The organism is Myxococcales bacterium (assembly GCA_016703425.1).
In the GTDB taxonomy this organism is placed as follows: Bacteria; Myxococcota_A; Polyangia; order Polyangiales; family Polyangiaceae; genus JADJCA01.
In genome coordinates this window covers 461374-692059 of record JADJCA010000001.1, presented here as the reverse complement: position 1 = coordinate 692059, position 230686 = coordinate 461374, and the positions used below count along the sequence as shown (strand labels likewise).

The following is a 230686-nucleotide window of genomic DNA, read 5'->3' as shown; positions in this document are numbered from 1 at the left end:
TCTTGCCGTTCCGTTCCCTGTACGCAGGAGATCTCCACGTGGACGAACAAGTCGCCATCGAGGCGGTGACCAACATGCTGGTGTCGTGCGCGACCGCGCTCTTCGCTGAGTACGGCCTCAGCATCGGCGAGCCGGTCGGGCCCGGCGATCAGCCGACGACGTCACTGCCTGGCGAGACCCTCGGGGGCATCGTCGGGTACACGGGCGATCGCATCCGAGGCTCGGTGTCGGTGCTCACCTTGCCAAGCGTGCTCTCGCGCACCCTGCCGCCTAGCGTCCACCCCGACGAGCGGGCCTTCTGCGACTGGATCGGCGAGCTCGCGAACATGCTGCTCGGTCGCCTGAAGAACCGGCTTCTGCGGACGGGACTGTCGCTGGAGATGGCGGTGCCGGTGTCGGCGCGAGGTACCGGGCTTACGGTCTCGATTTCGCCAGGCACCGTTTGGCGTTGCCACACGTTTCACACCGCCGCCGGGCCGATCGTCGTGCGTTTCGACGCGGTCTTCGACGCCGGTTTCGTGTTCGCGTTCGACGGCGGAGCGCAGGCCGAGGGCGGCTACATGACCGAGGGCGAGTGCCTGTTGTTCTAGGAGAGTGCGATGGCGACGAAGGTGATGGTGGTAGACGATTCGATGGTCATCAGGGCGCAGGCGACGGCGGCCCTCGGACACGCGGGCTTCGAGGTGATTCAGGCGTGCGACGGTCAAGATGCGCTTGAGAGGCTCGTCGAGACCCCCGACCTCGCGCTCATCGTTTGCGACGTCAACATGCCACGGGTGAACGGCATTCAGTTCCTCGAGGCGATGGCAAAGGGTGAGCGACGCGTGCCGACGGTCATGCTCACGACGGAGGGCAAGCAAGCGCTCATCACGCGGGCCAAAGAGCTCGGCGCGAAGGGTTGGATCATCAAGCCGTTCAAGGAGGCGATGCTGGTGGCGGCCGTGCGAAAGCTGACGGCAGCGGCCGCCTAGGTGGAGCTGCGATGCGTGACGTGAGGATCACTTCATGACCGCCAACGTGCCCGTCGTCAGCCTCGACCCGGCGGGCGCAGCGCCAACACCGACGACCCCGTCGACGTTTGGTCGCAATGTCATTGCGGTGTGGTTCGTCGCGATGAGCATCGTCGGCGGCTCGCTTGTGGTTCGTCATGCCCCGCTACCGGCCGGCTCCGTTCGCATGAGTGCGCTCTTGTCCCTAGAGACGGGCTCGCTGGAGCCGGGCACCGACGAGGCCCCCGTCCGTGTGTTTCATGTCCTCTACGCCGACTGCCGTTGCTCGAAGCGTGTCGTTGAGCGACTCGCGATGCGAGGCGTCCGCCGCGGCGTGCGCGAGCACGTGCTCCTAGCGGGGCGCGACGACGCGCTTTCGGGCGCCCTCCAAGGCAGCGGGTTCACCGTAACCCGGACGACGCCTCGCGAGCTCGGCGAGCGCTTCGGCATCGACGCAGCGCCGCTCCTTGTCATCACCGCGTCTAACCACACGCCGCTCTACATCGGGGGGTACACGCCCAGCAAGCAGAGCCTCGACGTGCGCGATGGCGCCATTCTCGACGCCGCTCTCCGGGGGGAACGACCTCGCCCCCTGCCCCTCTACGGCTGTCCTGTCTCCGACGAGCTGCGGGCTCAGGTCAATCCGCTGAGGCTCCGATGAAGAGGCCCGGGTCCGTCAACTGGTTCGGCTACGTGGTCTTGCCGGCCGAGGTGAGCGCGTTCGAGCGGGCCTACCTAACGCGCCTCAATCGAATTGCGCTTTGGTTCTTGGCGGCGCACATTCCCGCGTTGACGCTGCTCGCGCTCGTCAACCAGACGTTGCCCGCGCTCGCGCTTCTTCTTTCGAGCGCCGTGTTCCTCGGGCCGCTACGTGCAGATCGAGATGCACTTCTACTTCTTCGTCGTTCTCGCGTTGCTCGCCGTCTTCGCCAATCCTCAGGTGATCCTCGCGGCATCGGCGACGGTAGCCCTCCATCACCTCGCGTTGTGGTTCGTGCAGCCGCGGAGCGTCTTCAACTACGACGCGCCCCTGTGGGTCGTGCTTGTTCACGCGCTCTTCATCGTTATGGAAGCCGTGGGGATGTGTTTCGTGGCCCGGAGCTTCTTCGACAATGTCATTGGCCTCGACCGCATCGTGCGGCAGCGCACCGCCGCGCTCGACGACCACGCGCGCTACCTCAAGCTCGTATTGGACAACACGGAGGAGGCGCTTCTCTTGGTGGACGGTCGACTGCGAGTTCTGGATACCGGCGCCGCGCGGACACAGGATTGGCTCGGCGAGTTCGCTGCTGGGGACCATTTCGGCGCGGTCCTCGGGCGCGCAGACCCGCTCTTCGGGGAGCAGTTTCGCGCCGCGTGGGGCCAGGTCGAGGATGGCTTCCTGCCGTTGCCACTCCTGCTCGATCAGCTGCCGTTTCGCTTGAGTCTGGGGGGTCGCCAGCTCGACGTTCGTTTGCGATGCGTAACGGAAGGCGCCGACGAAGGTCGTTTCTTGGTCGTCCTGCGAGACGTGACGCTGCTGCTCGAACGTGAAGGTGCCGAACGCGAGCGATCGGAGAGTCTCGCGCTCGTGGAGCGCGTCATGACGGACCGTCAGGGGCTCGTGGAGTTTCTCGCCGAGGGCGACGAGATCATGAGCGCCCTTATGGCATCGCGCGGCGGGGACCAGATCCTCTTGGCCCGAGCGCTCCACACGCTCAAGGGCAACGCGGCCGTCTTCGGACTCACCGCCGTCGCGGAACGGTGCCACGTGATCGAAACCGAGCTCCTCGAAGAGGAGCGTCAGCCGTCCGATGCCAACGTGGAGGCGCTTCTGACGCAGTGGACGAGGTTTGCCACGAAGGCCGAGGTGCTCATGAGCCGCCACGAAAGCGTCGAGATGACGCGCCCGGAATACGACGCCATCGTCGCGAGTGCCGAAGGCGGACAAGTCAGCGAAACGCTGGCGCGGCTGAGGGAGCTGCGGCTCGAACCGGTCATGCCGCGGCTCCTGCACTTCAAGCAGCAGGCGCAGCTTCTCGCGTCGCGCCTCGGTAAGGAACGAGTGACGGTCATCGTCGAGGACTGCGCGCTTCGGGTGGAGCCCCATCGCTGGGTACGGGTTTGGGGTGCGTTGGTCCACCTCGTGCGCAACGCCATCGACCACGGTATCGAGTCGAGCGACGAGCGCGCAGAGCTTGGCAAGAAGCCCGACGCTTGCGTGTGGCTTCGCGCCCGCGCCGTCGGACCGGATCTAGCCGTGGAGGTTGAGGATGACGGTCGCGGCATCGATTGGGAGCGCGTTCGGCAGAAGGCGCTCGCGGCGGGGCGGCCGGCAGGGTCAGCCCTTGAGCTTGAGGGTGCGCTCTTCGCGGATGGTTTGTCTACGCGAGATGAGGTCACAGAGACCTCCGGCCGCGGCGTCGGTCTCTCGGCGCTGAAGGCGGCCGTGGAGGCCTCTGGGGGGCGCGTCGAGGTTTCGTCCAAAGCCGGCAAAGGAACGCTGTTTCGCGTGCTGTTGCCCTCCGCCCTCGAGCGGCCTCCGACGACCAGGCGCTCCCTAGTTCCTGGGCGAACTTCGGCGTTTCCGGCGGCCGCGCAGGCGTGACGCCGACCCCTGCCCTCGTGCGTTACGCCGGCGCGTCGACGCGCAACGCTTCCTCGACGACGAGACTCGGCTTTTCGCTGGCGGTGCACCAAAGTTGGTGCGCGGCCCGTGTGGCGCCGACATAGAGCGCGTGCCTTGCCTGCGGTGAACTCGGGTAGCTCGCCTGAGTCGTCTCGAGCAACACCACCTCGTCGAACTCGAGCCCCTTCGTCTGCCTGACGTCGGTCACGTCGAAGCCCGGGTCCCAGGTGAAGTCTTGCTTCGCCACGCGCCGAACGCGCGGCACCTCGGCTCGCTCGAGGCCCTCGAAGTAGACGTCCGCCTGCTGCGGGAAGCGGGCCACGAGCGCCACGTTGGCGTAGGGCTCGGCCCGCGCGAGCTCCTTCAGCGCGTCGGCCAAGAAGGCAACGACCTCGCCGGCCGAGCTGAAGTGGAAGAGCTCGACGGGCGGGCCGTGGCGGGTCGCGATGGGCTCGCTCTCGTGAGCAAGGGAGCCGAGGACGCCGCGCGCGAACTTGGTGATCTCCGCCGTCGAGCGGTAGCTGACCTTTAGGGGCTCCAGCGTTGTGGTGGCGTGACCCAGCTCGCGCAAGAGCGCCTGCCAGTCGAACTCACCACGGTCGTCGTCGTCGTCGAGCATGCGTTGCGCCGTGTCACCGGCGAGCGTGATCGAGCGATCCTTGGTGGCGAGGTCGAGCAAGACGCGCAGCTCGAGCGGGCTCGCGTCTTGAACTTCGTCCACGAAGAGGTGCGTGAACTTCAGCGGCGCTTGGTCGGGGCCTGTCAGCGGCCCGCGGACGACCTGCCAAATGCGCAGCAGAATCGGCACGTCCTCGAGGTCGATGCTGGCGATCTCGCCGTCGCGCTCGCCGTCGGCGCGGATTCGCGCCTGCTTGACGCACCAGTCGTGGATGCGGTCAATCTGCTGCGGCGGGAATGCGCCCTGGAACGTCTCCTCCAAGAGCGGCCTCGAGGTGAGCAACTCGTCCCACGTCGACAGCACCGCTTGCGCCCGTCGGCGGAGGTCGTGGCCCAGCTTTTCGATGGCGCCCCGGGTCACGTCGGGGAGCTCGGCGGCGGCGCGCGCGCCGAGCTTGCGTCGCCCGGCAAACCACGCCGCGAAGGCCGTCACGCGTTGCTCTGGCGTCGTCTCGACGTCGGTGGCATCGCGCTTCTCGGGCCGCGTGCTGCGCCACGCGTCGATGGCGACGCCACCTTCGGGCCAGCGAGCGAGCGAGGCTTCGACGTGGGCGTCGAGCGTGAGGTGCAAGGCCTCCACGGCGCGATGGATAGCCCGCAACATCGCGGGGTGCGTTTTGGCGCGGACGACGACCGGCGGCGTATCGTCGGAGAGCCGAGTCGGCAACTTCGGGAGGTGCAGCGGCAACACGCGCGTCGAGAAGCGCGCAAACGTGGTGAGCGTGACGCCCTCCACGCCTAGCTCTGGCAGCACGCGTTTGACGTAGTGCAAGAGGGCGTCGTTGGGCACCACCACGAGCATCTTGTCGGCGCGGTAGCGGTCGGGGTCGGCGAAGGCGAGGTACGCGACCCGATGGAGCCCGACCGTTGTCTTGCCGCTGCCGGCGCTCCCCTGCACCGCGACGATGCCCATGCCGGGCCGGGTGATGAGGTCGAACTGGGCGGCGTCGAGCATCGATGCGATGGCCGGCAGGTGCTTGTCGCCGCCGGTGCCGGGGTGGCGGTCGGGGGCATGTGTGTCGAGCACCGCGCCCTCGGCGCTCGCGCGTCCCTCGTGGCGGGCCGGCGGCAGTGCAGAGTCGAGCGCGGCCTTGGGGCCGAGGGCGCGACGCTCGGTGTGGAGGCGCGCGGAGCGCACGTCGACGCGGTCCCAGCGGCCGTCGGCCTTCCGGACGAACGTGCCCTGCGGTGCGGTGACGCGAACAAGTTCACCGCCGACGATGGCGACGCTGCGTCGCGCGACGACTTCACCCTCGACGAGCCGATCGCCGAGCCGCTCCTCGTAGTCGTCGCCTTCCATGTAGCGGTAGAAAATGCGGCTCACGGGCGCTTGGCGCCAATCCACGATGCGGATGCCCGCCGCTGTGTCGACGTACGACCTCGAGCCCACGAGCACGTCGCGGCGCTTGCCGCCCTCATCGAGGCGCAGGTGCCCGAAGTAGGGGCTCTGGCGGTCGATGGCGCCCTCTGCCCCTTTGCCCCGTTGCGCCCGGAGCGCACCCACGTGGTGCATTTGCTCGAAGAGCGCGGGGAGGTCCTCCGGCTTGGCGACGGCTACGTCATCGCGAAGCTCGAGGAGCCTCGCGTCGTCCCCCTGCCGCGCCCGCAGGGTCTCCACGCTCTTCTTGTCGGCGTCGAAGAGAACGCGCTGGACCATCGCGAGCAGCCGCGCCTCGTCTTGGACGATGCGGGTTCCTTCGGGGTCGCCTTCTAGGCCGGGAACCGCGAATTCAGCAGGCGGAGGCGCGTCGGGGGTGGCCATGGGACCGAACAAGCGCCACGGGGACTTGGCCTCCGTAGCGGAGGGTTCACATAGCCATACCGACCGCCCCTTGCAATGGTGCGCTGCTCAAGGCGCTTGTGGCGGACCGATTCTGCCGTGGTCCCGCGCGTCGGGCTGGCGCCCGTCTTAGAGGACGAACTGATCGCCGAGGTTGACGATGGTGAGGTCGCAGCCTTTGAGCTTGGCGCACTCGCGCTCCACCGTCGCCTGGAAGCTCGGCTTGATGTGATAGAGCAAAAACGGCAACTCTTTGTGGCGGTGTAGCTTCTTGAGGTCTGTGAGGAGCGTCTGCGGCGTGTGGTGTCCGCTGAGCGTCGCGATGCGCTGCTCGGCGTTCGGAAAGCTGACTTCCATCAGCATGGCTCGCAGGTCCGGGACGTCGTTCAGGACCTCCCAGAGGCGGTCCGTCGGACCGGTGTCGCCGCTGTATGCGAGCGCCCCGCCTTTCTGACCCTCGACGATGAACGCGAAGCAATCGATGGTGTGACTTACGGGGATCGCGCGCACGCGGTAGCCGGCGATGTCGGTCACCACGCCCGGCTTGATCTCAAGATACCGAATCGTGGGCTTCTCGGGCGATGGGATGACGCTGAAGTCGGGCCACAGCTTGTCGTTGAAGAAGTGTTTTCTGAGGAGGCCCAAGGTCGGCCTAGCGCCCGCGATGAGGAGCGGCTTGCACCCGTTCTGAACGCGGTTGTCCGCGATCGTCGCGAGATCGCGAATGTGGTCGAGGTGCGCGTGACTGACGAGCACTGCCTCCAGAGCACACTGGGCCTTGAGCTCGAGGCCGCTCGTGAGGGAGCCAGCGTCGATGGCGATGCGATCGTCCACGACGAACGCGCTCGTCCTGTGACGAGGCGTCTCTCCACCGTGGCAACCGACGATCCTTAGCTCCAACCTAGCTCCTGTCTTTCGCGACACACTTCGTCACACACAATGTTCACGCCTCGAAGCGGCGAGGCATTTCGATGAACTCCAAGAACTCGAGCAGTCGTCCGATGTCGGAGATGACGACCCGGCCGCCGTCGTCGGAGACGATGCGCAGCCTCCGGAGGCGCGCGAGCACCTCGTCGACCTGCTCGACGTCGGCGCCAACTTCCCGCGCGAGCGTTGAGGTGGGCAAATCGAGCCGGATGCCCTCTTCCGTTTGTTCTCCGAAGGCCTCAGCGTGTCGCCGAAGGCCCATCAAGACGCGCGCCTTCGGATCCGGGTGCATCAGGATCTGCACCAGCGCGTCGGCCGCGTCGAGTCGCGCCGCGAGCTTCTTCACGAGACGCATCGCGATCTCGGAGTTGTTGGTGATCATCGACTCCAGGGTCTTGGCGTCGATCACGAGACACGATGCGGGCTCGACGACGGTGGCCGTTGCCGTTCGGGGCTTGTTGTTGAGGATGGCCATTTCGCCTAGAAACTCACCACGACCCAACATGGCGATGGGGAAGTCCCCGCCAGCTACCTTCTTCGTCACGCGGACTCGCCCTGATTGAATCACGTACATCTCGCTGCCGGCGTCGCCCTCACGAAACAGCACTTCCCCAACGGGAAACTCGCGTGAGGCGCGCATCGTGAGCGAGTCCTTTTTCATGGAAGCGTCATCGAATACGGGGGCTCTGGCCCCGAAGGCAGTTTATCGCGCGGCTTTCTTGCAAGTCAAAGACGCTTCGGACAAAGCGCTCCGCATCACTGCGGGCCCTTTCGCTTCGCCGGGACGGTGAACGGACGAGGCATTTCCTCCGCGTCCGGTGTGCTCTCCCGCAGGCGTGCGCGAAGGCGATTCAGCCGAAAGAACATGTCCTTGACGCGCGCCGGGTCGCCGGCGATCTCGCCCTGGACCTCCATCTCAAAGTCGAGCATCGGCGCCTTCGCCGTCTCGGCCTGCTGGAGGACCAATTCCCGGGCCCCCGGCTCGGGGTGCATGAGGACCCGGACCAGCCCGTCGGCCATGTCGAGCCGGTCAGCGAGGCGCCGGATGAGGCGCATGGTGAACTCAGGCTGGTTCGCGATCATCGACTCCAACATCGGACGGTCGAGGACCAGCGCGTCGACGTTGTCGACGGCGACGGCGGTGGCGGTTCGCGGCTTGTCGTTCAGGAGCGCGAGCTCGCCTAGCATTTCGCCGGGGCCCAGCACGGCGATGGTCTTTTCGATCCCGCCGATGCGCTTGACGATCTCCACGCGTCCGGCGCCGAGAATGTACATCTCGGCGCCTGGGTCGCCTTCCCGGAAGAGGACCGTCCTCTTCGGGAACCGCTTCATTCGTCGCGCCTTGTTGGTGGGTCCCATTGTGCAAGCGTGCGTGCAGCGTGCGTGCAGCGTGCGCGACTCAGCCTTCGAGCAAAGGTAGCTTGCCTGTTTCCTTCGGGCCAAAACTACTCGCCGTAGGCGCTCGAGGCTCCCGTGAGTTCCGGGTGCTCCCGTGTAGGTCCCGGGCGCCGTTCTAGCGAGCGAAGGGACCGTGCTTTGAGTTATACGAGGCGCCCGTGGTCCTCTACCTCTTGTTCTTCGTCTCGGGCGCGGCCGCGCTCCTCTATCAGGTCGTCTGGCAGAGGACGCTTTTTGCCATCTATGGCATCAACGTCGAGTCGGTCACGATGGTCGTGACGGCCTTCATGTTGGGTCTTGGCCTCGGAAGCTTGGCCGGGGGGGTGGTCTCCAAAGCGACCGGTCGACCCGTCGTCCTGCTCTTCGCGCTCGTCGAGTTCTTGATCGGCGTCTTCGGGTCGTTTTCCCTTGTTCTCCTCCACGGCGTTGGCCGCGTCACCCTGGCGCTGGCGCCATCCCTCGTTGGCCTCACGACGTTCCTCTTGGTGCTCGTTCCCACGATGCTCATGGGCAGCACGCTTCCGCTTCTGGTGGCGCACTTCACGCGTCGCTCGAAGAACGTGGGCCGCTCCGTTGGCGCGCTCTATTTCGTCAACACCCTCGGCTCCGCCGCCGCTTCCGCCGCCGCCGTGCTCGCGCTCCTCGGGACCTTGGGACAAGCGGGGACCGTGCGCCTCGCGGCGACGCTGAACTTCGTGGCGAGCGCGGTCGCGGTCGCGCTCTACGTGCGGGCCCGGCGCGCAGCCGATGCTCCTGGAGAGCTCACTTGACGGCCGCGGTGCAAGGCGCGGCCGCGCCCGCCTACGCGATTTCGCGAGCGCGCTTTCGCCTCACGCTCGCGCTCGCGGCGGCCTCTGGGTTCATCGCGCTCTCGTACGAGATCGTGTGGTATCGCGCCTTCGCGTTCGTGAGCTGGGGACACCCCACGGTCTTCGGGCTCCTTTTGGCGTTCTACCTGTTGGGTGTCGCCGTCGGTGCCTTCGCGAGTCGCCCCTTCTGTCATCCCATCAAGGACGCCGCCGACGAAGCGCGCGCCCTAAGGTCGCTCTCGGCGTTCGTTCTCTTGGCGAACACCGTTTCGTTCTTGGTCGTGCCGGCTCTCGGTTGGTTCGCGACGAAGAGCTGGCCTCCGGCCTTCGGGCTCGTTGCGTTAGGGGCGGGCTTGATGGGCGCCGTGCTCCCGCTCCTCGCGCATTTCGGGATCGCCCCCGACGAGAAGGCCGGCGCGGCCATGTCGCATGTCTACTTGGCCAACATCCTCGGCTCGTCGGCCGGGAGCTTCGCCACCGGCTTCGTCTTCATGGACGTCTGGTCGACTCCCCGCATCAGCACGATGCTCGCGCTCGTTGGCTTCGTGATGGTCGGCGTGCTCTGGGCGCTCGGTGCCGCGGGCCGACCTCGCACGCTCGGCGTGGCGGCGACCGCGGTGGGTGCTGTCTTGTGCGTCGCAGCCGCACCGAAGCTCTACGAGCGGCTCTACGAACGGCTCCTTTGGAAGACGAAGTTCCACGCCGGCGCGAAGCTCGTGCACGTGCTCGAGAATCGCCACGGCGTCATCGCCGTGAACGACTACTCGCAGATCTACGGCGGCGGCGCCTACGACGGCGCGTTTAACGTCTCGTTGGTCGACGACAAGAACGTCATTGAGCGAGCCTTCGCGGTGCAGGCGATGCACCCCTCCCCTCGCCGCGTGCTCATGATTGGCTTGTCGTCGGGGTCGTGGGCGCAGGTGGTCGCGAACCTCGCGGGCGTCGAGCGCATGACGGTCATCGAGATCAATCCCGGCTACATCGAGCTCATCGCGAAATTCCCTGCCGTCCGCAGCGTCCTCGCGAACCCGAAGGTCGACATCGTGGTCGACGACGGGCGGCGCTGGCTGAACCGCCACCCGAGTGAACGGTTCGACGTCATTGTGATGAACACGAGCTACCACTGGCGGGCGCATACGACGAACCTCTTGTCTCGCGAGTTCCTGGAGCTCGCGCGCAGCCATCTTCTGCCGGGGGGGATCCACTACTTCAACACGACGTCCTCCGATGAAGCGCAGCGCACCGCCGCGACCGTGTTCCCTCACGCGCTTCGCGTCATCAACTTCATCGCCGTAAGCGATAGCCCGATCCCCTTCGATAAGGCGAGATGGCGCGCGGCGCTCGTGGACACCCGCATCGACGGCAAGGCTCCCCTCGACCCAGCGCAAAGGACCGACGCAGACCTCTTGAGCCGCTTCATGCAGTTCGCCGACACGATCGACGGTCCGTCGGTCTTTGCGGGGCTCGAGCGTCGCGACGCGCTCCTCGAGCGAACGCGAGGCGCGACGCTCATCACCGACGACAACGTGGGGAGCGAGTGGAAAGCCCGCTTCAAGTTCCCGGTCATCGGTGACGAGTAGCCGCGCGAAGTTTCGCGCGCCGAAGCGCGTTTCAGGGCTCTTTGTGATCGTCGCCGAAGGGTCGGCCGGGCATGTCGCCGCCGCGGCCCTTGTGGCCTGAGCGCTCCATCTTGGCGGCCAGCTTCTCGCGTTGCTCCGGCTTGAGCGAGGGGACCAACTGGGTGAGGAGCCCTTCCTCGACTTCCACGCGGCCCACGGCGCCCTTCTTGCCGAAGACGTCGAGCTTCTTTCCGTCGAAGGCGTCCTTCTCGAAGGCCTCGAGGAGCGCGTCCATGTGCTTCTTCGCCTCGACCATCGGGTCGTCTTTCGGCGCGTTCTTCGCCAGGAACGTCTCGACGGTCTTCTGTTGGGCCGCGTCGAGGTCAAGCTCCTTGGTCATGCGCTCGAGGCGCAGCTTCAGGCGCGCTGCCGGATCGTCCTTCTTGTCGTCTTTCCGTTGAGCCATCCGCTCCTCGCGCGCGGCTTGTTTTGCGCGGAGCGTGGTGACGACGGCCTTGCGTTGCGGCCCGTCCAAGAGAGCATGCAAGCTCGCGATGGACTCGAGCTCCTGGCCCTTCTGCGCCTCGATGGCCTTGTCGACGGCGGCGTGTTTGGGGGCGAGCTTGGCCGCTTCGATCTTTCCGCCTTTGACCTGCAGGACGAGCTCGGCCTCGAGCTGCTTGAACTCGTCGCGCGGAGTCTCCGCGGCCCGGAGTTTCTCTTCGATCTTGCCGAGCCCATCCTTCTGCGGCTCTTTGAGGTCGAGCGTGCGCGCGGCGTTCACGAGCGTCGCGGCCACGCCGCCGCGGAGGTCGCGCCGGGGTTTCGCCGATGCTTCCGCCGTCGGTGCCGCGCTCGTCGCGGCGGAGGGCGCGGGCGTGGCTGACTTGGCCGCCGCGCTGGCCGCGGGCGTCGCGCCAGCGTTGTCCTTGCTGCATGCGAGGGACAGCGACGCGATGAGGAAGAGCGATGTCAGGGCGCGAAACGTCATGGGGCCTCCTGGGGGCGGGCAGCGTCGCATGAGAATTGAGGGCCGCGCACGCGATGTTTGCGAGCAGGCGCGGCGGACCGCTCGGTAGCGCGAAGAAGCAGAGAGCCCCGACCCTTTCGGATCGAGGCCCTCGCTCGGCAGGGAGCACGCGCTCCCGGCCCGTCGGACAGGCAACGGCGACGATCAATCCATATCGAAGTCGCCGCCCATGCCGCCCATACCGCCCATGCCGCCCATACCGCCCATACCGCCCATTCCACCCATGCCGCCGCCACCGCCGCCGCCGGCCTTTTCCTTCTTCGGCTTCTCGGCCACGACGGCCTCGGTGGTGAGCATGAGGCCCGCCACGCTGTTGGCGAACTCGAGCGCGGAGCGGACGACCTTGGCCGGGTCGATGACGCCAGCCTTGACCATGTCCTCGTAGGCTTCGGTCTGCGCGTTGAAGCCGAAGTTGCCGGTGTTCTCCATGACCTTCTGCACGACAACGGAGCCTTCGTGGCCCGCGTTCTTCGCGATCTGGCGGAGCGGCTCCTCGATGGCGCGGCGCACGAGCTTGAGGCCGAACATCTGCTCGCCCTGTAGCTTCATGCCCTCGAGCACCTTCGCCGCGCGGAGCAGTGCGACGCCGCCGCCGGGGACGATGCCTTCTTCGACGGCCGCGCGCGTCGCGTGGAGCGCGTCTTCAACGCGGGCCTTCTTCTCCTTCATCTCGGTCTCGGTGGCCGCACCGACCTTGATGACGGCGACGCCGCCGGCGAGCTTCGCAAGACGCTCCTGGAGCTTCTCCTTGTCGTAGTCGCTGGTGGTGTTCTCGATCTGCTTGCGGATCTCCGTGACGCGGGCCTGGATCTTCTCCTTCTCGCCCACGCCGTCGACGATCACGGTGTTCTCCTTGTCGACGGTGACGCGCTTGCAGCGACCGAGGTCCTTCATCGTGACGTTCTCGAGCTTGAGGCCGAGCTCTTCCGCGATGACCTGACCGCCGGTGAGCGTCGCGATGTCCTTGAGCATCTCCTTGCGGCGATCGCCGAAGCCCGGCGCCTTGACGGCACAGACCTTGAGCAGGCCACGGAGCTTGTTCACGACGAGCGTCGCGAGCGCTTCGCCCTCGATGTCCTCGGCGAGGATGAGCAGCGGCTTGCCTTCGCGGGCCGCCGTCTCGAGGATCGGGAGGATGTCGTGCATCGTGCCGATCTTCTTCTCGGTGATGAGGATGTAGGGGTCCTCGAGGACCGCAGACATCTTCTCGGCGTCGGTCACGAAGTAAGGCGACACGAAGCCGCGGTCGAACTGCATGCCCTCGACGATGTCGAGCGTGGTCTCGGCGGTGCGGGACTCTTCGACGGTGATGACGCCTTCCTTGCCGACCTTCTCCATGGCCTCGGCGAGCTTGTTGCCGATCTCGGCGTCGCCGTTGGCGCTGATGGTGCCGACCTGGGCGATGTGCTGCTTGTCCTTCGTGGGGACCGCGAGCTTCTTGATCTCGGCCGTCATGGCCGCGACGGCCAAGTCCATGCCGCGCTTGAGATCCATCGGGTTGTGGCCCGCTTCAACGAGCGAGAGGCCGCCCGTGTAGAGCGCTTGCGCGAGGACGGTGGCGGTCGTGGTGCCGTCGCCGGCCTTGTCGCTCGTCTTCGAGGCGACCTCGCGGACCATCTGCGCGCCCATGTTCTCGAACTTGTCGTGAAGCTCGATTTCTTTGGCCACCGTGACGCCGTCCTTGGTGACGACGGGCGAGCCGAAAGACTTCTCGATGACGACGTTGCGACCCTTGGGGCCGAGCGTCACCTTGACGGCGTTCGCGAGGGTGTTGACGCCGGTGAGGATCTTGCTGCGGGCGCCGCGGTTGTAGAGGATTTCTTTTGCGCTCATGGTGATAGCTCCAACGTTTCAAAAAAGGGTTTCTCCCGCGCGGCGGACCGGAAGCAGGAGTCTCTCCGTCTGAGGAGAATGGCCGCCCGGAGGCGACCGCGGGACCACGTGGGCCCCGCGATAGGTTCACTTCTCGATGACCGCGAGGATGTCGCCTTCGCTGATGATGAGGTGCTCCTCACCGGCGACCTTGACCTCGTTGCCCGAGTACTTGCCGAAGAGGATCCGGTCGCCGGGCTTCACGTCGAGGGGACGAACCTTGCCACCCTTGAGCGCTTTGCCGTTGCCCACCGCAACCACCACGCCCTCGATGGGCTTCTCTTTCGCGGTGTCGGGGATGATGATCCCGCCCTTGCTCTTCTCTTCTTCCTTCATGCGCTTGACGACGACGTGGTCACCGAGGGGACGGATCTTCATGGCTGCTCCTTGTAACTATTTCGAAATACAGGAAAGTTTGGCCTTGTTAGCACTCTCGCCTGAGGAGTGCCAGGAGGCTCGGGGCGCAACTTAAACGCGTTCGGCGGGGCGTCAAGGGGGACCGGTGAGAGCGGCGGCGACGGTCCAGGCCACGCGCGCCGCAAGAACCTGAGACTCGGCGTGAGCGGCCCCCACGGCCAAGACTCAGCTCGTCCGCGCCTCGGTCGAGAATGCTTGACTCAATTTGCCGGGCGGCTAGTGTGCAAGCCCCCAATTGGCAAACGAGCTCCGCCCACAAGCGAACTCGGGAGCCGAGCGACCGCCAGTCACTTTCTTGGGGGATCGTCTAATGGCAGGACGGCGGATTCTGGCTCCGTCTATCAAGGTTCGAATCCTTGTCCCCCAGCCACCCTTCGTCACCACTCTCGGAGAACACCAAGGCCCCATCGTCTAGCGGTTAGGACATCGCCCTCTCACGGCGGTAACGTGGGTTCGATTCCCACTGGGGTCGCTGAAAGCGACGTGAGAATTGCGGGTAATCCTTCGGGGTTACCCGCTCTGCTTTTGTGGGATTTTGGGCGCGACGAGCGGTCGAGCCATGGCGTGGCGCATCGCCTTGCCGCCGGGCTAGCGCTCGCGTGCGCCGGCGTCGGAGTCTCGCGAGGACGGCATCGGCATCGCGAAGTAACCCGGCTCGTGCCGTCGCTTCCAAGCGGCGGCTTCGCACCTCGCCAACCCGCGGTCACGCTCGGTCGCCCATCGCCTCTGCTCGCTCAGCAGCTCCTCGAGCGCAGCCGCCCGGTGCGCTGCGGCCGCCCGCAATGACGAAGCGCGGTTCGCTGGATTGACTCGCAGCCCTCCAGCGTCGCACATCTTGTCGAGCGCCTTGCTCAGCGCCGGCGCCGCCGGCGGCTCGATGATGAGCTCGCCCGTCTTCACGCGAACGCTCCACCAAGTGCGATGGAACGCCCTGGCGTTCCCCACCGCCTCGGCCCACGTGAGCGCGACGCTCCTGCAGTTGCCGGCCATGATCCAGAGCAGATTCTCAGGATCTCCGCCTCCGTCGATCGACCACTGGAGGGCATCTTGGGTCATTCGGAGGCTGTCGAGAAACGACGCCGTCGTCGCAAACGCGTTGTCGACAAACGTCGGCGAGGATTCCAGCTCCGAGCAGTACTCGTCGCGGAGGGCGTCTTTGAGCTTGCTAGTTCCGCAGCCCGGGCCCGCGATCACGAGTCCGATGGCGAGGGCGGGCCTTAGGCGCACCGGTCGACCTTACCAAACACCGAACGCGCGAGGTCGCGGATCGCCGACCACATCGCGGCCGGCCCACCCCGATGGCGCCAAGCGAAGGACCCGGGCACGTTTGCTCGCTTCGTTTCCGACCTGGCCGTATCCTCACGCCACCTCGTCGGGCATGAACCAACACCCTTCCAAGCGAAGCTCGGCGCGGCGCGCGGCGGCCTTTGGCGTCCTGCTCTCCGGGTGCTCGGTCGGCCTACCCGAGTTTCCCGATCGCGCCGACGCATCCCCCTCGCCCGACGCGGGGGTCGTCTCGGACGGCGCCACGCCGTTGACATGCGCACCGGGAAGCCTCTCGGGGTTCGTTCCGCCAGCCAACTGGAAGGAGCCCAACCCGCTGCATCGAAACATGTGCACCGACGCCCAAGCTGTCGCTGTCGCCGAATGCCTGTCGGCTTTTGATCTCAACCCCACGGCGTGCAGCACCGTCTCTGCGTCGGCTCCCACTTGTTACGGATGCGCCGTCACTTCCTCGCTGGCGCCAACGTTGGGGGCATTCATCGATGACGGCTCCTTCATCGATGCCAATGTGCCGGGGTGCGTGGCCGCGCTCGCGAACGACGTGGGGCCTGCCGGCTGCGGCGCGCGCTTGCGCGCCAACCAAGCCTGCGCCGGTTTCGCGTGCCAGGCCTGCGACGGCGCGGGCTTTGGCCCCTGCAGCGAGGCCGCTTCGGCGGGGCCATGCGTCCAATACGACATCAGCTGTGCGAAGCCCTTGCTCGCGCAATGCGGCACGACTGAGCCGAGCTACAAGGAGTTCGTGCTCAAGCTGGTGCGACTGTTCTGCGTGCCCTAGGCGGCCAGCCCGAAAATACCACCCCGGGATTCTCAATCGAACACACTCCCTTGGGCGGCCTCACCACCCGCCTCCCCCGCCCGGCTGAATAGGGGGAGGCCTTGGGCGGTCGAAATAGCCGACTCGCCATGGCCCAGCCACACCGTATGCGCCTCGTTCAAGAGGGAGCCCTCATCGCCGGACGTTACGTCGTCGAGGGGCCGCTTGGTGAAGGTTCGACGGCGTTCGTGGCTCGCGCTCGCCACGTCGTTCTGGGGCAAGAGGTGGCCATCAAGTTCCTGCTGCCCGAGGCGCGCGGCGAGGGGCAGCGCTTTCTGAGGGAAGCGCAAAACCTCGCGGCCATGGAAAACGTGCATCTTCCCCGCATCCTCGATTTTGGTGAGGGTCCGACGGGCCCGTTCATGGTCATGGAGCTCTTGCGGGGCGGCAGCCTCGCCGACGCGCTTCGCGACACGGGGCCACTAGCCGTCGCCCACGCGGTCGACTGCATTCTGCAGGCGTGTGACGCCCTTGTGGAGGCGCACGAGCGAGGCCTCGTTCATCGTGACCTCAAGCCCGACAACCTGGTCTTCGACAAGCCGCCGGGAAAGGGCCCCGGTGCCTGAAGGTCCTCGATTTCGGCACCGCGACGAGCGCCTGCGAGCTCACCGCGACGCATGCCTTCATCGGCACCCCACTCTATATGGCGCCGGAGCAGACGGTCTCGGCGCGCGAGGCCGATGCCCGCGCCGACATCTGGTCCTTGGGGGCGATTCTCTACGAGCTGCTGACCGGCTCGTCACCCTTCGACGGCACCACGGTGTTCCACGTGCTCATGGCCGTCCGCGAGTGGACGCCTACGCCGCTGTCGGAGCTTCGCAGCGACGTCCCGCGCGAGCTTGAGGCGGTGGTCTTCGCGTGCCTCGAAAAGGACCGCGAGGCGCGAATCTCGTCGGCGCGCGAGCTCGCGCTGCGCCTCGCTCCATTCGCGTCGTCGGCGCGCGCTCGTGGCGAGGCGCGAGCCCCGCTTCCCACCCCCCCGCTTCCCACACCGGACCGCAGCGCGCGCGCACGCCGACGGGGCGCGGCCTACGCGGCGGCGCTTCTCCTAGGGGCCTTTGGAGTCGGCGCGGCCGGCGCCGCCGCCGCTCGCCAGCACAGCATTCCTCCAGCGACCGCCGTCCCAAGCGTCGCGACCACCCACGAGGCCGGACTTTCGGGTCGCGCCACTGCGCTGCCCCCGCCCGTTTCCCTCACCGTGAGGGCAGCGGTTCCCGGAAGCAGCTGAGCCACGCCTTCTCACGCCTTCTGCATGCGCCGGTGAGCGCTTGTAGCGGTAACGTCGTGGAGGCGGTAGGCTTCCCTCGCTGAACGTCGGTTGCGGTCCCGGAGACCGCGGCGGCACGGGGGTCGTGGTGGCCATGGCGGAGCGTGTGGTTGCGGGAGTCGTGTGGCAGGAGCTCAAGCGCCTCGTTGGCGCTGGAGCGACCGGCACGATCTACCTTGCCAGCGAAGACAACACCGCCGGTCGCGTGGGGATCAAGGCCGGCAAGGTGGTCTTCTTGGCCTACAAGTTCAGCGCTGGCCGGGCCGCGTTGCCCCAGCTTCAAGCGATCAAGTCCGCCGAGTATCGCTTTGAGTCGGTGTCGCCCGGCTCCTTGCCCAACATGCCGTCTACGGAGGAGATCCTAAGCGCCCTCCTCGGCGGTGCCGAAGTCGCCCCGCCCTCGCGCAGCCTGTCGCCGTTGCCGGCGGCGTCGCGCACGAGCGCTCCGCCCCCGCGGACCGCGTCGGTCCCGGCGATGCGAGCCGTTGCCAGCGTTCCGCCGCCAGGTGGGCTAAAAGACGAGATTGGCCGGTTGCTTGCGGATTACATGGGCCCCATCGCGCCCATCGTCTTTGAAGAGCACTGGGCCACCGGCGAGAAGCGGGGCCTCGACGTGTCGACCATCATCGAGGCGCTCGCCAAGGAGCTCGGTGGTTCGCGTGCCGGCGAGTTCCGCGCGAAGGCCCTCGCAAAGCTCCGCTGACGTGCGCGCGTCGCTGTCGCTCGCGACGTTGCGAGAGCTCTTGCTGAGGGCGCCGGCGCCCGAGCGGCAGCCTCACGACGACGAGGAGCCGGCGGCAGCCGTTGCCCTCGTGCTTCGCGAAGGTCCCGCGGGGGCCGAGCTCTTGTTCATTCGTCGTGCCGAGCGGGCGGGCGACCCCTGGTCCGGTCACGTCGCCTTCCCCGGTGGGCGCCGTGACGCGGCCGACGACTCGTTGCTTCGGACAGCGGTGCGCGAGACCCGCGAGGAGATCGGCCTTCCGCTCGATGAGCAAGGCGCCGAGCTCTTGACGCCGTTGCCTGCGATGCACGCGCGGGCCGGTGGCAAGCGTCTCTCGTTCTCCATCGCGCCCTTCGTCTTCGCGCTTCACGATGCCTCGGCGCCGCTCGTTCCCGACCCGCGCGAGGTGGACGAGGTCCTTTGGGTCCCCGTCGAGCGGCTGGCCAGCGGCGAAGGGCGCAGCGTCAAGGTCATCGAGCATGATGGCGTTCGCCACGAGCTGCCCGCCCAGCTCGTGGGCGCCCACGTCCTCTGGGGCCTCAGCTACGCGATGATGGAGAGCCTCTTTGGCCTCGTGCCGCCGCTCCGTGCTCTGCACAGCGCGGCGCGCCGAGCCCGCTAGCGCAAGGCCAAATTACTTCGCCGTCGTCGCGACGGGCCGGAACAACATGCCCAGCAGCCGCTTGGTGAAGTTGTCGAAGCAGTTCTTCGCCATCTGGTCGTAGAGCTTCTCTTCCGGTTTCCCCTCGCCCTTCAGGTTGGTCACGTCGGGGGCGCGCCAATCGGCGAGTTTGGTCTTGAGCGGCTTCGCGGTGTCGCCGGGCAGCCGGAACGTGGCTTCGAAGAGCAGGCCTGCGCCGATGAACACCCCACGAGGGTTGGTGCTGGTCACAACACCGCCGGCCCACTCGACTTGGTGCTCGACGACCAAGGTGGGAACGGGAAACGCTGGCAACGGGCCCTCCTCCTTGATGGCCTCGCCGGCTTGCAGAAACAGGACATCTTTCGGGAACACATCCGCGAACCGTTGAGCCACGACGCCGAGGAGCTCGGTGTCGCGGCTCGCGAGCCGCGCGCCGTCGAAGTGGCGCGATGGGAACGACTGCGTGCCGTTGAAGAACTTATTCTTGGTCACCAAGCCATCGGCCTTGTCGAGGGTCTTCGACGCCTTGTGACGGAAGCGGATTCGGACGTCGGGACCCTTCTGTTCCGCCAGCAGGATCAGCTGCTCGACGAAGCGCAAGGTGTCGGGGTCCTTGGGGGCCGCTTGGCTGCGGTACTTCTCGAGGGCGTTGACGTAGACCTGATGGATCGCCTTCTTCAACTCGCCGTCGAGGCCATGGCGGGGGTGGCGCTGGTCGAAGTCTTTGAGCGACGTCACGGTGCCCGCCTCGCGCGCCTTGTCGAGAGCCTTGAGGAGCGCCACGCGGCGCGCCGCCTGCACTTCGTCGGGGATCGCCGCGCCGGGGTGGGTCTTGATGTACTCCTCGATGGCGTCGACGGTCCCGGCCTTCTCGGCGAGTCGCAGCTCGGCGCGGGGCAGCCTCACGCGCTTCACCTCGTCTTTGTACTTGGTCCCACGTGCCAGGTAGGCCTCGTAGGCCTCAACGTCGTTTCGCTCGAGCGCCGCCGCGTAGAGGCGACGGTCGCCGACGTTGTTGCGGATCATCCAAACAAAAAGTCCAACGACGACGCCGGCCCCGAGCGCAAAGGCCCAGGGCACCTTGGCCCAAAGCGGTACCTCGCGCAGCAGAGGCTTGTTCGGCACGAACGGGCTCGCGGCGCCGTGAAAAGGATCGATGCCCGCGAGCGCTCCGGGCCGCAGGCTCTCGCGCGTGCTCATCGCCTGGCTCAGGTGCTTCTGCGCCTCGGCGAATCGGGCCGCGCCGGCGGAGACTTCCTCCGGGCTCGCCTGGGGAAACGCGAAGCGCGCTCCTTCTGCCGTCAACACGACCTCCGAGGCCGTCTGTTCGACGCCGCTGATTTCTGCGAGCGGATACACCTTGAGGACGTATTCGCGGGCATCGACGAGCCCGATGGGAAATACGTAGATGCCGGGACGGAACGGCAGCGCCTTCACCTCGCGCATCGCCGAGACCACCTTCATGACACCCATGACGATGGCGGCCACGCCGCCGACGTCGAGAACGAGGAAGAGCACCGATTGAATCGCGAGGCGGCTCTCGAGAACGCCGAGCCCTACGGGAAAGAGCGCGATCAAGAGCACGACGCCGAAGGCGCTGAGACCCAGCCACGGGAGCGGCAGCGACGGTCCGCCGCGACGCTCAAGGAGCGGCGTGGGCATGCCGGTCCCGTTCACCGAGCCGATGAAGCGCTCCTGCACCGGTCGGGTGAACTCGTAGAAGTTGTTCTTCTGCATTGGAAGTCGAGGGTTCTCGAAGCGGGCTGCAGACTTACAAACTTGTGCCGCACCCCAGTATGCAGGGCTTTGCCGCGATTTTGGAGAATTCTCGATGGCCCCTCGGGGCCGCCGCTACTTCCGGATTTTTGGTGGTAGGGGCGGAAGCTCTGGCGCTGACGCCGCACCTCCCGACTCTTCCGAGGTGTCCGGCGCGCGTGGCGTCAACGGGGGTGTGCTCAAAGGGAAGCTCAGCGGTGTGCTGAGCGGCCCGTCGCGAAGGCTGCGAGGCGTGAGGGGCGGCGCACTGAGCGGGCCCGTCGGCGTGCTCCGCGGCCCGCCGCTCTCGGGAATCCGCGAGAGCGGCGCGACGGAGCTTTGAATCGGTATGGGAATGGGGGGCGTCAGCGTGGCGCGCATGAGCGCGGCGTTGGGGGCCACCGCAGACTTGAGCCAACCCATCTGCCTGGCGCGTTCGCCGGGAAAGAGGCGGTCAAGCGTCGCGGGGATCAGGGTGGATGGATCTCCGGAGCCGCTCCGGGCGATGAAGTCGTCGAGGGCGTCGGCAAACTCCTGCGCCGACTGGTAACGGTGCTCCCGGTTGCGCTCGAGCGAACGGATGATGATGTCCGAGAGCGGCTCGGGGAAGCCTTCGACGAGGGTCTCGGGGCGAGGAATCGCCGCGCTACGGACCGCTCTCACCGTGTCGATGTCGGTGCCGCGCTTGAAGAGCCGACGCATCGTGGCCATTTCCCAGAGGGTCGTCCCCAACGTGTAGACGTCACTTCGGCGATCGAGCGGGAGCTCCATCACCTGCTCTGGCGAGAGGTACGGGAGCTTGCCCTTCACGATGCCCGCGTGGCTCTTGGTGCGACGCAGCTTGGCTTTTGCGAGGCCGAAGTCGAACAACTTCACCTTGCCGTCGAAGGTGAGGAAGATGTTGCTCGGGTTGACGTCGCGATGGATCAAGTGGAGCGGCGTGCCGAGCTCATCGGTAAGCAGGTGCGCGTAGTCGAGAGCTTCGGCGACGCGCGCTGCGACGTACGCGGCGAGGTCGAAGCGCAGCGCCATCTGCTCGGCCACGCACGCCTCCCACACGTCGAGCACCGTTCGCCCGAGCAAGAGCTCCATCGCGATGAAAGGGTGCTCGTCGGTCGTCCCAAACTCGAGCGTCTGGATGATGTTCGGGTGCGAGAGGCGCGAGAGAAGCCGCGCTTCGTCCAAGAACATGTGGAGCGCCTGCTCGTCGCCGCCGAAGTCGTGGCGCATGATCTTGATGGCCGCTAGGCGCCCATCGCCGACGAGATCGGTGCCGCGGCCCAGGTACACGTGTGCCATGCCCCCGCTCGCGATTTTCGCGATCACGTCGTAGGGGCCCAGCTTCGTCGGGCGCCGGGGAATCGCCACGAAGGAAGCATAACGTCAACCACCAAGGCCGACGACTTCGCTGCGCCTTATTCCTCCGAGCGCATGCCTCAGGCCCTATTCCTCAAGCGGGGCGCCTGCCATCTTGGCGAGGTCCACCTGAGAGACTTTGCCGGCGTCGAAACGAAGGGCCCGCGCGGTCATGCCGAGGAGCAGCTCTTCCGCTGGCGGCGGCTCGCCCTTGATAAAGCGCAGCGGGTTGATTCGGGCCACCACGAAGGCCCGGAGGTAGGGGCTCGTGAGACCCTTCTCGCGGAGCCGGGCCACGGCCTCGGCGACCGCCTTTTCGAGGTCCATCGTCAGGTCGGCGAGGCGCTCGTGCACCTTGATCGCGTCGCCGATGGCCGCGTCGGAGAACGACGTGACGCGCCGGAGGACCGGGTGGTAAGCGCCGCCGGCGAAGCGCCCGTCCTTTTCGTAGGCGACGCCAAGCGTCACGAGCGCAGGGTCCTCGAGGTAGAAAGCGAACGCGGCCTCAGGCCGGCTCGCGTCCTCTTCCAAGAGCCCGCGGTAGATGCGCACCACCTCGAGGGCCCGCTCCTTCAGGTTGTGCGCCTTCTCGGTGTTGAGCGCGAGGATTTGCCACGCGATCTCCCGCGTGGGAACGACAAGCACCGTGATGGCCTTCGCGCCCAACCGGCGCATGGCCTCGAGCCGATGGCGGCCGTTGGGCGTCCAGAACCCCTCGCCTGGCGCCGTCACCCCGATGAGCGGGTCGAGGAAGCGCCCCGTCTTTTCGATGACCGTCGCGAGGCGCTTGTGATGGGCCTCGGACAGGTCGCGCTGGAACGGCGTGGGTTCGATCCGATCGATCGGGAGGATGGCGAGCAGGGTGTCGTGGCCTCCGAGCGGCTCCCGGTACGCGCCGACGACCGCGCCTCCCTCCCCCTCGATCCGTTTGGTGAGCGCCACGAGGGCCGGTGCCGCGCGATCGACGTCAGCGCAGGCGACGGCGTCGAGACCGTGCGACTTCGGGGTCGCCTTCTTCGCCGTGCGGCGCTTCGGCGGCGGCTTTTTCGCGCCCGCACCCGCCTTCTTCGCCGTGGTCTTTGCCTTCGCCATGCGACCAAGCATCGCCGAGGTCGATGCTCCTCGCGACTCGAATATACTCGCCCCCGCATGGACCTCTCCTTCTCCGCCGAACACGACGCGTTTCGCGCCGAAGTGCGCGCCTTCTTGAAGACCAACCTCCCGCCGCACCTCAGGGCGAAGGCCGACGTCGATGCTCACTTCGAGATGCCCGAGATCATGGAGTGGCATCGCATCCTCTACAAAAAAGGGTGGGTCGCGCCGCACTGGCCCAACGAGCACGGTGGGCCCGGTTGGGACGCCGCCCGGCGCTTTATCCTGACCGAAGAGCTCGAGCTTGCGGGCACGCCGGGCCTCAGCCCCTTCGGCTTGATCATGGTCGGCCCGCTCATCATGCAGTTCGGCACGGACGCGCAGAAAGCGCGATTTTTGCCGAAAATTCTGTCGGGCGAAGAGGTTTGGTGCCAGGGCTATTCGGAGCCCAACGCGGGCAGCGATCTCGCGTCGCTGAAGCTCCGCGCCGACGACGACGGCAAAGGCAACTTCGTCCTCAACGGTCAGAAGACCTGGACCACGTACGCGCAATACGCCGATTGGATCTTCGTGCTGGCGCGCACCGACTCGTCGGGGCCCAAGCACAAGGGGATCAGCTTCCTCCTCGTGCCGATGAAGACCAAGGGGCTCGTCGTGAAGCCGTTCTTGAGCATCGGCAACACGCTCGCCTTTTCCGAGACCTTCTTCGAAGACGTGCTGGTCCCTCGTGAGAATCTCGTGGGCCCGCTGCACGGTGGATGGTCGTTGGCCAAGGCCCTCCTGGGCCACGAGCGCACGTTCATCGCGAGCGTCGGGGCCAGCACGCGCCTCTTGGCGCGCGTCAAACGGATCGCGGCCGAGACCCGCACGCCGGCGGGCGTCCTCTTCGACGACCCGATTGTGCGCGCCAAGATCGCCGCGATGGAGATCAAGCTCGAAGGGCTTCGAATGGCGAACTACCGCGCCATCGCCGGGGCGCAGCTCGGCCACGCACCGGGGCCCGAGTCGTCGCTCTTGAAGATTCGCGGCAGCGAGATCCTGCAGCAGCTCTTCGAGCTGGCCATGTCGATCATGGGGCACGACTCCCTCTCGTGGTTCAACGGGGCCTCATCGGTCCCGCCCATCGAGGAGTGGGTTCCGTCGCAGTGGGCCTACTACCGCGCCTCGACGATCTACGGGGGCAGCAACGAGATCCAGCGCAACGTCATCGCAAAGATGATCCTCAACCTACCGGGCGCCTGAGCGAACACGACCATGAACTTTGAGCTATCGACCGACCAAAAGCTCCTCGTCGAAACGGTGCGCGCCTTCGTCCAGAAGGAGTCGCCTCCGGGCCGCCTCCGCTCGCTCCGCAGCGACGCTCTCGGTTTCTCGCGCGACCTTTGGCGCAAGATGGGGGAGCTCGGGTGGCTGGCGCTCCCCTTCCCCGAGCGCTTCGGGGGCCTCGAGCAGTCGTTCGTGGAGGTCTCGCTGGTGCTCGAGCAACTCGGCGCGGGGCTCGTCCCCGAGCCGTACCTGGGAGCCATCGTGTTCGCCGGCGGGCTCCTCGCCGAGGCGGGGACCGATGCGCAACGCGAGCAGTGGCTCGCCCCCCTCGCCACGGGCGAATCGCTCCTCGCGGTGGCCCACGCGGAGCGCGGTTCGCGTTTCGAGCCGAGCTCGGTCGCCACGACGGCGACCGCCACCGGTGACGGATACGTGCTGCGCGGCGAGAAACACTTCGTGCTTTGGGGCAACGCCGCCGATGCGTTCATCGTCTCGGCGCGAACCGCCGGTGCCACTCACGAGGCGCGCGGTGTGTCGCTCTTCCTCGTGCCGAAGGCGGCGGCGGGCCTGCGGGTCGACGCGCTCGCGACGACCGACGGTCATCGCGCCGCGCGGCTCACCTTCGATGGCGCACACGTCGCGCGCGACGCCGTGGTGGGGAGCGTCGACGACGGCGTCCGCCCCCTGTCGTTGGCCATCGACCGCGCCACGGCCGGCGCTTCTGCCGAGGCCGTGGGCGTCATGCGGGAGGCGTTGAACCTCACGGTCGCGTACCTCGGCACCCGCGAACAGTTCGGCGTCAAGATCGGCACGTTCCAGGCGCTGCAGCACCGCGCCGTCGACATGTTCATCGAGACCGAGCTCGCCCGCTCGATGGCGATGCTGGCGGCGCTCCGTGCCGAATCGAAGGACGACGAGGAGCGCGTGCGCGCCGTGTCGGCCGCGAAGGCCCACGTCGCCGCCAGCGGCCGATTCGTGACGGCCCAGGCGATTCAGCTGCACGGCGGCATCGGCATCAGTGACGAGCACGACATCGGCCTCTACTTCAAGCGCATGCACGCCCTCGCGACACTCTTCGGCGATGAAGAGCACCACCTCGCGAGGTTTGCCGCGCGGAAGGCCTTCGCGACGCTCGAAACCTGAGCGCACTCCTTCAGGAAATTCGCGCAGCCGAACGGTCCACTAAGACTCTAGCGTTCGAATGCAACGCCATGATTTTAATGGGGTCAGGCGCCAAGCAAAGTGCTGCGTCTGAACATTCAAGACGTGTGGGGAGTGCGTTCGTCGTTTCACTTCCACTGGACCGGCTGGGACGAATTCGACAAGAGACGGACCAGAAATTATTTGAAAGATCAAGGGCTAGAAGCGCCGCACGGACCGCCCGGTCGGATCCGATGATCCAGTGATACTTCAATCGATCGCCCGAATTCTTCGGGATTTCTAAGCCCCCGATCGCGACTCCGCTGGCTTGCTTCGTGCACACATGGTGGGTGTGAAGCCGCCGCGTCCTTCGGTTCGATTTCCCACGTACAAGGCTGAGGCGAGCGCCACAGTCGTCGACGAACGCAGGTGGTTCGAGGAGCTCGACGTCGCGCAGCCGCCGCCGAGCGAGGGCTCCGTGACGAAGGTCAACCGGCCCACGCCCTCCCCCCGCGCGGAGTCCAAGCGTGAGGCTCAGCCGACGCCGAGCAAGCGCGACGCGCGGGCTCCGGAGGCCCGGAAGCCCGACTTGGGCCGGTGCCAACTCGATGCCCGAGAGCTTGTACCGGCCGCGCCCTCCTGGGCTCTGCCGGCGGTGCCTACCGTTGCCGTGCGGCCGCCGGAGCGCCACGAGCTGCCGTCCTTCGGCCCCGTAGCCTTCGATGTCGAGCGAGCGAGCATTCCAACGGTTCCGCGCATGCGTGTGCCCACGCCGCCGGCGGGACCGCGGCCGGCTTTCGTGGGCGTCTCGGCGATGGTCGCAACGCTCGGGCTCTTGGCAGGCTTCCACCTCGCGCGTGAGTCGAGTTCCGTCGCGCCCGTCACTGCGGTGCCCGCCCTCGCTGCCGCGCCTGTCGCGCCGCCCGTCGCTCCGACTGAGGCGGCCCCTCCTGCTCTCGTCGCGGCGGCGATCCCACCGGCGGACCCTGCGCCTGCGACGGACGTCCGGACGCTCGCGCCCGAGGACTTGTTTCCCCCGGCCCCGGCGCCGGCCGCCGCCGCGCCCCCATCGCGGGCGGAGTATCGGATCAATCACGCACGGCACGGCGCGGACATCGCGCGGCGCAATGCCCCGGAGGTGCCGATGGGCGCCCGCACGGGGTGGCGCCCGAACCTCGTGGGTGCGCCGACCGTTGACGACGTCCTGCGCGCCCGGAGGCTCCGCGGGGAGGCCGACTGAGGCTAGCGCCGCTCGATTCGGAGGGCGGTGCCGCCAAGCGGCTCCGTCGCAGGTGAGGAGAGCTCGTCGCGTTCGGCGACGTGACGCAAACTCACAGGTTCGTCGCAAAGACCTGGGCGAGGAGCCCATCGATGCCCGGCCGACCGAAAGCCCAACGGTGCGGCGCAAGCTTTGATGGCAAGGCCGCGAGGGTCATGCTCTTCGATGAGCCGTCGGCGACAAGGCCGGTCGCGAACCGCGGCACGGTCCCGATGTCCGTGGTGGATAGGCCAGCGGCGTCGGCGAACGGCGGCGAGTGCATCGAGACAAGCTCAACGCCCGCACCGGAGCGGTTTTCGACCTTGAAGAAGTCGCCGGTGAAGAGAAACGAATCGAGCGTCGGCCGCACGCGAATGCCCGAGCCAAACTTCTCGACAACGAATGTGCTCGTGGGGAGCGTCGGGTCGGGGAAGAGATCGACAATGGGGCCCGGCAGCGCAGTGCAGGGATTTTTCGGCACGGGCCCCGCAGGGGTCCCTTCGGGCCAGAACACCGGGACGCAACGAGAATCCGACGCGCCGCCGGCCGATACGACCGTGATGTCGACGCGGTACGCGTTGATCGCGTCTTTTGCGAGGGCCGTGTCGTCCACGCGAGGAAGAAACCACGTCATGGCCGGGAGCGAGCCGTCGGCTTTGGGCCGATAGACGTGACGGAGAACCACCGCGCCGGCTTCGCCGCGCCGGACCATGACCTCAACGTGGTCCATGTTGAACTTGCCGAAGCAGGTGCCCACGAAGCGAATCGGCACGCCGCAGGCCGCGGCGTTTACCCGCGCGTACGGGACGCCAATGTCGTTTACGGTGTAGCAGCTCGCCGGCATCGGCGTGGCGGCGACCGGCGACGGCAGCGGCGTCGCCGCGAGCGATACCGAGGTCCCCACGGGAAAGCGGCGCGACGTCACGACGGCGCCGGCGGTGCTCCACGCGCCAACGTCGGGCGCGCGCATACGCACGACGTCCTCGTTGGTCACCGGCGTGGCCGGCTCGCCCTTCAAACACGTCGCAGCGAGCGCGATTTGCAAGAGCGCCGCGCGCGGATCGGTTTCGAGGGTGCCGGATTCGGCGGGAGGCGCCGCGAAGGCGCTCGATGAAGGCGAAGGCGGCGGCCCCGGTGGTGGAACGTGACCGTCGAAACCCACCAGCGAGCGGTCCACATGGGCGTCGAGCGCGTCGAGCGCCGCTGCATACGCCGTCCAGTCGATGCTCGCCTCGGTCCCGTGGGTTGCTTTGTCGACGATGGCGTCGATGGCCGCTAGGTACGCATCGACGTCGGGCGCCGGGTCAGCGGCGGTTATGGCCGGGAGGAGCGTCGCGGCCTTCAGCGTGGCGAGCGCCGGTGAACTGGCGAGCGGTGGCTCGCCCCCGCGAACGGCGCGAAGCCACCGGGGCTTGCGCCGAGCGGGGCGAGAAGCGCCGCGACCGACAAGACGACCTCCTTGGCGGCCGTCGCCGTCGCGGGAGCGGGCAGGAGAACTCCGCCCGAGAGTTCGTAGAGCGCCTTCACACGTGTGTAGGATGCAGGCAACTGCTTGGCAAACTGAAACTCTGCGAGCGCCGGCGTCGCCGACGCAAGCGCTGTGATCTTGGGCGCCAACGCGACGCGCGTGGCAGCATCGAGCTTGCCGGTCTGATCGAGCAGGTTCACGAACTCGATGGCTGTGTGCGCGGCCGCAACCCATCGCAAGCGGTCGAGCCCGCCCAGCGCGTCGAGGAGCGCCGCGCGGAGCGTCGTTCGCGACGCGGAGAACTGCGCGAGCACTTCGTCGGCGGGAGTTCGCGTCGGACATCCGTACGGCGAGTTCGCGCAATCCGCCGAGCCGAGGTGCACGATGCGTTCGGCGGCGGCGCCCACAAACAAGGGGTCTCCGCCGACAAACAATCGGTCGACGGTGCCCGCGCCGGCGGCTGCCAGTGTGCCCGTCATGGCCCGGACCGTCGAAAGCTCGGCGGCGAAGGCGCCCTTGCTCGGATCCAGCGAATCGAGGGGACTGGGCACGCGCACCGCCGCCTCTGCCGCCGCTTCGTTGGCGGGGCCGGCATCGGCGCCGGCGAGGCTCGGCGCTTCTGGGGGCTGGCTCGCCGCTTCCGTCGAGGTGCAGGCACCGAGGGAGCCAAGGGGAGCAAGAAATGCGAACCACGCGACCCGTTTCATGGGCCCGATCGTTCTCCAACTCACGAGCGGAAACAAGCGGCGCAGGGACCTACTCGTCACCGGCGTCGACAGCGGGCTCGCGTTCGACGCGCTTGGTGACGGGCACCGCGACCACCGGGTGAGCGCGAAAGTAGGCCTCGAGGGCCTCTAGATCCTCGGCGCCAACGACACGTTCCTTGCTCCGCCGAAAGGCCGGCACAGTCTCGGCCATGAAGGAGTTCACGGTGACGCTGACGCGGTCTGACGCGTGGACCGGCGAGCCGTCGACCAGGAGCTCCCGCAGCCGCCGGCCAGCAATTCGTATGCGCACGTTGGACGACGACTGAGGAATGGTTCCGCGTCGCAGCTCGTCCTCCAGCACGTCGATGAGCTCGCCGCCGCTCACCGCCAACGTCACCAGCACGTTGCCGAACGGTTGCGCCGCGAAGGCCTCCCCATAGGTGACCAGCCCGTCGACGGGCTCGCCTCTGCTGCGCGCGAAGGTGAGGTCGGTCCGAAGTCCGCCCACGTTGGTCAGGGCGAGCTGCGCTCCGGCTTTTCGCGTCGCCTCCAGGTGCGCGTCGGCGACGACGGTGCCGAGGGTGGCTTCACCGGTGCCGCTCGCGGACGCGCGGAGCGTCCCCGCGATGTGCCCGACGACGCGGTCTTCCTTCGGGGCCGCGAGCCGGCTCGCGTGGTCGACGATGGCCCCGACGACGGGATCGGGCGCGAGGTCGTGGGTCACCGCGTGGTTGTGCGCGGTCGCTTCCACAACGTCCTTCGTGCGGCGATCGAGCACGAGGTTCACCTCGGTGATGACGCGGCCGAAGGAGAGCGCGCTCGTGACAGGACGGCCTCCGACGCGGCAATTGTAGAGTGCATGGGTGTGACCCGTGATGAAGACATCAACGGCGGGGTCGGCCTTCTCGGCGATGGCCACGACGGGCCCGTGGAGGTCGCGGCAATCGTTCAGGCCACCGCCCTTCACGAGCCCACCTTCGTGCAGCAAGACGACGATGGCCGCCACGCCCTGCTTCGTGAGCTCCGGGATGAGGGCCCGGACGGTGCGCACCTCGTCGCGAAACAGGAGCCCCTTCACGCCGCCGGGGGCCGCGACGCGCGGCGTGCCTTCGAGCGGCATCCCGACGAACGCGACGGGGATGCCCTCAAAAGTGCGGAGCACGTAGGCCGGTAGAACGCGTCGCCCCGTCGCTTCGTCTTCGACGTTGGCAGCAACAAAGTCGAAGCGGGCACCGTCGAAGGTGGGATGGAGCGCGCAACCGTCCTTCGGATGGCACCCACCGCGCCGCAGCCGGAGGACCTCGCTCAGCCCTTCGTCGAGCTCGTGGTTCCCGAGACCGAGGATGGAGAGCTTCATGGCGTTCATCGCCAAGATCGTTGGCTCGTCATGGAAGAGCGCCGACGTCAGCGGGCTACCGCCCACGAGATCACCGGCCGCCACGACGACGGTGTTGGGCTGTTCGGCCCCGAGCCTCTTCAGGTGAGCCGCGACGTAGGCCGCTCCACCGACGGGCCCGGCGACCCCGGGCACGCGGCCGTCGGGCGGCTTCAGGTGCCCGTGAAAATCGTTGAACGCGAGCACCCGGACCGTGACTGTCGGCGAGGGCGTCGCCTTGGCAGCGGGGCTCGGCGCGGCGCCAGGGCCTAACGTCGCGTCGGGCGGCCTTGCGCACGAGAGCAGGCCCGCGATCAGAAGCCGCCCGAGGCGCGTCATGCGCCAAGTCTTCACGACGGGCCCGCTCTGGGGCCATTGGAAGGGGCGATCGCGAAGACACGAGACGGGCCGCTCCAAATCGCGGTAATCTCCTGCGCATGGCTCTGCGTTCTGGTGGAAGCGCGTTGTGGGCGCCGGTCCTCGACGGCCTGAAGCGTATGAAGGCGAGCTGGCCCGCTCGCGGGTTCAGCTGGGACTCGCGCCTGATTTGCCTCACGTCCTCTTTTCACATGGATCACGCCGCGAAGGCGAAGGCCGCGACGCTGGACGCGCTCCCGCAAGAGTGGACCGCGTCGACGCTCGGGAGCGCCCCGCCTCGCGTTCGGGAGTTCGTGGAACGAACGGGCGGGCTCCGCGCTGGGCAATTCGCCTTCGCCACAGCCCCGGCCGGGGGTCTCATCGCTTTTGGGCTTTGGTGGCCCTGGAACGACAACGACACCATCTCGTTTCGCGTGGGGTTTCTCGACGTTGACCCAAACGAAGAGCCCTACCCGACCGTGCGCGATCTTTTCGGCGTGACGCTTTAAGCGCGGGCTCGACCAGCGTCTCCCCTACATTGGCGTCGGACCGGCCGAACTTCGCCAGCCGGCTCATTCCCGGGCAAGATAAGGGGCAGTCCAGGCCACCGTGATCGACCCCTCCGCAGTTCCCCAATTCGACGGCCCTCGTGTCGTCGGCGGCCACCGCCTGTTGGAGCGCGTGGAGGTGCGCGAAGTGGGAACGCTTCACCTCGCGCAACGCGAGGGCGCCCCGGTCCTCCTTTGGTGGGTCGACACGGCGTCTCTGCCCGAGGTCGCGGTCACCTGGCTCGACGTCGTGCGGGGCCTCGCCGCGGTGAAGGGGCCCTCCGTCTTGGCGCCGCGCGAGTGGGGCGCCGACGGGAGTCTCCGTTGGATGAGCTTCGCCGCTTTCGCGAGCGAGCCGCTGACCCTCGTCTTTCGGACGCTCGCCCAAGCGCGGACCCCGATGCCGTGGGAGCTTGCGTGCTTCGTTGTCGCCGAAGCCGCAGAAGGCTTGGAGGCTCTTCACGAGTGCCACGATGGCGCTCGGTCGCCCTGGCCGCTCCACGGTGCGGTCTCGGGGCTCACGTTCTCCGTCACCTTCGACGGCCGCGTGTTGCTGTTCGACCCGGGCCGCCTCTTCCCCGTGCAAGAGGCGTCGTTCGAAGCGCTCTCGTATTCGGCGCCGGAACGCGTTTGGAGCGAGCCCGCCGATCGTCGCGCCGACGTTTTCGCGCTTGGCGCGTTGGCTTGGGAGCTCTGTTCGGGCCGCCGCTTGTTTCGTGGCCGCGATGACGATGAGACGCGCGCCCTGCTTGAGGCCCACGTGGTGCCCGCCATCGCTCCGAAGCTTCGTGCGCCCCATTCGCTCGACGCGGTGCTCGGACGCGCTCTCGCGCGAGGGGCCCAGGACCGCTTCGCGACGGCGGGGGAGCTTGCTCAAGCGCTGCGCGCGCTGGCTGGCGCCGTGGCGCGCGGGGACCTCGCGAAGTTCATGGGCGAACGCTTTGGCGGGCGCGAGCGCGAGCACCGGGCCCGCGTACTCGCGGCGTCCGAGGCCACGGAAATCCGCATTGGCATGACGCAGGCGGTCGCCCTCGACGCCCGAAATGACGAGGCGACCCGCAACCATGCGTCATCGATCCCCGCGAGCGCGACCAACGTGACGAACGTCACGAGAGAGGATGTGACGCTCCCTCGCGCGGAAGGCCCGATGCGGCCGCGGCTCGACTCGGCGACGCAGACGCTCGTCACCGATGAAGAGACGCTCACGCGCGCCAACCAGCCTGCCGACGATGACTTCGAGCAAAAGACGCTGCCACGTATCTCCGGGAGCCAGCTGCTCGCGGCCGTGCCCGTGCAGCCGGTGGACGAGAGCGAGGAGGTCTTGCTGCTCGAGGCGACGCCGCCCAGCGACGAAGAACTCACGAGAGGCACCGTGGACGAGCCAACGCGAAAGCGTGACCTCGACGATACGTCGGAGACGCCCCTCCAGGCCACGCGAGCGCGCGTCCTTGAACGACGTGAGGAGCTGACGACCACGCCGACGCGCGTCAGGCCAGAGCCCCGGCGTGCCGGCAGCGCGCCCGCGCTCGAAGCGCCGCCGCGGCCCGTCCGTCCCGCGTCGGTGCCCGCGATGCGAGTTCGACCGGCCCCCGAGCTCGCCGTCGCACGGCCCGGCCCCGTTCCGGCGCCCCCGCGGCCCGTCCCGCGGACGCCGCCCCCTCCGCCGCCCCCTCCTCCTCCCGCCCCGCCAGCGCAGCTCGCGCAGGCGCCCGCTCAGGCGTTCCCCCCTGCGCCTCCGTTTGTGCCCGCCACGTCGACCTCCGAGAGCGTCGCCTTTGGTCCCGTGATTCCGCAGGCGAGCACCGTCCTCGACGAGCCGCGCGAGAAGGTCATCGTCGAGAGCCGCGGCGGCTTTCCCCCGGTGGCGCCAGCTGCGGCGATCGCATCCCAGCCCTCGGCGCCACCCGCGCCCGTGATCGCGTACGCGCCGGAGCCGGCCATGGCGGTCGCCAGTCTGCCCGCGAGCGCCCCGCCGCCGGCCATCATGCTCCCCCGCGACCCGCAGATGCAAGCGATGCAGCGCGCATTGGTCGCTCGCGACGCGACGCGCGAGCCCGACCGGCGCATCGCGGTGCCCGTGGTTGCGGTCGCACTCTTCGTCGCCGTGGCCGTCGCCATCGGCATTCCGCTTCTCGCTCGTAGGCCCGCTCGTGTCGTCGCTGCGCCGGTGGTGCCCGCCTCGACCACGGGGCCGAGCGCGAGCGCGCCCATCACGTCAGGCACGACCGCCGGACCGGTCGCGTCAGCGCCCGCGCCGTCGTCGCCCGCGCCGCCGGCGCCCGTCACGACGGGCGTCGTCGGGCTTGTACCGGCCCCGCCGCCGCTCAATCCCCTCGCTTTGCCCGACAGCCGCGCGGGCGTGCGCACCGCGCAGCCGCCGCCGCGTGTTGCCACGCCTCCCCAGCCGGCGCCCGCTCCGCGCCCGCGCCGGGACCCGCCGGTGCGGCGGCCCGAGCCGGAACCGCCCACGATTCCGCGAGAGTTGCCGGTGGAGCGCGATCCGCCGCCGCCGGCGCGCGATCGAGACCCGCCGCGCGGTGGTACGGGCTTGCTCACCGTCATCTGCAATCCGGCGTGCGATGAGGTCCTCGACGGCTCGCGCTCGCTGGGCCCCTCCCCGGTCTTTAAGGTCTCCGTCTCCGCGGGCTCGCATCGCCTGACGCTCCGCATCTCGGACCCGCCCGTCGAGAAGGTCGTCAGCGTGACCGTCGCGCCCGACGAGACGACCGTCTTGACCCAGCCGATGCCGAAGTGACCTTGGCACCGGGGTGCGAGATCGTAGGAACTACCGGCAATCTCAGCCGCTGCCGAACTTGACAGGACCCTAGCAATGAGTGGACCTTGGGGCCCGTCTGCGTGACGTTTGCGCAGCGCTGTGCCGCTCATCGCCGGCGCCCCCCTCATAGGTCGGGGCGAATCAGACCAAGGGCTCACGATGGCAGATCAAAAGGTCGCTCCGTTCGACTTCGCGCGCGTAGGCATCCGCATCAAGGTCGTCGGCCTCGCCGGCGTGGTCTTGGCGGCACTCCTTGTGATGACCTTCGTCGTCCTGGTGGTAGCGCAGACCAAGCAATACGACGAGCAAGTGGAGCAGCGCGTCGTGGCCGCCAACGCCACCTTGACGAACGCCATCGCCCAGCGCGCGCAAGCCGCCGAAGCGCTAGCCGCGTCGGTCGGTGAGAACCCGGACATCGTTGAAGCGTTTGCGACCGCCGTTTCGGAGCTGGGACCGACCTACGACGAGCACTTTCAAAAGCAAAAGGCAGACAAGAAGGCCTCGTCGTTCAAGGACACCAACGCCGACGCGCAGAAGCTCGTCGAGGCGAACGCCTCGCTCCTCAAGATTCGCAACACGCTCGGGCCTATCAACGCTCGCCAGAAGGAGCCCTACGACGTCGAGCAGTTCCAGATGCACCTGCCACCGGCTCGCTCCTTCTTTCGCGCTCACACGTCGAAGCTCGACGGCGGCAATTGGTCTCTTGGAACCACCGGCGACGACCTCTCGGCGTTCCGCTTCACGGTTCTGTCAGCCAATGGCGCGTGGAAGGCCGGCGAGAGTCCGAAGCCGGTGCGCGGCCTCGAGCTGGGTCGCGGCGGCGTCGGCATCCGCGGCATCGTTCCGATTTTCAACAAAGGCAAGCACCTCGGGTCCGTTGAGTACGGCCTCGGCTTCGACAAGATCGTGAAGTCCGTCGCGCAGATCACGGGCGCGAACATCACCGTTTACGTCTCCGAGGCGATGACCAAAGAGATCGAGTGGGACATCGTCAAGGGCAAGTCCAAAGAGGACGTCATCAAAGCCAAGGGGCAGTTCCTCCTGTCGGCCACCGACAGCCGCTTCGCCAAGGAGCTCAAGGGCGCGGCCATCTACGAGCCCGAGACGGCGAAGGACAAGAAGATCGACGGCACCAGAGCCCTCGGGTTTACGGCCCTCGACGTGGGGAACAAGGCTTGGCGAAGCGGCGCCTTCCCGATGGTCGACTTTGCCGGACGACAGCTCGGCACCATCGTCGTTTCCGTGGATGAGACGGCCGGGCTCGCGGCCGCGTCCTCGTCGCGCAACACGACGCTCGCGGTAATCGCCCTCGGCGCAATCCTCCTGCTCGTCGGTCTCGATACGCTTGCGAGGACCTACGTCGTGCGACCCCTCGAGGCGGTGAACTCCACGATGGCGCGCGTCGCCGACCGTGACTTCGGCGCCCGCTGCCCGGTCTACTACGAGGACGAGCTTGGTGTCGCCGCCCGGCGAATCAATCAAACGCTCGACGAGGTCTTGCAGCTGCTCCAGAGCGACGAAGAGCGGAAGCTACTGCAGAGCAACATCGAGGACATGCTCATGGCGGTCTCGCGCGCGGCCGAAGGCGACTTTACCGCGAAGGTTCCCGTCACGCAGGGCGCGCTCGGCAACGTCGCCGACGCCATTAACCTGATGTTCGAAAACATCGCCTCCATCATCAACACGATTCGCGACTCCGCGACGCGCGTCACCACGGCGGCGACCGACATTCAGGCAAGCTCCGAGCGCCTCGTTCAGGGAACGCGGCGCCAGGAGACCGAGCTCACGCGAACCGCTTCTACGGTCCAGGAGATGGCGCGCCGCATCCAGGACATCGCTGGCGGTGCCGGCACGACCGCCCAGTCTGCTGAGTCGTCTCGCGAGCGCGCCCAGGTGGGCCGCGAACAGGTGAAGCTGGTCGTCGAGGGCATGGAGTCGATCCGAACGAGCGTCTTGTCGACGCAACAGCAGGTCAAGACCCTCGGCGCCCGCTCGCAAGAGGTCAGCCAGATCGTCGACTCGCTCACGAGCATCTCGGCGCTCACGCACATGCTGGCGCTCAACGCGGCCATCGAAGCGGCGCGCGCGGGCGAGCACGGCAAGGGCTTCGCCGTCGTCGCCGAGGAAGTCCGTCGCCTCGCCGAGAGCAGCAACCAGGCGGCGCGCGAGATTCAGATCGTCGTCCAGAACGCCCTCAGCGAGACGGCCCAGACCGTCCGAGCCATGGACAAGACCGCCGCCGACGTGGAGTCGCAGGTGACCGTCGCGTACGCCGCCGACTCGGCGCTCGAGGCCATTCTGGACCTCTCGAAGAAGTCGGCCGAGCTCGTCCAAGGCATCAACCGCAGCGCCCAGCAGCAGCTCGCCGGCGCCACCGAGGCGCGGTCGGCGATGGACAACGTGAGCGAGGTCGCCCGCCAGGCCGCGCAAGGCGTCGAGGCCACGCGGCAGACGACTCAGGGCCTCGTGGGTCTTGCTGATCAGCTCAAGAAGAGCGTCGAGCAGTTCCGCACCTGATGGCCCGCCGCGCGCCGACGCGCGGGCAGCAGCACGGGCGGCAGCTTAGAAGCGGCCTGTGCAGCCGGCGCTGAAGCCACCGGCGGCGAGCGGTCCGACTCCGCACGCCGCCGTCGAGGCCGGTCGTGGCGGTGCCGTGAAGTAGAGAATGCCACCGGAGATCGCGAGCGCCGCGCCGGCAGCGTAGCCAACGATCGCGACCGTTTGCCAAGTCCGCGCCGATGAGATTCGCTCCTGACAGGCGGGCGGTTGGCGAGCCGACTGTTCACCAGGACAGAGGGCGTCGCTGTTGTAGTCGCTCACGAACGACGCGCGTACGAGCTGCGCCGCCACGCCGGCTCCGACGACCACCGCCGACGTGCCCAGCAAGGCGAGACCCACGGTGCGCTGAGCCGACGAATATGGGGCGGCCCCCGGGGACCGCGGCGCGTCGAGCTCGCCGGGCGCCAACGGGGCGAGGTCGAAGGTCTCTCGCGCTACGCCGCCTCCCGGGACGATGACGGTTCGCGACGCCGAGTGGAACCCGACCTTCTTCAGGCTGACGCTTCGCGTGCCGGACTCGACGCGGAACGTGGTGCCTTGCGGCTTCAGCGTCCCGATGACGTTGCCGTCGAGCGCCACTTCGACGTCGGTCTGATTGGACACGATCTCGAGAGAGCCGACGCGCCCGCGCACGACCTCGAGGGCCCGCGCGAGCGGCTCCTTGTAGCGCTGCACCCAGACGTCTTCGGTTTCCGCGAGAGCCGCCGAGAGGTCCTCCTCAGCCTTCAACCAAATGCCCAACGCTTGCTCGCACAAGCCCATTTGAGCTCGGGCGCGCGGGCTCGGAGCCTGCGCGAACGCACGGCGAAACAGCTGGAGTGCCTCTTGGTCTCGCCCGAGCTGCCGCAGGGCGACACCCTGCCCGATCAGCGTCTCGGCCTCTCCCTCGTCGGCGCGGCTGATGGGGGTCAACAGCAACAGGCTCGCGGCGAGCATGGCCGGTAGAGCCCTTGCGCGGACATGACCACGTGCGCGATCACGTGACTGGGTACGGGAAGGTCTCCGGCTGCCCATCGATCGACCGGAGCGTACCTGAATCCTCGCGTTCAACGCGCCTGTTGCGCAAGGGGGCGGCGACACCCTTAGGGCAGGATGGGTGCGCCGTTGGCCGTCGTGCGGAAAGCGTCGCCGGGTGGCGGCGCCGCCGCCGAGGGGGCCGCAGGGGCCTCGCTAGGCTTGGGCTCGGGCTTGGGGCGGCCCACCTTGGCCGGACGCTTCCGCGCGGGGTCTTCCGGTAGGTCAGCGACCGGCGTCGTTTTCTCGTGGGCCGGGGCGGCCACTGGGGGGACTGAGGCTGGGCCTGCGGCGGGGACCAAGACCGTTTCGACGATGCTCGCCCCGCCCGCGCCGGTCAGTGTGGCGATCTGGTTGCGAGGCGCTTCCGCGCTCGGCGCCGGGGATGAGCGCGTCATGAATGCGGCAGCGCCGAGGGCGCCGGCCACCGCGAGGCCAATGGCAAGCCCGCGATAAAACCCGCGGCGCCGCGCGGGCGGTTCGGCGAGCTTGTCCCAGGTCGAGTGGGTGCTCGCGGCCGGCGGAGGCGTCAGCGGGAAGAAGCTCTTCTTATCGATCGCGTCGGCGGTCTCCGCGAGGGAGCGCCAGGTTCGATCGGTGAGGCCGCGCTCCGCTCCGGCGGAGAAGGGCTCCAGGGCCTCCGCGAGCGCCGCCACCGACCCGAAGCGGTGCGCCGGATCCTTCTCGAGGCAGCGGAGCACGATGGCCGCGACCGCGTCGGGGATCTCGCCGCGCACCTCGCGGGGCGCACGTGGCGCCGCCGTGACCACCTTGAGGCAAAGCTCCGTGATCGACTCGCCGTCGAAGGGGACGCTGCCGGTGAGGAGCTCGTAGAGGATGATCCCGAGCGACCAGATGTCGCTGCGCACGTCGACGTTGCGCGACGCCTTCATCTGCTCCGGCGCCATGTACAAGGGCGACCCGAGGATGACCGCGGAATCGGTCAGCGACATGTCCGCGCCGCCGATCGATTTCGAGATGCCGAAGTCGAGGACCTTGATGCGAGGGCTGCCGTTGATGCGGCGAGTCACGAAGAGATTTTGCGGCTTCAGATCGCGGTGCACGATGCCGAGCGCGTGAGCCTCGACGATGCCCTCGCACGCCTGGACGACGAACTCGACGGCCTCGGCGATGCGAAGGCGCCCTGCCTCGCGGGCGTAGCTCGCGAGGTCAACGCCCTCCAAGAGCTCCATCACCGCGTAGGGCTCGCCGGTCGGCAGCGTATCGACGTCGAACACGCGCGCGACGTGGTCGCTCTTCAGCCGTACGGTGGCGCGCGCCTCGCGGAGGAATCGCGCGACGGCCTGGTCATTGGAGAGGACCTGCGCGTGGAGGAACTTCAGCGCGACCCGCTGATCGAGCTGCACGTGACGCGCCGCGGCAATGACGCCCATCCCGCCGCTGCCGATGATGCTCTCGATGGCGTATTTGCCACCCACCAATTCGCCGATCGCCACCGGCAATTTCGGTTCAATCGGCATCGCTCGGGACGCTAGCACGCAAAATTGTTCTGTCACTGACGAGCCAGCGGATTCACGATGGAAGTAACCTACTGATAACGCCAGACTATTTAGTATTCATTTCGCCCTGGCCGAAGCACTGAACTATGCTATCCGATACCGCTATGCGCACACTGTGCTCTTTTGTCGGACTTGCGTTGGTTTCAAGCGCGATCGCGTGCAGCGGCAGCGCTGCGGAAGAAGCCGAGGACAGTGGTGAGTTCGGGGAGGTCGCGTCGTCGGAGCTCCGGAGCCGCTCGCTCCTGATTCCCTCTGGCGGAAGCAAGGCCTTCACCTTCTCCGTCGCCAATGCGGGGCCCGTAGCACTCACCGTGGATTGCGCGGCCCCGGCGAACCCGGACGCGCTCGGCAATGTGTTCTCGGTCGACGCGCCGGCGCTCCACCTCCCAGCGAACGAAGGGCCCAAGGCCGCTTACTTCGCGTGGTCGGGAGACGTTGAGGCCGGCACGCACACGGTCACGCTGAACAGCGTGCAGGGCGGAGGCCGCTGCGCCGTCAAGGTCGGTCGTCGCGCTTCCGGCGCTTGCACGGCGCACAAGACGTCCCGCTCGCCCAACATGAACCACACGCACTTTGCGGTGGGCCAAGACACGTCGAGCGACTGGGAACCGTTCCCCGCGTCGGGCAATCACTGGGGCGCGTGGGCGACCTGGAACAAGGCCTACAGCACGCCGGTGAAGCGTGCCTTCGCGCTCCACAACATGGAGCATGGTGGTTCGGTGCTCTCGTACAAGTGTGCATCGCCGACCGAGAGCCCGGACTGCCAGGCCGCGGAGCAGAAGCTGAAGGACCTCGTCTCGTCGACGAACCTCACCCGGTACCTCATCACGCCTGACCCGGATCAGCCGGAGATGTTCGCGGTTCGCACGTGGCGCATGGCGCACACGTCCTCGTGTTTCGATCGCGATGCGGCCGCCGCGTTCCTAGACGCAAACATGCGCCGCGGCCGCGAAGACATCGACGCCGATCCGCCCCTTCCCTTCGACCCGACCACGACGGAGGTGCCCTGCCAGAATTTGATGGCAGCACCGGACTCGTGCTTCTGATCCCCTAGGACCCGAGGCGACTGGCACGAGCGTCACAAAGGGCTATGCTCCCGGCCCTTTTGCTGACAAACGAGGCCTCATGCGCATCGCTCGTCTCCTCTCGCTAGCCGTCCCCCTCTCCGCGGTCTTCGTGGCCTGCGGTGAGTCATCGCCGGACGCGCCGGCGCTCACGCTGCTGCCCGACGGCGGCACCGTTCGACGCGATGGCTCCACGACCGGGACCGGCGAAGGGCCCGATCCGTTTGGACCCGGTGGCGACGGCGGCACCGTGATCGGTGGTGGCGAGCTCCCCAACCAATGCGCGGCCGACATGCAGGAGGCCCAGCAACTCCCGCTGGACCTCTACATGATGGTCGACAGCTCGGGCTCGATGGCCGACAAGACGGCCGGCGGAACGACGAAGTGGGCCGACGTGCAAACGGCGCTAAAGGCGTTCGTCGACGACCCGGCGTCCGCCGGCCTCGGGGTGGGGCTCGAGTTCTTCCCGAGCTTGGTCGCCGGTGTTCCTGAAGATTGCGAGACGGACTCCGCGTGCACGCCAGCGGGCGGCTCCTGCTGGTACCGCCGCGCGTGCAAGAGCAAGAGCTCAACGCAATTCGTGTTTTGCGCGACCGATGCGGATTGCGGCGCCGTTGCGGGCGATTGCCAGGACCTCGGCGTGTGTCTGGGGCTCATCGCGAGCGGCGGCGGCTGCTTCAGCGACAACGATTGCCTCGTGCTGTCCACATGTTCGAAGCCGGTGAAGGGCTACTGCAAGAACCGCGACTCGTGCGCCGTCGCCGACTACGCATCGCCGTCGGCCGCCATCGGCACGCTGCCGGGTGCGGCTGGCAACCTGAAGTCGCTCCTCACAGCGCGTGGCGTCTCGGGGCTAACCCCGACGGGCCCCGCGCTCGAAGGGGCGATCAAGGGCGCGAAGGACCACAAGGCAGCGAATCCGACGCACAGCGTAGCGGTCGTTCTCGCCACCGACGGCTTTCCGACCGAGTGCTCCGTCACGGACATTCCGAGCATCGCGAACACGGCCGGTGCGGGCTTTGGCGCGGGCATCAAGACCTTCGTGATCGGGGTCTTCACCAAGGACGAGGAAGCGCAGGCGAAGACGAACCTCAACCAGATCGCCGCGAAGGGCGGCTCGGGTGCAGCGTTCGTTATCAACACGGGGCAAAACGTCAGCCAAGCGTTCGTGCAAGCGCTCAACACGATTCGCGGAGCCGCGCTTCCGTGCGACTACAAGCTGCCGGTCCCGGCGAGCGGCAAGCCTGACTACTCGAAGGTCAACGTGCAGTACACGAGCGGGACGGGCCAGAAGACCACCATCTTCTACGTCGCCGACGCCGCGTCATGCGATCCGACCTCAGGCGGCTGGTACTACGACACGAAGCCGCCCGCGGGCACCCCCACCAAGGTCATCGTTTGCCCCAAGACCTGCGAGGGCTTCAAGGCGGACCCCAAAGCCAAGGTGGACATCGTTCAAGGCTGCGAGACCGTCACGGTGAAGTGACGGCCGCGGGCACGAACGAGGCCTCGAGCGCTATAGGCCGAGCGCGGCGCTCCGGACGACGCTCTTGTCGGGCCGGAGCGCGTAGAGGCGGACGTAGACCCCCGGCTGCAGGATGCCGGTGGACGCGACATAGAGCGTCAAGCGATGCGTTCCCGCCCCCAGCGGCTCGATGGAGCCGTCGGGCCGGTTGACGAGCTTGTCGCCCTCCCAAACGCCCACGCCGGCCGTCAACATGCCCGCACGGACCGTCAACGGAAAGTCCTTCGGAATCTGATCGACGCCGGTCACCGAGTCGGCTTGGTACTCGCCGTTGGGTTCGCCGGCGGCGTTCGTGGAAGCGAGGAATACCGCCGTCACGGGGCCGTCGATCTCCGCGGTGAACGCGTGATCGGGCGACCCATCGGGCTTGAGCGCACCGTCGCTGCCGCCGACCTTGTCGGCCTTAAGGGAGTCCGCGCCGACCTTGAATGCGCGAATCGCGCCGTCCGGTGAGGTGGCCTGCGAGGTGGCCGGCCCGGGGACCGGGGCCTTAGCGCCCGGGGTCTCGCTTGCCTGACCCCCACACGCCGAAAGTCCAACCAGGAGGACGAGTGCCAAAGGCCGCATAACGGGTCTTCTCTTTCTGGAGGGCGTCGAATCGGGCGCTCAACCGCCCGCGACGATACCAGATGCCCTCACCAGGGGAACCACTCGCGAGGCATCGTCTGCCACGCCGTGGGGCGACGCGGATCGCCCTCGGGCACCACGAGCGAGCCCACGAACTCCGCGTGTTCGTACACGCTCCCGATCGAGCGGGTGATGGCGTCGAGGTCGACGTCGCTGACAACGCCGTTGCTCGTCGCCTTGTAGAACTGGACCGTGATGCGCACGGGGAAGCTCGGGTCGCGCTCGAGCCGCGTGCCCCGGCCTTCGCGGTACGGGCCCAGGTTCGGGCCGTGACCCAGGACGGCCTGCTCCACGTCGCTCCTCGCGGGGGCAGCCGCCATGGCCTCGGCCATCGGAGCCGCTGCGGCCTTGGGCGCGGCCGGCGCCCCTTTCTTCGGGCCGCCGAACCCTCCGGAGCCCGCTGCGTCGGCCGGAAGCGCGCCGCCGAGGCGGCCGCGGTGAGCGTGACGCAACGGCACTTGCACGAGGAAGAGCACGTCGGCGCCCTTCGCCAAGGCCGAGCGATCGTCCTCCGTCCGCGCTCCGCCCTTCGCCTCGATGCGGGCCTTCACGTCCGCGCGGCGCTCGGCGGTGAAGGCGCTTCGCTGTCCCTTGTTGTTGAAATAGAGCTCCTGCCCCGAGCCGACGGCCGAGCTCGCGTCTTCGCGGCGGTTCTCGATGACCGAGACGCTCGTGCCCTCGCGCGTCACGAGCAACGTGAGCACGGCCGGTGAGCCCGGGGCCGACTGGTAGTTGAACAACACGGGGTTGAACTCGGCCTTGCCTTGCTGCGGGATCGGCAAGAAGACCGCTTGCGCGCTCACGAGGAAGTGCGTGTCGCGAGCCGCGAGGAGGTTGCTGTTCCCGCCGAGCGAGCCAAGGTCGGTCGCGAACGCGCGGATGTCGCGGAGGACGTCGGCAAGCGGAACGGAGCGCAGCGGCTGGCCCGCGCGCTCGTTGCCGACGCGCACGAAGAACTTGTCGGCGGGCACATCGCCGGTGCGGTCAACGAAGTTGGGGGGACGAATGACGGGCATGAGGTTCGACACGAAGGAGCCATTGGGCTCGCGCCGACGAACCTGCAGCGTCAGGTCCGAGATGTTGGGACCCGCCGACGAGCCTTGCGCGCGCCCCGTGTCCTCCCACATGACGTTGACGAGGCCCAGCCGCTGCCGTTGCACGCGCGCGACGAGCTCGCGATCGGTCACCATGTTGGCGACCTTGTCGACGACCCTGGCGTATTCCAGCGAGGACGGGCGGTCGAGGATCCCCCATTGGCCACCCTCTTCACCGGTCACCATCGGAGGCGGCCCCTTGAGTCCCGGCTCGCCGGGGCCCGCCACAGGCGCGGGCTCGGCACCACCCGTCGCGACCGGCGCGGGGTTCGTCGTCGACGGATCCTTCACGACGGGGACCGTCTCCGAGTTGCAGGCCTGCGTAGCGAGGAGACCAACGAAGAGCCAAGCGCGTTTCATGAAAACCTTTCGGCTCGCGATCGGTGCGAGCGGTCTGTGCAAAGCAGCGAAGGGCCCGACGCCGTGCCCAATCACAAGTGCGGTGTCGTCGAATACGCCTCACGGCGGCAATCGATCTGCCGAGCCTACGCTCACGCGGAATCATCCCCAAGAGCCCCGCGCGCCCTGCTGAAATCCTTGGGCCGGACGCCGCGTCCGACTACCGTGTGCGACATGCGCTCGCGCCCCGCTTCCATGGTCCTTGCCACACTTCTCGGCGCCTGCGCGGCAGGTCCCGAGGCGGCAACGCCGCCGGCGACGCCTGCCGCTCCGTCAGCCCGCGGCCCGCAAGCGCCATCGGTCTCAGCGCCCCCGACCAAGGTTGATCGCGATCGCTTCAACGCCGTGGCCTTTGCGTCCGGGGAGCCGGTCTTTTGGGAGAATGACAAGGACGGCAACGGCGAGCCGTCGGAGGGCGAGGTCCGCTCGCTCTTGTTTCACGACGCCGCGTCTCCCCTTGCGGAGATCGTGGCGCGCGTCGCCAAGCGCGCTGTCGCCAAGCAGACGCCCGCCGCGGACGCGCGGCTGGCGCTCATCGCCCAGGAGACCTCGCAAATCAGACCCATTCTGGTGCGCTCCGACCTGCGCGACCTCGCGCCCTCGGAGAAGGCCATGGTGCGGCACCTGCTGGAGGCCACGAAGGCCGTCGATCGCTTGCACGCGCGGCAGCGTGGGATGATGGCCGTCGCGGGCAAGGTGGCGGCCGCTGACGCGGAGAGTCGCGCACTCTTTCGTCGCAACTGGGGGCCTCGTTGCGTGGCCCCGACGACGGAGACGAAGCCTCAATGCACCGCGATTCAAGGCGTCGACACGTTGCCCGTCGACGTCTACCCGGCTTCGCTGCAGAGCGACCCGAAGTTTTGCGCGACGCTCGAGAAGCATCCGGCGCAAAAGAGCCTCCTCGATCCGTTTACCGTGGTCCGCGAGCGCGCGGGGGCGCTCGTTGCGGTTCCCATGCATGAGGCCTCGACGACGCTCGACGGCGGTGTCGAGTCGCCCTATCGGGTCGACCTGGAGGCGGCTGCGGCGGCGCTCGACGCGGCTCAGGTTTCCGCGCGGGAGTCGGACACGGCTCTGGCCGACTACCTCAAAGCGGCTGCGAAGGCCTTCCGCGACGGCTCTTGGTTCGAGGCCGACGTCGCGTGGTCGAACATGAGCGCGAGGACGTCGCGGTTCTTCGTTCGCATCGGTCCCGACGAGACGTATTGGGAGCCCTGCGCCCGTAAGGCGGGTTTTCACGTGTCTTTCGCGCGCGTCGACAAGGCCTCGCTCGCTTGGCAAGACAAGCTCGAGCCGGTGAAGCAATCGCTCGAGGAAGCCATCGCGGCAGCCGCCGGTCCGCCGTATCGAGCGCGCAAGGTCGCGTTCCACTTGCCCGAGTTCATCGACGTCGTCTGGAACGGCGGCGACAGCCGCGACGCGCTCGGCGCGACCGTTGGCCAGAGCCTTCCCAACTGGGGCCCCGTCGCGGCCAAGAACAAGGGACGCACCGTCGCGATGGCGAATCTCTACACCGATCCCGATAGCGTGACGTCGCGGGCGCGCGCTGCGTCGGCGCTCCTGTGCGCCGAATCGATGAAGGACTATTCCACCGCACGCGAGGCGAGCCTCGTCTCGACGATCCTGCATGAGGCGACACACAATCTCGGGCCCGCGCAGGAGTACCGCGTCCGCGGCAAGACCGATGAGCAGTGGCTCGGCGGCGGGCTCGCGTCGACGATGGAGGAGCTGAAGGCGCAGACGGGGGCGCTCTACTTCCTCGACCTTCTGCAAAGGCGCGGCGTCCTCAACGAGGCCTTGATGCGTGCCAGCGCCACCGACAGCGTGGTGTGGGCCTTCGGGCACGTGGCGCGGGGCATGGTGTCACCGTCAGGCGAGCGAAAGCCGTACGGTCAGCTCGCGGCGATTCAGCTCGGCGTGTTGGAGGAGCAAGGTGCGCTCGCGTTCCGCGGCGAAGCGCTCTCCGCCAACGGCACCGACCGCGGCTGCTTCGCGATCCGCTTCGACGCGTGGACCAAAGCGACCGAGGTGCTCATGGGGCTCGCCGCGCGCCCCAAAGCGACGGGCGACAAGGCCCTCGCGGAGACGCTCGCCAAGAAGCACGTGGACGCCGCGCGCCATCACGCGATCATCCGCGACCGAATGCTGCGCGAACCCCGTCCGAGCTTCGTCTACGCCATCGATCTCGATTGATCTCGATTGAGCGCGCTCCCCTGACGGAAGCGCGCTCGCCTGACCTTGCTGACGGCGTGGGCCTTCACACGCGACGCCGTCAGACGCGTTCAGCGCGTGACGGCGATGACGATGACCACGACCACGACCACGAGGAGCGCCGCGATGATGCCCATCGGCGGGCCGGCCTTCTCGGCGGGCTGGATCGCGTCCTTCGTCGCCTTGGCGATCGGAGCGGCGGCCTTGGGCTCCGGCTTGGGTTCGGCTTTCGGTTTGGGCTCGGCCTTCGGCTTGGCCTCCTCGACCTTCGCTGCCGGCTCAGGCTTCGGTTCGGGCTTCGCCTCGACCTTCGGCTCAACCTTCGCGGTGGCAGGCTCGGCCGCGGGCGCCGCCGTGACTCCTGACGGAGGCGGTCCGTCGTCGAAGGTGATCGCTGGCGTGTAGGTTGGATCGCCCTTCGCCGCGGGCTTGGGGGCTTCGACCACGGGCTCCGGCTTCGGCGCTTCGACGGGTTTGAGTTCGACGACGGGGGCTTGGGCGACGGGCTCCGGAGCGGGCTTCGGTGCCTCCGCAACCGGCTGCGGTGCGGGCTTGGGAGCGGGCCGCGGTGTCTCGACGGCGGCCGGCTTCGGAGAAGGCTTCGGTGTCTCGACCACCTTTGCGGCGGGCTTGGCCTCCGCGGGCTTGGGGGTGACCTTGGCCGCGACTTCGACGGGCTTCGGCGACGGCGCGGGGGCCGGCTCCGGTGCGGCCCGCGCGACGAGCGTCTCCTGCATCTCATCGACGACGGGTGCAGGTGCCGCGGCAGGGACTGCGGCCAGGCGCGGTCGCGCCTCGCCGGCGCGCTGCTCGACGCGTGAAAGGAGCGTTTCCAACTTGCGGATTTTCTCGGCCTTACCCATCGCCCGTAGACCGTACGGGGGGGCGCCCGAGGCTGTCAATTGGTTCCGGCGGCAGCCCGCGCAGTCCGTGTTGCCTGCGCTGAGAGCCGCTTAGGGCGTGGGTGGCTCGGTGGGGATAGCTCCATTTCCTACGAAGGCGACGATGCTGCCGAAGTCACGGCGCTCGAAGACCGCGCCGCTGGCCCGGAGGCGCGCGTGAACCGACTCGGCGGCCTCGTCGGAGCGATACTTGTCCACGATGTAGGCATGACGCGGCGCCTTTTCCGCGAGGGCACGGTATGGCAGGTGGCGATCCTGGGCGCGGTGGCTCGGCACGACGACGAGTCGCTCTCGCGCGAGGAACGTGAGCCGGTAGGAGACCCAGTAGTCGGCGACTCCGAAGCGGATGCCGTCGCCCACGAGCGCTTCGACGGCTCGTTGTTCGTCATCGTGGCCCGGCAGCGAGACCCACCGCAGCGGAGACGCGGTCACCGGGCCCAGGGCTGCGAGACCGCCGACGAGTCCGGTGGCGAGCGGCGCAACGAGCAGCGCGGAGAGCGCCTTTGGCGAGAGCCTCGCTGCCAGCGCCGCCATGGAGAGGGGGGCCGCCAGGATGGCCGCAACGAGGTAGCGCATCGAAAAGTGGTCCATCACCATGACCGACAGCAGAAAGCCTGTGAGCGTCGCCCACGCCATCGTCGCGCCGACCAGGCTCACGCGCCGCGCGGCCGCTCCGCTCGACCTGAGAAACGCGGCGAGCGGCGCGACGAATGCCGCGGCGGCCAAGGTCGCGGCACCGGCTCGCATGAGCCAAGACAACGGAGCGGGGGCAGACCACGCGGCGTAGTCGCGGACCCACGTGGGTCGAAAGACCATCGAGCCGAAGGCCCAAGGGCCGCACGACGCCCAAAGGAGCGATAGGTTCTTTGGGATCACCGCCGTCGCTAGTCCCGCTTCACCGCTCCTCCACTCCGGATGCCGAGTGAGCAGGACGAGGGGCACGAGCCCGGCGGCGGCGCCCAAGAGAAGCACTAGGGCGCGGGATGGCCCCGCTCGGGCGTGCGGGCGAACCACCAGCGCGGCCATCACGACGAGCGCCGGTAGCATCACCAGGGCGTACGGGTCGGCGAAGATGGCGAAGGCACCGACGGCGCCACCGGCGGCGAGCCGGGCGCGCGAGGGAGGCTCTTCGCCGCGTGGCACGAACGCGAAGAGGCTTATGAAGACCAGCGTGAGCGCCGCTTGCCGCGGCGGGTAGAGCGCGTACGAATGGACCACGGCGCCGGTGAACACCAACAGGCACGCGAGCAGGAAGGCCCGGGCGTGCCCGATGGTCCGCTCGAGCACCGCGTACACCAAGAGGGTGGACACCACGTGCAGCGTGAGCGCCGAGAGCATCAACGCGGAGGGCGAAGGGCCGAGGAGAGCGAAGAAGCCCGCGGCCCAGAACGCGTCCACGGAAGTCTGGTAGTGGCTGCCCAGGAGCAGCGGCGAAAACTCACCCCGCAAGACGTGCATCGCCTGCAGGCCCACGAGCGCGCAGTCGGAGTTGGTCGTCTCGGGATGGAGGAGTGCCGGCGCGCGCGCCGCGAATGACATGACGACAAGCAGCGCTGGACGGACAAGGCGCCAAGGCACGCCGTAGCTATACTTCCCCGCCCCTGCCGCGGCGAACGATTCGCGAGCGCCTCCTGGTCCGCGAAGGCTCTAGGTGAGCAGGCTCATCACGGTCGCGGCGTAGTCGACGCGTCGAGCGCGCGCAGGCAAGGTCGGCGGAATGCGCCGCAAGTTGCCCCGCAGGATGAGCCGCGAGACTGCGTCGAGTGACTCGAAGCGCACCGCCGCCGCGGGCATGCGGTCGGTGGTTCGGCGGCCGCGAAGGAACCGCGCCACGGTGCCCTCCACGTGGAACGGGATCGCGAAGGGCGTGAACGTGAAGGACACCATCACCTGGTCACCAAAGGCGAGCTCATCCATGGCGCCGACGAGCATCCCGTCTTCGGAGAGGTCGAGGCTCTTCTTGCCGATGACCTTGAGGTCCTTGGCGCGGACCAGCGTGCACGGGACCTGGATGGCGCGGCGGATCGCGCCCCGTTGCCGCATCGGTTGCATCAACATGGGCTAGGCCGCTCCAATGATGATGCGCGTGACGGACTCGGCGTAGTCGACGCGGGGCGCGCGGCTTGGCGGCGACGGGCGATAGGTCGAGAGACTGGCCTCGAGCAGGCTCTTGGCGATGCGGTCGAGCCGCTTGAAGCGAAGGCCAAGGGCGCGCCCAAAGTCGCCGGGTCGCCGGCCGTGCACGACGCGCGCGACGCGCGCTTCGGCGTCGAACCAGGTACCGAGGATCGGCGTGCGGAAGCTGACGAGCAGATCCTCGCCCGTGAGGACGCGGTCGTTGGTCAACACAAGCATGCCCTCAGGAGAAAGATCGAGGGTGCTCTCGCCGACGAGCCGAAAATCGCGCTCGCGAACCACCTGGCACTCCACGACGACCGATCGGCGAGCCGCACGCCTTTGCTCCATAGGAACCATGAGCCCAACCATCGGAAACCTCCCAGCAACGCCCCGGGGTGGGACGATGTGGGCAAGAGTAGTTGTTGGTGGGCCTGGGACTCAACAAAACGGGGATCGCTCCCCGCTCGCCCGCCCCGCCCTGGTCTGGCTCGGTCAGCCGGCTCGGTCAGGGAATGCGGCGGCGAATGAAGTCGATGCGGTCTCGCAGGCTGCCTGAGCCCGACGGGTCGTCGTCGGGTGGCGTCGACGGGCGCATTGACCCGCCGGGAGCCGTCGACGCCGACGTGTTGCCCTCGCCGCCGTCGCGTTGCGATTGCTCAGTCGGCGGCGGCCCCATCGCTTCGCTCTCCACCGCGGCCATCACCGTGTCGTCCGTGAGCAACGCGGGCTCGGGACGCCGCGACCGGTAGGGCGGAACGGACCGCGCCGGCGCAGCCGGCGGAGTCGTGGGTGCGGGCGGCGACGACGCCGACGACGGTGACAGGCCGTCGGCGACCGAAGGCGTGGACGCGATGGTGAGGCCACCTTTGAGCGCAAACGCGTCGAGCGCCGCGATGAGGACGTCATTCGGCGTCTGCGTGACGATCTTGTCCCACCCGATGGCTGCGATGAGGCCCGTCGGCGAACCGTTCCCCGATTCGTGGATGCGGCGAACCCACTCTGTGAGGTCGGCCTTGGTGAGCCCTTCGGCGATGACCTCGGTGCCTCGGAGCTTGCCGCTTCGGCTCTCGACCGTGTCGAGGAACCACTTCGCGTCGAAGAGGCCGAGCGTGTAGGCCGTGTCGAAGGCCTTGAGCAGCGCTCGCTTCGATAGCTTTCCGCCCCGCCAGAGGGCCCACCACGAGGCCAGCGGCACCCACTTGATGACGATGTCGGGCGAGAGTCCTTGCTCGAACGAGTCGGGGTCGATGTCTCCGGCCGTGAGTGCGTCGTAGACCACCGACTCGATCTTCTCGTCCGAGTCACGCAGCGCCGCCTTGAGTCCGCGAATGTGCCACTCGGAGAGGATCGGCCCGCGGACCTCCTTCGGCAGGTACCGAAAGACGAGATCGCTCGAGCCGGCCTCGGTGTACGGGAAAAAATGCTGCAAGAACTCCGAGCTGGTCCGCACGCGGCCTTCCGTCGTGCGTCGATGTTCTTCGACGGTGAGACAGAACTTCGTAAGCGGTGCTGCGAGGTCGTTGCGGGGAATCAGTCTTTCCACGTCATGCTCCCGGTTCGCGGATCAAGGCTGCTGCACTTGAGCGTGGGCTGCTGGCGAGCAGCAGAGCCAAAGCTCACTTCTTCTTGGGAGCGGCTTTCTTCTCCGGCGCGCCGGCGGTCGCGCTGGCGGCCTTCTTCTCTCGCCACTCGGCGAGCTTCTTCGTGCGCCTTCGTTTCTGTCGATTGCGGACCGGCGGATCTTGCGGGCTTGTCATGGGGCCGATGGTACGGCGCCTCGAGGCCAGATGGAACGGCCTCTATCGGTCCGTCGCGCGATGGGCTCGCCTGAGGCCGCGAGTCAGATTCGCGGCCACTCGACAGAGACGGGAGCTTCCGCTTCGGTCTTGTGGATGGCGAGCCACGCGTCGAGGCGCTCGCGCGCTTCCGGCGCCCACTCGAGCTGCGCAAAGCGCGCTAGGAGCTGGGGCGTGTGGTCGCCGGAGCGTATTTTTTCGCCATAGGCGACGCGCGCCCGATCGATCTCGGCGGCCGCGTCCTTCCAGCGCCCCTCTTCTCGAGCCAGCCACGCGCGTGTGAGGTGGCGGTGCTGGCGCGGCTCGGCCTCTTGGATGGCGATTTCGTCGCAGGATTCGACGAGCTCGCGGGCGCGCTCGTCGCCGCGCGCGAGGGCGACCTGCGCGAAGAGGAGCCGCGCCTCGACGTCGCCCCACGGATCGTGGAGCCTCAGGTAGATCTTGGCCGCGACGTCGGCGTGGGCCAACGCCGCATCGTAGTCGTCGGTGTCGATGGCGATCATCGCGAGGAGACGCTCGCAGGCGGCCTCGCCGCGCGGGTTCACGAGCTCGCGGAACGACGCGCGCGCCGCGAGCGCTCGGACACGCGCCCGATCCATCTCAAAGGCCCGATGGTCTGCGTGGCCAAGAACGACGTCGCATTGCGCGAGGCCGAGGCGATAGCCCATGGCGTCGAATTCTGAGCGCGCCTGGTTCAGCAAATCGCGCGCCCGTTCGTAGGCGCCAACGGCCGTCGAGATCATCGCGAGCAGGATGCAACACTGCGCGTGGCCCAACGTGTCGCCGAGGCGCGTGCAGCGCGAGCTCGCTTCGAGGAGCACGTCGCGCGCGCGCGCATGTTCGCCGAGCAGGTAGTCGATCTCGCCCAGCACGACCTGCGCCTGCGCGTAGCCCGCTTCGTCGGCGAGGGTGCGGAACCGATCGAGCGCTTCGAGCACCAGCTCGCGACCGGTGGCGGGGCTCCCGAGATCCGAGTCGATGTGGCCAAGCAGACGATAACCGTGGGCTTCCTTTGCGGGCTCCCCGGCCTCGTGGAACGCGGTGCGCGCGTGCTGGGCATGGGCGCTCGCGTCGCGGAGGCGCCCCGTGTGACGCAGGGCCTCGGCTCGCCAATAGGCGTATTCGGCCGCCGTGCTACCGCTCACGCGACCGTCGATCATTTCGAGGTCGCGGAGCGTGGCCGCGGTGTCGCGGCCGCGGCGCCAAGAGCCCTCGATGAAGCGGAACATGAGCCGGGCCGCGACCTCGTCGTCGCCGGCGCGGAGCAGGTTGCCGACGCGGTGTTTCATGATGCGGCGCGAGCCGACGGCCGGGTGCTTCTCGAGCGCGTCGGCGGCGAGGCGGAAGATCGCAGGCGCGTCTTTGCGCTCGCTCAGGCGAGCGAGCACGTGCTCGAGCAAGAGCGCGTGCGGCCATCGGTATTGATCGTTGCCCGACGGGAGCAGGATCTGCGCCCGGGTGAGCGCCATGAGCGCGTCGCGCGCATCCATGCCGAGGGCGCTCACGAGGGTCTTTAGAACCTCGCCGCGAACGTCTTCGCCGAGCGCCGCCGCCGCGTACGCGCTCGTGCGAAGCTCCGTGGGGACGGCGCGAAGGCGCTCGTCCCAAAGCTCGGCCGTCGTGATGGCCCTGCCCTGCAGCGCGCTGTCGGGCACGCGGTAGCGCCCCTCGTGCATCGTGAGGTAGCCCCCGCCGGCCCACGCGTGGAGGAGCTGAAGCGCGAACAGCGGATTGCCGCGGCTCTGTTGGCGGGCCCGCGCGACGGCGTCGTCATGAAGCGGCAACGACGAGCGCAGGAGCGCGTCGGTGGCTTCGGCGCCGAGGGGCCGGAGGTCCATGACCTTGCCGTTCCATTCGGCGCGCGCGCCTTCGAGGCGCAGCGCGGCGTCCAGGTCGGTGCCGAGCGCCTCGCTCCGCGCGGTCGCGACCAGCAACAGGCGGAAGCCGGAGTTTTCGTGCAGGAGGCGGCGAATCACGGAGAACGTGTTCGGCGATGCGTGGTGCAGATCGTCGGCCCACATGAGGATGGGACGCTCGCGACCGATGCGCTCCAACACCTTCCGGATGACGACCCAGCGGAGCTCGGGCGTGTCGAGGACGAAACGCTTTCCTGTCGGGCCGAGCGGGGTGATGGTGCCCGGCGGCGTGGGCCTCAGCCACTCGGCCGTCGCGGCGACCCACGTCAGGGCGTCGTCGTCGTCGGGGCTGACCTCCCAGCGGCTCATGAGCGTTTGCTCGACGAGCGCGCGGTCAGCGCCTTCCAGATTGAAGTGCGCGTTGACGGCCCCGGTCACGCCGTCGAGTGGGGTTGGAATGCGGCCGTAGCGAGCCCGGAGCGGCACCATCAGGCCGAACTCGTGCACGTATTCGCAGAGCCACGACGCGAGCCGGCTCTTGCCGACGCCGGCTTCGCCGATGAGGGCGACGAACTGCCGCGCCATGGCCTTGCCCGAGACCATCTCGACGATCAGCTCGGCGAGCTCGGCGCGCTCTTCCTCGCGACCGATCATGGGCGACGGCCGGAGGCCCAAGAGACCCGGCGCGAGCGAGCGGGCCGCGGCCACGGCTTGACCGAGCGCGGGACTCGACGACGGTGCTACCGGCGGCGCCGGCGCCGCGGACATCACCTCTTCCAGCGTGGCGCTCTGCGCCGGACGGTAGTGCGCCCAGACGCGGCGCGCGTCGGCGGAAAACTCGAAGCGTTGCCAAGGGCGCTTCGCGAGCAACCGATGGACGAAGGACCCCACGCCCTCAGGGATCGCCGGCGCCAGGGCCAAGGTCGGGATCGGCGCGCGCTTGTGGGCGCGGAGGACGTCTTGCGCGTTGCCCTCGAAGACCTCTTTGCCGACGAGAATACGATAGAGGATGCAGCCCAGGGCGTAGAGGTCGGTGGCGGGACCCACGAGCGTGGCGGCCTTGCGGATTTGCTCCGGAGCGACCCAGCCGACGGTGCCCGCCCCTGCGTGGGTCGCAAGCTCTGGCGAGGGAGCGCCGTCGAGGCGCGGGTCGTGGAGCTGTTGCCGTAGCCACGCGAGCCCGAGATCGAGGATGTACGCGCGCGGTCCGCGCCCCGTGGTCGCGAGGTCGAGCATGACGTTCGAGGGCTTGAGATCGCCGTGAATGACGCCGCGTGCGTGGGCGTGAGCGAGCCCCGCCAGGACCTGATCGACGAGCGCCCAAATGACGGGCCAGGGCATCGTCGTCGTGTGCATCCATTCGTGCACGCTGCGCCCCGGCAGTGCGTCCATGACGAGGTAGGGTGACCCGTCGGCCAGCGTGCCGAAGTCGCGCGCGTGCACGAGCGCGGGATGATCGAGCGCCGCCACGGCGCGCGCCTCTTGGTGAAACCACCAGGTCTCTTCGGGGCGAAGTTGCCCCTTTGCTTCGTCAGGAGTCCGGAGCCGCTTCAGGGCGACGCGCTCGGCGCTCACGAGGTCGCGACAGAGGTAAACAACGCCCATGCCGCCGCGGCCCACCTCGCGGATGACCTCGTACCGGTTGGCGAGCACCATGCCGGCTTCTCCGCCGGGCGGGACGGAGGCTGGCCGCTTCTCTTGCGACATCGTGACCTGACCTGATCTCTGGGAAGTACTGCCTACAGAACGGGGAGTACCGCCTACGGGATAACACAACCTCTCCGCCTCGCACGGTAGAGGGCGCAACAAGATTGGCAGAAATCCCCGCGGCCCGCTTCTTTGTGCGGGGCGGCTCCGCAGCGTCTCCGGCCAGCTAGCGGCTCGACGGTGACGCGAGCCGCTCGCCGATCAGCGCCCTCAGCTTGTCCAAGTCGTAGCGCGCGGGCTTGCGATCTTCGGGCAGAGCCCCGACCTCGTTTACGAGCCCCTCAGCCTTGGCGCGAAGCTTTTCGGGTACGCCGAGCGCCTCACCGAGGGCTTGCACCGCTGCCGTTTCGGCCTCCGACGTGCTGTCGTCAATGGCCGCGAGCCAGCACGCCATCGCGTAGACGAAGATGCGATCTTCCTTGCTCAGGCTCGGGAGATCGATGCTCTCGAGGGGAATCGGCTTTGCGGTGGCAGCTTCGATGTCGGCCACGTCATCGAGCTCGAGGCCCGCCTCAATCGCCGCGCGGACGATGCCGTCGGCTTCGTCGGGTTCAATTTTTCCGTCGGCCCAAGCAATGGAAGACAACGCGAGGAAGACTCGCTTGTCGATGGGCGCCGCACTCATGCCTGAGCCGCCGCCTCGGCGCGGGCGCGCTTCGTCTTCGGCATGGTGCGGAAGACGATGTCCCAGAGCGGCGTCGACACACCAAAGCCACCTTCGTGATCGGCGTGGTGGTGGAGCATGTGATGGCGCCGCACCCACTTGCCGAGGCGCGTGCGCTGCTTGAAGTGGTGCACGGCGTAGTGGGTGCCGTCGTATCCGAGGTAGCCGAGGATGAAGCCCGCGAAGAACGGCTCGCCGAGCCGAGCGCCCATGACCCCGATGAACAGGGAGTAGAAGATGATGGCGAGCGGCGTGCTCGTGAGCAGCGGCATCACCAGGCGATCTTTGTCGTTCGGGAAGTCGTGGTGGACGCCGTGAAGGAGGAAGTGAATGCGCTTCCCCCAGGCGGTGTCGTTGGTCCAATGGAAGACATAGCGGTGGAGGAAATACTCGGCGAGCGTCCAAAAGAAGACGCCGCAAGCGAAGAGGCCCGCGATGGCGCCCACGGAGAGGTCCGCGCGAATCCATCCGGACCGGGCGACCATGAAGACCATGAGCGGCACCCAGGCGACGAACGGTGTGGCGGGGTGAATTCGGGAGAATCGCTCGAGAAACGCGCTCTCGAACATCCGCGTTGTTTCGGCCTTGGGCTCACGTACCGGCGCTTCACGAACGGACGCTGTCATCGCAACCTCCGGCGGCATCTTCGTCGATGACGATTGCCACCCGTTCAGCGACGGCACGTTAGACGCCACGGGGGGCACGTGCAAGCTCGCAGGCCGAGTTTTTTGGGCTCGGCCGCGGGAAAAATCACGGCGGCGGCGGCTTTGTTGGAAAGCGCGAAATGTATTCGTCCTTGTACTTCGAATGGCAAGCTTTGCACGTCGCGCGGACGGCGTCGGCGTCGCCAGCCGTCGCCGCATCGACGCCCTTCTTGGCAATGGCTGACCACTCCGTCCACGCCGGGTCCGGCACCCAGGTGACGAGCTTGGTGAGGTTCTTGGTGAGGCCCGGATAGTCGCCGCGCTGCGCTGCGAGTGTCTGCTTCATCCAGGCGCCGAGCGGCGTGGCGGCCTTCTTCTCGGCGGAGCCGGTGCCGACGACGGCCATGAGAGCGGCACCCAGAAGCAGGGAAAACATCGACCGCATCGCGACTCCTCGATTCGCCATAGGAGGCGTTAGCTTACCCGCGTCTCACCGGCTGAACCAGCCGTGCGCGTCACCACAAAGACAGCACAACGTGACTTCGACGAAAGAATCGCCGCGGGCATTCAAAATTGCTCCCATCAAATTCATCGAGAAATTCGGCGAATCGAACACGCAAGACACCTTGATGCTTGACGCGGGCGCCTCAGCTGTAGGATGCAAGGAACCCTCATGGCAGACCACGAGAGGTTCGTGCGGGCAGTTCATGTTGTGGCCCGCGCGCTCGGGCGCGTCCACCGAGAGCGCGCACGCGTCGGCTCGGTGACCCCGCAACAGGCAGAGACGCTTCAGCTCATCGCAGAGCGGGGGGCGGTCTCCACTTCTTCCCTCGCCGCCCTGTTGGGCATCGACCCGTCGACGGCTAGTCGAAATTTGTCGGGACTCGAGCGAGGCGGGTTCATCACGCGGAAGAAGGGCGCCGATGACGGTCGACAGACGGATGTCCGTCTGACCCCGCGCGGTCGCCGCATCGCCGACTCGTTTTCGAACGGGGCCGGCCAGACCTTCGCGAGCTTCCTCGACAAGCTTCCGCGCGCCGAGCGGCAGAAGATGACCGACGCGATGGAGACCTTCGCGCGCATCCTCGAGTCCGACGCGAAGCTGTAACGGGGGACTTGGCAGTCCCCTCAGTCGCGCTAGCGCGCGACTGAGCCTCCCCTCGCCTGACGCAACGTCAGGGCGCCCGCACGGCGGAGCCGCGCAGGCGCCGGCGCGTTCTATCGGAAGACCTCGAAGGGCGCGCCCGTCGGGCCGGGGACTGGGATAAACTCCTCGTCGAAGCGGACCTGCACGCGTCCGACCGTCGAAACCGGCCCGCTCAAGACCACCGGGAAAGACGACTGCTCGCCGAGGGCGCGAACGGTGAGCTGCACGCGGACGGGGCCCTGCCCTGCGGCACGTGCGAGCTCAAGCGTGAAGGGGCCGGCGCCGCTTGAGGCGAGGGCGAGCGTCTCGCGGGTGCGGCTCGTGGGGTCGAGCGCGCGCACGTTCTTGCTGCGCGAGACCCATGAGTAGCGTTGACCGTTCGGGTCGAGGATCGCGAGATCGATGTCGGCGCCTGCGGAAGCATCCCACGTGGCTTCGACGACGATGTCGCCCCGCAACGACTCGCGCCCCACGTCGGTCTTGGCTTTCCGCGCCGCCGCCTCGACCGCTGCCGGATCCTTGAGGTCGCTCAGCCAAACGCTGCCTCGACCAACGCGCTCTTCGCACGCGAGGGCTCGCCCCACGCGCTCGACGTCGACGCCCGTGAGGATGCCCTTGGTGTCGACGACGCGTTGCTCACCGACCGACACGCGGAACGCACACGCCGCGTCCTGGTCGCCGGCGCGCTCATGCGATTGGGCGAGCGCTTCGAGCGTCGTGGTGTCGGCCTGCCCGGCCGCCGCGACTCCCGAGAGAACACGCAAGGCCCGCGTTCGGTCGCCGCCGCGCGCAGCGAGATCGGCTCGCATCGCCGTGGCGTCGGCGTCCATCGGGTCTCTCGCGGACCACCGGGCCAAGACGTCGCCGAGCTCGTCGAGGGCGCCGTTCGCGCTGAGCAGGCGCGCCAAATCGCGATGCTTGTTCCGCTCGTCGGGCGCGGCTTGGGCCGCCGCCCGCGCCGCCGTCACGCGCGCGGGGGTGACGGGCGGTGCGCTCGTCTGGCTGATGTTGGCGTGCCTTACGAAGATGCGCTTCATCCACTGGCCGCGCCCGAAGTTCGGCGGCCGAGGGGGACGGCGCGCCAACGGCGGGGCCATGGTGGGAGCCGTGGAAGGCTGCGCGGCGCGCTCTCGTTGAGCGCTGTCCTCCTTCGACTTCTTCGCCTCCTCAATGGGCGACGGGCGGGCCTCGCTCTCGGCGGCCGGCGCCGGCGCCTTCGGGGCTGGCGCGCCTTGCCCGACGGCGAACTCGTCGCGGGTGGCGCGCGACGCGACCGCGCCACCAAAGCCCGCGGCGGCGCCCTTCGGGCCGTTGTCCTTGTCGCCGTACCCGTTTGCTGCGAGGCCGCCGAGGCTCCCCCCCAGATCTTCGGCTCCCGTGGCCAGCGTCGCGACCGTCGTCGCGTCGGCCGATTCTTCACCGGTCCAGGTTGGCGCGACGGAGTTGCGGTCGATGCCGAAGGCCTTGAACATGGCCTCGCTCTCCAAGACGAGGAGCGACGTGTGTCGCGACGGCACGCTGAAGCGTTGCGAGAGCTTGACGACCTCAGCGCGCTCCGCGTCCGTGCGCGCCCGATCGTCCATGTCGGCGATGCGCGCGGCCGCGAAGACGCGCGGCACGAAGGCGTTGCCGGCGTTGGTCGAGGCTCGCAGGTCGACGGGGTATTTGGCCTCGAAGGGCTGCCCCGCGACGCGACCGCGGAGGACGACGTCGCCGCGGACATTTTCTCGCGTCATCTTCGCGGCGAGCACCAGCTCCCCGCCGGGGCGGATGGAGGGGAGCGCACGAGGCGCAACATCGGCCAAACCTTCGGGCAACGTCACCTCAACGTCGCGAAGCCCCGCGCCGTAGGAGGCGGTGACGACGTCGACGGCGGTACCTTCGAGCGTCTGGCCTGGCGCGTAGGGGACGACGAGGCCGCCGCCGGCGCGCGCCACTCCCTCAAGCAGTCGCACGTCGGCGTCGGCGCCGATGGGGACCGCGACGAGGGCGGTGCGCGCGTCGCCGAGCGCGTCCTTCGCTTCGCGCATCACGCGCTCCGGCGTCCGGTAGCCTGCGCCCACGACGCCGTCGGTGATGAGAATCACGCGAGCGTCGCGGGACGCGTCGCGTCGGCTCGCGGCGCGACGCAGCGCGCCGACGAGGTCTGTGGCGCCGTCAGGCTCGATGCCCGAGAGGAAATCCGCGATGCCCTTGGCCGTTTGGCCGCCGGCGTTGACAAGACCGCCGGGCGCTTCGCGGCACGAGATGTCACACGCGAGCACCGTCACCCGGTCTCGCCGATCAAGCTCCTGGGCGATCTGCACAGCGAGGCGCTTGGCGCGCTGGTAGCGCTCGCCGAACATCGACCGTCCGCTGTCGACGACGAGCACAACATCGCGCGGCTTCGTCTCGCCCCACGTGGAAAACTTCGGACGAAGGGCCAGCGCCGCGTAGGATTCGGGCGTCCCGCCCTCGTTCGACGTGTAGCCCCACGCGGTCACGTCGCTCGCGCGATCGGCGAGCGCGTACTCGACGGTGAGATCGCCGGTGGGCACGAAGTCACGCTCGGCCATCGCGAAGCGCTCCCCTGCCCCGTCCGCCGCGGGCCCAGCGCCAGCGCGCTTGAGCTCGTAGCCGCGCGGACGAACCGCCTTCTTGGGATCGCTACCGAGCACCTGAAGGTCCAGGTCGAAGTTGCCGATGCGCAGCTCGCTCGCCGTCGATTGAGGCAACGGATACGTGTAGCGGCGGACACCGGCGACGGGCGCAAGGTTCTCCGTGTAGGCGATGACGATGCGTCGCGAGCCTCGCTTGGGGATCGGGAAGATCTTCAGCTCGAAGCGCCCTCCGCGCTTCCACTCGAGGAGCGCCGGATCGCGCCACGGGCCGGGCACCCAGAAGATCTCCTCCTTCGGCTTCGGCGTCTTCGGCGCGGCGTTCTGAATGACGCCGCGCCAGATGGCCGCGCCTTTGGCTTTGTCGACGAACGAACCGTCGAGGAGCTTGCCGTCGACCTCGAGAGCCAGCCGCTCGATCTGCGCGCCCGGTGGGAGCGGAAACCGGTAGATGCCCTCGAGCTCGTCGTCGCTGTCGTTGCTGAAGACCTCGTCGATTTCGGTCCGCGCGACACCGCCAGCGATGCGGACCTTGACCTTGTGATTCGAGAGGCGCACGGCGCGGTCCTTCTCGTCGGACTTGCCGGGCTTCTTCGCCCGCAGCTCGCCGAGGCCGCTGACGGGCAGATCGCCGTCCTCGTTGTGCATCGCCTTGCCGAGGCCTTCGCCGAAGGCGAGCCGCTGCGCCAACCCCTGGACCGGCGCCAGCTCAAGCTTCGCGCCCTTCGCAGCGATCCCTTCCTGGCCGGCGCTCACGGTGACCTTCTGGGAGCCGTCCTTGAGCTCGACGGTCCCGCGAAGGACTTCGACGCTGGTTCGATCCGCGGTCGCCGTCAGCGCGAGCTTCGTGCCGGTGACTTCCACCTCGCCGCTCTCGGTGAGAAAGATCGCAGGGGGCGCGCCCTCTTGACGAAGCACGTCCGCCATCACGACGCCCTCGGTGACCCGCATCGTGCGCGGGGCCGCTTCGAAGCGCACCGTCGTCTGGCGGTCGAGCGCCAGGACCGTGCCGTCGTCGAGCTCGATGCGCGCGCGCGCGCGCGCGTCGGTCTTGAGCTCGGTGCCGGGCCCGATCTTCGTTCCCTCCGCGAGCGAGATCTCCTCGCCCTTGGCGTTCTTCGCCTTGAGCTGCGCTGCGCCGTCGCCGGAGCGGATGACCTTGGTGAGCGTTCCCGCGAAGGCCCTAGTGGACTTCGCGGTCGCCGAGCCTCGACCCGCCAGCGTGTAGCCCACCGCAACAGAGGCGGCGACGGAGGCAAGGCCCACAGCAATCAGCCACCCGGGCACCGCGCCGCGCGCGCTCCGGGCCGGGCTCGCGAGCGTAGGCTCTGGGGCGGTCCGTCCGTCAGTGCTTGGCGTTGCGGCGGTCGGGCGGTTCGAGCTTTCTTGGTCCACAGCTCCATGAGACGCCGAAGGAGCGGAAAGGATCTAGTGTGCTCTTTTTGCCCCGACCGGCGGCGCCAACGTTTCTGCCGCTAAGGCGCGGGAATGATTCGGGACAGTTGGCCCCACGCGTCCGCTGGGAACGCTAGTTCAAGTGCTTGCGCGCGAGAATTCGCGCGGCCTCTTCCGCCGCCTCTGCGATGCGCTCCTTCACCACGTCGGGAGGCGCCGCGCTGTCGACCAAAATGCCGAAGGCGCCCGCTTCGTCTTGGAACAGCCCGCCGGGCGCGATGGTGTCGCTGTCGCGATCGTAGTCGGCCTCCTGAACCGGAACGGTGACGACGGTGGTGCCTACCTTGACTTCGACGTAGCCGACGAGCCGCGTTCCGGTTTGCAACATGGCGAGGAAGGTAAGCACGCCTCGTCACCTGGCAATGGGCGCGTGTGGGCAGTCGTGCGCCGCCGGGCGAAGAACGGCGGAATCATTCTCGTCGCCCCTTCATGAACGGGAGGCGCATCAGGTAGCCTGGCGGTCCTCGCCTGCCGTACGCCGTATCGGGGCTTGCTTGCGTTTCCCAGCGCGAGAGCCCGGTGAGGGACCAACGCACTCTCCGTGGAGCTGGAGCACATGATCGACAATCCGTTGCGACGAGGCCTTGCCGACGATCGAACCGGTGACGCTTGCGCCGTCGTGATCTTCGGCGCGTCCGGTGATTTGACCCGGCGAAAGCTGATGCCGGCGCTCTACAACCTCGCCGTCAGTCGGTCCTTGCCGAGCGCGTTCGCGGTCGTTGGCGTTGCTCGGCGCGAGAAGTCGACCGAGGGATTTCGCGCAGAGATGCGCGAGGGGCTCGATCGGTTCTCGCGGCGCAAGCCCATCGATCCCGCGGTCTGGGGTGATTTCGAAAAGGGCGTGTCTTACGTCCGCGGCAGCTTCGATGACGCCGCCACCTACCACAGCCTGCGAGCCCACCTCGAGAAGCTCGATCAAGAGCGCGGTACGCGCCAAAACCGCCTCTACTACTTCGCCGTTTCGCCAGCCGAGTTTGGCACCATCGCCAGCGGTCTCAAGGAAGCGGGGCTCGTCGCGGCGTTCGGCGGCCGCGGCGCGCCCTGGACCCGGGTCGTCGTCGAAAAGCCCTTTGGTCACGATCTCGCGAGCGCGCGCGAGCTGAACGAGACGCTCCTCCGCGTGTTCGACGAGCGGCAGCTTTTCCGCATCGACCACTACCTAGGCAAGGAGACCGTTCAGAACCTGCTCGTGTTCCGGTTTGCCAACAGCCTCTTTGAGCCCGTTTGGTCGCGCGAGCACGTCGACCACGTGCAGATCACGGTGGCCGAAGAGATCGGCGTTGAAGGACGGGGCAAGTTCTACGAGCAAACGGGCGTGACCCGCGACATCGTCGAAAACCACCTGATGCAGCTGCTCTGCCTCACGGCCATGGAGCCGCCGATCTCGCTCGACGCCGACGCGGTCCGCGATGAGAAGGTGAAGGTCCTGCGCTCGCTCCGGCCCATTGAGGGGTCGCTTGTGCACCAGAACGTGGTGCGCGGCCAATACGGCCGCGGCCTTGTGCGTGGTGACGAGGTGCCCTCGTACCGCGAAGAGCCCGACGTGGCGAAGGACTCGCAGGTTGAGACCTACGTGGCCATGCGGGTGCTCGTCGACAACTGGCGCTGGAGCGGCGTGCCGTTCTACGTCCGCGCCGGCAAGCGGATGGCGCGCCGCGTGACGGAGATCGCGGTGCATTTCCAGAAGGTGCCGCACACCCTCTTTCGCGCGCCCGACGGCGGCATCACGCCGAACGTCCTCGCGATGCGCATCCAGCCCGACGAGGGCATCGCCATTCGGTTCATCACCAAGGAGCCGGGCCAACACACCATCCTGCGCGAGGTGGCCATGGACTTTCGTTACGGCTCCGCCTTCGGCTCCAACACGCCGGAAGCGTACGAGCGCCTGCTCCTCGACGCGATGCGCGGCGAGGCTACGCTCTTCACGCGCGGCGACGAGGTCGAGCATCAATGGGCCTTCGTCGACCCGATTTTTGCAGCCTGGGCTCAAGGCGGCGCGCCGCCGCCGACCTACGTGGGCGGCGCTTGGGGACCGGAGCAGGCCGATGACTTGCTCGCGAAAGACGGGCGCCGATGGAGGAAGCCGTGACGCGGGTCGGCGCCGTTGTCTCGGAGGTCGAGGCGCGGCTGCGCGAGGTGTGGCTCCCCGTCGATGGCGAGCCGAACAAGGCGCGAGCGTGCACCATGAACCTCTTGGTCGTGGGCGCGCCCGATGTGGTCGACCGCTACCAAGCGATCGTCGACGAGGTCACGAGCGCGATCCCCGCGCGGGCCATCCTGCTCGCGTTGGATCCCGAGGGCCCCGATGGCCTCTCGTCCGACGTGTCGGCCGTCTGCGGCGTCGACGGGACGTGCTCCGAGCGAATCATCCTTCGCGCGTCGGGCGCGGTGTCCGCGCGTGTGGCAAGCGTCGTCGACGCGCTTCGCGTTCCTGAGATGCCCACGGCGCTTGTTTGGCTCGGGCGCGTTCACGTGGGTGACCCGATCTTCGTGGGCCTCGCGGGCGATGCGACCCGCGTCGTCCTCGACACGGAATACACCTCCATCTCGAGCCTCTTGTCGCTCACGCGTTGGGCGCGGACGCGCGTGGCATCGATGCGCGAGTCGTCGCGCCCGCCGTCGATGGTTCCCGGGGGCTCGCTGGCGCCGCCCGGTGCGGCTGGCACGGGAACGCCTTACGTCGCCGACCTCGCATGGACGCGGCTCCTCTCGTGGCAGGAGATGATCGCCCGGCTCTTCGACGACCCCGGCCTCGTGGGTCACGCGGCGCGCGTGCGCCGCTTGGAGCTGCGCCAGGCGGGCGAGCCGGGAGCGCGCCTCGGGACCGAGCTTACGCTGTTGCTGGGCTGGCTCGCGACGCGGCTTGACTGGAAGATGGCGCGCCTCGGGGGGCACGTCCGGCTCTCGCGCGCCGATGGTGAGCCGATTCAGTTGGTCCTCTCGTCGTCGCCGCGCCCGCCGCAGGTGGCTCCCTTGGCGCTTACGAGCGTGACGCTCGAGGCCGAGTCGGGGGGCGTTACTCTGCGCGGCGTCGTTCAGCGCGATCTCGACACGGAGCCCGACGTCCTCGTGTGGCGCCTCGCCGCCGACGGCGTTCCCAGCGCGACGGAACAGCGTGTGCGCCTTGGGGCGAACAAGGGCGGACGCCTCCTCGAGCGAACGTTGCACCGCGCGCCCTACGATGCCGCCCTCGTCGAGTCGGCGAAGTTCGCCGACGAGATCGGGGAAGAACTGGTGTGCACCGGATGACTACCAAGGTCGTGCCGGGACTCTTGTCGGCTGTCGCGAACCCCGCGGAGGCCGCGCGCGAGGCTGCGTCGCGGATGGCCAAGGCCATCGCCAAGGCTCTATCGGAGCGTGGCCAAGCCTTCATTGCGCTCAGTGGCGGTTCGACGCCGAAGGCCGCCTACGCGCTGCTCGCCGACGCGCCGGGGCTCGATTGGACGAAGATTCACGTCTTCCTCGTCGACGAGCGCGCCGGCGCCGCCGACGGTGACCGGAGCAACTTTCGAATGATCGACGCCGCTCTCCTCACGCCGGCAAAGGTGCCGCGCGCGAACGTGGCGCGACTCGAGGGCGAGCGCGCCGACCTCGACGCGGCGGCGCGCGCCTACGAAGAGGCGCTGTTGAAACGGGTGCCCACCGACGGCGGCGCGCCCGTCTTCGACCTCATCGTCTTCGGCATAGGGGCCGACGGTCACACCGCCTCGCTGTTTCCCGGCGACGGCACCGTGAATCTGCGCGATCGCCACGTCATCGCGACGCCTTCGCGAGAGGGCCGGGAGGCGAGGCTCACATTGACGGCGCCAGTTTTGGAGAAGACGCGCGCCGCCGTTGTCATCGTCCTCGGCGCCGAAAAGCACGCGGCGCTCGAGCGTATTTGGTCGGCCACGGGCGACCTCGAAAAGACGCCGGGCCGCGTGCTCCGCTCAATCAAGGGGTCGATCGTGTGGATCATCGACCACGCGGCCGGCGGCCTATCGAACGCCCCATGATGGCGCTCGGTCGCTGGCTTAGCCGTCAGCCCCGGACGTAGGCCTGGACCTTCGTCCAAACCGAATCGACCGTGAGGCCGAATTTTTCGCCGAGAATCTTGTCGGGCGCGCTGGCGCCGAAGCGTTCGATGCCGAGGCATAGCGCGTGTTCGCCGAGCACCATCTTCCACGGCTCACCGCGGCCCGCCTCGATGGCGACGCGCTTGGTGCCCGGCGGAAGGACCGACGCGCGATAGGCGGCGTCTTGCTCCGCGAAGCGTTCGAGGCACGGCGCGCTGACGACGCGGGTCTTGATGCCCGCAGCTTCGAGCTTGGCTCGCGCGCCGATGGCGAGCCCTACTTCGCTGCCGCTGGCGACGAGGACGACGTCAGGCGTGCCCGCCGCATCCTCGACGACGTACGCGCCGCGGAGGATGGTCTTGGGGTCGAAGCCATCGGGGCGCTTCAGGTTGGGGACCTTCTGTCGCGAGAGCGCGAAGGCCGTCGGCCCCTTGGTGCGCTCCATGGCCATGGCCCACGCCGCTGCGCACTCGAGGGCGTCGGCGGGGCGAACGACGTGCAGGTTCGGTGTCAGCCGCAGCGACCACAACTGCTCGATCGGTTGGTGCGTTGGCCCGTCCTCGCCGAGGAACACGGAGTCGTGCGTGAAGATCCAGACGCACTGCTGCTCCATGAGCGCCGAGAGTCGAATGCTCGGGCGCATGTAGTCGCTAAAGATGAGGAACGTGGCGCCGTAGGGGATGAAGCCACCGTAGAGCGCCATGCCGTTGCAGACCGAGCCCATGCCGTGCTCGCGGATCCCGAAATGAAGGTTCTTGCCTTCGTAGCTGCCGGCTTTGACGCCGGGCGTGTCTTTGAGCCACGTCTTGGTCGACGGCGCGAGGTCGGCGGAGCCGCCGACGAGGGACGGTACGTGTTTCGCGACGACCTGTTGCAAGGCGCCCGACAGGTTGCGCGTCGCGTCTTCCTTGGCGGGAAGCGCGGCGATGAGCTTCGCGTAGAGATCGCTGGGCATCTCGCGCCGCAGGAACGAATCAAGCTCCTTGGCTCGCTCGCCATTGGCCGCGCGCCAGCCGTCGAAGCGCTTCTGCCACTCGGCCTTGTAGGTCGCGTTCTCTTCCGCGCGGGCCGCAAAGAGCGCTCGCACCTCATCGGGCACCGCGAACTTTGGGCGGTCCCAGCCCATGGCCTTCTTGGTAGCGGCGATCTCGTCCTCGCCAAGCGGCGCGCCGTGCGCTTCCGCCGTGTCGTGCGCGTGGGGGGCGCCATGGGCGATGTGCGTACGCGCGACGATCATCGACGGGCGCTTCTGTTCCGCCTGCGCACGCTCGAGGGCCGCGCGAATGGCTGCGCGGTCGTGTCCGTCGACGTGCTGCACGAACCAGCCGTACGACTCGTAGCGCTTGCCGGCGTCGTCGGAGTACGCAAGCTCCGTCTCACCTTCGATGGTGATGCGGTTGTCGTCGTAGATGAGGACCAAGTTCGAGAGGCCCAAGTGGCCCGCGATGCTCGACGCCTCGGCGCTGACGCCCTCCATCAGGTCGCCGTCGGAACAAATCGCGTAGACGCGAGAGCCCTTCACCGGCTCGCCAAAACGCGCCTCCATCATGCGGGCCGCGAGGGCCATGCCCACAGCGTTGCCGACGCCTTGGCCCAGCGGCCCGGTCGTCGTCTCGACGCCCGCCGTGTGCCCGTGCTCCGGGTGCCCGGGCGTCTTGGAGCCCCACTGGCGGAAGGCCTCGAGCTCCGCGAGCGGGAGGTCGTAGCCGGCGAGATGCAGCATCGAATAGAGGAGCATCGACGCGTGGCCAGCCGAGAGAACGAAGCGGTCGCGACCGAGCCACGCGGGATCCTTCGGGTCGTAGCGCAAGAAGCGCAAGAACAGCTCCACGGAAATGTCGGCGAGGCCCATGGGCGTGCCGGGGTGGCCACTGTTCGCCTTCTGGACCGCGTCCATGGAAAGCGTCTTCACCGTCTGGATCGCGAGCTCTTCGGCTCTCGGGTCGAGCATCATGATGCCCTTCTACAACGGTTAGGCGCGCTCGGGAACGGTGCCCGCCTTTACGAGCCCGGGCGCGCCACGGTCCGGGCAAAGCGCCGGCCCAAGGTGTCGTCAGAGGTCGCGGACGAGACGCATGCTTCCCGCGGAGCCCGACGTCGCTGTCGGTCACGAGGGCGACAGGGACGCGACGCAGCAACGGTTCCATTCGCCCCTTGTCGAAGAACGCTTCCAAGAAGCGCTTCGCCCCAAGCTTAGGGAACAGGTGTCCGGCGATGTTTCCAGCGATGAAGAGGCCGCCGGTGGGGAGGGTCTTGAGCGCGAGATTTCCCGCCTCGGCGCCAAGGAGGGACATGAAAGGTCGATGGCGCGGGCACCCGGACGGCTCTTCTTCGACAGCGCAAGCTCCGTGATCGCGGCGTTTCGGTCCGTCGCTTTTGCCAGCTTGGTCAGGTTGGGAGCCGTTTCACGGGCGCCCTCGGCGCCGTGAAAAAAGTCGTAGAGGTGTCCGATGCCAGGGCCCGAGAGGACGCGCTCGTAGCTCACGCGCTTGCCAAGGCGCTTCCTCAGAAAGAGCAAGAGCCGCGCCTCCAGCTCCGAGCGCGGCGCGAAGTCCACGTGACCGCCTTCCGTCGCCAGCGACACGTGACGCTCTCCGTCCCAGACGAGCGCGGCCTCTCCGAGGCCGGTCCCGGCAGCCAAAATGGCGACGTTGCCACCGGTTCCTCGCGGCCTCCGTTCGCCCCACAAGAGCTCGACCGTTCGCGGGGGCGCCTCGAGGGCCCCATAGGCGGCGACGACCAAATCGTTCTGGAGGGTCACCTTGGGAATGCCGAGTCGCTTGGAGAGGGCGCGTTCGTCGATGCTCCAGGGGAGGTTCGTGGCGTTGCATCGCCCCCGTAGCACCGGGCCCGCGACGCCGATCGCGGCGGCCTTGACCCGGTCGTCGCCGAGGAACACTCGCACGGCGGCTTCGAGGCTTGGGTATTCGCGGCTGGGCAGCGCGTCACGGCGGAGGACCTTGCGGCCATCGCGCGAGAGAAGCGAAAGTCGTGCGTTGGTTCCTCCGACGTCGCCAGCAAGGAGCATCTCGGCCATCGCGGCAACGGTACGTGATTTTCGCGCTCCGGTCCGGGGTCCGGAAACGCCCGAACGCTATGGGCGCGGGTCGATCGCCTCGCCGGCGTCTCTCGGTGCGGGGGCCTTTCCCTTCACCGCAGCGTGGTGATCTCCGTAGCTCTCCGAGAACGTATGACGACCTCCGCCCTTCGCGACGAAGTAGAGCGCTCGCGTCACCGCCGGGGCCATCACGGCTTCCAGAGACTTGGCGCCCGGATTGGCGATGGGCCCCGGCGGAAGGCCCGGGTGCTTGTACGTGTTGTAGGGGTTCGCGGGATCGGCGACGAGCTGCGGCGTGATCTTGCCGGTGAACGTTCGGCAGGAGGCGATGGTCGGGTCGAGGAGGCATCCGTACCCCGCCGTGGGATCGCACTGGAGGAGCTTCGGTTGGAACTTGGGATCGCGCAGGCGGTTCAGGAACGCCGCCGCGATCATCGGTCGCTCGTCGTCCATCACGGCCTCCTTTTCGACGAGTGAGGCCATCGTCACGATCTCCTTGCGTCCCCAGTTGAGGGAGCTCTGGAGCTCGTTGACGCCGGACCCGTGTTTCTCCTCGAGGGCGGCGTAGCGCCGATCGAACTCGAGCTTCATGCGGCGGATCACGTCGGCGGCGCCGCTGTTTTGCGGAAACTCGTAGGTCGCCGGGAAGAGGTAGCCCTCGGCCGACGCGCCATCGATGCGGAGCGCGTCGAGGAGCGCTTTGTCGGTCGTCGCGCTCAAGAATGCGCGCCGCGCGGTGATGCGCGCACCGTGCAAGCGCTTGCCGATGTCGAAGGTGGTGAAGCCTTCGGGGATGACGACCTTGGTGCGCGCACCGCTGCGTGCCAGCCGATCGAGCAGCTCTCGCGGCGTCAAGTCGTCGGCGACGAGATGGGGGCCGGCCGTCGCCATCGAACCGCGAGGAACTCCCCGCACGCGCACGTAGACCGAAAACACGGTCGGCCAGCGGATCGTGCCCGCCGCGTGCAGGCGAGCGGCGAGCGCGGGTGCCGCTTCGTCGCCTTCGAGCTCCAATTCGACGTCGCGTCCGACGCCGGGGTTTCGCAGCTCGGGGTAGACGACGAACAGAAGCAACGCGCTGACCGTGAGAAGCGCCCCGAGGGCGAGCAGCGACCAGGCGAGCGGGCCATGCACCACGACCCTCCGGCCGACGGGGCCCGCCTCGGGCGCCGGGGCCCGAGCCTTTCGTTTCCTAGGCCTTCGTGACGGCTTCTTCGGCGCGTCGCTCATGGACGCCTCGTGTCTAGCCACGCCTGCAGCATCACCACGGCGGACGCTTCGTCGATGTGCGCCTTGGCTTTCTTTCCGTGAACGCCCGAATCGCGGAGCGATCGCTTAGCCTCGACCGTCGTGAGCCGTTCGTCGAGCAGCTCAACCTCTAGCCCCGTGGCGTTGGCGATGGCTTGGGCGAGCATGCGCGCGCGCTTCGCGCCCTCCCCTTCGCGGCCGCTCATGTGGAGCGGCAGTCCTACGAGAATGCGATCGAGAGCCTCGTCGTCGGCGAGTGCCTTGACCGCCTGAAGCAGCTTGCGCTGGTCCTTGCCGTCGAAAACGCCGCGTGGGTGCGCCAGGAGGCCTAGCTCATCGGAGACCGCCACGCCGACGCGGCTCGCTCCCAAGTCGAGGGCACAGACACGAGGGATTCGTTTCTTTTTCACGCGGCGCCCCGAAACCGGTCGATTTCATACCGCGGTTCCGCGCCTGCTGCGCCTTAAAGCCGCGGAAACGCTTGACCGCGGTTTGGAAGCGGGGCGATATGGCCCCCGCCGATGGCTGACCACGTCCGCCCCCTTGCCGCATCGCCCGCCCGCTTCGCGGCGGCGCCTCACGCGTTGGTGGCCGCGGCTCTGGGAATCGCCGTCGCGTCCCTCGCGCCACCGACCTGGGCCCAAGGCCGCCGCGGCACGCCGCCGCCGCCGGCCTCGGCTCCTGCGCCCGCGCAGCCCAAGGCCCAGGGTGACGCTTCAGATCCGGCGAGCGGCCCCACCGCGGGCGCCATTCGCACCCTCGATCCCACGCCCAAAGCGCCCGATGACCCGTTGAAAGTCAGCGACGAAACGTCGGCTCGCATCGGCAGCGATTTCCAAGGCTCGCCGCCGGAGCCTAGCGGCGAAGCGAGCCGGTCGTATTTTCCCCTCTTCGAAGAGCAGAAGGGCGAGCGGCGCATTCGCCTGCTCCCGCCGCTTTACCTCGAGCACACGCGCGGTGTTCGCGCGGGCCGGCAGGTCTCGCGCGAGACCTACGATCGTGAGTCGCTGACGGGGCTCCTCTTCTACCAGCGCCGCTCCCTCAAGGTCGACGCCGACGTGCTCTTTCCGCTCGCGTGGCGCGTCCGCGATCGCGAAAACCATGTGGTCGTGGCCGGCCCCTTTGCGCATCGTGAGGCCCCGGCGAACACGACAACTGGCTCGCGCCTTTGTTCTTCCAAGGGGCGCGCAAGGACGGCGGGTATTTCCACTCCCCGGCGCTGCTCACGACGACCCATTGGGGCGAGAAGGGCGCGTTCACGCTCGCCGGACCCTACTTCCGCGACCGCACCGGCCGTGACGTCGACTGGGGCGTCGCGCCCTTGGTTTTCTCAGGGGACAACAACGACCTCGAGGGAAACCGCCGCACCTACACGCTGGTGCCGCCGCTGCTCTTCTACACGCAGAAGCGCGAGCTCGAGGAGAGCTCGCTGACGGTCGTCGGTCCGCTCATCTGGAAAGACAATCCCAAGCGGAGCGTCTTCGACGTGGCGCCGCTCTTCTTCCACATCAGCGGCAAGCCAGCGACGGGCGGCATCCGAGAGAGTCACACGACGCTCTTTCCGCTCTTCCACTACGGCAAGACCGAGGACTCCTCGCTCTTCGTGGTGCCCGGCTACATGCGGCGCACCACCGCCACCAGCGACACGATGCTGACGCCCCTCGTAAGCCACGCGACGACGCGCAATGGCTCGACGTCGTTCACGGCCGTGGGTCCCATCGTTCCGCTCGTCTACAGCTACACCGACAAGGACATCGATCTGCATCACTGGGCCGTGATGCCGTTCTTCTACAAGTCGTCGAGCCCACGCGGCACCGACTGGCTGACTCCTCTCGTGGGCCGCTTCGAGGACGTCGGCCTCTCACGCACGTGGTGGTTCTTTCCCAACGTGACGGTGAATCGGAACATCCGCGGTTGGGAGACCGACGTGCACCCGCTGTTCTATTTGGGACGCAAGGACCGCTCCTCGCACACGGTCGCGGCGCCGATCTTTTGGGACTTCGCCAGCCCCAAGAGCCGCACGACCGTTGGGTTCCCCGTCTACTGGCGCTTCGCCGAATCAAGCGACGATTCGGTCACGCAAGTCGCGGCGAACACGCTCTATATGCAAAAGCGCGTCGCCGGCGGCCTCGACTGGCAGTTCCACCTCCTTCCGCTCTTCTCGTACGGCGAAGATCCCAAAGGTCACTTCTGGAACCTGCTCTTCGGCCTCGCCGGGTATTCGCGGTCGGGCACGTCTGCGAAGGTTCGCGCCTTCTGGGTTCCCATCGAGACCGGGACACCCGAGGCGGCGCCGCAGAAGGCGGCGGGTCAGTAGTTCGGCCCAGCGGTCCCCCGCTGCTCACGCGGCGCGAGCCAGCACCCTTCGCATGATCGCGATGACGCGCGCGACCTCCGCCGCTGTGGTGGCGTCGCCGAGCGACAGCCGTATCGCCGCACGGGCGCGCTCCCGTCCCAGCATCGCCTCGATGACCGGCGACGGCTCAGCCGTGCCGGCGCTGCACGCGCTTCCGCTCGACACGCTCACGCCCTCGAGGTCGAGCGCGGCGACCAGCTCGGGCCCGCGCCACGTCGAAAAGGAGACGTTCAGCACGTGAGGCGCGCGCTCGCCCGAACCGTTCACCTGACCGCCCTCTCGAACGAGCGCCCCTTCGAGCTCGTCGCGGAGGGCTGCCACCCGTGCGTAGCGCACGGGGCCGCTCGCTCGCGCCGAGTTGGCGGCCGCTTCGAGGCCGGCGGCGCCGACGGGGTCGACGGTCCCGGGGCGAAGGCCGCGCTCCTGCGCGCCACCAAAGAGCAGCGGGACAAGCTTGGCGCATGGCCGCGTGACGAGCGCGCCGATGCCCTTGGGGCCGCGCATTTTATGGGCCGCCACGCTCATCGTGGTCGCGACCTTGGCCGGAAAGCGGACCTTCCCTAGGGCCTGAACCGCGTCCACATGGAGGTCCGTTTCCGGCGGCAGCAGCGCCGCGATGGCTTCGAGCGGCTGAACGGCGCCGGTCTCGTGGTTGACCGCTTGCACGGCCACGAGTCGCGCGGGGCCGATGGCGAGGGCGGCGCGGACGTCGTCGACATCGACGTGGCCGCTCGCGAGGACGCGTAGCCAGACCACCTCGGCTCGTCCTTCCGCGGCGAGCGCCTCGGCGAGGCGGACGATCGACGGGTGCTCGAGTCGGCTCGTGAGGAGGCGGCCCTTGGAGCCTTCGGGAAATGCGCTTCGGAGCGCCAGGTTGTTCGCCTCGGTGCCGCCGGAGGTCAGGACGACGTCGCGCGCGTCGGCGCCCACGAGGGCCGCCGTGGCCTCGCGTGCGGCCTCGATGCGGGCGCGGGCCCTTCGGCCGTCGCCGTGGACGCTGGCCGGGTTGCCCCACGCGTCCTTGGCAGCGCTTTGCATGGCGGCAAGGACCTCGTCGCTCGGTGGCGTCGTCGCGTTCCAGTCGAGGTAGACGCGCGCAGATCCCCCGTTTGCCGACGTCGTCATGAGCCGCGCCGGTTACGTCGCGCCTTCGACGAGCATCGGTGCACGCTTGGCGACCGTCAGCGCGAAGGCGGCGCCCGGCAGGTGGTGCCCCTGGATCGTCGCACCGGATTCGACGCGCACGTCTCCACCGAGGCCGCGGGCAAAGCGGCGCGCGATGGCCAAGCCAACGCCAACGCCGCCGTGGGAGCGCGTCACCGAGCCGTCGAGCTGGAGGAACGGCTCGAAGATCGCCTCCGAGTTCTCCGGCCGCACGCCGGGACCGCTGTCGGCGACCACGACCTCGTAAGTGGTCTCGTACTCCCAAAGACCGACGCCGAGGTTCCCGCCGTCGGGGCTGAACTTCACGGCGTTGTCGAAGATCTGACCCATGGCTCGACTGAGCCGATCCGCGTCGCCGTAGGCCGGCAAGGGGCCGCGCGGCAGCTGTTCGAGGAGCACCAGCTTCTTGTCGGCGATGGGGTCGGCCTGCTGCGCGATGGCGCGCCGCACCGTGTCGAGGAAGTCGTACTCGCGGTGGAAGAAGCGCATCTTCCCCGTTTCGAGCGCCGTCACGTCGACGAGGTTGTCGAGCGTCGAGCGCAGCCGCCTCACGCAGTCGTCCATCGCGCGGAGGGCCTTGCGTTGCGGCGTCGAGATGTCGCCGAGATCGCCGTCGCTCATCATGCGGAGGTAGCCCACGATGGGCGTGAGCGGCGTGGCCAGCTCGTGGGAGATGTTGCGATAGAACTCGGTGCGGAGCCGATCCATCTCCTTCAGTCGCTCGTTGGCGCCCAAGAGCTCAGCGACCTTCTCCTCGAGGTGCGCCACGATGCGGCCGCTCTGGGCGCGCAGGCGTTCGCCGGCGACGTCGGGCGTCGACGCCATCGGCTCGCGGTGGCCGCCCAAGTATTGGCGCACCTGTTTGGCGAAGCCCCGCGCGTCGATGGGCTTCTGCAAAAAGCCGTCGCAACCGACGGCGAAGCTCGTCTCGCGCTCACCTTCGGCGGTGATCGCAATGATCGGAACGCCTCGCAAGGAGGGCTCGTTCTTGAGTCGAAGCGTGACCTCGTAGCCGTCGAGTCCGGGCACGTTGAGATCCACGAGCACCAGGTCGGGGCGCTGGGCCAGCGCGAGGCGCACGCCCTCAAGGCCGTCGGACGCGTCGACGATCTCGTGCCCCTCCGCCGAGAGGAGCTTTCGGACGAGGAGCCGATTCCGAGGATCGTCTTCGATGTGGAGGACGCGGGCCACGAGACTCGAACATGCCGCCCCGAGGGCCTCTTGCGCAAGTGGTTCTTGGATCGGGGTCGGTCGCCGACCCGGTGGGCCCCTTGTGACCTTTCGGAAAACGGCAGGTATAGTGCCCGCCCGCTATGCAAATTTCCGTGCCGTCTTGCCTTCTCCTCGCTTCCCTGATCGGGTGCACGAGCCTCACGGCACCGCCGGCTCCGGAGGTCATCAACACCGATCCGGCTCAGGTGGCGGCCCCCGCGAAGGTCGCGCCGCCGGCGTCGGCGGCGCTCAATCCTGCCGCCGCGCAGCGCCTCGCCGCGGCTGGGTCTGCCCCGCCGGGCCGACCGACGCCGCCGCCGCCGGAGGGCAAGCTCGCCTTCGACGATCAACGCGTGGGCCGAGGCAAAGAGGCCAAGGCGGGGCAGCGGCTCGCCGTTCACTACGTCGGCAAGCTCACCGACGGCACCGAGTTCGACAGCTCCCGGAAGCGAGACCGGCCCTTCGAGTTCGTGCTCGGCCAAGGCGACGTGATTCGCGGTTGGGATCAGGGCCTCCTGGGCATGAAGGTGGGCGGCAAACGAAAGCTGACGATCCCGTCGAGCCTTGGCTACGGCACGCGAGGCAGCCCGCCTCTGATCCCGCCCAACGCGACGCTCGTCTTCGATGTCGAGCTCATGGACGTCTTGGGCGCGCCCAAATGAGCGGGAGCGAGGCGCGCGTCGCGCGTTCCGGGAGCCGCATTCCTTTCGGACGAAACGCCGCGTTCGCGCTCGCCGCGCTGGGGGGCGCGTTCTACTTCTTGGGCTTCCCGGGGTTTGGCCTCTGGCCCTTCGCGTTCATCGCGCAGGCACCGCTCATGGTCGCGCTGGCGGGGCAAACCCCGCGGCGTGCCGCTTGGCTCGGCCTCCTCAACGGGACCGTGATGACGCTCGGCGGCTTCTATTGGCTCGTCGAGATGCTCCGCGTGTTCAGCGGCTTCTCGACGCCCATTTGCCTCTTCTTCTTGCTCGTCATCTGCGCCTACCAGGGGCGCGCCACGCGGCGCTCGGGTGGCTCTACGCGCGCGCCGAACAGCGCGGAGCGTCCCGTCCCCTCGCCTACGCGCTGGCCTTCGCGACGACCGAGCTGCTCTATCCGCTGCTCTTTCCTTGGTACGCCGCCGCGAGCCTCACGCCGGTCCCGACGCTGGTCCAGGTGGCGGAGCTCGGCGGACCGATCCTCGTGGGCCTCGTCCTCGTCGCCGTCAACGTGGCCGTGAGCGAGGTCGTCCTGGCGCGCCTGGAAGGCCGCGGCCTCGACCGTCGCCCGCTCGTGGTGGGCGCTGCCGCCCTCGTTGGAACGCTCGTGTACGGTTGGGCGCGCATCCGCTCCGTCGACGCGCGCATGGCCGCATCGGACGCCGCGCGCGTCGGCATCGTCCAGGCAAACATGGGCCTCATGCAAAAGCGCAGCAACGCGGCGGAAGGTGTGCAGCGCCACAAGGACCTGACGGCGAAGCTGAAGGCCGAGAAGAACATCGACTTCGTCGTGTGGAGCGAGTCGTCGGTCATGTACACGTTCCCCGAGGCGGTCGCCGACGTGATGCTGAAGGAGCGCGTCACGGGGGGCCTCGGCCTGCCGGCGATCTTCGGCGCCGTGGTCTATCGTTCATCGGCCGATCGTGAGCGCGACGTCTTGTTCAACACGTCGTTCTCCACCGACGAGCGAGGGCGGACGACAGCGCGCTACGACAAGCAATACCTGCTCATGTTCGGCGAGTACCTGCCGCTCGCCGAGACGTTTCCCGTCCTCCACAAGATTTCGCCGCACAGCGGCCGCTTCTCCCCTGGCAAGACGCTCGACCCGCTCCTCGTGGCGGTGCGCGGTCAGACGCACAAGGTGTCGATGCTGATCTGCTACGAGGACATCTTGCCCTCGTTCGTGCGCTCCGCGGTGCGCTTCGCGGAGCCCGAGCTCTTGGTCAACATCACCAACGACGCCTGGTTCGGGGACACGGCCGAGCCCTGGCAACACCTGGCCCTCGCGCAGCTCCGTGCCATCGAACACCGGCGCTTCCTGGTTCGGAGCACGAACAGCGGCGTGAGCGCGGTGGTGGACGCTGCGGGGCGCGTCGTGAAGAAGGGTGGCACCTTTCAGGTCGAGGCCCTGGATGCGGAGATCAAGTGGATGAAGGGCCAAACCGTCTACGGCCTCGTGGGTGACAGCCCGTACTACCTGATGAGCGCGACCGCGTTCTTCTTGGCCTTTCGGCGCCGTCGTGCCCCGGCAAAGACCGCGGATTCATGAGCGATGGCGAGACTTTGGCTGAACGTTTGAAGCGCCGCGCTCCCCGCCTCGTCGAAGAAGAGGTACACATCGCTTCTGGAAGACTTGGCCTGCTTGCTGCTTGCGTATCCCTGGGGGCCCTTGAGGCATTTTCTTGAATCGACATCAATCCGCCCACTTCGAGCGCTCGCGCGCACCGTTCCTTGGCCTGCTCGCGGGCGCGGCCCTGATCGGCGTGTCGCTGGGCGCCTGCACGCTCACCATCAGCGAAGGCGACCCGATCCCTTTCAACTTTGACGCGGGCAGCCGCGAGGCCGCGTCGCCCACGCCGAGCGCGACCGGTGCGCCGACCAACTTGGCGTGCAACGGTTGCCTCTTCCAAGGCTGCAGCGGTCAACACGCCGTTTGCCAGGCGTCTTCTGAGTGCCTCGCCATCTACCAGTGCGCGACCAAGGTCGGCTGCGATCAGGCGTGCGTGAACTCCTGCTTCGAGAGTCACCCGGCCGGTCAAAAGGAATACACGGCGCTCTACACGTGCGATGCCGAGCGCTCGTGCGGAACGTGCAAGGCCCAATGCCAGCCGACCTCTTGCCTCGCGCCCACCGACGAGGACGCCGCGGCGCCGGCGCCCGACGCGCAGGTCCCGCTCGACTGCTCCGGCTGCACCAGCGCCCGCTGCGCCAGTCAACAAGCCGCGTGCGCAGCCGGCAGCGATTGCGACGTCTACACGGGCTGCGTCCTCGGCTGCGCCGACGCCGCGTGTGGCGCCAAGTGTTCGGCCGACAGGCCCGCCGGCAAGACGGCTTCGGAGGCCCTCGCGACGTGCACCGGCGCGAGCTGCAAGGTCGAGTGCGGCTTCTAAGGAAATTGACGGACCGATCGACACGCGCGATCGTCTCCTGGTTCATCACATAGGAAAGGGACACATCATGACGAAGCTTTTGGGTTTGCTTGGGTTGGCCGCCGTGGCCAGCGTTGGTTTCGTGGCCTGTACCGTCACCACGGACAGCTCGGGTACGAGCTCGTCGTCGGACGGCGGCACGAAGAGCGAGACGAGCACCAGCACCGGCGACGGCAGCACCACGACGGGCGACGGCGGTGGTGGCGGCGACTCGGGTGGCTCTTGCGTGCTCGGGGCCGACCTCGGCAGCGCTGCCTGCGACAACTGCGCGACGAGCAAGTGCTGCGCGGTCGTGAACGCGTGCGTTGACGACAACGACTGCATCGAGCTCAACAACTGCGCGCAAGCTTGCCTCGACGCCGACGCCGGCTCCGGCGACGCCGGCAGCGCCGTGGCGACCTGCGTCGCGGACTGCAAGACGGCGCACGCCGCGTCGGTCACCAAGTTCGAGGCGTCAAACAACTGCCTCGTGACGAACTGCTCGGCTCAGTGCAACTGACCGGGCAACTGACGAGCAACTGACTTCGCCCGTGTCAGGGCAGGCACCTGACGCGCGTGAAACACGAACGGGCGCTCCCAAAAGGGGCGCCCGTTTTCTATTGTGGCGTCGCCCACTGACGGGGGTGCCCAACGACAGAGCCCGAAGCTAGATCTTGAGCAGCTTTCGGAGCCGCTTCGCGTCGGCGAACATGTCCACGTTGGTGAACACGTAGATCGCCTCCTTGTGGTCGGCTTCGGACGCGACCTTGGCGATCTTTTCGATGGCCGGATCTTCGTAGCGGCTCTTGTGGCCCGCGGGCCCGGGCAATCGGTAATAGCCGAAGGTCCCGCCGTGCGAGCCGTGATGCAAGGGATCGCGGGCCGCCGTCGCGCCCGCCTCTTGCGCCAAATCCGACGCGTCATCGGGGTCCCACGTGGGCGGCGGCTCCCAGACGATGCGGCCGAACTTCTTTCGGAGGCTCTCGAGGAACGTCTTGAGCATCGCCTTGTTGGCGCGATTCGACGCAAACTCGGGCGGCGCCACGAAGATGGCCATCGTCGCGTCGAGCTCTTTGGCCACCTCGGTGAGGCTCTTTAGGGCGCTCTCGGTGACCTTGCCCTCGCGGTAGCCCTCTTGGCCGATCTCTTTGGGCGCCAAGAGCGAGAACACGAAGCCCGGTGGCGCCTCGCGCTTCCAGCGGCGAATGGTGCCCGTGCCTGGCAACGCGACGTGCGTGTCTTGGACTTCGACGAAGGCGAACTCCTTGAAATAGCGGGTGGCCGGCACGGGAAAGCCCGCACAGCCGACCGTGATGGTGGTCACGGTTGGTTTGACTGCTTGCGGCTTCTCTTTGCTTGCGACCTTCGCCACGAACGCGACCTCGGAGCTTTTCTTACGACCGAGGACGTTATCACGAGTCGCGGGGAAACCTGGAAGTTCCCTGCAATGACAGGACCGCCGCGTTCATAGCGGCAAAACTCACTCCGAGACGGCGGGGTGTCCCACGAGCCTCGCCCCGAGCTTTTTCCCGGCTTCGCGCGCGGCGGCGTGGACGCCGCGCTCAAAATCGAGGGTCGCGGGCATTCCCGAGGCGGTCTCGGCGCCGATAACGGTAAACGCCCGGAGATCGCCCGTGTCGCGGACCGCCGGGTCGCCCTCGCGCGCGCGCACGAGGGCGCGCGCGACGACCCCGACGCGCAGGCCTCGCGCGAGCGGCTTCTGGCCCTCGCCGGCGATGCCGTCGCTCTCCTGGTCGATTCGAAGCACCTCCACCTCGACGCGGGGGTAGTCCCCGCCGGGCCGAAGGAGAGAGCTTTCGGCCAAGGCGTCGCGGACGCCCGCCGCCACCTCGTCGGCGGCGCTGACGGGTGTAACGAGTGTCCGCGTGACGACCACGGCGAGCGCCTCGCCCTCGGGCGCCGCGGCGTGAAGCGGCCGGTAGCCGCACGACGCGCTCGCCAGCGCGCTCCCGAGCAGCAGCCATGGGACGAGCCGCGCCGTCGCCCGTGCTTGTGCGCCTCGAATCACGGCGCCGCTCGTCATGGTCATCCGACGATGAAGTTGAGGATCTTGCCGGGCACGTAGATGACCTTCTTGATGGTCTTGCCTTCCAAGTGCGGCACGAGCTTCGGATCGCTCGTCGCCATCGCGCGCGCGGCCGCCTCGTCGGCGTTGACGGGCAACTCGACCGACGAGCGAACCTTGCCGTTGATCTGGACGCCAATGGCGATGACATCGTCCTTGACGAGCTCGGCGTCGAAGGCGGGCCACGGCTCGTAGGCCAGCGACTTGTCGTGGCCGAACCGCTTCCAGATCTCTTCGCCGATGTGGGGCGAGAACGGCGACAGAATCAGCGCGAGGGCGTGAGCGGCCTCGCGGGGAACGGCGGGCAGCGCACCCAGGTGTTTCACCAGGATCATCATGGCGCTGATGCACGTGTTGAAGCGGAGTTGCTCGATGTCCTCGCCGACCTTCTTGATGGTCTTGTGGAGGAGCTTCTTCGTCTCCTTGTCGCACTCGTCGGTGAGCGCGGCTCCGATGCAAACGTTCCAGACGCGATCGAGGAAGCGGCGCACGCCCTCGATGCCGCTTGTTTGCCACGGCTTCATTTGCTCGAGCGGCCCCATGAACATCTCGTAGAGGCGGAAGGCGTCGGCGCCGAAGCCCTTCACGATGTCGTCGGGGTTGATGACGTTGCCGCGCGACTTGGCCATTTTCTGGCCGTCTTCACCGAGGATGAGCCCTTGGTGCACGAGCTTGGTGAAGGGCTCGTCGTGCTTCACGATGCCCAGATCGAAGAGCACCTTGTGCCAGAAGCGCGCGTAGAGCAGGTGCAGGACCGCGTGCTCGGCGCCGCCCACGTAGAGGTCGACGGGCATCCACGCGTCGTAGGCGTCCTTCGAGAAGATGGCCGCGTCGTTGTTCGGATCGATGTAGCGGAGGTAGTACCAGCAGGAGCCAGCCCACTGCGGCATCGTGTTGGTCTCGCGCGCGAACCACTTGCCGTCGCGCTGGAAGAAGCGCCAGTCCTTGGCGCGCGCGAGCGGCCCTTCCGGATCGCCGGTGGGCTTGAAGTCTTCCATGTCAGGCAAGAGCAGCGGCAGCTCGGACTCGTCGACCGCGATGGGCTGGTCGTAGCGAATGGTGAACGCGACGCCGTCCTTGCGCGGATCGCCGCTGGTCTCGACGGGGAAATAGATGGGGAACGGCTCGCCCCAATAGCGCTGCCGCGAGAAGACCCAGTCGCGGAGGCGGTAGGTGACTTTCGACTCACCCCTGCCCTGCTCCTTGAGCCACGCGGTGATCTGTTTGCGAACGTTCTCGCTCGGCGTTCCGTTCGCGATGGGCAGGTCGCTCTTCACTTCGTAGGCGAGGCCGTCGTCGGTGAATGCCGACGTCTGCACGTCGACTTTGCCTCCGCCCCAGGGCGCCACCACTTGCAGGATGGGCAGCCCGTATTGCTTCGCGAACGCGTGATCGCGCTCGTCGTGGGCCGGCACGGCCATGACGGCGCCGGTGCCGTAGTGGCCGATGACGTAGTCGCCGACCCACAAGGGGACCGTCTCGCCGTTCAGCGGATTGATGACCGACGCGCCGAGGGCCACGCCGCTCTTCGACTTCGAGAGGTCGGAGCGATCCATGTCGCTCTTGCGCTTGGCCTCCTCGACGTATTTCGCCACGGCCTCACGCTGCGCCGGGCTCACGAGCTCCATCGTGAGCGGGTGCTCCGGTGCGAGGACGCAGTAGGTCACGCCCGGGAGCGTGTCGACGCGCGTCGTAAAGACGGTGATCTTCTTGCCGTCCTTGTTGCCGGAGTGACCTTCGACGGCAAAGTCTGCGAGGGCGCCCTCGCTTCGACCGATCCAGTGGTGCTGCTTGAGCTTGGTCTCGGGCCAATCGAGGCCCGCGAGATCGGCATCGAGGCGGTCGGCGTATTGGGTGATCTTGAGCTGCCACTGGCGGAGCGGGAGACGCTCCACGGGGAAGTTGCCGCGCTCGCTCTTGCCATCGATGACCTCTTCGTTGGCCAAGACGGTGCCCAGCTCGGCGCACCAATTGACGGGAATCTCGGCCTGCTGCGCGAGGCCCTTCTTGAAGAGCTGGAGGAAGATCCACTGGGTCCATTTGACGTACTTCGGATCCGTCGTGTCGACCTCACGGGACCAGTCGTACGAGAAGCCGAGCATCTTGAGCTGGCGACGGAAGGTGCCGATGTTCTTGAGCGTCGTCTCGCGCGGATGGGTGCCCGTGTTGATGGCGTGCTGCTCGGCCGGCAGACCAAAGGCGTCCCAGCCCATCGGGTGGAGCACGTCGAAGCCCTTCATGCGCTTGTAGCGCGCGAGGATGTCCGTCGCCGTGTAGCCCTCGGGGTGGCCCACATGGAGGCCCGAGCCCGACGGGTACGGGAACATGTCGAGGACGTAATACTTGGGGCGGCCAGCGCGGCGCTCGGTGCGGAAGGTGTCGTTCGCTTCCCAGTACTTCTGCCAGACGTGTTCGATGGCGGAAGGCTCGTAACGTTCGGGCTCGTTCACGGCGTGCTCCTCGCGGTCGCCTCGCGGAAGCGAGGGCGATCGTCGAACAGCGTTTTACCAGGTCCCGGCCCTTGGCGGGACGAGCACTTTTGTTCGCGCGCCGAGGCGGTGGTCGTCGCTGCGCACTCCCGCTCTGGGACCCGAGCTACTTACGCCTCGCGAACAAGGGGGCGCTGGCCTCGGCGCGACGGCTCTTGGCTTCTAGCTTGGCATGAAGGCGGCGCTTGCGCTTCGACTCAGCCTCCGGCGCCTCGGAGGTGCCCCGCAGCGTGAGCTCAAGGGCGCGCTCAAGATCCCTTTCGTGATGTTCGTAGAGCTTCGCGAGCTCGAGGCGCACTTTCGGATCGTCCTCACGCTCCAAGGCCGCTTGAAAGTCCTTTAGCGCCCTCGCGCGATCGCCTCGCGCTTTCGCGATCTCCGCGCTCGCGCGCAGGGCGTCGGCCCCGCCGCCCTCTTCGATCGCCCGATCGGCGAAGGCGCGCGCCGCGTCCTTGGCGCCGGCCCGCGAAAGCACGCGCGACGCGCCGGCGAGATCATCCGGGACGAGCTCGCTGCCCGCGAGCGGCTCGCCGTAGAGGCCCACGAGCGCCGCCATGGTGACGACGTCGTGCAAGTTGTGCTCGATGACGCCGAGCAGCGCACCCGTTTCTCCGGTACGGAGAAAGTGCAGGTAACAGGCGGAGACTTCGCCCGAGGGGACGTCGTCGATGCGTTGGAATCCGAGGACGCGCTCCTCGATGGTCACGAGGCGGCAAGGAAACCCGCGCCGCTTGTGGATGCGCCTCGCCACGTGGACGAGGTCGAGGTGCGCGGGCTCCGGCGGCGCCGTGGTGCGGGCCATGACAAAGCGCGTTCGGAGTAGCGGCATGTCGAAGCTCTTGCCGTTGAAGCTCACGAGCATCGACGCGCCGAGAACGCGCTTTCGGACGTGCTCGAGCATCGGGGCTTCTTCGCCGAGCGCCCGCACCAAGAGCTGTTCGACGACGAGCGCGCCCTCGTCGAAGAACGCAAGGCCCACGAGGAAGGCCACCGTGCCCGCGCCGCCGGCGAGGCCCGTGGTCTCTGTGTCGAGGTAGAGGGCGCCGGCCGGCGACGCCCGAGCGATGGATGGATCAAGGGCCAGGAGCGCGAGCAGTTCGGCATCGGCGGAGTGCGCGGGGCCGACGCTCTTGTGCCCCACCCGATGCGAGAGTGGAAAGCGCACGACCCGCCGATGCAGGTCGCCGAGCGCGGTGACCTCGGTCACGAAGGGGAGCTCGGGCGCGTCGAGCGTGGCGGGCGCCCGGGTGACGGGCGCACGCGAGAGGATCGCGTCCATCTTCGCGCGGAGGTCGTCGAGCAGGACGCGCGCAGGGAGGGGCGCGTCGGCGCCGCCGACCGGCGGAAGATTGGCGGCCGGCCTGCTCCTGGCCTTCGGTGGCTCCTGCACCGCTCCAAGCGTGAGGCGGCCGAGTTTCTTCCCGAAGGACACCTCGGTACGGTACATCTGTCCAGGCCTGGCAGCAACGGCGCCCAGGGGCCCTTCGAAGGGCAAGATTCGCTAGGTGTGCACCCGGCGAGCGGCACATCCGGCCCGGCGCTGCTTCCGCCGCTTAGGGAGGATCGACGCGGGAAAATCTCCTATAACGGCGCCGATGCGCCTCCCTTCCCTCGCGTTCGCCCTGTCGCTCCTCTTCGCTGTCCCGGCGTGCTCGTCCGACGCGGCGGGAACTGCCGTCGCTGGCGAGGTGAGTCTCGAGCAGGCTTCGTCAAAACACGCGACCTCGGTGCTGCGGTTTACCGTCACCGTGAAGAACGGCACCGGCAAGGCCATCAAGACGCTCGACTCGGTCGAGCTCGACGCAGGCGATGGCCCGAAGAAGGCGTCGCAGATTCAACAGTGCGACGGCGGCGCCCCGTGGCTCTTGAAGGCCGGCGCGAACGCGACCACGGAGTTTACGTTGCGCAGCAACGGACCGGACCGGATGGCTGTGGAGGCGCCCTGCACGGCCGCTGGGAAGACGGCCCTCTGGGAGTTTCAAACCTTCACGAAGGTCGATACGAACGGCTCCGCGGCGCTGAAGATCGCGATGAACGGCACGCTCGACGACGGCTCCATCTGGACGGCGACGGCGACGGCGACACGCTGAGCCGTCGCGCCGGCGAACTCATCGAGCGACGGCGGCGGCGCGTTCGTGGCAGGTCGACTTGGCGCGAACCGAGTCGCAGCTCTCGGCCTTCATCGACGGACCCAAGAGTGGGGTGACGGAGACGGCGCGGCATTCCTGGCCTCCGCCCGCCGGTGCGAAGAGCGCCGTGTGACCCAAGGCGCCCTGCGGATCCTTCGCGTGCGTGCACAAGCTTTCGAGCAGCGGCCGCAGTGTTCCCCGGTGCTTTCCCACCAGATCAAACCAAGAGCCTGTGCCGTTCGGCTCCGCATCAAGGGGGCCGAACTTGCCCCACGCCGTCGTGAACCATTGATCGAGGACGTAGCGCTCGGCGCACGCGACGACGTCGCGGCCGGGGACCGGTAGATCCCTTGGCTCGTCGCAGGGGTGAGGTCCGCGGCTCCGCCCATAGAGCCAGAGACCGACAAGCGCTGGCGCGAGCAGCGGCGCGAGCCAGAGGAGCTTCTTCTTGCGACTCACGACGGCCGCGGCTCCGTGGTGGCGCCGCGCCGCGACGAGAAATGGAACTCGTCGACGAGGACGGGCCTGGCCCCGTCGCTCAGCGGATCAACGAGGCCGATGACGTAGCCGTCGACCTTCGTTTCGTCGTTTTCGGCGCGAAAGCGAAACCGCACAAAGTGCTTGTAGGTCGGGATGCCCAACGCTGCAAAGGGTTGCGCGTGATTCAACCCGAGGCGGGCGATGAGCGCGAGCATGGTCCCGAAGGCCAACCCGCTCACGAAGGTCGCGAGGGCCCACGCGAGCGTGAAGCTGCCGAGACGCCCGCCGAGCGACTCGCCGAGCGCCGATACCGCAACCCGATCGGCGACGACCCCTAAACCGAGCGGCAAGAGGCCAATGATGGCTCCCGTCAGGATGGCGAAGGGAACGACTCTTCCCATGCGGTGGCGGCGCCAGCCCACGAGGAGCGCCGCGCCGACGGCAAAGGCCACCACGATCGACGTCGCGACGGCGAGCATCGTCTCGCGCTCCCAACGGAAGGTTGCCCGGAGCGCGAGGAAGTTGGCGAAGGCCAAGACGCTCGTCAGCACGAGGCCTGCGCGTCCTGTGGCCACGAAGAGCGGGAGCTCCGTCAGGTATCGGGCCGACGCCTTCGGCCCCGGAAACTCGGCGAGCATCTTGTAGAGGCCGTTCTTTGCGACGCGCGCGCCGTGGAGAAAGGCGCCGCCGCCGCCCGCGACGACGTGGACGCTGGGCCCCTCTTCGGAGCGCTCGTAGTGGTGGACGTCGCCAGAAACCAGGAGCGTTGGCGACTGGTTCGCGTCGATGGCGAGCTCCTTTAGGACTTGTGCTCCGGTGGGCCGCGTTTCGCCCCACGCGCGGGCCGGATCGGGGAGAAAGAGGATGCGCGCGCGTGTGCGAGGAAAGTCGAAGTAGGCTTTCTGTCGCTCGTCGATCTGTCGAAGCTGCCGATCGACAGCGAAGAGCTCGAGGCCGGGCCCCAAAGGGATGCGAAAGTAGCTCGCGCTCTGCACCGCGACGTAGCCGAAGAACGCGAGCGCGCCTGGCTTGTGGCGCGCCTCACCGCGAGTGAAGGCTTCGGCCCAGTCGAGCAGCGGGAACTCGCTCGTCCTTGGGTGAAGCGCCTCGTCGGCGCTCCGCTCTCCCTCGAAAGCGCAGGGCGCTTGAAAGAGGCGCGCGAAGCCGTCGAGACCGTCGTACCAGTCGTGGTTGCCGGGGATGGCGAGCAACACGCGCCTCTTCTGGTCATCGGCGGCTTCGAAGACGCGGTTCCACGGGTCAAGTACGCGCCTCGTGATCTCGCGCACCGTCGCCACCGGGTACGCGGTGTCGCCGCCGAACATCAGGACGTCGCCGCGCGGCAGGATTAGGTCCTTGTCCTTCCGGTACGTCCCCGTGACGAGCTGGGCCACGCGCTCGCTGACGCTGACGTCGTCGCCGGTGTCGGCCACAAAGTCGAGCCACAGATCGCGCCCGAGCGCTTGGAGCAAGGTCGAGGCGTCGCGGGCGGTTCCTGCTGCTTCCAGGAGCTCGAGGATGCGCTCTGTCAGCTCGATGGGTTCATCGGGCACCATCCACTTGCGGGAATCGACGTTCTCCGTGGCGATGGCGGCCGCCACCAGGTGCCGCATGTGGCCCCAGAACGACGAGAACCCGAACCAAGCGATGGCTCGGGGTCTCGTGTGCCCGCGCGTCGTCGTGATGCGCGCGCCGTCGGGCGGCGGAGGCAGAAGGTCGATGGGCTCGGCCACCGTCGGAGGTTACTTCCCTCTCGTGGATTCGCGAAGGAGTCGGCGAAAGTCAGGCACCACCCGCCTCCGCTCCCGCCAGCGTCAGAACCCGAACGACTGGGCGTTCGCTTGGTTCGTCCTGACTTGCGCTTTGCCCTCGCGCTTCGCGGGAGCTGCTGCCGCGCCGCCCACCGCCGCCGAGCCGAAGCTCGATTCGGCAGACCGCACGGCGTCGAGCTGCTGCTCGAAGTCATCGGCGAGCGGCCGCGCCGCCGTCACGGGCTTCGCGGCGGCCGGAGCTGCGGTCTTCGCGCGTGACGCGACGCGCCCGACCTCATCGGCTTGGCTCGTGAGGCGCTTGCGCGCTTCTTCGGCGAAGCCGCGCTCGAAGAGCGAGTTGGCCTCCGTGAGCGCGGTCGCGGTGAGGCTACGCGAGAGGCGCGCCGCCACGAACGGGTCGAGGTCATCGAGGGACGCTGACCGCGACACGCGAGCGGCCAGGGCGCCTTGCGTCTCCTCCCGGCCGAAGCGGCCCGTCGCCGCGTCCTCGTAGGCGAGGCGGAGCCGCGCGATCGGCTGGTTGTCGCTGCGCGCGAGGGACTCCGACACGCGGACCTTGAGGAGGACCGTCTTCTCTTGCTTGGCGCTGAAGGTACCGAACGGCACCGTGATGCGTTGGCCGGAGCGCCGATGCGAGCGATCGAAGACCTGCACCGGCTCGACGCCCGGCGCGAGCTCGATTTCGAGCTCCGCCTCGCGAGCCACCGTCGCCAGAAGCGAGTCAAACTCCTGATTGAAGACGTTCGTCAGCTCCGACGCGTTGGCCACGAAGTGGTGGCGACCGTTCGACTCTGTCGCGATGGCGCTCATGATCTTCTCGTCGAAGTCGACGTCAACGCCGATGGTCGAGATGTTGCAGCCGCGATCGCGCATGCGCCCGGCGATCTGCCGGAGGCCCGAGACGTCGCGAACGCCTTGGTTGGCGGCGCCGTCCGAGAGGAGGAGCATCTTCGTGATGCCGCGCGAGTCGCCGGCGCGCATCAGTTCGTTCATCGCCGTGTCGAGGCCGCAGGAGATGCACGTGTCGCCGCCGAGGCGAATCGACTGAATGGCCGAGACCACCGAGCCACGCGTCGACGAAGAGATGCGCGTCGGCGGGACAACGACCTGTGCCGAGTCGTCAAAGCTCACGACGGAGACGAGGTCGCCGTCGCGCATGCGGTCGATGGTGCCCGTCGCCGCGGCGAGCGCGTTGACGATGCGTTGACCCTTCATGGAGCCAGACCGGTCGATGACGATGCCCAAGTTGAGCGGCGCGGCGACAGCGCGCGAGGACTCGTCGCGACCGGCGACCGACGCGAAGACGAAGGTCTCGCCTCCCGTGGTCGGCAGCGCCTTGTGGCCCAGGCGCGCGTCGAGGAGCAACGTCTTGCCTCCCGAAAACTGCGACATGTCGTCCCCCTGGGGCCTGATTACGATCGGATCGGCCGTCGGACGGTCCGCGTTGGCGGGGAGGGGCACGGCAAAGGCCCCTGCTGAGCTGAGGGCGACACCGACAAGGGTCCAAAGGGCGACGGCCGTGTGTTTCATGGAGGGGTTGGACGGGCCAGGTGCGGGAACGATCTAACGGGTTGGCGGCGGGGCTGCGGTCACGAATTTTCGGGGGCGTTCCGCGACGATGGCGGCGAGAGCGCCGACAAGAAGGCGCGCGAGGGCGTGCCGCCGATGAGCGAGAGGACGACGTCGACCTCAAGCGCTTGGGCCCCGCCCTTGCCAAGAACCGTAACGGCCAACGCGCTTCCGGCGTCGGCAATTCGCGTGACCTGGCTCTCCAGGAGGAGGTGGACGCGGCCCGCCATGACGAGGCCTTGGACCTCCGTGACGTTCTTCTCGCGACCTCGCGCAAAGCCCGCGCCCCGGTGGACCACGGTGACTTCCGTGCCCGGTTGGTGCGCGAGCGCCTGCGCGGCCTCCATGGCGACGTCGCCGAGGCCGACGATGAGCACGCGCCGGCCCATCAGTGAACGGGCGTCGTAGAGCGCATCGAGGACGCGCGATTCCGCGGACGCGTCGATGTGCGCGTCGAGGCGCCGCGGCGTGCCGCGTTGCCCGACGGCGACGAGGAGCGCGAGGGCGCGGAGTTGGCCTCGGCTCGCGTCCTTGCGCTCGTAGACGATCGTGAACACGTCACCGGTGCGCTCCGCGTGCACCACGCGGTGCTCTTCGAGGATGCGGGGGCGCCTCGTGCGCACGATACGCATCCAGTGAGCCACGAGCTCCTCCTTGGTGCACTCTCGCACCGCAAGCTGGCCTTCGAGCGGCAAGTCGAGGGGCGCGTCGAAAACGAGCTTGCCGCGAGGGAAGCTCTTGAGGCTTGCCGCGATCACGCCTTGCTCGAGCGTGACGTACGTAAGGCCCGCCTCCTCGGCGCGCAGAGATGCTGCGAGACCCGCGGGGCCCGCGCCCACGATGACCACATCGGCATCGACAGTAGGGCCCGACGATGCGCGTCGCTTGCTCTTGGCGATGGCGTCGATGGCCTGCCGGCCTTGCAGTACGGCGTTGCGGATGAGCGGCACGCCGGTGATGTCGCCGGCCAAGAACACGCCCGGTGTTCCTTCGCGCTCGAGCGACTCGCTTACCCATGGCTCCGCGGCGGCGAGGTCGTTCACGTCTTTCATCACCAGCGAGCCGTTCGGGCATGCGGTCTCGCACGTCGTCGCGCTGCAGCAGGCTTCTGGGCGGGCAACTTTCGCGACGTAGCGTTCGATGGCGAGCACGTCGAAGGCGCACGCGTCGACGCAAGCGTAGCAGCCCAAACAGCGGCTCGCGTCGATGACCGGCAGTCGCCTCCTCTGCGCCGCCGGCGCCCGGTGTGGCTCGGCGCTCTTTGCGGAGCGACGCTTCGCCATGCGAACGCCGACGTACGACGCAAGGCCAATGGCCAAGGGGCCCAGAAAGAGCCAGCCGGCGAGCCCCAGTACGGGTCGCCGCGCGGAAAGCGTAGCCCCCGCAGCGATGGCGACGGCGGCGTCTTGCGCAGCGAAGCGCGCGGGCTGGTGCTGCCCCTCGCAGACGCCGCGGCCAGCCGCGCGTCCCGACTCACCGTGTTCTGCGAGGCAGCGAACGACGAGCGCTGGGCTCGTCCGGCCGGAGGTGTCCACGCACGGTGCGAGCGGGTCGCCTCGGCGCGCGGCGTCGTGGCAGCCCACGCAACGATCGGCGCGAAGGATGGGCACGGTGACGCCCTTTGCGATGGGCGGCGCCGCCACCTCGCTGGTTCCCGTGGGGGTCGCGTGACGGGCCTTGCCGTTGCCTAGGAAGGTGACCGTCTCCGACGCGTGGGCCGGATGGCACGTGGCGCAGCCGAGTTTGCCTTGCTCCAGCGCGCCCTTGTGGCCTCGCCGAAGATCATGCGCGCCGTGGCAACCGATGCAGGAGAGCGTCGTTAGTTCCTCGATGCGCGCCGTGGGGCTCGTCGACTCGGCGCGACCGTGACACTTCGCACAAGCCACGTTGGCCTTCGTGTGGGGCGCCGAGAGCGGGCCCGGCGTCGCGAGCGATCCCGATGGTGCCAGCGCGAGGCCAATGCCCGTCGCGCCGGCGGCGGCGAGGGACGCGACGAGCAACGCCCGCGGGGTCACGAGATCGCTCATCACCTGGTATCGGCGCGCGCTTCTCGAACGGCCACGGAGCGTCATCGTGCAAGGCCCTCCGTGACGCCGTGAGCGATGCACAAGAGAGCGACGACGACCGCCGCGACGACGTGCGCGGCGGGCCACGCCGTGAGCGCGAAGAGGGCCACGCGCGCGGCTCGGAAGCATGCCTCTTCGGCCACGGCGCGAACGAGTCGATCGAGCCCCTCACGTTTGTCCTTCCCCCGTCCCTCGAGGAGTCCTTCGATTCGGCCCTCGAGGGTCTCGACTTCGCGGGCCAAGGTGGCGTTGGTCGTAAGGAGTCGCAGCAGGACGAAGGGCGAGCGCCGATACGGATCGAGGACGCGCGCAAAGAGGGTCTTTACGAGCTCGGTACGTCCTGAGAGCTCTGCGAAGGTGCGCTCGCCTAGGCGCTTCGCCTCCGCCGCGCCGGTCTCCGGAAGCCACTCTCGCCCGGCGAGTCGCGAGAGCCGTGGTGGTAGGGCGCGATACACAAGGGCACCGAAGGCCCCGCTCGCCGTCGCCGCGAAGAGCGCAAAGAGCGTCGCTCGGGCCAACGTGGTGGAGCGACTGGAGCCCTGCGCGTGACCCAGCGCGGCGGCGAAGGTTGCGACACCGATGGCGACGTGCGCCAGGTAGCGGTCTCTGGCTGTCCCCTGCCCCGTCGCCGCCGGAAGGCGGAGCACGCGTCGCACTCCGGCGCGACGTTTGAGCGCGCCGTAGGCCATCAGAACGGCAAGACCGAGGGCGGCCGCGACGCCCAGGGGCACGCGCGCGGCGCGCACGGCGCCGCCGAGGAACACCAACGCGAGCGCGACGAGCGCCGTGACGGCGGCGGCCTTGAGGACGGGGCGTTCATCGCGCTCCATGGGCGCAGCGGTCAGCGACGTGGGGCCATCGATGCGGATGAGCGCGCCCGTTGGGCACGCGCTCACGCAGGCGGGCCCGTGGCCAGTTCCAGCGCACAGATCGCACTTGATGGCGACGTCCGCGCTGGTGCCGGGCTCGGCGCCCTTGCCGCCGGGCCTCGGCGCCAGGGCAAGGTTGTCCCAGGGGCAGGCCTTCGCGCAGCTGCCGCATCCGGTGCAGAGCTCGGGACGAAGATCGACGCGTCCGTCTTCGCTCCGCTGGATCGCTCCCGTTGGGCAGGCCGGCAAGCACGCGGGCGTTCGGCAGTGCTCGCAGCTCGAAGCGAGAATCGCCTGGGGCATGACCGCGAGCGACACGATGGGGCCCGCGCGCAGGATTCGGCTCAAGCCATCGACGTGAGCGTCGGCGCACGCCGAGGCGCAGTGGCCGCAGCGAACGCAAGCGTCGCCGTCGAGCAACAGGAGCGACCGGCCCTCGACGAGGCGGCCCAAGTCTTCGACGCGGGCCCCACCGTCAGCGCGGTCCCGCGCGCCTCGCTCCGCCACGTCGACGAGCGCTTTGGGGGCGAGGGCGGCGTCCTCAAGCCGAATCAGCCACGTTGGACGCGCCGCGACAGCGCGCGCGCCCGTGGTGAAGACGTCCTGCGCCGACGCGTATCCCTTTGGCCCGTCTCCCTCGGTCTCGAATTGCACGAGGCCACCCGCGACGATGTAGAGCGACGGGCGACGCTCGTCGCCGCGCAAGATGACGTCGCCGCGCGACACTTCGAGGAGGCGCGACGCATCGAGCAGCAGTTCGACCTCCTCGCTTCGAAGCGAAGGCACGGTCACCGTCAGCGTGTCGCGCATCGCCTGGCGCGTAAGGGCTCGCGTGATCTTGGCGGCGTGGCCGCCGCTGCCGGCGCGGAGCCACACACGCCGAAGCAGCGCGGCCGGCAGGCCGACGACGACGGCGCGTCCGTCCGCCACGGCCGACGCGAGGCGCGCCCCAAAGGTGAAGACCAACGCTTCTTCACCGAGGCCTTCGCCCTGCATCACGCGGCGCAAGAGCCGGCCGGTGCCGTCCTTGACGAGCACCGTGCCTTCCTCCACGACGAACACGTGATCGGCCGCGTCGCCCGCGCGAAAGAGCTCGGCGCCTCCTTCGAGCGTCCGCCGGTTCGCCACCAAGGCGAGATCGCCGCGGGCGCGGTCGTCGAGGCCACGAAGCGCGGGCGCGTCCCATACGACGTTGGCGAGTGTCACCGGATCTCAGTGCTCGCGTTCGCGATGTCGATGATCTCGAGCTTCTTCACCATGCCTTCGTCCATCTGTGGGCCGGCGCGGCGATCACCCCGCGCGGCGCGTCCTCGCTCGTAGGCGACGAACGCGCGGAGCAAGAACGGCGGGAACGCTCGGAACCGAAGCCTTGCCTCAGCACGAAGAGGTAGCGGCCTCTGCCCCACGTTGTTCAGCGCGTACGTGTAGCGCAGCGGAACGCCGGGCGGCGCTGAGCGCGTGTCGATGATGGCGTCAGGCGCGCGAAGTACGCCGCGATCGGCGTCGAGCGAGCCCACGGGAAAATAGGTCTCGAAGAGCTCGTGACCGCCGAACATGTTGGAGCGGCATTGGCCCGTGTCGGCGTCGTAGTCGCCGTCCTCGAGGCGCGCGGCGCGCGTGCCCTCTTGGCCTGGGAGTGGCGTGCACGAGCCGTCGTTCGCCACCGAGCCGATGCACCGTACGCACCTGAGGAAGCCGTTCTGAAAATTGATCAGGCCCTGTCCGCGAAACTCCGTGCCGCCGCGGGAGGGATCCGGTGACCAACGGCCGACGTCGGGGCCGTCGGCGACGTCGGCCCCAAACATGCCGAGCGGTCGGCCGCGACCATCCCGCGCCCCTTCCGTCGTCGTGACGCGCAGGAACCGCTTGTCGGCGAGATCCTCGTCGGGCCGGTCCACACGGCCGACCTCGTAGACCGTCTGACCGCGCGCATCGAGCACCCGGAGCTCGATCCAGAACTCGCGCTCCTGACTGAAGCCTGCGGGTACGCGATGGCCGGCGCCGACGTTGGTGATCTCCAGGGGCAATTCCAGACGCCCGCCGGAGGCGCGGGCGCTCCCGAACTTCAGCGTGAAGGTGTTTCTGAGGAGCAGGTCCCGGCGCGCACGGAGGCCGATGGGCACGCCGTCGCTGTCGAGGGAACGATCGTCGGCGTCGTTTGCTGGGAAGGAGTCGGCCATCGGGACTTCAACCCCGGTGAAGTAGTGGCTCGCGCTTCGTCCGAACGCTCCCGGCGCACGCGCGACGAAGCCGGTCCCGGGAGGGCAGGACTCGCTCTTCTCGTCGCTCCGCGGCGCACCGGCCTGGCACACGCCGGGGAACGTGCTCATGTGGCAGTCTTGGCAGCTCGCAGCGCGCTTTCCGGCGCGCTCTTCGGCCTTGGACCAAGCGCTCCACTCGGAATAGGCGTTGCGCAGGCGTTTGAAGTGCTCGCCGCGCTCGCGGACCCCGACGACGTCGGTGCCAAAGAGCCGCACGTCGTGGCACGCCCCGCAGAACTCGCTGGAGCGGAGGTAGGCACGGGCTCCGCGCTCTTGCGCGGCGTGGACCATCGGACCGGTAGCCGTGACGGTGTCGATGAAGAGAGACCGTGGCTCGAGCCGGTACCCGCTGTTGGAGATGCCGGCCAAGCCGAGCGCGTCCTCGGGGCGCGCCGGGAACGTCACGCCCGTCTGCGTGGAGGTCCACGTGGGATTGCCTTCGTATCGATCGCCAGTCCGGCCGCCGCGTTGGTCGCCGCGCCGCCTCTGGGCGTGGGCCTCCACGGGGCCCACCGACGTGTGGCACGCGACGCACGTGATGCCTTCCGCCGCCTCCGATGAGAACAGCTCACCAAGGGGCTTTCGTCCTCCGCGCGCCGCGACGTCGGCGCCGTTCCACGGTGGAACCGTCGACGCGAGCTGGTCGAGGGGAGCGTGGCAATGCACGCACCAGTGTTCGCCGCCGCTGCCCGTGACGGCGACGGAGCTCGCGGGGTCGAAACACGCACCGGCGCCTTGCTTCCTGAGGATCCCCGCGCCACCGGGGCAACGCGCGTCTTGCCCCACTTGCTCTTCAACCGCACTCTCGAGTGCCAGGTACAGCGGACTCTTGGCGGCGAACCCCATCACCGAGCGACGCCACTCGGCGACCTCTCTCGCGTGGCACGGGGCACATGTTTGCGCCGAGCGGCCGGCGATTGGTGAACGCGTCGCGACGAGCGAGCGCGCCGCTTGCGCATCGCCTCGCGGCGCAAACCACCAGACCGCGAGCACTACGACGGCGCTGGCGAAGAGGATAAGCGTCGCTACGCTGCGGGACCAAGCAGCGCGCTGTCGACGCGCGGGCGGTGCGGGCTCCGCCGATGGCCGCGATGGCTGTTCCGACGGTTGCGCGCGCACCGGCGTCGCGGCTCGCCGCTCGGGCGCTGCGCCCTCCCGCGCGGTGACGCCGCGGTCGAGTAACGTCTCGACGGCCTTGAGCACGAGCCGCGCGCTCGCTGGGCGCTGTTCGGCGTTGGGATGAAGGAGCGAGAGGACGAAGGCCTGAACGCCGGGGCGCAGGGTGCTTAGGACGCTCTCTTCGAAGGGGGGCGGCTCTCGGGTGGCGTGCGCGTGCCTTAGGCCAGCGCCCGAGAACGGATGTTCGCCAGCTAAGAGCCGGTAGGCAATGAGCCCGAGGACGTAGCGGTTGGCTGCCGCGTTCCACGACGCACCGTCGGCCTGCTCCGGCGGCGTCCACCGCGGCGAGGGTTGTGTTCCCAGCGCGGTCGTCGCCGCTTGTCCAAGGAGCGCGCGAACGAGGCCGTCGGCGAGGAGCCAACCGTCGTCGTCGAGTACGCAGTCGATGGGGCGGAGCGTTCCGGCGCTGAGCGATGCCTCTTCAAGCGTCGCCAACGCGAGCGCGAATTGGCGCGTGAGCGCCAGCGCCCGGGCCGGAGGCAGGCGTTCGCCGGCGGCCAAGTCCGAAGCGGTGCGCAAAGGGCGCCTCCGCACGACGACGAGCTCGCCGTCAGCCGTCACGCCGCCCGCGACGACGCCACCAACACCGGCGGCGCCCAGGGCGACGAGGCGGCGTGCGGCGCTCTCGTGTCCCGGTGCGACACGCAGGAGCTCGACCTCACGGTCCCCGAGCGTGCCCACGCGGGGGCCTGAGGCGCCCGCGGAAAGGCGGAGCTCGCCGGCGGGCAGCGGGATCCCCGCTGCCTCGGAAAGCGTCACGCGTTCGAGCGTCTCCGCAGCCATGGCTCGCCTCGAGGGTTAGCGCGGCGGCGGTGGCAACACCGCGGAGCGCGCCGGCTCGGGGCCACCGCCCTGCGCTTGCATGCGCGCGAGGTAGGTCGCGATGCCGGCGAACAGTGAGAGCCCAACGATGAACAGCAGGGCTCGCGGTGTCGAGAGGTCCGACGCGGCGGTCTTGCGTTCGAGGAGCGCGATGGTGTCGGCTCGGGGCGTGGGCGAAGGCTCCCTCGACGCGTTCACCACGGGCGGAGCGCCGCTCTTCTGGGTGTCGGTCTTCGGAGCCGGCGCGCCGTCCATGCGTTGCGTCGCCGGTGGCTTGTCGTCGGGGGCCGCCGCCTGCGTTACCGTCTTCGCGGGGGCCAAGATGGCGTCGTCTGCAGCCCGAAAGGGCGCCAGCCGTTCGATGACGTCGCGGGCCGACGGGGGGCGATCTTCAGCCCGCTTCGCGAGAAGTGAGCGCCAGACGGCGTCGACGCCGCGGGGCAGCGACCGGCGAACGTCGTCGGGCAGCGCCGGCGGCTCCGCGGTGCACTGGAGGTTCAGGAGCTCCCGCGGCGATGACGAGACAAAGGGAGGGTTGCCCGACAACATCTCGTAGAGCACAAGGCCGAGCGCATAGAGATCCGTTCGCGCATCGATGGGGCGAGCGTCGATTTGCTCGGGGCTCATGTACTGGAGCGTCCCGAGGCTCTGCGTGTGGGTCGCCTGGGCTGCCGCGAGCACCTTCGCGATACCAAAGTCCATCACCTTGAGCGAGCCGCTCGGGAGAACCATCACGTTCTCTGGCTTGAGGTCGCGGTGCACGATGGATGGCTCTTGGTGGGGCGCGGCGTCGAGACCTTCGGCGATGCGGCACGCGATCTCGACGGCCTCGGTCCAGGGCAGACGCGGTCTTTCGCGCAAGACGTCGCGGAGCGTCTTGCCCTCGAGGTACTCAAGGACGAGCACGAGCTGGCCCTCGTGTTCGAAGGACGCGAGGCTCCGCACCACGGCCGGGTGCTCCAGGTGCGCGAGGATCTGCATCTCGCTCAAGAACAGCCGTCGGCCATCTTCGCTCCGGGCGAGCTCGGGCTTCAGAACCTTGAGCGCGACGCGCCGGCCGCTCAGTCGTTCCTCGGCCTCATAGACCTTGCCCATGCCACCTTCGCCGAGCATGCGCCGGACCAGGTATTCGCCGATGCGTTCCATGTTTCCCACTCCCTACGGCCGAAGCCGCCACTCGATCTATCCGATACCCAAGACGCTTGATGCGGCGCAGAAACGCACGAGAAACGCGGCCAGCCTACCCCGACGACGGGGCCCGTTGGGTGTTCGAGTGTCGCACCTCGCGTCTCCCTCGCCGCCGCCTCATTCCCAGTCGCCGCTTCGGCCCGCCATCGCCGCGTCGAGCATCGCATCCATGCCCATGGCCAGCGGCCGCGGAATGTCTGCGGCTCGAAAGAGGCCGACCTGAAGGATTTCGAGCGGGTTTTTTGGCGCTTTGCGTGGCTCGTCCACCTCGCACCGAACGACGATCGTCACGGCATGAAAGCGTGGGTCGCGGTGCGGGGCCGAGTAAACCCCGACGACGCCCCCGAAATCGCATTGAACGACGCCGGCCTCCTCTTCCAGTTCTCGTGGAAGGGCGTTCCTTAGCGTCTCGCCCCACTCCAACGTGCCGCCGGGCAACGCCCACGTACCCGTGTCGCCGCGGCGAATCAGCAGGTAGCGACCGTCGGCCGTCGTCGCCGCCGCAGCGATTCCCACGACGGGCCGCCTTAGGAGATGCCGCCCGACCTCGTGAAGGATGCCGATGGCGCCTTCGGGGACCCATCGCAGTGGCGAAAAGCGCATGCGACCCATGGTAGAAGCGGGCCATGAAGCTCGTCACGTTCGATCAGGGCCAAGGGAGCGAGCGCGGCGGAATCGTCGCTCACGACGCGAAGGGTCCGGCCACGTTCGTCATCGACCTCGAAAGCGGCCTTTTGTGGCTCGACCGTGAAAAAGGCGGCACCGGCCAGGTCGCGGCTGTCCGCGAGAAGGCCGGGCACGGAATCCTGGGCTTCATTGAGCACGCCGCCGTGGTGCGGCCGCTCGCCGACGAGCTCCTGGCTCGATTCGCGGACGGGAGCCTGCCCGTCGACCTCGCGCGGCCGCTCTCGTCGACCAAGCTCCTCGCCCCGGTGCCGCGTCCGCCGTCCATGCGCGACGGCTACGCCTTCCGCCAGCACGTCGAGACGGCACGCCGCAACCGCGGACTCGAGATGATCCCCGAGTTCGATCAGTTCCCGGTCTTCTATTTCACGAACCACCAATCGGTCATCGGACCGGGCGAACTCTTGGTGCAAAAGCGCCAAGCGGAGCGTCTGGACTTCGAGCTGGAAGCGGCGGTCGTCCTGGGAAAGCGCGGAAAGAACGTCCCCGCTTCGCGCGCCGACGAGCTCATCTTCGGGCTCACCATCATGAACGACTTCTCCGCGCGCGTCCTTCAGATGGACGAGATGAAGCTGTCGCTCGGCCCCGCCAAGGGCAAGGACTTCGCGACGGGCCTCGGGCCGTGGCTCGTCACCCTCGACGAGCTCTTGCCGCGCGCGACCAAGACCGAGCGTGGGCTGGTCTTCGATCTCGAGATGCGCGCCACGGTCAACGGCGTGGTCGTCTCGCGAGGCAACGTGCGCGACATGAACTGGACCTTCGCGCAGATTCTCGAGCGCGTGACCGACTCCGTGTGGGCAGGGCCCGGTGAGGTCATCGGTTCGGGGACCTGCGGCACCGGCTGCTTCCTCGAGCTGAACGGCTCGAAGATCACCGACAATCAGTGGCTTAAGGTTGGCGATCGCATCGTGCTTGAGATCGATGGTCTCGGCGCCCTCGAACATGTCGTCGTGGCGGCCGATGAGTCCATGCAGCTTGGGCGCTAGCGCCGTTCGGACACGGTGGCCTCAGGCCACGTTGTGTCTAGACAGGAACGCCCGCGCGACGCGCAGCGGCCAGTGGTTCGAAAAGGCTGCGGCCGTGACGCCTTCCGCCCAACCGACGTGGCCGCCACCGCGACTGATGGCGACCTCGACGGCCTTGGAGGCGTGGTCGAGCGACGGGAGCACGCTCGAGAGCGGCACCATCGGGTCGTCGGCGGCGTGGAGCACCAAGGTCGGCACCCGCACCGACGGTAGCAGCGGCCCCGCGCTCGCCGACCGGTAGTAGTCGTCGGCGTCGGCGAAGCCGTGCAGCGGTACCACCACGGCCGAATCGTAGGCGCGAATCGTCGAGCCGGCCGAAAGGGCGCCGAGGCGGAGGCGTTGGGCCTCTTTGGGGCGCGACTCCTGGAACGCGCGCGCCTGAAGGAGCAAGTGTTTGACGACATAGCGCCGGTACGGCCAAAGGGCTGGGCGTTCGAAAAGTCGCGAGGACAGCGCGAGGTCCAGTGGGGCCGAGACCGCGAGCGCCGCGACCACGGCGGAAGGCGCGTGGTCGGCCCACTCGCCGAGGAGTCGCAAGACGACCTGCCCGCCAAGGCTGAAGCCCACGAGGACGACGCTCGATGCCCGGGGGTCCTCCGCGAGCGCGGCCACGGCGGCGGCAACGTCGCTGGTGAGTCCCGCGTGATAGAGGCTTGGTGCATCATGCACGCTTTCGCCCGCGCCGCGCATGTCCATGCGCGCCACGTGATAACCGCCACCGAGCAGCTGCGCGGCAGCGCGTCGCACGTAGACGTTCTTGCTTGAGCCGCCGATGCCGTGAACGATGAGGGCGACGGGAGCACGCGCGCGCACGCTCGCAGCGCGCCAGGTGACGTGCACGTGCACGGCGCCGCCGGCCACGGGCACCCGCAGGAGTGTTGAAGCGAGGCGTGGCGAGAGGAGCGGGATCGCCGCAAAGGCCGTCTGGACGGCGGCGTGGCCCAAGCCCCATGGGGCGCGCCACGGCATCGGCGGGGAGCGGGGGGCGACGCCAGGAAGCGCGGGGCCGGCGAACTGTGGATGGCTCTGCACTTCGCCTCGAGAAGCGTTGTATCCTCCCCGGCCCAACATGCCCACCGTTCATCGCTTCAACGTCGTTCCGCGGCTGCCCGCGCGTCTCGAGCGCCTTCGCGACATCGCTTACAACCTGTGGTGGGCCTGGTCCCCCGACGCGAGAGACCTCTTCGCCCGCGTCGATCCGGTCCTTTGGGAGGAGGTCCATGGCAACCCCATCGCTCTCCTCACGAAGGTGTCGCAGAAGCGCCTCGACGCGATGGCCGCCGACGACGCCGCGCTCACGCACCTCGACTCCACGTGGGCGACGTTCCAGGCGTACATGTCTCGCGACGGCTGGTTCACCAAGCAGTTCCCGGAAGCCAAGAAGGCGACCATCGCCTACTTCTCCATGGAGTACGGCCTGCACGAGTGCCTGCCGATCTACTCCGGCGGCCTCGGTGTTTTGGCGGGCGACCACCTGAAGACGGCGAGCGATCTCGGCTTGCCGCTCGTCGGCGTAGGGCTCGCCTACGCCGAGGGATACTTCCGCCAGGTCCTCTCCGACGACGGCTGGCAGACGGAGAAGTACCCGCTGAACGACTGGACCGCGATGCCGGTCGTGCCCGTTGAAGGCAAAGACAAAAAGCGCCTCGTTATCCAGGTCACCTACCCCGATCGGATTGTTCACGCACAGCTCTGGCGCGTGCAGGTGGGCCGCGTTCCCTTGCTCCTGCTCGACGCGAATCTGCCGGAGAATACGAAGGAGGACCGCGCCATCACCGGGCCCCTCTACGGCGGTGACCAAGAGTTCCGCGTGCGCCAGGAGATCATGTTGGGCATCGGCGGCGTTCACGCTCTCGCGGCCATCGGCGTGCAGCCGACGGTCTGCCACATGAACGAAGGCCACTCCGCGTTCCTCGCGCTCGAGCGCATCGGCCGCCTCATGCGCGAGCGTGGCGCGAGCTTCGCCGTCGCCAAGGAAGCAAACTCGGCGGGAACGCTTTTTACGACGCACACGCCAGTGCCCGCCGGCAACGATGCCTTCGCGCCCGAGCTCGTGCGCCGGTACCTCGAGCCCTACCGCATCGCGCTCGGGCTCACGGAAGACCAGATGCTCAGCCTCGGGCGACCCGATCCGAAGGATCGAACGTCGCAGTTTTCCATGCCCGTGCTCGCCATCCGCACGAGCGATCATTACAACGGCGTGAGCGCGCTGCACGGGCAGGTCTCGCGCAAGATGTACCAAGACTTGTGGCCCGAGCTGCCGAACCACGAGGTTCCCATCGGCTCCGTCACCAACGGCGTCCATCTCCCCTCGTGGGTGTCAGCCGAACATGGTGCGCTCTACACGCGTTACCTCGGGCCACGTTGGGCCGAGGCTTCCGACGACACCGGCCTCTGGGCTCGCGTCCACGACATCCCCGACGCGGAGCTGTGGCAAGTCCACGAGCATCGCCGGCACCGGCTCGTGACCATGTGTCGCGCCCGGCTCCGCGCCATCGCCCAGCGCCGCGGCCGCGGCACCGACGAGCTGAGGCAAGCCGACGAGGTCCTCGACCCGGCGGCCCTCACCATCGGCTTCGCTCGTCGTTTCGCGACCTACAAGCGCGCGGCGCTGCTCTTCTCCGACTTGAACCGCGTGAAGCGCCTGCTCGGCGATCCGAAGCGCCCGGTGCAGCTCGTCTTCGCTGGCAAGGCGCACCCGCAAGACAAGGGCGGCAAGGAGCTCATTCGAACGATCGTCCGTGAGAGCCGCGACCCGGATCTCGCGGGGAAGGTCATCTTCCTCGAGGACTACGATATGCGCGTCGGACGTGCCCTCGTCTCAGGCGTCGACGTTTGGCTCAACACGCCTCGCCGGCCCCACGAAGCGAGCGGCACCAGCGGCATGAAGGCCGCCGCGAACGGCGCCCTCAACGTCAGCATCCTCGATGGCTGGTGGGACGAAGCGCGAGCGCGTTTCGGCTGGGAGGTCGGTTGGGCCATCGGCCATGGCGAGGAGTACACCGACGCGGCCGGCGATGCACTCGAAGCCGAGGAGCTCTACGACCTGCTTGAACGCGAGGTCGTCCCTCTCTTCTACGAGCGCGACCATGGCCGCGACGCTCGCTCCGGTGGTCAGCCTTCGGCCGGCGGGTTGCCGCGTCGTTGGGTGAAGCGCATGAAGTCGACGATTGTGCACCTCGCGCCGATGTTCAACACGGCGCGCATGGTGCGCGAGTACGCCGAGAAATATTACGTGCCGGCGGTGCGCCTCTCCGAGACGATGATGCACGACAACCTCGCTGGCGCGAAACGTCTCGCCGCCTGGAAAGATCGCGTCGAAGGCGCGTGGGCTCACGTTGCGGTCCGCAGCGTCCAGCTCAAGTCGGCGGCCGAGGTCGCCGTCGGCGATCCGCTGCACGTCGAGGTCGTCGTCAACTTGGGCACGCTGACGCCCGACGACGTTCGCGTCGAGCTTTACCACGGCACCGCGCCGGGCCCCGTCGAACTCCCCGAGCACGGCGACGTCACGCGCATGAAGCTCGAGGAAAAAATCGAAAAGGGACTGTTCCGCTACAGCGGGCGCATCGCGACGGTCGGGAGCGGAAGTCACGGCTTCGCGGCGCGCATCATCCCCACCAACGAGAGCATGACCCACCCCTTCGAGGTTGGTCTCGTCCGCTGGGGTTAGGCGGACGCGGGCCCGCGTTTCGCTGGGAGGTGCGCGCGGGCCGCGCCACGCGGCGCTCAGAGCTTGTTGCAGCCGACGTCGAACACCTGGAGGTGGATGCCGTCGGTGTCGCTCGCGGGCTTCGACAACAGGTAGCCGTAGGGCTTCCCCGAGCCCGAGAGGGCGCCGCGCATGATGAAGTTGGCGTGCGGGGCCGCGACGAGCTCTTGCGAGTCGGGGTCGGGGCCGCCATCCTTGCGGACGACCCTGATCAACGAGGAGCCGCCGTCACCTTCGAGAGTCATGGTCATGACTTGGTCCTCGCCGAGCGCTGCGATGGGGCCCACGAGCGCCGCTGGAGGCGCGGGCGGAAGCGCCGCATCGCCGGTGTACTTGGTGAGCGCGACGTTCGGCTTTCCCTCGAAGGTGTTGTCGTCGGCGCCCTCGAGGATCCACGACACCTCGATGCCGTCGAAGCCCACGACGCCACCGTCGACGACGGCGGCGGTTGGCGCAATGGCCACGACCGCGCCGAGCGGCGTCGAGGCCAGCCTGACGTCGTTGAAGATCGGGCCCATGGCCAACGCGGCGAGATCGCGCTGGCCTTGCGCGATGGCCGTTGCCGTCCCGGCGCCCTTTAGAATCTCGACAAGGAACCCCGCGTCAACCGGCGCCTGGCCTGCGATGACGCGGTCACCGGACGAGGTCAAGAGCGGGGCGACGCCGTTCCAGTCCTGGATTTGGGTGAACTTTGGCGTCGACGACACGGTGTTGTTCGACTCGACGTTGATCACGGCGGCGTAGCGCGGCTCGCTGGGCTTCGGCCTCAAGAAGGCGACGATCCCCTCCCCCTTGCTCGCGAAGACCTCTTCGATGGCGTCGCCCGGGTTGAGGGCGATGAAGCCACGACCCGTGGCCACGAGCTTGGCTTGATCGGCGCCGACGGGAACGTCGATCCATGCGATGTCTACCGAGTTGCTGCTAGACGGCTGACCGATGACCCAGACGCGGCGTCCGCTCGCAACGATGCGCGTGACGATGAACTCGGCGCCTTCGATGCGAAGCGCCTGGGGTGGTACGGCCTCGCCGGCATCCCCGGCGGTGAAGTCAACGATCGGATACGCGGTCGGTCCCGGCGCCGTCTTGTGCCCCACAAAGGCGAAGGGATGCACGATGGCGACGCAGGACGCGAGCTTGTCGCCGCAGCCAAGCCCCTCCTTGCCGAGCGTCATCTTCGTTGCCAGGAACCGGTGCGGAGTCGCCGGGTCTACGCACGCGCCGTTGACGCACGCACGATGCGTGCAGGCGCTCGGAGCAGGGCAGACCTCATAGAGGCACACCTTGCCGGTGGCGCCGGGGACGCAGCGCCCCGAGAAGCAGCCCTTGACGGGGCACTGGCTGTCGTCGACGCACGCCGTCTCGCCGGGCTTCACCGTGCCCGTGTCGGGCGGCGCCTCCGCCTCCGTCGTGGCGTCGATCGTTGGCGTGACGACGACGTCCAGCTTGGAGGCGTCGAGTCCAAGGGAACACGCGACGAGCGCCGTCAGCGCGAGCGAGGAGGCTGCGGTGACGCGAAGGAAGGTTCGGTGGAGCATAGATCCTCAGAATTGGCCGCGGAGCATCGCTCCGCCAAGGGTCGGTGAAATCGCCGTCCGAAAGCTTTGGCTCGCCGTCGCGGAGGACTTGACCTTGATCGGCACGAGGTAGAGGGGCAACGCCGCCGGCGAGCAGCACACCGCCGGTGACCAAGGTGATCGTCGTCCAGGTCTCCATGCTCTCGCCGTGGTCCAGGGCGGTACGTGTCGGCGCCGCGTTGTAGGAGTCACCAGCGCCTTGAGCCTGCGACCACAGGATGGCGGAGCCCACGAGGGTGGCGGCGCCGAGGCCCGCGACCACGAGGCCCGCCGACTTCTTCAAGGTCACGAAGGGGTCTTCGCCTTGCACAACCACCGTCGGAGCCTTCTTTTCCTCTTTGGGTGGCTCCGGCTGCGTCACGACTTGCGGCGGCGGCTCGGGCAGCGAGATGGCGAGCTTCTGTCCGGCCTCGAGCGAGACCTCCTTCTTCTCGACGCCTTTGCCTGGCGCTCGATACGACAGGGCGCGAAGGCCGGGTTTGCCGTGAAGGCGAGCCGGCGCCGGTGTCTCCGTGTTGCCGTCAAGCTGCAGCTTCCAACCTTCCGGCGCCGTGACGGTCACGGTGCCGAGCACGCCTTCGAGGGCGCTCAGCCGCTCCTTGGCCTTCTTGAGGTCATCTTCCTTGAGGCCCGGTTGGTCGACGGCCCGTGCGAAGGCGTCGGCGGCGCGGTCGGAGCGACCTGCCAGCTCCCAGGCCACGGCCGCCGTGTAGAACGCAACGGGGTGCGGCTTGTAGGCGGCCGCCGCTTCAAAGTTCTGCGCGGCGTCGGCATAGCGTTTCGCGTCGAAGGCCTGCCGGCCCAACACGAATTGCCGTTTGGCCTCGGCGGCGGCGTCGACAGACGTGTCCGCACCTTGCGCGGAGGCGTTGGTCGGCGTCAGGGCGGCGCAGGCGATCGTAAGGAGAAGCGGGGCAGCAAGCGTTCGCGGTCGCATGGAAGGCTCCAGGCTCGGTGAGGGGCAAGTGGCGACGCGAGGAGATCGTCGCGGAGAGAGCAGAGATCAGTAGGGGCTCTCGGGAATGGCGGTCTTTCCCGGGTTCTTGCGTGGCGTGGGGGCCACCACCGGCGGCGGGGTGACCGCACCCTCGCCGGGGCCTGGTCCGACGCGGCCCTCCTTCTTCTTGAGGACGACGTCGACGATGTCCGGCGACGTGGCGTCGAGCACCTTCGAGGCTTCGTGGTAGCCGGTGGCGCTCGCCTTGAGCGTCATGGTGACGCCCGCCGGCGGCCTCGCGATCTGGCGCACACCCGGCGGCAAGAGCGTCTCGTTCACAAGCACCATCGCGTCGGGCGGGAAGGTTCGGATGATGAGCGCGCTCGCCGCCACGGCTTGCGGCGGCGCCGTGGCCGCCGTCGGTGCCTGCGTCGAGCCCGTCGGCGGGGCCGTTGGCGAGGTCTGCGTAGTCTCCGTTCCTCGCGGGGCGGCCTGCGGTTGGGCGGCGACGTCGCCGGGCGCAGAGCCAGCCGGCGCCACCACGATCGTGGGCTGTCGCGCCATGGCGCGCATGGCGAAGATGCCTCCCGCGCCGAGCAAGAGGGCCACGAAGACGCCGATGCCGGCCGCCGCAAAATAGCTGCCCGTGGAAGGCGCCTGCGTCAGTCCCGTTTCCGTGCCCGTCGGGTAGCTGCCGCCACCGGGATAGCTCGCCTCGCCGGGCGCCGTTCCTGTCATCTGGACGCCGCTCGCGTTGCCCCCCACCGCCGGCGGGATGGTCATGTGGCCCGTGCTGCGCAGCAGATCGTTCTGGCTCGCCTCTTTGATCTTCTCCTTGCGCTTGTCGATCGTCGGGCCGACGCGCTGGCGCGCGATCTGCGCGACGTGGGCCGCCGTGACGACCGATCCGGTCGAGAGCAGCCACTCTTCGAGGGCGAGACGCATGCGTTCCGCGGTCGCGTAACGCTTGTTGGGATCGGACGCGAGCGAGCGCGCGATGATCGCCTCGAGCTCCGGCGGGAATCCCCGCACCAGCTTGGTCGGCATCACGTATTCGCCGCGCATGAGCGCGTGCATGATCTGGTGGTCGGCTTCGCCGAGGAAAGGGAGCATGCCGGTGCACGCTTCGTAGAGAACGCAGCCAAGCGAAAAGATGTCGCTGCGACGATCGACGGTAGAGCCGGTCACCTGCTCCGGCGCCATGTAGCTGAGCTTGCCCTTGATTTGTCCCGCAACCGTGGCCTGGTGCAATTGCCCGAGGGCCTTGGCGACGCCGAAGTCAGCGACCTTCACGTGGCCATCGATGGAGACCAGGATGTTGTGGGGCGAAACGTCGCGGTGCACGACGTTCATGGGCTGGCCGTCCTCGTCGACGAGCTCGTGGGCCGCGTGCAAGCCCGCGCACGCATCGGCGACGACGCGCGCCGCGATTCGCAGCGGCATAGGCTCGGTGGTGGTCTCGCTCGTGCGCAGGATGTGGATCAGCGAGTCGCCGTGGATCCACTCCATCGCGAGGTAGAGGACCTGCCCCTCCTCGCCGAGCTCGTAGATCTCGCAGACGTTGGGGTGGTGAACGAGCGACGCGATGCGCGCCTCGTCCAAAAACATGCGCTCGAACTCTGGTTCACGCGCGAGGTGCGGAAGGATCGTCTTGATGGCCACGAGCTTCGTGAAGCCGCGCTGCCCGTGCTGGCGCGCAGCCCACACGCGGGCCATTCCGCCCTTCGCGATGGGAAGCAGCAACTCGTATCGACCGAGGCGGGTGCCTCGTCGCAACGTGTAGCCACGCTCTGATTCCGGCTCCTCGTCAGCCGCCACCTGGCCCGACATGCCAAGGGATTCTACACGCGGTGACAACCAACTTCCATGTTCCGGCAAGTCTTGGTCGATTAGTGTCCGCCGCCTACAAGGTGGCTCGTGTCGGGTCGCGCGGCGACGGCCGCCATCGCGGCCCACAGCAGGCACCGGAGCGCCGCGTCCCGCGAGATGGGCGTGTGGGCATGAGCCGCCGCGACGAGGGCGCGGAACGTCCGGTATCCGTCGGCGGGGAGTCCCGCCAAGAGCCACGCCGCGCCCCGCTCCTCGCCGATGAGCGCAAGGGACTTGGCGCTCAGCGCCTCGCTCGCCAGGACCGCTCCTGCGGTGTCGCCTCGAAGGAGCAGATCCTCCGCGCCGCGTGCGTCAACGCGGTCGGCGCCAGGGAAGAGCTCCGCCAAGGAGAAACGGTCGCTGGACGTGGGGCCGTTGCCGCTTTTCGGTGGGCCGAGGCTGCCCGCGCGCGCTTCCGATCGCCGCCCGGTCCGCGGAGTCAACGAGGCGCGTTCGGGCAGCGACGTCTCGAGGGTACGGCCTTCGGTCCAGTCGCGTACCGCTGCCGCCAGGCCGACGCCCTCGGGCGCGAACTTGATTCGCTGCGTCGTGTCCCGGACCTCTTCCGCCTGGCCTGCCGCGTCAGGCAAGGTCGAGAGGTAAGCTGCTACGGCCACCTTGGTGATGCTCTCGAGGACCGCCGCGACGCCTTCGCCGGTGGCGGCCACCGTCGAGTGGGCCGGCGCGCCGTGCCGGTTGAGGCTTCCATCGAGCGCGGTGGGGCTCATGGTGGCCGGTAGGTCGCCCTTGTTCCACTGCATGACGTGGGGCATCGTCGCCAACGAGCGGCCCAACTCGGCCAGGTTCTTCTCGAGGTCTTCGAGCGACTCCAGGTTAGCGTCGAGGCGCGCCGCCTGGGCGTCGGCGACGAAGACGATGCCGTCGGCGCCTGTCAGGACGAGCTTGCGCGTGGCGGCGTAGTGCACCTGCCCCGGCACCGTGAAGAGCTGGAGGCGCACCCCGAGGCCCCGCACCCGCTCGCCACGGAGGGGCAGGAAGTCGAAATAGAGCGTCCGATCGCTCGCGGTGGCCAACGAGACGAGCTGTCCTCGCCGCTCGACCGGCGCCGCCTCGTAGAGGCGCTCCAGGGTTGTGGTCTTTCCCCCGAGGCCGCACCCGGAAAAGACAATCTTGAAGACCAGCTCTTTGGTGAGGGGATTGAAGGAGGCCATGGTGCGCTACGACGGGCCATCCTAACGCGTGCGCGTTTCTCCCGGATAGCGCGCTCGCTGCGAAGCGTTCGTTTCGACGAGACGTGCTAAGCCTGACCGGTGCTCGGCTACGTCGACTTGCATTCCCACTGGGTCGCCGCCATCGACGATGGCGTCAAGTCGGCGGGCGAAGGCGTTGAACTCTTGCGGCGCCTTCACGCCGTAGGGTTTTCCACGGTCGTCGCCACGCCGCACATGCGTCCCGGCATGTTCAACAACGACCGGGCCGCCCTCGAGGCGGCGTACGCCGAGACGCTTCAGCATTTTCCGGCCGATCGCGCCGGCCTGCCGGTCGTGCACCTCTCGAGCGAGCACTTCTTCGACGACGTGGTCTTCGGCAGGATCGTAGGGGGCCAGAGTCTCCCCTACCCTGGTGGCAAATCAATCCTTGTCGAGTTCTCGCCCCAGGCGTTCCCCGCGTTCTTGCAGCACCGACTCTTCGACGTCCGCCGAGCCGGCTTTCACGTCGTCATCGCGCACCCCGAGCGATATCAGCCCGTCTGGAAGGACGTCGGGTGCCTCGAGCCGTTCCTGGATGCGGGAGCCCACTTGCTCTTGGATGTGGCAGCGCTCGTTGGAAAATACGGCCGCGCCTCGCAGCGCGCCGCCGAGGAGCTGCTCGATGAGGAGGCGTACGAAGCGGCGTGCTCCGACGCCCATCGCCCGGCCGACGTGGACGACGTCGCTCGGGGCATCGAGCGCTTGCGGCAGCGCGTCGGCGACGCCGGTGTGGTGGCCCTCTTGCGCGACGGGCCCGGCCGGATCCTGGCCCCCCCCGCGCGCCTGCGGTGAGCCGAGTCGGTGAGCCGCCGCGGGCGCCGAAAGGCGCGGCACGAGGGCGCTCGTCGCCTGCTCGGGCTCGTGGTAAGGCTGCCCGCTCAGTGCGGCCTCGATGGAGAGCGCCTGAGCAGTGGAGCAACCGATGAGCGAGCGGATCGCGGTGATTGGACTTGGGTACGTCGGCCTGCCGGTGGCGCTCGGGTTCGCGCGCAAGTTTGACGGTGTGGTGGGCTTCGACATCCACAAGGAGAAGGTCGACGAGCTCAACCGAGGTTACGACCGCAACCACGAGGTTCCGGCCGAGGTCCTGAAGGGCACCAAACTCAAGATGACCTACGACCCGGCGGCGCTTGAGGGCGTGACCTTCTTCGTCGTCGCCGTACCGACGCCCGTCGACGAGAACAACGTCCCGGACCTGACGCCGGTGGTCAAGGCCTCGGAGACCGTCGCCAAGGCCCTCTCGAAGGGTGCCGTCGTCGTCTACGAGTCCACCGTTTACCCGGGCGTCACGGAAGACATCTGCGGGCCCATCCTCGCGCGCCTGTCGGGGCTCAAGCAGAGCGTCGACTTCAAGCTGGGGTACTCGCCGGAGCGCATCAATCCGGGCGACAAGGAGCACACCCTCGAGCGGATCATCAAGGTCGTCTCAGGGGAAGACGGTCCCACCCTCGACCGGGTCGCCGCCACGTATGGCGCGGTCATCGACGCGGGCGTGCACCGTGCGCAGAGCATCAAGGTCGCCGAGGCGGCGAAGGTCATCGAAAACACCCAGCGCGACATCAACATCGCGCTCATGAACGAGCTCGCGGTGATCTTCGACCGAATGGGCATCCGCACCAAGGACGTCCTCGCGGCGGCCGGCACCAAGTGGAACTTCTTGCCCTTCAAGCCGGGCCTCGTCGGCGGGCATTGCATCGGGGTTGACCCGTACTACCTGACGACGGCCGCCCAGCGCCTCGGCTACCAGCCGGAGGTCATCCTCGCGGGCCGACGCATCAACAACATGATGGGGCCTTTCGTCGCCCAGAAGCTCATCAAGCTGCTCATCGAACAAGACACGCCCGTGAAGGGGGCGCGCGTCGGGATCCTCGGGCTCACGTTCAAGGAGAACTGCAACGACGTGCGCAACAGCAAGGTGCCTGACATCGTCAAAGAACTCCGCCAGTTCGGGATCGAGCCTCTCATTCACGATCCGCTCGCGAACGCCGACGAAGTGATGCACGAGTACGGCCTCAAGCTGTCGCCGCTCTCTGAGTTCAAAGGCCTCGATGGGCTCGTTTTTGCGGTGGCCCACAAGGAGTTCGCCGACGCTGGACCAAAGCTCCTCGAATGCATCAAAGATCGCGGCATTCTGGTCGATGTCAAAAGCGCTTTCGAGCCCACCTCGGCCGGCCGTGGCATTCGCTACTTCAGCGTGTGATTGAGAGAACGGAGCGCGGCGGCGTGACAAGCGGCACCCTTTCGTCGGTCCCGCCGCCGAACCCCGGCGGTCCGGGCTTCGTCGCGCGCCACCGGGTGAAGCTGCTGCTGTCGGCGGTCATCACCGTCCTCTTGATCTACAGCCTCCAAAAGGGCGGTCTCTCGCTGGTCCCTCAGCGGAGCGACTTTCATCGCGTGAAGTGGTGGGTGGTTGCGGCCTACCTCGTGCCGCTGCTCGTCATGCACTACTTCCGCGCTGTGCGCTGGCGGTACTTGCTCCGCTCCATCGCGGTCGTACCGCGGAGGCGGATCCTCGCGGTCTCTTGGGTCGGCTTCGCGGCCATCTTGCTCCTACCTTTCCGACTCGGTGAGTTCGTGCGGCCGGTCATGATCCGCCAAAAAGGCGTGATCAGCGGCTCCGCCGCCACCGGGACCATCGTGGCCGAGCGCGTCGTCGACGGCCTTTACTTGAGCGCTGTGCTGGCCGTGGCGCTCGTGCTCGTCCCGCATATCGAACCGCTTCCGGAAAAGGTCGTCGGCTTCCCCATCTCGGTGGCGCAGGTTCGTGCGTCGGGCTTTCTCATGCTCGGCGTCTTTCTCGCCGCCTTCGTCGTCATCGGCGTCTACTACTTCGCGCGCGCATGGGCCCACCGGCTCACGCTCGCCGTCTTCGGGCTGGTGTCGCCGCGGCTGGGCGAGAAGCTCGCCGGCATGGCCGAGCGCCTCGCCGACGGACTCCACTTCTTCAGTCGAGGCCGCGACGCCGCCGGCTTCCTCCTCGAGACGTCGTTCTATTGGGGCCTGAACGCCCTCGGCATGTGGATCCTCGCGTGGGGCTGCGGAGTTGCCCACGTGGACGGCAGCGCCATTACCTTCGGCGAAACCTGCGCGCTCATGGGCATGTTGGGCATCACCATCCTGATCCCTGGTCCGCCGGGCCTGCTCGGCGTGTTCCACCTCGGCATCTACGCCGGCATGACGATGTATTTCCCGACGGACATCGTCACGGGGCCCGGGTCGGCCTACGTCTTCCTGCTCTATTCGATTCAGTTGGTCTGGCACATCCTCGCAGCCACGGGCTTCCTGCTCGTCGACGGCGGTGCGCTCAAGAAGCTCCGCGACGAGGCGTAAGCGCGAACCGGCCTGCTCAAGCCCTCGCCCCGGCGCGCAGGTTGTTTGGCTGGAGCGAGCCACTTGCGATAGCGAAGGCAGATGCTCCTGCGCGGCTTCCTTAGGCGAGTGGTCGTCTCCGCCCCCCTGTTGGGCGCGTTGAGTGGCGCGGCTGTGGCCTCCGCCATCGTGTTGACGAGCGATGAGGCCGTTGCGAAGACCTCCGTCGAGTCGCGCTACGGGTTCGAGCGAACGTGGAACGCGGCGCTGCGTCTCGTGCGAGTCGACATGGGCTTCAAGGTCGTCGAAAAGGACGACGCCGCCGGCTACGTGATGTTCGAGTACAAATCGCCAGAGTCCGGCAACAAGCCCTCGTCAGGCTCCATCGAGCTGGTCCGGTCGCGCGACGACGATGCCCTCGTGAGCGTCATCGTCCAGCTACCTCAGATGCCGCGCTATCACGAGATGACGCTGGCCGACTCGCTGACGCGAAAGATGCGCACCGAATACGGCGAGGCGCCCCTGCGCGTGACCAAGTCGAAAGACGCGGGCGCGCCGGACACCGGCGAGTCGGCGCCGTAGCGGCGCGCGCTCTCAGCTCCCCGCGAGCGCCGTGCCTGAGGCGCTGCCCGACGACGAGCCCTTGGCCTTCGACGAGCCCTCGTTGGCGTCGCTCTTGGCGGCAGACTTGGTCGCCTCGCCCTTCGCGGGCTTCTTGGCAGAGGCCATCTTCGCCGCGCCTGGCACCTCGCCGCAGCAGCGGAAGCCGATCTGGTAGAAATTGAAGTCTTCGTTGTGCGCCGTCGTCATGGGCCGGCAGCGCGTGCGCACCGGGCCCCAGTAGCCGCCCTTCAAGCCGCTCTGGTAGGGGCGGCCTGATTCGTTGACGACCCACTCGTCGACGTTGCCGGTCATGTCGTGAACGCCGAAGGGACTCACGCACGAGTCGCGACCGCCCGAGGCCTCGCGTTGATCGAGGCGAGCCACCTCCGCGTCACGCGTCTGCGGGTTGGCGATCGCCTTCTCGTCCGGCAGGAGGTACGGCTTGTCGATGTTGCACGCTTCGGCGTTGCGCGCGTGACCGTAGGGGTACGGCAAACGCTCTTGCCCTTCGCAGGCCAACGTCCACTCGCTCTCGCCGCAAAGCCGCTTGCCCTGGACGTCGCAGGTCGCTTTGGCTTCCCACCAAGTCTTCATGACGACCGGCTTCTCGCCCGGTTGATTCGGGTATTCGAAGCGGTCCATGCAGAAACGCTTGTGCACGGTCTTGCCTTGGCAGGCACCGGTCGGGGCGAACTCCGCGCAACGCATGCGGGTCTCGGGGTCGAGCCAGCGGAGGCACTTCTGCTCCAGGTTGGGGCAGAAGTCGCCCTCGACCTCCACCATGCCGACGGGGCAGTTGCTTGACGTCGTCGGCGCCGGCGTGGCCGGCGTTTTCGCTGCGAGGCCGGTCGTCGTCTCCGGGGCAACGATTGCGTCGGGCGCGGGCGTCGCCTCGACAGGCGTGGGCGCCTCGACGGTTGCGGCCGCAGTGACGATGTCGGCGGACGGCGGCGTTGTCGCCCTTCCTCGCCGCTCGGTTCCGAAGAGCAAGAGGCCGCCGATGGCGCACAACGTCAAGCTCAAGTGAATGCCGTTCATTGCTCCCCGCTCCGCTTGTCAACTTTGAAGCAAACACCTCGCCAACCACGGACGAGCCCGTGCACACATGTCGCAACCTCCCGAGCGGAGTGCGGACCGTGTCGATTTCGTCTTACGGTGGGCGTGCCGCGGCCTCCCGCGGAAGCGCGACGTCATTCGTAATTTTCCAGCAAATCCTAGACATGGCGCGCGAACGCCGTCACGTTTTTCGTGGATCATTTGTTCCACTGCCCGCGCGCCCTCGTGAGCTGAGGTGCGAACCCATCGACGCGCGAAGCTTCCTCGCGTGCGTCAATTCTCGCTGTACTCAGCGTCGGCGGATTGCCCCAGAAGGCGACGGTTTGCCGCGCGAAATCGTTCCCTCAGCGCCCGCACACCAACATCACAGCTTGCGCCAAGGTCACCTCTCCGGCGACCACAACGCCTTCTTCCGCACATCCCCTCACGCATCCGGCGACGGAGCGCGCAACAGCTCCGACGGGGCTCGGCTGGCACTCGAACACGACACCGCGATCACAGCGGAAGCGCTCCACGTCGCAGATCGGTTCGCCAGAGTCGGGCGGCGGCAGCGTCGGGAGCACTGATGTGGTCGGCACCGGGACGGCGCAGAGCTGTGAGCCGCGCGTCCAATCGTCGAAGGCAAGCTCAACGGCTTCCGCCACGCACCCGCCATCGCATCGGATCACCTCGCTCCATTGGCATGGGCAGCCCTCCGGCGAGGTGCAGCGCTCTTTGGGTTGGCGCATGGTGAAGACGCTCCCGCCGACGCAGCGAAACATCTCCGCCGGGCAAGGCACCGCCGTGGGGAGCGCGCCCCCGGTCGCGGGGCCTAATTCCCTCGCCGCGAGCCACTCCTTCGCGCAGCCGCGCTCGCATCCGGCGAGGCAAAACGCGATGGCCAGTCCGGCGACCATCGGGGGCGACGCTCGCGGGGACGGCAACTTCATCTACGCGCTTGGCGCCACGGCCTTCCGTTGCGCGCGACGCGCCCACCAGCGGCGGCCGAAGAACAGTGTTGCCGCAACGAGGGCCGCTCCACCGACGGCACAAATCGCTTGCATGAAGACGAAGCGTTCGAGCGCGCTGCGAACAGAACCCTCACACGAGAAGGCGTCGCGACTGAGCGGCGCGTAGAGGCCTCCGATGATGCCGGGCCCAAGCAACGTCCAGACAACGAATCCAAGGCCCGACCCGGCAAAGGTCTCCACGACGCGAACGAGCCAACGACGGCTCCCCTTCTCGGGAACCGTCGTCTTCTCAGCGGGCGCGCTTGCCGGCTCGGTCACCGAGCTCAGCTCTCGATGAAGCTCTTCAGCTGCTTCGAGCGCGACGGGTGCCGGAGCTTGCGGAGCGCCTTGGCTTCAATCTGGCGGATGCGCTCGCGCGTGACCTCGAAGTCTTGGCCGACTTCTTCGAGCGTGTGGTCGCTCTTCTCGCCGATGCCAAAGCGCATGCGGAGCACCTTCTCTTCGCGTGGCGTCAGCGTCTTTAGGACCTTCCGGGTTTGCTCCTGGAGGTTCATGTTGATGACGGCCTCGGCCGGCGAGACGACGCTCTTGTCTTCGATGAAGTCGCCGAGATGCGAATCTTCTTCCTCGCCGATGGGGGTCTCGAGGCTGATGGGCTCCTTGGCGATCTTGAGGACCTTGCGGACCTTGTCGAGCGGCAGCTCCATCTTCTCGGCGATCTCTTCCGGCGTCGGCTCGCGGCCGTATTCCTGGAGGAGGTAGCGGCTCGTACGAATGAGCTTGTTGATGGTCTCGATCATGTGGACCGGGATGCGGATGGTCCGGGCCTGATCGGCGATGGCGCGCGTGATGGCCTGACGAATCCACCACGTCGCGTAGGTGCTGAACTTGTAGCCGCGCTTGTACTCGAACTTGTCGACGGCCTTCATGAGGCCGATGTTCCCCTCCTGGATGAGGTCGAGGAACTGGAGACCGCGGTTCGTGTACTTCTTGGCGATGGAGACGACGAGGCGGAGGTTGGCTTCGACGAGCTCGGCCTTGGCGCGCTCGGCGACGCGCTCACCCTTGAAGATCTCGTCGTAAGTCGCCTTGAGCTGCTCGACGTTGAGCCCGAGCTCCTCCTCGACGGCCTTGAGCTTCTTCTGCGCCTGCGAGTGGCCCGCGAGGACCTCTTCGATGGTGACGCTGTGCTTGCGCTTGAAGCGGCGCTCTGCGTTGGCGTCGCCGCGGGCCGAGCGCGCTTCCTTGCGCAGCTGGTCCATGTCGACGCCGGTCTTCTTCTCGAGCTCGGCGGTGCCGCTCTCGGCGCGCTCGATCTTTTGGATGAGCGACCGGAGCTTCATGACGACCTTGTCGATCGTCTTCTTGTTGAGGCGCATCTCTTCGAGCGTCTCGACCATCTTCAGGCGGCTCGCCTCGACCTCGGCCTCGATGCCCTTCTTGCGGGACTGGGCGCACGTCTCGAGCTGCGCCTTGTGGTCTTCGATGACCTTGTCGAGGTGCTTCACCTTGTCGATGAGGCGGAGGATCTTGCGGTCCGCTTCTTCCTCGTCGAACTCGCCGTCTTCGTCGTCGGCGTCGCGGATGATGTCCTTGACGCGGATCTTGTGCTTCCGGAGCTTGTCGCCGAGATCGATGATCTCGCGAACGGCGACCGGTGAATTCAAGATGGCGTTCAGGATCTGGTGTTCGCCCTGCTCGATGCGCTTGGCGATCTCGACTTCGCCCTCACGCGTGAGCAGCGAGACGCTGCCCATCTTGCGGAGGTACATGCGAACGGGGTCGTTCGACTTCGAGTAGTGGTCGGCGCCGTCTTCTTCCTTCTCGCGCGGGAGCTGCTTCTGCTTGCTCTCGGCTTCTTCCTCGACGATGCGCTTGGGAGCGATCTTCACCTGGGTGGCGGCGTCGACGATCTCGATGTCCTCGTCGCCGAGGACGCCCATCACGTCGTCCATTTGGTCGACAACGGCGTCGGCCGGGAGTGCGTCGTTGACCTCGTCGTAGGTCAAAAAGCCCTTCGACTTCCCGTTCTCGACGAGTTGCTCCACACCCTCTTTGCGGTCGCTCTTTTTCGCCATCGTGCGCCTCTGCTCCCTCGAACTAATCGAATGTCGCTCGCCGCTGCGAGCGCTTTCCCGTGCCCTTGAACCACCAGGCCGAGTCACCCAAGCCGAATGCGGAGTCGGCGCGTGGGCGTTTCCATGAAGGGACCCGTCCTAATACTCAGCTTTCGCTTCAGGTCCAGTCCAAAACCAAAGCTTTTTCCCCTTCACAAATCTTCCCCCTCTGAAGACGGCGGATCGGGCCGTTCGGCATGACTTGTGCCATCGACAGGGGGGCCTGTTCGGGCCGGAGCCTTCACACTTCGAACGCGTTCGGCGGCCTCGCGTGCGAAGCGAACCTCGGCGTTCCAGTCCCCCGCTGCACGCGCCGTCTCGTGCGTGAGCTCGCGAGCGTCCTCCGCGACGAGCATGCCGCGCAACTTCTCGGCGTTTCCGAGGGCCTCGCCCTTCGCCGCCTCGAGCGACTCAAACTCCGGCGCCGCCAGCCGCTTCACGACGAAGGCCTGGACCTCAGGCGGGATCGCCGCGACGAAGGCCGCTGCGTCGAGCGGCTTCTGACCGCCCGCCGTGGCCTGCGACAGCGCCGCGGCAGTCCGCACCGAGAGGCCTTGGAGCATCTCGAGGGCTTGCTTCATGTCCGGATCGCCGAGGAGCTGCGGGTACTCGAGCAAGGCTCCGATGATTTGGGCCCGTTGCGCCGAGCCAGGCGGCTTCGGCGAGATGCGAGCCTTCGCCGGCCCCACGGCCGGAGGTCCGGGCCGGTGCTTGGCCTCCTCTGCGAGGGCGAGCTTCATGGCCTGCTCGAGCGCGCGGAAAGGCTCCTCCGACACGTGGCGCGCGCGCCAATCGGCGACCTTGAGATCAATGCGGCCCGCGAGGCGGTCGGCGTGCGCCTTGGCGAGGCTCCGCACCAGCGGGTCGTCCTCCTCGGACAGGAGCTTCTTGACCGCGTCGACGCGCGCGGCCTTCTCGCGCATGTCCGCCTCCCCGAAGCCCGCCTCGAGGGCATCTTCGATGAGGAACTCGAGGAGGCCGGTGGCGCGCGCGAGCACGTCGGTCAACGCCGTTGGTCCGCGCGTTCGCACGAGATCGTCGGGATCGACGCCTTCCGGCAGGATGGCCACACGGGCCGAAACGCCGGCGTCGCGGAGCGGTCCTCGCGAGTGCCGGATGGCCTTGCGCCCCGCCGCGTCGCCGTCGAAGAGCACGAGACATGTGGGCGCAAAGCGACAGAGCAACTTGGCCTGGTCGACGGTGAACGCGGTGCCAAGCGGCGCCACGACGTTGGTGAACCCCTTCGCGTGAAGCGACACCACGTCGAAGTTTCCCTCGACGACGATGGCCTGCTCGGCGCTCCGGATGGCGTGCCGCGCTTGGAACAAACCGAAGAGGGCGTGTCCCTTGGAGTAGACCGGGCTTTCGGGCGAATTGATGTATTTTGCCGGCTTTTCCGCGTCGGGTTTGTCGGCGAGCATTTGCGGCGTGGGCGCGAGCGCCCGGCCGCTGAAGGCGACGACGCGGCCCTGCGGGTCAACCACGGCGAACATGAGTCGGTGGCGGAAGCGGTCGTAGTGACCCGAGCCCGAGCTCCGCGGCACGAGGAGCCCCGTTTGCTCGCCGACGAGGGGCGAGATGCCTTGCTGCTTCAGGAACGTGGCGAGGCCGTCCCAGCCGCTGGGCGCGTAGCCGATGCGGAAGGCCTGGAGCGTGTCGTCGATGGGACCAAAGGTCGCCTTGGTCTCGTCGGCCACGAGCGGCGCTTCGGCCCCAACGGCCGCGTCCCAGCTTGGCTTGAGACCTCGGCGAGCAAGCTCATCCAGCGCAAAGCGCCGATCCGGATGCTCCCTGAGCATCTTCTCGAAGTAGACGGCGGCCAGCTGATTGACGGCGTAGAGGTCGTCTTTGAGGCGCTTTTGCCGGTCAACCTCCGTGCGGTCGCCCTTCCGCTCCTCTTCGACCTCGACCCCTGCCCGCTCGGCGAGCGCGCGAACGGCTTCAGGAAACGTGAGGCCTTCGAGCTTCATGACGAAGTCGATGGCGCTGCCCGACTCTTTGCACCCAAAGCAGTGGAAGAAGCCCCGCTCCGGGTTCACGTGGAAGCTTGGCGATTTCTCGTTGTGAAAGGGGCAAAGGCCGGAAAAAGAGCGTCCCCGTCGCTTGAGCGTCGGAACGCTCTCCTGGACGAGCGCGACGATGTCCGTGCGTTCGCGAACCAGTTCGATGGTCTGGGGAGAGATCAAGAGGGGGGCGCTCTGGGATACAGAAGTTCAGGGGATCGGCAAGGGAATTTCTGGTTTTCCCGCGAAAACCGCTCCCCGCCCAGGCGACCTCGCATCACCGCAAGGTCGCCCCTATGCAGGTCCCTGCGACGGCACGCGTAACCCATTGAACGAAGGTGCAGGCCATGATAGACGCCGCGCCGAGGGTCCGTTGCACGGACGTTCTCTGAAGGAGCAAGGATTCCATGGCGCAATCCACGGTGGCGACTGGGTCGGGCACGGCGAAGGGCAAGGTCGTTCAGGTCATTGGACCGGTCGTCGACGTTGAGTTCGAGGGCGGCAACCTGCCGAAGATCTTGAACGCGCTGAAGCTGACCAACCCTGGCATCTCGGGCGCCAAGGACAACCTCACGCTTGAAGTGGCCCAGCACCTCGGCGAAAACACGGTCCGAACCATCGCCATGGACACGACCGACGGTCTCGTCCGCGGTATGGACGTGCGTGACACGGGCGCGCCCATCGCGATGCCCGTGGGCCCCGAATGCCTCGGCCGCATCCTGAATGTCATCGGTGAGCCGGTCGACGAGGGCGGTCCGGTCCACGCCAAGAAGACCGCGCCGATTCACCGCGCGCCGCCGACCTTCCAGGAGCAGTCCACGAAGATCGAGATGTTCGAGACCGGCATCAAGGTTATCGACCTCATCGCCCCGTACCGCAAGGGCGGCAAGATCGGCCTCTTCGGCGGCGCCGGCGTCGGCAAGACCGTCCTCATCATGGAGCTCATCAACAACGTCGCGAAAGCCCACGGCGGCGTTTCATGTTTCGCCGGCGTCGGCGAGCGCACCCGCGAGGGCAACGACCTCTACCTCGAAATGAAGGAGTCGAAGCTCGAGAGCGGCGACCCGGTCATTTCGAAGGCCGCCCTCATCTACGGCCAGATGAACGAGCCGCCGGGCGCCCGCGCTCGCGTGGCCCTCTCGGCCCTCACCGTCGCCGAATACTTCCGCGATGAAGAAGGCCAGGACGTGCTCCTGTTCGTCGACAACATCTTCCGCTTCACCCAGGCCGGCTCGGAGGTCTCGGCTCTCCTCGGCCGTATCCCGAGCGCCGTCGGTTACCAGCCGACGCTGGGCACCGAGATGGGCGCGCTCCAAGAGCGCATCACCTCGACGAACAAGGGGTCCATCACGAGCGTCCAGGCCGTCTACGTGCCCGCCGACGACTTGACCGACCCGGCGCCGGCGACAACCTTCGCCCACCTCGACGCAACGACGGTTCTTTCTCGTCAGATCGCCGAGAAGGGCATCTACCCGGCCGTCGACCCGCTCGACTCGTCCTCGACGCTGCTCGACCCGCACATCCTCGGCGAAGAGCACTACGCCGTCGCGCGTCGCGTGCAACAGACGCTGCAGAAGTACAAGGACCTGCTCGACATCATCGCCATCCTCGGCATGGACGAGCTCAGCGAAGACGATCGCGCCATCGTGTCGCGTGCCCGCAAGATCGAGCGATTCCTCTCGCAGCCCTTCTTCGTCGCGGCGCAGTTCACCGGCAAGGGCGGACGACTCGTTCCTGTCAAGAAGACCATCGAAGGCTTCAAGAAGATCCTCGACGGGCACTACGACGACGACGCGAAGTACCCGGAGCAAGCCTTCTTCCTCGTTGGCGATATCGAGGAAATGGAAGCCAAGGCCGCTGAGCTCACCAAGGCCTGAGCCGATCGAGGCGCCGTCGCCCTCCCGGGGCATCGGCGCCTCGCCTTCTCGCGCCCGTGACGAAGAAGCTACGAAAGAAGCTACGAAAGAAAGAGAACGACGATGGCCGACGCAACGAGGGTCGAACTCGAGATCGTGACGCCGAAGGGGCGGGCCCTCATGGCTGCCGTCGACGAGGTCACGGCGCCGAGCGTCAACGGCGAGTTCGGGGTCCTTCCCGGGCACTTGCCGGTTCTCGCCGCGCTGCGCACCGGCATCGTGACCTACCGCGTGGGCCAAGACCAGAAGCGCTGCGCCATTGGCGCGGGCTTCGCCGAGGCCGGGCCCTTGCGAATGGTGATCCTCACCGACGAATACGTGGAGCGCGAGGGCGTCGACCCGGTCGTGGTTCGAAAAGAGCTCTCGGAGGTGCAAGCCTCGCTCGCCAAGCTCGCCGCTGAGGCGTCACCGGGGAGCCAAGCGAAGGAAGAAGCCAAGACGCTTGTTGGCCGGGAAAATTGGCTCGCGGCGCAGCTTGAACTCTACGGCGACCCGCCGCCGGCGACGATGCGTCCCCTCGAAGAGTGGGGCCCGCCCGAGCCCATGGCTGATGACGACGTGCCGGCAGAGCCTCCGCGCAGCTGATGGAGCGCCGCTTCTCGATCCTGGTCGGCGCGAGCGTCCTCGCGCTGACGCTCTTCTTCTTGTGGCGGGCGGGACCAAAGACCATCCCGGCTGCGCAGCCGCATGGGTTGGGGTCGGCCGACGCCGCGGTGGCGCTCGCGGCGCTGTCGGACGCGGCGGTCACCACGACGAGCGCGTCGGAGTTCGACGCCGGCGCTCCCGTCGCCGCCCCGTCGGGGGTGCCCGGTTCACGCTTGCCTGATGGCACTCCCGTGCCTCCGCTGCCCGAGAAGGCGCCGCGGTCGGTGCGCTTTGGTGTCGTGCTCGTGGCCTACGCGGGGGCCCAGGGCGCGCCGACGAGCGCGCGACCGAAGGCGCAGGCGCTCGAGCTGGCGCAGAAGCTAGCGTCCGATGCGCGCACCGACTTCAAGGCGGCCGTCGTGCGCGGCGACTCGGGGTCGATCGAGGATCTCGGTCGGGTGCCGCGCGGCGTCCTTGAGCCGGCGCCCGAATACGTGCTTTTCACCATGCCGGCAGGCGCTGTGAGCGACCCCGTCGATACGCCGCGCGGCTATTGGATCGTCAAACGAATCGACTGACGGAGAAGAAAAATGGCCACCATCGAAATTTCGCGCGCGCACACGCTCTCTAAGGAAGACGCCAAGAAGAAGGCCGAGGAGCTCGCGAAGAGCATGGAGACCAAGCTTGGCCTCGCGTGGAAGTGGGTTGGCGATCAGATCGAATTCAACGCCCCGAGCGGCGCGGCGAAGGGCACCAAGGGCTTCGTGCGGGTCAGCGACACGAGCGTCGACGTGGCGGTCGACCTGCCGCTCATGCTTCGTGTGATGAAGGGGACCATCGAAGAGAAGGTCAACGAGAAGCTCAAGACGCTCCTCTGACGAGCCCTCTGACGAGCCCTCCGACGAGCCGGTCTGATCAGCTAGCGCCTATGGGCGCATAGGGTGCGACTCGCCCTGACCAACTTCGGTGAGGACCAAAAGCTCGATCCGTTCGCAGGACGGGCACTGTAGGATGCGCGCAGGCTGAACTGTCGGGTTTACCGCCCGCAGCGCCCGGACGCCCATGAGTGATTCCCTTTCGAGCCCCGGAAGCTCGCTCTCTTCGCCGCCGGAATCGGTGAGGCCCGAGGTCGCCCGCGCCGTGAACGCGGCGACGAGTCGTCTTCGCAGCGAGGTCGCCGGCGCGCCCGACGAATCACGCCGCGCTCGGCTCTTGCTCGAGTTGGGCGAGGTTGAAGAGCGGCTGCGAGACGAGAGCGGCTCGGTGCGCGAATACTTGGCGGTCCTCGATGCCGAGCCCCACTGTGGTGAGGCCGCCGAAGCGCTCGTGAGGCTCTTTGAGCGACGGCGCTCGCTCAAACAGCTAGGACGCGTCGTCGATGCGCTCGTCGATGGCGCCGAGACGGGCGACCAACTCGTGCGGGCCCTCGTGATGCGGGCCCTCCACGCCATCGACGCGTCGGGTGACGTGGCGCAGGCGGCGGCGGCGCTCACGCGTGCCGTCGAAGCGCCGGCGGGCGAGAGCGAGATCGCGACGGTGCGCCTCTTGCGCGAGATCTTTGCGGCCAAAGGCGGCGATCGAGCCGCGCGCCTTGTCGCGCTCGTCTCCCGCGCTCGCGCGCCCGGCGACGCGCCTTGGCGGGCCCTGCTTCTCGTTGATGCGGCGCGCCTCGAGGCCGAAGAAGGCAACCTAGGCAGCGCCCTTGCGATGCTCGAAGAGTCGCGCGACCTCGGCGGCACCGTTCGATACGTCGCTGCGCGTCGCTCCGAAGAGGTCGCGCGGTTGCTCGTCGACAAGTGCGAAGGCGAGGACCGGGACAAGGCGATGCTGTTCGTCGCCGCGGCCATCGAGGAGCAAGCGCGCCTCGTTGCCGGAGCGCTCGACGATCCGGCTGCCGGCGACGACGCAGGTGTTCCGCGTTTTGCGCGGACGGCGGCCTTCTTGGCGCATCGCGCCCTCAAGGGCGCTGACCGAGCTCGTGAAGCAGGCGACGTGGCTCGCGCCGCGAAGCTGCTCGACGAAACGCTCGCGCATCCTCAGCTCGGCAAGGACCACCTCGCGCGGGCCGCGCTCGCGAACGCGCGAACGCGCCTCGCCGAGGAGGTCGGCGACACGGCGCTCGCCGCCAAGGCTCGCCCAAGGTCGGCTCGCGGACGAAGACGAGCCCGGCGTTCGCGCGGCGCTGGCGCTGCGCATCGCTGAACACGCAGCGAGCCTCGGCGATGGCGCCGCGGCGCAAGAGGCGCTGGCTCAAGCGGTGCTGGCCGACCCGGGCTCCGTCCCGGCTCGCGGCCTTGCCATCGACCTCCACGCGACGGCCGGCGAACCGACTGGCTTTGCGAAGCAGCTCGAGGGCCTCGCGCGCGAGTTGCCGACGCCGGAAGGCGCGCAACGGTCGCTCCTCTTCGCGGCGCTCGTCTGGGCCACGGAAGCCCGCGACGAACGTCGCGCCAAGGTCGTCCTCACCGAGGCGCTGTCGCGCGGCGCGGCGCCGCGCCTCGTGCACGAGTTTGCGCGGTCGCTCGCTGCGGCCTCGGGGTCGGCGAGCTGGTACGAGGAGGAGACGGAGAAGCTTCTCGCCCTCGGTGAGGACGCCGAGGGGCGCGTTCAGCGTCGCCTCGAGATGGTGCGCGGGCGCCTGCTCGCGAGCGACGTCGCAACGGCCGCGAAGTTGCTGGTGGCGCTCGCCGGCGACGCGGGCGACGCGGCCGACAACGCGGGGGCGTGGATCGCGTCGTTGCTGCTCGCCTTCCTCCCGACGCCGGAGCGCGCGGGGCTGGCGCTCGCCGATCGTGCCGTGGCGCTCGACCGGCTCGCGCGCCTCGAAGCGCGCGACGACGTGCGCCTCGGGCTCACGCTCCTCTGCGCTCGCCTGCTCCACAAATCCGGTGATCCCGACGGCGCCGAGCTGCGTCTCGACGCCCTCTTCAACGAGAATCCGAGTCGCTTGCTCGTCGCCGTGATGCTGGCGGGCTTGCAGCAGAGCGCGGGGCGCCTTGAGCGCGCCGCGGGGACGCTGCGCCGTGCCGCCGCCGAGACGAGCGACGGTGAGGTCGCCGGGGCGCTCGAGCTCGAGGCCGGCTTTCTCCTGTGGGACGCGCAGGCGCGGGACGCGGCCCTCGTGGCCTTCGACGCCGCCGCCGAACACGTCCCGGGGGTCGGCGCGTTGACGGCCGCTTGGGCGCGTCGCGGCCTCGCCGCCGCGAGCCCCTCGGCACGAACGCGCGCGCTTGAAGACGCGGAAGGCATGGGCGAGCGTCCCGGCCTCGTCGCCCTCGAGCGGGCCGCTGTTGCGCTGCAGGCTCGCGACGGCGCGGGCCTAGGCCGCGCTGTCGCCACCCAAGTTCCCGAGGGCGACCTCGCCGTTTCGTTGGCGCTGGCCACGCTGCTCGATGCGTCGCCCGACGCCGACCTCGTCGCGCGCGCCGTCGCGGTCCTCGCGGCGAAAGGCGACCGCGCACGCGCCATCGCCAGCGCGGAGCGATACGCCGCCGTTCGCTCCGAGCCCGCGAAGGCCACCGATGCCGCGGCCGCGTGGTTCTCGGCCGGCGGCCTCGTCAGCGCCGGCCTCGAATGGGTCGCCGCCGCCATGGCGCAAGGGGCCATCGGCGAGGAGGCGACGGCGCGACGCGCCATTGGCGACGCTCTCGGTGGAGAGACGCGGGAGGCTCTCTTCGCCAGCGCGGCGTTGCTGGAGTCGTTGGCCGGTGAACGAGCCCCGGACGCGCCGCCACTTGCGGGCGCGAGCGACGCGACGCATCTCGCCAACCTTGAGCTGGCGCCTGCCGGCAGCGACCCGCGTCGCCGCGCCCTCGCCCTCGCGGGTCTTGGGGCGACGCTCGGCGAAGAGGCGCGGCTCGACGGGCTCGCCATGGCCGGTTGGTCCTTGCTTGCGAGCGGCGACGCGGCGGCGGCGGCTGCAGCGTTCACTCAGGTCGCGTCGGCGCGAGCCGCCGATCTCGCCGCGTGGGAGGGGCTCCGAACGGCGGCCGAGTTGCAGGGCGACATGACGACGCGAACGCGCGCCGCGCTCGAGCTGGGCCGTCGGTGCAAGGACGCGAGCCGCTCGGCGGCGTTCCTGGAGGAAGCCGGTCTCTTGGCGCAGGAGCGCGGCGATGCGACGGCCGCCGAGTCGGCGTTTGCGGCGTCCTTCGCCAAGGATCCGCGGCGGGCCGTGGCCTTCGATCGCCTGTTCCGGCGGCTGCGCGATCGGCGCGACGGCGACCAACTCCTGCTGGTGATCGGCAGGCGCCTCGAGGTCTGCGATGAGCCGATGGAGATATCCAAGCTCTTCTGGGAGCAAGCGCGCGTGCTCCGAGAGCGCGGCGACATCGACGGGGCCCTGAAGGCGCTCGAGAACGTCACGATGATCGAGCCAGAGCACGTCGGCGCGCTGGCGCTGACCGGCGAGATCTTTATCAAGCGCGGCGAGTTCGAGCAGGCTGGCGACACGCTGGCGCGCCTCGCGGGCCTGTCCGACGCGCCGGCCAAGAGTCGCTTGACGGCAGGCATCGCCGCCGTTGACCTTTTCGAGAACAAGCTCGATCGCTTCGACCGCGCCCTCGAGGTGTTGATCGGCCTCCATCGCTCGGGGCTCTCGACGATGCCCGTTCGCGAGCGCCTCGCGCGCGCTGCGGCGCGCACGGGAGCGTGGAACGAAGCCATCGCGATCCTTGAGCAGTTGATGCGTGAGCGGCCGGAGGCGAGCGGGCGCATCGAAGCGGCGCGGCTCGCCATGGCCATTCACCGCGACCGCCTGAAGGCTCCCGAGAAGGCGGCGCAGCCGGTCTTGCAGCTCCTCGCCGAGTCACCCAACGACGGCGAAGCCATCGACATGCTCCTCGGGCTCGCGCTTCCGGACCAGGAGAAACGCGTGCACCTTTCACGGGCGCGCGACGTGCTCCTGACGGCGCTGCGCCTCAATCCGGTGGACGCAGCCAACGCGGATCGGCTCGTCCGAGTCGCCGCGGCGTTGGGCGATCGCGAGCTCGGCGCGGTCGCCTCCGCTGTCAAGGGCGCGCTCAGCGGTTCCTCCTCGGCCCGTCGGTCGTCAAGCGGCGTTCCTTCCGTCGCCCTCGGCGACGACCAATTCTCTGCACTCCTAGCGCCCGGTGACGACGGACCGCTGGCGACGCTCTTCGCGTTCCTCGCGCCAACGCTCGCCGAGGCGCTGGGGCCGACCTTGGCGGCCCTCGGCGTGACCAAGCGCGATCGCGTGGACCCGAAGAGTGGGCTCGCGCTCCGCAACGAGATCATCGCGTGGGCCGGCGCCTTTGGCATCGGCGCTCTCGAGGTCTACGTCGGCGGCAAAGACCCGCAGGCGGTCCAGGGCGTCCCCGGCGAGGTGCCGGCGCTCGTCATCGGCCCCGAGGTGCCCTCGCCCTTCGACTCGCGCGCGTCCGCTCGGGTGGCGCGAGAGCTCTTGGGCCTCGCGCGAGGGACCTCGATCTTGCGCCTCCGCGACGAGACCACCGTCGCCGCCATCGTCGTGGCGACGTGTCGGCTTGTCGATGTCGCCATCGAAGCACCGCACTACGCGGTGCTGGCCGAGGTCGAGAAGGCCGTCGGCAAGGCGATCCCGCGCAAGGTGAAGAAGGCGGTTCACGATTTGTGCATGGAGATCGCCGGCAGCGGCGCCGATGCCCGCGAATACCGCCGGCGAGCGCTCGCCTCGCAGGCGCGCGCGGCGTCGGTCGCGTCGGGCGACTTGGGGTTCGTGCTCAGCGAGCTCCTTGAGGGCGCCCTCGAGAAGGTGCAGGGCTCGTTGCGCGCCGATGAGCGCGCGACCGAGCTCTTGCGATTCGCGCTCTCGCCGACCTACGTCGAGTTGCGGCGAGCGCTCGGGCTTGAGGGCGTGTAGTGCGTGGGGCGTCCGAAAGAACGATGGGCCGTAGGATGATCGAGAAGAGGGGATGAGCGAGAAGAAGCCGGAAGACGAGTTCGATTGGACGCAGGCGCTCGCCGATTGGGCGCACACGACCTTCGCACCCGAGCCTGCTGAGCGGAAGCGCAGCGGTGCGCCTTCGCGCGCGCCCCGCGCCCCCTCCATTCCCGCCATTGATCCGGCGCTCTTGCCCGATCTCGCGCCCCGCGACATGCCGATGCCGGGGCCGCCGCCGCGGTATCCCGTACCGCCGCCGGCCCCCGAAGAAGAGCCCTCGACGCGCACGCTGTACCGGTCTTCGTCGTCCCTTCGCGCCGCGAAGCCGGCGGAGTCGGTCCCCGAACCGGCGCCGGCCCCCTTTGAAGACGGGGCGAGCGACGAGCCCGAGCCGGCCTCGCGGACCGCGGTGATGCAGCTCGAGGTTGCCGGCCCCAACTCCGCGCGAACGGTCGAGTGGAATCCTCACGAAGAGCCGCCGGCCGACACGGCGGCGCTTGCCGTGCCCGTTGAGCCCCAGGTCGCGCCTGCTGCCGTCTTGCCGACGGCCGACGAGCACGTCGAGGGCGTGCAGTCCGACGCGTCACCGGACGTTCCCGCGGCCGTGGTGGCGCCGGTCGCCGAGGCAAACTCGCAACTGGCCCCCGTCGCGTCCAATGCTGCCGTCGCCAGCGCGCCGGCAGCAGAGCCGGCGCTTGCGGTCGTGCCACTCCCCCAGCCTCCGCCGGTCGCGCTTCCCGTGGAGCTTGCGCCCGGCTCGGCCGCCGATCTCGACGATGCGCCCACGTTCGCATCGTCGAACGAATTGCCGCTGCCACCCGCAGACGCCGAGCCGCTCGCCTCGCGCGAGGCACCGACGGCGCCAGCCGAGCCTGAACCCGCTCCCGCTCCAGCCGCGGAGCCCACCGTCGTTGCGGCCGCCTCCCCGCCTGCCGTGGCGTCTGCGGCGCCCACGCCTTCGCCTCTCGCGCCAGCCGAAGAGCCCATTTCCCAGCCCCGCATCTCAACGAAGAACCCTCCGGCGGAGAGCATGCGCCTCGACGCGCGCCCTTCGAAGGTGCCCGGCACGTCGACCTTAGGAGCGCTGCTCGGGGCCGAGCCCTCCGACGCCGAGCTCGACGCCTTGCTTGATGGCTTCCCCGACGACTCGGTCGCCGAGATCCTCGACGTGACGCCCGCGCCACCGCGGCCTGCGCCGCCCGCGCCGCCTGCGGCCCCACGGCCCGTGGCGTCGGTCCCACCGAGGCCGGCGCCGGCGGCACCGAAGCCGCGCCCTCCGCTGCCCGCCGCCGCAGCGGCGCCGACCCCCGCTGTCGTGGAGGCGCTCTTTGAGCCGGCTGCGGTTCCGCCGCCTGCCGCGGATCTGTCGCCCGCGCCGCCGCCGGCCGCTGCGCCCGCGCCGACCCAAGAGGTCGCGGTTGCGGTCGCGAGCGACCGGCCGAGGCCGCCGAAGTCAAGCTGGGCCGCCGACGAAGAGGAGCCCACGGCCGTGCGCGCCTTGCCCACCGCCGAGCTGAACGCGATGTTCGCGACGGCCAGCACGACGGCGGCTGCGGTTGCGCCGCCGGACGCCAGCGCAGCTTCTGAGCCCGCACCCGCCTCCCCTTCGCCAAATGCCGCGGCGGACGGCGTCGCCGAGCGCGCCGCCGGGCCTAAGGCCCGCCGCGCGAGCGACCCGGCGCTCAAGGAGTCTGTCACCGCGGTGCGTGCTGCAGCGCCGAGCGGCGGCTCCTTGCCCGACGATGAAGAGGTGACCCACACGCGGCTCCCGACGCCCGCGGAGATGCCCGTTCCCGCGCCGGCGGCTGCGCGGCCGCAAGACCGGGTCGAACCGTCGCGCAGGCCTGCTCCGCCGAGCGACCCCGCGCCCGAGTCGGTGACGGGCCTTCGTACGGCGACGCCCTTTGGTCTCGGCGGCATGCCGCTGCCTTCGGCGAAGCCGCCGGTGCCGGCGCCGTCGTCGCCTGCTGCCGAGGAGGCGCCGGCGAAGGAGCGCAAGGAGAGCGACGCGGTCCTCGAGGTTTCAAGCTCCGAGCTCGAGGTCGGCGCGCTCCCGCGGGCGTTCGACGAGCCGCTCGCGAGCGAGTGGGGCGCCGATGTACCGGTGGCGCAGTGGCTCGTGGGGCCGGTGCGCGAGGCTTTCCTCGGCCGCGCCGCATGGCTCGAAGATGAAGCGCGCAAGCTTGAAGACAAGAGCGCGCGCGCCCGGCAGTTGCTCGTCGTGAGCGAAATGGTCGCCATGACGGGCGAGCGCGAGCGCGCGATCCATCTCGCCCGAGAAGCCCGGGACGCGGTGCCGCAGATGGCGATGACACACCGCCAGTTGCGGGGTCTCGTGGGCACCAGCGACGGCGCTCAGTTCCTCGACGCGGTGGACCACTCGCTGCGGGCCACGCCGGTTGTAAGCGCGAAGATGCATGATGCGCTGCTCGCCGCCGATGTGCTGCGAGTGGGCGGCGACGACGAAGGGGCACGCAAGCGGTACGAGCAAGCGGCGCGCGTCGGCGCGCAGGACTCGCGGCTCATCTTGTCGCGGGCCGCGATGGCGTTGGCGCGAGGCGAGACGAGCAGCATCGCGCTCCGGATCCCCGACGCGGAAGACCTCTCTCCGTTCTCGCGCGCGGCCTCCGCGGCGCTTCGCCTCCGCGGCGTCGAGGTGCGCGGTGCGGCGATCGAGCCCGCTGCCAATGATCCGCTACGCAACGCGCGCGCGTCGCTCGCCAAGGGTGACTTCGCGAAGGCAGCGCAAGCCGTCGCCGAGCTCACCAGCGACGACGGCCTGGGCGCTGGCGCGATGTGGTTGGAAGCCGCCATGCTCGCGCTCTTGCCGGACGGGGCGAAGCGTTCGGCGGCCGCTGTGGCGAAGCTCGCGGGCCCGGAGGTCACGCGGTGGCGCGCGGCGCGATGCCTCGAGGCCGGCGATTCCGTGGGCCTCGCGAACCTGCTCGAGGCAGGCGGCGACGCGTTCATCGCGCCCGAGTTGCTCGTGCTGCAAATGTTGGCCGGCGCGAGGCCCGACGAAGTTCGCATGACGAACAGCGTCGTCGCGGCGACGCAGAGCACGCAGCCGCTCGCGGCCGCGGCCGCTGGAGTGAAGACCCCCCTCGACGGTCACGTTGCCGGCCAGGAGACGGCGCGCAAAGAGATGCACCTGGGGCGTCTCTTGGCTGCCGATGGCGCCGCACATGCCCTTTCCGCGGCCGTGGCGTCGCTCGCCGACGCGATGCCGCTCGAGATGCGCGCGCTGGTCGTTGACGGCGCGCGCGAGGCGAGCCGCTTCGCGCCGGTGGCCGAGGCCGTAGGAGCCTGGGGCGGCGACGCTCCGGTGGCGGCGACGGCGCTCGCTGCGGCCTTCGTGGCGGAGCGCGGCGGAGACGTTGAGAGCGCGCGTGACGCGTTCCGGCGCCTTGCGGAGGAGGACCCGTCATCGCTGCTGGCGATTCGCGCGCTCGCGTCGCTCGATCCTGCGCACGACGAAGCCGCGCGTCTCAAGGCGCGCGCGGCCGCCCTCGGCGCGACGACGTCGTCGGCCATCACCAGCGTGGAGCTCTTCGCGCGGCTCGGCGCCACTGACGACGGCGTCGCGGCCCTTGGTCGCGCGCTCGAGGCGGACCCCGAGTTTACCGTCGCGTCACTCGCGCTTGAGCGCGCCGCGCGACGCCGCGGCGAGCTCGAGAAGGTCGTCGAGGCGATTCGTGCGAGGCAAGGCAAGAGCAAAGACCCGATGGAGATCGCGCTCGACGGCGTCCGCGAAGCCCTCCTCATCGCGGACACCGAGCCGGAGCGCGCGGGCCAGCTCCTCATCGACGCGCATCGAGCGCGCCCCAACGACATCGCCCTCCGCGAACTCTTCGAGCGCCTCACGATGGCCTCGCCAGAGGAGCGTGGCGCTTGGCGTGAGGCCCAGGCGGCGCAGGCGAAGACGCACGCGAAGGCCGTCTGGCTCCTTGAGGCCATTCGCGCGTACGCCAGCGCCGGCGACACGACGGGCATGTTGCGCGCCGCACGCGCCTTGGCGGAGGCAAGCTCGGGCCACCTGGAGTCGCTGCTGCTTGAAGAAGCCGAGCTCGCCGCCGGCGCCGTCGAACGTCTCAGCGAGGAGCTGATGACCGCCGCCAAGGCCGGCTCCGACGCTATCGACCGGCGCGAAGCCTACGAGCGGCTCGCCGCGGTGGACCTCTCGAAGGGCGACCGCTCTGGCGCCCTTCTTTGGCATCGCTCTGTGCTCGAAGAGGATCCAACCTATTTGCCGAGCCTTCGCATGCTTGAGCACTCGCTCATCGGCGAGGGGCGCGAGGACGAGCTGGAGCCGATCGCCGCCGCGTTGGCCGCTCGCCTCACCGGCGATCTCGGGGGTGAGGGCGTGGCCCACGCTGCCCTCGGAACCTGGCTTCGCACGCGCGCAGGCGACTACGGGAGCATCGGCGAGTTGGCCGATCTCGCGCGCAAACATGAGGTGCCACCGCTCTGGGCGCTCCGCGTCTGGAACGCGCGCGCGCGCATCGCTGGCGATCACCAGGCCGACTACGACTCGTCGTCGGAGCTGGCCTTGCGCACGCAACGCTCCTTCGACCTCGCGGCGCTTCATTCGCGGCGTGGCGACGCGGCGCTTCGCATGGAGCGCCTCGAGCTGGCTCGTGCGGCTTACGAGGAAGCGGCCCGCGCCGAACCAGGGGCTGTCGCCGTTTGGGAGAAGCTGGCGGAGGCGCGGCAGCTCGCGCGCGACCTCCCGGGCACCGCCGAGGCGCTGGAGTCGGTCGCGCGCACGAGCGGCGTGCCGGCGCATCAGCTGGCCGCTTGGCATCGCGCCGCGGTCCTTTGGAGCGACGAGCTGCGGAACCCCGACCGGGCGCGTCACGCGCTCGAGCAGGTCGCCAAGGTCGACCTCGCTCACGCCGACGTCTTCACGCGCCTCGCCGCCCTCTACGGCAAGTCGGGGGCGAAGGCGGAGCTCGCCGATCTCCTTGAGCGACGCTCGGCCATGGCCTCCGACGAGAACGAGCGCCTCGATCTCGAGGTCGAGCGCGGTCGAATCCTTGCCGAGGTGGGCGAGCCGAAGCGCGCGCGCGCCGCTCTCGAGGCGGCGCTGGCGATCCACGCCGATCACGCGGGCGCCTTGGACGCGCTCGCCGAACTCTGCGCCGCCAGCGGCGATCACGCCGCCGCCGAACAGGCGCTCGTTCGACTGACGCGCCTCGTGTCGGCGCCCGAGGAGCAGCGCGCGGTCTACTCGCGCCTCGGCGCCTTGTACGCGGACAACCTAGGCAACATGGGCCGCGCTGAGTTGGCCTTCCGCGAGGTGCTGAAGCGCGCGCCCGACGACGAGCCGACGATGGAGCGCCTCGTCGGGATCTACGCGAAGCAGAACGACTCCGCGCGCGCCCTCGAGATGCAGAACGAGCTCGTTCAACGCGCCACCACACCTGCCGACAAGCGCGATCGCAGCATCCAGCTCGCGCGCGTCCTCGAGACGGTCGCTCGCGACTTGCGCAAGGCCGAGCAGGCCCTCGAGGCGGCCCGGCGTGAGCTGCCACAGGACGTGACGCTGCTCCGCGCGCTCGCCGACTTCTACACGAGGCATCGGCAGCTGCCGGCGGTGCACATCCTGCTCGACCGCACCGCCGGTGACGTGAGGCGCGCGCTCGGCGCCGGTCGCTTCGCGCCCGAGGCGTTCGCCATCATGACGACGGTCTATGAGCTTCGCGGACACCATGACGCCGCGGCCCTCGTGGGCGCGTCGCTCGCGGCCATCGAGGGGCGCGAGACCTCCCTGCCCGGCGCCGGCGCGCGCGCGGGCGACGCGGCCCTCGATGACCTGCTCGCGCCCGAGCTGGTCTCGTCGGCGCTCCGCGCGCTCCTGACGCGCACCGGCGATTCGCTCGACGTGCTCGCGCCCGTCGACCTGAAGGGACTCCGCGCCACGCCGCTGACGTTCAACCATCCCTTCGGCGGCGAGGTCCAAGCCTTGGCCGCCGCGATGGGCATCTCCGGCGTTCAGATCCATGTCTCGCCGCAGATCGGCATGATGTGCGTGCCGGTGGCGACCTTGCCGCCGACGCTCGTCGTCGGCGAAGCGTTGCTCAAGGCACCGCAGAAGACCGCGCGTGCGTTCTTGATGGTGCGGGCTCTCAAGCTCGTCGCGGCGCGCGCTGGCGCGCTCGTCCGAATCCCGCCGAAGGATGCGGCCGTCGCGCTCGGGGCGTTCTTCAAGGTGTTCAACCCCTCGTGGGAGCCGCCGGGTCTGCCCGCGGGCCCCATCAACGAGGGCGTCAAGCGCCTGCAAGGCGCCCTGCAGCGAGGCGCGTCGCCCGACATCGGTCTCTTGGCGCTCGAAGCGGCCGGCGGCATCTTCGGTCAGCCGCAAGCTGTGGGCGCGGCGCTGCTGGCATGGGGCAATCGCGTCGCCCTGCTCGCGGTCGGTGATCCGAACGGCGCGCTCGACGCGATGGCTTGGTCGGCGGGGATGCCTGCCGGGGCACCCACCGGCGATGCGCGCGCGAGCTGGCTCTCGCGCACGGCGGAGGCGCGCGAGCTCTTGGTCTTCTCCATGTCGGACGCCTACGCGGAGGCGCGCAAGCGGATGGGCCTCAGCAAGTAGGTCTCGACCGCAAGGGCCCACGCGCGGCTCCCGCAGCGCGAGCGTGTCTCAGTCGACCACGACCTCGACCGGCTCGCTTCGACCGCCACGGGCCTCGGCGATCAGCGTGTGACGACCCGGCGACGGTACCCACGGGAGCGGCTCGCCGGCCTTCGCGGCGGCGACCTCGCGACCATCGACGAGGAGCACCACTTGGGCGCGAGGCTCGGCGACGACACGCACGGCGATGGTGGATGGGCGGTCCGGCGCGAGGTAGTAGTGTGCGTCGCGGGCCGGGTGCTCGATGCGGACGGCCGCTTCCCTGCTGGTCGCGTGGTCGCGTAAGGCGCCGCACGGCGCGGCGTGCTCCGGCATGAGGGGCCGCTTCGCTCCCCGCGCCCAGTCGAGGAACTCGGCGGGGTAGTCCTCGAAGACGCGCCGCTCCACGCTCCGAGCATCGCAGGCGCTGGTGGCGAGGCGCCCGGTCTTGGTCTCGACGAGCGCCGTTGTGTGCATTGTGCACGACGTGCGCTCGTGATCCTTGGGCAACCACTCGCGAACGGCGTGAGGACACTCGGGCGTTTTGGCCTTGCCCGAGAGCGCGCACACGTGTGCTTGAATCAGCCCGTCCGGCGCAGCGACGTCGGCGTCGTTGCTGGGAAGTCGAGCGTGTGCGGCGGTGAGCGTGTCTCTCAGGATCGGTCCAGCCCCGGCGATGCCGCTCACGTCGTGCATGCTTGTGCCATCGAAGTTTCCGGCCCACACGGCCGCCGTGACGCGCGCCGTAAAGCCCACGGCCCAGTTGTCGCGGAACCCCTTCGATGTGCCGGTCTTGACGGCCGCGCGGAACGGCAGCTCGAGCACGTTGCGCTCGCCGAAGGCCGGCATGCGCGCCTCGCGATCGGCCAGCATGTCGGAGACGAGCCACGCGCTCGCAGGAGAGAGCACGCGCGCGCCGTCGTCAGCCTCGGCGGCCGGCGGCGCCGAGTTCGTCGGGGCGCGCTCGCTCGCGAGGCCGTGCAGCCGCAGCGTGCGCCCGCCGCGTGCGAGCGCCGCGTACGCGCGCGCCAGCTCGAGGAGCGTGACGTCGCCGTCACCGAGGGCGAGCGCCTCCCCGTAGTGCTCGGGGCTCTCCGGTAGCGAGAAGCCCGCGCTGCGGAGCTCGGTTAGAAACGCGCCGACGCCCACGCGCGTGATGAGCGAAACGGCGGGCACGTTGAGCGAGCTCGCGAGGGCGACGCGGGCGCGCACCGGACCGCGGAACTTCCCGTCGTAGTTGTGCGGCACGAAGGCGCCGGCGCCGATGGGCACCGTGAGCGGCACGTCTGCGAGGAGCGACGCCGCGTCGATTTCGCCGCGGTCAAGCGCGAGGCCGTAGAGGAACGGCTTGAGCGTCGAGCCGGCTTGACGCCGGGCGCGGACGCCGTCGTTGCCGCCCAAGGCGCGCTCATTGAAAGCGTCGGGTGAGCCTACGTAGGCGAGGATCTCGCCGCGCTCGTTGTCAATGACAAGGGCGGCCGCCGCCGTGACACCTTTCGCGGCCACGTGGCGCAGGTTGGCGCGGACCGCTTGCTCCACCTCGAGTTGCAGCGAGGCGTCGAGCGTGGTGAGGACGGTTCCCGTCGTCCCGATACTGCCGGGGGGAACGCGCCCGTCATCGAGGGAGCCCCTCAGCACCGCGGAGACAAAGTGGATGGCCGCCGGGGCGACGCCACGCCCGAGAGGTCGCGTCGGCTCAGCGGCGGCCAGCGTGTGCTCGTTCTCCGAGACAAGCCCGAAGGCGCGCATGCGCTCCAGCACCACGAGGCGCCGCGCGGCGAGTCGCGGCATGTGGCGCGCCGGATCGTAATACGCCGGGCCGCGCGGCAGCGCCGCCAACATGGCCGCCTCGCCGGCCGTCAGCGCCCGCGGCTCTTTGTCGAAGTGGTGCCGCGCCGCGGCCCCGAGGCCTCGCACGTCGGGGCCAAAGGGGGCGCGGTTCGCGTATTCGGTGACAATCCGGTCCTTGCTGAGCCACGCGTCGAGCTTCAGCGCGAGCAGCACCTCGCCGGCCTTTCCGACGACGTTTCGCCGATGGGGCCGGACGAGCCGCGCGAGCTGCATGGTCAAGGTCGAGGCCCCCGAGACGATGCGCCCGCGCCACACGCTCATCGCCGCGGCGCGCATCACCGACGCGGGATCCACGCCCGCGTGACCGTAGAAGCGCCGATCCTCGGCGGCGATGAGCGCCAGCGCGGCGGTGGCGCCGAGGTCGCCCTCGCGCAGCGGCATGGCGCGCGTGTGATCGTCGGCGCGGACCTCTCGGAGCAGGCGGCCGTTGCGGTCGAGGACGCGCAAGGAGCGTCGGTTCGGCGCGTCGCCGGCGGGCTCACGGAGCTCCTCCGGCAGCGGCGTCATGGCGGCCGCGAACGAGAGCGCGGCCGCCGCCAGGCTGAGCGCGAGGAGCGCCCGCCGCGCGGCGCGCCACGCTCGTGGGAAGCGTGCGGCGAGGGTCTCGAGTCCGACGCGGCTCATCGGACCTCGAACACCTGCCCCGCCGTGCGGCCGAAGACCTCGGGCTCGTACATGCACTCCGCACGCGTAGCGGGCACCACGAAAGCGCCCCCGCGAGGTGGCCCGGGCCAGGTACCGGTAGTGGTAGATGCCCGCCGCCATGTCCTCCACGAACGTGAGCACCTTGTCATCGTGAACCTCGCGGTGGAACGGCGCCGTCAGCTCGCCGCGGCCGTTGGCGCGCTCGTCCTCCTCGTCCTGATCGTCGCCATCTCGGCTTGGTCCGCTGGAGACGAGCGCCGCCGCTCGCGACGAGGTGCGAAGCCGCGTGTCGATGGCCTCGAGGCCGCCCGGCAGCGGATCGTCGAGGACGACCTGAGTGCGTGGCGTGGCCGTGACGAGGTAGAGGTCCACGAGCACGAGATCGCCGGCGTTGACGCTCGTCGCGGACGACGGCGCCGCCGTGAGGAGCGCCGCTTCGATCTGGTCCGGCTTGACGGCGCGCATCGTCTTCTTCACGAAGAGGCCGCGGTCGAGCGAGTCGCGTGGCAGATCGGTGCGCGCGTAGCGGAGGCGCGCCTCGTAAAAGAGTCGCCCGCTGCCGAGCGCTTGGAACGTCAAGGCCGTCCCGGGGCCCGCCATGAGCGAGCGCGCGGGGACGTTGGCCACGACCGCCGTGGCGCTCTCGAAGTGGTTCTCGTGAAGGAGCGTCTCGCCGAGGAACACGCGGGCGTCGAAGTCGATGGGCGCCCCTTCCTGCGCCTTTCGGTAGGTGTCGAGCGCCACGAGCGCGAAGCTCGCCCCTCCTGCGTGGACCGGAACGCCGCCCCCTCGCGGAGACCGACGAGGCCGCGCGCGAGGCGCCCGCCGAGGGGTGGTTCGGCTCGGCCGTGACGAGGGCGCGGAGCACCAGCGCCGTGGTGCGCGCGTCCGAGTCGAGCAGCGGCGCGTATTCGCCGCCCACGTTGGTCGCGACGACGGCGCCAGCGGGCGTGATTCGGATGTGGTTGTCGAGATCGCGGAAGAGCTCCTTCATGATCTCCGCGCGCGGCACGCCGCTCTGCGGACCGTCTTTCGGCGCGATGGCGTACGCGTGCGCGAGCAGGGCGCGGGCGAAGAGCGGCATCTTCTGTCGCTCGCCGTAGAGCTCGGTCATGAGCCCGCCGTCGGGCCGTTGGCTGACGGCGAGGACGTCGGCGATGAACGCGCTCTGGGCCAGGCCGAGCTTGCTCTTGCGCTCCCGCGACAGCGTGTGCAACGCCTGGAGCGCGGCGTCGAGGGCGTCGCTCGGCACGGCGTGGCCCCGCTTCTTTGCGTCGGTGAGGGCCCACGTTACGTAGGCCGTGAGCCACGCATCGCCGGAGCCCGAGTCGGTCCAGTACCCGAAGGTGCCGTCGGGTTTCTGCGACTTGAGGATTCGGCCGATGGTGTCGGCGATGGTCCGGGGCGCGTCTTTCGGCGCCGGTGCGCCGACGAAGGGCAAGAGGTCGGCGGCGAGGACGTACGGCACGAGGCGACTCGTGAGCTGCTCGGTGCAGCCGTACGGGTATTCGAGGACTTGTTTGACGGCGCCGTCGAGGCCCACGAGCGCGCTCGATGAGAGCGGGACCTCGAGGCCGCCCACGTCGGGCCGGATGGACCGGAGGTCGCCGAGCTGCTCGGCGCTCGCCGTGTCGGTGACGCCGGCCAGCGCGACGGCTTCCATGGTGGTCGGAACGCTGACGGTCTTCGTAAGCCGGAGCGCGTCGCTCTCGCGCTCCGCGCTTGCGCGAAAGTTCAATGTCGCCGTCCCAGCAGAGGACGGCTTGAAGCGGAACTTCACCTCCGCTTGGCCCGACGCTTCGAGCGAGACGCGTTGCTTGAGGTCGCCCTCCACGTCGATGCCGGAAGCCTCCAGCGAAACATCCGCCACCGTCTTGCCCAAGCCCTTGGTCGTGACGATGACGCCCGCCTCGACGACGTCGCCGGTGCGGAAGAATCGCGGGAGGGCGGGCCGGAGCATGAGCCTTCGGCTCGTGATGACTTGCGTGTCGCCGAAGCCGAAGCGATCGCCGGGGTCGGCGACGACGGCCATGATGCGGTACGTCGTGAGCGCGTCGGGCAACTTGAAGCGCACCTTCGCGCGTCCCTTGTCGACCAGGAGCGAGGGCTCGAAGAACGCCGTGGAGCGGAAGTCGGCGCGCATGCCCTCGCCGCCGCCGCCCCCGTCGGCGCCCTTGTCCTCGCCAGGGCGCGCCGGCGACAGGCGAAAGATGCGAGCCAAGTCGTCGCGGTTCTCGAGCGAGAAGACCGCCAGCGGGCGCTGCGCTCCGAAGGTCGGCAAGGGATCGGGCGTCTTGTAGCCGGTGAGCATCAACACGCCTTCATCGACGGCGTAGACCGTGGCGTTGGCGCGCACCGGCTCGCCGCGGCGGTTGGTCACGCTCACGTCGACCTCGATCTCCTGGCCCGGGCGCAACTCCTTCTGCGACGGGGTGAGCTGCACCTTGAGGCGGCGGTCGTCGGGCCGAATCGCGAGCGTGGCGTAACCGAGTCGGAAGGCCGGCGCGCCGACGTCGGCGCCTTTGAGCGGTCGATCCTTCGTGCGGCCCCGCACCAGGTGCACGCCCACGAAGACGTTGGGGTACATCTCGGCGGTGACCGGCACCTTGACCGTCGGCGTGGGGCCGCGCAGCGTCCGGCGCTCGGTCTTCGTGATGCCGGCGCGCTCGAGTGTGACGAGCGCTTCCGCCTCCGGGTACGGGTTTTTGACCAGGATCGTCGCGACGTCGCCGACGTCGTAGCTCGCCTTGTCCGAGACGAGCTCGAGCTGGGAGCCATCGGTCATCCGCCAAGGCGCGCCGTTGTCCTTGCCGTCGCCGCGGCTGAGGACATAGAGCGACTGGCTCGCGCTCGCGGCGTTGCCTCGTCCGTCACGCGTCGTGGCGTGGATGACGTGGTAGCCGGCGGCCTTCGAAGTCAGCGGGCAAGCCGCGGGCGCATCGGCTTTGGTCACGACGGTGCAGCTCTCCACGGGCTCGTCGACGACGCGCGTCTCGTGGGTCACGGCCGCTTCGCCGGAGCCGCGGAGCGCCGTCTGCCAGGTCCGCCGCAAGAGCTCGAGCGTCACCTTGACGCCGGCGCGCCGCTTGCCGGTGGGCTCGATGGCGAGGACCGACGGCTCGACGCGGGCGCCTTCATCGACGAACGCGTCTTTGGGCCGCTTGAGGGCCACGTAGAACTCGGCGGGGTGGACGAGCGCGCTCGCCTCCGCGGCCACCGACTGGCGCGTCAAGTCCTGCACCTCGCCTTCGATGCTCAAGGTCTCGGTGCCGCGCTGCCCCACGAGGGTGAGCGGCACCGACGCTGCGTGTTCACCCTTCGCGCCGAGCTCGCCTTCGCTCGAGTGAATCTGCTCGGCGTGCGAGGTCGTGTTCGGTTGATCGCGGAGGAACGTGTCGTCGGTCCACGAGAAGGTCTCCGGTTCGGCTTCTTCGCCCAGCGGGAGCGAGAAGTAGCCGGGCCCGCGCCTTATCGCGAGGCGGCCCTTGCCGCCCTTCATGGGCGCACCGAACAGGTAGTCGCCGCGCACGACGAACCCGGCCTTGTCGCCGCGGATGAAGCTGGGGCGCTCCGGCTCCACGGCGACCTTGAACTCGCTGGCCTTGTACGCGGCGAGCTCGACGCTCACCGTCGCGACGCCGGCGCCGTCGTCGCCCTTGTCGGAAGGGCCGCGCGAGAGCTCAGCGCGGACCTCGAAGCTCCCGAGGCGAGCCGTCGGCGGGATCGGCACGTCGACGGCGAACTCGCCGAACTCACCGAGCTGCGACGTGCTCTTCCAGACCTCGTCGCCTTGCGCCGAGAAGGCGCGAACGTCGACGCCCCTCCCCTTCGGCGTCGAGGTTCCGCGGGGGGTCTGGAGGCGGAAGAGACCCTTGGTGCGGATGGTCTCGCCGGGCCGGTAGACGCCGCGATCGGCGAACACGAAGCCCATCGGATCGAGCCTCCCCGATGGATCGGTGTGGCTCGCGTATTGCCATGGCGAGAGCATGTCGCGCACGTGGCGCACGGCGAGATCGTCTCCGAGGCGTGCGAAGAGCAGCGGCTCGTCGTCGTCGGCCCGGTGCCGCGGCGGCGCTGGATCAAAGCGCTCGGCGGGGATCGCGACGAGTCCGTCCTTGTCGGTGGCCCCGGCGAAGGCCTCGTCGCCGGAGGCGCGGCGGACCGTGACCGTCGCGCCCGCGATGGGCTTGCCGGTCGTGAGGCTCGTCACCCAAACGAGGCTTCCGAAGCGGCTCATCTTGGCGCTGATGCCGAGGTCGGTGCTGGCGAGCGTGTGGATGCGTTCGATGTTGTTTCGGTTGCGGCCGCCTTTCGCCCGGAGGCCGAAGGCGAAGAGGCCGCGGTCCGTGGAGCGGCCGAGCGTCTTGGCCAAATCGAGCGCGAAGACGTGGCGCGCGTTCGGCGCCGCGCCGGGGGCGACGCTGGTTTGCTTGGCGCCGGTTCCGAGGAGCGAGGGGTAGCCTTGGCTCCCGCGCCGCCGCCTCGTCGCCACCCACTTCGCGTAGCTCGCTTCGTCGAACGCGACCGCGGCCAGCTCGATCTCCTTCACGTTGACGCTGGCGATGGGGATCGCCGGCGGCGCCTTCTTCGGCGCGTCGAAGACCGTCCCCGCGAGGCCAACCTCGACCTCGGGCCACTCGTCGTCGGTCTCCATCGTGAACGATTGATCGCTCGCGAGCGCCTGCCCGAACTCGTCTTTGAGCCCGGCCTTCACCGTGACGCGGTACGAGCGGGCTGGCCCGAGGCGCGCCGGCAGGTGCACGCTCGAGGTGAGGTCTCGGTCGTCGCCGCTCCGCAGGCGTGCGCCCCAATCGAGCCGCGTCGCGGGCTCCACGACGACGCTGCGCGCGAAGTCGCGGAGGCGGACGCGGTTCTTGAGCTCCACGCGAAAGCCGTCGCGGGCCGAACACTTCTTGTTGGGCGTGTCCTTGTAACAGTCGACGGCGTCGACGCGCTGGGGGCCAAAGGTGCGGAGCGCCACGCTCACGGCGTGGTCCGTCGGCAGCGGTCCTTCCGTGCCGCGAAGCTCGGCGGAGCCGGTGAGCGTGACGTCGGCGTCGAGCGGCAACGGCGACGCCGGGAGCACCTGCACGCGCGTCGGCACATCGGCCTTCGGGTACGAGGCCTTGACCTTGATGGCTGCGCGCTTCGTGTTGGGGAGCTCGAAGCGCAGCTCCTTCTCGAGCGTCGCCAAGGCCACCGGCTGGTTGAAGAGGAGCTCGATGGGGGCCGAGGGCAACAGATGTTGAAAGCCCGACGCCGGTTGGCTCGACACCATGTGCGGACGCGGCGTCGAGAACTCGACGACGTGCGCCGCCGCGAGCGTCGAGCCGTCGAGGGCGCGCGTGCCGGCGGGCACCGTGACGCGGTACTTCGTCGCGCGAGCCAGGGGCTCCGAAGGGGCGAAGGTCAAGGCCGAGGTGCCGAGCCACTTCCACTCGCCTCGCGGCGAGCGGCCCTCGACGGCCACGAGGGTCGCTGGCGGAGCGCTCTCGGTGCCGGCCAGCTCGAGGGGGCGCATGGGGCGGCTGAAGAGGATGTTCACCTCGGACGGCTCCTCGGTCTCCCCCTCGGGAGAGGCGTGAGCGACCCGGAAGGGCCCGTCGACCTTGGTGCCCTTGTCCGCTGCGCCGAGGCCCAGCGTGCGCTGCGGCGCCACGACGGGGGGCCTGGGGCCCGAGAGGCACGAGAGGCCCAGGGCCGCCAGCAGCGCCAGCTCGATTCGGGGCGAACGCCGCGTCGTCACCGCCAAAAACGGTGCCTTGAGGTTCCACATGGGCTGCTCGTACGTCGCCTTTCTCCTCGCGAAAAGCGCGAAGAACGAGGCCCGATGGCCGGGACCTCGGGCCGCGCGCGACCTAGGCCGGAACCGCCGGACGCGTCGCCTCGCACGCCGCCTCACGACAGAACGCCGTCCCCTCCCCGACCGATTCCCACCACCCAGGGCGTACGTGGGCGGCCCTTGGACGCTTTTGTGCTATTGAGCGCCCCAGAATGCCCTTGGACCTTCGCAACGTCGCCATCGTCGCCCACGTCGACCATGGCAAGACCACCCTCGTCGACGCCATGCTCAGCAGGCGGGGACCTTCCGTGACAACGAGCAGGTCCAAGAGCGGGTCATGGACTCGAACGACCTCGAGCGAGAGCGGGGCATCACCATCCTCGCCAAGCACACCTCGGTGCGCTGGCAGGGCACCAAGATCAACATCGTCGACACCCCAGGCCACGCCGACTTCGGCGGCGAGGTCGAGCGCACCCTCTTGATGGCCGACGGCGCCTTGCTGTTGGTCGACGCGGCCGAGGGGCCCCTCCCGCAGACGCGCTTCGTGCTCCGCAAGTGCCTCGAGTTGGGCTTCCCCATCATCGTGGTCATCAACAAAATCGACCGCGCCGACGCCCGCCCCAACGACGTCCTGAACGAGGTCTTCGACCTCTTCTGCGATCTCGGCGCCAACGACGCCCAGCTCGACTTCCCCGTCGTCTACGCCATCGGCCGTCAGGGCATCGCCAAGTCTTCCCTGGAAGACACGTCGACCAACTTGGAGCCGCTCTTCAAGCTCATCATCGACCGCGTCCCGCAGGCGCCCGGCGACCCCGACGCCCCGGTGCAGGTCCTCGTCAACAACCTCGATCACGACGACTACGTCGGCCGTCTCGCCGTCGGCCGCGTCGTGTCGGGTCGCGTGAAGGCCAACATGCCCGTCGCCGTCTTGAAGGACGGCCTCGTCATCAAGGGCGCCATCAAGGTGCTCTCGACCTTCGAAGGCCTGAAGCGCACGCCCATGCCCGAGGCCGCCGCCGGCGAAATCGTCGCCATCGCGGGCATCGAAGAGGTCTACGTCGGCGACACCATCGTCGACCTGACGCCCGGCTGGGAATCGCGAGCGTTGCCGCGCATCCACGTCGAGCAGCCGACCTTGAAGATGCGCGTCGGCGTCAACACGTCGCCCTTCGCCGGTCGCTGCAAGCAGTCCAAATACCTCACGAGCCGTCAGCTTCGCGAGCGCCTCGAGCGCGAGGTCCGCAAGAACCTCGCCTTGCGCTTCGAAGAGACCGACAGCCCCGACACCTTCGTGGTCTTTGGCCGCGGCGAGCTCCAGCTCGCGATCCTCATCGAGACGATGCGGCGCGAAGGTTACGAGATGCAGCTCGGCAACCCCGAGGTCGTCACCAAGGTCGAAGACGGCGTCTCCATGGAGCCCGTCGAGCTCGTCGTCGTCGACGTCCCCGACAACTTCATCGGCGTCGTGACCACGCGCCTCGGCGAGCGCCGCGGCCGCATGATCAAGATGTCGAACCCCGGCTACGGCCGCGCGCGCCTCGAGTTCCGCGTGCCCAGCCGAGGCCTCATCGGCTTCCGCGGAGAGTTTCTCACCTCGACGCGCGGCATGGGCCTCTTGAACACGCTCTTCGACGGCTGGGAGCCCTGGGGCGGCACCATGATGAAGCGCCAAACGGGCGCCCTCGTCGCCGATCGCGAAGGCGTCACGACGCCCTACGCGCTCCATCACCTGCAGCAGCGCGGCATCTTCTTCGTGTCACCCGGCGCGGGCGTCTACGAAGGCATGATCATCGGCGAGCACAACCGGCCCAACGACGCCGACGTGAACGCCATCCGCGAGAAGAAGCTCACCAACGTGCGCAACCACGGCAAAGACGAGAACGTCGCTCTCGACGTCCCGCGCACGCTGACCATCGAGACGGCCATGGAATGGATCGACGCCGACGAGCTCGTCGAGGTCACGCCCGAGGCGGTCCGCGTGCGGAAGCAGATCCTGAAGATCAACCTCCGGCCTCGCCGTGAAGACGCCATCGCGGAAGCGCAGAGCGTCGGCTAGGTTCGGCGCAGAGCGGCGCCGCACGGGAATGGACGCGTCCTCACCTTGCACGGGCCATTGAGGCGCGTCATGAGGCGGTCGCGTCTGCTTGCGCTCCAGGTGTCCGCCGTCGTCTCCGTGGTCGCCCTCGTCTTCGCAGGCGAGGCGCGAGCGTCGTCGGTCGACGAGCTCATCGCGTCGGCGGAGCGCCAGATCGCGCAGGGCAACGAGGACGTGGCGCTGCGGCGCTACACCGACGCGGTGACGCTCGATCGAAGCTGCGAGCGCTGCTACCTGGGCCTCGGCGCCCTCCGTGAGAAGCGCGGCGACTTCACCGAAGCGCTCCGCGTGTACACGGTCGGCCTGGCGAACCGAGCCGAAGGCGCAAAGCTTCGCATCGCGCGCGCCGGCGCCCTGTGGCGCGTGGGCCAGCGCGAAGAAGCGGTGAAGGAGCTCGAGGAAGCGGCGGCGCGCGGCGGCGGCGTCGACGCGCTACGGGCGCTGGCGGCGCGGTACCGCGAGCTCAAGCGCGTGCCCGCCGAGTTGGCGGTCGTGAGACGCATCGCGCGCATCGCGGAGCGTGACGGCAACGAGGCGCTCAAACAGGAAATGAGCGTCCTCGGAGCGGCGCTGTCGCTCGTCGCGTCGTCGCTCGACCCGGTGGGGCACCCCGAGGCGCCCGACGCGGCGCGGCGAGCGCTCGCGAGGGCGGCGGCGGGGCGGTGATGCGCGCGGCAGGGCGCGCGACCTCAACGATCGCCTCTCAAACGGACTACGACGTTCGCATGCGCATCGCGGTAACCTCACTCGATGGGACGATCAACCCTGGTGCGTGTTCGTACACAATTGAGCTGCATCCCTATGCCGTCCCCGCGGGCGGCTTGACCATCTGGGAGGCCTGGGTGGTGCACTCGCAGGGGGAGCCGTGATGCGCGGCGCCCTTGCCGGGCTGTTCGCTGCCCTCGCGTGCGCGAGCGCAGCGGCGTGTGCCGCCCGGCTCGACGATGCTGGGGGGAACCCGCCGGCCGGCACTGACGCAGGTTCAGAGGCCGGCGTGGCGTGCGCGGCGTTCGCCCCAAGCCAATGTCCAGCGGAGTGCGTGCTGCGCCGGGGCTATACCCTTGCCGTTGACGCCTCCTGCGGCAATCGCGTCGACTTCATCTGCGCCTACGCGGAGCAGGGGGCCACGCTCGCCAGCGATTGTCGCGTCAACGATGCGGGCGCGATCCTTGTGCTGAACGAAGGGGCCCCCGCCGAGCTGCCCGCCGCGTGGCAAGCGCGTTGCACTAGGGAAATGATGGACCGCGCGTTTCACGTGACGATGTGCGATGGGGGTAACTGAAGCTTGGGTCATGCATTCGCAGGGGGAGCCGTGATGCGCGGCGCGCATATCGTCGGCCTTTGGCTGGGGCTCGCGAGCGTACTCGGCGTCGGATGCGCCGCGCGCCTCGACGCGGTCGACGGGGGCGTCGTTGATGCGTCCACGGATGTTGCCGTGGATCCGTCTCCGTGCCTTGCGTATGGATCCGAGAGCTGCCCCGGCTCGTGCTCGCTTCGGATCGGAACTCTGCTCGCACCGGACGCTGCCTGTCGACGGCTCGTCAAGGTTCTGTGCGTGTCCGCTGATCAGGGGACGACACTGGGCGTGGACTGCCGCGTGAACGACGCAGGGGTCGCTTTGCTCCTGAGCTCCGGCGCGCCGCGTGAGCTGTCCGCCGAGTGGGAAGTCCGGTGCTCGCCCGAGCTTGCGGAGCGAGCCGCCCGGGCGACCTTGTGTGACGGGGGCTAGCTCGTGAAGGTCGCCACCGCCGCGTGGGCCGCGGGGCTGCGCGTGTGACGCGGGCCGCTAAGCGCCGAAGCGCGCACGCGATTCCTGGCGCCACCTGCGGGGGGCGGGCGAAACCGGCTGAGCTTCCGAGAATCGTAGCGCCCGAGGGAATGCCGGGGGCCGCGCGGACGTCGAAGGTCCATGCGCCGTGCCGGGGCCACGCTTGCGCTCGCCGCACTCGCGTTCTTTGCGACCGGATGCGGATGTGCGACCGACGAGGCCCTCGTCCACGAGGCACGTCTGCGCGCCTCGACGGTTCTCGGGTGCGACTACGACGACATCGAGACGCGCAGCGCCACGCAGCGGTACAGCGGTCGCGACCGCGTCGCGGTCCTCGCCGCCGGGTGCGGGCGCGCCGTTACGGTTCGTTGCTTCGAATCCGGGTGCTCATGGGACTGTCGCTGAGCGTCGACCGCACGTTGGTGCGCGCTGCGTTGCGCGAGCGACCGAGCGCGGGCTCTACCGTGTCGTGACCGTGCCGTCGGCGAGCGCCTCGATGACCGTTGTGCGCAGTTTGGTTCCTCGGAGCGTCGCTCGCCGTTGTGTGATCGCGAGCGCCTGGGCCATGATCACGGAAGCGCCGGTGCCCGCGCCACGGTTAGTCGGGGTGCCAGCCACCGCGGCCGACAGGGCCCAACCGGCAGGCTCCTCGACGGAAGCCGCGAGCTGGGTCAGGTAACGGCCGCCGTCGCGTGCCTTCGCCACGCCCAACTGCACCTTCACCCGAACGCCGTCGGAAAGCGGGACCGTGTGCGAGCGCGCGAGCCGAGTCATGCCGTGACCGTCGCATGGCCCTGTCGCGCTGGTCAACGGGCGCAATCGACCGTGGCGCGCTCTTGTGCATGCCGACGTCGGTGCGGCTAGATCGCGCTCACAAACCGCGCATGCAGCGCGCGCTGCGCCGCGTCGAGCGCTCCCGCAGGGATCGTCGCCGAGATGCGAAGCGGACCGCTCGTGAGAAAGCGCGGATGGGCACCCGCATCCTCGAGCGCCTTGGCGACGTTGGCGGCCTCGCCGGCGAGCTCAGCGCCCACGAGGCTCACGAGGGCGCCGTCGGTGCGGATCTCGAGGGGCGACGCGAGCCGCTCCAAGACCGCGCGCCGCTCGGCAAAGTCTGGCACGTTCGCGAGGGCCACGACCGCGTGGGCGCCGCGCTCGTCGCCGGAGAGATCGTAGAGCGCGAGGCCGCTCTCGGTGGCGGCCGCGGCGAGGCGCTGGACCGAGGCGCTGCACGTGATTTCCGCGATGTTCCCGACGCCGACGACACCGCGCACGCGCGCGTCGGACGAAGGGGCCTCCCCGGCGGCGACCGTCTCGCGCCCGGCGCCGACGGGATCGTTGGTCTTGCGCGCGAAGATGGCGATCTTCGCGCGGCGGGCCCACTCGACGGCCTGGGCGTTCAGCACCTTCGCGCCGGCCTCGGCCATCTCGCCGAGCGTGGCCAAGTCGAGCGTGGGCAGGTGCGCCGCGTCGGGCACGACGCGCGGGTCGGCGGAATAGACGCCATCGACGTCGCTGTAGATCTCACACCGCTCGGCCGACAGCGCTGCCGCGAGGGCGACGGCCGTCGTGTCGGAGCCGCCACGGCCCAGGGTCGTGATCTCGCGCCGGTAGCTCATGCCCTGGTAGCCGGCGACGATGACGATTTTGCCGCGCGCCAACTCGTCTTCGATGCGATGAGGCCGGACCTCGATGATGCGGGCGTCGAAGTGCCGATCGCTCGTGATGATCCCGGACTGGCTGCCGGTGAAGCTGATGGCTTGCTCGCCGCGGGCATGAATGGCGATGGAGAGGAGCGCCATGGAGACGCGCTCGCCGGTCGACACGAGCATGTCGAGCTCGCGGCGGGGCGCCTCGGAGGCGCCGCCGGGGCCGCCCTCGGCGACGGAGCGCGCGAGGGCGAGGAGGCTGTCTGTGGTCTTGCCCATGGCGCTGACGACGACCACGACGTCGTGCCCCGAGCGCTTGGCGGCGACGACGCGGTCCGCGACTTGTCCGAGCTTTGCGACGTCGGCGACGGAGGAGCCGCCGTATTTTTGGACGATGATGCTCACGGGCATCAATCTAGCTCAGCGCGCGACCGATGGCGTCGCGCAGCGCGGAAGGCTCCAGGGCCACGCGAGGGCCGCGGCTGAGCGGTCCTAGAGGCTCGGTACGTCGTCGCCGTCATCGACGAGCAAGTAGCGGAATTCGTCCTTGAGAAGGGGCAGCAGCTTGGCCACGCTCCCCGGCTCCATCACCTGGCAGCCTTGCGCGGGCGGCGACGCCGCCGCTTGGTGGAAGAGAATCGCGGTCGCGTAGTCGCCGCGGGCCACCGACGCGCTCTTCTCCGCGTCCGAGTACTGGTCGTCCTGATTCGTGTTCCGCCACGCAGGAATGCGGTCGGAGCCGCTCGTGGCGAGCACGTGGTACGTCAGCGCGCCGCCAATGTTGCGGCTCGCGTCGCGGAGCACGGCCCGGTAGAGACCGGGCCGGATCATGGCGACGTCACGCTTGCCGTCGGCCGTGACGTCGGGGACGGTCGTGGAGGTCTTCTCGAAGGGGTGCGTCGAAACGGGGAACACGGTCACCGTGCCGCCGGTCACGACGATCAGGGTGTCGTCGAACTTGGCGCCCACACGCGTGGCGTGCCGCACACCGTGCACGTCGCGACCGCGGATCCCAATGGCGAGATCGCCGCGCGCTGCCCCGCGCTTCTCTGCGAAGGCGAGCCATCGCTCCGCGAGGCTCACCGCCGTCGCGTCGGCCGCGTCGCTCGCGGCGCCCGCGTCCGAGGAAGGCGGCTGCGGCGCCCTAGGAGGCTCCGCCTGCGCGTCCCCGAGGGTGCGGTCGTCTTCCCCTGGCGTGACCGCGCCGTCACCTTGTTCGCCGCACGCCATGGCGAGGGTAGCCGTCAGACCGAGGAATGCCAGCCGCGGAGAGAGCGAGGGCCTCAACATCGGCGGGCAGGGTAGCGCTGGCCGACGCGAGAGGCCATGGGTCAATTGCGCCGCACGCCGGGGCCATCGGCGGGGCTCACCGCCCGTATTGCACGTGGTCGACCTCGAGGCCGCCGGACGTGTGCGTCACCTTGATGCGCTTGATGCCTGCATCATGCACGGCCCCGAAGAAGCGGTCCTCGGCGCTCGTGCTGTTGTTCGAGCCGTCACCGATCCCCGAGGTCGCGTAGCTGACCAGCACGCCACCGTCGGCGCCGAAGGCTGAGAACGTCACGGTGACGTTGCCGGAGCCGTCGGTCCAGACAAGGCCCGCATGCGTGGGCAGCGCGCCGAGCGTGGCTTCGTTGAACTGGAACTCGATGCCCGCTGTGCTGTTGCCGGTGAACCAAGAGTTGCAGCCGGGGCACGAGCCGATCGTGCCGCCGTCGCTCAGCGTCCCGTCGTCCCCGTCGACGGAGTCGATGATCGAGGCCCGAGAACGAGCTCAGGGTCGACACGCCGGAGAGCGCCGTGAGGCCGGGCTTCTTGATGCCGCCATCTTCGAGGTTGTCGAGGTGGTAGTAGCTGGTGAAAGGCACGCAGCGGAACGGACTGTCGCTCGCCTGAAGGTAAGGCGTGGGCACCACGCCGCCGCCGTCGAGCAGGACGAGCGGGACGCACGGCGGTGCGTCGGTCGCGGCGTCGAGGGCCGCGTCGGCACCGGCGTCGAGGGACGCATCGACGACCACCGTGGCGTCTTGGCCGCCGTCGGTGGTGGCCGCGCTGTCGGTCTTGCTCGCATCGACGGGGGTTCCGGCGTCGGAGCCCGCGGAGCCATCGGCCTTCGGGAGCGAGGTGTCGAGGCTCACGTCCGCGGCGCCCGCATCCACGCCGCCGCCACCATCGTCCTCCCCGCAGGCTGCGAGCAGGTGGCCACCAAGGGCCGCGGTCGATGCGAGGGCGAGAAAGGCAATGGTGCGTCGAGTCATGCGGCCTCCATGCGGCTGCGTCGCAACGGCGTCAACCGCTGGAAGGCAACCGGGGACCCTTACGCCTTCAAGAGGAGACGCGCTTTGGCGAAGCGCGCCGTGACGCCCAGCGTCCCCGGCTCGCCGGCCAGCGCTTCGAGGACGTCGAGCGCCTCCTCTTGCGTCATGTCCGTGGGCGAGACGCCGAGCTTCCCAACGGCGGCGGCCACCGTCTCGACGGCCCTCGCGTCACCAATCGTGGGCGCCAGCATTCGCGCCAAGTCCTTGGCGCGGAAGCGCGGGGGCCCCGAAGGCGGAATGGATGGCGCGCGGAGCGTCGACGACGACTCGTAGATGCGCGCGTCACCGCGCGGCCACATGGAGCGCCTCGTCGAGGAGCTCGACTCGCCCGTGGTGCCGCTCTGTGGCTCATCGGCGAAGACACGGCTTCGTTGCTTGGCCACGCGCGCCGCGACACCGACGAGGCCCGCCTCCGAGGCGAGCAAATCAAGCACCGCGTCGACCTGCGTCGCGTCGAGCAACGGGTTTTCGTAGCCGAGTCGCGTGAGCGCTCCGAGCACGACCTCGATGCTCTTCTCCTCCCCCAGCGACGGGGCGAGCGCGAGCACCAACTCTTCGCGGGCGATGGTCACCGAGGCGGACGCTCCAAGGACCCCGCAGCATACCGAAGAAAGGTCGGCCCGGCCATTTAGCCAGCTCCTTCCGTCTTCAGGCCCCGCGGCGGGGCTGGAGCGCGAGGAGGCCGAAGGCGCCGCCCACCCACAAGAGGGACCGCTGCGGATCCCAGCCAAGCGTGAGATCGCTCGCGCCGCCATCGGCGTCAGACTCGGGTTCGGGGAACTCGAGGACCAGCTCCCACCGATCTTTGGCCAGCGTCGCCAAGTACAAGCGGCCGTAGCTGAGGGCGCGCACCAGCACGAGCAAGCCGTCACCGGCTCGCGTCGCGGCGGCGATCTCGAAGCCCGTCGGCAGGAGCATGCCGAGCCGGTCGACGTCGACGCCGACCTCGAGCGGGGCCGCGTCGCTCGGCGCGAAGGACGCGCCGCCGTCGTCGCTGCGGTACGTGCCAGCGGCGGCTTGCACGAAGATGGCCGGATGGCTCGAGCGCGTCGGTCCCACGACGAGCGCTCGCCGCCCCTCTTCGGGGAGCCCCTCGGCCGCGAGCGGAACCACAGGGCCGTCGATCTCGACGCGCATCAATCGCTCGCCGAGCGCCAGCGCCCCCAGCGGCGCCGCGGCCACCAACGAGACGGGCCCGACCTCGGGCCGCACCGTCACGGGCGCCGGCTCCCAGCGCTCTCGCGCCCACGGCAGCGGCGCCTCTTCGCCGCCGAGCTTGTCGAAGAAATGCCGCTCGTCGCCTTCCCCGCCGTCGTCGGCGTCGAGCGACGGCAGATCTTCCTCGCGAAGCGCCTCGTCGGCGTCCGACGGACCTTCCTCGCCGGCGTCGCCAACGCTGGGCGCGATCTCGGCGGCGAGGTCCGTGTCCTCCGCCGGGGCGTCTTCGGTGGCGTCGTCCATGAAGCCTTCCTCGAAGTCGACGGCGTCGTTGCCGACATCGAGATCGGGCACCGACTCGGCGTCGTCGTGCTCGAGGTCGCTCTCGTTTGCGCCCGGGGCCGCGTTGAACGTCTCGCCGAGGACGGGCTCGTGCTCGTTCGTCGCGTCGTCCAACGGATCGCCCGCGTGCTCGATGAGCGCGTCGAGCTCTTCGTCCGATCGCCGCCTCGCCGCCGCTCTCGTCTTCGTCTTCGCCTTCGAGGGGCCCGTCGAGTGGGGGCAGATCGCCGGAGAGGTCGTCGGGGCGGCGCGGCAGCGGCATGGGGGACCGACTCTAGCGTGGGTGCCGCGACTTCGCGACCGCTTGCGCGAGCCGGCCCCGCCGGCGGCCGTCGGGCCGCGCTTTGCCGGGGAATTTCCCTCCAAATTCGAGATGCTTGCGCTCATGCGCCGGCTCCCCCTACCTTCGCCCTACGGCCTTCGGGTCGAGCAAAACGTGCGCCTCCTCGTCCTCTCCCGCAACGCCTCGCTCTATTCCACGAGCCGTTTGGTGCTCGCGGCGCGCTCCCGCGGCCACGACGTCACGGTCGCCGATCCGCTCGATTTTCATATCGCCGTCTCGCGCGGGCGCCCGTCGATGTTCCTCGGCGATCGGCCGGTCCCGCGCGCCGACATGGTCATTCCGCGCATCGGCGCCTCGATCACCAACTACGGCCTCGCCGTCGTGCGTCAGTTCGACATGATGGGCGTGCCGGTGATGAACACGGCCATCGCCATCGCGCGCTCCCGCGACAAGCTCCGCGCGATGCAGCTGCTCACGAAGAAGAACATCGACGTGCCGCGCACCGTCTGCGCACGAACGCCGGCGTCCGTCGACATGGCGCTCTCCTTCGTAGGAGGCACGCCGGCCATCGTGAAGCTCCAGCAAGGCGCGCAAGGCATCGGCACGATGATCGCTGAGACGCCGCAAGCGGTGACGTCGCTCTTGGAGACGCTCTGGGCCATGGGCCAGGACATCATCCTGCAGGAGTACATCGCCGAGTCGCGCGGCCGCGACTACCGCGCCATCGTCGTGGGCAACCGCGTCGTCGCGGCCATGCGCCGCCAAGCGAAGGCCGGTGAGTTTCGCTCGAACCTGCACCGCGGCGGTCTCGGCGTCCGCGTCGATCTCGATCGGCGCTTCGTCAAGGCGGCCACCATGGCCACCAAGGTCATGGGCCTGGAGGTCGCCGGCGTCGATCTCTTGGAGAGCCGCGACGGCCCGAAGATCCTCGAGATCAACAGCTCCCCCGGCCTCGAAGGCATCGAGCGCACGAGCGGCGTCGACGTCGCGGGCGCCATCGTGACCCACGCCGAGAAGCTCTTTTTGCGATGGAAGGGCCGGAAGAAGCGCGACTTCGTCATCGACGAAGAGAGGCGGACCACGCGCCTTCGCCCCAGCGAGCTCTTGGACGTGGGCTCGCCCAAGAGCCGCCTCGTGCGGCGTGCGGCGCCCTGAAGGTCCGCCATGTTGCGCGTTGAGCGTGAGGGCAACGTGGCTGTCTGGACGATGGATCGTCCCGACCAACGAAACGCTCTGAACGAAGCGATGATGACGGCCTTCGCGGACGCGCTCTCGGCGGCCGAGGCGGACCCCTCGCTCCGCGCTGTGGTGCTGACGGGCGAAGGCGGCGTCTTCTCCGCGGGCGCGGATCTCCGAGAGGCCCGCTTGGTCGTCACGCGCGAAGACGCGGCGCGCTTCTCCGACGCCGGCGAGGCGCTCTGCCGCCGCATCGAGGGCTTGCCGGTACCGGTCTTCGCGGCGCTGTCGGGCGTGGCCTTTGGCGGCGGCGCCGAGCTCGCGATGGCGTGTGACGCGCGCGTCGCCGACGCGAGCGCGCGGGTCTCGTTCAAGCACGTGCGCATGGGCGTGTGCACCTCGTGGGGCACCTTGGCGCGCCTCGTTTCGGTCGTGGGCCACGGCGCCGCGTCTCGCTTGCTCTTGACGGGCCAGGAGCTTCTGGCGCGGGAGGCGCAGGCCCTTCGCCTGGTGGACCACGTGACCGAGCAAGACGGTGACGCGCACGCCGTCGCGGCAGCGCTCGCGTGGGCCCGCGACGTCGAGCAGGGGTCGCCCTCGGCGGTGGCCGCGATGAAGCGCCTGCTCACGGCTTCGCGGCGCGCGGCCTACGACGCGCTTCGGCCGCTCGAGCGTGAGCTCTTTGCCGAGACCTGGGCCGGCGCCGATCACCAAGAAGCGGTGGCTGCCTACTTCGAGCGGCGCCCGCCGGTCTGGGAGAAGCCGGTCTGAGAGAAGCCGGTCTGGCAGAAGCGCGCGTAGCGCTCGGGCCCGATCAGAAGGCTCCGCGAAGCGACGCGCCGCCTCCGCCGGGACCCGGTGCGAGGCTGAGCTCGACGCTCGGCGACGCGTCCGCTCCGGGCGCCGCGTCACGCGCACGCACCTCGCGGGGGCGCGAGCTTGGCGGATCGAAGATCCACAGAACCGCGCCCAGGACGCCGGTGCCGGCGGCGACGCCGAGCGACACGTAGCTGCCCACGGCCATCCGATCCCGCAAGCGGATCTCGCGATCGTATTGCTCGCGATCGGCCGACGAGATGCCCTCGGTCTGCCGCCGCTTGTCGAGCGACTTCGCCTCGGACTCGTGGTCGAGCGCCAGGTAGCCGAAGACGCCCGCCACGACGGCCGACGACGCCGAGAGGCCCAAGAGCCCATACGACGCCCAACGTTGCCGCGTCGCCGGGAGCGGTGTCTCGAGGCGATGCTCCGCGCCGCGCCGAAGGTCGACCTCCTCGGAGAACGGCCAGTGGCCGTTTTGCTGGACCGTGACGACGTGCCGGCCCGCGGGCACCGACAGCGGCGTCGGGCCCACGGCGCCGACGCGATGCCCATCGAGGAAGACGTCGGCCCCGTGCGGGCCCGCCAGCGTGAGTGTCGCAGGCTTCTCGCGCAGCGGGACGTCGAAGGGAACGATGGCGTTGTCGATGGCGAGGGCGTCGCGCGTCTCCGGATAGAAGCCCTCCGCCGTCACGTGCACGCGGTGGGGCCCGGGCGCCACCTCGGCGGCGTGAGGCACGGGTTTCGGGGGGCCGCCGTCGAAGGAGACCATGGCGCCGGGCGCCCGCGTGAGGACCATGAGGCGCGCCGGCTCCTTGCCGCCGCGGCCCTGAGCGCCTTCGATGCGCGTCTCGAGCAGCTCGAGCTCGCCGAGCGCTTGCGCCGCGTCGACGCGGCGCCCGCCTTCCGGGACCTCCTTGAGGTACGCGCGGAAGTTCTTGAGCGCGGCGCGCAGGTGATCCGGGTTCTTGTCGACGAAATATTGCCGCCGCTGCGCCTGCGCCAGCGAGAACAGAATCTGCGCGCGGGGAGCGAGCTTCTGCGCCTGGTCGAAGGCCTGGATGGCCGCCGCGAACTGCCCCGAGGAGTAGGCCTGCGCGCCGGCGTCGAAGAGCTTTCGCGGCGCGTCCTTGTCGAGGAGCGACTCGGCGTGGGCCGGGGCCGAGGCCAGGACGAGCGACGAGAGAACGGCGGCGACGCTGGAAGCGCTTGCAAGATGCATCTTCACGGCAACACCGCCCGGCCAAAGTGAACTTCCACACCATCGAGGCCGCCGACGGCGACGTCGTCGACGCCGTCGCCGTCGAAGTCGGCCCCAACGAGCGCGGTGGCGCGGTCGTCGACGCCTTCAATGAGCGGGTCGCCGAGGCGCGGTGCGCCATCGACGAGGACCGGGCGAACGGTGTCGGCGGAGAGCACGACGAGCTCCCGCCGGCGCTTCCCGCTGAGCCTGACGGCGGCCACGGCGCGAGGCGCCTTGTCCATCGGCACCTCGACGAAGGGTGAGAGCGAAGCGCCGCCCGTTCCCAGCGAGACGAGCAGCGCGCGCTTCGCGTCGTCTTCGACGACGAGCGCGAGGTCGGGGTGGCCGTCACCGTTGAAGTCGTCGCTGATGGCGTCGCTGGTCCGATCGCGACGCTTGTGCGCGACCGTCGCGGCCCGCGTGATGGTGAAGCGACCGCCCTCCACGCGCGCGACGAAGACGGCGCCCGCCTCGCCGCCGGCGGCCGGCGGGACGAGCATCGCCACGGCCGACGGCGCGCCCTCCTGTTTCATCGCCACGAGGTTCGCCTTGGGCCACTCGTAGGCGCCGTCGAGCGGATCCGACGGCTCCATCTTTCCCGGCGCGGCGCCCTCTTCGAAGGGCACATGAAAGAGGCGCTCGGTCGAGGTGCCCGTGTCCGTCGCGACGACCGCCAGCGAGTCGCGGGCGCCTGCCGTGAAGCGGCCTGCCGCGAGCACCCGCGCCACGGCCTGCGAGCGACCGTCGGCGCTGACGGCGAAGGGCGCGTCGAACTCACCCTTCGTGCTCCCGCGAAAGAGCGAGACGAAGAAGTCTCCGCCCGGCGCGTTCTTCCAAACGACGCCGATGTCGGTGACGTCGTCGAGGCCGCCGATGGGGTTCGAGACCGCGCCCGTCAGCACCTGGAGCATCCCCGGCGCCTTGCCGAGCGACGTCGGCGCCTCGGAGAAGGAGCGCCCGCCGCGGAGCAACAGCAGCGCCGACTGGTCGTCGACGTTGGCGCTGAAGAGGATGTCGTTGACGAAGTCGCCGTCGACGTCGCCCGCTGCCGCGAGGCGAGGCGCGATGGCGTCGAAGGACGAGCGAAACGCGAAGCCGCCGTTGCTCGCGAAGGTGTCGAGCGACACCTTCGAGGTCGTCACGACGTCGGCGCGCCCGTCGCCGTTGAAGTCCGTGACGATGGCCTCCTGGAACGCCTCGCTCTCGTTTTTTCCAGCGGCCAGCCATCGCTCCACCTGCGCGCGGTAGCGAATGCCCGCGGCGAAGACGCAGTCGACCTGCCGATCGCTCGTGAGCTGACCGTAGGCGAGCGGAAAGCCGAGCTGCGCCTCGCAGTCGGCGAAGTCGCTGGGGCGAGCCGTGCCGTCGGGCGTCGACGGTTCCGGCGCTCCTTTGGCCCAGCCGACGCCGTGGAAGCGTCCGTCGCCGAGTCCGAACGCCACCAGGGTCTGGCGGCCTCCCCCTGCCGCCGGCGTCTTCTCGCCGTCGACGATGACGTCGAGGTGGCCGTCGTCGTTGAGGTCGAAGAGGTGAACGCCTTTCGGTCCGACCGGAACCCGTCGTCGAGCTTCAGCGCCGGCGTCGGCACGTAGTCGGGCCCGAGCGTGTTGGCCTCCACCGTCGCCCCTTTTCGTCGGCAGGGCTCGATGAGCGTGACCGCGTCGTCGCCGCGGAACGGCAAGACCAGCGACTCGCACGGGAGCACCTGATCAAACTGCGCGACCGGCACGCCGACGTAGTCGTGGAAGCGCCCCACGCGGAGCGGTCCGGCGAGCTCCGCTGCGCTCTTCGGCGTCGTCGCGAGCGTGAACTGGTTGAGCGTCGCGTCGAGGAAGTTCAGCTCGTTGACGACGGTGCCGTCGCTCTTGGTGCGCGTGACGTACACGAGGACCTCGAGCCCGTATTCGAGAGGCGTCGTGCCGGCGATGCGACCCGGCAAGACGTCGACGGGGATGAGCTGAAAGTTCGTCCCGTTGCTCTTGAAGGCGGCGAAGAACTGCGGCTCCAGATCGCGCCCCTTGGTGCCTCGAAAGAGCGAGACGAGGCCGCCTTCGCGAATGACCGCGAGGTCCGCCAGCGCGTCGGGCGCCTGCTCTTTCGCCCCGAAGGAGCCGGCGGTCGGGCGCACGGTCCTTGAGCCAATGCGCGTCATGCGCTCCAAGAGCCGCGTCGCCTTGTCCCACGTGACGACCTCGATGTTGCGGCGGCCCGTCGCCACGAGCTCGGCCCGGCCGTCGCCATCGAAGTCCGCGGCGCTGAGCGCTACGCCCTCGGCGGGCACCGACTCCACGCGCCCGAAGCCCCCGCTCGGCTCGCGGCAGATGCCGTCGGCGCCGCAGACGCGGCTCTCGGGGCAAGCCTTGGTTGCTGGCGCCGCGCGATCGCACGTGAAGCGACACGACTCGGGCGCGCGCGACGCGCCTTCGCCGGAGGAGCGACCGCAATGGTGAAGGTTGCTGTCGAGCGACATGGCCTTGTCGCGCGAGGCGATGCGCCCTTCGAGGAGCGACTCGCAGTCTTCGCCTTCGGAGGCCTCCACGATGCCGTTGCCGCAGGTGCCCGCCTCGATGGCCGGCAGCGTGGCGCAACCGCCAGCGACGAGGGCGGCGAAGCTGGCGACGGCGGTGATGCTGAGCGGGCCGCGCAACGAGCGGGAAGGCGAACGGAAAAACGAACGGGAAGAGAAGAAGGACAAGCGGTCTCCTGTGACGGCGCGAGTTCGCGAAGAGCGGCAGAGTACCTGAAAGGAGGCTGATCCGAGGCCGATCAGAGCGGTCGATCAGAACGGGTTCTTCTCGATGTCCGTGCTGCCGGGTTGCGCTTGGCCAGGACCTTGGTGGCGCGGGCGAGCGGCGCGCTCCCTCAGGCCAACCGAGACGGTCCGGGACTCGGACGGTTCGATCTCCACGGGCGCCGGGTCGTGCCCGCTGAGCTTGAGCCAGAAGGTCGCCTTCTCGTTCCCCTTCCTCATCGGAAGCGTGAGCGGCGTTGTGCCGAGGCTCTCATCGCCGCGAAACACCGTCGCGCCGGCGGGCGTCGACTGGATGACGACGCGCACCGTCGCGTCGGATCCGCGCGCCTCGGGGGTGGCGGTGGGTGCGGCCCTCGCGGGGTCGATCGCCGGTGGCGGCGCCGCCGGCGCGAGCGCCGCCGCGGAAGCGACTTGCGCCGCGGGCACGCTCGCGGGCGCGGCGCCGTTGCGCGTCGCTGCGAACACGCCGCCGGCGAGCACCGCCGCGCCAAGCACGCCGAGGCCCATCGCCTTGGTTAGCGTTCGTCGCTTCGCGCGCGCCGACGGGGCCGTGGCGAACGACTCGGTCGTCGTGCCTTGAAACGTTTGGAGCGTGAACGGTTTCGCGCCGAGGGTCTCCGCTTCGGCCATCGTGTTCGCCGTCGAGATGTCCGGGGGCGGCACGATGCGCGCACCCGAATCGCCGCCGACGGGCGCGAGCGGCACCGCGTAGCCGGCGGAATTCGCCGCGCGAAAGAGCGCTTCGACGGCTTGGCCGAGCGTCGAGGGGCGCTTCTTTGGGTCCTTCGACAACATGGCGAGGACCGGCTCGTCGAGGGCCGGCGACAGCTCTTTGCAGACGCGCGACATGGGGGGCGCCGGCGCCTGGACCTGCTTGATGAGCAGCTCCATGACGTCGCCGCCGGAGAACGGGAGCTTGCCCGTGAGGACCTCGTGCGCCATGACGCCAAACGAATAGACGTCGGTGCGGTGATCGACGTCGCGCCCGCGGCACTGCTCCGGGGACATGTAGTGCGGCGTGCCGATGGGCTGTCCGGTGCTGGTCTTGAGGCCTCCCGAGCCGGCCGACGTGCCCATCAGCTTGGCGATGCCGAAGTCGAGCAGCTTGGGGAAGATCTCGCCGTCTTGCATCGCGAGAAACACATTCTCGGGCTTGAGGTCGCGGTGCGCGATCTCGCGGGCGTGTGCCGCGTCGAGCGCGCGCCCCACGGCTCGCAGGATCGGCAGCGCCTCACTCCGGCGCGAGGCGACCGCCCTTGCGCTTCAAATAGGCGTCGAGGGTCATGCCCTCGAGCAGCTCCATCACGAAATACTGGCGGCCGTCGTCGAGCGAGCCGAAGGCGAAGATGTCGATGATGTGCCGATGGCGGATCTGATTGACGGCGCGCGCTTCGGCGATGAAGCGCGCCACCATCTGGGGATCGCCCGAATACTGGCGGCCCAGGACCTTGATGGCCGCGGCCTTTCCGATGAGGGGATGAACGGCCCGGTACACGGTGCCGAATCCGCCCGACCCGATCTTGGCCTCGATGCGGTATTCGCCGACGACGCGCCCTTCCTCGAGCTCCGCGTCCACGCCGGTGAAGGCTTGGTCGGGCAACAAGAGATCGCCGTCGGCGGTGCAGGTGTCGACGCCGTCGGCGTAGCGAGTTCGGCAGGTGGGGCAAGTCGGCATGAAAGGAGGCGGTCGCTGTTCACGGCGTGGGCCATGAAACGGCGCGGCAGGCAGCCGCGGCCCAAGGCGAGCCGGGGCCCATCAGCCTACCGGAGGATGAGCGTCCGTTCATCCCGCCACGCGAGCCGCAACGCGAAGAGGTGGCACCAGGTGCTCAGAGGTCGTCCCCGAAAGGCTGGGCTGCGTGTATGCTCTCGCGCGATGCGGCTGCTCTGCGTGTCCGATGTCCACGGGTACCTCGATGCCTTGGCCGCCGTGTTGGCCACGGCGGAGCGCAAGAGCTTTCACAAGCTCCTCGTGGCCGGCGACATCGTTTTTCCAGGGCCGGAGCCCCTCGAGACCTGGCGTCGCCTCACGCGAGCCGGCGCCATCATGGTCCAAGGCCTGACCGACAAGGCCCTGGCGACGCTCGATCCGGCCCAGATCCACGTCACCAGCGAGCGCGAGCAGCGCACCCTCGCGCGCATGAAGGAAGTTCGGTCCGAGCTCGGCGAGCTCGTCTTGGAGCGGCTCCGAAGGCTTCCCCTTGTGGAGCGCATGGCTCTCGAGGACGGCGGCGAGCTGGTCTTGGTGCACGGCGCGCCTGCCGATCCCGCCGAGGCCATGAGCCACGATCTGACCGACGACGAGCTGCTCGCGCTCATCGGCGACGATCCGTGTGACGTCGTGGTGTGCGGCATGAGCCACGTGCCCTTCGAGCGCATGGTCGGCGGCGTGCGCATCGTCAACGTCGGCAGCGTGGGGGAGGCGCCAGGCGAGAGCCTCGTCGCGCACGCCACCTGGATCGAGTCGACGCAGGCCGGCGTCACGGTCGAGGCGTTCACCGTCCCCCTGCCCGATTCAGTCATCGAGGCGCGCCGCGCATTGGAGCGCTGAGCCGATCCAGCGCAGCCCCCGGATTGTTGTACGCCGCGGAGTCACCACGGCACGATCCGCTCCGTGACGATCCCAACCAGCCCGAGCCGCCGCGGACCGGGACTCACCAAGACGCGCGGCGAGGTCATCGGTCGCACGCGCGCCGGCGCGCTCGTTCGCACGAGCGACGTTCGTTGGCGCGAGCTCGTCGACGCGGCCGACGTCATGAGCGAGGGCTCTTCTCGGGCCGAGGGCGACGGCCTCACCTGGTACGGCTCGACGAGCCTCGTCGTCGAGCTCCCGGAGGCCGACGAGCTCGAGCGTGCGCGGCTCCTCGTCTTGGCCGGCAAGGACCCGCATTTGCGGCTCCGCGTGCTGCGCTTGGCCCACAGCGAGGCCTCCGTTCGGGCTCCCGGTGCGCTAGGCCGCGCCCACTGCGAACTTCGGGCCGCAGCCGATCCGAGGGGCTTGAGGATTGACGTCGACGTGCAAGCGCCGTTGATTGGTGTTCGCGCTCCGGGAACGATCCCCGGTGGCCGAACGCCCCATGACTGACGGAACCGGCTCGAAAAAGAGCAGCAAGCGCAAGCGAGGAATGGACAACGTCATCCACGTCTCTTTCGGCCCCGGTGGAGGGCGGCGTGTCGGCGGCGAGCAGGCGCCGACGCGATCTACCGAGACGCCCCTCGAACCGGAGGAGCGCGGTTCGGCTCGCGAGCCCATTAGCGATGTCTTTACGCCGCGCGAGGTCTGTCGCCTGTTCGACCTGACGCCGGGGCGCCTGAAGGCCCTCGATCGCGCGACCGTCGTCTCGCCCAGCGGCATGAAGTCGGGCCGCCGCGCGTACACGTTCCAGGATCTCATCGCCCTACGCGCCACGTTGATGCTCAGCAAAGACGTGAAGCTCCGCGAAGTGGCCCGCGCCATCGGAGCGCTCCGTCAGGCCCTCCCCCGCGTGACCCGTCCGCTTCAAGAGCTGCGGCTCGTGAGCGACGGCCGCCGGGTCGTCGTCCGCACGCCCGACGTCGCGTTCGAGCCGGTCACGGGGCAGCTCGTCCTCGACTTTCAGGTGAAGACGCTGCGCGACGACGTCGTTCGCGTCTTGCGTCCCGAGGTCTTCACGTCCCGCGCCCGCTCCGCCTACGAGCTCTACGCCAAGGCCAGCACGCTGGACGAAGAGCCGGCGTCGTTTGACGAGGCCGAGTCGCTCTACCGTCGCGCCATCGAGCTCGATCCGACGCTCGCCATCGCGTACACGAACCTCGGCAACGTGCTCTTCCGTCGCGGTGACGCGCTCTCCGCGGAGGCCCTGTACCGCAAGGCCCTCAGCATCGACGACGCGCAGCCCGAGGGGCACTACAACCTCGGCTACGTGCTGCTCGAGCGCGGCGAAGCGAAGACGGCGGTGCCGCTCTTCTTGCGGGCCATTGAGCGTGATCCGCGCTTCGCCGACGCGCACTTCAACTTGGCCATGGCGCTCGAGCAATCGGGCGAACGCGGCCGCGCTCGGACGCACTGGCGCCGGTATTTGGAGCTCGAGCCCAACGGCACGTGGTCCGACATCGCGCGCGAACATCTGTAAAGGGGAACCCTGGCGGGTTCCCTCGTTCTTTCTCCGCAAGCTGCGAAAGAACCCGGCCTCCTCTCACGCCGACGCTCGCTTCGTGCCTCGCGGGAGGCACCGCGCCTCAGAGGTGCTCCGTGCGGCGCGCAGGGCGCCGCACGGATGAAGAAGCGTCTTGGTGGCTGAATGGACGGCGTGGCTGTTCGCGGGGCTCACGAGCCTCCCCGGCCGCCTTGTGTTCCCGATGGCACCCTTCGCGAAATCACTCCGTGGTGTTCGTTGCCGCCACGAGGTCCATCGGGACGCGCTTGCCCGCCTGAAATGGCCGAAAATCAGCGGGATTGCGCGCCTCGCTCGATGAACGTGGGCGGCACGGGCGGTGCACTACCCACCACCATGAAGACGCTCTCCAAACTCCTGTTCGCGCTTCCGATCCTTGTCGCCTGCAGCGGCGCTGACGACCTCGAGGGAACCGACGAGGGCGCGGCCACGCAGGCCGCCGGCGACTCGGAGTTCGCCAACTACGCCTTCGTCAACGCGATCATCACCAAGAACCCCGCCGACGTCGCCGTGCTCTACGACGCGATGGAGAAGCAGCTCGCCTCCGGCGCGACGGAGAAGGTCGACGACACGCGGCTCTACATCGGCATCAAAGGCGCGCGCGGCGCCGACCCGTATTCGAAGGATGGCATCGGGATCGTCTGCCAAAAAGGGCGCGAGTGCGATCTGGTTTCGGCGGTCGTGAAGGTCGACCCCCAGGCCGACGAGGTGATGCCTGGTGTCGTCGAGGATAGCGAGCGGCGCGCCAACGCGATCACGCTGGCCGGCGCCCTCGCCGACGCCGTCGCCGCGGGTCTGCCGGAGCTTCCCAAGGCCTCGGCGACGGCCAAGGTCCAACGCGGTGCAGGCAACGTCATGTGCACCAAGTTCCCCGACGAGTTCAATTGCACGGTGCTCGCGAAGAGCGACACGCTCGGGCAGAGCTTCGCCCGCATCGTGGAACAATTCAAAGCGCACGCGCCCGCCGAGGCGGAGAGCACGCAGCGGTCCCTCACGAGCCTCCTCGACAAGGTCTTCCCGCGTCGCCGCCGCTAGCCCGAGCCGGTGGGAGCGCGGTCGCGGCGTGTCGCTACGGGGGCCCGGGCCGGGGCCGCAGACCGTCTTGCCGTCCTTGTTGGTGTGGAGCTGCGTGTTGCAGCAATCGAACTGGCCCGGCGGAGGCTCGAGCCCATCGGGGCGGCAGCAGCGCTTCGAGAGGGGAAACGGCCCGGCGTCGCGCGGATCGCAAACAAGCTCCGCGTCGCAACACGGCAGGCCACCCATGAGGCAGTTGTCGAGCCCGGTCCAGCACGTGCGGGCCTCGCACTGGCCCGTCTTGCGGTTGCACTTGGCGCCTGGGAAGCAGCAAAAGGCGTCCGGGTTCGGCGTCGTGAGATCGCAGTCGCCGCCGGGGCCACGGCAGCACAGCGAGAACTCCTTCACGGAGCCCGCGCCCTCGCCCGCGCAACACTCGGTGCCAGGCATCCGATGCTCGCCGGCGTGGACACAGGCGCTGGCCGCTTCCTTGGCGAGCGCCGCGTCTCGGGCCTTCGTTCCCGCGTCGAGCGTTGCGGCGGCGCCGTCACCGCGCGTCGCCGAGGCACCCCCGTCGAGCAGCGCGAGCCCCGCGTCGGAGGAGGCGTCGCCGTCGTCCATGAACGCGGCCTCGGTCCCGCCGCACGCGGCAAACGCAGCCAAGAGCGCGTGCGCGCCCGAGATCCAAGCAAGCCACTTCATGGCGTGCGTAGGTGCAAGCGCCGGGGCCGGCGTTCAGGCCTTCCTCGCCTTCGCGGCGCAATGTCGAGTTATCCCCCACGAGGACCCCCGCGCTAGACTGCCGACGCCAGTCGGCTCTCCATCGGCATCAAGGGCGCGCGCGGAGCCGCTCCGTTCACGACCGACGGGATCACCTGCACGAAGTTTCCCGGCGCACCGTCCTCGCGAAGAGCGACACGAGCGGCATGAGTTTCGCGGGCATCGTCCAACGAATCAGAGAGCACGAGCCGGCTGACGTCGAGAGCACCGAGCCATCGCTCACCAATCTCCTCGACAAGGTCTTTCCGCGTCGCCGGCGGTAGCTGCGGCGCTCGCGGACACGTTGCTCGGAGTGGGGGCGAACGCAGCGGCGCAGCGCCTCCAGTTGCGTAGGTCGATCCACGTCGTGGCGAACCGCGTCCGGTAATTCCGGGAGGCTTTTAACGCAGAGTCGGCGCCTGCCGCCTGCTCCCGCTGGCACGCTGGCTGCTTCGGCACCGTCGAGGTGCAACGTGAGGAAGATTTCGCTTTCCCTGGTTTTCTTAGCGGTCGTGGCGTGCGGAGGCGGCGGGGCGGACGCGGGCATCGACGAGGGCGCGCTGGCGGGGCACGCCACGCAGTGTGCCCCCTCGTCGGCGCCACGGATGGTTCGTGAGCAGTCGGCCTGCGGGCTGGACGCGTTGGAAGGCGGCGCGACCCTGCCGATGCTCCAGGTGGTTCCGCTCGACGGTCCCGGTGAGACGGGTTTCGGGTTCATCGTCCGGACGCCCGACCAAAAGAGCGCGCCCATCTACTCGGCCCAGGCGTATGTGTCGGCGGCTTCCGCTCGCCGCGGCGCGGCGCGCTTCTTCTTTGCGCGGACGAACACCAAGAACGTCGAAGTGGCCCACGACGAACACGGAGAGTTCGTGACCGTCAAGTCGGGCAGCAACCTGCTGGCCCGCTCGACCTACGCCAAGGCTGGCGAGGCCGCGCGTTACGCGGCGGTGCTCCAGCGCGGCGCCATCGACGTTGCGTCGATCTTTGGGGAGGCTCGCGTGAGCGTCGACCCTGAAGCTCGCACCTTCGTGATCGTCAACCAGAACGGTCAGCCGCTCCTAGACGGCGGCCCCTTCGATGACGGCACCGACCCCGGCGAAGCGTTCCTCACCACGCGAGACATGTTGAGCGACGCATCGTCGCTCATCGGGCAGTCCGCCCGAGAGCTTTGCAGTCCTACGGAGACCCTGCGAAACGTAAGGTTGGTGGAAGAGGCGGGCCGCTATCGCTTCGAGATTACGATGACGAGGCCGCTCGCCCCGGCGCCGCTCAACGGAGAGCCGACCCCCGTCAAGGTCGTCGTCCTCGCCAAGAGTCATGCGACCTTCGCGACCTGCGCGGGAGCCGTCGAGGCCCTCAAGGCGGTGACGATCCTGGTGACCTCCATCGGCATGGGTTGATCGCACGGCTGATCGCTATCGCCGGTCGGCATGGCTTATCACCTGGCTGATCGGCGTCGGCGCCCGACGAGTGGAGGACTCGACAGCGCCCGCTCGCGGTAGACTCGGGGGCCATGGCTCCCCGCCCCTTGCCCGTCGCCGTCGTGCAGATGTCCAGCCAAGAGGACGTCACCGCCAACCTCGCAAAGGCGCGCGAGCTCGTCGCCGAGGCCGCGGCGCGCGGCCCCGAGCTGGTGCTCTAGCCCGGAGAACTTCGCGTTCATGGCCGGCGACGTCGAGAAGCGCGCCCACGCCGAGGCGCTCGATGGCGAAGGCCCCATCGTGACGTTCCTCCGCGAGACGGCGCGGGCGCACAAGCTCACGCTCGTTGGCGGCGGGATGCCCGAGCGCAGCCCCGACGCCGCGCGGCCCTTCAACACGTGCGCGGTCTTCTCGCCGGCGGGCGAGCTCGTGGCCGCGTACCGCAAGATTCACCTCTTCGACGTCGACGTGCCCAACGGCCGCTCTTACCGCGAGAGCGAGGCCACCACCGCCGGTGATGCTCCCCTCACCGTCGACGTGCGCGACGTCTCGGTGGGTCTAAGCGTCTGTTACGACCTCCGCTTCCCGGAGCTCTATCGCAAGCTCACGATCGCCGGGGCCCGCGTGCTCCTCGTGCCGGCGGCCTTCACGCTGCAGACGGGCAAGGATCATTGGATCGCGCTCTTGCGGGCCCGCGCCATCGAGAACCAGGCCTTCGTCGTCGCCGCCGGTCAGTGGGGCACGCACTCGGGCGGCCGCGCCACGTTCGGCAAGAGCGTCATCATCGATCCGTGGGGCGAAGTCATCGCGCAAGCGAGCGAAGGCGTCGGCGTCGCGGTGGCCACGCTCGACTTCGCGTACCAAGAGCGCGTGCGCGCGGCGCTGCCGTGCGCGAGCCATCGGCGCTTGGCGTAGCGTCGCTCGTGCGTCGTCGGGCGCGGGCCGTCGGGCGCGGGCCGAGCGGATCAGCGCTTCGCGGTCGCCTGGGCGAGTAGCGCTTCGAGCTCGCGGACGCGGGCATGGGCGGCGGCCTCGCTGGCCCTGGCGTCCGCCTCGCCTTGCTTGGCGACGGCTTCGCGCGCGTTCGCTTCGGCCTCCCGCGACATCGCGGCGGCCTCCCTCGCTTGTGCGGCGAGCGCAGCCTCCTCGGGCATGAGCACGAGGGCCCCGTCTTTGAGGACTCGGAGGGACGCTGACCATCGACCGGCGGCCGCGACCGTCCAGTCGAGTGAGACGCCGAAGGCATGGGAGAGCGTGACGCATGGCGTTCTCTCGTCTTCGACGACGCGCTCGACGAAGTCTCCGTCGACGCGGTCCCAGACGCGGACGCGCTTCCCTTCGGGCGCGTCAACGTCGAAGCAGACGAACTCACGCACGCCCATGGCCTCGTAGGCCTCGCGCTTCTCGGTGAGCGTCCAGCGCTCGCGCGTGTCCGACAGCGAGAGGACCTCGACGACGAGCTCCGGCACGCCAAACTCCCATGTCTTCCAAGAGCCGTGCTGCACCAGCTCCGATTGCATGAGGCCGAGCTTCACGGCCGCGTCGGGCGCGCGGCGACCGCGGTCGTCGTTCACCGTCGCCACCCAGTAGACGAACATGTCGCCCGCTACGGCGTTCGCTTCGCCGCAGACGGCGCGAAGAACGTTCACGAGCGCAACGCAGAGATCCCAGTGGCGCGGATGTTGTCCCAAGTGCTCCTCCTCCGGCTCCGATTCCGGAAAGTGGAGCGGCCGCACGGGGCGCACATAGGTGAGCTTGGGATTGGGCAGTGACGCCATCGGTCCCAGTTTAGCCGGACTCTCTTGATGTGCCCCGTGCGGTCGTTCCACGGGGAGACGTGGAGCACGACGCGCGCCATCGGACGCCGCGGGAGACCCTTGAGCTTTTCGGCGGCCAGGGTGGCCGCGGACGGGCTCGGACGGCCAACGGCCAACGGCCAACGGCCACGGGGGACTCGCAACGTCGACTTCTCAAGCCCCAACGCGATCGCCTTGGACGCGGTGGGCCGCATCCAGGTGGCCGACTCCTTTCAACACGCGCGCCGTACGCATCGACGCAATAACGAGCACCGGATTTCAAGGCCCTCGGCGTGCTCCGCACGAGCGCGCTCGTTCTTCGCTGCGCGCGCGGCCTCCCAGTTGGAGGGCTCAAGGGGTACCGTTTTGCGCGGCCCGCCCGCATTTACGTTTCACTTCTTCTGCGACGGTCCAAATGCACGTCCGTCTTCGCGTTGTTCGACGAGAAGGAGGAATCGATGAGCGTGCACACGGGAGCCTACGGGCTGCTTTTCTGGGCGAGTCTTGCGGCGGGCTGCAGCGGCACGGGCACCTATGGCCCGTCCGGTGGCGGTAGCGGCGACGGTGCAGGCGCCGACGCGGACGGCGGCACTGCGACGTCTAAGCCAGGCAACAACGGCGGTGGCTCGGGCCAAGGCGGCGGACGCGGAGGGGCGGATGCTGGTGGAGGCGAAGACGACGCCGCAGCCGCGGCGGGTTGCGAGCCGGGAGTGCCGACGCTGACCGTGGGCCAAAAGATCACCTTGAAGAGCACGCCGAATGGCAACTCGCCCCGCGAGTACTGCTTCGTGGTGCCGGGCGGCGCGTCACAGGTTCGCCTTTCGCTCAGGGGCGGCACCTGCAGCAGTGGTGACTGTATCGGCGACGACGTCGAACTCTATTTGAAGCGCGGCGCGCAGCCCGATCCGTTCGACCCGGACGCAGCCACCACGCAATGGACGTACACGCCTGGTTCTGGCGCCTTCGGAGACTTCACCAAGCCAGCAGCGGCGGGCCCTTGGTATCTGAGCGTGATCGACGGTCAGAACACGCTCGGGTATCAGGGCGTGGCGATGACGCTGACGTTGCCCTAGGGGCTCCTTGGAGTGGGGCGGTCCCAGTTTAGCCGGACATCTCTTGATGTGCCCCGTGCGGTCGTTCCACGGGGGGCACGTGGAGGATCCACGTGAGGCCGCTGTTACGGAGAAGTCAGGGAAGCCCACCGGTGGATCCAGCCCCACTTGACGGCGCGGTTGCGGGTCGATCGTGTCAGACTGGCGGGCCGTGCGAGATTCGCTATCGACCGACGAAATGCTCTCCATCGGCGACTTCGAAACCGCCGTCCGCGTCGCTCGGGAGTGGATGGCAGCGATGGTCAGTGAGGAGAACGACGGCACCCTCCTCTTGGCCGCGTGGGCGTCGCAACACCTCTGCTGGACCGACGTGGACGTGCCCAACGAGACGTCCTTCGAAGAGGTGTGGCGCGACCCGGATACGGCGTTCGGCAAGCGGATGGGGCATGTCGTCACGCTCATCCAGTCGGGCGCCGCCGACGTGGAGGGGCACCGCGTGACGGCCGGCTTGGTCGAAGCCGGCGATGAGACCCTCAGCTTCTTCGCCGTCGGTGATGCGAGCGCCCTCCTGGTCGCGGATACGGCGCGATTTTGCGGGGTCGTCACCGGAACGTACGAGTACCGAGGCAGTAACGGCACGCCCCAAAGGGCGGTGACCGTCGTGGGCATGTTCGATTGCCCTGAGAATCGGGCGCGCCCGCGCGGATGACGCACGAGCGAACGTCCTTCAGGCTCGTCGACACTCCTGCCTTTTAGCGGCGCCACCCGGGTTATCCTCCCTCTCCGTGTCCTCGAACACGACCGCCGACGATACGCCTCTCTTCACGCGCGAGCGGCCGCCTGAGCCGGGGCTCGTGCTCCTTTGGGCTGGGAACGCGCCCACGTGCCGCACGTACGCGTTCCAGGCGCGGCCCTTCGACGTGGGGCGCGACGCGCGGTGCCACATCGTCCTGCCCGAGAGCGACAACGCTGCATCGCGACGGCACGCGGAGGTGGGCTTCGAAGCGGGCGAGCTGCGGCTTCGCGATCTCGGAAGCCGCAACGGCACGCACGTGGGCGATCGGCAGCTCGCGGAGGGCGTGACGCACGGGTTTGCGCTGCCGACGTTGTTTCGCATCGGGGGCTGCCTCTTCCTCGCCGTGGCCGATCTCGAGCCGTACGCCGGCCGCACCGACTTGCTCGAAGGCGGCGTCGTCGTGGGCGCCGAGATGCGCGCCGTGGGCGAGGAGATCGCCGACTTGGCGCGACACTTCGACACGTTCCTTGTGCGCGGCGAGCCGGGCACCGGCAAAGAGCGCATGGCGAAGCTGTTCCACGCCGCGAGCAAGCGCGCGCGCGGACCGTACGTGGCCGTGAGCTGCGCCGAGATCCCGCATCAGCTCGCCGAGTCGATGCTCTTCGGCGCGCGGCGCGGAGCGTTCCCCGGAGCCGATCGCGACGTGCAAGGCGCGTTCGAGGCCGCGAACGGAGGCGTCCTCTTCTTGGACGAGGTGGGCGAGCTTCCCCTCGACGTGCAACCGAAGCTGCTTCGGGCGCTGCAAGAGCGCGTCATCCGGCCGCTCGGCACGCAGGACGTGAAGAAGATCGACGTGGGCGTCGTCAGCGCCACGAACCGCAACCTGCGCGACATGGCGCGCGCAGGGCAATACCGCGCCGACCTCATCATGCGCCTCGCCGAGCGCGAGCTGGAGCTGCCCCCGTTGCGAGAGCGGCTCGACGAGATTCCCTTCTTGGTCGAGCTCGCGCGCAAGAGCATCGCCGGCGCGCCGGTGGCGGAGGCGCGGTTCGTCGAGGCGTGCATGCGCGCGTCGTGGGACTTCGGCAACGTGCGCGAGCTGATCGCCGAAGTGAGGCGTGCCGCCGCCGAAGCCGCGCGCAAAGAGCAGCCGGTCATCCGGGCCGAGGGCACCATCCTGCCCGTGCTCGCGAGCGATCGCCCGCCGGCGCCCGTGAAGGAGAGCGTGCTTCCGCCGAGAGGAGGCGCGGAGGGCGGCGCGACGGGTGGCGTGCCGGTCGAAGGACCCGAGCGAGACGCGGCCGCGGCCGCCGCTGCGCTCAGCGCCTTCAAGCCGAGGGGCATCGACGACACATCGCTCACCGCGTCGTACGAGGGCAACCAAGGCAACGTGGCTGCCGTCGCGCGGGAGTTAGGGATTTCGCGGACGACGGTGTACGCGCGGCTGAGGAAGATGCGCGCGTGGAAGTGACCTCGACGATCAGGCCGCCCCGCGGCATCGCACGACGGGAAACCGCTGGCCCACGGGTACTCGTGCGTCCAGCGCCCGGAGCTTGCTGAGGCTCAGCGGTCGCTGGCCGGTCTTTGCGGGCTTGCCTGCGGCCAACCACGGCTCCGCGCCCGGACCGTTGTAGACGACCTCGGCGTGACCCGAGCGAGCGAGCTTCAGGACGATGAGGTAGTCCGGCTCGCTCGAGAGCGCGACGGCTTTGCCCTGCGTGGCCTTGACCTGCACCAGGCGGCCGTCCTTCGCCCTGGCATCGTGCGTCGGGGCGGACGCTGGCAAGAGGTCGAGATCGAAGACCCACTGGGCCCAAGCCTCGCCAATGCTTCCGACCATATGGCCATCGGGCGTGAAGTGCCGCCCCGGATACAGGCGCTCCAGCTCGTCGACGATCTCATAGAGGCGAACGATCAGAGGAATCGCGTGTTCCATTCCGGCTGAGCCTACGCGAGGCAGCCGCGTCGTGCGTCTGCGGGGCGCTCCCCGCAATCTTGGCCTCCGGAACGCAGCCTCAGAGCGCGCCGCAATTCGCGCAGCCAAGGCAGCGGTGCAGTCCTGCGCCAGCCTTGGTGTTTCCCAGGAAGGCGAGCCCGGGATTCGGCCAATGAGTGCAATTCATGGCGACCCCCGTGTCGATGAACGCGTTGTAAGAAAACGTGCTCGAGGTCGCAAGACCGTCCCATTGGACGCAGCCGGCGCCGCATCCACGAAACTCGTTGTGCATGATCGTAAGCTCACCGCCGCGGACCCACATGTCCATGGATAGCCCGTCGAAGATATTGCCTTCGACGATATGATGCTAAGAGACGTCGGCTCACTGACAATGCCAAAGAGGCCTTGCACAGTTGAACCTCGAAACGTGCAGGAGGTCACGCCGTTGGACTCTCCCTTGAAGGTCACGCTCGTGGTCCCCTGATAATACGTTGGCTCGAACACCACCTTGGAGGCGTCGCCGAGCACGCCGTAGAGGTGCTGCTTGCCCACCAAGGTGTAGCCCTGAGACTCGCCGCTCACGCCGCCGGGGTAGATGCCAGGCGCGAGGTACACGTCGCCGCTCGCGTACCTAAGCGCGTACCCGAGCGTCCGGTTGGCGCAGACGCCGGGCCCGTGGCCCAGGCGCGGCTCGTCACGTCCCAGAAGGTGATCCACGTAGCGGCTATCGCCGCTTAGGCCACACGAGACAAACCGAGCGGTGACGGTGGCGTCTTGTGGGCCGGAGACCGTGCAGACATCGTCGTTCACTTTCGTGCACCCCTGCCACTCGACGAAGGCGGCGCTGACGGCGGGCGTGGCCGTGAGCGTGATGGCGTCCGAGACGGGAACGTCCGTCGCGCAGGTGCCCGAGCAGGGTGCCCCGAGGCCCGTGACGACTCCAGCAGGCTCGGTGCCAACCTTCCCTTCGACGTTCACTGTGACGCGCTTCTTCTTCGGTGCGAACTCCGCGGTCACGAACGTCACGGACGGCAGTCGCGCGACCTCGAGCGTGCATGGTGCGCCCCCCGCGCAAGTCGCGCCGTCGCGCCAACCGATGAACCTGGCGGTCGGCGTGTCCTTCCCTTGAAGGACCAGCTTCCCGGTCGCGAACTCCGCAGCGCACGTCGCGCCGCAGTTGATTCCAGGCGGCTCGCTTTCGACGAGCCCCGAGAGGTCGCCGGCCTTGCGAACAACGATCACGTGCGGCGACGCAGGCAGCGTGACATCCGTCGCGTCGGGGCCCGCGGTCATCGGGCCGGAAAGCGCGGGCGCGAGGTCCTCGGTGAGGGAGCGCGACCCGCACGCGACGAAGAGTGCGCCCGCGACGAGCGCCAACGCGATGCCCTTGGTCTTCACGGCGGCCCCCCTCTCCTCTCCCGTCCTTCGTTAGTACACCGAGGCGATCGCTCGGGGCGCTGATTTCGCGAGTGGCCCCGAGTACGGCCCCCCCCGCCAAAAATCCCGCGAGCGGTCCCCGCAATCTCCGTACACTAGGCCTCCGGAGGGGGGCCGCGTTGGGTCTCCCGCGCGCGATTTGAACACGCAGCCTTCGCCGAACTTCGCATTCCTCGCGTACCACGACGCGCGGCTCGTCGCCCTCGCGACGCAGGCGGAGGAGCACTTCGCGCGCGATCCGGCCGTCACGCTCTTCAAGCTCCGGCAGTTCGGTGAGGTCCTCGCCAAGCGCGCCGCCGCGAAGGTCGCGCTCTTCGTCGACCCGGACGAGAAGCAGCAGTTCCTCATCGACCGCCTCTTTGACCGCGGGGCCATCGGCGCGACGCAGAAGCAGCTCTTTCACGACTTGCGCCGCGTCGGCAACGCGGCGGTCCACGAAGATCGCGGCGACCACGCCGAGGCGCTCCATCAGCTCCGCATGGCGCGCGAGCTGGCCGTTTGGTTCCAGCGCAAGGTGGACAGCGACTATTTTGAGGAGGGGTGAGACGCGCGCCTGCGCCCGTGTTCGAAGGGTGCGGGCGCGGCGAGCGCGTCGACGCCTCCGTGCCGATCAATGAGCGACCGCAGCTCCGCTGATGCTTGCGAGCGCCCTAGCTCAGATAAATGTTGGTAATGTGGAGACATTTGCAATTCGCAAATCGCACGCTACAGTCGTTCAGTGCCATGGACCTCCGCCTGAAACCGCAAGACGTTGTCGTCGCGCTGAAGCTCGTCGCCTCCCCGAGCTCGTCGTGGACGCAGCCCGAGGTGGCGAAGGCCCTTCACATGAGCGCGAGCGAGGTGAACCACGGCCTCAAGCGTCTCGCCGCTTGCCACCTCTTCAACCCGCGCGAACGACGAGTTGTGCGCGCCAGCCTTCTTGAGTTCCTTGTCTCGGGCCTGCGGTACGTGTTTCCGGCGCAGCTCGGCCACTTCGGAGAGGGAATGCCGACGTCCGTGGGAGCGTCGGTTCTCAAGGGGAAGGTCCGACTCGGTGAAGAAGACACCCCCGTCTGGCCGACCGCCGATCGCGCGAAGGCCGTCCGCGGTCGCGTTGTCGCGCCCCTCTACAAGAACGTTCCCCTCGCCGCAGCCGAGGACCCGGCCCTGCACGACTACCTCGCGCTCGCCGATGCTCTTCGTGTTGGTCGAGCTCGGGAGCGCGCTCTTGCGAAAGACGAGCTCACGAAGAGGCTCTCCTCGTGAGCAGCCAACGCTCGAGCGCGCGCGCGGCGATTGCAACCGTGGCGCGAGCACGCTAGGGGCGAGAACCCGCCCGTTGTCTTCGTCGGCGGAACGGTGACGGCTCTCTATCCGCTTGAAGGCGGCGTCGACGTGCGGCCCACCGTGGACGTCGCTTGCGTCGTCGATGTCGCCACGACCGCCGACTACTACGCCTTCGTCGAAAGGCTTCGTGCGCGGGGCTTCAGCGAGTGCGTGGACGAAGGCGCGCCGCTCTGTCGCCGCGTGTTCGCGAACATTCGGGTGGACATCGTGGCGACGGCGGACACGGGTATCGGCCCGACGAACCGCTGGTACAAGCAAGCGGCCCTTGAGGCTACTTCGCACGAGATCGCGCCTGGCTTGAAGGTGCTCGCCATCACACCCATCTACTTCGTCGCCACGAAGCTCGAGGCGTTTCGAGGCCGGGGCCGCGGCGATTACCAAGCGAGCCACGACCTCGAAGACACGCTCCTCGTGCTCGCGGGCATCCCTCATCTACGTGAACAACTTCGAACCGAGAGCACCTAGGTGGTGTCGGCCGTGCGTGCCGAGCTCGTCGCTCTGCGCTCCAAGGACGCGTTCATCGACGCTCTTCCCGGACACTTCGAGGGCGACGCTGTCGGTCAGGCGCGCGCCGACGTCGTGCTCAAGTGGTTGGCGTCGCTCGAATGAGGCGCTGTGCGGCCGCGCAATCGCCGGTCTCAGGCGTCACAAGTCACCGACTCCACTCCACCACGACATCCTCTTCCGAAAGCCCGAGCGCGTTGGCGATCTTGTAGAGGGTCGAGCGGCGCGGGATCGACGCCGAGTTCAACATCCGGCTTAGGGAGGGCTGCGGAATGCCGCACTTGGCGGCGACAGCAGAGACGCCGCCATGCCGATCGATGAGTTGGCGCAGCTTCGCCTTCTCAGCCATCACGCGCTGGGCGACGTCTTCGAGCCGGTCGTACTTAATCTGAGTCGGCTCCTGCGGCGCGTCAGCGCAGTCGTCGAGCGAGTCTTGAATGTCCGCGACGATCTCGTCGCGTTCGGATGCGTCGCCGGCCGCGTTCAGCCAAAGGGCCATCAGATCGTAGGTGCCTTGATCGGTGCGCGCCAAGTCGGACGCTTTCACGATGAAGCCATGATCGAGCCCGGCGTCCTTCATGGCGACCATGATGCTCGCCAGATTGAGGACCTCCTCATCCGTGGTCTTGAACATGATGCTCATGCGCGGTGCGCGGCTCATGACATAACGTTTCATGACATTTGGTCGGCGTTCGGCAAGGCGTTGGCCGCTATTTCCCCAAAGTACTCGGCAATCGCCACCGCCCGGTCCCCCACCCCTTCGGCGTACCGCATCATCGCCCGCAACCTCGCTTCGCCGCGCCAGCGTCGCCCGTCGTACTCGCTCACGAGCGCGACGCCTGAGCGCCGCTACGCGGGCGGCGCGGTCTTCCAGCTGGCGACGATCTCCTCGATCTCCTTGAGCGTCGCGAGTGCCTCGTCGAAGGTCGGCACTGGGGACGCAGGAAAGAACATCGACCCCATGGCCGCGAAATCCGCGCGCATGGCAGCGGCGAGGTCGTCATGGGGGGCGCAGTTCAGCTCGAAGTTCGTCACGAGCTCGTAGCGAGCCTTGGTCTCCCTGAAGAAGATCTGCTTGTTTTCAACGACGGCCCGCAGGAGCTTGGCGCTCAGAATGCTCGTTCTCAGCTTGGGCGTGTTCCAGATCCGGTGGACGTCGTAGACGTGCCGCGAGAGCCGGTGAACGTTCTTGTCGGGCTTCGCGCGAGTTCCGTGATGGAGAGCGTGAAGGAGCGTCACCTTCTCCCAGAAGGTCCGCTCGGGCTCCAAGGCGATCACCTCCACGGTGGCGGTCGGCGTCGTTCCGCCGTGAGTCTCCTCGATGTACGAAACGATGGTTCGCCGCGAAGTCGGCCAGGGATCGCCGCGAGCACCAAACTCGACCTTCACCTGAGGTTGCCCGTAGCCGTAGGTCGCTACCGGATCGGGGAATGTGAAGAGAACCGCCTGGCGGTCGACGTCGTCGACCTCAACGCGCCATCCAGACGCGCCAAGATCGCGCGTGCACATTGCGCGCAGCTCCGGAACGACGACATCTCGAACGACCGTCGCAGAGCGTTCGCCGATTTCGTCGACGAGTGCCTGCCGCTTCTTTCCACTGAGGCCAGCGCTGAGCGGGTCCCGCTCTCCCACGAAGTTCCAGCCGTCTCGGGAGAACGTGAGGTCGATGTCCTCCGAGAACCGCTCGATAAGGCCATGCACCTTCGATAACGAAGTCCCGCCTTTGAAGGTGAGCTGCGGGATGCCGTCGATCTCGTGCAGTCTCGCGAGCGTCCAGCACACCCACAGATCCTTCTCGATGACCCACGCTGCAACACCGCGCCGGGCTGCCACGTCGTTGACGAACGCGTCACGCTCGCTGCGGTCGGTCATGATGTCAGGCATGAGCCTCAGCTCCGCCAATGACCACGTCAACCGCCGAGCCGAGCCATCCGGGAAGTTGTCGGCGGACCCGGGCGAGTTGCTTCTTCGCGCTGTCGAGCGTAGCGGCAAGGCGTTGAAGGACGCTCGTTGATGCGGCATCTCGACCCAGGTGGCGTAGGGCGACAATGGCCATGCCGGCCCGCGATTGTGGAAGCAGCATGTCAACGCGGCCTGCGTGCTTCAGCCGAACCATAAGGTTGCCCACGCGGACGTTCCGAGAAGGACCGTCGGTCAGGTACACGACCTGCGCCGGAACCTGAGTGCTGAGCCCCAAGGCGTTCGCGGCGCTGGCTCCGGAAGGTTGCAGGTGGCTGTCGGTCTGCTTCGCCACGGCTTGGGCCACCGCGTCGGCGGACGGCCACATCAGACCAGCCTTCGGGTGCGTCCGTGGCAAGTCGTAGATCCCGCGGTCGAGTCGGCGGATCCGCCCAGCTAGCGCAAGACGGGCGAGGGCCTGATCGACCGCGTTTCGCGAGCCGACGTCGACGAAATCCTGGGCCGTAAAGACAGTCCCACGACCCCTTCCGTTTACCTGGCGAAGAATGCTGGATGCGGCGGCCATGGGCTCCTCGTGTGTAAGGTAGCTAATGTTACTCTTCTGACAAGAGCAGCCGTCATTTGCGACTATTATGTTAGTTATTACAATTAATTAAATGAGTACTACGCGGGCCGATACCCATACAGAATTATGCATGGCAAGCGGCTGAACCTACGGCCGTCGCACCGCCTCCCCGAAATACTCAGCAATCGCCACCGCCCGGTCCCCCACCCCTTCGGCGTACCGCATCATCGCCCGCAGCCGTGCCTCGTCCCGCAGGCGCCGCGCGTCGTATTCGCTCACGAGCGCGTCGACGACGTCCCGTACGCCGCCCCCGCCTCCGCGCGTATCCGCGAGCCGCTGCCAATGCGCGACGATCCCTTCTGACGCGTCGCCGCCCAACCCCCGTCGCACGCGCGATCGCCTCGACTGCGCTCTCCCTCGTCCTCGATGTTGATGTTGATGTTGATGTTGATTGTGTCGACGAGAAGTCCCCGAAGCACCCCGCCGCCGCCACCACCTTCTCCACGTCCCCGCTCCCCGGCGCCCTCGTCGCCAAGAAGAAGCGCTGCACGCGTCGGTCTTCCAATCGGTACAAGAGCACGCACCGCGCGGGCTTGCCGTCGCGGCCCGCGCGGCCCGCTTCCTGAACGTAGCTCTCGAGCGAATCGGGGAACTCGTAGTGGGCCACGAAGCGCGTGTCCGCCTTGTCGATGCCCATGCCAAACGCCTTCGTCGCCACCATGACGCGCACGCGCCCGCTCATGAAGTGCGCGCGGCTCTCTTCGCGCTCCGCCGCGCTCATGCGCCCGTGGTACCTCGCCACTGGCACGCGCAGCGCCCCGATCCATCGATAGAGCTCGTCGGCCTTCTTCACCGTCGCCGTGTAAACGATGCCCGCGCCCGCTTCGTCGTCGAAGAGCCGAAGCAGCGCGGTCCGCTTGGCCATCTCGTTGACCGTGCGCTCCACCTCGAAGCTCAAGTTCGGGCGCAGCAGGCTCGTGCGCACCACGCGAGGCGCGCGCATGCCGAGCTGCTTCACGATGTCGGCCGCGGTCTCGCTCGTGGCCGTCGCCGTGAGCGCCAAGATGGGCGGCCGCCCGAGCGCCTCCGCGCCCCTCGCGATGGCCATGTACGCCGGTCGAAAGTCGTGGCCCCACGACGAGGCGCAATGCGCTTCGTCCACCGCGATGAGCGAGACGCCGCGCGCCCGAAGCATGGCCTGGCACTCTTCCGTGCGGAAACGCTCCGGCGTCACGTACACGAGCGGATGCGTCCCGGCGCGAATCTCTCGCTCGCAGTCGCGCTCCTCGCTGGCCGTGAGCGTCGAGTCCAGCTCGGCTGCGTCCACATCGGCGTCGTCCATGTGGTCGCATTGATCTTTCATCAGCGCGATGAGCGGCGAGATGACGACGACGGGACGCGGCAGCACGAGCGCGGGCAACTGGTACGTCAGCGACTTGCCGCCGCCCGTCGGCAGGATCCCGACCGCGTCCTCGCCTGCGAGGACCGCGTCAATGAGCGCGCGCTGACCGGGGCGAAAGGCGCGCACGCCGAAGTGGGAGAGGGCGAAGGACTCGAGGCGAGGCCACGGCGACGGCGTGGGAGAGGAAGAAGGAGAGAGAGAGTCGGGCACGTTCACGTGCACGTTTACGGGACTGAGCATGGCTAGGACTCCACGAATTTCAGTTCGGTTAGGTCGGCGGTGAGCGCTAGGCGGGAGCCATGCACGCGGACCAAGGCGGACAAGGGAATGTTCGCGGCGTGGCGCAAGACGACGCGATCGGGCGACGGCGCGCCCGCGGAGCCGTGGCTCGCGAGCCACTCCACGAAGGAGCCCGTGAAGCTCTCGGCGTAGCGCTTCGTGAAGAACTCCATGCAGCGCCGAAAGAGCTTCGGCAAAATCAGCGCGCCGTGCGCGCCCACCGAGCGCGCACCGTGGAGCTCGAAGCCCCGCGAGGTCGCGTCGTCACGCCAAATCCCGAGCTTGCGCGCCCGGGCGCGCCGGGCTGCGGCGCGAAAGAGGCGCACGTGCACCTCCGGCATCGACGTGTACGCGAGCGGGTACACGTGCCCTCCCTCGAGGAGCGCGTGGTTCGCGCTGGTGCGAATGCGCTCGGTCGTCGCGCGGTGGCGCTTCGCGCGCTCTTCGGAGCGCCGCGGGAGCACGTACGCGATGACGCGGCCCCTCGCGTCGACCGCGTTCGCCAAGAGCGTCACGGGCACCGCCGGCGGCGTCGCCGCCACGATGGTCGCGCCGTCAGCCGCGCACGCGACGCCGGTGACGCCTAGCCACGCGAGGAGCGCATCGCGCGCGCTCTCGCCGCGCGGCTGCGACGCTTGGGCGTAGTGCAACTCCGGCGCGTCGATGCCTTCAAGGCGGAGCTGTACGCTCCCGTCCGTCGCGCCGCGGCGCAAGAGCCGCGCCCGGCGGAGCGCGCCGTAACGCGCCGGCTCCTTCGCGAAGAACCGAACCGAGTCGCCATCGGGCGCGTAGCCCGGAAGCAGAATCCAACCATCAAGAGCTTCGTAGAGAGGAATGTACATGGCACGCCTACTTGGTCGGGGTCGCTGGTGGGGTGGCCTTCCCTTCGCAGGGCGAGGCGCTTGGTTGCTGCCCGCGGCGCGTCGTTTCGTACGCCGAGGCGGAAGCCTCGTGCGCGAGAGCGCAGGGCGGTCGAAGGGGCGCCGCAGCTTCGTAAAGCAGCGGATCCACGTCGACGTGGCCTAAGGAGACGCGGCGCCTCGCGTATCTCGCGCTCCCTCGCCTCTACGAGGCATCACGCCCCGTCTAAATCGCTGCCGGCGCCGTGCTGGAAACGCCACCTTGCGCTTACGAAGGTCTCCCCGGCGCACAATGCGCTTCGCCCTCGGCAAAAGAGCCTTCGGGATCGGGCTACGAAGGACCGGGCGTGCCTTAAGAGACGCGCCGACCGCTTAAGAGACGCTTTTCGCTGGCTCATGGGTCTCTGCGCGTCGGTTCGCTCCCCCCGCGCCGTGCCAAACGTGCACGGCGCGGGCTCACGAGCGCTCAGCCGACGGGCGCATTCGGCGAACGGGCACCGAGGGCGGTTGGCGCGCCCTTCGCATTGGGCGCGTCGTCCGAATCCGTGCCACCCACCATGCCTACCTGGGATGCGGCCGCACGCTTGCGCTTCGCGAGCCCCATGGTGATGCGAGACGCGCGCTTGCTAACGATGGCGCGCGCGAGGTCGGACCACTCGGCGTACCAAGCGTAGAGCGCTTCGAGCGCCACCGCGTGGTCCGATTCCTTCTGTACGGCCTCGCTCGGCTTCTTCGTGTCCGGCTCAGCCTGCGCCTCCACCACGAGAGCGCGCAGGCGAGCGCGCTCTTCGGTGCCGATGCCGCGTGTGGCGAGCAGTTCGAGCGCCTTGGTGTCGGCGTCGTGGGTATCCGCGCGCCCTTCGCCCTTCTCGAGTGCGTCGAGGCGATCCAAGAACTTCGCCACGCCGAGCACCGCGAGCGGTCCTTCGGTCGCGGCAAGATCTTGAAAGACGAACGCGGCTTGTTCGGGAAAGCGGTACGCGAGCGCTCCGTGTGCCTTCAAGAAGCCAAGCTCGTCCCACTCGTCGAGGGCGCGGATGGCCTCCGTTGCGAGCGAGACGCCCGGCGCCGACTCGGCGCGCGTTTCCGACCCGGACGCCGCGAGCAGGAGGCGCCAGCCCTCGCGATGCTCGTCTTGGGTGTAGCCGTGCTCACTCATGGCGCGACGGAGCTCGCCTTGAGTTCCGAGCGCCGAGAGGAATGCGAAGGCGCGGTTGGGCAACTGGGCGAGGGTTTGGGGACCAGGCATGGAGGATTTCATGACGTGACGCTTTCTCTCGTGCGCCCGCGCAGAGCGGCGGCGCAAAACGCGTCCGCCGTGCGAGGCCACGAAGTGTGTGTGGCTTGTGTTGAACGCCGCGCGACGTGCACCTTGCACATCGTCGCGACGGACGCCCTAGAGCACGCCGCGTGCCGCCGTGTCGGTCGCGCGCCGCCGCGAGCGTTCGCGCACTTACGCGAGGCTGGCGCTGCGTGCGCGTGTTCAGGGTGTTCAGAGTGTTCAGGACGGGGGGGCGCACGAGCGGAGCCGTGTGGACAGCCTGAACAGGGCGGCCGCCCCGCACGGGCCGCTCGCGCGTCGAACCGGCGTCCTAGGGCGCCGCCCCCGCCATCTCAATGCGCGAGCCCTTGACGAGGAGGTCCCCGCCAACGCACGAAACGAAGAGCGCTCCGTCCGCCGTGAGGCCCGATGCGCGCGGCGCGCCGGGGAGCGTCTTCCAATAGGTGACTTCGTATTTGCCGGGACCGGCCCGCCTGGCGAGGTAGAGCGCGCCCCGGTTGTAGGCCAGGCGCGCGAGCCCGGTGACGATGACGATCCCAATCGAGGTTGCGTGAATGCCGACGATGTTTTCCCTGAGCAGCGGCGTGGGAGAGCCCTTGCGCTGGGTGAAGTGCATCAGCTCCCCTCGCCACTCACCACGGCTCGAGCCGACCAGGAAACCGTCTGTCGTCTTCAGCCCGACGTCCGGGATCTGGCTCGTAGGTGTCGACGTCATGCCGTCCTGACCGAGTGACTCGACGACGTAGCTCAGTGCCCTAAGCTCGCCAGCGCTGAGCTCGTGCCGGTCTGGCGCCAGCGTGGGCCGTCGCCCTCTCGACGGCGTCTCGATGAACTCGTGTTCGTTAAACGCGCCGTCAAAGCTTCCGGCCTCCGCCGCCGGGTATCGCTCGCGCCCACGGAGCACCTCGGCAGCGCGCCGGGCGTTGGACCGAACGGGCGGGTACCAGTGCGACGTTGCGAGCGTATCGAGGGCGGGCAGCGCGGCTACCACGCCCAGCCGGGCGAGCGATTCCGCGGCCACGTACGGCAACTGCCAATCGTCTTCCGCAGTGAGGAGCCCCATCAGTAGCGGAGCGCCTTGGTCGTATCCGATGAACCCGAGCGTACGGGCCGCCGGGACACGCAGCTCGCGATCGGCGCCACTGACCAGCGCGGCGACGGCGGGACCGGCATCGCGCGCCGCCCCGCCCAACCGCGCGAGCGTCCTTAGCCCAGGAACATCCGGGCTATTGCGCAACTCCGCGACCAAGATGGCCACGCCCTCGGGCGCGCCGATGGCGACCAGCACGTCGTCGACTTCCTTGGCGAACCGCGGTTCAAGCGCCGCAACGGCTTTCAGCGCGGGGCTAGCCGCTCGCGCCGCAATGCCCATGCAGCCGATCGCCCGGATGGCGAAGACGCGATTCTGCCGCGGACCCTGCTCGCGATGAGCTCGCGCGAGCAAGACGCCAACAGCGGGAGCTGCATCCGCCGCCGTGGAGCGGAAGATTCGGCAAATGGCGTCCGACACCTCGGCACTCACGGGCTCTGGCCGCTCGAAGAACTGAGCGAGTGGAATCGATGCGCGCGGGCCAAATGTCTCGAGCGCGAAGGTCACCTGCGTCATCGTCTTCGGCAGCCTGGGCAGGGCGTCCAAAAGATACTGCATCGCACGCGGCGTCCCGATGTGAGCGATGGCCGAAGGTACCCAGCCGCCATCGCGTTCTACCGCCGCGATGAGCGCGTCGAGATTCTTCTCCGTGAGGCCACCGATGTCGCTCACGATGAAGCCCGCGATGTACCGGATGTGAGGTTCAGGGCTTGAGAGCAACGGAAGCAAGTACGGTACGGCGGCGGCGCCGTAGGCTTGGATCGCCTTCGCGAGCGCAGCTTGTTCGTCACTGATCCCGCGGTCCTTGCTCGTCACGAGAGGAACCTTTCGCAACAGCGCGGCCAGCGCCTCGGGCGGCGGCGGTAGAGGGGCTTCCTGCTCACGCGCCGCTACGCGTGGCGCTTCACGCGCGGGCGCAGGCCCCGTGGTGCGCGTAGGCGTCCCGCAGGCCGCCACGCCCAACGCGAGCGGCAGCAGCACCGTCCAAACACCGCACCCCCTGTTGACCGCCGCGCGCACCGACGGTGAGGATAGCGCCATGGTCATCGACGGCGCTTGGGGGCCTCGGGCGCCCCTAAGGTCGCCGGCCGGCGAGATAGCTCCGATTGCGTCATGTCTCTCTCGGCCAACGCAACTTGCGTGTGGCCTGCCGTCTCCGGAACCCCGCGCAAGTCCATGACGAGAAGCTCGTTGGCCACGTCACGCTCGAGCCGCGCCCGGCGCTCAGGCGACATGTTCTTCGTCTTGATGTCCGACCACTTCTTCATGAGTTCCCGTCCCCCGGCCTCGGACGCCAGATACGCCGCCCAAAGCCGACGCGATCACGAGCCCCTCGCCTCGCCCGGGCGCGAAATCATTCGCAAAGCATACCGGTTTCAATCCCCCCGCGCCCCGACGACAATGGCGCGCACCGACCGCCACCGCATGGAGGGCCGAGATGGGCGCCTGGGACTACGGCATCTTCGACGACGACACGGCGTACGACTTCACCGACGAGATCAAGGAGGACGCGCGCGCGTTCTTCAAGAGCTCCTTCGAGCAAGCGCTCGCCGCCGAGAGCCTCGATTACGACGCCTGCCATCGCGTGACGGTCTCTGCGGCGTACATGGACAACTTGCTGAACGGGACGACGTACCGGACCGACAGCCACGAGGCCTCCGACGAGAGCAACGTGAACCTGTTCGGCAAGCTCCAACCTGGCCTCCACGTCGAGGACTTGAGGGGGCTCGCGATTGACGCGCTCGAGAAGGTCCTCGGCAAGACGTCGGAGCTGAACGAGCTCTGGTCCGACAACGAGGACCTCTACCCCAAGTGGACGACGTCCATCCGTGAGCTGATGGCGAGGCTGAAGGTCGCGCGCTGAGCCGCGGAGCCCGTGGCGACGTCCGCCGCCAACGGGTCGGGAAACGCGACACGCGGGTCATACTTCCCTCCCCGACCGCGCGCGTTTCTCCGCGGGGGCGCGACGGTATGCATGTTGCTCCGCGCGCGAGCCATGGGGGCGAGGCGTCGATGCGTGTGCATGCTCTTCGCGAGCGCGTGCGGCGTCTTGGCGTGTAGCCAGCACGTGAAGAAGCTACCGACGGACGACCTGCCGTACGCGCGGACCGTCCCCGATGCGCCGGAGACGCCACCGGAACCCCTGCCCGCGGAGCCGACGTGTGCGAGGACCGTCGAACACGCGGTCTTCGTTGCGGAAGACGGGGCCGATGGGGAGAGGTGCGGCGGCCGGTACCCGCAGTACACCTCGCCGCACGACCCCGACTGGGACGGTCCTTGCCGAACCCTCGGCTGGGCGTTGCGGAAAGCCGACGCCAAGCTCGTCGTCGTCGACGGTGCCGCGATCCCCAGGAACCACGTTGAGGTTCCGGTGGTCCTCCGCCGCGACGTTGTCATCGAAGGAGGCTGGCGGCGAAAGTTTGTTCTGGGCGCCACTGCACCGATGAGTCTCTTGGCCCCTCTGCGCATGGCTGTCTGGGAGAAGGACTGCCCGGGCAAGGGTAATCCCAAGACGGCGATCTCGACCGGCCCGATTGTGGCTGAGGATGTTGCGGGCACGGCGAGGCTGATCGACCTCGAACTCGAAGTCGCCGAGACCACTCCCGGAGAAACGTCGATAGGCGTCCGGGCCGTCGGTGCCACGACCCGCGTCGAACTCGACAACGTTCGAATCAGCGCGAGCGCACCGATGGGGAAGAAGGGCGCGAAGGGCGCCGCCGGAGACGCGGGAGGCGACGACTGCCCGAGCGCCGATGGCGCCGCCGCCACGACGTCTGGTGCGAATGGAGCCGACGCAACGGAGACGGGAACGTTCTCGGCCGAAGGCTACCAGGCGCGAGACGGTCAGGCCGGCGCCGACGGCCTTCCCGGCAACGCCGCGCTCGCCGGAGGGACCGGTACATGCGTGGATTGTGTCACCCAATGCGCGGCCACGACGAGCGCGGGCACGACCACGTGCTCTGTGGCGACGAGTCTGCGCCAATGCGGCAGTCAGGCGAAGTCCGGCTGTGGCGGCGGAGGAGGACGCGGCGGAGCAGGAAGCGGGGGCGGCGGCAGCAGCGTCGCGCTCCTCGCGTGGGACGCCACCGTCGTGCTCAACGGCGGCTCACTCTACGCAGCCAACGGAGGCTCGGCTGCTTCCCCGGGCGTTGGCGGGCCGGGTGGGGCCGGAGGAACGGGCCGCGCGGGCATCGCCGATCCGCCCGTCGCGTGCAGCACCCAGTGCGAATACATCCTCGGCGGCTGCACGGGGACTCAGCCGGCCGCCGGCCAAGGCGGTGCCGGCACCGTCGGCGGCGCCGGAAGCGCGGGCGGGAGCGGGGGTCGCGGGGCCGGGGGCTCGTCGTATGCGATCGTCAAGAACGCAGGCGCCGCGGTGGAGTACGGACCGACAACGAGGCTGGGTCACGGAGTCGGAGGCGCCGGTTCTGTGCGAGGCAACGCGGCGGACGTGTTCGTGGTCCCGTAGGCGACGAAGGCCAGCCCCGCGACACGCGCGTCATATGTCCGTCTTGGCCCGCGCGGGTTTCTCCGCGCGGGCGCACCGGGTATGCATGTTGCTCCGCGCGCGAGCCATGGGGGCGATGCGTCTACGCTCGTGGGTCATCTTCGCGAGCGCGTGCGCGTTGGCGTCCTGCGACGCGCGCATACCGAATACGTGCTCCAACTGTGGGCCCGCCTCAGGCGTGTGGGCCATGCCGCACGGGGTCGTGCCTCCCAAGAGTCCCTCCGCTCCGCCCGATCCCCCCCTGCCCGTATGCCTCCGGGGCGCAGCATCCGGGACGTTCGTCGCGAAGGACGGCACCGACTCGGAGACGTGCGGCGACGCCGCGGCGCCGTGCAAGACGATCCAATGGGCGACTCGGGACCTGGCCGCCCAACGGATCTTCGTGGCCGGAGGCACTCTGGGCGGCGAGACCATTTCCCTCCGCGCGGACCTCGTCATTGAGGGTGGGTGGGAGCGTTACCCGCGGCCTCGCGCGAACCCCGGGCCTCCCACCTGGGCCAAGGACTGCAAAGGCATCACCAACGCGACGACCCTCGTGGCGGCCGATCTTGTCGCCGAAGACATTGGCGGCACTGCGCAGCTCATTGACCTTACCTTTCGGCCGACCCGTCGCGGCCCGGGCGAGAGCGCGATCGGACTCCGAGCGGTCGGTGCGTCCACGCGCGTCGAGCTCACAGCCGTGACGATCTCCGTGGCGGCGGCGCCGGAAGGTTCGCCTGGCGCGAGCGGTACGACGGGCGAAGCCGGCGCCGACGACTGCCCCAGCGCCGACGGCGCAGCCGCCACGCTCGCTGGCCCGAGCGGCGCCGACGCGACGGAGTTGGGCACGTTCTCCCGGAGCGGATACGAAGCGCGCGCGGGTACCCCCGGGGCCGACGGCCTCGCAGGCAACGCGGCGCCGCCGGGCGGAGATGGCCAATGCGTCGCTTGCGTCAACCAATGCGCAGGGACGACCACGTGCTCGATCAGCTCGAGCCTGCGCTACTGCGGCACGCAAGCCAAGTCAGGCTGCGGTGGCCATGGCGGACGCGGCGGCGCGGGTGGTGCCGGCGGCGGCAGCACCGTCGCGCTGCTCGCCTGGGACGCGACGATCGTTCTCTCGGGTGGCGCACTCAAGGCGGGCGACGGCGGTGCGGGAGCGCTTGGCGGCCCCGGCGGCTCAGGCGGTCCGGGGGGGACGGGGCTCGCAGGCACAGCGGCGCCGCCCGTCGCCTGCGCCACGCAATGCGAAAGCGTGCAGGGGGCATGCGCGGCGACGCAGTTCGCCACAGGCCAAGGCGGCGTGGGCACCGTCGGTGGCACCGGAAGCGCAGGCGGCAACGGTGGCCGCGGCGCCGGGGGCTCGTCGTACGCGATCGTGCAAAACGCGGGCGCCAGCGTGGAGTATGGACCCTCGACGCTGCTCGTTCACGGAGTCGGAGGCGCGGGCTCCGTGCCGGGAAACGCAGCGGACGTGTTCGTCCCGCCGTAGGTGGTGCGGCGTTCGGTTGCTCGCACTCATTCGCGGCGCCGCGGCGCGCCGCCTCTAGCCGCCCGCCGCCCGAGCGCCCGTCATCGCTTCCGCGGGCGCCGCCCTCGCGGACGCGCGCCCGCGGAATTCGGCGCCGCGGGGCGCGCTCTCACCTGCCCTCTTACCTGCCCCCGCCCCGATTCCGCGGCCGGAGCCGCGAGGTACTTCGTGGCCTCGCGGAGCGTGAGGCCGCTCATGGCGTGCCGGTGCCGTTCCACGAAGGCGCGGACCAACGCCGGTCGCTTCTTCGAGACCTCGCGGAGCACCCAACCGATCGCCTTGCGGATGAAGAACTCGCGCTCGCCCAACATCGGCACCGCAAGCTTCGAGAAGAGCTCGAAGTCGCCACCGCCGGCTCGCAACGCGTCGTTCATCGCGAGGAGCGCCGTCCGGCGAACCCAGAAGTCGTCGTCGCCGGCCCAGAGCTCGAGCCGCCGGAGCTCGCGCGGGTTCGCCGCGAGGATGGGGCCGATGACCTTCGTGGCGAGCCAGTCGACGTACGCCCAGCCGGCGCCCTCGCGGACCAGCTCGATGAGCCTCGGCAGCGCCGATGGCCCTAGCTCCGACGCGCGAAGCTCCAGCACACCGATCGCGACGGCGCGATGCTCGTGCCACCGCGTTTCGAAGAGGGCTCGCGCGAGCACGAGCGGCGCCACATCACGGTGCTCGCGCACGAGCTCCCGAGCGAGGACGCGAATAACCGGTTGCGCCACGCCGAAGAAGGCGAGCTCGCTCTTGAGGTACGCCTTCTGCCCCGCGGCGCGCGTCGCGTCGCCTTCCCGCCGAAGTCGTGCGCTCAGCGCATCGATCAGCGCCGGGAGCCCCTCGGTGTCAGGGCGGCGCCGTCCCTTCGAAGGCTTCCTGCTCGACGGCATCGGCGCGACGCTAGCGAAGGGCCGCTTTGCGTGCAACGCGGGAGCCGCGTGCGGCGTAGGGAGCGCTACCATGCGGAGCCCATGAACCCGCTCGTCCGCGATCGAGACGTCTCCTTTCTGCTCTACGACGTCCTCGAGGTCACGGCGCTCACATCGCTCCCCTACTTCGCCGAGCACTCGCGCATGACGTTCGACTCGGTGCTCGGTGCGGCAGCGCGCTTCGCTCGAGAGGTGCTCTACCCCGCGTACAATACGCTCGACGAGACGCCCCCGCGCTTCGAGGCAGGCCGCGTCCTCGTCCACCCGCGCATGCGCGAACTCTGGCCCGCGCTGTCTGAGCTAGGGCTCGTCGTCGCCACGCGGCCCGCAGCCGTCGGCGGGATGCAGCTCCCGCTCAGCGTCTTTTCGCTCGCAACGGCGTACCTGATGGCGGCCAACCTTTCGGCCTACGGTTACGTGGGCCTGTCGGGCGGCGCCGCGCACTTGCTCGAGACGTTTGGCAACGAGTCCTTGCGCGAGCGGTACATGCGACCGCTCTACGAAGGACGTTGGACCGGCACGATGGCGCTCACGGAGCCGCAGGCCGGCTCGAGCCTCGCGGATGTCGCCGCGCTGGCGAAGCCGATGGCCGATGGCAGCTTTCGGATGAGCGGCGCGAAGATCTTCATCTCCGGTGGCGATCACGACGCCGCCGAGAACATCGTGCACATGACGCTCGCGCGCATCGATGCGCCGTCCACGCCGGCGGGCACCAAGGGCGTCTCTCTCTTCTGCGTCCCCAAGCGTCGCGTCGAAGGCGACCGTCTCGTCGACAACGACGTCGCCGTCACGGGCCTCATCCACAAGATCGGCTGGCGTGGTCTTCCGAGCGTGGCGCTCTCGTACGGCGAGGGGGGCGATTGTCACGGGTACCTCGTCGGCGAGCCGCACCGTGGCCTCGCGGCGATGTTCCAGATGATGAACGAGGCGCGGATCATGGTCGGCATGAACGGCGTGGCGACCGCCTCTGTCGCGTACCTCGAGTCGCTCGAATACGCGAAGACACGCCGACAAGGGCGACCGCTCATGGCGAAGGATCCGGGCACGCCGCCGGTCCCCATCGTCATGCACACCGACGTGCGGCGAATGCTCCTCCGGCAGAAGGCCATCGTCGAAGGCGCCATGGCGACGGTGACGCGGGCGGCGCTCTTCGCCGACGTCGCCGAGCACGGCGCAGGCGCGGAGCAGCGCGAACACGCGCGTGTATTGCTCGATCTGCTCACCCCCGTAGCCAAGTCGTTCCCTGCCGAGCGGGGCTACGAGGCCAACGCGCTCGCGCTGCAGATCCACGGCGGCTACGGCTACTCGAGCGAATATCCGGTGGAAGCGTGGCTCCGCGATCAGAAGCTCAACAGCCTCCACGAAGGAACAACGGGCATTCAGGCGATGGACCTCCTCGGTCGCAAGGCCGTTGCCGGCGGCGGCGCGGCGATGCTCGCGCTGCGCGTCGAGGTCGAGCGCACGGTGGAGCGGGCGGCGCGTGCGGGCGTTGAGAAGCGGTGGTGCGCCGTCGTCGGCGAGGGGCTCGCGACCGTCCTCGCGCTGACGGCCGAGCTCGGCGCCCGCGGCGCCGCCGGTGATGTGGCCGCGATGATGCTCCACGCGACCGACTACCTCGACCTCTTCTCGACGCTCGTCGTGGGCTGGCAGCACCTCGAGTGCGGCGCTGCGGCCACCGAGCGGCTCGCGGCGGCGGGTGGCGGCGGCGGAAGCAGGGTTGGCGGCGCTGGCAGCGAAGAGGTCGACTTCCTCCGCGGGCGCATCCTCTCGATGGAGTACTGGCTCGCGACCGAGATGCCGCGCATCGCAACGCTCAGCGCACTCTGCCGGGCTGGCGAGGACAGCTACGCGCGGATTTCGGAGCGCGAGCTGTGAGCGGGCCGTCCGCGAGGAGGTCTGGCAACGTGAGCATGCAGCCGAGCTGCGGGCACATGGCCGGGCGAGTGCTCCGAGATGCGGAAGCTTCAAGTATGACCCCCCTGCGAAGCGGCCGGCGTCCCCAACCGGCCTCTGGCCATTGAAGGAGGGCGCTTAGCTTGGCGCGGAGAGGGCGCGTCGCCTCGCCCGAGCACTCCACACGCACCCGGCCATCCTGCTCTTCCCTGATTGGGAGGCCGAGCCGACGAAGCCGGCGACGCGACGAACCGCCTAGTCTGTTCGAGGCTCAGCGCGCTCTGCCGGGCTGGCGAGGAAGGCTACGCGCGCATCTCGGAGCGCGAGCTGTGAGCGGCCGCGCGTAGCCGCGCGTAGCCACGCGTCGCGCCCATTCAAGTTCGCGTGCGACGACGTTTGGCTGGCGACGCCGTCGCCGCGGCCTTCTCGAGGGCCCGCACGTCGCGACGATCCTGCGGTCGCCCCACGGCCACCTTGTTCGCAATGAGATCCTCACGACCAATGACCGAAACGGCCACACCAGCCAGGTCGACCATCACGCGCCTACTCCAAGCGGCGGTGAAGGTCACGCCAGGGAGTGTCAGCAAGAAGTCGACACGCGCTGGTGGTCGCCCGATCCAAATGATCTCGTCGGGCTTCGCGACTCGGAGCTCCTCGACAAGGGTCGACGGCAACCCGAAATCTGCGAGCGCAACGCACGCGCGCGCAACGTTGGTGGCGTTGGCGTCGAGCCAAAGGTCGAGGTCCTTGGTCGAACGGGGTCTAGCGTGGAGGCTGACGGCGTGGCCGCCCACGACCAGGTAGCGCACGCCTCGCTTTTCGAACGCCGAAAGCATCGCGGCCAAATCGCGGGGGAGGTTCATCGGGGTGCTTCAAGCTCCAGGTCTGCAGCGCAAGCTCGATGGATGCGACAAACCGCGCGGCGGGCCCCGCGCGCTCCCAAAACGCCTCGTCGGCTCGATCGAGCGCCTCGTGGCTCGCGACCCGCCCTCCTTGCCACTTGCGGCTCGCCATGGCTCACTTTAGCGCGATTTTTGCCAACAGAAGGCGAAAGCGGATTGCCCCGGCGCGAGCGCGCAGCCGTGTGCAGACTCCACGCGGAGCCGTGCAGTCGTCGGAGGTGCGGACGCCGCGTCATCGCTGTCGGAGGCGTTCTTACCCCTGGGGTATCCTTTCGCCATGCCGCGCCTCACCGGACCCGGCCACGTGATGTTGTGGGGTTGGGGTTGCGAGACGAAGCCGACGATTGAGTTCCGCCTCGCCCCGATGGATGGCGGCTGCTGGATGGAGCTCGTCGCCCAAGGCCAGTACTTCCAGCCGGCCGACCAGCGCGGGCGGCGCACGGCCGTTCTGGCCCTCACCGACGCGGAGACGGAGGCGACCCTTGTTGCGCTGCTCGCGTCTGAGCCCGATGGGCCTCGCCGCCTCGACCATTCCTCGATGCCCGACTCCGTCGGCTGCGTTCGGATGACGCTGCCCCTCGAGACGGGACCGACGGACCGGTGGATCAACGACGGCACCCCGAACCAGCTCGTCGCCGTCGCGGAGCTGCTCCTGGGTCTGACCCAGCGCGCTGGACTCGCAGTCGACGAGGCGTTCCATCCCGTCGCGCTTGCGTATCGCTAGAGAGGTCCGTCCACGGACAGCGAAAAGTGTCCGCGGACAGGTCGCGTCACCCGATTCATCAAGAGTTCCGCGTGCGGCGTCGTGGCGCGCGTCCTGCTTGAGTGCCGGTGATGCGACCGCACGGGGCACGTCGAGAGAGACCAGGTACACTTGCGGGCATGGCGTCGTCGCCGAATCCCGCGACCAAGGTCGTCACCGAACTCAGGCACGTGCGCCCCGTGCGGCCGCTTCATTTTCCGGAATCGGAGCCGGAGGAGGAGCACTTGGGCCAGCACCCTCGGCACGAAGATTTGTGCATGTTCCTGAAGCTGCTCCTGCGAGCGCTTTGCGGTGAGGCGAACGCCGTCTCGGCGGACATGTTCGTCTACTGGAACGCGACGCTGAACGACGATCGCGGTCGCCGTGCGCCGGACGCAGCCGTGAAGCCCGGCCTGCCGCAGGCCGAGATGTTCGAGCACGGCTCGTGGAAGACGTGGGAGCTTGGCGTGCCGGAGCTCACCGTCGAGGTGCTGTCGCTCTCAGACACGCGCGAGCGCTGGACGCTCACGGAGAAGCGCGAAGCCTACGAGGCCATGGGCGTCGACGAATTCGTCTGCTTCGACGTCGACGCGCCCGAGGGCTCGCGCATCCGCGTGTGGGATCGGGTCGAGGGCGACTTCGTCGAGCGCGTCGTGGAGGCGGAGCGAACGCCTTGCATCACGCTATCGGAGGCCTTCGGTGGCGTGTTCGAGTGGATCGTGGCGCCGGCGGAGCGCTGGCCCGTGGCGCTGCGTCTCTTGCAAGATGGCGCGCTCGTGCCGCTGCCGTCCGAGGTGGCGGAAGCGGCCCTCGCGCGCGAGGCCGCCGCAAAGGCGCGCGTCCGAGAGCTCGAAGCATTGCTCGCGAAGAAGTAGTCCAAGCTGTCGATCGGCGATGCGAAAGGCGCGTTCATGAACCTCCTCCCCTGCCCCAAGTGTCTGCGCCACGCCCGCACGAGCGAGCCCGCGTGCCCGTTCTGCAAGGCGCCGTTGCCTTCCGACTTCGCTGCGCGCTCGCCGAAAGGCGGAATGTGGCGCTGGCACGCGGTGACGGCCGGCGCGCTCGCGAGCAGCGCGTCTATGGCGGATTGCTCATCCCATGAGGTCTATGGCGCGCCCTGTGTTTTCGACGCTGGGTGCCCGTCGTTTTCCCAAGACGCGGGCGCGGCCGACGGCGCCAAAGACGGACCGACGGCCGACTAGAAGTCACCCGCGGCCCGCGTGGGAGGCCTCCTCGCGACGTGGTATCCCTGATCGCTCCGACGGCCGGGCGAGATTAATCAGGAACCGCCGGTTCAAGATTCGCGTTCTCGCTCGTCCGCCGGAGTACTTGCCGCTCACAACGCTCGCATCCTTGACCGCCGAGGGGAGAACCGATGGCACGGATTGCATCCCGAGAGGTCATCGCTTCGTTCGACGCGTACCTGAGGCGCACCGCGACGCTCCCTGAGCCGATCATCCGTGCGCGCATCAAGGATCTCCAGGCAGGGCGACTGCGGGCGCCCGATTCGTCGAGTCCGGCGTTCCGTCGAACGCCCGTTGTTCCCGAGCTCGTCGCGACTGGAGCAACGATGCGAGAAGAGACAGCTCGCGGTCACGGCGCGGCCTCGGCCGATGAGCGCGCGGCCCGGATGCGTGAGCGGCACCCCATCGTGCGTGCCCCCATCGCATTTCCAGAACACGCGCAGCACGCTGCCGAGGTCCCCGCGGACGACGCCCGCGCGCGGCTTGCGGCGTTCACTCAGTACGTCGCGGAGCGAGTGGAAGCGGGAGAAGTGCCGTGGGTCGACGTTCCCGACTTGCATCGCATGAACAGCCTCCACGACGACCGAGGGAACGTCTTCCTCGGACAGAACGTTCGGCGTCTGGCGCTCGATCGCCGAAGCGGCAAGGCGCTCATGCGCCTCCTTTTGGCCGCCGAAGCGGCGTCCGACAACCTTCGCGTCGGCGTCTACACCACCAAGCGCGGGCTCTACTACCAGCATCAGGCGAGGCTCGCCGACGGCGAAGCCGGCCAGGTCGAGAGCGATCGCGCCATCGCCGCGCTCGCAACCCTGCTCGGTGTCCGGCGGAGATCCCTCGGCTTCGTGGAGGCTCGGCGGGGCCTCATGTTCGGCTGGCTTGTCCTCCGCGATGGAGAACAGATCCTCGACGTCTCGAAGCTTGGACCGAGGGGCATCGGCGTCCCGCGATTCACGGACGACGTCGAGATCGCTCCGACGCAGACTTCATTCTCGTCGTCGAGAAGCACTCCATCGCCGTTCGTCTTGCGCAGGAGCGCTGGCGGGAGGCCGCCCGCTGCATCATCGTGTGCGCAGAGGGATTCCCATCGCTCTCGACGCGCGAGTTCGTGGGCACGCTGGTCGACACCCTCGGCATCCCGGCCTTGCTCTGCGTCGACGGGGATCTTGGCGGCATTCAAGTCGCCCTCACGTTTGCGCACGGGGCCATCTCGACGGCGCTCGAGACGCCCTGGCTCGCCTGCAACAACGTGTGGTGGGCCGGGCTCTATCCGTCCGAGATCGAGCGCACCTGCCACGCCGACGCCCGGATTCCGCTCGACGACGACGAGCGTGAGGCCATCCGCCGGCTGCTTGCCCATCCGTCGCACGCGTACGTCAACAGCCGCGTGCGCGAAGAACTCGCCGTCCTCCTCGACTTGGGAGCCAAGGTCGAACTGGACGCGCTTCTCCACGACAGGCGCCTCGTTGACGACTACCTCCCGAAGAAGGTCTTCGACTCCCAGTTGGTCAAGCTCTGAGGGACGCCTGCAGCGCGCCCCGACCCACCGCAGCTCCCGCGGGCTCCGCTACAGCGGGTTATAGCCCCGCTCGTGCACGAGCGCGCGCACTTCGCCGCGCGTCAGCGTTCGCCCAAAGACGCGCACGTCGTCGATGGCGCCGTTGAAGAATTCGTGCGGCACGCCGGCGAGATCGGGCGAGCGGCCGATGTACATCGGCAGGGTCGCGTCGGTGTTGAGGACGGCTGCGCTGGGCCCTAGCCCGCCGAGGGCGACCTGCGCGTCATTGAGATAGAGGACCGCCGTGCCTCGGTGATCGTAGGTCGCTGCAAGGTGCATCCACTTGCCCGTGGTGAAGCTCGCCGGGTAAGCGCGAAGATCGGCCGCTTGCCCGGCGAAGGCGGCGTACCAGGCGGGACCGCCGGCGTGGAACGTGTCGTACCCCACGAGGAGGCCGGAGCGTCGCCCGATGACCGAGCTGCCCCAATTGACGACGCCCATGTCGCCACCCGTGCTCGGTACGTGAATCCACGCCGAGAGCGTTCGATCGGCGTTGCCTTGGGGCAGCTTGGCCTGGCTCGGCACCGTCAGCGCCTGCGTCGAGCTCGCGATGTAGGCGCGCGCTTGGTTGGCGACACCTTGCCGGTCGGGCACCGCGTTGCCGGCCAAGGGCGCCGTCGCGGCGACGGGGCTCGGTGAGCGGTCGACGCCGTCGCCCCGGTAGTGACCCACGAGGCCCTCGACCGGGAAGAACCCCCGATCATGGTAGAGTGCAAGCATCTCGGGGCCGCTCAAAACGCGCCCGTAGACGCGCACCTCGTCGATGCTCCCGGAGAAGAACTCCGGCACCGTTCGCGGCTCCGGCGCCCGGCCGATTTGCAGATCGTTCCCCACGGTGTGGATGGCCGTCGGCAAGACCAGCGCGCTGATGGCGACGCCATCTTCGTAGATCGTCACGGTGCGCGTCGCTTGCGCGTAGGAGGCCCCAAACAAGTGCCAAACGCCGTTGGCTGCGGGGTCGCCGCCCTCCAGATCGAACTGCGGCGGGTTCGGTGACTCGCCGGCGAAGAGCACCCGCTCGGTGCGGATGAGAAGCCCCGAGCGCTCTCCGGCGGTGGCTGCCGGCGGGCCGCCGCTGACGCTGGCGGCGCGACCCCAATTGACGATGGAGGCCACCGGCGTCGTGGTCTTGATCCACGCGGTGAAGGTCCGATCGGCGTCGTTGATGGGTAGCTTGGCGAGGCCGCTCACTTTGATGCGACTGCTGGTGCCGTTGTATTGGCCCGCGCATAGCCGGCCGAAGCGGTCGGGCCCGAGGGTGACGTTGTCGACTTGCGTGGCGGCGACCGGATTCGGAGCCCAGTCGGTTCCGTCGCCGCGGTAGAGCGCTACGAGCCCCGTCGTGGTGCCCGCGCCACCGTCGCTGCCGGCGAAAGGATCGCACGCAAGACCGCCGTCACCGCCATCGCCCGCGTTGCCGTCGGTCGCATCGACTCCGCCGTCAGTCACGTTGGCGTCGGCCGCTCCGCCGTCGCCGCCATCGGTCCCGGGGCTAGCGTCCGTGACGGTTGCGTCGCCGGTGCCGGGGCCTGCGTCGTCGCTCGCGGCGTCGGTCGCCGCCTCGCTTGCCGAACCGTCGGAAGCGCCGGCTCCGTCGAGGGGGGCGCCGTCGGCCGCGACGCCCGTGGCGTCGAGGCTTGTCGCGGCGTCTCGCGGCGGGTCGTCGACGACGCGGAGATCGCCGACACCGCTCAGCAGCTGACAAGCCGCGAGCGACACCGACGTGAGCGCCAAAACGGCTGCCCTTCTCCGTGCCCCCGTTGCCATCGAACCGCCGAGCGTAACGAGCGTGCTCGGGGGCGTCACTCAGTTTCCGCGCCTGCAGCGGACACGCGCCCGGCGGTGATACGCTCGGCGCCGCATGGCTCGAAGACCCGCGCGAACCACGTGGCTGCTTGCGTCGCTGCTCTTGTCCGCGAACGTGGCCCAAGCGCGAGAGCCCACGGCCGCCGATCGGGCGACGGCGCGGGCGCTGCTCGACGAGGGCGATCGGCTCTTCGGAGAGAAGAACTACGCCGCTGCGCTCCGCGCCTTCCGAGGTGCTGACGCCATCATGCAGGTGCCTTCCACCGGCGTTGAGGTGGCGCGCGCCGAAGAGGCCCTGGGCCATCCGTTGGAAGCCCACGAAGCCTGCATCGCCGTCGCGCGCTTTCCCAAAGACGCCCGCGAACCGGAAGCGTTCCGCGCGGCGCGCGCCACGTGTGGCTCGATCTCGCAGCGCACGGCGGGGCTGGTCGCTACTGTGCAGCTCGAGCTCTCGGGGCCCCGCTCGGTCGGAGAGTCTTCGCTTCGCGTGTCGATGGACGGCGCTCCGTTGCCTCCCGTCGCGGCCACGCTCCCGCGGCGCCTGAACCCAGGCGCTCACGTGCTTCAGGTGGAGCTCCCGGGTTACCGAGCCAGCGAGACGCCGTTCACCGTTGGGCCCGGCGAGAAGAAGATCCTGCGCGTGGTGCTCTCGCCGGAGTCGGCCGGCGCACGCTCGCCGGAGAGTTCGCCCGAGAGGACCGAGGCTCGGCCCGCGCCCGACGCAGCCGCCAAGACGCCTTCAGGGCCAGACGAGGCGGGCACCGTTCCAACGTACGCGTGGATCGCGCTGGGGGTGGCCGGCGCCGGCGCTGCTGTTGGCAGTGTGGCTGGCCTCATGTCGCTCTCGCAGGCGAGCGAAGCCAAGTCTCTGTGCAACGGGCAGGATTGCCCCAACACTGCGGCCGACTCCATCTCGTCGTCGAAGACGCTCGCCAACGTTTCGAACGTGGGCTTCGGCGTCATGGCCGCCGGTGCGGGCGTCTTCCTTGTGGGCGCTCTCGTGGGGGAACGCGCCTCGCCGCGCGCGGGGTCGTATGTGGCGCCGCAGGTGGGCTTGTCGTCGGTGGGCCTCGCGGGGCGCTTCTAGCGACGCGAAGGAGCTGACGGGCTTCAGCCGTCGGCATCGACGGCGGCCCAGGCCACGGCGGGCGTTTTAGGGACCGCCACCAGTCCCCTGAGACTGTAATTATTCCATTCCCACCAGAAGGCCTCGCCGAAAGGCCCGTCCATGAACCATGACGAAAACCGCCGTGGTGATTTTCGGGCTCCTTGGGCTCTACGGCTGCGGCGGCTCCGGCCCCGTCGACGTGGCCCCGAGCGGCGGCTCCGCAGTAGGCGACGCGGCGAATCCGGCGCCCCCGTCGCCGCCTGAGGCCGAAGGCGGCCTCGTGAGCGCCGATGGCGGCTCCGGGCCTGACGCGGAGGCGACGCCGACCGCCGCGACGGATGTCACGGGCCTCAAGGCCAAGTCCCTGGCGCCCACCGAGCTGCACGTCGCCTGGACCGGCGTTGCCCACGCGACCGACTATGCGGTGGCTCACGTGGCGGGCACCACGCCGCCGGCCGACTGTCTCGGCGCCACCCTCGAGCCCGCCCCCAGTCTCAGCAAGACTCTCTCGGGCCTCACGCCGGACTCCGACTACGCCATTCGTGTCTGCGCTGTGACGACGCCCGCTAGCGGCGGCAAGGCCTTCTCCGCCGGCGCGACGCTTGTGACGCGAACCTTGTCGCTGCCTCCGGGCGAGCCGAGCGATCTTGTGGCCGCGCAGAAGACCGGCTCCACCGACACGATCGAGCTCGCGTGGCTCGCCGCCAGCGGGGCGACCTCGTACCGCGTCGTGCACCAGGAGGGCTCGACCGCGCCTTCGTCGTGCAGCGGCGCAACGCTCGAGGTCTCGAACAACGCTGCGAGCGTCAGCGGCCTTGTGCCGAACAAGGAGTACGCCTTCCGCGTCTGCGCGCGGAATGGAAACCCAACGCCGGACGTCTCGACCGGCGTCACGGCGACAGCCTTTCTGCATCGCGCCCCGGCGGCCGATCCGGCGAGCGTGACGGTCGACGAGCGAGGCCTCAACTGGGCCACCGTGAGCTTCGCCGCCGTCGCGGGCGCGACCCGCTATCGAGTGGCCTTCGCCACGGGAAGCGCGCCGGCCGACTGCACCGCTGGGCAAGGCGTGGTGACGACGAGCACGGCGATCACGCTGAAAGACCTCACCGCCGGCGCCGTTTATGGCATTCGCGTCTGCAGCGACAACGGCGATGACGTTCCGCTCTACAGCGGTGGGACGACGGCGAGCGCGCCCGCGGCGCCGATCGTCGGGGCGCCGCCCCATATGGCAGCGCTCGGCTGCACAGCGAGCACCTTCAACGATCGCGCGCGACTCTCGTTCGTCGGTGCCGGCGCGGCGTCGAACTACTACGTGGCGAGCGCCGTCGCGTCGCCACCGACCTGCACGCTGCAAAACACGACGCCGGCGTCTTCGCTGACGCAAACCGTTTCGTCGCCCGTCTCCTTTTGGTCGTTTCGCTCGCCGACCTACCAGGCCAACTCGGGGCCGTACGTCCTTCGCCTCTGCTACTACAAGGGGGGCGCGAGCTTCGAGCAGGGCGAGACCGTCACCGTCGTGCCGCCGAGGACCGTTGGCAACCAGTTCCACAACGGCACGTGCACCTCGTCGAACCCGTCGTACACGGCGCCGACGGTGAACATCACGGCGCCAGCCGAGGATGCGCTCGTGCGCGGCAAGGTGACGGTGAGCGGCACCTGCTCGGCCGGCAAGATCGTCTGGAAGGGTGACGCCTTCGGCGAGACCGATTGCACTCAGGGCGCCTTCACGGCGACCCTCGACGTCGCCGCGAAGCCCGACGGCAAGGTCACGCTCGTCGCGGTCCCGATGCTCGGTGCTTTTGGCGGCGTGGCCGCCTTCCGCACGGTGAACAAGTCGTGCGTCACCACCGGAACAACCTGCGGCAACGGCTCGCTCGAGGCCGGCGAGACGTGCGACCTCGGCTGCGGCAACTTCGACACGGGCGCGTGCACGCCCCAGTGCGTCGCCGACGTCTGCGGCGACGGCCACGTGGGAGTCGGTGAGGAGTGCGACAACGGCGCCGCCAACGGCGACACGAGCGCGTGCAAGTCGGCTTGCAAGAAGGCGGTCTGTGGCGACGGTCTCGTGGGCCCCTTTGAGCAGTGCGATCTCGGAGCCGCCAACGACGACGCGGGGGCCTGCACCACGGCATGCGCAGCCGCACGCTGCGGCGACGGCCTCGTCGGCCCCGGCGAAGAGTGCGATCTCGGCGCCGCCAACGCGAACAACGGCGCATGCACCAAGGCGTGCAAGAACGCGACATGCGGCGACGGCTACGTCGGCCCCGCCGAGGAGTGCGACTCGGGTCCCATGTCGTCGGTCGACGGCAGCTGCCAGCCGACCTGCAAGCTATCGACCTGCGGTGACGGCCACGTGTCGCCCTTCGAGAGCTGCGACGACGCCGCGAGCGGTGGCTGCCCCGTCGACTGCGGAGCGAAGTCGGCGCCGCAAGGGCGCGTCTCGGCGGGCTCGGTCTACGCGTGCGGCGTGCAGCAGAGCGGAACGCTCGCCTGCTGGGGCAACAACAGCGGCGGTCGCGCAACGCCGCCCACCGGCAAGTACACGAGCGTCGGCGCGGGGACGAACGGCGCGTGCGGCCTCGATGACGCCGGCGAGATTCACTGCTGGGGCGCCAGCTTTGGAACGCTGCCCGCGGGCCCGTTCGTGGAGATTGCCGTCGGCTACGACCACGCGTGCGCACGCCGCAATAGCGGTAGCGTCGCGTGTTTCGGGAAGAACGGCTCGGGGCAGACGAGCGTGCCGGCCGGCACCTACGTTCAGCTCGTCGCGAACGTCTATCGCACGTGCGCCCTCAACCTGGCTCGCCAGGTGGTCTGCTGGGGAACCGCCCCGTCTGCGAACGCCCTCGCCGGCGGGCCCTTCGAACGCATCGACATGGGCCACGGCGGCCTCTGCGGTCTGCGCGCCGATGGAATCCTCAAGTGCACCGGCGCGACGACGAGCGCCACGGCAACCTTTCGCGACGTCGCCGTCGACGACAACGGCGTGTGCGGCGTCCGCACCGGGGGCAACATCGAGTGCTTGGGCGGCAACAAGAACCTCACGGTGCCGCTCGGCGACTTCGTGGCCATCGACGGCTCACGCGACGGCTTCTGCGCCATCGCGCGCACCGGAACGGTCAAGTGCTTCGCCGGCCTCAGCTCGCCAAGCGCGAGCGTCGAGTTCCTGCCCTGAGGCGGCGACGCGCGCCGTCCGTCCTCACTCGGCGCCGGCGGTCCTCGCGGCGGGGCAGCCGACCTCGGCGCCGGTCTCGCCGTCTAGGGTGCGGAGCACCCGAATCTCGACGCGTCGGTCTTTGAACGCGGCCTCCGCATCGCTCGGACTATCGCGCTGGGTGCAGTGCGCGCCGTAGCCCTTTGCGCGAAGGCGCGACGCGTCGACACCACGCGCCACGAGCGCATCGCGGAGCGCAGTCGCCCGCTGATGCGCGAGCGTCGACGGATGCGGCTCGTCGTTCGACGCGTGCCCCGAAAGCTCAACGAGCACAAACTGTTTCGGATCGTCGATCATCGGGCGCGCCAGCGCGTCGACGACGGCTTCCGAGTCGGCGGCCATGGTGGCCGCTCCGCGAGCGAATTGAACCGGCTGCAGCACGTAACAGCGAATCGACTCGACGATGATCCTCGGGGGGGCGACGGGCCGGGTCTCGGCGGCGCTCGACGCGCAGCTCGCACACGCCGCGAGGACCAGAAGGCGTGCCCACACCATCGCTTCAACGTACCACTCGCGCCGGGGGAGCGGGCTCGAGCCCTCGGGTATCCTTTCGGCATGCCGCGACTCATCGCACCCGGCGACGTGATGCTGTGGGGACTGGGGCTGCGAGACGAAGCCGACGATCGAGTTCCACCTGTCGCCGATGGACGGCGGCTGCTGGATCGAGCTCACAACCCAAGGCCACTACTTCCAGCCGGCCGACCACCAAGGGCGGCGCACGGCCGTTCTGGCCCTCACCGAAGCGGAGGCGGAAGCGATCCTCGTTGCGCTGCTCGCCCCAGAGCCGCCGGAGGGACGCCGCCGCCTCGGCGACCCTTCCATGCCCGCCCCCGGTGTTCGATGAACCCCGAGACGGGACCGACGGACCGGTGGGTCAACGACGCGAGCCCGAACCAATTGATCGCCATTGCGGAGCTGCTCCTGGGTCTGACCCAGCGCGCTGGACTCGCAGTCGACGAGGCGTTCCATCCGGTCGCGCTCGCCTATCGTTGACTGGAGGGTTGCCGTCACGGCGCTCATCGCCGTGCTGGCTCGGACCGCGCCCCTCGAGCGGGCCGTCCACGGACAGCGAAAAGTGTCCGCGGACAGGTCGCGTCGCTCGATTCACCAAGAGTTCCGCGACGGGCATCGTGGCGCGGGTCCTGCTGAGTGCCGGTGATGCGACCGCACGGGGCACGTCGAGAGAGACCAGGTACACTTGCGGGCATGGCGTCGTCGCCGAATCCCGCGACCAAGCTCGCGTACGTCCGCCCCGTGCGGCCGCTTCATTTTCCGGAATCCGAGCCGGAGGAGGAGCACTTGGGCCAGCACCCTCGGCACGAAGACTTGTGCATGTTCCTGAAGCTGCTCCTGCGAGCGCTTTGCGGCGAGGCGAACGCCGTCTCGGCGGACATGTTCGTCTACTGGAACGCGACGCTGAACGACGATCGCGGTCGCCGTGCGCCGGACGCAGCCGTGAAGCTTGGCCTGCCGCAGGCCGAGATGTTCGAGCACGGCTCGTGGAAGACCTGGGAGCTTGGCGTGCCCGAGCTGGTCGTCGAGGTGCTCTCGCTATCGGATACGCGCGAGCGTTGGACGTTGACCGAGAAGCGCGAAGCCTACGAAGCGATGGGCGTCGACGAATTCGTCTGCTTCGACGTCGACGCACCGGAGGGTGCGCGCATCCGCGTCTGGGATCGGGTCGAGGGCGACTTCGTCGAGCGCGTCGTGGAAGCGGAGCGAACGCCGTGCATCACGCTGTCGGAAGCGTTCGGCTGCGTGTTCGAATGGATCGTGGCGCCGGCGGAGCGCTGGCCCGTGGCGCTGCGTCTCCTTCGAGACGGCGTCCTCGTGCCGCTCCCGTCCGAGGTGGCCACCGCGGCGCTCGCAGGCGAGGCTGCGGCGAGGGCGCGCGCCCGAGAGCTCGAAGCGTTGCTCGCGAAGAAGTAGTCCAAGCTGTCGAGCGGCGATGCGAAAGGCGCGTTCATGAACCTCCTCCCCTGCCCCAAGTGTCTGCGCCACGCCCGGGAGAGCGAGCCTGCGTGCCCGTTCTGCAAGGCGCCGTTCCCCGCCGATTTCGCCGCGCGTTCGCCGAAAGGCGGAATGTGGCGCTGGCACGTCGTGACGGCCGGCGCGCTCGCGAGCAGCGCGTCCATGGCTGATTGCTCATCCCATGAGGTCTATGGCGCGCCCTGTGTCTTCGACGCTGGGTGCCCGTCGTTCTCCCAAGACGCGGGCGCAGACGACGCGCTAACCGACGGCGCCAAAGACGGACCGGCGGGCGACTAGAAGCCCGGCTAGGCGCGGCCCGCCAGGGGTCCTCCTCGCGACGTGGTATCCTGATCGCTCCGACGGCCGGGCGAGATTAATCAGGAACCGCCGGTTCAAGATTCGCGTTCTCGCTCGCCCGCCGGAGTACTTGCCGCTCACAACGCTGGCACCTTGAACGCCGAGGCGAGAACCGATGGCACGGACGGCAACCCGAGAGGTCATCGCCTCGTTCGACGCGTACCTGAGGCGCACCGCGGCGCTCCCTGAGCCGATCATCCGTGCGCGCATCAAGGGTCTCCAGGCGGGGCGCCTGCGGGCGCCCGATTCGTCGAGTCCGGCGTTCCGTCGAGCGCCCGTTGTTCCCGGGCCCGTCGCGACTGGAGCCACGATGCGAGAAGAGACAGCTCGCGGTCACGGCGCGGCCTCGGACGATGAGCGCGCGGCCCGGATGCGTGAGCGGCACCCCATCGTGCGTGCCCCCGTCGCATTTCCAGAGCATGCGCAGCACGCCGCCGAGGTCGCCGCGGACGACGCCCGCGCGCGGCTCGCGGCGTTCAGGCAGTGCATCGCGGAGCAAGTGGAAGCGGGCGAAGTGCCGTGGGTCGACGTTCCCGACTTGCATCGCATAAACAGCCTCCACGACGACCGAGGGAACGTTTTCCTCGGGCAGAACGTTCGACGTCTGGCGCTCGATCGCCGAAGCGGCAAGGCCTTCATGCGGCTCTTGCTGGCCGCCGAGGTGGCGTCCGCCAACCTTCGCGACGGCGTCTACAGCACCAAGCGTGGGCTCTACTACCAACATCAAGCGAGGCTCGCCGATGGCGACGCCGGCCAGGTCGAGAGCGATCGGGCCATCGCCTCGCTCGCAAACCTCCTCGGTGTCCGGCGGAGGTCCCTTGGATTCGTCGAGGCGAAGCGGGGCCTCATGTTCGGCCACCTCGTCCTCCGCGATGGCGAACAGGTCCTCGACTTGGCGAAGCTAGGACCGAGGGGCTCGCGGTCCCGCGATTCACGGACGACATCGAACTCGTCGACTCCGACGCGGACTTCATTCTCGTGGTCGAGAAGCACTCCGTCGCCGCTCGGCTTGCGGAGGCTCGCTGGTGGGAGGCCGCCCGCTGCATCATCGTATGTTCAGAGGATTCCCAGGGCTGTCGACGCGCGAGTACGTGGGCACGCTGGTCGACACGCTCGGCATCCCGGCCTTGCTCTGCGTCGACGGCGATCCCGGCGGCATTCAAGTCGCCCTGACCTTCGCGCACGGGGCCATCTCGACGGCGCTCGAGACGCCATGGCTCGCCTGCAACAACGTGTGGTGGGCGGGGCTCTATCCGTCCGAGATCGAGCGTTGCGGCGAAGGCGCCCGGATTCGGCTCGACGACGCCGAGCGTGAGGCCATCCGCCGGCTGCTCGCTCATCCGTCCCACGCCTATCTCAACAGCCGCGTGCGCAAAGAACTCGCAGTCCTCCTCGACTTGGGAGCGACGGTCGAACTGGACGCGCTCCTCCACGACAGGCGCCTCGTTGACGACTACCTGCCGAAGAAGATCTTCGATTCCGAGTTGGTGAAGCTCTGAGTCGCGAACCCCTACCAGCCCCGCTCTACCAGCCCCGCTCTACCAGCCCGGGTTCGTCCCGCCCGGGCCGGCGTCGCTCTCGGTGAGCACGGTCTGGTTGGAGCCGTTCACGTTCATCGTGTGAACGAGCACCTTGCCGCTCACGTTGCGGTCAAACGCGATCCGCGTGCCGTCGGGCGAGAAGCTGGGGAAGTCCTCGAGGGTGCCGCCGGTCAGGTCGACCTGGCCAGTCCCGTCCGCGTTCATGATGCCAATGTGACGCGTGCCAGTGCCGGCCGAGTACACGATCTTCGTTCCATCGGGTGACCACGCCGGGTTCAAGCCATAGGCAAGGTTGGAGAGGAGGCCGGTGCGGTTGGTCCCCCACACGCCCGCGCCCGCTTCGCCCGCGTCGAAGGGGACCGACGGGTTCACGTCAACGATGCCGATATGAAGGCCGATGGAGCCTTCGTTGGTCCAGAACGCGATGCGGTTGCCCGACGACCACGACGGACCCTGATCGCTGCCCGTGCCCGCGTTCGTCACCCGGATCACGTCGGCGCCGGTCTCCGAATCCATCACATAGATCGAGCTGATGAGGTGGTCGCGTCGGCTGGCGAACGCGAGCTTGTTTCCATCGGGCGACCACGCGGGTTCGACGTCACTCTCGCCCACGAAGTTGGTCAGTCGAACCATGTTCGAGCCGTCCGCGTTCATGACGTAGATCTCGCCGCTGCCGTCGTCCTTGTCGCTATTGAAGGCGATCTTGCTGCGATCGGGCGACCAGGCGGGGTTTCCGTAGTTGGTGCTCACCGTATTCGTCAGGTTTGTTTTGTTGGACCCGTCGGGATCCATCACCCAAATGTTGCTCCCCGAGATGTAGACGATTCGCGCGAGCGTCGACGCGTCGGCGGCGTCTCCTGCGTCGGCGGCGTCGCCGGTCGCGTCACCGCTGGCGTCGGCGGTGGCGTCCGCGGTGGCGTCCGGCCCCGCGTCGGCCGGGGATTCGCATCCGTGGTCGTCGACGTGTCTTGGCCGATGGACGTCTCGGACCGAACGTCGGCGCCGGCGTCGAAGCCGCTCGCGTCCAGGCCCGAGTCCGGCGAGCCGTTGTCGTCCTCTTCGACGCACGCAAATGGGAGCGTCGTGAGTGAGAGGGCCGCGGCGCCAACGAGGAGCGCACGCAGTCGACGGGAGGAGCGAGCGTGCGCGGCGGGGGCCTTCATCATGCGCGGGACTGTATCAGGTCGAGTCCCGAAGTGCTGGCTTCGCCTTCCGGCGACTCCCCTCAGCGCGCGCCCTTGTCCTTCTTGTAGAGCGCCTCAATCAGCGCGCCGTAGCGCTCCATCACCGCGCGGCGCTTCACCTTGAGGCTCGGCGTGAGCATTCCGTTTTCCGCCGTGAAGTCTTCGCTCACGAGCGTGAAGTCGCCGACCGATTCGAAGCCCTTCCAATGCGACGCCTGTTCGGCGATCTCCCTTTTGAAGAGCTCGCGCACCTTTGGGTCGGCCACGATGGCGTCCTCGCTGGCTGGCAGCGAGATGCCGTCGCGTGAGGCCCACTCGCGAATGGCCGGCACGTTGGCTACGAGCAGCGCGACGTTGAACGGCTTGTTGTCGCCGTAGACCATGGCGTTCAGCACGAAGGGCGAGAGCTTGAGCGTCTCTTCGAGCGGCGTCGGCACGACGTACTTGCCGTTCTCGAGCTTGTATTGCTCCTTGATGCGCCCCGAGATGAAGACGAAGCCCTCGTTGTCGATGTAGCCCATGTCGCCGGTGCGGAAGCCGCGGTCGGCGCTCTTTGGGCGATCGCCCCACGGGGCAAAGTCGCGGCCGCAGAACACGGCGGCGTCGTCGTCGGGGCGGCGGTGGTAGCCCTGCATGACGTTGTGTCCGAAGACGACGATCTCGCCTTCGGCGTAGCCCTTGTCGGTCTTCTTGCCATCGGAGTCGATGACGATGTCGACGCCGGGGATGGCCTTGCCGATGGAGCCGATGCGTCGCGCGCCAGGCCGGTTGGCCGTCGCGATGGGGCTCGTCTCCGTCAAGCCGTAGCCCTCGTAGACCGTGATGCCGAGGCCATCGATGAACTCGGCGACCTCGCGGCTGATGGCCGCGCCGCCGCTGAAGGCGTACTGAAGCCGGCCGCCGAAGCGGGCCCGCACCTTCGAGAAGACGAGCTTGTTGGCGAGCTTGAGCATGAGCGTCTCGCCGAGCGAAGGCGCCTCCCCGTTTCGAGTTTTGCCGGCGGCGCGCATCGCGCCGCGCACGAGCGCTTGGATGGCCTTGGGCTTCTCGGAGACGGTCTTTTGAACGCCGCGTAGATCTTGTTGAAGATGCGGGGAACGCTAAAGAGCAGCGTTGGCTGCACCTCGGCGAGGTTCGCGATGATCTTGTCCACCGATTCGGCAAAGCCCGTCGACGCGCCCACGCTCAACAGCGTGTGGAGCTCGCAGGTCTGCCCGAAGGAGTGCGCCCACGGCAAAAAGCGACAGTGAGCGGTCGTCTGGCCAGATGGGGAACATCTCGTTGACCGCGCTGACGTTCGCCGCGAGGTTCGAGTGCGAGAGCACGACGCCCTTGGGGTTTCCCGTGGTGCCGCTCGTGTAGATGATGCAGGCCGTGTCGCTCGGCGACGGATGAACCGCCGGGACGTCGGCGCTGCCAGACGCGAGCGCCTTCCACGTCGTCATCGCGTCGCTCGTCGGCGAAAAGGCGTCGTCGAGGCAGACGATGCGCTGAGCGACGGGACGTCCTTCAAGAAGCGCGCGGTCTTCTCCGCGATGGCTGGCGTCGCGACGACGAGCGCCGTCGCGGCGCAGTCGCGGACGATGTACTCCCAGTCCTTGTCGAGCTGCGCCTCGTACATCGGCACGAGGAAGACCCCGAGGCCGAAGGCTGCGTAAGCCGTGATGGCCCACTCGGCGCGGTTGTTGGCGATGAGCGCGACGGCGTCCCCGGACTTGAGCCCGAGGCGCGCGAAGCCTGCGCGGATCTTGTCGACCTCCTTGCCGAAGTCCCCGTACGTCAGCCACTGCCAGGTCCCTTGGACCTTGCTGCCAAAGAGCGGACGCGACGCGAACTGCTTGGTCGCGTGATCAAAGAGGTCGACGAGGGTCTGAAACTTCTGGGGCATCGCGGCCGATGTTACCGCGAGGAAAGCCGCGTCGATCGCGCTAAAGCGGGGGCCGTGCTAAAGCCCGAGGCCGCCATGCCGACCGGAAGCTCCCGCTATTTCGTCCACACCTTCGGGTGCCAGATGAACATGCACGACTCGGAGCGCATGGCCGAGGTCCTCGAGGCGTTCGGCTGGGCCCCGGCCGACGACGCCGCCTCGGCCGATCTCGTGGTCATGAACACGTGCAGCGTCCGCGAGAAGGCGGAGCAAAAGCTCCGGAGCGAGGTCGGCAAGCTCGTCCCGCTCAAGGCGGCGCGCCCGGGGATGGTGCTCGTCGTCGCCGGTTGCGTGGCGCAACAAGAGGGCGAAAACCTCCTCGCGCGCATGCCCCACGTCGACCTCATCGTCGGCCCCGACAACATCGAGGAGCTGCCAGCCCTCGTCGAAGGCCAGCGCGCCGGCACGCCTCCCCTCGCCCGCACTGTCTTCGACCTCGACGCGCCGCGCTTCCTGGCGGCGGCGCCGAAGAAGGGCTCCGCGCCGGCCAGCGCGTTCGTGACGACCATGAAGGGCTGCGACGAGCGCTGCTCCTTCTGCATCGTGCCGACGACGCGCGGCCCCGAGCGTTACCGCCCGGCCGACGACATCGTTCGCGAGATCGCTCGCTGGGTCGACGCAGGCACCAAGGAGATCGTCCTCCTCGGCCAAACGGTCGACAGCTTCCGCGACCCAAAGCTCCCCTCGCCTGTCACGGCCGATCCCGACGAGAGCCAGTTCCCGCACCTGCTCCGGCTCATCGCCGGCGAGGTGCCCGGGCTCATGCGTCTCCGCTACACGAGCCCGCATCCGCGGCACCTCGTGCCGTCGCTCGTCCTGGCGCACCGCGAGCTCGACGTCCTCGCGCACCACGTGCACATGCCCGTCCAGTCGGGCAGCGATCGCATGCTCCGGCGCATGATCCGCCGCTACAAGCGTGCGGAATACATCGAGCGCATCACGGCGCTGCGCGCGGCGCGGCCAGACATGACCCTGTCGACGGACGTCATCGTCGGCTTCCCCGGCGAGACCGACGCCGACTTCGAAGAGACCCTGTCGCTCGTCCAAGAGGTCGGCTTCGTGGCGCTCTTTGGCTTCAAGTTCTCGCCGCGCCCGTCCACGCCGGCGCTCAAGCTCGCCGACGACGTGCCCGAGGAGGTGAAGGGCGCGCGCCTTGCGCGCCTCTTCGAGGTCGTCGAAGCGCAAGGCCGCGCCCACTTGGCGAGGCTCGTGGGGACGCGGGCTACGGTGCTCGTCGAGGGCGAGAGCAAGAAGAACAAGGTCGCTGGCGCCGCGGGCATGCTCGTGTCGGGTCGCACCGAGCGTAACGAGATCGTGCACGTCGAGACGACGGGCTTGGACGATCGCAGCTTCGTTGGCGAGCTCATCGAGGTGGAGATCCTCTCGGCCAACAAGCACTCGCTCGTGGGGCGCCCGACCGACGGCGCAGCGCAGAAGCTCCCGATGAAGGCGCGCGAGGCTGCGCCCGGGCGGCGCGTCTTGCCGGTCGTCGCGGGCGCCTGATCGTTCAGTCGACGCGTCGGAGCTTCGCGCGGAAGTCTTTGGCGTACCCCACATAAAGGCGCGCCGCGGTGCGGCTGCGCTCGAGATCCGCGTCGGTGAGCGCGCGAACGACCTTCGCGGGGCGGCCCATGGCCATCGAGCGCGGCGGAATGATCGTGCCGGGCACCACGAGCGACCCCGCCGCGACCGTCGACTCGGCGCCAATGACGGCGCCGTCGAGGATCACCGACCCCATGCCCACGAGGACGCCGTCTTGGACCGTGCACCCGTGGAGGAGCGCCAGGTGGCCCACCGTGACGTCGTCGCCGACGGTGGTCTTCGCCTCGCCGCCGGTGACGTGCACGACGGCGCCGTCTTGAATGTTGGTGCGCGCGCCGATGCGAATCGGCATCACGTCGCCGCGCAGGACGGCGCCGAACCACACGCTCGCATCCTCGCCGAGGACGACGTCGCCGATGACCGTCGCCGTCTCCGCGACGTAGGCGCCGGGGCCCAGGACCGGAACCAGTTCGCCGAGGGCGTAGACCGTCACTGCGCCCCCGACACGACGCGCAGCTCGACCTTGGCGACGCCCATGTTCACGATGCCGAGCTTGTCGGCGGCGGCGCGCGACAGATCGATGATCTTGCGATCGTCGCCCCAGGGGCCGCGATCGGTCACGCGCACCCGGACGACGCCGCCGGTGTCGACGCGGCGCACCTCGACCCAGGTTCCGAAGGGCAACTTGCGGTGCGCGGCGGTCATGGCGGAAGGATCGAAGGCCTCGCCGGAGGCGGTCTTCTTGCCGGAGAACGCCTCGCCGTACCACGTGGCGAGGCCCACTTGGTCGGCCTTGCCCTGCGCGTCTTTCGACGAGCGGACGAGGCCATCGAGGCCCGCGCCGCCGCTGGGCGCCGCGCTCGTGACGGCGGGGGCCGAGAAGCGAGGACCCGGGCTCGCCCGTCCGCAGCCGGAGGCGGCGAGCGCCGCCGCAGCGAGGATTGCGAGGACCGTGCTCGGGGCAATTGTCTGCATGGGACCTTGCCCTTACACTGCGTGCCGCGTCCCGCAAGGGCTCGCGGTGCCACGGCGCCGGCCGGGCCCGCCGGAGGGCCGCCGAGTTCGCAATTTTCGATCATGAGCAGACTCTTCGCGCTTCTTCTTCTCGCGTGGTCGCTCGTGCGGAGCCTCGTCGATGGACTATTCGGACGGCGCCGCGGTGTCGCGCAGTTCCGCCTGAACTACGCCGAGGACCGCCTCCCGCCTATGACGGCTGAGGATCGCGTGCTCTTGCCGCTGCTGAGCGGCTGCATCGCGTGCGGCCTCTGCGACGTCGGCTCGCTCAAGTCCGGCACCGGCGCCATGCAGCTCGCCCTCTCCGATTCGCGGAGCATGCCCGACTACGACGCCGCGCTCGTGTCGCTCGCGGCGACCAGCGAGGCCGAGCTCCTCGAGGCCGAGGCGCTCTGCCCCACGCGTGTGCCACTCCGGCGCATCGCCCAGTTCGTGCGAGCCAAGGCGCGGTCGTGAGCGTCGCGCCCGCGACGGCGACGCAGCTCTACGAGAACGGCCGCATCCTCACCATGAGCCGCGCCGCCGGCGCGTCTGAAGGTGAGGCCATGGCCGTGCGCGACGGCGTGATCGTCGCCGTCGGCACCGCACGTGACGTCGCTGCCGTCGCCGGCGCTGACGCCGAGCGCTGCGATCTTCGCGGGCAGACGCTCCTGCCCGGCTTCATCGACGCGCACCACCACCCGAGCATCGTCGCGCTCTACGGCGCGCTGGTTCGCCTCGTGCGCCCTCTCGTCACCGACGTCGCGTCGCTCCAGCGAGCCCTCGCCGCCGCCGCCGAGAAGCTCGCGCCCGGCGAGTGGCTCGTCGCCTGCGACTGGGACGAGCTCAACCTGAAGGAGCGTCGGCCGCCGACGCGCGCCGAGCTCGATGACGCGGTCCCCGATCGCCCGCTCTTCGCGATGCACTACAGCTGCCATCGCGCCGTCGTGAACAGTCGCGCGCTCGAACTTGTCGGCATCGACCGCACCACGGCGAGTCCTTCGGGCGGAACCATTTCGCGCGGCAAAGACCGCGTGCCCGATGGCCTCCTCATCGAGCGAGCCATGTGCCGGGCCGAAGAAGCGGCGCGCGCGAGCCTCATCGCACAAGACGCCGACGGCTACTTTGCGCGCCTTACGCGCCACCACGAGGCGCTCCTCGCGAAGGGCGTGACCTACGTCGTCGACGCGACCGTGCCGACCGATCTCTTGACGCTTTACCGCGAGGGTCTTCGTCGCGGCGCGCTCCGCGTGCCGACGCTCGCGTTCCCTGTTTCGACGAAGGGCTACCTCGAGGCGCCGTGGGACATCCTCGACGGCCCCGTGACGGGCCAGGCTGACGGCGAGCTCTTGCGCGTCGGGCCCGTGAAGCTCGTCTTCGACGGCGCGCCCGGCTGCGCCATGTGCCTCTCGTGGTGGCAGGCCGCCGGCAGCATGCTCAGCGCGTGGGCGCGCGCCGCGGAAGACGGCTCGCTCGACGCGGTGCGCACGGCGTTCTCCGTGAAGCCTCGCTTCGAAGGGACCTCGGTGCGAACCGGCATCGCGATCTACCGCCGCGACGAGGCCGAGGCCATCGTTCGCGCAGCCGCCGAGCGCGGCTTCTCCGTCGCGATTCACGCCGTGGGCAACGAGGCCGTCGCGACGGCGCTCGGCGCGTACGCGGCGGCGCCCGTGAACGGGGCGGCGGCCTTGCGCCGCATCGAGCACGCGACGTTCCTGGACGAGCCGCTCGTCCGGCGCATCAAAGACTCGGGCGTCGCGGTCGTCGCGCAGCCGCACTTCATGAGCTTGCCTGCCTACGCGTCCGCGCCCTCGATCCCGGGCCTCCGGAACTCGCCCTTGCGCTGGCTCCTCGACGCCGGCGTTCCCGTCGCGGGCAGCTCCGACTTCCCCGTCGCCGGCTTCGACCCGCTCGACGGCGTTCGCTCGGCGATGTCGCGAAAGACGCTCCGCGGTCACGTCTACGAAGGCGACCAGTGCGTCTCGCTCGACGAAGCGCTCGCCATGTACACGCGCACCGCCGCCGAAGTCTGCGGCGAAGGCGCGACGCGCGGAACGCTCGAGGTCGGAAGGCGCGCCGACTTCGTCGTCGTGCAAGGCTCGCTTCGCCGCGCCGAGGAACTCGAGACTGCGCGCGTCGTGGCGACGGCGCTTGGCGGAGAGGTCGTGTTCGGGGCGCTGGCGAGCTGACGAGCGGGCTCGTGAGATTGCAGCGGATCTTGACGTGCCTGCGTTGAATGCCATCATGCAGGCATGCGGTCGAAGGCACATCAGTACACCATTCGGAGCGTGTCACCGGGGCTGCACAAGGCGCTGCGTGCGAAGGCCACGGCGCGCGGAGTCAGCCTGAACACCCTTGTGGTTCAGGAGCTTGAGCGAGCTCTGGGCCTAACCGCTGACCCGCCGCTGTGTGACGATCTCGACGACTTCTTCGGTACGTGGGTCTCCGACAAGGCCGTCGAGCGTGCTTTGGCCGAGCAAAGGCGCGTTGACCCGAAGGACTGGGAGTGAAGGCGTGAACCTTGCGCTCGATACAAACGCCTATCGCCTCGTCATGGAAGGCGAAGCACATGCCGTCGGGTTGGTGAGGGCCGCCGACCGCGTCCTTGTCCCAGTCCCCGTCCTCGCGGAGCTGCGTTTTGGGTTTCTGAACGGAACTCGCGGTCGGGCCAACGAGGCCACGTTGACTCGCTTCCTCGCTCGGGCGCGTGTTGGCGTGCTGCGGTGCGACGAGGACACCGCCGTGTTCTACGCGGCGCTCAAGCTGCAGTTGAAGAAGCAGGGCACGCCGATTCCCATCAACGACGTCTGGATCGCCGCGCTCGTCCTCCAGCACCACGCGACGCTCCTGACGCGCGACTCAGACTTCGCCCACTTACCTCAAGTGCCCCGGGCGTAGGCCCGCAACACGCCGCTCAGCCGCCGCGGACGAGGTCGGCCGCGTTTCGCGGCGCGATGTGCAGGCTCGAGAAGAACGTGACGATGCCCGTGATCGAGTCGAAGCGCGCCCCGTTGCTGACGGCGCCCTTGGGCAGCGGCGAAAGCTCGTTGGTGATGGTCGGTGAGGTCGTCAAGACGGCGCCGGGCAGCTTCTTCGCGAGCGTGACCGACGCGCGGCCCGACGGCTCGTCGATGACCGCCGACGCGGCGAAGACGTCGCGCACCGAGACCAACATGCCGATCCACTTGCGACCGACGTTGAAGTCTTCGAGGTCGGCCAAGTCGATCTCGCGCGGCACGGCGGGAGCCGCCTCGAAGCGGAACACCGTGATGGGTTTTACGAGCTGCGGCAGAAAGCCCTGCGGGAACTTGAAGGTCCCGAGCTGCGTCACCTCGGCGTATTCGCCGCGCAAGTCGACGACGTCGCCGGGGGCGACGCGCAGGCTTGCCGGCACCAACGTGGCGTCGAAGAGGCTGATGCCGCTCAGCGGCTCTTGGGAACCGAAGTCTTGCACGTAGATCGTGCCGCGGGATTTTCCGTCACCGGTCTCGTCGAAGAGGTCGACGGCGAGGATCGTGGCGGCAGTGGCGAAGACGTCTTTGCCCGCGTTGGCCGGCGTCTGCAGATCGCGGAGTCGGCTGCCGGCTCCAAGCGGGTTCGAGCCGGCCGGCGGCGGCTGATCGCCCTCGCCTTCGCGGCTGCTGCAACTGGTCACAGCCAGCGAGAAAAGCAGCGCGAGTCGGCATGTCCAGAGGCACCGAGGGAGGCTGCGCGACATCACGAGAGGCACCTACCATGGGCGCTCTCCCTCGTCACGCGCGCTCCGTCTGACCAGCGACCCTCGAAATCGGCGGCGAGATAAGGCAGGCAGATCAGGCGGCGTGGTGCGCGAGGGCCTCGAGCTTCGACTGGATCTTGTGCTTCTTCGAGTAGACCGTCTTGACGCTGATGTTCAGGCGGTCGGCGATCTCCACCGGGTCCATGCCCTCGGCGAAGTAGAGGGTCGCGAAGATCCGGTCACGCTCGCTGAAGTCGCTGAGCATGCGAGCCGCGAGGTCGGCGCGCTCGCGCTCCGCGGCGCTCTCGAAGGGGTCGCTGCTGGAGCACGGCAGGTCGAAGGCCTCCGAGAGGGCGGCCTTGTTGGGCTCGCGGCGAATCGAACGGAGGTAGTCGTAGGCGGCGTTCATGGCGAGCATGCCGATCCAGCTCGAGAGGCGGCTGCCGCGCGTCGGGTCGAAGCTCTTCAGCTTGTGCTTGTCGTTCGCGAGGAGCGAGAGGATGAGCTGGCCCTGAATCTCGCGGGCGTCTTCCGCCGTCACGCGGGAGCCGAAGCGCCGGATGACCTTGGCGATGCAGCGCTGGATGAGGCGGTCGTAGCGCACGCTGAACTCGCGCCAGGAGCGCGGGTCGCCGGCCACGAGGCCTTGCACGAGGACCATGTCTTCCGCCGCCGCGCCGAGAGCGCCGAGCGACGGCGCAGCGGGCATCACGCCGCTTTCCGGCGCGTCGTTCAGCGCGACGGTCGCGAGGACGTCGTCTGCGCTGTCGAGTCGCAAGGCCGGGAAAACGCCGCTTTCGGAAACCTGATTCATTCGTCGCTCCTTTAGAAGTCGTGAGTCTCAGCTCACGAGGACCGGTAGAGCACGGCTCATGCCAACGGGTTTCTTCAGGGGCGGCTCGATTTCGCGGGGAATTTCGGGGAGCGCCTCCCGTAACACCTGGCCACCGAGCGAGGGGCGTTGCGTCACACGTTACGGTTTCCCGTAACAGTGTTACGGCGGGCCTGGGATCGGTGAACGCCCGCCGTTCATCGCCGTCGTCTAGCGAGCACGACCTCGTCGCGGTGCGGCAATGGTTCATCGTCGGCGTGGCTTGCGATAAGGTGCGCCGTGCGCTCGGCCGTCTTCTTGCCCCTCGCGTGCGCCTTCGCGTTTGGGTGCGGGCCGCCGGCGCCCCGAGTCGTTTCGCCGCCGGGCCGGCTCGACGGCGTCGTTCAAGAACCCCGCAGGCCGCCGCTCGCCACGCTCGCCCGTGACGGCGACCCGGCCGGGGCCATCGGGGCCGTGCTCTCCCTAGCGGGCTTCCCCCGCGAACCGGAGATGGCGGTCGCCTTGGCGGCGCTCTTCGAGGGGCGCCTCAAGTCGTCGGCGGGCCTCGAGGTGCGTCCGGGCTGGAGCACCGTTGAGATTCGTGTGCCGGTTGGTGCCACCGCCGACGCCGCCGGCGGCCTCGTCCTGACGCTTGACGCCGCGCTCCGTGCGCCCGTTACGGCGCAGGAGCTCGACCTTGCCCAGCGGCGCCTCGTCACGCTGTCGAAAAAGCCCTTGCCCGACGGTGCGCTTCGCGACGTGGCGCGTTGCCGCGGCGAGGCCTTCGCCGTCAGCGCCCGGCCTTCGGAGCTCACGCTCGAGGAGCTCGACCAAGCGCGCCAGCGCGCGGTGACACTCGGGCGCGTGGCCTTCTCGGCCGTAGGGCCGCACACCGTTGTGCAGAGTGCAGGCAACGCCATGGCGCGACTCTCGCCCTTTAGCGAGGCCGCCGCGCCGGTGCCGCCCCCCACCGCGGCACCCGCGACCGTGTCCTTCGTGGAGCAGCCGGGCATGGGCCCGCAGAAGGGCCTCCGCGGCCACGTCGTCGTACGCACCACGGAGCCGGCCCGCGCGGTCCTCGCGGCGCGTGCGCTGGCGCTCTCGGCGAGTCCGCTCCTGACGCGAATGCGCGGCCTCGAGGGCGCGCCGAAGGTCCAGGAGATCGCGGCGACGGCGAACCTCGACGGAGGCTGCCTCGGCGTCACGCTCGACTTCGGTGCGCAGGAGCTGGGCCCCGCGAGCGTGACGTCGCGTGTCGCGACGGCCCTCGCGTTGACGACGCAAGAGGCGCAGCTCGAGCTCGACGCCGAGGCGCCGCCGGACTTTGGCTGGAGCCTCGCGCGGCAGGCCACCGACCCGCGCGACGCTGCCGGTCGCGCGGCCCTTTGGGTTCTGCTGGCCACGACGGCGGCCACGACGGCGGCCACGACGGCGGCGCCCCCTTCGAGCGCGCCGTCGCCACCGTCCGCCCACCCCATCGTGGTCTACGGCGCGGCCCTCGAGGCGCCCACCAAGGACACCGTCAAGAAGGGCCTCGAGCAAGCCGTCGAGCGGGCCGTGCGCGCCCTCTCGAGCCCTGTGGTCACCAGCGAGGTGCGCGTCGAGCGCGGCCAAGCGGAGATGTGGATCTTGCTCGCGTCGCCCTGCGGCACCACCGCCGAGGTCGCCAACGACGCGGGGCTCGCGTCGGCCTTCGCGCAAGCGAGCCTGCCGCCCCGCTCCCTGGTGCAGCTCGAACCCTACGTGGCCGCCGACGCCGTCGGGCTCATCGCTCACGGCCCCGCGCTCCCCGGTGAAACGCCGCAAAAACATGCGCGCCGCATCGCCGACGCGGCCGCGCGGGCCTTCGTAGCCGATCCCCTCGACGAGACGCGCATCGCCGCCGTTCGCTCGACCTTCCGCGCCCGCGCCAACGACGCACGATGGCGTGCACTCTACACGCTTGGCGACGCGCTCTCCAAGACGCACCCGTCGTGGCTCGTCCCGGAGGGCAACCCCGACCTGCTCGCGCGCGTCTCGGTCGCGAGCCTGGCGGCGCGGGCGGCGGCGCTCCGCGAGGGGCCGCTCCGAGCCACAGTGCTGGCCAACGGCGACGACGCGCAAGCGGAGGCCGCCGCGCGCGCTCTCGATCGTTGGGTGGTGCGGCGACCCGACGGTCTCCGCGCCTGCCCACTCCCTAACGAGGTCGCGGCGCCGCGGCCCGGGACCTACGCGGTCGACGTGACGGGGGCGTACGAGGTCTACGTCGCCTTTCCCTTGGCGCCGGCCCAACGCGAGCTGGCGGACGGACTCGCTGACGCCATGTCCGGCGACGGCGGTCCGCTCGCCAAGGCGCTGCTCCAAGGGGGCCTCGCCCGTACGGCCACGGTGCGCGTCCTCGGCGGCAAGGCCGCCGCGGCGCTCGTCTTTCACGTCGCCTCCACGGACGCCGCCCTCGACGCGGCTGTCGCGCAGCTCCGCGGCGCCCTCGATCGCCTTCGCCGCGGCGGCTTCACCGAAGCCGACGTGGACCGCGCCACGACGCAGCGCGCCGCCGCCTTGGCCGCGCGCTCCGTCGACCCGCGAGCGCGCCTCGTCTCCCTGTTTCGCGGCGCGTCGGCGCCGGCCCCCCTTCTCACGCTCGACGCGCTGAACGGCGCGGCTCGCTCGGCGCTCGCCGAAGACGGCGCCGTCATCGTGGTGATGAGGCCGCCGCGGGGAGCGAAGCCATGACGTGGTTCCCTGTTGAGCCCGACGCGGTTCGTCTCCTTCGCGACGGCCGCGAAGCGTTCCCGGCCATGCTCGAGGCCATCGCCAAGGCTCGGAGCGAGGTCCTCCTCGAGATGTATTGGGTCGGTGACGACGAATGCGGCCGGAGCTTCCGGAGTGCGCTTGTGGCCGCCGCGTCGCGCGGCGTCACGGTGCGCGTCATCGTTGACGCGGTCGGCAGCTTGTCGCTCACGCCGCAGTTTTGGGACGCGCTCGTCGCCGCCGGCGGCGAGGTCGAGGTGTTTCATCCGCTGCGCCGCCTCATGGGCAAGCTCGACTTGGCGCGCCTCGATCGGCGCGACCATCGCAAGCTGCTCGTCGTCGACGGCGAGCTCGCTTTCTGCGGAGGCATCAACCTGGCGCGCCATTGGCTCGCGATCGGGGACGGCGGCGAGGGGTGGCGCGACGACGCCGTCGCCGTCCGTGGCCCCGTGGCCACCGATGTCCGCGCGCTCTTCTACGAAACGTGGCGCCGCGTGCGAAAGCGCGGCAGCCGCGTGCGCCACGTCCCGCGCTTTCCCAAAGAGCAGGTCCGCGCCGTCTCCGTAGTGGCCAGCGGCTTTCGCCCGGCGCGAACCATCCGGCGCGAATACCTCCGCGCCTTTGCGCGAGCGACGAGCAGCATCGACATCGCCAACTCCTATTTCGTTCCCGACGCGGGGGTTCGGCGGGCGCTCTTTCGGGCTGTCGCTCGCGGCGTCCGCGTACGAATCCTCCTTCCGGGTCGGAGCGACGTGCCGCTCGTGCAGCGCGCGTCGGAGGCCGTCTACGAGGTCTTCATGAAGCGCGGCGCGGAGCTCTTCTTGTTCCCCGACACGATCCTGCACTCGAAGATGGCCGTCATCGACGATCGCGTCACCATCGTCGGCAGCTACAACTTTGACGCGCGCTCGCTCCGAAAGAACCTCGAAGCCAACGTCGTCGTCCGGAACGCCGCCTTCGCCCGCCATGTCCGCCTCTGGTTCGAGCACGACCTCGCCTCGGCGAACAAGGTCGAGCTCGATCGCTGGCAGACGCGGGGCTTGGCGCAGCGCGCGACCGAGCGCCTCGCGTTCGCGCTGCGGAGGCTGTGGTGAAGGGCGCGACGCGCGTTACGACCGTGGTTGGCTCCGCCCGCAGCGAATTGCGGCGCGCCAGGCGCATCCTAGGCTTCGCGTCGCTCACCAGCGGCATGCTCGCGATGTATCGCGCCCACGACCGGCTCGCCTCGGAGCCCGAAAAGGACGCGCTCCGCGAGCGATACGTGCGTCGGTGGTCGCGAGCGCTGCTCGAGCTCTTCGGCATCCACCTGACGGTCGTGGGGGCGGCCCACGGCAAGCGCAGCGGCGGCCGGCTCGTGGTGGCGAACCACCGGTCGACCATCGACATCGGCATTCTCCTGCGCGAGTTCGGCGGCCACGTCGTCAGCCGCGACGACCTGGCGCACTGGCCGCTCGTGGGCGCGGCGGCGCGCAGCGTCGGCACCGTCTTCGTGGACCGCGCCAGCACCGCGAGCGGCGTCAACGCCATTCGCGCCATGACGCGCCTCCTCGAAGGCGGCGCGAGCGTCACCGTGTTTCCTGAAGGCACGACCTTCGACGGTGACCTCGTCCGGCCCTTCCACAAGGGGGCCTTCGTAGCGGCGCGCGCGGCCGACGTGCCCGTCGTTCCCGTCGGCATCGCCTACGCCAGCGGCACCCACGCGGCGTTCGTCGCCGAGAGCTTTACCGAGCACCTGGGGCGCCTCGCAAAGACCAAGATCACGCGCGTCGCCGTCGTCGTCGGCGAGGACATGCCCCCGGAGCGCAACTCGGACCGGGCTGCGCGCGGCGCCCGCGATCGCGTCGGTGAGCTCGTCCTCGCAGCGCGACGCGTCGTGGGCGAATGACGCGCGCCCCGCGGCCGTTCAGCCGGCCGATCGGCGCCCGCCAACGAAGTGTGCGTTAGCGAAACTCGTCAGGCGAGATGCCGTAGGCCTTCATCCATCGGTGCACCTGCGTTCGGTCCTTCCGAAGCTCACGCGCGACGGCAGCCACGTTGCCCTGGTGACGCGTCAAGACCTCGCGAAGCTCCTCCGCGGTCGGCGTCCGCGTGACGAGCGTACGGCTGCTTGATACAGGCACCTCGGTGACCTCGCCATCGGGCAGAAGCGAAGCGCGCCCCGGCACCGGCTGCGGCCGACCCACGGGCAAGCCGTACTCCTTCATGGCTTCGCGAATCGAGTCGGGGAGGTGCTCGAGCTCGAGCATCGTCTTTCCCTCGGCGCGGCTCGCCATGGCGACCGAGCGGCGCACCGCGGCCTGCAGCTCACGAACGTTGTACGGCCAGTCGTAGTGGCAGACGCCGAGCATGTAGTCGACCGTTGGGAGCGCGTCGGCGACGCCCTCGGCGTCGAGGAAGTGGCGAACCAGGAGCGCGACGTCTTCCTTCCGGTCGCGGAGCGGAGGGAGCCGCAACGTGTACGCGTTGATGCGGGCGTAGAGGTCCGCGCGGAAGCGCCCCTGCTCGACGAGCATGGGCAGGTTCCAGTGGGTCGCGCAGACGACCCGGAGGTCGACGCGATCGCCGGTCACGGCGCCGATGGACACCACCTCGCCGGTGGCGAGGAGGCGCAAGAGCTTCGCCTGCGCCTCGAGAGGCATGTCGCCGATTTCGTCGAGCAGCAGCGTGCCGCCGTTGGCCGACCGCACGAGGCCGGGGTGGTTTCGCTCGGCCCCCGTGAACGCGCCCCTTGCGGTACCCGAAGAGCTCGCTCTCGACGAGGTTCTCGGGGATCGCCGCGCAGTTGAGCGCACGAAACTGTCCCGTGCGGCCGCTCGCGTCGTGGAGCGCGCGCGCAACGACCTCCTTGCCGGTGCCCGTCTCGCCAAGCAAGAGCATCGACAAGTCGGTCTTCGCGACGCGCCGGAGCTCGGCGAGGATGCGCCCCACGCTCGCGCCGCCGACGAGGCCGAGCTGCCGCTTCACGGCCGCCGGCTCGAGGACGATGCCGTGATCGGCGTAGTCGTCGATGCCGGTCTGGACGAACTTGTAGATGACGCTGCCAATCTGCACGAGATCGCCCGTGTGCAGCGTCGCCGCGAGCACGAGCCGACCGTTGACGACGATGCCGTTGCGACTGTTCAGATCCGTAAGGAGGAAGCCGTCGGCGGCGAGCTCGATGCGAGCGTGCACACGCGAGACCGCGGCATCGGTGACCATGAGCCCCGCATCGGGCGGGCTGCGCCCCACGTACGTCGTCGTGGGGCCGAGGGCATAGGACGGGGGGGCCGTGCTCGGATCCGGCGCGTAGACGAGGACCAGGCCTGCTCCGCTAGCCGTCAACGCGCGCCGGGAGGGGATCCAGGGCTTGCTCTCGGTCTCCACCACGATCTGACTACTCTACCAATCTTCGCTGTAGCTCGCCGAGCGTGATCAAAAAAATCACGCCCCCGCCGAGCGCCTTCGCGCGCGATCGCGTCGTGAGCTCCCGCTACCCGCCGCCTACGAAATGGACGATCTCCACCTTGTCGTCGTGGCCGAGCATGTGCGTCGCGTGGTCGGCCCGCGGCACGATCGCGCGATTAACCTCAACGGCCACGGGGCCCTTGAGCCCCAGGTGGGCCACGAGGCCGGCGATGGTCAGTTGGTCCGGAACGTCGACCGGCTTGCCGTTGATGTGGAGTTGCACGTCACCCTTTCTTTTGCCCGACGCTCAGGCGAAAAGGAAGCGTGTCTCTCACGGACTCCACGCGAAAGCTCTACTTCGATGACGCGTTCCGGCTCTCCTTCGAAGCGGCCACGGTGACCGAAGGCAGCTTTCGAGGGCAGCCGAGCGTCGTCCTCAAGGAGACATGTTTCTATCCCGAGAGCGGCGGCCAGCTCGGTGACGTGGGCACGCTGCGTCTGCGCGGGGGCTCCGAATCGGTCGACGTCGTCGACACCCAAATTGACGACGACGGTGTCATTCACCACCTCGTGGCCGACGCGGCGCACGCGCTCGGCGTGCTGCGCGCCGGTCCCATCGAGGGGGCTGTGGAGCCACGGCGACGCGCACGGCAACGGCTTCAGCACTCCTCGCAGCACCTCTTGTCGTCGGCCTTCGATCGCGCGGGCGCGGGCGCCGCAACCGCGTCGGCGCGACTCGGTGCCGTCGCTTCCACCATCGATCTCGCGGTGCCCGCGCTGATCGACGCGGAGGTCCACCGGGCGGAAGATCTCGTCAACGCGGTCATTCGCGAGGACCTCGCCGTCCGCGCGTTCTTCCCGAGTCCCGAAGAGCTCGCGGCCCTGCCCTTGCGGCGCGCACCGAAGGTCTCGACGGACGTGCGCGTCGTCGTCATGGGCGAAGCGGGAGCCCCCTTCGACGTCACCCCGTGCGGCGGCACGCATGTCTCCCGCACGGGGCAGATCGGCTGCGTCCGCGTGACCGGCGTCGAGCGCTACAAGGGCATGATGCGGGTCACGTTTCTCGCCGGCGAAGAGGCGCTCTCCGACGCGCGGTGGCGCGCCCGCATGGTGACGGAGCTCGGGCGCGAGCTCTCCTGCGCGCCGGCAGAGATCCCGCAGGTGCTCGAGAAGCTGCGCGGCGAGTTGAAGGCGGAGCGTGACGCGTCGGCGCGCCTTCGCCGCGAGCTGGCGGCCCTCGACGCGCGCGGCGTCGTCGCCAGCGCGCCGCCGGCGGAGGCGCACGAGCGATTCACGTTCGTCGAGTTCCGCGGCGGCGATCTGGCGTTCCTGCGGGCCTTGGTCGAGGCCCTCACGGAAGAGCCGGCGGCGCTCGCCGTCGTCGTTGGCACTGACCTCGTCGACGGTCATCACCCGATCCTGGTTCAGCGAGGTGCGGCGCGAACGTTCGACTGCGGTGCGTTCATGAAACGCGCCTCGGCGCGGCTGGGCCTCCGCGGCGGCGGGGCCAAGGCGCGGGCCGAGGGCCGCCTGCCCGCGGGGATATTGAGAGAAACGCTTGTAAAAGAGCTCACGCTGCCCGAAGCTTAAGGGCCACGCTTCGAAAGCGAACGAGCAAACGCGCTTGAGCGAATCTCCCATTCCCCAGCCCAGCCCTTCGGATCACGAAGACGTCTCATGGGCGCTCTCGACGGCCGAGGCCAATTGGCGCCGTGGCGACCAGGCTGATGCGCTTCGCTGGCTGCAGCGCGCCGCCGAGTCGGCGTCCGAAGAAGGGCTCGACGTCCGCTACTTGGAGCTCGCCAAGGCCGCGTCGGAGCTCGCGCGACTCATCGAGTCGTCGCCGCGCTTGCCGTCGGTCCCGGCCACGAGGGCCGCGCCTTCGGCCGGTACCGAAGCGCACCCGAGCGCCACAACGGTGCAGCCTTCGCCGCTCGTCCTCCCTGACCGAAAGCGCCCCACCGGGCCCCCGGCACAAGGCGTGAGGCCGTCGGTGGCGCCCCGCCCGCTGCCGGCGCGCAGCGCCGCACCGGTCGCCGCGAGGCCTTCGGCTCCGCCGAAGAAGTCCACCAGCGCGCCGCCGCCGATGGCCGCCCGCACCTCCGCGCCGCCCGCGCGCGGACCGTCGCAGGCGCCGCCGGCCCGAAACGAATCGAAGCGACCCGACGCGAGGGCACCCGACAAGGCGCCCGACAACAAGGCGGAGGAGAAGCGGAGGAGCCGCGCTTCCCGGCCCGACGTCAAGAAGCCGACGCTCGCGGCGCTCACGCGGCCGCTCGACCCTGACGACTTGACGCAAGTGACGGGGCCCATCGGGTCGATCCCGCCGCCGCCCACCGACGGTGAGCCGGAGCTTGATGCGGGCGATCTCGAGCCGTGGCCCACGCAAGGCTCCGAGGACGTGGTGCGCGCGCCCAAGCGCAGCGCGCGGCCCGCGGCGCCCGTCGTCGACAACTCCCCCACCCTCGTGCCAAACGCCGCCGAGGCACGCCCCCTGCAGGCTCACTATGTGGTGCTGACGCGTACGCCGCACGGTGTGGTCGTGAGCTTGTCGAGCAACAAGCTCGACGCCATGTCCATCGACGCGATGGTCGTGGCCCTGGATCCCAACGTGGATCTCGCTAGTTGGTTGAAGTGAGGAAGTAACAGGCCATGTTCGATCAGTTCGGAATCAACGCCGGCTTCGTGGAAGACCTCCACGCGCAGTACCTTCAGAGTCCTCAATCGGTCGACGACTACTGGCGAAAGTTCTTCGACGAGCAGTCCTTGGCGCCCGCTCAAGCGCCGCGCGCGTCTCAGACCAACGGGCCTGGCACCAACGGCCATCGCGTGACGGGCTCGGAGGCGCCGGCGGCGCGCGGCGCCGAGGCGAGCGGGCCGTCGTCGACGCGCGGCATCCAGGCGTACATCAACGGAACGGCCCACTTGCCGCCGGTCATCAGCCGCGACGAGCAGATCCTCGCGACGGCGGCAGGCTACGCCCGCGTCTTCCAACTCATCAACGCGTACCGCGTTCGTGGCCACCTCTTTGCCAACGTCGACCCCTTGGGCCAACCGCCCGACGCGGCGCCGGAGCTCGACCTCGGCAACTTCGGCTTCTCCGCCGCCGATCTCGACATCGTCTACCCCACCGCCGGCATCAACGGCATGCCCGAGCGCGCCACGCTTCGCGAGATCGTCGCGCACCTCACCGAGACGTATTGCCGCTCGATTGGCGTCGAGTTCACGCACATCGAAGAGCCGGACATGCGCATCTGGCTCCAGCAGAAGATGGAGCGCACCAAGAACCGCGCATCGCTCGCGCCGCTCGAGGTGCTGCGCGTCTTGAAGAAGCTGACCGACGCCGAGGTCTTCGAGACCTTCATCGCGAAGAACTACATGGGCGCGAAGCGCTTCTCCGTCGAAGGCGCCGAGAGCGTCGTCGCCTTGCTGGACCTCCTCGTCGAAGAATCAGGCCGGCTCGGCGTCGACGAGATCGTCATGGGCATGGCTCACCGCGGCCGCCTGAACGTCCTCGCGAACATCATGGGCAAGGAGCCCCGTGAGATCTTCGCCGCCTTCGACGACAAGCAGCCGGAGCGCTGGATGGGCGCCGGCGACGTCAAGTACCACCTCGGGTACTCGAAGGACCGTCTCACGCAGAGCGGCCGCACAGTGCACCTCTCGCTCGCCTTCAATCCGAGCCACCTCGAGTGGGTCAACCCTGTCGTCGAGGGACGCGTTCGCGCGAAGCAAGATCGGCAGCCGGGCCGGCAGGTCATGCCGCTTCTCATCCACGGCGACGCCGCCTTCATGGGGCAAGGCGTCGTCCCCGAGACGCTCAACCTCGCGGGCCTCGAAGGTTACGCCACCGGCGGCACCGTTCACGTCGTCGTGAACAACCAAATCGGCTTCACGACGCTCCCCGGCGACGCCCGCTCGACGCGCTATTGCACCGACGTCACGCGGATGATGAAGGTGCCGGTCTTCCACGTGAACGGCGAAGATCCCGAGGCCGTCGTTCAAGTCACGCGCCTCGCCATCGAGTTCCGTCAGCGCTTCGGCAAAGACGTCGTCATCGACGTCTACTGTTACCGCCGCTACGGCCACAACGAGACCGACGAGCCGCGCTTCACGCAGCCCGTGATGTACGCGCTCATCGACAAGAAGCCGACGGTCCGGCAAATGTACGTGCAGCGCCTCGTCGGCGCCGGGCAGATCACGCAGGAGCAAGCCGACGAGATCGAAGCCGTGAGCAAGGCCGCCCTCGAGACGGCCCTCAAGGACGCTCGCCAGGGCGACTTCCACAACAAGCCCAGCTCGCTTGAAGGCATCTGGAGCGGCTACACCGGCGGCCCCGACGGCAAGACCGACGAGCCGAAGACGGCCGTCCCGAAGGCCGAGCTCCTCGAGCTCTTGCAAAAGCTCACCGAGACCCCGCCCACGATGTCGGCGAACGTCAAGGCCCACGGCGCCCTCGAGGCGCGCCGCAAGCGCGCCGAAACGCAGGGCACGCTCATGTGGGAGACGGCCGAGACGTTGGCCTACGCGTCGCTGCTTCGCCAAGGTCACCCCATTCGCCTCTCGGGGCAGGACGCCCGCCGCGGCACCTTCAGCCATCGGCACGCCGTGCTCTTCGACACGAAGACCGGCGAGCGGTTCACGCCGCTCTCGAACCTCGGTGGCAGGAGCGCGCGCTTCGAGGTCTGGGACAGCCCGCTCTCGGAAGCCGGCGTGCTCGGCTTCGAATACGGCTACAGCCTCGACTTCCCCGACGGCCTCGTCCTTTGGGAGGCGCAGTTCGGCGATTTCTTGAACTCGGCGCAGGTCATCGTCGATCAGTTCCTCGTCTCGGCGGAAGACAAATGGGGTCGCCTCTCGGGCCTCGTCTTGCTCCTGCCGCACGGCTACGAGGGCCAGGGGCCGGAGCACTCGAGCGCGCGCCTCGAGCGCTTCCTCCAGCAGGCCGCCGAAGACAACATTCAGGTCTGCAACCTGACGACGCCGGCGCAGGTGTTCCACGTCCTCCGCCGGCAGGTGCTCCGCCCGCTCCGCAAGCCGCTCATCGTCATGACGCCGAAGTCGCTGCTGCGCCTTCCGGAAGCCCACTCGACGCTCGACGAGCTGGCGGAAGGCTCGTTCCGTCGCGTCATCGGCGACGACGTCGTCGACCCCGCGAAGGCGACCAAGGTGCTCTTGTGCTCCGGCAAGGTCTACTACGACCTCGCCAAGCGCCGCCGCGAGACGAACCGCGAAGACGTCGCCATCGTGCGGCTCGAGCAGCTCTATCCGCTAAACGGCGCCATCACCGAGGCGCTTCGAGGCTTCCGCGATGGCACGCCGCTCGTTTGGGTCCAGGAAGAGCCGCGCAACATGGGCGCTTGGTACTTCATGAACTCTCGGCTTCGCGAGGTCATCGGTGAGCGCTTGCCGCTGTCGGTCGCCGCGCGTCCCGAGAGCGCAAGCCCGGCGACGGGCTCCAACGCCAGCCACCACCTCGAGCAGAAGCTCCTTCTCGACCAAGCGTTTCGCTGACGAGTCCCAGCCTCGGTGCCCACCCTCGCCGGACTGAACGAACTGGGCGATCCCCTGAAGCTCCTGGGGCTGGCGCTCTGCCTCATCGTCGTCGCGTTCCTCGTCAATCGCTTTGCCCCGGACCGGCGGCGCCACATCAAGCGCACCGTGGTGCTCTATGGCCTCTTCGCGACCTTCGTGGTGGCGGAGGCGCTCTTCGCGGGCCTGCCCGGCTGGGGGCCGCGTTTCAAGTTCCTGTCGAGCCTCTTCGAAGCGTTCACCTTCGTCAGCCTCGTCGGCCTCTTCGTCTTCGACGCGCTCTTGCCGCGCCTGAAGGTCGAGCTCCGCCTCCATCGTCAGCGACATCTCCATCGGCCTCGCGTACATCGCGACGACCATCGGCGTCGCTCACGCTGCCGGGTGGAACCTAAGCTCCGTCATCGCGACCTCGGCGGTCGTCAGCGGCATCCTCGCGATCTCGCTTCAGGCGACGCTCGGCAACATCTTGGGCGGCGTCGCGCTCCAGCTCGACGGCTCGATCCACGTCGGCGATTGGATTCAGCTCGAAAGCGGCCGCCAGGGCAAGGTGAAGCAAATCCGCTGGCGCCACACGCTCCTGGAGACGCGCGACTGGGCCACGCTCGTCGTCCCTAACTCGGCGCTCCTCGCCGGCAACATCCTCATCTTGGGCAAGCGCGACGGCGAGCCCTTGCAGGCGCGCATGTGGGTTAACTTTTGCGTCGACTTCAAGCACGCACCGCAGCGTGTGGTGCAGGTCGTCGAAGACGCGCTCGCGGCCGCACCCATTCCTAACGTGGCCGCGAGGCCGAAGCCGAGCTGCGTTTGCATGGACTTCACGCGCGAGGGTTACGCCGCCTACGCGGTTCGCTACCACCTGACGGACCTCGCCGTCGACGACCCCACGAGCTCCGTCGTGCGCGCGCGCATCTACGCCGCGCTCAATCGCGCCGGCATTCACCTGGCCCGACCGGCCCGTTCCATCGTCGTGACCAACGACGACGAGACGCGGGCGACGCGGCGCTTTGAGAAGGACCGCAGCGTCCGCGCCGAAGCGCTCGCCCGGATGGAGCTCTTTCAGTCGCTCACAGAGTCGGAGCGCCTCTCCATTTCGGAGCGCCTCCTCGATGCCCACTTCGTGGCCGGCGAGGTCGTGACGCGTCAGGGCGCCGTCGCCCACTGGCTCTACATCTTGGTGGCCGGCACCGTCGAGATCCGAACGCGCGCCGCCGACGGCAGCAACCGCACCGTCGCGCGGCTCGAGGCGCCGAGCTTCTTCGGCGAGATGGGCCTGATGACCGGTGAGCCGCGCGCCGCCGACGTCGTCGCGCTCACCGACGTGACCTGCTACCGGCTCGACAAGTCGAGCTTCGAGCACGTGGTGCAAGACCGGCCCGAGGTGGCGCTGGAGATGAGCGCGATGTTGGCGCGGCGCCGCAGCGAGCTCATGAGCGTGCGCGCCGACGAACCGGTCGACGGCGATCGGCAGAGCCGTGACGCGTTGGAGATCCTGGGCAAGGTGCGGAGCTTCTTCGGGCTGTCGGAGTAGGTCCCCGTCCGCAGCGCTGATCAGGCTTCCGGCGCGTCGGCAGCGGCCTTGGCGCTCGCTTTCGCGTCTGGCGCTGGCGAGGGCGGCTCGGCGGCCCATTTCGGTCCGGGCCGCACGGCGACGGACACGGCCCACACGGCGAGCAGTCCGAGCACCACAGCGGCGGCGACAAAGACGGGGGTCGCGTCGGCCATGGCCAGACTTCACCCCCAAGCGTCGCGGGCGTCAACGGCAATCGCGAGGCGCCTTCGCAGGATCGAAGCTCGGCGGAGGCTCGGCGGAGGGCCGAGCGAACCGAAGCGGCAGCGAAGCGCCTCCGTATTACGATGCCCGAGTGCGGCTCGCCCTCGCCCTCCTCATGCTGATCGCTGCGGCGCTCTCTGGTTGCGCGTCGCTTCCCGGGCAGCGCGACGTCGAGCTCGAGTTTCGTAGCGACGCGGCTCCCGCGGGGGACGAAGCCCTTCGGCAGTCGATCGCGCAACGCCTCGCCGCCGCCCGCGTGGCAGCCGCCGTGACGGTCGCTGGGGCTACGGTGCGCGTGGTCGTCACCGACGAGGCGGCCACGACGGTGCGCGAGCTCTTGCGGTGGCGTGGCGGCGTCGCGTTTCATCGCGAGGCGAAGGACGCGGTAGGCGCGCCGCGTTCGCCCGACGCCGTGAACGCAGCCGTTCGTGACGCCGCGCCGGGCGCCCTGGCGCTCTTCTACGATCCGCTGGGCGTCGACCTGGCTCGGACGCGTGGCGCAGAGCGCGCGCCGCTCGCCACGACGCTCGGCACCCCTCTTCTTGCCGAGGTCACCAGCGACGGACGAGGCATTCGGCTCCGCGTGAGCGCCGAGGTCCACGCCGCCATCGCGAAGGGAAGCGCGCCGCGCGGTGACGGCGAGGTGTCCACCCCCGTCATCGTCATTCGCGACGACACGGTCCTCGGCACGGCGGTCCTCGCGGGGGACGACACGGTGACCGTTGCCGTCGGCGACGGCCTCTACGCGTACACGCGCGCGGACCGCCTCCGCGCCATGCTCCAAAGCCCCGAGCTGCCCCCGCTCACGTTCGTCGCGACCAAGCCGCTCTCTCCCGACTTTGGAATGGCAGCTTTGGGGCTCCTTCTGCCGCTCGTGCTCTCGTGCGCGTGGCTCGCCTTCGTGCGGCGCTTCGATCGCCTGCACCCGGAGCCCGTTTGGCTCGTCGCCGTGGTCTTCGGGCTCGGCGCGTTGTCCGTCGTCCCCGCGGCGGCCATCGAGATCTTCTGGGCCAAGCTGTCGCTCGCGACCAACCCAACGTTTGCGACCATGGGGGGCCGGCTCGCGGCGTTTCCGTACGCGCTTCTGATCTTCACGCTGGTCGTTGGCCTCACCGAAGAAGGCGTGAAGCTCGCCGCCGCGGCCTTCGTGGTGCGCCGCCGCGAGTTTGATGAGCCCATCGATGGCATCGTCTACGGCGTCGCCGCGGCGCTCGGGTTCGCCGCCGTCGAGAACGTGAAGTACTTCGCGCTAGGCCGCTTGGCGCCATCGCTCGTGCTCGCGCGCACCTTCACGAGCATCCCGGCGCACTTCTTCCTCGCCGCCCTCTGGGGCTATGCGCTAGGGCAGACGCTCTTGCCGGGCCGCTCTCGTGGGCTCGTCTTCCGGTATTTCGCCCTCGCGGCGATCCTTCACGGCGCCTTCGACGCCTTGCTGTCGACGCGCGGCCTCGCGCCCGTCGCCCTGCTCCTCAACCTGGGACTCGCGAGCGCCTTCGTCGTCCTCGTGAGGCGCGCCCTCCGCCGCGCCGCCGTGGGCGAAGAGGCCCCGCCGCTGAGTCGCGAGCGGTCGACGATCCTCGCCACCGGGTCGCCTAGGGCGTTCCGCGCCTCCGCCGTCGCCGTGCACGTGGCGGCGCTCCTGCTCGTGGTCTTGGGCGTCAGCGCCGAGCGCCCCGGCGCGGCGCCGGGCGTCGCGTTCTACGGGGCCGCCTTGTTGGCGCTGTCACTCCTGGTCGTCTCCGCGTGGGGCTTGTCGGCCACGCTTCCGCTCGACGTCGTGCTCGACGGTACGGGGATCACCTTCGCCGGTTCACGACGCACGTGGCCGTCCATCGCCGGCGCCACGCGCTCGCGCGCCGGGCCATTTCACTTCTTCGCCATCGCCTCGAGCGAGGGCGAACTCCGCGTTGGGCCGCTGACGCTCGCGCGCGCGGCGGAGCTCGAAGAGCGCTTCCGCCGCGTGGTCCCCGCCTAGCCGCCGCTGCCGCGAGCCCCCGGCGCGCTTGACGCTATTTGACCTCGACCAGCTCGACGTCGAACTTGAGCGCCGCCTTGGGCGGGATGTTGGGCGGCGAGCCGGCCTCGCCGTAGGCGAGATCGAAGGGGATGACGAGCTTGCGCTTGCCGCCGACCTTCATGCCGACGACGCCCTGATCCCAGCCTTTGATGACCTCGCCCTTGCCGAGCGTGAACTCGAAGGGCTCGCCGCGATCGCGCGAGCTGTCGAACTTCTTCCCGCTCATCAGGGTGCCCGTGTAGTGTACACGTACCTTGTCGCCGCTCTTGGCCTCCTTGCCGGTGCCCACGGCCTCGTCGGTGGTCTCGAGCTTGGTGGGGCCCGGCGGCTCGGGCGCTGCGGCGGCCGGCTTGAAGCCGCCTTGGGTCGGCTCGTCGACGGACTTGTTGCATGCCGAGGACAGGACGAGGAGCGCGGCGAAGGCGGTGAGGAGGCTGTGGCGCGAGCGAAGGACGCGGAAGGACATGGGGTCCTTATCGCAAGCGGACCCACCGATTTCAAGCGCGGGGGCGCGGCGCCGCGAGTCCGCGCCTCGCCTACCGAGGTTTTCCGACGCCCAGGTACGCCATGACGAAGTCCAGGATGGCCTGAATCTGCGCCTCCGTGGCGGGCACGTGGAGCCTCACGACAGCGCCGTCGGCGCTCACCTCGGTGCGGTTCAAGATGCCCTGCGTGATCATCTGCACGCCGAGCGAGTTCTGTTCGCGAACCAGCTTCTTGATCTCTTTGGCGACCTTCTCGGCCTCCGCCGAATCGGGCACGTCACCTTCCGCGTGCACGTCGGCGCCGCCATCGGCGCGGGGCACGATCCACAGGCGCATCTCGCGGATGTTCGGCGAGAGAAACGGCATGGGCCGGCTCGGGTTTCGCAACGTGAGGCGCATCGCCTCGCCCGGCTGGACCTTGGTGCCGATGCGCGCCTTGCTGAGGATCTTCGCCGCCGTGTTTGCGTAGTCCGGCGGCACGATGGCGAGCACGTGGCTCTGAGGCCGCAAGAAGACGCGCGGCGCGAAGTCGGCGTGGCCGAGGTACGCCTTCACGCCCGGCACGCCCGCGTCGAAGGGCCCGCCCGACGGATGCTTCTTGGAGAGGTGCTGCACCGCCTTGTCGACCAGCGCGTCGCTCGTCGAGTAGTGGATGATGATCGCGATGCGGCTCGTGCGCTTCGAATAGAGCGACGGACCGTTGACCAAGATCCAATCGGTGTCGCGGACCGGATCGACGTTGGTGCCCGCGATGTATTCGTCCCACTCGGGGATCGCGCTCAGCAGCGGGCCCATCTTGGCGCCGACGGGGTGCTTGCGGATCTCGGCAACATTGACGAGCAGCTGCACGAGCGGCACGTCGGCCTGAACCGCGCCCGCGGCACCGATCATTGCCTGGGGATCGCGCGGCCCGTTGGCTCCCGGCGGCAGCCCGCTGGCGTCGGCGAGCGCGATCGAGTCGCCCCCGTCGCGCGGCTCGCCGCCATCGCTGCTGCCAGGAGCGCCAGCGTCGCGCGCAACAAGGGGGAGCGCACCGCCGTCCTCGAGCTCGACGTCGGCATCGGAGCCCGCGTCGCGCGCGCGCTCCTTCGCGGTGTCGCGCCCCGCGTCTCTCGGGGGTTTGGGCCCGGCGTCTCGCTTCGTGGACCCCGGCCCCTCGGCCTCCGGTGTGGGAACCGGTGGAGGGGCCGGCGGTGGCGCCTCGGGCGGCGGCGGCGCCGGCTCACTCATCGTGTCGATGGCGATGGTCAGCTCGCCTTCGACCTCGCGAAACTCGAGCTTCCGCTCGGGAAAGAGGCTCCAAGGCGCGAGCGCGTAGTGCACCGCGACGGACATGGCCAAGGTGAAAGCCAGGGCGCGCCTGACGCGTCGACCGTCCCAGAAGCGCGTCGGCCCGGTGCGCGGTGCTCCCGGCGAGGGACCCGTCGCGTGCGGCGCCGTCGGAGCCGCGTCGCCGGCGCCCTCGCCGAGCGAAGGCTTGTGCGGGTCAGCGGACACGGAGCTGCCCTCGCTCACCCACGGCATAAGCGTCGGCGGCCGCTCCGCATTCCGTCAGGCCCCGCGATTTCATGCGCGTCCTGCCCCGTCGCTCGCTCGGCACGGTCCTCGCAGCGCGGGCCTTGTGAGCTTTCGCCGCGCCGCCAAGAAAAACCGCCGAGAACTGGATCGACAGCCTCCGCGAGGGGTACTACCAAGACAATCCGAGAGGCCGTCTTTGTTGTGTCGTTCCCGAAAGGTGTGCGTGCTGGGCGTCCTTGCGACGGTGGTCGCATCGGCGGGGTGCGCGCAGCGTGATCCAAGCCCCGTGACGCAGTCGCCGCCGAAAGGCGCCGCGACCGACGCCGCGTCCGACAGCACGGCGCCGCCTTCGAGTGGCGTGCAGGACGCCGGCTTTTCGAGCGTGGGGGCGTTGTCCGTCAAGGATGGCATCAAGGACGCAGGATACGACGGCCCGTACCTCGCCGCGCTCTTCATGCAGACGCCGATCATGAGCGACATGGAGTGGCCGCTCCCGGAGGGCAGCACCAAGCGCGATCCGGCCCGCGAAGGCGTCAAGCGCATCGGGTACATGCGCCGCGGAGCGAAAGCGCCGGTCGTCGCCGAGGCCCACAAGAAGCCCAACTGCCAAGACGGCTGGTACGAGCTCGTCGCCGGCGGCTTCGTCTGTGGAAAATACGCGTCGCTCGACATGAACCATCCGCGCGTGAAGCTCGCGCCGCATTTGCCTACCACGGACGGGCCCCTGCCCTACCAGTATGGCTACAACCTCACGCACGGCGCCCCGCTCTACCGGACGATTCCGTCGCGCGAGGAGCGCCAGCAATACGAGCCGTGGCTCTCGGCCAAGGCCAAGAAGCGGAGCCTCGAAGAAGGAAACCCCTACGACGTCGCCGACGCGGGGGACGTCCGCGGGCCCGCCGCCGCCACGTCGCTCGATCCGTTGGGCGCCGGCCTCGAGGCCTCCGACGCGGGCACGCCCTGGTACCTGCGCGAACACGACGGCGGCAAGCCGCAGATCACGCTCGACGAGCTCCGCGGCGAGGGCCCCATCGTGCGCCGCATGGTGCGCGGCTTTTACCTCGCCCTCGACAAGGAGATGCGCTTCGAGAACGGCTCACGCTGGTGGAAGAACACCGAGGGTTTCGTCGTCCCCTACGATCGCGTCTTCGTGAACGACAAGATCACCCAGTTCCACGGCGTTTGGCTCACCGGCGCCTCGCCCGGACCCGCCTTGCAGGCTCCGCCGCCGCCGCAACCGCCGAGCGGTGATGCCGGTGCGCCCCGCCTCGAGGACGGCGGCTACGCCGAGCCCGCCGTGAAGCTCCCCACCAAGCTGCCCATCGGGTTCACGCTCTGGCGCGCGCGCAAGTACACGCCGTCGAAGGACGGCACGAAGATGACGCCCAGCGGCGAGACCCTGCCGCGCTTCACCGCCATCGGCCTCACCGGCAAGACGATGCGCTCTGGCG

General features: G+C 68.9%; 188 protein-coding genes, 2 tRNA genes and 7 pseudogenes (1 of these 197 cut by a window edge). 92 read left to right on the top strand and 105 right to left on the bottom strand.

The features are described 5' to 3' along the window. Nucleotides 1-38: 38 nt before the first annotated feature. The 4 genes from IPG50_02940 (at nucleotide 39) to IPG50_02925 (ending at nucleotide 3576) form a co-directional block, all read left to right on the top strand. The gene (locus tag IPG50_02940; protein ID MBK6691152.1) at nucleotides 39-590 is read left to right on the top strand and encodes a chemotaxis protein CheX; all 552 of its coding nucleotides are present in this window, start codon (nucleotides 39-41) and stop codon (nucleotides 588-590) included. Nucleotides 591-599: 9 nt separating this feature from the next. Beyond that, complete coding sequence (locus IPG50_02935; protein MBK6691151.1) at nucleotides 600-971, top strand: response regulator; 372 nt, start codon at nucleotides 600-602, stop codon at nucleotides 969-971. 34 nt (nucleotides 972-1005) lie between these two features. Continuing rightward, entirely contained in the window at nucleotides 1006-1650 is a 645-nt protein-coding gene (locus IPG50_02930; GenBank protein ID MBK6691150.1) for a hypothetical protein, read from the top strand. Nucleotides 1651-1860: 210 nt separating this feature from the next. Next, on the top strand, nucleotides 1861-3576 hold the full coding sequence (locus IPG50_02925; GenBank protein MBK6691149.1) for an Hpt domain-containing protein: 1716 nt from the start codon (nucleotides 1861-1863) through the stop codon (nucleotides 3574-3576). Nucleotides 3577-3598: 22 nt separating this feature from the next. Here the strand turns inward: IPG50_02925 and IPG50_02920 are convergent, their stop codons facing one another. The 4 genes from IPG50_02920 to IPG50_02905 form a co-directional block, all read right to left on the bottom strand. After that, nucleotides 3599-6037, bottom strand: a complete 2439-nt coding sequence (locus tag IPG50_02920) for an ATP-binding domain-containing protein (protein ID MBK6691148.1) — start codon at nucleotides 6035-6037, stop codon at nucleotides 3599-3601. A gap of 147 nt (nucleotides 6038-6184) precedes the next feature. Beyond that, on the bottom strand, nucleotides 6185-6955 hold the full coding sequence (locus IPG50_02915) for a 3',5'-cyclic-nucleotide phosphodiesterase (GenBank protein MBK6691147.1): 771 nt from the start codon (nucleotides 6953-6955) through the stop codon (nucleotides 6185-6187). A 43-nt stretch (nucleotides 6956-6998) separates the two neighbouring features. Beyond that, the gene (locus IPG50_02910; protein ID MBK6691146.1) at nucleotides 6999-7622 is read right to left on the bottom strand and encodes a Crp/Fnr family transcriptional regulator; all 624 of its coding nucleotides are present in this window, start codon (nucleotides 7620-7622) and stop codon (nucleotides 6999-7001) included. Nucleotides 7623-7738: 116 nt separating this feature from the next. Further along, nucleotides 7739-8314 carry a cyclic nucleotide-binding domain-containing protein gene (locus tag IPG50_02905; GenBank protein ID MBK6691145.1) on the bottom strand — a complete coding sequence of 192 codons (576 nt, stop codon included), beginning with the start codon at nucleotides 8312-8314 and terminating at the stop codon, nucleotides 7739-7741. A 224-nt stretch (nucleotides 8315-8538) separates the two neighbouring features. On the opposite strand from IPG50_02905, the gene IPG50_02900 reads away from it, so the two are divergent. Beyond that, the gene (locus IPG50_02900) at nucleotides 8539-9150 is read left to right on the top strand and encodes a hypothetical protein (protein MBK6691144.1); all 612 of its coding nucleotides are present in this window, start codon (nucleotides 8539-8541) and stop codon (nucleotides 9148-9150) included. Further along, nucleotides 9147-10769: a methyltransferase domain-containing protein gene (locus tag IPG50_02895; protein ID MBK6691143.1), complete on the top strand. Its 1623-nt coding sequence runs from the start codon at nucleotides 9147-9149 to the stop codon at nucleotides 10767-10769. Before IPG50_02900 ends, IPG50_02895 begins: the two co-directional genes overlap by 4 nt. Before the next feature lie 31 nt (nucleotides 10770-10800). Here IPG50_02895 and IPG50_02890 read toward each other — a convergent pair whose 3' ends face one another. From IPG50_02890 to groES, 3 genes are all read right to left on the bottom strand, one after another. After that, a complete protein-coding gene (locus IPG50_02890; protein MBK6691142.1) occupies nucleotides 10801-11739 on the bottom strand; it encodes a hypothetical protein in 939 nt (312 codons plus the stop codon). A gap of 183 nt (nucleotides 11740-11922) precedes the next feature. Further along, complete coding sequence (gene groL / locus IPG50_02885; GenBank protein MBK6691141.1) at nucleotides 11923-13611, bottom strand: chaperonin GroEL; 1689 nt, start codon at nucleotides 13609-13611, stop codon at nucleotides 11923-11925. A gap of 126 nt (nucleotides 13612-13737) precedes the next feature. Then, nucleotides 13738-14028, bottom strand: coding sequence for a co-chaperone GroES (gene groES / locus IPG50_02880; GenBank protein MBK6691140.1), 291 nt, complete (start codon nucleotides 14026-14028; stop codon nucleotides 13738-13740). Nucleotides 14029-14363: 335 nt separating this feature from the next. Here groES and IPG50_02875 point away from each other — a divergent pair. Further along, nucleotides 14364-14437 (top strand) — tRNA-Gln (locus tag IPG50_02875). 30 nt (nucleotides 14438-14467) lie between these two features. After that, a tRNA-Glu gene (locus IPG50_02870) sits at nucleotides 14468-14539 on the top strand. A 116-nt stretch (nucleotides 14540-14655) separates the two neighbouring features. Here the strand turns inward: IPG50_02870 and IPG50_02865 are convergent. Further along, the gene (locus tag IPG50_02865) at nucleotides 14656-15294 is read right to left on the bottom strand and encodes a hypothetical protein (protein ID MBK6691139.1); all 639 of its coding nucleotides are present in this window, start codon (nucleotides 15292-15294) and stop codon (nucleotides 14656-14658) included. 151 nt (nucleotides 15295-15445) lie between these two features. On the opposite strand from IPG50_02865, the gene IPG50_02860 reads away from it, so the two are divergent. From IPG50_02860 to IPG50_02840, 5 genes are all read left to right on the top strand, one after another. After that, nucleotides 15446-16126, top strand: a complete 681-nt coding sequence (locus IPG50_02860) for a hypothetical protein (protein MBK6691138.1) — start codon at nucleotides 15446-15448, stop codon at nucleotides 16124-16126. A gap of 146 nt (nucleotides 16127-16272) precedes the next feature. Beyond that, nucleotides 16273-16731 carry a serine/threonine protein kinase gene (locus IPG50_02855; GenBank protein MBK6691137.1) on the top strand — a complete coding sequence of 153 codons (459 nt, stop codon included), beginning with the start codon at nucleotides 16273-16275 and terminating at the stop codon, nucleotides 16729-16731. Then, the gene (locus IPG50_02850) at nucleotides 16728-17393 is read left to right on the top strand and encodes a protein kinase (GenBank protein MBK6691136.1); all 666 of its coding nucleotides are present in this window, start codon (nucleotides 16728-16730) and stop codon (nucleotides 17391-17393) included. The genes IPG50_02855 and IPG50_02850 overlap by 4 nt, the downstream gene beginning before the upstream one ends. 133 nt (nucleotides 17394-17526) lie before the next feature. Then, entirely contained in the window at nucleotides 17527-18135 is a 609-nt protein-coding gene (locus IPG50_02845) for a hypothetical protein (protein MBK6691135.1), read from the top strand. A 1-nt stretch (nucleotide 18136) separates the two neighbouring features. Continuing rightward, nucleotides 18137-18775 (top strand): CoA pyrophosphatase, encoded by a 639-nt coding sequence (locus IPG50_02840; protein ID MBK6691134.1) that lies wholly within the window; start codon nucleotides 18137-18139, stop codon nucleotides 18773-18775. A 12-nt stretch (nucleotides 18776-18787) separates the two neighbouring features. On the opposite strand, the gene IPG50_02835 is transcribed toward IPG50_02840, so the two are convergent. The 3 genes from IPG50_02835 to IPG50_02825 all read right to left on the bottom strand — a co-directional run bounded on the left by IPG50_02835 (nucleotide 18788) and on the right by IPG50_02825 (nucleotide 22999). Further along, a complete protein-coding gene (locus IPG50_02835) occupies nucleotides 18788-20533 on the bottom strand; it encodes a hypothetical protein (protein ID MBK6691133.1) in 1746 nt (581 codons plus the stop codon). Nucleotides 20534-20647: 114 nt separating this feature from the next. After that, entirely contained in the window at nucleotides 20648-21919 is a 1272-nt protein-coding gene (locus IPG50_02830) for a protein kinase (GenBank protein ID MBK6691132.1), read from the bottom strand. Between the two features lie 75 nt (nucleotides 21920-21994). After that, on the bottom strand, nucleotides 21995-22999 hold the full coding sequence (locus IPG50_02825) for a ParB N-terminal domain-containing protein (GenBank protein MBK6691131.1): 1005 nt from the start codon (nucleotides 22997-22999) through the stop codon (nucleotides 21995-21997). 57 nt (nucleotides 23000-23056) lie between these two features. On the opposite strand from IPG50_02825, the gene IPG50_02820 reads away from it, so the two are divergent. The 3 genes from IPG50_02820 (at nucleotide 23057) to IPG50_02810 (ending at nucleotide 26645) form a co-directional block, all read left to right on the top strand. After that, nucleotides 23057-24241: an acyl-CoA dehydrogenase family protein gene (locus IPG50_02820; protein MBK6691130.1), complete on the top strand. Its 1185-nt coding sequence runs from the start codon at nucleotides 23057-23059 to the stop codon at nucleotides 24239-24241. Nucleotides 24242-24253: 12 nt separating this feature from the next. Then, nucleotides 24254-25408, top strand: coding sequence for an acyl-CoA dehydrogenase family protein (locus tag IPG50_02815; protein ID MBK6691129.1), 1155 nt, complete (start codon nucleotides 24254-24256; stop codon nucleotides 25406-25408). Between the two features lie 349 nt (nucleotides 25409-25757). Next, the gene (locus IPG50_02810) at nucleotides 25758-26645 is read left to right on the top strand and encodes a hypothetical protein (GenBank protein MBK6691128.1); all 888 of its coding nucleotides are present in this window, start codon (nucleotides 25758-25760) and stop codon (nucleotides 26643-26645) included. Between the two features lie 91 nt (nucleotides 26646-26736). Here the strand turns inward: IPG50_02810 and IPG50_02805 are convergent, their stop codons facing one another. The 3 genes from IPG50_02805 to IPG50_02795 all read right to left on the bottom strand — a co-directional run bounded on the left by IPG50_02805 (nucleotide 26737) and on the right by IPG50_02795 (nucleotide 30552). Then, the gene (locus IPG50_02805; protein MBK6691127.1) at nucleotides 26737-27840 is read right to left on the bottom strand and encodes a hypothetical protein; all 1104 of its coding nucleotides are present in this window, start codon (nucleotides 27838-27840) and stop codon (nucleotides 26737-26739) included. 164 nt (nucleotides 27841-28004) lie between these two features. Next, complete coding sequence (locus IPG50_02800) at nucleotides 28005-28838, bottom strand: hypothetical protein (protein MBK6691126.1); 834 nt, start codon at nucleotides 28836-28838, stop codon at nucleotides 28005-28007. A 49-nt stretch (nucleotides 28839-28887) separates the two neighbouring features. Continuing rightward, a complete protein-coding gene (locus tag IPG50_02795; GenBank protein ID MBK6691125.1) occupies nucleotides 28888-30552 on the bottom strand; it encodes a bifunctional metallophosphatase/5'-nucleotidase in 1665 nt (554 codons plus the stop codon). A gap of 98 nt (nucleotides 30553-30650) precedes the next feature. Between IPG50_02795 and IPG50_02790 the strand changes: the two genes are divergently transcribed. The 3 genes from IPG50_02790 to IPG50_02780 all read left to right on the top strand — a co-directional run bounded on the left by IPG50_02790 (nucleotide 30651) and on the right by IPG50_02780 (nucleotide 36411). Then, the gene (locus IPG50_02790; protein ID MBK6691124.1) at nucleotides 30651-31079 is read left to right on the top strand and encodes a hypothetical protein; all 429 of its coding nucleotides are present in this window, start codon (nucleotides 30651-30653) and stop codon (nucleotides 31077-31079) included. Nucleotides 31080-31179: 100 nt separating this feature from the next. After that, nucleotides 31180-33873, top strand: coding sequence for a hypothetical protein (locus IPG50_02785; GenBank protein ID MBK6691123.1), 2694 nt, complete (start codon nucleotides 31180-31182; stop codon nucleotides 33871-33873). A 180-nt stretch (nucleotides 33874-34053) separates the two neighbouring features. After that, nucleotides 34054-36411, top strand: a complete 2358-nt coding sequence (locus tag IPG50_02780; protein ID MBK6691122.1) for a HAMP domain-containing protein — start codon at nucleotides 34054-34056, stop codon at nucleotides 36409-36411. A gap of 45 nt (nucleotides 36412-36456) precedes the next feature. Here the strand turns inward: IPG50_02780 and IPG50_02775 are convergent, their stop codons facing one another. Both IPG50_02775 and IPG50_02770 read right to left on the bottom strand, forming a co-directional pair. Continuing rightward, nucleotides 36457-37389, bottom strand: a complete 933-nt coding sequence (locus IPG50_02775) for a tetratricopeptide repeat protein (protein ID MBK6691121.1) — start codon at nucleotides 37387-37389, stop codon at nucleotides 36457-36459. Nucleotides 37390-37535: 146 nt separating this feature from the next. Next, nucleotides 37536-38948 (bottom strand): protein kinase, encoded by a 1413-nt coding sequence (locus IPG50_02770; GenBank protein MBK6691120.1) that lies wholly within the window; start codon nucleotides 38946-38948, stop codon nucleotides 37536-37538. 143 nt (nucleotides 38949-39091) lie between these two features. Here IPG50_02770 and IPG50_02765 point away from each other — a divergent pair, with 143 nt between their 5' ends. Both IPG50_02765 and IPG50_02760 read left to right on the top strand, forming a co-directional pair. After that, a complete protein-coding gene (locus IPG50_02765) occupies nucleotides 39092-40033 on the top strand; it encodes a DUF3105 domain-containing protein (GenBank protein MBK6691119.1) in 942 nt (313 codons plus the stop codon). Between the two features lie 79 nt (nucleotides 40034-40112). Continuing rightward, nucleotides 40113-41537 (top strand): VWA domain-containing protein, encoded by a 1425-nt coding sequence (locus IPG50_02760; GenBank protein ID MBK6691118.1) that lies wholly within the window; start codon nucleotides 40113-40115, stop codon nucleotides 41535-41537. A 30-nt stretch (nucleotides 41538-41567) separates the two neighbouring features. Here IPG50_02760 and IPG50_02755 read toward each other — a convergent pair whose 3' ends face one another. Beyond that, nucleotides 41568-42143: a hypothetical protein gene (locus tag IPG50_02755; protein MBK6691117.1), complete on the bottom strand. Its 576-nt coding sequence runs from the start codon at nucleotides 42141-42143 to the stop codon at nucleotides 41568-41570. Between the two features lie 68 nt (nucleotides 42144-42211). Continuing rightward, the gene (locus IPG50_02750) at nucleotides 42212-43657 is read right to left on the bottom strand and encodes a hypothetical protein (protein ID MBK6691116.1); all 1446 of its coding nucleotides are present in this window, start codon (nucleotides 43655-43657) and stop codon (nucleotides 42212-42214) included. A 213-nt stretch (nucleotides 43658-43870) separates the two neighbouring features. Between IPG50_02750 and IPG50_02745 the strand changes: the two genes are divergently transcribed. After that, entirely contained in the window at nucleotides 43871-45889 is a 2019-nt protein-coding gene (locus IPG50_02745) for a hypothetical protein (protein MBK6691115.1), read from the top strand. Nucleotides 45890-45978: 89 nt separating this feature from the next. On the opposite strand, the gene IPG50_02740 is transcribed toward IPG50_02745, so the two are convergent. From IPG50_02740 to IPG50_02695, 10 genes are all read right to left on the bottom strand, one after another. Beyond that, a complete protein-coding gene (locus IPG50_02740; GenBank protein MBK6691114.1) occupies nucleotides 45979-46770 on the bottom strand; it encodes a hypothetical protein in 792 nt (263 codons plus the stop codon). Nucleotides 46771-46860: 90 nt separating this feature from the next. Next, the gene (locus IPG50_02735) at nucleotides 46861-48348 is read right to left on the bottom strand and encodes a hypothetical protein (protein MBK6691113.1); all 1488 of its coding nucleotides are present in this window, start codon (nucleotides 48346-48348) and stop codon (nucleotides 46861-46863) included. A gap of 108 nt (nucleotides 48349-48456) precedes the next feature. Then, complete coding sequence (locus IPG50_02730; GenBank protein ID MBK6691112.1) at nucleotides 48457-48867, bottom strand: PilZ domain-containing protein; 411 nt, start codon at nucleotides 48865-48867, stop codon at nucleotides 48457-48459. A gap of 3 nt (nucleotides 48868-48870) precedes the next feature. Beyond that, entirely contained in the window at nucleotides 48871-49284 is a 414-nt protein-coding gene (locus tag IPG50_02725) for a PilZ domain-containing protein (GenBank protein ID MBK6691111.1), read from the bottom strand. A gap of 148 nt (nucleotides 49285-49432) precedes the next feature. Beyond that, nucleotides 49433-50470 (bottom strand): hypothetical protein, encoded by a 1038-nt coding sequence (locus IPG50_02720; protein ID MBK6691110.1) that lies wholly within the window; start codon nucleotides 50468-50470, stop codon nucleotides 49433-49435. A 73-nt stretch (nucleotides 50471-50543) separates the two neighbouring features. Then, on the bottom strand, nucleotides 50544-50684 hold the full coding sequence (locus tag IPG50_02715) for a hypothetical protein (protein MBK6691109.1): 141 nt from the start codon (nucleotides 50682-50684) through the stop codon (nucleotides 50544-50546). An 83-nt stretch (nucleotides 50685-50767) separates the two neighbouring features. Continuing rightward, nucleotides 50768-54286, bottom strand: a complete 3519-nt coding sequence (locus IPG50_02710) for a protein kinase (GenBank protein ID MBK6691108.1) — start codon at nucleotides 54284-54286, stop codon at nucleotides 50768-50770. A 166-nt stretch (nucleotides 54287-54452) separates the two neighbouring features. Beyond that, complete coding sequence (locus tag IPG50_02705; protein MBK6691107.1) at nucleotides 54453-54911, bottom strand: DUF533 domain-containing protein; 459 nt, start codon at nucleotides 54909-54911, stop codon at nucleotides 54453-54455. Then, on the bottom strand, nucleotides 54908-55576 hold the full coding sequence (locus IPG50_02700; GenBank protein ID MBK6691106.1) for a sterol desaturase family protein: 669 nt from the start codon (nucleotides 55574-55576) through the stop codon (nucleotides 54908-54910). Before IPG50_02700 ends, IPG50_02705 begins: the two co-directional genes overlap by 4 nt. Nucleotides 55577-55700: 124 nt before the next feature. After that, a complete protein-coding gene (locus tag IPG50_02695) occupies nucleotides 55701-56030 on the bottom strand; it encodes a hypothetical protein (GenBank protein ID MBK6691105.1) in 330 nt (109 codons plus the stop codon). Between the two features lie 237 nt (nucleotides 56031-56267). Between IPG50_02695 and IPG50_02690 the strand changes: the two genes are divergently transcribed. After that, nucleotides 56268-56702 (top strand): MarR family transcriptional regulator, encoded by a 435-nt coding sequence (locus IPG50_02690; protein ID MBK6691104.1) that lies wholly within the window; start codon nucleotides 56268-56270, stop codon nucleotides 56700-56702. A 110-nt stretch (nucleotides 56703-56812) separates the two neighbouring features. Here the strand turns inward: IPG50_02690 and IPG50_02685 are convergent, their stop codons facing one another. Both IPG50_02685 and IPG50_02680 read right to left on the bottom strand, forming a co-directional pair. Further along, nucleotides 56813-60604 carry a FecR domain-containing protein gene (locus IPG50_02685; protein MBK6691103.1) on the bottom strand — a complete coding sequence of 1264 codons (3792 nt, stop codon included), beginning with the start codon at nucleotides 60602-60604 and terminating at the stop codon, nucleotides 56813-56815. A gap of 262 nt (nucleotides 60605-60866) precedes the next feature. Continuing rightward, nucleotides 60867-61121: a hypothetical protein gene (locus tag IPG50_02680; GenBank protein ID MBK6691102.1), complete on the bottom strand. Its 255-nt coding sequence runs from the start codon at nucleotides 61119-61121 to the stop codon at nucleotides 60867-60869. 228 nt (nucleotides 61122-61349) lie between these two features. Here IPG50_02680 and zwf point away from each other — a divergent pair, with 228 nt between their 5' ends. The 3 genes from zwf to pgl are packed head-to-tail and all read left to right on the top strand — an operon-like array spanning nucleotide 61350 to nucleotide 64788. After that, nucleotides 61350-62882: a glucose-6-phosphate dehydrogenase gene (zwf, locus tag IPG50_02675; GenBank protein MBK6691101.1), complete on the top strand. Its 1533-nt coding sequence runs from the start codon at nucleotides 61350-61352 to the stop codon at nucleotides 62880-62882. Then, complete coding sequence (locus tag IPG50_02670; protein ID MBK6691100.1) at nucleotides 62879-64042, top strand: glucose-6-phosphate dehydrogenase assembly protein OpcA; 1164 nt, start codon at nucleotides 62879-62881, stop codon at nucleotides 64040-64042. The genes zwf and IPG50_02670 overlap by 4 nt, the downstream gene beginning before the upstream one ends. Then, a complete protein-coding gene (gene pgl, locus IPG50_02665) occupies nucleotides 64039-64788 on the top strand; it encodes a 6-phosphogluconolactonase (protein MBK6691099.1) in 750 nt (249 codons plus the stop codon). Before IPG50_02670 ends, pgl begins: the two co-directional genes overlap by 4 nt. A 25-nt stretch (nucleotides 64789-64813) precedes the next feature. Here the strand turns inward: pgl and tkt are convergent, their stop codons facing one another. The 4 genes from tkt to ruvX form a co-directional block, all read right to left on the bottom strand. Next, nucleotides 64814-66799 carry a transketolase gene (gene tkt, locus IPG50_02660; protein ID MBK6691098.1) on the bottom strand — a complete coding sequence of 662 codons (1986 nt, stop codon included), beginning with the start codon at nucleotides 66797-66799 and terminating at the stop codon, nucleotides 64814-64816. Nucleotides 66800-66955: 156 nt separating this feature from the next. Next, nucleotides 66956-67885 (bottom strand): glucokinase, encoded by a 930-nt coding sequence (locus IPG50_02655; protein MBK6691097.1) that lies wholly within the window; start codon nucleotides 67883-67885, stop codon nucleotides 66956-66958. Between the two features lie 57 nt (nucleotides 67886-67942). After that, a complete protein-coding gene (gene mltG / locus IPG50_02650; GenBank protein ID MBK6691096.1) occupies nucleotides 67943-69016 on the bottom strand; it encodes an endolytic transglycosylase MltG in 1074 nt (357 codons plus the stop codon). Between the two features lie 116 nt (nucleotides 69017-69132). Then, a complete protein-coding gene (gene ruvX, locus IPG50_02645; protein MBK6691095.1) occupies nucleotides 69133-69549 on the bottom strand; it encodes a Holliday junction resolvase RuvX in 417 nt (138 codons plus the stop codon). 773 nt (nucleotides 69550-70322) lie between these two features. On the opposite strand from ruvX, the gene IPG50_02640 reads away from it, so the two are divergent. Then, nucleotides 70323-71471 (top strand): hypothetical protein, encoded by a 1149-nt coding sequence (locus IPG50_02640; protein ID MBK6691094.1) that lies wholly within the window; start codon nucleotides 70323-70325, stop codon nucleotides 71469-71471. Nucleotides 71472-71495: 24 nt separating this feature from the next. Here IPG50_02640 and IPG50_02635 read toward each other — a convergent pair whose 3' ends face one another. Continuing rightward, nucleotides 71496-72635, bottom strand: a complete 1140-nt coding sequence (locus IPG50_02635) for a cysteine desulfurase (GenBank protein ID MBK6691093.1) — start codon at nucleotides 72633-72635, stop codon at nucleotides 71496-71498. 12 nt (nucleotides 72636-72647) lie between these two features. Then, nucleotides 72648-73865, bottom strand: coding sequence for a hybrid sensor histidine kinase/response regulator (locus IPG50_02630; GenBank protein ID MBK6691092.1), 1218 nt, complete (start codon nucleotides 73863-73865; stop codon nucleotides 72648-72650). 122 nt (nucleotides 73866-73987) lie between these two features. On the opposite strand from IPG50_02630, the gene IPG50_02625 reads away from it, so the two are divergent. The 4 genes from IPG50_02625 to IPG50_02610 all read left to right on the top strand — a co-directional run bounded on the left by IPG50_02625 (nucleotide 73988) and on the right by IPG50_02610 (nucleotide 77512). Continuing rightward, nucleotides 73988-74548: an FKBP-type peptidyl-prolyl cis-trans isomerase gene (locus IPG50_02625; GenBank protein MBK6691091.1), complete on the top strand. Its 561-nt coding sequence runs from the start codon at nucleotides 73988-73990 to the stop codon at nucleotides 74546-74548. A 289-nt stretch (nucleotides 74549-74837) separates the two neighbouring features. Beyond that, a complete protein-coding gene (lnt, locus tag IPG50_02620) occupies nucleotides 74838-76133 on the top strand; it encodes an apolipoprotein N-acyltransferase (protein ID MBK6691090.1) in 1296 nt (431 codons plus the stop codon). Nucleotides 76134-76266: 133 nt separating this feature from the next. Then, complete coding sequence (locus tag IPG50_02615) at nucleotides 76267-76974, top strand: hypothetical protein (protein MBK6691089.1); 708 nt, start codon at nucleotides 76267-76269, stop codon at nucleotides 76972-76974. 67 nt (nucleotides 76975-77041) lie between these two features. Then, the gene (locus IPG50_02610; protein MBK6691088.1) at nucleotides 77042-77512 is read left to right on the top strand and encodes a hypothetical protein; all 471 of its coding nucleotides are present in this window, start codon (nucleotides 77042-77044) and stop codon (nucleotides 77510-77512) included. Nucleotides 77513-77659: 147 nt separating this feature from the next. Here IPG50_02610 and IPG50_02605 read toward each other — a convergent pair whose 3' ends face one another. The 4 genes from IPG50_02605 to IPG50_02590 form a co-directional block, all read right to left on the bottom strand. Next, nucleotides 77660-78307 carry a DUF72 domain-containing protein gene (locus IPG50_02605; GenBank protein MBK6691087.1) on the bottom strand — a complete coding sequence of 216 codons (648 nt, stop codon included), beginning with the start codon at nucleotides 78305-78307 and terminating at the stop codon, nucleotides 77660-77662. Nucleotides 78308-78472: 165 nt separating this feature from the next. After that, nucleotides 78473-79036, bottom strand: a complete 564-nt coding sequence (locus IPG50_02600) for a hypothetical protein (protein ID MBK6691086.1) — start codon at nucleotides 79034-79036, stop codon at nucleotides 78473-78475. A gap of 2 nt (nucleotides 79037-79038) precedes the next feature. Beyond that, complete coding sequence (locus IPG50_02595) at nucleotides 79039-81528, bottom strand: leucine--tRNA ligase (protein MBK6691085.1); 2490 nt, start codon at nucleotides 81526-81528, stop codon at nucleotides 79039-79041. A 145-nt stretch (nucleotides 81529-81673) separates the two neighbouring features. Then, nucleotides 81674-83014, bottom strand: a complete 1341-nt coding sequence (locus IPG50_02590; protein MBK6691084.1) for a ribonuclease H-like domain-containing protein — start codon at nucleotides 83012-83014, stop codon at nucleotides 81674-81676. A 148-nt stretch (nucleotides 83015-83162) separates the two neighbouring features. Between IPG50_02590 and IPG50_02585 the strand changes: the two genes are divergently transcribed. After that, complete coding sequence (locus IPG50_02585) at nucleotides 83163-83657, top strand: hypothetical protein (protein ID MBK6691083.1); 495 nt, start codon at nucleotides 83163-83165, stop codon at nucleotides 83655-83657. Nucleotides 83658-83675: 18 nt separating this feature from the next. Here IPG50_02585 and IPG50_02580 read toward each other — a convergent pair whose 3' ends face one another. The 8 genes from IPG50_02580 to IPG50_02545 form a co-directional block, all read right to left on the bottom strand. Beyond that, a complete protein-coding gene (locus tag IPG50_02580) occupies nucleotides 83676-84155 on the bottom strand; it encodes a hypothetical protein (protein ID MBK6691082.1) in 480 nt (159 codons plus the stop codon). Beyond that, a complete protein-coding gene (locus IPG50_02575) occupies nucleotides 84152-85909 on the bottom strand; it encodes a hypothetical protein (protein MBK6691081.1) in 1758 nt (585 codons plus the stop codon). Before IPG50_02575 ends, IPG50_02580 begins: the two co-directional genes overlap by 4 nt. Nucleotides 85910-85990: 81 nt before the next feature. Then, nucleotides 85991-87340 carry a VWA domain-containing protein gene (locus tag IPG50_02570; GenBank protein MBK6691080.1) on the bottom strand — a complete coding sequence of 450 codons (1350 nt, stop codon included), beginning with the start codon at nucleotides 87338-87340 and terminating at the stop codon, nucleotides 85991-85993. Between the two features lie 197 nt (nucleotides 87341-87537). Continuing rightward, nucleotides 87538-89589 (bottom strand): NAD(P)-binding domain-containing protein, encoded by a 2052-nt coding sequence (locus tag IPG50_02565; GenBank protein MBK6691079.1) that lies wholly within the window; start codon nucleotides 89587-89589, stop codon nucleotides 87538-87540. Further along, the gene (locus tag IPG50_02560) at nucleotides 89586-91658 is read right to left on the bottom strand and encodes a cyclic nucleotide-binding domain-containing protein (protein MBK6691078.1); all 2073 of its coding nucleotides are present in this window, start codon (nucleotides 91656-91658) and stop codon (nucleotides 89586-89588) included. Before IPG50_02560 ends, IPG50_02565 begins: the two co-directional genes overlap by 4 nt. Continuing rightward, complete coding sequence (locus IPG50_02555) at nucleotides 91655-94675, bottom strand: hypothetical protein (GenBank protein MBK6691077.1); 3021 nt, start codon at nucleotides 94673-94675, stop codon at nucleotides 91655-91657. The genes IPG50_02560 and IPG50_02555 overlap by 4 nt, the downstream gene beginning before the upstream one ends. Before the next feature lie 15 nt (nucleotides 94676-94690). Next, nucleotides 94691-95860 carry a protein kinase gene (locus tag IPG50_02550; GenBank protein MBK6691076.1) on the bottom strand — a complete coding sequence of 390 codons (1170 nt, stop codon included), beginning with the start codon at nucleotides 95858-95860 and terminating at the stop codon, nucleotides 94691-94693. Nucleotides 95861-96019: 159 nt separating this feature from the next. Continuing rightward, the gene (locus tag IPG50_02545; protein ID MBK6691075.1) at nucleotides 96020-96505 is read right to left on the bottom strand and encodes an NUDIX hydrolase; all 486 of its coding nucleotides are present in this window, start codon (nucleotides 96503-96505) and stop codon (nucleotides 96020-96022) included. A gap of 23 nt (nucleotides 96506-96528) precedes the next feature. Between IPG50_02545 and IPG50_02540 the strand changes: the two genes are divergently transcribed. Beyond that, nucleotides 96529-97572, top strand: a complete 1044-nt coding sequence (locus IPG50_02540; protein MBK6691074.1) for a fumarylacetoacetate hydrolase family protein — start codon at nucleotides 96529-96531, stop codon at nucleotides 97570-97572. A gap of 21 nt (nucleotides 97573-97593) precedes the next feature. Here IPG50_02540 and IPG50_02535 read toward each other — a convergent pair whose 3' ends face one another. Beyond that, the gene (locus IPG50_02535) at nucleotides 97594-98580 is read right to left on the bottom strand and encodes an alpha/beta fold hydrolase (GenBank protein MBK6691073.1); all 987 of its coding nucleotides are present in this window, start codon (nucleotides 98578-98580) and stop codon (nucleotides 97594-97596) included. Between the two features lie 100 nt (nucleotides 98581-98680). On the opposite strand from IPG50_02535, the gene glgP reads away from it, so the two are divergent. Beyond that, the gene (gene glgP / locus IPG50_02530; GenBank protein ID MBK6691072.1) at nucleotides 98681-101281 is read left to right on the top strand and encodes an alpha-glucan family phosphorylase; all 2601 of its coding nucleotides are present in this window, start codon (nucleotides 98681-98683) and stop codon (nucleotides 101279-101281) included. A gap of 56 nt (nucleotides 101282-101337) precedes the next feature. Here glgP and IPG50_02525 read toward each other — a convergent pair whose 3' ends face one another. From IPG50_02525 to IPG50_02515, 3 genes are all read right to left on the bottom strand, one after another. After that, nucleotides 101338-102855 (bottom strand): hypothetical protein, encoded by a 1518-nt coding sequence (locus tag IPG50_02525; GenBank protein ID MBK6691071.1) that lies wholly within the window; start codon nucleotides 102853-102855, stop codon nucleotides 101338-101340. 1042 nt (nucleotides 102856-103897) lie between these two features. Then, nucleotides 103898-105661 carry a protein kinase gene (locus IPG50_02520; protein ID MBK6691070.1) on the bottom strand — a complete coding sequence of 588 codons (1764 nt, stop codon included), beginning with the start codon at nucleotides 105659-105661 and terminating at the stop codon, nucleotides 103898-103900. A 59-nt stretch (nucleotides 105662-105720) separates the two neighbouring features. Continuing rightward, complete coding sequence (locus IPG50_02515) at nucleotides 105721-106872, bottom strand: hypothetical protein (GenBank protein MBK6691069.1); 1152 nt, start codon at nucleotides 106870-106872, stop codon at nucleotides 105721-105723. A gap of 99 nt (nucleotides 106873-106971) precedes the next feature. Here IPG50_02515 and IPG50_02510 point away from each other — a divergent pair, with 99 nt between their 5' ends. The 4 genes from IPG50_02510 (at nucleotide 106972) to IPG50_02495 (ending at nucleotide 110802) form a co-directional block, all read left to right on the top strand. Next, nucleotides 106972-107703 carry a protein tyrosine phosphatase gene (locus IPG50_02510; GenBank protein MBK6691068.1) on the top strand — a complete coding sequence of 244 codons (732 nt, stop codon included), beginning with the start codon at nucleotides 106972-106974 and terminating at the stop codon, nucleotides 107701-107703. 130 nt (nucleotides 107704-107833) lie between these two features. Then, nucleotides 107834-109111, top strand: coding sequence for a nucleotide sugar dehydrogenase (locus IPG50_02505; GenBank protein MBK6691067.1), 1278 nt, complete (start codon nucleotides 107834-107836; stop codon nucleotides 109109-109111). Next, nucleotides 109108-110241: a flippase-like domain-containing protein gene (locus IPG50_02500; GenBank protein ID MBK6691066.1), complete on the top strand. Its 1134-nt coding sequence runs from the start codon at nucleotides 109108-109110 to the stop codon at nucleotides 110239-110241. The genes IPG50_02505 and IPG50_02500 overlap by 4 nt, the downstream gene beginning before the upstream one ends. A gap of 81 nt (nucleotides 110242-110322) precedes the next feature. Further along, nucleotides 110323-110802, top strand: a complete 480-nt coding sequence (locus tag IPG50_02495; protein MBK6691065.1) for a hypothetical protein — start codon at nucleotides 110323-110325, stop codon at nucleotides 110800-110802. A 12-nt stretch (nucleotides 110803-110814) separates the two neighbouring features. Here IPG50_02495 and IPG50_02490 read toward each other — a convergent pair whose 3' ends face one another. The 5 genes from IPG50_02490 to IPG50_02470 all read right to left on the bottom strand — a co-directional run bounded on the left by IPG50_02490 (nucleotide 110815) and on the right by IPG50_02470 (nucleotide 117132). After that, nucleotides 110815-111861, bottom strand: a complete 1047-nt coding sequence (locus IPG50_02490; GenBank protein ID MBK6691064.1) for an SUMF1/EgtB/PvdO family nonheme iron enzyme — start codon at nucleotides 111859-111861, stop codon at nucleotides 110815-110817. 362 nt (nucleotides 111862-112223) lie between these two features. Next, a complete protein-coding gene (locus IPG50_02485) occupies nucleotides 112224-112607 on the bottom strand; it encodes a hypothetical protein (protein ID MBK6691063.1) in 384 nt (127 codons plus the stop codon). 201 nt (nucleotides 112608-112808) lie between these two features. Then, the gene (locus IPG50_02480; GenBank protein MBK6691062.1) at nucleotides 112809-113147 is read right to left on the bottom strand and encodes a hypothetical protein; all 339 of its coding nucleotides are present in this window, start codon (nucleotides 113145-113147) and stop codon (nucleotides 112809-112811) included. A 5-nt stretch (nucleotides 113148-113152) separates the two neighbouring features. Further along, nucleotides 113153-114907, bottom strand: a complete 1755-nt coding sequence (gene rpoD / locus IPG50_02475) for an RNA polymerase sigma factor RpoD (GenBank protein ID MBK6691061.1) — start codon at nucleotides 114905-114907, stop codon at nucleotides 113153-113155. 191 nt (nucleotides 114908-115098) lie between these two features. Then, nucleotides 115099-117132: a toprim domain-containing protein gene (locus IPG50_02470; GenBank protein ID MBK6691060.1), complete on the bottom strand. Its 2034-nt coding sequence runs from the start codon at nucleotides 117130-117132 to the stop codon at nucleotides 115099-115101. A gap of 224 nt (nucleotides 117133-117356) precedes the next feature. On the opposite strand from IPG50_02470, the gene atpD reads away from it, so the two are divergent. The 7 genes from atpD (at nucleotide 117357) to IPG50_02435 (ending at nucleotide 131929) form a co-directional block, all read left to right on the top strand. Next, nucleotides 117357-118826, top strand: coding sequence for a F0F1 ATP synthase subunit beta (gene atpD / locus IPG50_02465; protein MBK6691059.1), 1470 nt, complete (start codon nucleotides 117357-117359; stop codon nucleotides 118824-118826). A 102-nt stretch (nucleotides 118827-118928) separates the two neighbouring features. Then, nucleotides 118929-119450 carry an ATP synthase F1 subunit epsilon gene (gene atpC / locus IPG50_02460; protein ID MBK6691058.1) on the top strand — a complete coding sequence of 174 codons (522 nt, stop codon included), beginning with the start codon at nucleotides 118929-118931 and terminating at the stop codon, nucleotides 119448-119450. After that, nucleotides 119450-120028, top strand: a complete 579-nt coding sequence (locus IPG50_02455) for a peptidylprolyl isomerase (protein ID MBK6691057.1) — start codon at nucleotides 119450-119452, stop codon at nucleotides 120026-120028. The genes atpC and IPG50_02455 overlap by 1 nt, the downstream gene beginning before the upstream one ends. Before the next feature lie 12 nt (nucleotides 120029-120040). Continuing rightward, on the top strand, nucleotides 120041-120328 hold the full coding sequence (locus tag IPG50_02450) for a polyhydroxyalkanoic acid system family protein (GenBank protein ID MBK6691056.1): 288 nt from the start codon (nucleotides 120041-120043) through the stop codon (nucleotides 120326-120328). Between the two features lie 184 nt (nucleotides 120329-120512). Next, on the top strand, nucleotides 120513-121652 hold the full coding sequence (locus IPG50_02445; protein ID MBK6691055.1) for a hypothetical protein: 1140 nt from the start codon (nucleotides 120513-120515) through the stop codon (nucleotides 121650-121652). A gap of 55 nt (nucleotides 121653-121707) precedes the next feature. Further along, the gene (locus IPG50_02440) at nucleotides 121708-125310 is read left to right on the top strand and encodes a hypothetical protein (GenBank protein ID MBK6691054.1); all 3603 of its coding nucleotides are present in this window, start codon (nucleotides 121708-121710) and stop codon (nucleotides 125308-125310) included. 52 nt (nucleotides 125311-125362) lie between these two features. Beyond that, on the top strand, nucleotides 125363-131929 hold the full coding sequence (locus IPG50_02435) for a hypothetical protein (protein ID MBK6691053.1): 6567 nt from the start codon (nucleotides 125363-125365) through the stop codon (nucleotides 131927-131929). 48 nt (nucleotides 131930-131977) lie between these two features. On the opposite strand, the gene pbpC is transcribed toward IPG50_02435, so the two are convergent. From pbpC to IPG50_02405, 6 genes and pseudogenes are all read right to left on the bottom strand, one after another. Beyond that, entirely contained in the window at nucleotides 131978-134908 is a 2931-nt protein-coding gene (gene pbpC, locus IPG50_02430) for a penicillin-binding protein 1C (protein MBK6691052.1), read from the bottom strand. A 766-nt stretch (nucleotides 134909-135674) separates the two neighbouring features. After that, nucleotides 135675-136403, bottom strand: a pseudogene (locus IPG50_02425) (hypothetical protein). A gap of 345 nt (nucleotides 136404-136748) precedes the next feature. Beyond that, a pseudogene (locus IPG50_02420) lies at nucleotides 136749-137942 on the bottom strand (hypothetical protein). A gap of 162 nt (nucleotides 137943-138104) precedes the next feature. Then, a pseudogene (locus tag IPG50_02415) lies at nucleotides 138105-138431 on the bottom strand (hypothetical protein). Next, a pseudogene (locus IPG50_02410) lies at nucleotides 138408-139721 on the bottom strand (hypothetical protein). Before IPG50_02410 ends, IPG50_02415 begins: the two co-directional pseudogenes overlap by 24 nt. Before the next feature lie 12 nt (nucleotides 139722-139733). After that, a pseudogene (locus tag IPG50_02405) lies at nucleotides 139734-140219 on the bottom strand (Ig-like domain-containing protein). 218 nt (nucleotides 140220-140437) lie between these two features. Here IPG50_02405 and typA point away from each other — a divergent pair. The 4 genes and pseudogenes from typA to IPG50_02385 all read left to right on the top strand — a co-directional run bounded on the left by typA (nucleotide 140438) and on the right by IPG50_02385 (nucleotide 144493). Next, nucleotides 140438-142281, top strand: a pseudogene (gene typA / locus IPG50_02400) (translational GTPase TypA). A gap of 69 nt (nucleotides 142282-142350) precedes the next feature. Beyond that, on the top strand, nucleotides 142351-142986 hold the full coding sequence (locus IPG50_02395) for a tetratricopeptide repeat protein (protein MBK6691051.1): 636 nt from the start codon (nucleotides 142351-142353) through the stop codon (nucleotides 142984-142986). 202 nt (nucleotides 142987-143188) lie between these two features. Further along, the gene (locus IPG50_02390) at nucleotides 143189-143602 is read left to right on the top strand and encodes a hypothetical protein (protein MBK6691050.1); all 414 of its coding nucleotides are present in this window, start codon (nucleotides 143189-143191) and stop codon (nucleotides 143600-143602) included. Nucleotides 143603-144229: 627 nt separating this feature from the next. Then, the gene (locus tag IPG50_02385) at nucleotides 144230-144493 is read left to right on the top strand and encodes a hypothetical protein (GenBank protein MBK6691049.1); all 264 of its coding nucleotides are present in this window, start codon (nucleotides 144230-144232) and stop codon (nucleotides 144491-144493) included. A 54-nt stretch (nucleotides 144494-144547) separates the two neighbouring features. Here IPG50_02385 and IPG50_02380 read toward each other — a convergent pair whose 3' ends face one another. The 7 genes from IPG50_02380 to IPG50_02350 form a co-directional block, all read right to left on the bottom strand. Further along, nucleotides 144548-144862 carry a hypothetical protein gene (locus IPG50_02380; GenBank protein MBK6691048.1) on the bottom strand — a complete coding sequence of 105 codons (315 nt, stop codon included), beginning with the start codon at nucleotides 144860-144862 and terminating at the stop codon, nucleotides 144548-144550. Nucleotides 144863-144948: 86 nt separating this feature from the next. Next, the gene (locus IPG50_02375; GenBank protein MBK6691047.1) at nucleotides 144949-146148 is read right to left on the bottom strand and encodes an aspartate kinase; all 1200 of its coding nucleotides are present in this window, start codon (nucleotides 146146-146148) and stop codon (nucleotides 144949-144951) included. 81 nt (nucleotides 146149-146229) lie between these two features. After that, nucleotides 146230-147027 (bottom strand): hypothetical protein, encoded by a 798-nt coding sequence (locus tag IPG50_02370; GenBank protein ID MBK6691046.1) that lies wholly within the window; start codon nucleotides 147025-147027, stop codon nucleotides 146230-146232. Between the two features lie 76 nt (nucleotides 147028-147103). Next, on the bottom strand, nucleotides 147104-147268 hold the full coding sequence (locus tag IPG50_02365) for a hypothetical protein (GenBank protein MBK6691045.1): 165 nt from the start codon (nucleotides 147266-147268) through the stop codon (nucleotides 147104-147106). Beyond that, the gene (locus IPG50_02360; GenBank protein ID MBK6691044.1) at nucleotides 147234-147995 is read right to left on the bottom strand and encodes a hypothetical protein; all 762 of its coding nucleotides are present in this window, start codon (nucleotides 147993-147995) and stop codon (nucleotides 147234-147236) included. The genes IPG50_02365 and IPG50_02360 overlap by 35 nt, the downstream gene beginning before the upstream one ends. 59 nt (nucleotides 147996-148054) lie before the next feature. Next, nucleotides 148055-148627 carry a hypothetical protein gene (locus tag IPG50_02355; protein MBK6691043.1) on the bottom strand — a complete coding sequence of 191 codons (573 nt, stop codon included), beginning with the start codon at nucleotides 148625-148627 and terminating at the stop codon, nucleotides 148055-148057. A 76-nt stretch (nucleotides 148628-148703) separates the two neighbouring features. Continuing rightward, nucleotides 148704-149942, bottom strand: a complete 1239-nt coding sequence (locus tag IPG50_02350; GenBank protein MBK6691042.1) for a hypothetical protein — start codon at nucleotides 149940-149942, stop codon at nucleotides 148704-148706. Nucleotides 149943-149991: 49 nt separating this feature from the next. On the opposite strand from IPG50_02350, the gene IPG50_02345 reads away from it, so the two are divergent. After that, nucleotides 149992-150993, top strand: coding sequence for a RimK family alpha-L-glutamate ligase (locus IPG50_02345; protein ID MBK6691041.1), 1002 nt, complete (start codon nucleotides 149992-149994; stop codon nucleotides 150991-150993). A 9-nt stretch (nucleotides 150994-151002) separates the two neighbouring features. Next, nucleotides 151003-151785 carry an enoyl-CoA hydratase/isomerase family protein gene (locus tag IPG50_02340; GenBank protein ID MBK6691040.1) on the top strand — a complete coding sequence of 261 codons (783 nt, stop codon included), beginning with the start codon at nucleotides 151003-151005 and terminating at the stop codon, nucleotides 151783-151785. A 43-nt stretch (nucleotides 151786-151828) separates the two neighbouring features. On the opposite strand, the gene IPG50_02335 is transcribed toward IPG50_02340, so the two are convergent. The 5 genes from IPG50_02335 to IPG50_02315 form a co-directional block, all read right to left on the bottom strand. Continuing rightward, a complete protein-coding gene (locus IPG50_02335) occupies nucleotides 151829-153058 on the bottom strand; it encodes a PEGA domain-containing protein (protein ID MBK6691039.1) in 1230 nt (409 codons plus the stop codon). Continuing rightward, nucleotides 153055-154308: a VCBS repeat-containing protein gene (locus tag IPG50_02330; GenBank protein ID MBK6691038.1), complete on the bottom strand. Its 1254-nt coding sequence runs from the start codon at nucleotides 154306-154308 to the stop codon at nucleotides 153055-153057. Before IPG50_02330 ends, IPG50_02335 begins: the two co-directional genes overlap by 4 nt. Continuing rightward, nucleotides 154212-155720: a hypothetical protein gene (locus IPG50_02325; protein ID MBK6691037.1), complete on the bottom strand. Its 1509-nt coding sequence runs from the start codon at nucleotides 155718-155720 to the stop codon at nucleotides 154212-154214. The genes IPG50_02330 and IPG50_02325 overlap by 97 nt, the downstream gene beginning before the upstream one ends. Before the next feature lie 132 nt (nucleotides 155721-155852). Then, nucleotides 155853-157034, bottom strand: a complete 1182-nt coding sequence (locus IPG50_02320) for a serine/threonine protein kinase (protein ID MBK6691036.1) — start codon at nucleotides 157032-157034, stop codon at nucleotides 155853-155855. Between the two features lie 22 nt (nucleotides 157035-157056). Next, a complete protein-coding gene (locus tag IPG50_02315) occupies nucleotides 157057-157500 on the bottom strand; it encodes a protein kinase (GenBank protein ID MBK6691035.1) in 444 nt (147 codons plus the stop codon). Nucleotides 157501-157701: 201 nt separating this feature from the next. Between IPG50_02315 and IPG50_02310 the strand changes: the two genes are divergently transcribed. The 6 genes and pseudogenes from IPG50_02310 (at nucleotide 157702) to IPG50_02285 (ending at nucleotide 164088) form a co-directional block, all read left to right on the top strand. Continuing rightward, the gene (locus IPG50_02310) at nucleotides 157702-158376 is read left to right on the top strand and encodes a metallophosphoesterase family protein (GenBank protein MBK6691034.1); all 675 of its coding nucleotides are present in this window, start codon (nucleotides 157702-157704) and stop codon (nucleotides 158374-158376) included. 63 nt (nucleotides 158377-158439) lie between these two features. Then, nucleotides 158440-158910, top strand: coding sequence for a hypothetical protein (locus IPG50_02305; GenBank protein MBK6691033.1), 471 nt, complete (start codon nucleotides 158440-158442; stop codon nucleotides 158908-158910). A 40-nt stretch (nucleotides 158911-158950) separates the two neighbouring features. After that, on the top strand, nucleotides 158951-159937 hold the full coding sequence (locus IPG50_02300) for a tetratricopeptide repeat protein (GenBank protein MBK6691032.1): 987 nt from the start codon (nucleotides 158951-158953) through the stop codon (nucleotides 159935-159937). Nucleotides 159938-160315: 378 nt separating this feature from the next. Next, a complete protein-coding gene (locus IPG50_02295; GenBank protein ID MBK6691031.1) occupies nucleotides 160316-161014 on the top strand; it encodes a hypothetical protein in 699 nt (232 codons plus the stop codon). A gap of 1211 nt (nucleotides 161015-162225) precedes the next feature. Further along, nucleotides 162226-163152: a hypothetical protein gene (locus IPG50_02290; protein ID MBK6691030.1), complete on the top strand. Its 927-nt coding sequence runs from the start codon at nucleotides 162226-162228 to the stop codon at nucleotides 163150-163152. 128 nt (nucleotides 163153-163280) lie between these two features. After that, nucleotides 163281-164088 (top strand): annotated as a pseudogene (locus IPG50_02285) (carbon-nitrogen hydrolase family protein). Between the two features lie 50 nt (nucleotides 164089-164138). Here the strand turns inward: IPG50_02285 and IPG50_02280 are convergent. After that, entirely contained in the window at nucleotides 164139-164951 is an 813-nt protein-coding gene (locus tag IPG50_02280; protein ID MBK6691029.1) for a Uma2 family endonuclease, read from the bottom strand. A 476-nt stretch (nucleotides 164952-165427) separates the two neighbouring features. Between IPG50_02280 and IPG50_02275 the strand changes: the two genes are divergently transcribed. The 3 genes from IPG50_02275 to IPG50_02265 all read left to right on the top strand — a co-directional run bounded on the left by IPG50_02275 (nucleotide 165428) and on the right by IPG50_02265 (nucleotide 168228). Next, nucleotides 165428-166042 (top strand): hypothetical protein, encoded by a 615-nt coding sequence (locus IPG50_02275; GenBank protein ID MBK6691028.1) that lies wholly within the window; start codon nucleotides 165428-165430, stop codon nucleotides 166040-166042. Between the two features lie 217 nt (nucleotides 166043-166259). Next, a complete protein-coding gene (locus IPG50_02270; GenBank protein MBK6691027.1) occupies nucleotides 166260-166730 on the top strand; it encodes a hypothetical protein in 471 nt (156 codons plus the stop codon). Nucleotides 166731-166806: 76 nt separating this feature from the next. Then, nucleotides 166807-168228: a sigma 54-interacting transcriptional regulator gene (locus IPG50_02265; protein MBK6691026.1), complete on the top strand. Its 1422-nt coding sequence runs from the start codon at nucleotides 166807-166809 to the stop codon at nucleotides 168226-168228. Between the two features lie 9 nt (nucleotides 168229-168237). On the opposite strand, the gene IPG50_02260 is transcribed toward IPG50_02265, so the two are convergent. After that, on the bottom strand, nucleotides 168238-168693 hold the full coding sequence (locus IPG50_02260; protein MBK6691025.1) for a hypothetical protein: 456 nt from the start codon (nucleotides 168691-168693) through the stop codon (nucleotides 168238-168240). Nucleotides 168694-168876: 183 nt separating this feature from the next. Then, a complete protein-coding gene (locus tag IPG50_02255) occupies nucleotides 168877-170091 on the bottom strand; it encodes a hypothetical protein (protein MBK6691024.1) in 1215 nt (404 codons plus the stop codon). 178 nt (nucleotides 170092-170269) lie between these two features. Here IPG50_02255 and IPG50_02250 point away from each other — a divergent pair, with 178 nt between their 5' ends. From IPG50_02250 to IPG50_02240, 3 genes are all read left to right on the top strand, one after another. Beyond that, the gene (locus IPG50_02250) at nucleotides 170270-170674 is read left to right on the top strand and encodes a DUF4145 domain-containing protein (GenBank protein ID MBK6691023.1); all 405 of its coding nucleotides are present in this window, start codon (nucleotides 170270-170272) and stop codon (nucleotides 170672-170674) included. A gap of 179 nt (nucleotides 170675-170853) precedes the next feature. Then, nucleotides 170854-171375: a hypothetical protein gene (locus IPG50_02245; GenBank protein MBK6691022.1), complete on the top strand. Its 522-nt coding sequence runs from the start codon at nucleotides 170854-170856 to the stop codon at nucleotides 171373-171375. Between the two features lie 93 nt (nucleotides 171376-171468). After that, the gene (locus IPG50_02240; protein ID MBK6691021.1) at nucleotides 171469-171921 is read left to right on the top strand and encodes a hypothetical protein; all 453 of its coding nucleotides are present in this window, start codon (nucleotides 171469-171471) and stop codon (nucleotides 171919-171921) included. Between the two features lie 187 nt (nucleotides 171922-172108). On the opposite strand, the gene IPG50_02235 is transcribed toward IPG50_02240, so the two are convergent. The 8 genes from IPG50_02235 to IPG50_02200 form a co-directional block, all read right to left on the bottom strand. After that, a complete protein-coding gene (locus IPG50_02235; GenBank protein ID MBK6691020.1) occupies nucleotides 172109-172621 on the bottom strand; it encodes a helix-turn-helix transcriptional regulator in 513 nt (170 codons plus the stop codon). A gap of 188 nt (nucleotides 172622-172809) precedes the next feature. Continuing rightward, a complete protein-coding gene (locus tag IPG50_02230; GenBank protein MBK6691019.1) occupies nucleotides 172810-173844 on the bottom strand; it encodes a nucleotidyl transferase AbiEii/AbiGii toxin family protein in 1035 nt (344 codons plus the stop codon). Then, nucleotides 173837-174247, bottom strand: a complete 411-nt coding sequence (locus IPG50_02225) for a hypothetical protein (GenBank protein MBK6691018.1) — start codon at nucleotides 174245-174247, stop codon at nucleotides 173837-173839. Before IPG50_02225 ends, IPG50_02230 begins: the two co-directional genes overlap by 8 nt. Before the next feature lie 376 nt (nucleotides 174248-174623). Beyond that, on the bottom strand, nucleotides 174624-176087 hold the full coding sequence (locus IPG50_02220) for an ATP-dependent DNA helicase RecQ (protein ID MBK6691017.1): 1464 nt from the start codon (nucleotides 176085-176087) through the stop codon (nucleotides 174624-174626). Nucleotides 176088-176089: 2 nt separating this feature from the next. Continuing rightward, on the bottom strand, nucleotides 176090-176968 hold the full coding sequence (locus IPG50_02215; GenBank protein ID MBK6691016.1) for a nuclease: 879 nt from the start codon (nucleotides 176966-176968) through the stop codon (nucleotides 176090-176092). 484 nt (nucleotides 176969-177452) lie between these two features. Further along, complete coding sequence (locus IPG50_02210) at nucleotides 177453-178247, bottom strand: hypothetical protein (protein ID MBK6691015.1); 795 nt, start codon at nucleotides 178245-178247, stop codon at nucleotides 177453-177455. A 331-nt stretch (nucleotides 178248-178578) separates the two neighbouring features. Beyond that, entirely contained in the window at nucleotides 178579-180399 is a 1821-nt protein-coding gene (locus IPG50_02205) for a HEAT repeat domain-containing protein (GenBank protein ID MBK6691014.1), read from the bottom strand. Between the two features lie 2 nt (nucleotides 180400-180401). After that, nucleotides 180402-180626: a hypothetical protein gene (locus IPG50_02200; protein ID MBK6691013.1), complete on the bottom strand. Its 225-nt coding sequence runs from the start codon at nucleotides 180624-180626 to the stop codon at nucleotides 180402-180404. A 170-nt stretch (nucleotides 180627-180796) separates the two neighbouring features. Between IPG50_02200 and IPG50_02195 the strand changes: the two genes are divergently transcribed. The 3 genes from IPG50_02195 (at nucleotide 180797) to IPG50_02185 (ending at nucleotide 184337) form a co-directional block, all read left to right on the top strand. Continuing rightward, entirely contained in the window at nucleotides 180797-181222 is a 426-nt protein-coding gene (locus IPG50_02195; GenBank protein MBK6691012.1) for a DUF4259 domain-containing protein, read from the top strand. Between the two features lie 159 nt (nucleotides 181223-181381). Then, complete coding sequence (locus IPG50_02190) at nucleotides 181382-182827, top strand: hypothetical protein (protein MBK6691011.1); 1446 nt, start codon at nucleotides 181382-181384, stop codon at nucleotides 182825-182827. 226 nt (nucleotides 182828-183053) lie between these two features. Next, on the top strand, nucleotides 183054-184337 hold the full coding sequence (locus IPG50_02185) for a hypothetical protein (GenBank protein ID MBK6691010.1): 1284 nt from the start codon (nucleotides 183054-183056) through the stop codon (nucleotides 184335-184337). 80 nt (nucleotides 184338-184417) lie between these two features. Here IPG50_02185 and IPG50_02180 read toward each other — a convergent pair whose 3' ends face one another. Beyond that, on the bottom strand, nucleotides 184418-185251 hold the full coding sequence (locus IPG50_02180; protein MBK6691009.1) for a DNA alkylation repair protein: 834 nt from the start codon (nucleotides 185249-185251) through the stop codon (nucleotides 184418-184420). An 81-nt stretch (nucleotides 185252-185332) separates the two neighbouring features. Here IPG50_02180 and IPG50_02175 point away from each other — a divergent pair, with 81 nt between their 5' ends. Further along, a complete protein-coding gene (locus IPG50_02175) occupies nucleotides 185333-187165 on the top strand; it encodes an acyl-CoA dehydrogenase (protein MBK6691008.1) in 1833 nt (610 codons plus the stop codon). A gap of 392 nt (nucleotides 187166-187557) precedes the next feature. Here IPG50_02175 and IPG50_02170 read toward each other — a convergent pair whose 3' ends face one another. Continuing rightward, entirely contained in the window at nucleotides 187558-188046 is a 489-nt protein-coding gene (locus IPG50_02170) for a nucleotidyltransferase (protein MBK6691007.1), read from the bottom strand. A gap of 316 nt (nucleotides 188047-188362) precedes the next feature. On the opposite strand from IPG50_02170, the gene IPG50_02165 reads away from it, so the two are divergent. The 4 genes from IPG50_02165 to IPG50_02150 all read left to right on the top strand — a co-directional run bounded on the left by IPG50_02165 (nucleotide 188363) and on the right by IPG50_02150 (nucleotide 191651). Beyond that, nucleotides 188363-188809 (top strand): hypothetical protein, encoded by a 447-nt coding sequence (locus IPG50_02165; protein MBK6691006.1) that lies wholly within the window; start codon nucleotides 188363-188365, stop codon nucleotides 188807-188809. Between the two features lie 158 nt (nucleotides 188810-188967). Next, on the top strand, nucleotides 188968-189702 hold the full coding sequence (locus IPG50_02160) for a Uma2 family endonuclease (protein ID MBK6691005.1): 735 nt from the start codon (nucleotides 188968-188970) through the stop codon (nucleotides 189700-189702). A gap of 36 nt (nucleotides 189703-189738) precedes the next feature. Continuing rightward, on the top strand, nucleotides 189739-190029 hold the full coding sequence (locus IPG50_02155) for a hypothetical protein (GenBank protein ID MBK6691004.1): 291 nt from the start codon (nucleotides 189739-189741) through the stop codon (nucleotides 190027-190029). 173 nt (nucleotides 190030-190202) lie between these two features. Further along, a complete protein-coding gene (locus IPG50_02150) occupies nucleotides 190203-191651 on the top strand; it encodes a hypothetical protein (GenBank protein MBK6691003.1) in 1449 nt (482 codons plus the stop codon). Here IPG50_02150 and IPG50_02145 read toward each other — a convergent pair. After that, on the bottom strand, nucleotides 191636-193360 hold the full coding sequence (locus IPG50_02145) for a LamG domain-containing protein (GenBank protein ID MBK6691002.1): 1725 nt from the start codon (nucleotides 193358-193360) through the stop codon (nucleotides 191636-191638). The genes IPG50_02150 and IPG50_02145 overlap by 16 nt on opposite strands. Before the next feature lie 127 nt (nucleotides 193361-193487). On the opposite strand from IPG50_02145, the gene IPG50_02140 reads away from it, so the two are divergent. Together IPG50_02140 and IPG50_02135 are read left to right on the top strand one after the other, a co-directional pair. Beyond that, entirely contained in the window at nucleotides 193488-194519 is a 1032-nt protein-coding gene (locus IPG50_02140) for a hypothetical protein (protein ID MBK6691001.1), read from the top strand. A 148-nt stretch (nucleotides 194520-194667) separates the two neighbouring features. Next, nucleotides 194668-197715: a fibronectin type III domain-containing protein gene (locus tag IPG50_02135; protein MBK6691000.1), complete on the top strand. Its 3048-nt coding sequence runs from the start codon at nucleotides 194668-194670 to the stop codon at nucleotides 197713-197715. Nucleotides 197716-197739: 24 nt separating this feature from the next. Here IPG50_02135 and IPG50_02130 read toward each other — a convergent pair whose 3' ends face one another. Beyond that, nucleotides 197740-198249 (bottom strand): OmpA family protein, encoded by a 510-nt coding sequence (locus IPG50_02130; protein ID MBK6690999.1) that lies wholly within the window; start codon nucleotides 198247-198249, stop codon nucleotides 197740-197742. A 148-nt stretch (nucleotides 198250-198397) separates the two neighbouring features. Between IPG50_02130 and IPG50_02125 the strand changes: the two genes are divergently transcribed. The 5 genes from IPG50_02125 to IPG50_02105 all read left to right on the top strand — a co-directional run bounded on the left by IPG50_02125 (nucleotide 198398) and on the right by IPG50_02105 (nucleotide 201397). Beyond that, on the top strand, nucleotides 198398-198598 hold the full coding sequence (locus IPG50_02125) for a hypothetical protein (GenBank protein ID MBK6690998.1): 201 nt from the start codon (nucleotides 198398-198400) through the stop codon (nucleotides 198596-198598). Continuing rightward, entirely contained in the window at nucleotides 198595-198747 is a 153-nt protein-coding gene (locus tag IPG50_02120) for a hypothetical protein (protein ID MBK6690997.1), read from the top strand. The genes IPG50_02125 and IPG50_02120 overlap by 4 nt, the downstream gene beginning before the upstream one ends. Before the next feature lie 213 nt (nucleotides 198748-198960). Then, on the top strand, nucleotides 198961-199683 hold the full coding sequence (locus IPG50_02115) for a Uma2 family endonuclease (GenBank protein ID MBK6690996.1): 723 nt from the start codon (nucleotides 198961-198963) through the stop codon (nucleotides 199681-199683). A 36-nt stretch (nucleotides 199684-199719) separates the two neighbouring features. After that, nucleotides 199720-200022: a hypothetical protein gene (locus tag IPG50_02110; GenBank protein MBK6690995.1), complete on the top strand. Its 303-nt coding sequence runs from the start codon at nucleotides 199720-199722 to the stop codon at nucleotides 200020-200022. 175 nt (nucleotides 200023-200197) lie between these two features. Beyond that, entirely contained in the window at nucleotides 200198-201397 is a 1200-nt protein-coding gene (locus IPG50_02105) for a hypothetical protein (protein ID MBK6690994.1), read from the top strand. Between the two features lie 223 nt (nucleotides 201398-201620). Here the strand turns inward: IPG50_02105 and IPG50_02100 are convergent, their stop codons facing one another. The 5 genes from IPG50_02100 to IPG50_02080 form a co-directional block, all read right to left on the bottom strand. After that, on the bottom strand, nucleotides 201621-202415 hold the full coding sequence (locus tag IPG50_02100) for a PD40 domain-containing protein (protein ID MBK6690993.1): 795 nt from the start codon (nucleotides 202413-202415) through the stop codon (nucleotides 201621-201623). Then, nucleotides 202415-202789: a hypothetical protein gene (locus IPG50_02095; protein ID MBK6690992.1), complete on the bottom strand. Its 375-nt coding sequence runs from the start codon at nucleotides 202787-202789 to the stop codon at nucleotides 202415-202417. The genes IPG50_02100 and IPG50_02095 overlap by 1 nt, the downstream gene beginning before the upstream one ends. A 59-nt stretch (nucleotides 202790-202848) precedes the next feature. Next, nucleotides 202849-203760 (bottom strand): AMP-binding protein, encoded by a 912-nt coding sequence (locus IPG50_02090; GenBank protein ID MBK6690991.1) that lies wholly within the window; start codon nucleotides 203758-203760, stop codon nucleotides 202849-202851. 147 nt (nucleotides 203761-203907) lie between these two features. Further along, nucleotides 203908-204252 (bottom strand): AMP-binding protein, encoded by a 345-nt coding sequence (locus IPG50_02085; protein MBK6690990.1) that lies wholly within the window; start codon nucleotides 204250-204252, stop codon nucleotides 203908-203910. Beyond that, on the bottom strand, nucleotides 204249-204695 hold the full coding sequence (locus IPG50_02080) for an AMP-binding protein (protein ID MBK6690989.1): 447 nt from the start codon (nucleotides 204693-204695) through the stop codon (nucleotides 204249-204251). Before IPG50_02080 ends, IPG50_02085 begins: the two co-directional genes overlap by 4 nt. 75 nt (nucleotides 204696-204770) lie before the next feature. Here IPG50_02080 and miaB point away from each other — a divergent pair, with 75 nt between their 5' ends. Further along, nucleotides 204771-206237 (top strand): tRNA (N6-isopentenyl adenosine(37)-C2)-methylthiotransferase MiaB, encoded by a 1467-nt coding sequence (miaB, locus tag IPG50_02075; protein MBK6690988.1) that lies wholly within the window; start codon nucleotides 204771-204773, stop codon nucleotides 206235-206237. Between the two features lie 4 nt (nucleotides 206238-206241). Here the strand turns inward: miaB and IPG50_02070 are convergent, their stop codons facing one another. Then, on the bottom strand, nucleotides 206242-206769 hold the full coding sequence (locus tag IPG50_02070; GenBank protein MBK6690987.1) for a gamma carbonic anhydrase family protein: 528 nt from the start codon (nucleotides 206767-206769) through the stop codon (nucleotides 206242-206244). Further along, on the bottom strand, nucleotides 206766-207251 hold the full coding sequence (locus IPG50_02065) for a septal ring lytic transglycosylase RlpA family protein (protein ID MBK6690986.1): 486 nt from the start codon (nucleotides 207249-207251) through the stop codon (nucleotides 206766-206768). The genes IPG50_02070 and IPG50_02065 overlap by 4 nt, the downstream gene beginning before the upstream one ends. Nucleotides 207252-207353: 102 nt before the next feature. Between IPG50_02065 and IPG50_02060 the strand changes: the two genes are divergently transcribed. From IPG50_02060 to IPG50_02045, 4 genes are all read left to right on the top strand, one after another. After that, on the top strand, nucleotides 207354-207746 hold the full coding sequence (locus IPG50_02060) for a hypothetical protein (GenBank protein MBK6690985.1): 393 nt from the start codon (nucleotides 207354-207356) through the stop codon (nucleotides 207744-207746). Next, the gene (locus IPG50_02055) at nucleotides 207743-209458 is read left to right on the top strand and encodes an amidohydrolase (GenBank protein MBK6690984.1); all 1716 of its coding nucleotides are present in this window, start codon (nucleotides 207743-207745) and stop codon (nucleotides 209456-209458) included. Before IPG50_02060 ends, IPG50_02055 begins: the two co-directional genes overlap by 4 nt. A gap of 63 nt (nucleotides 209459-209521) precedes the next feature. Next, entirely contained in the window at nucleotides 209522-209779 is a 258-nt protein-coding gene (locus IPG50_02050; GenBank protein ID MBK6690983.1) for a toxin-antitoxin system HicB family antitoxin, read from the top strand. Between the two features lie 4 nt (nucleotides 209780-209783). Then, nucleotides 209784-210167, top strand: a complete 384-nt coding sequence (locus tag IPG50_02045) for a type II toxin-antitoxin system VapC family toxin (GenBank protein ID MBK6690982.1) — start codon at nucleotides 209784-209786, stop codon at nucleotides 210165-210167. A 16-nt stretch (nucleotides 210168-210183) separates the two neighbouring features. Here IPG50_02045 and IPG50_02040 read toward each other — a convergent pair whose 3' ends face one another. Continuing rightward, the gene (locus IPG50_02040; protein ID MBK6690981.1) at nucleotides 210184-210990 is read right to left on the bottom strand and encodes a hypothetical protein; all 807 of its coding nucleotides are present in this window, start codon (nucleotides 210988-210990) and stop codon (nucleotides 210184-210186) included. A gap of 91 nt (nucleotides 210991-211081) precedes the next feature. Next, nucleotides 211082-211696 carry a sigma-70 family RNA polymerase sigma factor gene (locus tag IPG50_02035; protein ID MBK6690980.1) on the bottom strand — a complete coding sequence of 205 codons (615 nt, stop codon included), beginning with the start codon at nucleotides 211694-211696 and terminating at the stop codon, nucleotides 211082-211084. Nucleotides 211697-212098: 402 nt separating this feature from the next. Between IPG50_02035 and IPG50_02030 the strand changes: the two genes are divergently transcribed. From IPG50_02030 to IPG50_02020, 3 genes are read left to right on the top strand one after another with little or no spacing between them, the layout of a single operon-like run. Beyond that, nucleotides 212099-214510: a hypothetical protein gene (locus IPG50_02030; protein ID MBK6690979.1), complete on the top strand. Its 2412-nt coding sequence runs from the start codon at nucleotides 212099-212101 to the stop codon at nucleotides 214508-214510. Continuing rightward, a complete protein-coding gene (locus IPG50_02025; GenBank protein ID MBK6690978.1) occupies nucleotides 214507-215622 on the top strand; it encodes a cardiolipin synthase ClsB in 1116 nt (371 codons plus the stop codon). Before IPG50_02030 ends, IPG50_02025 begins: the two co-directional genes overlap by 4 nt. Continuing rightward, complete coding sequence (locus tag IPG50_02020) at nucleotides 215619-216413, top strand: 1-acyl-sn-glycerol-3-phosphate acyltransferase (GenBank protein ID MBK6690977.1); 795 nt, start codon at nucleotides 215619-215621, stop codon at nucleotides 216411-216413. The genes IPG50_02025 and IPG50_02020 overlap by 4 nt, the downstream gene beginning before the upstream one ends. A 55-nt stretch (nucleotides 216414-216468) precedes the next feature. On the opposite strand, the gene IPG50_02015 is transcribed toward IPG50_02020, so the two are convergent. From IPG50_02015 to thiS, 3 genes are all read right to left on the bottom strand, one after another. Further along, nucleotides 216469-216876: a hypothetical protein gene (locus IPG50_02015; GenBank protein ID MBK6690976.1), complete on the bottom strand. Its 408-nt coding sequence runs from the start codon at nucleotides 216874-216876 to the stop codon at nucleotides 216469-216471. Next, entirely contained in the window at nucleotides 216833-217894 is a 1062-nt protein-coding gene (locus IPG50_02010; protein MBK6690975.1) for a sigma 54-interacting transcriptional regulator, read from the bottom strand. Before IPG50_02010 ends, IPG50_02015 begins: the two co-directional genes overlap by 44 nt. A gap of 103 nt (nucleotides 217895-217997) precedes the next feature. Beyond that, nucleotides 217998-218195, bottom strand: coding sequence for a sulfur carrier protein ThiS (gene thiS, locus IPG50_02005; GenBank protein MBK6690974.1), 198 nt, complete (start codon nucleotides 218193-218195; stop codon nucleotides 217998-218000). A 41-nt stretch (nucleotides 218196-218236) separates the two neighbouring features. Between thiS and IPG50_02000 the strand changes: the two genes are divergently transcribed. The 4 genes from IPG50_02000 (at nucleotide 218237) to IPG50_01985 (ending at nucleotide 224972) form a co-directional block, all read left to right on the top strand. After that, nucleotides 218237-219502, top strand: coding sequence for an alanyl-tRNA editing protein (locus IPG50_02000; protein ID MBK6690973.1), 1266 nt, complete (start codon nucleotides 218237-218239; stop codon nucleotides 219500-219502). A 34-nt stretch (nucleotides 219503-219536) separates the two neighbouring features. After that, nucleotides 219537-220550: a hypothetical protein gene (locus IPG50_01995; GenBank protein ID MBK6690972.1), complete on the top strand. Its 1014-nt coding sequence runs from the start codon at nucleotides 219537-219539 to the stop codon at nucleotides 220548-220550. 14 nt (nucleotides 220551-220564) lie between these two features. Further along, nucleotides 220565-223426, top strand: a complete 2862-nt coding sequence (locus IPG50_01990) for a 2-oxoglutarate dehydrogenase E1 component (protein MBK6690971.1) — start codon at nucleotides 220565-220567, stop codon at nucleotides 223424-223426. Nucleotides 223427-223910: 484 nt separating this feature from the next. Next, entirely contained in the window at nucleotides 223911-224972 is a 1062-nt protein-coding gene (locus IPG50_01985; protein ID MBK6690970.1) for a mechanosensitive ion channel family protein, read from the top strand. A gap of 20 nt (nucleotides 224973-224992) precedes the next feature. Here the strand turns inward: IPG50_01985 and IPG50_01980 are convergent, their stop codons facing one another. Further along, nucleotides 224993-225166, bottom strand: a complete 174-nt coding sequence (locus IPG50_01980; protein ID MBK6690969.1) for a hypothetical protein — start codon at nucleotides 225164-225166, stop codon at nucleotides 224993-224995. Nucleotides 225167-225306: 140 nt separating this feature from the next. On the opposite strand from IPG50_01980, the gene IPG50_01975 reads away from it, so the two are divergent. Beyond that, entirely contained in the window at nucleotides 225307-227190 is a 1884-nt protein-coding gene (locus tag IPG50_01975) for a PrsW family intramembrane metalloprotease (protein ID MBK6690968.1), read from the top strand. Between the two features lie 34 nt (nucleotides 227191-227224). Here the strand turns inward: IPG50_01975 and IPG50_01970 are convergent, their stop codons facing one another. Beyond that, nucleotides 227225-227698 (bottom strand): FKBP-type peptidyl-prolyl cis-trans isomerase, encoded by a 474-nt coding sequence (locus IPG50_01970; GenBank protein MBK6690967.1) that lies wholly within the window; start codon nucleotides 227696-227698, stop codon nucleotides 227225-227227. A 70-nt stretch (nucleotides 227699-227768) separates the two neighbouring features. Continuing rightward, on the bottom strand, nucleotides 227769-229214 hold the full coding sequence (locus IPG50_01965; protein MBK6690966.1) for a hypothetical protein: 1446 nt from the start codon (nucleotides 229212-229214) through the stop codon (nucleotides 227769-227771). 244 nt (nucleotides 229215-229458) lie between these two features. On the opposite strand from IPG50_01965, the gene IPG50_01960 reads away from it, so the two are divergent. After that, nucleotides 229459-230686 carry the 5' portion of a L,D-transpeptidase gene (locus IPG50_01960; GenBank protein ID MBK6690965.1) on the top strand. It continues 545 nt past the right edge of the window, so only the first 1228 of its 1773 coding nucleotides appear in the window; it begins with the start codon at nucleotides 229459-229461; the stop codon falls past the right edge of the window.

What these genes read in the sequence shown, in the direction of transcription:
- IPG50_02215 (MBK6691016.1), bottom strand. Translation starts at nt 176,968, where the DNA reads ATGTACATTCCTCTCTACGAAGCTCTTGATGGTTGGATTCTGCTTCCG.
- IPG50_02655 (MBK6691097.1), bottom strand. Translation starts at nt 67,885, where the DNA reads ATGGCCGAGATGCTCCTTGCTGGCGACGTCGGAGGAACCAACGCACGA.
- IPG50_02845 (MBK6691135.1), top strand. Translation starts at nt 17,527, where the DNA reads ATGGCGGAGCGTGTGGTTGCGGGAGTCGTGTGGCAGGAGCTCAAGCGC.
- IPG50_02200 (MBK6691013.1), bottom strand. Translation starts at nt 180,626, where the DNA reads ATGAAGAAGTGGTCGGACATCAAGACGAAGAACATGTCGCCTGAGCGC.
- IPG50_02535 (MBK6691073.1), bottom strand. Translation starts at nt 98,580, where the DNA reads ATGCCGTGGCGCGCCCCATGGGGCTTGGGCCACGCCGCCGTCCAGACG.
- IPG50_02495 (MBK6691065.1), top strand. Translation starts at nt 110,323, where the DNA reads ATGCTCCTGCGCGGCTTCCTTAGGCGAGTGGTCGTCTCCGCCCCCCTG.
- IPG50_02450 (MBK6691056.1), top strand. Translation starts at nt 120,041, where the DNA reads ATGGCCACCATCGAAATTTCGCGCGCGCACACGCTCTCTAAGGAAGAC.
- IPG50_02375 (MBK6691047.1), bottom strand. Translation starts at nt 146,148, where the DNA reads ATGCCCGTGAGCATCATCGTCCAAAAATACGGCGGCTCCTCCGTCGCC.
- atpD (MBK6691059.1), top strand. Translation starts at nt 117,357, where the DNA reads ATGGCGCAATCCACGGTGGCGACTGGGTCGGGCACGGCGAAGGGCAAG.
- IPG50_02555 (MBK6691077.1), bottom strand. Translation starts at nt 94,675, where the DNA reads ATGGCTGCGGAGACGCTCGAACGCGTGACGCTTTCCGAGGCAGCGGGG.
- IPG50_02525 (MBK6691071.1), bottom strand. Translation starts at nt 102,855, where the DNA reads ATGCTCCACCGAACCTTCCTTCGCGTCACCGCAGCCTCCTCGCTCGCG.
- IPG50_02770 (MBK6691120.1), bottom strand. Translation starts at nt 38,948, where the DNA reads ATGCCGATTGAACCGAAATTGCCGGTGGCGATCGGCGAATTGGTGGGT.
- IPG50_02610 (MBK6691088.1), top strand. Translation starts at nt 77,042, where the DNA reads ATGACGAAGCTTTTGGGTTTGCTTGGGTTGGCCGCCGTGGCCAGCGTT.
- glgP (MBK6691072.1), top strand. Translation starts at nt 98,681, where the DNA reads ATGCCCACCGTTCATCGCTTCAACGTCGTTCCGCGGCTGCCCGCGCGT.
- IPG50_02120 (MBK6690997.1), top strand. Translation starts at nt 198,595, where the DNA reads ATGAACCCCGAGACGGGACCGACGGACCGGTGGGTCAACGACGCGAGC.
- IPG50_02115 (MBK6690996.1), top strand. Translation starts at nt 198,961, where the DNA reads ATGGCGTCGTCGCCGAATCCCGCGACCAAGCTCGCGTACGTCCGCCCC.
- IPG50_02750 (MBK6691116.1), bottom strand. Translation starts at nt 43,657, where the DNA reads ATGAAACGCGCTTGGCTCTTCGTTGGTCTCCTCGCTACGCAGGCCTGC.
- IPG50_02795 (MBK6691125.1), bottom strand. Translation starts at nt 30,552, where the DNA reads ATGACGCGCCTCGGGCGGCTTCTGATCGCGGGCCTGCTCTCGTGCGCA.
- IPG50_02570 (MBK6691080.1), bottom strand. Translation starts at nt 87,340, where the DNA reads ATGTCGCAGTTTTCGGGAGGCAAGACGTTGCTCCTCGACGCGCGCCTG.
- IPG50_02110 (MBK6690995.1), top strand. Translation starts at nt 199,720, where the DNA reads ATGAACCTCCTCCCCTGCCCCAAGTGTCTGCGCCACGCCCGGGAGAGC.
- IPG50_02015 (MBK6690976.1), bottom strand. Translation starts at nt 216,876, where the DNA reads ATGCTCGGCGTCTGCCACTACGACTGGCCGTACAACGTTCGTGAGCTG.
- IPG50_02890 (MBK6691142.1), bottom strand. Translation starts at nt 11,739, where the DNA reads ATGACGTTTCGCGCCCTGACATCGCTCTTCCTCATCGCGTCGCTGTCC.
- IPG50_02760 (MBK6691118.1), top strand. Translation starts at nt 40,113, where the DNA reads ATGCGCATCGCTCGTCTCCTCTCGCTAGCCGTCCCCCTCTCCGCGGTC.
- IPG50_02800 (MBK6691126.1), bottom strand. Translation starts at nt 28,838, where the DNA reads ATGAAACGGGTCGCGTGGTTCGCATTTCTTGCTCCCCTTGGCTCCCTC.
- IPG50_02545 (MBK6691075.1), bottom strand. Translation starts at nt 96,505, where the DNA reads ATGCGCTTTTCGCCACTGCGATGGGTCCCCGAAGGCGCCATCGGCATC.
- IPG50_02835 (MBK6691133.1), bottom strand. Translation starts at nt 20,533, where the DNA reads ATGCAGAAGAACAACTTCTACGAGTTCACCCGACCGGTGCAGGAGCGC.
- IPG50_02935 (MBK6691151.1), top strand. Translation starts at nt 600, where the DNA reads ATGGCGACGAAGGTGATGGTGGTAGACGATTCGATGGTCATCAGGGCG.
- IPG50_02540 (MBK6691074.1), top strand. Translation starts at nt 96,529, where the DNA reads ATGAAGCTCGTCACGTTCGATCAGGGCCAAGGGAGCGAGCGCGGCGGA.
- zwf (MBK6691101.1), top strand. Translation starts at nt 61,350, where the DNA reads ATGATCGACAATCCGTTGCGACGAGGCCTTGCCGACGATCGAACCGGT.
- IPG50_02790 (MBK6691124.1), top strand. Translation starts at nt 30,651, where the DNA reads ATGGCTCTGCGTTCTGGTGGAAGCGCGTTGTGGGCGCCGGTCCTCGAC.
- IPG50_02270 (MBK6691027.1), top strand. Translation starts at nt 166,260, where the DNA reads ATGCTCTCCATCGGCGACTTCGAAACCGCCGTCCGCGTCGCTCGGGAG.
- IPG50_02775 (MBK6691121.1), bottom strand. Translation starts at nt 37,389, where the DNA reads ATGCTCGCCGCGAGCCTGTTGCTGTTGACCCCCATCAGCCGCGCCGAC.
- IPG50_02235 (MBK6691020.1), bottom strand. Translation starts at nt 172,621, where the DNA reads ATGAGCCGCGCACCGCGCATGAGCATCATGTTCAAGACCACGGATGAG.
- IPG50_02140 (MBK6691001.1), top strand. Translation starts at nt 193,488, where the DNA reads ATGGCTCGAAGACCCGCGCGAACCACGTGGCTGCTTGCGTCGCTGCTC.
- IPG50_02175 (MBK6691008.1), top strand. Translation starts at nt 185,333, where the DNA reads ATGAACCCGCTCGTCCGCGATCGAGACGTCTCCTTTCTGCTCTACGAC.
- IPG50_02625 (MBK6691091.1), top strand. Translation starts at nt 73,988, where the DNA reads ATGCAAATTTCCGTGCCGTCTTGCCTTCTCCTCGCTTCCCTGATCGGG.
- IPG50_02710 (MBK6691108.1), bottom strand. Translation starts at nt 54,286, where the DNA reads ATGTCGCAAGAGAAGCGGCCAGCCTCCGTCCCGCCCGGCGGAGAAGCC.
- IPG50_02065 (MBK6690986.1), bottom strand. Translation starts at nt 207,251, where the DNA reads ATGCAGACAATTGCCCCGAGCACGGTCCTCGCAATCCTCGCTGCGGCG.
- IPG50_02035 (MBK6690980.1), bottom strand. Translation starts at nt 211,696, where the DNA reads ATGCCCGCTGCGCCGTCGCTCGGCGCTCTCGGCGCGGCGGCGGAAGAC.
- IPG50_02360 (MBK6691044.1), bottom strand. Translation starts at nt 147,995, where the DNA reads ATGACTCGACGCACCATTGCCTTTCTCGCCCTCGCATCGACCGCGGCC.
- IPG50_02745 (MBK6691115.1), top strand. Translation starts at nt 43,871, where the DNA reads ATGCGCTCGCGCCCCGCTTCCATGGTCCTTGCCACACTTCTCGGCGCC.
- rpoD (MBK6691061.1), bottom strand. Translation starts at nt 114,907, where the DNA reads ATGGCGAAAAAGAGCGACCGCAAAGAGGGTGTGGAGCAACTCGTCGAG.
- IPG50_02080 (MBK6690989.1), bottom strand. Translation starts at nt 204,695, where the DNA reads ATGCCCCAGAAGTTTCAGACCCTCGTCGACCTCTTTGATCACGCGACC.
- IPG50_02815 (MBK6691129.1), top strand. Translation starts at nt 24,254, where the DNA reads ATGAACTTTGAGCTATCGACCGACCAAAAGCTCCTCGTCGAAACGGTG.
- IPG50_02390 (MBK6691050.1), top strand. Translation starts at nt 143,189, where the DNA reads ATGCGCGGCGCCCTTGCCGGGCTGTTCGCTGCCCTCGCGTGCGCGAGC.
- groL (MBK6691141.1), bottom strand. Translation starts at nt 13,611, where the DNA reads ATGAGCGCAAAAGAAATCCTCTACAACCGCGGCGCCCGCAGCAAGATC.
- IPG50_02180 (MBK6691009.1), bottom strand. Translation starts at nt 185,251, where the DNA reads ATGCCGTCGAGCAGGAAGCCTTCGAAGGGACGGCGCCGCCCTGACACC.
- IPG50_02195 (MBK6691012.1), top strand. Translation starts at nt 180,797, where the DNA reads ATGGGCGCCTGGGACTACGGCATCTTCGACGACGACACGGCGTACGAC.
- IPG50_02715 (MBK6691109.1), bottom strand. Translation starts at nt 50,684, where the DNA reads ATGACAAGCCCGCAAGATCCGCCGGTCCGCAATCGACAGAAACGAAGG.
- IPG50_02135 (MBK6691000.1), top strand. Translation starts at nt 194,668, where the DNA reads ATGACGAAAACCGCCGTGGTGATTTTCGGGCTCCTTGGGCTCTACGGC.
- IPG50_02125 (MBK6690998.1), top strand. Translation starts at nt 198,398, where the DNA reads ATGGACGGCGGCTGCTGGATCGAGCTCACAACCCAAGGCCACTACTTC.
- IPG50_02725 (MBK6691111.1), bottom strand. Translation starts at nt 49,284, where the DNA reads ATGGTTCCTATGGAGCAAAGGCGTGCGGCTCGCCGATCGGTCGTCGTG.
- IPG50_02095 (MBK6690992.1), bottom strand. Translation starts at nt 202,789, where the DNA reads ATGATGAAGGCCCCCGCCGCGCACGCTCGCTCCTCCCGTCGACTGCGT.
- IPG50_02295 (MBK6691031.1), top strand. Translation starts at nt 160,316, where the DNA reads ATGAAGACGCTCTCCAAACTCCTGTTCGCGCTTCCGATCCTTGTCGCC.
- IPG50_02380 (MBK6691048.1), bottom strand. Translation starts at nt 144,862, where the DNA reads ATGACTCGGCTCGCGCGCTCGCACACGGTCCCGCTTTCCGACGGCGTT.
- IPG50_02755 (MBK6691117.1), bottom strand. Translation starts at nt 42,143, where the DNA reads ATGCGGCCTTTGGCACTCGTCCTCCTGGTTGGACTTTCGGCGTGTGGG.
- IPG50_02090 (MBK6690991.1), bottom strand. Translation starts at nt 203,760, where the DNA reads ATGCTCAAGCTCGCCAACAAGCTCGTCTTCTCGAAGGTGCGGGCCCGC.
- pbpC (MBK6691052.1), bottom strand. Translation starts at nt 134,908, where the DNA reads ATGCGCGCCGTCAAGCCGGACCAGATCGAAGCGGCGCTCCTCACGGCG.
- IPG50_02635 (MBK6691093.1), bottom strand. Translation starts at nt 72,635, where the DNA reads ATGACGACGTCGGCAAACGGGGGATCTGCGCGCGTCTACCTCGACTGG.
- IPG50_02350 (MBK6691042.1), bottom strand. Translation starts at nt 149,942, where the DNA reads ATGAGCGCAAGCATCTCGAATTTGGAGGGAAATTCCCCGGCAAAGCGC.
- IPG50_02855 (MBK6691137.1), top strand. Translation starts at nt 16,273, where the DNA reads ATGCGCCTCGTTCAAGAGGGAGCCCTCATCGCCGGACGTTACGTCGTC.
- IPG50_02485 (MBK6691063.1), bottom strand. Translation starts at nt 112,607, where the DNA reads ATGCGCCAACCCAAAGAGCGCTGCACCTCGCCGGAGGGCTGCCCATGC.
- IPG50_02455 (MBK6691057.1), top strand. Translation starts at nt 119,450, where the DNA reads ATGGAGCGCCGCTTCTCGATCCTGGTCGGCGCGAGCGTCCTCGCGCTG.
- IPG50_02210 (MBK6691015.1), bottom strand. Translation starts at nt 178,247, where the DNA reads ATGAAATCCTCCATGCCTGGTCCCCAAACCCTCGCCCAGTTGCCCAAC.
- IPG50_02920 (MBK6691148.1), bottom strand. Translation starts at nt 6,037, where the DNA reads ATGGCCACCCCCGACGCGCCTCCGCCTGCTGAATTCGCGGTTCCCGGC.
- IPG50_02310 (MBK6691034.1), top strand. Translation starts at nt 157,702, where the DNA reads ATGCGGCTGCTCTGCGTGTCCGATGTCCACGGGTACCTCGATGCCTTG.
- IPG50_02280 (MBK6691029.1), bottom strand. Translation starts at nt 164,951, where the DNA reads ATGGCGTCACTGCCCAATCCCAAGCTCACCTATGTGCGCCCCGTGCGG.
- IPG50_02680 (MBK6691102.1), bottom strand. Translation starts at nt 61,121, where the DNA reads ATGTTGCAAACCGGAACGCGGCTCGTCGGCTACGTCGAAGTCAAGGTA.
- IPG50_02170 (MBK6691007.1), bottom strand. Translation starts at nt 188,046, where the DNA reads ATGAACCTCCCCCGCGATTTGGCCGCGATGCTTTCGGCGTTCGAAAAG.
- IPG50_02690 (MBK6691104.1), top strand. Translation starts at nt 56,268, where the DNA reads ATGGCAGACCACGAGAGGTTCGTGCGGGCAGTTCATGTTGTGGCCCGC.
- IPG50_02370 (MBK6691046.1), bottom strand. Translation starts at nt 147,027, where the DNA reads ATGTTGAGGCCCTCGCTCTCTCCGCGGCTGGCATTCCTCGGTCTGACG.
- IPG50_02590 (MBK6691084.1), bottom strand. Translation starts at nt 83,014, where the DNA reads ATGTACCGTACCGAGGTGTCCTTCGGGAAGAAACTCGGCCGCCTCACG.
- IPG50_02445 (MBK6691055.1), top strand. Translation starts at nt 120,513, where the DNA reads ATGAGTGATTCCCTTTCGAGCCCCGGAAGCTCGCTCTCTTCGCCGCCG.
- IPG50_02740 (MBK6691114.1), bottom strand. Translation starts at nt 46,770, where the DNA reads ATGGGTAAGGCCGAGAAAATCCGCAAGTTGGAAACGCTCCTTTCACGC.
- atpC (MBK6691058.1), top strand. Translation starts at nt 118,929, where the DNA reads ATGGCCGACGCAACGAGGGTCGAACTCGAGATCGTGACGCCGAAGGGG.
- IPG50_02025 (MBK6690978.1), top strand. Translation starts at nt 214,507, where the DNA reads ATGACGTGGTTCCCTGTTGAGCCCGACGCGGTTCGTCTCCTTCGCGAC.
- IPG50_02105 (MBK6690994.1), top strand. Translation starts at nt 200,198, where the DNA reads ATGGCACGGACGGCAACCCGAGAGGTCATCGCCTCGTTCGACGCGTAC.
- IPG50_02735 (MBK6691113.1), bottom strand. Translation starts at nt 48,348, where the DNA reads ATGTCATTCGCGGCGCGCGCGCCGGCACTCCTCCATCCCGAGACGACC.
- IPG50_02155 (MBK6691004.1), top strand. Translation starts at nt 189,739, where the DNA reads ATGAACCTCCTCCCCTGCCCCAAGTGTCTGCGCCACGCCCGCACGAGC.
- IPG50_02315 (MBK6691035.1), bottom strand. Translation starts at nt 157,500, where the DNA reads ATGCCGACTTGCCCCACCTGCCGAACTCGCTACGCCGACGGCGTCGAC.
- IPG50_02730 (MBK6691112.1), bottom strand. Translation starts at nt 48,867, where the DNA reads ATGTTGATGCAACCGATGCGGCAACGGGGCGCGATCCGCCGCGCCATC.
- IPG50_02230 (MBK6691019.1), bottom strand. Translation starts at nt 173,844, where the DNA reads ATGCCTGACATCATGACCGACCGCAGCGAGCGTGACGCGTTCGTCAAC.
- IPG50_02160 (MBK6691005.1), top strand. Translation starts at nt 188,968, where the DNA reads ATGGCGTCGTCGCCGAATCCCGCGACCAAGGTCGTCACCGAACTCAGG.
- IPG50_02520 (MBK6691070.1), bottom strand. Translation starts at nt 105,661, where the DNA reads ATGTCGGGCCAGGTGGCGGCTGACGAGGAGCCGGAATCAGAGCGTGGC.
- IPG50_02705 (MBK6691107.1), bottom strand. Translation starts at nt 54,911, where the DNA reads ATGAGTGCGGCGCCCATCGACAAGCGAGTCTTCCTCGCGTTGTCTTCC.
- IPG50_02245 (MBK6691022.1), top strand. Translation starts at nt 170,854, where the DNA reads ATGGACCTCCGCCTGAAACCGCAAGACGTTGTCGTCGCGCTGAAGCTC.
- IPG50_02910 (MBK6691146.1), bottom strand. Translation starts at nt 7,622, where the DNA reads ATGCGCGCCTCACGCGAGTTTCCCGTTGGGGAAGTGCTGTTTCGTGAG.
- IPG50_02275 (MBK6691028.1), top strand. Translation starts at nt 165,428, where the DNA reads ATGAGCGTGCACACGGGAGCCTACGGGCTGCTTTTCTGGGCGAGTCTT.
- IPG50_02565 (MBK6691079.1), bottom strand. Translation starts at nt 89,589, where the DNA reads ATGACGCTCCGTGGCCGTTCGAGAAGCGCGCGCCGATACCAGGTGATG.
- IPG50_02050 (MBK6690983.1), top strand. Translation starts at nt 209,522, where the DNA reads ATGCGGTCGAAGGCACATCAGTACACCATTCGGAGCGTGTCACCGGGG.
- IPG50_01980 (MBK6690969.1), bottom strand. Translation starts at nt 225,166, where the DNA reads ATGGCCGACGCGACCCCCGTCTTTGTCGCCGCCGCTGTGGTGCTCGGA.
- IPG50_02340 (MBK6691040.1), top strand. Translation starts at nt 151,003, where the DNA reads ATGTTGCGCGTTGAGCGTGAGGGCAACGTGGCTGTCTGGACGATGGAT.
- IPG50_02260 (MBK6691025.1), bottom strand. Translation starts at nt 168,693, where the DNA reads ATGGAACACGCGATTCCTCTGATCGTTCGCCTCTATGAGATCGTCGAC.
- IPG50_02700 (MBK6691106.1), bottom strand. Translation starts at nt 55,576, where the DNA reads ATGACAGCGTCCGTTCGTGAAGCGCCGGTACGTGAGCCCAAGGCCGAA.
- IPG50_02185 (MBK6691010.1), top strand. Translation starts at nt 183,054, where the DNA reads ATGCCGCACGGGGTCGTGCCTCCCAAGAGTCCCTCCGCTCCGCCCGAT.
- IPG50_02300 (MBK6691032.1), top strand. Translation starts at nt 158,951, where the DNA reads ATGGACAACGTCATCCACGTCTCTTTCGGCCCCGGTGGAGGGCGGCGT.
- groES (MBK6691140.1), bottom strand. Translation starts at nt 14,028, where the DNA reads ATGAAGATCCGTCCCCTCGGTGACCACGTCGTCGTCAAGCGCATGAAG.
- IPG50_02205 (MBK6691014.1), bottom strand. Translation starts at nt 180,399, where the DNA reads ATGGCGCTATCCTCACCGTCGGTGCGCGCGGCGGTCAACAGGGGGTGC.
- IPG50_02165 (MBK6691006.1), top strand. Translation starts at nt 188,363, where the DNA reads ATGCCGCGCCTCACCGGACCCGGCCACGTGATGTTGTGGGGTTGGGGT.
- IPG50_02490 (MBK6691064.1), bottom strand. Translation starts at nt 111,861, where the DNA reads ATGAACGGCATTCACTTGAGCTTGACGTTGTGCGCCATCGGCGGCCTC.
- IPG50_02550 (MBK6691076.1), bottom strand. Translation starts at nt 95,860, where the DNA reads ATGGAACGCATCGGCGAATACCTGGTCCGGCGCATGCTCGGCGAAGGT.
- IPG50_01990 (MBK6690971.1), top strand. Translation starts at nt 220,565, where the DNA reads ATGTTCGATCAGTTCGGAATCAACGCCGGCTTCGTGGAAGACCTCCAC.
- IPG50_02780 (MBK6691122.1), top strand. Translation starts at nt 34,054, where the DNA reads ATGGCAGATCAAAAGGTCGCTCCGTTCGACTTCGCGCGCGTAGGCATC.
- IPG50_02905 (MBK6691145.1), bottom strand. Translation starts at nt 8,314, where the DNA reads ATGAAGCGGTTCCCGAAGAGGACGGTCCTCTTCCGGGAAGGCGACCCA.
- IPG50_02765 (MBK6691119.1), top strand. Translation starts at nt 39,092, where the DNA reads ATGCGCACACTGTGCTCTTTTGTCGGACTTGCGTTGGTTTCAAGCGCG.
- pgl (MBK6691099.1), top strand. Translation starts at nt 64,039, where the DNA reads ATGACTACCAAGGTCGTGCCGGGACTCTTGTCGGCTGTCGCGAACCCC.
- IPG50_02435 (MBK6691053.1), top strand. Translation starts at nt 125,363, where the DNA reads ATGAGCGAGAAGAAGCCGGAAGACGAGTTCGATTGGACGCAGGCGCTC.
- IPG50_02060 (MBK6690985.1), top strand. Translation starts at nt 207,354, where the DNA reads ATGAGCAGACTCTTCGCGCTTCTTCTTCTCGCGTGGTCGCTCGTGCGG.
- IPG50_02130 (MBK6690999.1), bottom strand. Translation starts at nt 198,249, where the DNA reads ATGGTGTGGGCACGCCTTCTGGTCCTCGCGGCGTGTGCGAGCTGCGCG.
- IPG50_02100 (MBK6690993.1), bottom strand. Translation starts at nt 202,415, where the DNA reads ATGGATCCCGACGGGTCCAACAAAACAAACCTGACGAATACGGTGAGC.
- IPG50_02395 (MBK6691051.1), top strand. Translation starts at nt 142,351, where the DNA reads ATGAGGCGGTCGCGTCTGCTTGCGCTCCAGGTGTCCGCCGTCGTCTCC.
- IPG50_02860 (MBK6691138.1), top strand. Translation starts at nt 15,446, where the DNA reads ATGAACCAACACCCTTCCAAGCGAAGCTCGGCGCGGCGCGCGGCGGCC.
- IPG50_02820 (MBK6691130.1), top strand. Translation starts at nt 23,057, where the DNA reads ATGGACCTCTCCTTCTCCGCCGAACACGACGCGTTTCGCGCCGAAGTG.
- tkt (MBK6691098.1), bottom strand. Translation starts at nt 66,799, where the DNA reads ATGCTCGACCCGAGAGCCGAAGAGCTCGCGATCCAGACGGTGAAGACG.
- miaB (MBK6690988.1), top strand. Translation starts at nt 204,771, where the DNA reads ATGCCGACCGGAAGCTCCCGCTATTTCGTCCACACCTTCGGGTGCCAG.
- IPG50_02600 (MBK6691086.1), bottom strand. Translation starts at nt 79,036, where the DNA reads ATGACGAGCGGCGCCGTGATTCGAGGCGCACAAGCACGGGCGACGGCG.
- IPG50_02505 (MBK6691067.1), top strand. Translation starts at nt 107,834, where the DNA reads ATGAGCGAGCGGATCGCGGTGATTGGACTTGGGTACGTCGGCCTGCCG.
- IPG50_02085 (MBK6690990.1), bottom strand. Translation starts at nt 204,252, where the DNA reads ATGACGACGTGGAAGGCGCTCGCGTCTGGCAGCGCCGACGTCCCGGCG.
- IPG50_02825 (MBK6691131.1), bottom strand. Translation starts at nt 22,999, where the DNA reads ATGGCGAAGGCAAAGACCACGGCGAAGAAGGCGGGTGCGGGCGCGAAA.
- IPG50_02695 (MBK6691105.1), bottom strand. Translation starts at nt 56,030, where the DNA reads ATGTTTTCCCTGCTTCTGGGTGCCGCTCTCATGGCCGTCGTCGGCACC.
- IPG50_02385 (MBK6691049.1), top strand. Translation starts at nt 144,230, where the DNA reads ATGCGCCGTGCCGGGGCCACGCTTGCGCTCGCCGCACTCGCGTTCTTT.
- IPG50_02515 (MBK6691069.1), bottom strand. Translation starts at nt 106,872, where the DNA reads ATGGCCTCCTTCAATCCCCTCACCAAAGAGCTGGTCTTCAAGATTGTC.
- IPG50_02585 (MBK6691083.1), top strand. Translation starts at nt 83,163, where the DNA reads ATGCGCCTCCCTTCCCTCGCGTTCGCCCTGTCGCTCCTCTTCGCTGTC.
- IPG50_02220 (MBK6691017.1), bottom strand. Translation starts at nt 176,087, where the DNA reads ATGCTCAGTCCCGTAAACGTGCACGTGAACGTGCCCGACTCTCTCTCT.
- IPG50_02190 (MBK6691011.1), top strand. Translation starts at nt 181,382, where the DNA reads ATGCTCTTCGCGAGCGCGTGCGGCGTCTTGGCGTGTAGCCAGCACGTG.
- IPG50_02150 (MBK6691003.1), top strand. Translation starts at nt 190,203, where the DNA reads ATGGCACGGATTGCATCCCGAGAGGTCATCGCTTCGTTCGACGCGTAC.
- IPG50_02225 (MBK6691018.1), bottom strand. Translation starts at nt 174,247, where the DNA reads ATGTGGCCGTCCGCCGACGCGGTGGCCCAAGCCGTGGCGAAGCAGACC.
- IPG50_01970 (MBK6690967.1), bottom strand. Translation starts at nt 227,698, where the DNA reads ATGTCCTTCCGCGTCCTTCGCTCGCGCCACAGCCTCCTCACCGCCTTC.
- IPG50_02930 (MBK6691150.1), top strand. Translation starts at nt 1,006, where the DNA reads ATGACCGCCAACGTGCCCGTCGTCAGCCTCGACCCGGCGGGCGCAGCG.